Origin of the sequence: Sporosarcina sp. P3, from assembly GCF_002743415.1 — a bacterium.
Lineage (GTDB): Bacteria > Bacillota > Bacilli > Bacillales_A > Planococcaceae > Sporosarcina > Sporosarcina ureae_A.
Genome location: NZ_PDZE01000002.1, coordinates 1 through 230,686, shown reverse-complemented (window position 1 = coordinate 230,686; position 230,686 = coordinate 1). Strand labels below are relative to the sequence as shown.

233 protein-coding genes and 1 other annotated feature (1 of these 234 cut by a window edge) are annotated in these 230,686 nt (G+C 40.8%); of the genes, 27 read left to right on the top strand and 206 right to left on the bottom strand.

Annotated features, from left to right (window positions below):
- The 94 genes from CSV61_RS03305 to CSV61_RS02840 all read right to left on the bottom strand — a co-directional run.
- Positions 1-391, bottom strand: partial view of a ribonuclease J gene (locus CSV61_RS03305; protein WP_099638089.1) — the start only. It extends 1,277 nt beyond the left edge of the window; 391 of the gene's 1,668 nt are visible here — the first part of the coding sequence; the start codon lies at positions 389-391; its stop codon lies beyond the left edge, outside the window.
- Between the two features lie 113 nt (positions 392-504).
- Positions 505-1,404, bottom strand: coding sequence for a 4-hydroxy-tetrahydrodipicolinate synthase (gene dapA / locus CSV61_RS03300; protein ID WP_099638088.1), 900 nt, complete (start codon positions 1,402-1,404; stop codon positions 505-507).
- A gap of 37 nt (positions 1,405-1,441) precedes the next feature.
- Positions 1,442-2,467 (bottom strand): aspartate-semialdehyde dehydrogenase, encoded by a 1,026-nt coding sequence (gene asd, locus CSV61_RS03295; RefSeq protein ID WP_099638087.1) that lies wholly within the window; start codon positions 2,465-2,467, stop codon positions 1,442-1,444.
- Between the two features lie 117 nt (positions 2,468-2,584).
- Positions 2,585-3,175, bottom strand: a complete 591-nt coding sequence (locus CSV61_RS03290; protein ID WP_099638086.1) for a dipicolinate synthase subunit B — start codon at positions 3,173-3,175, stop codon at positions 2,585-2,587.
- Complete coding sequence (locus tag CSV61_RS03285; protein ID WP_099638085.1) at positions 3,148-3,954, bottom strand: NAD-binding protein; 807 nt, start codon at positions 3,952-3,954, stop codon at positions 3,148-3,150. Before CSV61_RS03285 ends, CSV61_RS03290 begins: the two co-directional genes overlap by 28 nt.
- Positions 3,947-4,225 carry a YlmC/YmxH family sporulation protein gene (locus tag CSV61_RS03280; protein WP_083035472.1) on the bottom strand — a complete coding sequence of 93 codons (279 nt, stop codon included), beginning with the start codon at positions 4,223-4,225 and terminating at the stop codon, positions 3,947-3,949. The genes CSV61_RS03285 and CSV61_RS03280 overlap by 8 nt, the downstream gene beginning before the upstream one ends.
- Positions 4,226-4,283: 58 nt before the next feature.
- On the bottom strand, positions 4,284-5,543 hold the full coding sequence (locus CSV61_RS03275) for a M16 family metallopeptidase (RefSeq protein WP_099638084.1): 1,260 nt from the start codon (positions 5,541-5,543) through the stop codon (positions 4,284-4,286).
- A gap of 79 nt (positions 5,544-5,622) precedes the next feature.
- Positions 5,623-7,785 carry a polyribonucleotide nucleotidyltransferase gene (pnp, locus tag CSV61_RS03270; protein ID WP_099638083.1) on the bottom strand — a complete coding sequence of 721 codons (2,163 nt, stop codon included), beginning with the start codon at positions 7,783-7,785 and terminating at the stop codon, positions 5,623-5,625.
- Positions 7,786-7,924: 139 nt separating this feature from the next.
- Positions 7,925-8,194, bottom strand: coding sequence for a 30S ribosomal protein S15 (gene rpsO / locus CSV61_RS03265; RefSeq protein ID WP_083035469.1), 270 nt, complete (start codon positions 8,192-8,194; stop codon positions 7,925-7,927).
- A 131-nt stretch (positions 8,195-8,325) separates the two neighbouring features.
- Positions 8,326-9,264 carry a riboflavin biosynthesis protein RibF gene (gene ribF, locus CSV61_RS03260; RefSeq protein ID WP_099638082.1) on the bottom strand — a complete coding sequence of 313 codons (939 nt, stop codon included), beginning with the start codon at positions 9,262-9,264 and terminating at the stop codon, positions 8,326-8,328.
- Between the two features lie 12 nt (positions 9,265-9,276).
- Positions 9,277-10,188, bottom strand: a complete 912-nt coding sequence (gene truB / locus CSV61_RS03255) for a tRNA pseudouridine(55) synthase TruB (protein WP_099638081.1) — start codon at positions 10,186-10,188, stop codon at positions 9,277-9,279.
- A gap of 97 nt (positions 10,189-10,285) precedes the next feature.
- Entirely contained in the window at positions 10,286-10,636 is a 351-nt protein-coding gene (rbfA, locus tag CSV61_RS03250) for a 30S ribosome-binding factor RbfA (RefSeq protein WP_083035466.1), read from the bottom strand.
- Positions 10,637-10,658: 22 nt separating this feature from the next.
- Positions 10,659-10,937 carry a DUF503 domain-containing protein gene (locus CSV61_RS03245; protein ID WP_099638080.1) on the bottom strand — a complete coding sequence of 93 codons (279 nt, stop codon included), beginning with the start codon at positions 10,935-10,937 and terminating at the stop codon, positions 10,659-10,661.
- Entirely contained in the window at positions 10,934-13,192 is a 2,259-nt protein-coding gene (infB, locus tag CSV61_RS03240) for a translation initiation factor IF-2 (protein WP_099638079.1), read from the bottom strand. Before infB ends, CSV61_RS03245 begins: the two co-directional genes overlap by 4 nt.
- A complete protein-coding gene (locus CSV61_RS03235; RefSeq protein ID WP_083035463.1) occupies positions 13,170-13,520 on the bottom strand; it encodes a YlxQ family RNA-binding protein in 351 nt (116 codons plus the stop codon). Before CSV61_RS03235 ends, infB begins: the two co-directional genes overlap by 23 nt.
- Positions 13,517-13,795 carry an RNase P modulator RnpM gene (gene rnpM, locus CSV61_RS03230; protein ID WP_083036161.1) on the bottom strand — a complete coding sequence of 93 codons (279 nt, stop codon included), beginning with the start codon at positions 13,793-13,795 and terminating at the stop codon, positions 13,517-13,519. The genes CSV61_RS03235 and rnpM overlap by 4 nt, the downstream gene beginning before the upstream one ends.
- Positions 13,796-13,816: 21 nt before the next feature.
- Positions 13,817-15,010, bottom strand: a complete 1,194-nt coding sequence (nusA, locus tag CSV61_RS03225) for a transcription termination factor NusA (RefSeq protein ID WP_083035462.1) — start codon at positions 15,008-15,010, stop codon at positions 13,817-13,819.
- 83 nt (positions 15,011-15,093) lie between these two features.
- On the bottom strand, positions 15,094-15,564 hold the full coding sequence (gene rimP, locus CSV61_RS03220; protein WP_083035461.1) for a ribosome maturation factor RimP: 471 nt from the start codon (positions 15,562-15,564) through the stop codon (positions 15,094-15,096).
- A gap of 141 nt (positions 15,565-15,705) precedes the next feature.
- The gene (locus tag CSV61_RS03215; RefSeq protein WP_099638078.1) at positions 15,706-20,013 is read right to left on the bottom strand and encodes a PolC-type DNA polymerase III; all 4,308 of its coding nucleotides are present in this window, start codon (positions 20,011-20,013) and stop codon (positions 15,706-15,708) included.
- Between the two features lie 64 nt (positions 20,014-20,077).
- Positions 20,078-21,772 carry a proline--tRNA ligase gene (locus tag CSV61_RS03210; protein WP_099638229.1) on the bottom strand — a complete coding sequence of 565 codons (1,695 nt, stop codon included), beginning with the start codon at positions 21,770-21,772 and terminating at the stop codon, positions 20,078-20,080.
- An 18-nt stretch (positions 21,773-21,790) separates the two neighbouring features.
- The gene (gene rseP / locus CSV61_RS03205) at positions 21,791-23,050 is read right to left on the bottom strand and encodes an RIP metalloprotease RseP (protein ID WP_083035459.1); all 1,260 of its coding nucleotides are present in this window, start codon (positions 23,048-23,050) and stop codon (positions 21,791-21,793) included.
- Positions 23,051-23,085: 35 nt separating this feature from the next.
- A complete protein-coding gene (dxr, locus tag CSV61_RS03200; protein ID WP_099638077.1) occupies positions 23,086-24,240 on the bottom strand; it encodes a 1-deoxy-D-xylulose-5-phosphate reductoisomerase in 1,155 nt (384 codons plus the stop codon).
- A gap of 19 nt (positions 24,241-24,259) precedes the next feature.
- Positions 24,260-25,054, bottom strand: a complete 795-nt coding sequence (locus CSV61_RS03195; protein WP_099638076.1) for a phosphatidate cytidylyltransferase — start codon at positions 25,052-25,054, stop codon at positions 24,260-24,262.
- Positions 25,051-25,842, bottom strand: a complete 792-nt coding sequence (locus CSV61_RS03190; protein WP_099638075.1) for an undecaprenyl pyrophosphate synthase — start codon at positions 25,840-25,842, stop codon at positions 25,051-25,053. Before CSV61_RS03190 ends, CSV61_RS03195 begins: the two co-directional genes overlap by 4 nt.
- A gap of 132 nt (positions 25,843-25,974) precedes the next feature.
- Positions 25,975-26,532, bottom strand: coding sequence for a ribosome recycling factor (gene frr / locus CSV61_RS03185; RefSeq protein WP_083035455.1), 558 nt, complete (start codon positions 26,530-26,532; stop codon positions 25,975-25,977).
- The gene (gene pyrH, locus CSV61_RS03180) at positions 26,529-27,257 is read right to left on the bottom strand and encodes a UMP kinase (RefSeq protein ID WP_083035454.1); all 729 of its coding nucleotides are present in this window, start codon (positions 27,255-27,257) and stop codon (positions 26,529-26,531) included. Before pyrH ends, frr begins: the two co-directional genes overlap by 4 nt.
- Before the next feature lie 79 nt (positions 27,258-27,336).
- The gene (gene tsf, locus CSV61_RS03175) at positions 27,337-28,224 is read right to left on the bottom strand and encodes a translation elongation factor Ts (RefSeq protein WP_083035453.1); all 888 of its coding nucleotides are present in this window, start codon (positions 28,222-28,224) and stop codon (positions 27,337-27,339) included.
- Positions 28,225-28,321: 97 nt separating this feature from the next.
- Complete coding sequence (gene rpsB, locus CSV61_RS03170; RefSeq protein WP_029053181.1) at positions 28,322-29,059, bottom strand: 30S ribosomal protein S2; 738 nt, start codon at positions 29,057-29,059, stop codon at positions 28,322-28,324.
- A gap of 153 nt (positions 29,060-29,212) precedes the next feature.
- Entirely contained in the window at positions 29,213-29,725 is a 513-nt protein-coding gene (locus CSV61_RS03165; RefSeq protein ID WP_143561051.1) for a hypothetical protein, read from the bottom strand.
- A gap of 4 nt (positions 29,726-29,729) precedes the next feature.
- Positions 29,730-30,026: an RNA polymerase subunit sigma gene (locus CSV61_RS03160; RefSeq protein ID WP_099638073.1), complete on the bottom strand. Its 297-nt coding sequence runs from the start codon at positions 30,024-30,026 to the stop codon at positions 29,730-29,732.
- Entirely contained in the window at positions 30,023-30,799 is a 777-nt protein-coding gene (locus CSV61_RS03155; RefSeq protein ID WP_083035450.1) for a FliA/WhiG family RNA polymerase sigma factor, read from the bottom strand. Before CSV61_RS03155 ends, CSV61_RS03160 begins: the two co-directional genes overlap by 4 nt.
- A 116-nt stretch (positions 30,800-30,915) precedes the next feature.
- Complete coding sequence (locus tag CSV61_RS03150; RefSeq protein ID WP_083035449.1) at positions 30,916-31,410, bottom strand: chemotaxis protein CheD; 495 nt, start codon at positions 31,408-31,410, stop codon at positions 30,916-30,918.
- Positions 31,411-32,043, bottom strand: coding sequence for a chemotaxis protein CheC (locus CSV61_RS03145; protein ID WP_083035448.1), 633 nt, complete (start codon positions 32,041-32,043; stop codon positions 31,411-31,413).
- The gene (locus CSV61_RS03140; protein ID WP_083035447.1) at positions 32,033-32,500 is read right to left on the bottom strand and encodes a chemotaxis protein CheW; all 468 of its coding nucleotides are present in this window, start codon (positions 32,498-32,500) and stop codon (positions 32,033-32,035) included. Before CSV61_RS03140 ends, CSV61_RS03145 begins: the two co-directional genes overlap by 11 nt.
- A 13-nt stretch (positions 32,501-32,513) precedes the next feature.
- A complete protein-coding gene (locus CSV61_RS03135; RefSeq protein ID WP_099638072.1) occupies positions 32,514-34,589 on the bottom strand; it encodes a chemotaxis protein CheA in 2,076 nt (691 codons plus the stop codon).
- Positions 34,590-34,604: 15 nt separating this feature from the next.
- A complete protein-coding gene (locus CSV61_RS03130) occupies positions 34,605-35,684 on the bottom strand; it encodes a protein-glutamate methylesterase/protein-glutamine glutaminase (protein WP_233193509.1) in 1,080 nt (359 codons plus the stop codon).
- Between the two features lie 52 nt (positions 35,685-35,736).
- Positions 35,737-36,603 (bottom strand): MinD/ParA family protein, encoded by an 867-nt coding sequence (locus CSV61_RS03125; RefSeq protein WP_099638070.1) that lies wholly within the window; start codon positions 36,601-36,603, stop codon positions 35,737-35,739.
- Complete coding sequence (gene flhF / locus CSV61_RS03120) at positions 36,596-37,708, bottom strand: flagellar biosynthesis GTPase FlhF (RefSeq protein WP_099638069.1); 1,113 nt, start codon at positions 37,706-37,708, stop codon at positions 36,596-36,598. Before flhF ends, CSV61_RS03125 begins: the two co-directional genes overlap by 8 nt.
- Entirely contained in the window at positions 37,708-39,738 is a 2,031-nt protein-coding gene (flhA, locus tag CSV61_RS03115) for a flagellar biosynthesis protein FlhA (RefSeq protein ID WP_099638068.1), read from the bottom strand. The genes flhF and flhA overlap by 1 nt, the downstream gene beginning before the upstream one ends.
- 24 nt (positions 39,739-39,762) lie before the next feature.
- Positions 39,763-40,854, bottom strand: a complete 1,092-nt coding sequence (gene flhB / locus CSV61_RS03110; RefSeq protein ID WP_099638067.1) for a flagellar biosynthesis protein FlhB — start codon at positions 40,852-40,854, stop codon at positions 39,763-39,765.
- The gene (gene fliR / locus CSV61_RS03105) at positions 40,847-41,623 is read right to left on the bottom strand and encodes a flagellar biosynthetic protein FliR (RefSeq protein WP_099638066.1); all 777 of its coding nucleotides are present in this window, start codon (positions 41,621-41,623) and stop codon (positions 40,847-40,849) included. The genes flhB and fliR overlap by 8 nt, the downstream gene beginning before the upstream one ends.
- A 4-nt stretch (positions 41,624-41,627) precedes the next feature.
- The gene (gene fliQ / locus CSV61_RS03100; protein WP_083035439.1) at positions 41,628-41,897 is read right to left on the bottom strand and encodes a flagellar biosynthesis protein FliQ; all 270 of its coding nucleotides are present in this window, start codon (positions 41,895-41,897) and stop codon (positions 41,628-41,630) included.
- Between the two features lie 12 nt (positions 41,898-41,909).
- A complete protein-coding gene (fliP, locus tag CSV61_RS03095; protein ID WP_083035438.1) occupies positions 41,910-42,575 on the bottom strand; it encodes a flagellar type III secretion system pore protein FliP in 666 nt (221 codons plus the stop codon).
- Entirely contained in the window at positions 42,568-43,179 is a 612-nt protein-coding gene (locus CSV61_RS03090) for a flagellar biosynthetic protein FliO (protein WP_158233771.1), read from the bottom strand. Before CSV61_RS03090 ends, fliP begins: the two co-directional genes overlap by 8 nt.
- Positions 43,180-43,245: 66 nt before the next feature.
- A complete protein-coding gene (locus CSV61_RS03085; protein WP_083035436.1) occupies positions 43,246-43,608 on the bottom strand; it encodes a response regulator in 363 nt (120 codons plus the stop codon).
- A gap of 22 nt (positions 43,609-43,630) precedes the next feature.
- Entirely contained in the window at positions 43,631-44,818 is a 1,188-nt protein-coding gene (gene fliY, locus CSV61_RS03080) for a flagellar motor switch phosphatase FliY (protein ID WP_099638228.1), read from the bottom strand.
- Positions 44,811-45,812 (bottom strand): flagellar motor switch protein FliM, encoded by a 1,002-nt coding sequence (fliM, locus tag CSV61_RS03075; RefSeq protein ID WP_083035435.1) that lies wholly within the window; start codon positions 45,810-45,812, stop codon positions 44,811-44,813. The genes fliY and fliM overlap by 8 nt, the downstream gene beginning before the upstream one ends.
- 48 nt (positions 45,813-45,860) lie before the next feature.
- Positions 45,861-46,292 (bottom strand): flagellar basal body-associated protein FliL, encoded by a 432-nt coding sequence (gene fliL / locus CSV61_RS03070; RefSeq protein ID WP_099638064.1) that lies wholly within the window; start codon positions 46,290-46,292, stop codon positions 45,861-45,863.
- Positions 46,282-46,506 (bottom strand): flagellar FlbD family protein, encoded by a 225-nt coding sequence (locus CSV61_RS03065; protein ID WP_083035434.1) that lies wholly within the window; start codon positions 46,504-46,506, stop codon positions 46,282-46,284. The genes fliL and CSV61_RS03065 overlap by 11 nt, the downstream gene beginning before the upstream one ends.
- A 54-nt stretch (positions 46,507-46,560) precedes the next feature.
- Positions 46,561-47,388 carry a flagellar basal body rod protein FlgG gene (gene flgG, locus CSV61_RS03060; RefSeq protein WP_099638063.1) on the bottom strand — a complete coding sequence of 276 codons (828 nt, stop codon included), beginning with the start codon at positions 47,386-47,388 and terminating at the stop codon, positions 46,561-46,563.
- Between the two features lie 85 nt (positions 47,389-47,473).
- Positions 47,474-47,845, bottom strand: coding sequence for a TIGR02530 family flagellar biosynthesis protein (locus CSV61_RS03055; protein ID WP_099638062.1), 372 nt, complete (start codon positions 47,843-47,845; stop codon positions 47,474-47,476).
- Between the two features lie 17 nt (positions 47,846-47,862).
- Complete coding sequence (gene flgD / locus CSV61_RS03050; protein WP_233193501.1) at positions 47,863-48,552, bottom strand: flagellar hook assembly protein FlgD; 690 nt, start codon at positions 48,550-48,552, stop codon at positions 47,863-47,865.
- Between the two features lie 3 nt (positions 48,553-48,555).
- Positions 48,556-49,893, bottom strand: coding sequence for a flagellar hook-length control protein FliK (locus CSV61_RS03045; RefSeq protein WP_158233770.1), 1,338 nt, complete (start codon positions 49,891-49,893; stop codon positions 48,556-48,558).
- A gap of 28 nt (positions 49,894-49,921) precedes the next feature.
- A complete protein-coding gene (locus CSV61_RS03040) occupies positions 49,922-50,533 on the bottom strand; it encodes a MotE family protein (protein WP_099638060.1) in 612 nt (203 codons plus the stop codon).
- Between the two features lies 1 nt (position 50,534).
- Positions 50,535-50,987 (bottom strand): flagellar export protein FliJ, encoded by a 453-nt coding sequence (fliJ, locus tag CSV61_RS03035; RefSeq protein WP_099638059.1) that lies wholly within the window; start codon positions 50,985-50,987, stop codon positions 50,535-50,537.
- Positions 50,984-52,324, bottom strand: a complete 1,341-nt coding sequence (gene fliI / locus CSV61_RS03030; protein WP_099638058.1) for a flagellar protein export ATPase FliI — start codon at positions 52,322-52,324, stop codon at positions 50,984-50,986. Before fliI ends, fliJ begins: the two co-directional genes overlap by 4 nt.
- Positions 52,321-53,094 (bottom strand): flagellar assembly protein FliH, encoded by a 774-nt coding sequence (gene fliH / locus CSV61_RS03025; protein ID WP_158233769.1) that lies wholly within the window; start codon positions 53,092-53,094, stop codon positions 52,321-52,323. The genes fliI and fliH overlap by 4 nt, the downstream gene beginning before the upstream one ends.
- Positions 53,087-54,100, bottom strand: a complete 1,014-nt coding sequence (fliG, locus tag CSV61_RS03020; protein WP_029053210.1) for a flagellar motor switch protein FliG — start codon at positions 54,098-54,100, stop codon at positions 53,087-53,089. Before fliG ends, fliH begins: the two co-directional genes overlap by 8 nt.
- A 13-nt stretch (positions 54,101-54,113) precedes the next feature.
- A complete protein-coding gene (fliF, locus tag CSV61_RS03015; protein WP_099638056.1) occupies positions 54,114-55,715 on the bottom strand; it encodes a flagellar basal-body MS-ring/collar protein FliF in 1,602 nt (533 codons plus the stop codon).
- A gap of 62 nt (positions 55,716-55,777) precedes the next feature.
- Positions 55,778-56,086 carry a flagellar hook-basal body complex protein FliE gene (gene fliE, locus CSV61_RS03010; RefSeq protein ID WP_099638055.1) on the bottom strand — a complete coding sequence of 103 codons (309 nt, stop codon included), beginning with the start codon at positions 56,084-56,086 and terminating at the stop codon, positions 55,778-55,780.
- A 16-nt stretch (positions 56,087-56,102) separates the two neighbouring features.
- Positions 56,103-56,564, bottom strand: a complete 462-nt coding sequence (gene flgC / locus CSV61_RS03005; RefSeq protein WP_099638054.1) for a flagellar basal body rod protein FlgC — start codon at positions 56,562-56,564, stop codon at positions 56,103-56,105.
- A 2-nt stretch (positions 56,565-56,566) separates the two neighbouring features.
- Positions 56,567-56,956: a flagellar basal body rod protein FlgB gene (flgB, locus tag CSV61_RS03000; RefSeq protein WP_099638053.1), complete on the bottom strand. Its 390-nt coding sequence runs from the start codon at positions 56,954-56,956 to the stop codon at positions 56,567-56,569.
- 532 nt (positions 56,957-57,488) lie between these two features.
- The gene (codY, locus tag CSV61_RS02995; protein WP_083035421.1) at positions 57,489-58,265 is read right to left on the bottom strand and encodes a GTP-sensing pleiotropic transcriptional regulator CodY; all 777 of its coding nucleotides are present in this window, start codon (positions 58,263-58,265) and stop codon (positions 57,489-57,491) included.
- An 86-nt stretch (positions 58,266-58,351) separates the two neighbouring features.
- On the bottom strand, positions 58,352-59,743 hold the full coding sequence (hslU, locus tag CSV61_RS02990) for an ATP-dependent protease ATPase subunit HslU (protein ID WP_369824272.1): 1,392 nt from the start codon (positions 59,741-59,743) through the stop codon (positions 58,352-58,354).
- Positions 59,744-60,283 (bottom strand): ATP-dependent protease subunit HslV, encoded by a 540-nt coding sequence (gene hslV / locus CSV61_RS02985; protein WP_099638052.1) that lies wholly within the window; start codon positions 60,281-60,283, stop codon positions 59,744-59,746.
- An 8-nt stretch (positions 60,284-60,291) separates the two neighbouring features.
- The gene (xerC, locus tag CSV61_RS02980; RefSeq protein ID WP_099638225.1) at positions 60,292-61,191 is read right to left on the bottom strand and encodes a tyrosine recombinase XerC; all 900 of its coding nucleotides are present in this window, start codon (positions 61,189-61,191) and stop codon (positions 60,292-60,294) included.
- Positions 61,192-61,545: 354 nt separating this feature from the next.
- Positions 61,546-62,856, bottom strand: a complete 1,311-nt coding sequence (gene trmFO / locus CSV61_RS02975; RefSeq protein ID WP_083035419.1) for an FADH(2)-oxidizing methylenetetrahydrofolate--tRNA-(uracil(54)-C(5))-methyltransferase TrmFO — start codon at positions 62,854-62,856, stop codon at positions 61,546-61,548.
- A gap of 43 nt (positions 62,857-62,899) precedes the next feature.
- Positions 62,900-64,975 carry a type I DNA topoisomerase gene (topA, locus tag CSV61_RS02970; protein WP_099638051.1) on the bottom strand — a complete coding sequence of 692 codons (2,076 nt, stop codon included), beginning with the start codon at positions 64,973-64,975 and terminating at the stop codon, positions 62,900-62,902.
- A 125-nt stretch (positions 64,976-65,100) separates the two neighbouring features.
- Positions 65,101-65,979, bottom strand: a complete 879-nt coding sequence (dprA, locus tag CSV61_RS02965; RefSeq protein WP_099638050.1) for a DNA-processing protein DprA — start codon at positions 65,977-65,979, stop codon at positions 65,101-65,103.
- Between the two features lie 73 nt (positions 65,980-66,052).
- Positions 66,053-66,955, bottom strand: a complete 903-nt coding sequence (sucD, locus tag CSV61_RS02960) for a succinate--CoA ligase subunit alpha (protein WP_099638049.1) — start codon at positions 66,953-66,955, stop codon at positions 66,053-66,055.
- An 18-nt stretch (positions 66,956-66,973) separates the two neighbouring features.
- Positions 66,974-68,134: an ADP-forming succinate--CoA ligase subunit beta gene (sucC, locus tag CSV61_RS02955; RefSeq protein ID WP_083035415.1), complete on the bottom strand. Its 1,161-nt coding sequence runs from the start codon at positions 68,132-68,134 to the stop codon at positions 66,974-66,976.
- A gap of 133 nt (positions 68,135-68,267) precedes the next feature.
- The gene (locus CSV61_RS02950) at positions 68,268-68,555 is read right to left on the bottom strand and encodes an EscU/YscU/HrcU family type III secretion system export apparatus switch protein (RefSeq protein WP_083035414.1); all 288 of its coding nucleotides are present in this window, start codon (positions 68,553-68,555) and stop codon (positions 68,268-68,270) included.
- Positions 68,552-70,471 carry a hypothetical protein gene (locus tag CSV61_RS02945; protein ID WP_099638048.1) on the bottom strand — a complete coding sequence of 640 codons (1,920 nt, stop codon included), beginning with the start codon at positions 70,469-70,471 and terminating at the stop codon, positions 68,552-68,554. Before CSV61_RS02945 ends, CSV61_RS02950 begins: the two co-directional genes overlap by 4 nt.
- Positions 70,468-71,241 carry a ribonuclease HII gene (locus tag CSV61_RS02940; protein WP_199173576.1) on the bottom strand — a complete coding sequence of 258 codons (774 nt, stop codon included), beginning with the start codon at positions 71,239-71,241 and terminating at the stop codon, positions 70,468-70,470. The genes CSV61_RS02945 and CSV61_RS02940 overlap by 4 nt, the downstream gene beginning before the upstream one ends.
- A gap of 115 nt (positions 71,242-71,356) precedes the next feature.
- Positions 71,357-72,211 carry a ribosome biogenesis GTPase YlqF gene (ylqF, locus tag CSV61_RS02935; RefSeq protein WP_099638046.1) on the bottom strand — a complete coding sequence of 285 codons (855 nt, stop codon included), beginning with the start codon at positions 72,209-72,211 and terminating at the stop codon, positions 71,357-71,359.
- A gap of 18 nt (positions 72,212-72,229) precedes the next feature.
- Entirely contained in the window at positions 72,230-72,793 is a 564-nt protein-coding gene (gene lepB / locus CSV61_RS02930) for a signal peptidase I (protein ID WP_099638045.1), read from the bottom strand.
- Between the two features lie 106 nt (positions 72,794-72,899).
- Positions 72,900-73,244 carry a 50S ribosomal protein L19 gene (gene rplS / locus CSV61_RS02925; protein WP_083035409.1) on the bottom strand — a complete coding sequence of 115 codons (345 nt, stop codon included), beginning with the start codon at positions 73,242-73,244 and terminating at the stop codon, positions 72,900-72,902.
- Between the two features lie 126 nt (positions 73,245-73,370).
- A complete protein-coding gene (gene trmD / locus CSV61_RS02920; protein ID WP_083036151.1) occupies positions 73,371-74,108 on the bottom strand; it encodes a tRNA (guanosine(37)-N1)-methyltransferase TrmD in 738 nt (245 codons plus the stop codon).
- Positions 74,108-74,623, bottom strand: coding sequence for a ribosome maturation factor RimM (gene rimM, locus CSV61_RS02915; protein WP_083035408.1), 516 nt, complete (start codon positions 74,621-74,623; stop codon positions 74,108-74,110). The genes trmD and rimM overlap by 1 nt, the downstream gene beginning before the upstream one ends.
- 76 nt (positions 74,624-74,699) lie before the next feature.
- On the bottom strand, positions 74,700-74,933 hold the full coding sequence (locus CSV61_RS02910) for a KH domain-containing protein (protein WP_099638043.1): 234 nt from the start codon (positions 74,931-74,933) through the stop codon (positions 74,700-74,702).
- A 15-nt stretch (positions 74,934-74,948) separates the two neighbouring features.
- Positions 74,949-75,221 carry a 30S ribosomal protein S16 gene (gene rpsP, locus CSV61_RS02905; RefSeq protein ID WP_029052320.1) on the bottom strand — a complete coding sequence of 91 codons (273 nt, stop codon included), beginning with the start codon at positions 75,219-75,221 and terminating at the stop codon, positions 74,949-74,951.
- A 92-nt stretch (positions 75,222-75,313) separates the two neighbouring features.
- Entirely contained in the window at positions 75,314-76,669 is a 1,356-nt protein-coding gene (gene ffh / locus CSV61_RS02900; RefSeq protein WP_099638042.1) for a signal recognition particle protein, read from the bottom strand.
- Between the two features lie 12 nt (positions 76,670-76,681).
- Entirely contained in the window at positions 76,682-77,011 is a 330-nt protein-coding gene (locus CSV61_RS02895; protein WP_083036149.1) for a putative DNA-binding protein, read from the bottom strand.
- Positions 77,012-77,071: 60 nt separating this feature from the next.
- Positions 77,072-78,094: a signal recognition particle-docking protein FtsY gene (gene ftsY, locus CSV61_RS02890; RefSeq protein ID WP_099638041.1), complete on the bottom strand. Its 1,023-nt coding sequence runs from the start codon at positions 78,092-78,094 to the stop codon at positions 77,072-77,074.
- A 12-nt stretch (positions 78,095-78,106) separates the two neighbouring features.
- A complete protein-coding gene (smc, locus tag CSV61_RS02885; RefSeq protein WP_158233768.1) occupies positions 78,107-81,664 on the bottom strand; it encodes a chromosome segregation protein SMC in 3,558 nt (1,185 codons plus the stop codon).
- A gap of 2 nt (positions 81,665-81,666) precedes the next feature.
- Positions 81,667-82,434: a ribonuclease III gene (gene rnc / locus CSV61_RS02880; protein WP_083035403.1), complete on the bottom strand. Its 768-nt coding sequence runs from the start codon at positions 82,432-82,434 to the stop codon at positions 81,667-81,669.
- A 106-nt stretch (positions 82,435-82,540) separates the two neighbouring features.
- Entirely contained in the window at positions 82,541-82,780 is a 240-nt protein-coding gene (locus CSV61_RS02875) for an acyl carrier protein (protein ID WP_029052326.1), read from the bottom strand.
- 111 nt (positions 82,781-82,891) lie between these two features.
- Positions 82,892-83,638 (bottom strand): 3-oxoacyl-[acyl-carrier-protein] reductase, encoded by a 747-nt coding sequence (gene fabG, locus CSV61_RS02870; RefSeq protein WP_099638039.1) that lies wholly within the window; start codon positions 83,636-83,638, stop codon positions 82,892-82,894.
- Entirely contained in the window at positions 83,638-84,582 is a 945-nt protein-coding gene (fabD, locus tag CSV61_RS02865; RefSeq protein ID WP_199173575.1) for an ACP S-malonyltransferase, read from the bottom strand. The genes fabG and fabD overlap by 1 nt, the downstream gene beginning before the upstream one ends.
- Positions 84,579-85,571, bottom strand: coding sequence for a phosphate acyltransferase PlsX (plsX, locus tag CSV61_RS02860; RefSeq protein WP_099638037.1), 993 nt, complete (start codon positions 85,569-85,571; stop codon positions 84,579-84,581). The genes fabD and plsX overlap by 4 nt, the downstream gene beginning before the upstream one ends.
- Before the next feature lie 6 nt (positions 85,572-85,577).
- Complete coding sequence (gene fapR, locus CSV61_RS02855) at positions 85,578-86,150, bottom strand: transcription factor FapR (RefSeq protein WP_099638036.1); 573 nt, start codon at positions 86,148-86,150, stop codon at positions 85,578-85,580.
- A 101-nt stretch (positions 86,151-86,251) separates the two neighbouring features.
- Complete coding sequence (recG, locus tag CSV61_RS02850; protein WP_099638035.1) at positions 86,252-88,291, bottom strand: ATP-dependent DNA helicase RecG; 2,040 nt, start codon at positions 88,289-88,291, stop codon at positions 86,252-86,254.
- Between the two features lie 117 nt (positions 88,292-88,408).
- Positions 88,409-90,064 carry a DAK2 domain-containing protein gene (locus CSV61_RS02845; RefSeq protein WP_099638034.1) on the bottom strand — a complete coding sequence of 552 codons (1,656 nt, stop codon included), beginning with the start codon at positions 90,062-90,064 and terminating at the stop codon, positions 88,409-88,411.
- 18 nt (positions 90,065-90,082) lie between these two features.
- A complete protein-coding gene (locus CSV61_RS02840) occupies positions 90,083-90,445 on the bottom strand; it encodes an Asp23/Gls24 family envelope stress response protein (protein WP_029052333.1) in 363 nt (120 codons plus the stop codon).
- A gap of 214 nt (positions 90,446-90,659) precedes the next feature.
- On the opposite strand from CSV61_RS02840, the gene rpmB reads away from it, so the two are divergent.
- Positions 90,660-90,848 carry a 50S ribosomal protein L28 gene (gene rpmB, locus CSV61_RS02835; RefSeq protein ID WP_029052334.1) on the top strand — a complete coding sequence of 63 codons (189 nt, stop codon included), beginning with the start codon at positions 90,660-90,662 and terminating at the stop codon, positions 90,846-90,848.
- Between the two features lie 224 nt (positions 90,849-91,072).
- On the opposite strand, the gene spoVM is transcribed toward rpmB, so the two are convergent.
- The 13 genes from spoVM to gmk all read right to left on the bottom strand — a co-directional run bounded on the left by spoVM (position 91,073) and on the right by gmk (position 103,586).
- Entirely contained in the window at positions 91,073-91,234 is a 162-nt protein-coding gene (spoVM, locus tag CSV61_RS02830; protein WP_099638033.1) for a stage V sporulation protein SpoVM, read from the bottom strand.
- 15 nt (positions 91,235-91,249) lie between these two features.
- Positions 91,250-91,903, bottom strand: a complete 654-nt coding sequence (locus CSV61_RS02825) for a thiamine diphosphokinase (RefSeq protein ID WP_099638032.1) — start codon at positions 91,901-91,903, stop codon at positions 91,250-91,252.
- The gene (rpe, locus tag CSV61_RS02820) at positions 91,900-92,568 is read right to left on the bottom strand and encodes a ribulose-phosphate 3-epimerase (protein WP_099638031.1); all 669 of its coding nucleotides are present in this window, start codon (positions 92,566-92,568) and stop codon (positions 91,900-91,902) included. The genes CSV61_RS02825 and rpe overlap by 4 nt, the downstream gene beginning before the upstream one ends.
- Positions 92,569-92,570: 2 nt before the next feature.
- Entirely contained in the window at positions 92,571-93,452 is an 882-nt protein-coding gene (rsgA, locus tag CSV61_RS02815) for a ribosome small subunit-dependent GTPase A (protein ID WP_099638030.1), read from the bottom strand.
- Between the two features lie 12 nt (positions 93,453-93,464).
- Complete coding sequence (gene pknB / locus CSV61_RS02810) at positions 93,465-95,468, bottom strand: Stk1 family PASTA domain-containing Ser/Thr kinase (RefSeq protein WP_099638029.1); 2,004 nt, start codon at positions 95,466-95,468, stop codon at positions 93,465-93,467.
- Positions 95,465-96,223 carry a Stp1/IreP family PP2C-type Ser/Thr phosphatase gene (locus tag CSV61_RS02805; RefSeq protein ID WP_083035393.1) on the bottom strand — a complete coding sequence of 253 codons (759 nt, stop codon included), beginning with the start codon at positions 96,221-96,223 and terminating at the stop codon, positions 95,465-95,467. The genes pknB and CSV61_RS02805 overlap by 4 nt, the downstream gene beginning before the upstream one ends.
- A 28-nt stretch (positions 96,224-96,251) precedes the next feature.
- Positions 96,252-97,592, bottom strand: coding sequence for a 16S rRNA (cytosine(967)-C(5))-methyltransferase RsmB (gene rsmB, locus CSV61_RS02800; RefSeq protein WP_099638028.1), 1,341 nt, complete (start codon positions 97,590-97,592; stop codon positions 96,252-96,254).
- A complete protein-coding gene (gene fmt, locus CSV61_RS02795) occupies positions 97,589-98,527 on the bottom strand; it encodes a methionyl-tRNA formyltransferase (protein WP_099638027.1) in 939 nt (312 codons plus the stop codon). The genes rsmB and fmt overlap by 4 nt, the downstream gene beginning before the upstream one ends.
- Positions 98,524-99,015 (bottom strand): peptide deformylase, encoded by a 492-nt coding sequence (def, locus tag CSV61_RS02790; RefSeq protein ID WP_099638026.1) that lies wholly within the window; start codon positions 99,013-99,015, stop codon positions 98,524-98,526. The genes fmt and def (CSV61_RS02790) overlap by 4 nt, the downstream gene beginning before the upstream one ends.
- 29 nt (positions 99,016-99,044) lie before the next feature.
- The gene (gene priA / locus CSV61_RS02785; RefSeq protein WP_099638025.1) at positions 99,045-101,453 is read right to left on the bottom strand and encodes a primosomal protein N'; all 2,409 of its coding nucleotides are present in this window, start codon (positions 101,451-101,453) and stop codon (positions 99,045-99,047) included.
- Complete coding sequence (gene coaBC / locus CSV61_RS02780) at positions 101,443-102,663, bottom strand: bifunctional phosphopantothenoylcysteine decarboxylase/phosphopantothenate--cysteine ligase CoaBC (protein ID WP_099638024.1); 1,221 nt, start codon at positions 102,661-102,663, stop codon at positions 101,443-101,445. Before coaBC ends, priA begins: the two co-directional genes overlap by 11 nt.
- A 77-nt stretch (positions 102,664-102,740) precedes the next feature.
- The gene (rpoZ, locus tag CSV61_RS02775) at positions 102,741-102,965 is read right to left on the bottom strand and encodes a DNA-directed RNA polymerase subunit omega (protein WP_083035387.1); all 225 of its coding nucleotides are present in this window, start codon (positions 102,963-102,965) and stop codon (positions 102,741-102,743) included.
- 3 nt (positions 102,966-102,968) lie between these two features.
- Positions 102,969-103,586: a guanylate kinase gene (gene gmk / locus CSV61_RS02770; protein ID WP_083035386.1), complete on the bottom strand. Its 618-nt coding sequence runs from the start codon at positions 103,584-103,586 to the stop codon at positions 102,969-102,971.
- 295 nt (positions 103,587-103,881) lie between these two features.
- Between gmk and CSV61_RS02765 the strand changes: the two genes are divergently transcribed.
- Positions 103,882-105,567: an Rqc2 family fibronectin-binding protein gene (locus CSV61_RS02765; protein WP_099638023.1), complete on the top strand. Its 1,686-nt coding sequence runs from the start codon at positions 103,882-103,884 to the stop codon at positions 105,565-105,567.
- Positions 105,568-105,758: 191 nt separating this feature from the next.
- Here CSV61_RS02765 and pyrE read toward each other — a convergent pair whose 3' ends face one another.
- From pyrE to CSV61_RS02545, 44 genes are all read right to left on the bottom strand, one after another.
- Positions 105,759-106,388, bottom strand: a complete 630-nt coding sequence (gene pyrE, locus CSV61_RS02760) for an orotate phosphoribosyltransferase (protein ID WP_099638022.1) — start codon at positions 106,386-106,388, stop codon at positions 105,759-105,761.
- Positions 106,385-107,098 carry an orotidine-5'-phosphate decarboxylase gene (pyrF, locus tag CSV61_RS02755; protein ID WP_099638021.1) on the bottom strand — a complete coding sequence of 238 codons (714 nt, stop codon included), beginning with the start codon at positions 107,096-107,098 and terminating at the stop codon, positions 106,385-106,387. The genes pyrE and pyrF overlap by 4 nt, the downstream gene beginning before the upstream one ends.
- A complete protein-coding gene (locus tag CSV61_RS02750; protein WP_099638020.1) occupies positions 107,095-108,009 on the bottom strand; it encodes a dihydroorotate dehydrogenase in 915 nt (304 codons plus the stop codon). Before CSV61_RS02750 ends, pyrF begins: the two co-directional genes overlap by 4 nt.
- The gene (locus tag CSV61_RS02745) at positions 108,006-108,785 is read right to left on the bottom strand and encodes a dihydroorotate dehydrogenase electron transfer subunit (RefSeq protein ID WP_083035381.1); all 780 of its coding nucleotides are present in this window, start codon (positions 108,783-108,785) and stop codon (positions 108,006-108,008) included. The genes CSV61_RS02750 and CSV61_RS02745 overlap by 4 nt, the downstream gene beginning before the upstream one ends.
- A complete protein-coding gene (gene carB, locus CSV61_RS02740; RefSeq protein WP_099638019.1) occupies positions 108,782-111,979 on the bottom strand; it encodes a carbamoyl-phosphate synthase large subunit in 3,198 nt (1,065 codons plus the stop codon). The genes CSV61_RS02745 and carB overlap by 4 nt, the downstream gene beginning before the upstream one ends.
- Entirely contained in the window at positions 111,972-113,072 is a 1,101-nt protein-coding gene (locus CSV61_RS02735; RefSeq protein WP_099638018.1) for a carbamoyl phosphate synthase small subunit, read from the bottom strand. Before CSV61_RS02735 ends, carB begins: the two co-directional genes overlap by 8 nt.
- Positions 113,072-114,349, bottom strand: coding sequence for a dihydroorotase (locus tag CSV61_RS02730; RefSeq protein WP_083035379.1), 1,278 nt, complete (start codon positions 114,347-114,349; stop codon positions 113,072-113,074). The genes CSV61_RS02735 and CSV61_RS02730 overlap by 1 nt, the downstream gene beginning before the upstream one ends.
- Position 114,350: 1 nt before the next feature.
- Positions 114,351-115,229 (bottom strand): aspartate carbamoyltransferase catalytic subunit, encoded by an 879-nt coding sequence (locus CSV61_RS02725; RefSeq protein WP_083035378.1) that lies wholly within the window; start codon positions 115,227-115,229, stop codon positions 114,351-114,353.
- A 57-nt stretch (positions 115,230-115,286) separates the two neighbouring features.
- A complete protein-coding gene (locus tag CSV61_RS02720) occupies positions 115,287-116,573 on the bottom strand; it encodes a uracil-xanthine permease family protein (RefSeq protein ID WP_083035377.1) in 1,287 nt (428 codons plus the stop codon).
- A 20-nt stretch (positions 116,574-116,593) separates the two neighbouring features.
- Entirely contained in the window at positions 116,594-117,142 is a 549-nt protein-coding gene (gene pyrR, locus CSV61_RS02715) for a bifunctional pyr operon transcriptional regulator/uracil phosphoribosyltransferase PyrR (protein ID WP_083035376.1), read from the bottom strand.
- 224 nt (positions 117,143-117,366) lie between these two features.
- On the bottom strand, positions 117,367-118,275 hold the full coding sequence (locus CSV61_RS02710; protein ID WP_083035375.1) for an RluA family pseudouridine synthase: 909 nt from the start codon (positions 118,273-118,275) through the stop codon (positions 117,367-117,369).
- The gene (lspA, locus tag CSV61_RS02705) at positions 118,275-118,751 is read right to left on the bottom strand and encodes a signal peptidase II (RefSeq protein ID WP_083035374.1); all 477 of its coding nucleotides are present in this window, start codon (positions 118,749-118,751) and stop codon (positions 118,275-118,277) included. Before lspA ends, CSV61_RS02710 begins: the two co-directional genes overlap by 1 nt.
- Positions 118,752-118,889: 138 nt before the next feature.
- Positions 118,890-121,649: an isoleucine--tRNA ligase gene (gene ileS / locus CSV61_RS02700; RefSeq protein ID WP_099638017.1), complete on the bottom strand. Its 2,760-nt coding sequence runs from the start codon at positions 121,647-121,649 to the stop codon at positions 118,890-118,892.
- A 147-nt stretch (positions 121,650-121,796) separates the two neighbouring features.
- Positions 121,797-122,017: a binding site (T-box leader), on the bottom strand.
- 40 nt (positions 122,018-122,057) lie between these two features.
- On the bottom strand, positions 122,058-122,624 hold the full coding sequence (locus tag CSV61_RS02695) for a DivIVA domain-containing protein (protein WP_083035372.1): 567 nt from the start codon (positions 122,622-122,624) through the stop codon (positions 122,058-122,060).
- 99 nt (positions 122,625-122,723) lie between these two features.
- Positions 122,724-123,500 carry a YlmH family RNA-binding protein gene (locus CSV61_RS02690; protein ID WP_099638016.1) on the bottom strand — a complete coding sequence of 259 codons (777 nt, stop codon included), beginning with the start codon at positions 123,498-123,500 and terminating at the stop codon, positions 122,724-122,726.
- A 69-nt stretch (positions 123,501-123,569) separates the two neighbouring features.
- Positions 123,570-123,860: a YggT family protein gene (locus CSV61_RS02685; protein WP_029052362.1), complete on the bottom strand. Its 291-nt coding sequence runs from the start codon at positions 123,858-123,860 to the stop codon at positions 123,570-123,572.
- 65 nt (positions 123,861-123,925) lie between these two features.
- Positions 123,926-124,423 carry a cell division protein SepF gene (locus CSV61_RS02680; RefSeq protein WP_143561050.1) on the bottom strand — a complete coding sequence of 166 codons (498 nt, stop codon included), beginning with the start codon at positions 124,421-124,423 and terminating at the stop codon, positions 123,926-123,928.
- On the bottom strand, positions 124,420-125,112 hold the full coding sequence (locus CSV61_RS02675; protein ID WP_099638015.1) for a YggS family pyridoxal phosphate-dependent enzyme: 693 nt from the start codon (positions 125,110-125,112) through the stop codon (positions 124,420-124,422). Before CSV61_RS02675 ends, CSV61_RS02680 begins: the two co-directional genes overlap by 4 nt.
- A 66-nt stretch (positions 125,113-125,178) precedes the next feature.
- The gene (locus tag CSV61_RS02670; protein ID WP_158233767.1) at positions 125,179-125,424 is read right to left on the bottom strand and encodes a PRC-barrel domain-containing protein; all 246 of its coding nucleotides are present in this window, start codon (positions 125,422-125,424) and stop codon (positions 125,179-125,181) included.
- Between the two features lie 527 nt (positions 125,425-125,951).
- Entirely contained in the window at positions 125,952-126,740 is a 789-nt protein-coding gene (gene sigG / locus CSV61_RS02665; RefSeq protein WP_083035367.1) for an RNA polymerase sporulation sigma factor SigG, read from the bottom strand.
- A 104-nt stretch (positions 126,741-126,844) separates the two neighbouring features.
- On the bottom strand, positions 126,845-127,555 hold the full coding sequence (gene sigE, locus CSV61_RS02660; RefSeq protein WP_083035366.1) for an RNA polymerase sporulation sigma factor SigE: 711 nt from the start codon (positions 127,553-127,555) through the stop codon (positions 126,845-126,847).
- On the bottom strand, positions 127,549-128,397 hold the full coding sequence (locus CSV61_RS02655) for a sigma-E processing peptidase SpoIIGA (RefSeq protein ID WP_099638014.1): 849 nt from the start codon (positions 128,395-128,397) through the stop codon (positions 127,549-127,551). The genes sigE and CSV61_RS02655 overlap by 7 nt, the downstream gene beginning before the upstream one ends.
- A 176-nt stretch (positions 128,398-128,573) precedes the next feature.
- The gene (gene ftsZ / locus CSV61_RS02650) at positions 128,574-129,743 is read right to left on the bottom strand and encodes a cell division protein FtsZ (RefSeq protein ID WP_083035364.1); all 1,170 of its coding nucleotides are present in this window, start codon (positions 129,741-129,743) and stop codon (positions 128,574-128,576) included.
- Between the two features lie 49 nt (positions 129,744-129,792).
- Entirely contained in the window at positions 129,793-131,079 is a 1,287-nt protein-coding gene (gene ftsA, locus CSV61_RS02645; RefSeq protein WP_083035363.1) for a cell division protein FtsA, read from the bottom strand.
- A 100-nt stretch (positions 131,080-131,179) separates the two neighbouring features.
- On the bottom strand, positions 131,180-131,545 hold the full coding sequence (locus CSV61_RS02640) for a small basic family protein (RefSeq protein ID WP_083035362.1): 366 nt from the start codon (positions 131,543-131,545) through the stop codon (positions 131,180-131,182).
- A 4-nt stretch (positions 131,546-131,549) separates the two neighbouring features.
- Positions 131,550-132,269 (bottom strand): DUF881 domain-containing protein, encoded by a 720-nt coding sequence (locus tag CSV61_RS02635; RefSeq protein ID WP_083035361.1) that lies wholly within the window; start codon positions 132,267-132,269, stop codon positions 131,550-131,552.
- 19 nt (positions 132,270-132,288) lie between these two features.
- Entirely contained in the window at positions 132,289-133,014 is a 726-nt protein-coding gene (locus tag CSV61_RS02630) for a DUF881 domain-containing protein (RefSeq protein ID WP_233193499.1), read from the bottom strand.
- Entirely contained in the window at positions 132,995-133,849 is an 855-nt protein-coding gene (locus CSV61_RS02625; protein ID WP_158233766.1) for a cell division protein FtsQ/DivIB, read from the bottom strand. Before CSV61_RS02625 ends, CSV61_RS02630 begins: the two co-directional genes overlap by 20 nt.
- 14 nt (positions 133,850-133,863) lie before the next feature.
- Complete coding sequence (ftsW, locus tag CSV61_RS02620) at positions 133,864-134,952, bottom strand: putative lipid II flippase FtsW (protein WP_099638012.1); 1,089 nt, start codon at positions 134,950-134,952, stop codon at positions 133,864-133,866.
- Positions 134,953-135,009: 57 nt separating this feature from the next.
- A complete protein-coding gene (murD, locus tag CSV61_RS02615) occupies positions 135,010-136,359 on the bottom strand; it encodes a UDP-N-acetylmuramoyl-L-alanine--D-glutamate ligase (RefSeq protein WP_099638011.1) in 1,350 nt (449 codons plus the stop codon).
- On the bottom strand, positions 136,360-137,331 hold the full coding sequence (mraY, locus tag CSV61_RS02610; RefSeq protein WP_083035357.1) for a phospho-N-acetylmuramoyl-pentapeptide-transferase: 972 nt from the start codon (positions 137,329-137,331) through the stop codon (positions 136,360-136,362).
- A gap of 46 nt (positions 137,332-137,377) precedes the next feature.
- The gene (locus CSV61_RS02605; RefSeq protein ID WP_083036141.1) at positions 137,378-139,273 is read right to left on the bottom strand and encodes a penicillin-binding transpeptidase domain-containing protein; all 1,896 of its coding nucleotides are present in this window, start codon (positions 139,271-139,273) and stop codon (positions 137,378-137,380) included.
- Positions 139,274-139,345: 72 nt separating this feature from the next.
- Positions 139,346-141,535: a penicillin-binding transpeptidase domain-containing protein gene (locus CSV61_RS02600; RefSeq protein ID WP_233193498.1), complete on the bottom strand. Its 2,190-nt coding sequence runs from the start codon at positions 141,533-141,535 to the stop codon at positions 139,346-139,348.
- A 32-nt stretch (positions 141,536-141,567) separates the two neighbouring features.
- Positions 141,568-141,939 carry a cell division protein FtsL gene (gene ftsL, locus CSV61_RS02595; RefSeq protein ID WP_099638009.1) on the bottom strand — a complete coding sequence of 124 codons (372 nt, stop codon included), beginning with the start codon at positions 141,937-141,939 and terminating at the stop codon, positions 141,568-141,570.
- Positions 141,940-141,956: 17 nt separating this feature from the next.
- On the bottom strand, positions 141,957-142,889 hold the full coding sequence (rsmH, locus tag CSV61_RS02590; protein ID WP_099638008.1) for a 16S rRNA (cytosine(1402)-N(4))-methyltransferase RsmH: 933 nt from the start codon (positions 142,887-142,889) through the stop codon (positions 141,957-141,959).
- Positions 142,890-142,906: 17 nt separating this feature from the next.
- Complete coding sequence (gene mraZ / locus CSV61_RS02585; RefSeq protein ID WP_083036139.1) at positions 142,907-143,338, bottom strand: division/cell wall cluster transcriptional repressor MraZ; 432 nt, start codon at positions 143,336-143,338, stop codon at positions 142,907-142,909.
- 580 nt (positions 143,339-143,918) lie between these two features.
- Positions 143,919-145,535 (bottom strand): bacillithiol biosynthesis cysteine-adding enzyme BshC, encoded by a 1,617-nt coding sequence (bshC, locus tag CSV61_RS02580; protein ID WP_158233765.1) that lies wholly within the window; start codon positions 145,533-145,535, stop codon positions 143,919-143,921.
- An 84-nt stretch (positions 145,536-145,619) separates the two neighbouring features.
- A complete protein-coding gene (locus tag CSV61_RS02575) occupies positions 145,620-146,000 on the bottom strand; it encodes a DUF3397 family protein (RefSeq protein ID WP_158233764.1) in 381 nt (126 codons plus the stop codon).
- Positions 145,994-146,887 carry a 2-dehydropantoate 2-reductase gene (locus tag CSV61_RS02570; RefSeq protein WP_158233763.1) on the bottom strand — a complete coding sequence of 298 codons (894 nt, stop codon included), beginning with the start codon at positions 146,885-146,887 and terminating at the stop codon, positions 145,994-145,996. Before CSV61_RS02570 ends, CSV61_RS02575 begins: the two co-directional genes overlap by 7 nt.
- Before the next feature lie 55 nt (positions 146,888-146,942).
- Positions 146,943-148,430 (bottom strand): acyl-CoA carboxylase subunit beta, encoded by a 1,488-nt coding sequence (locus CSV61_RS02565; protein ID WP_099638223.1) that lies wholly within the window; start codon positions 148,428-148,430, stop codon positions 146,943-146,945.
- 81 nt (positions 148,431-148,511) lie between these two features.
- A complete protein-coding gene (locus tag CSV61_RS02560) occupies positions 148,512-148,727 on the bottom strand; it encodes an acetyl-CoA carboxylase biotin carboxyl carrier protein subunit (protein ID WP_099638004.1) in 216 nt (71 codons plus the stop codon).
- Between the two features lie 136 nt (positions 148,728-148,863).
- On the bottom strand, positions 148,864-149,625 hold the full coding sequence (locus CSV61_RS02555; protein ID WP_233193497.1) for an enoyl-CoA hydratase/isomerase family protein: 762 nt from the start codon (positions 149,623-149,625) through the stop codon (positions 148,864-148,866).
- 108 nt (positions 149,626-149,733) lie between these two features.
- Positions 149,734-149,907 (bottom strand): 50S ribosomal protein L32, encoded by a 174-nt coding sequence (gene rpmF / locus CSV61_RS02550; RefSeq protein ID WP_029052386.1) that lies wholly within the window; start codon positions 149,905-149,907, stop codon positions 149,734-149,736.
- Between the two features lie 24 nt (positions 149,908-149,931).
- The gene (locus CSV61_RS02545; protein WP_083035348.1) at positions 149,932-150,462 is read right to left on the bottom strand and encodes a YceD family protein; all 531 of its coding nucleotides are present in this window, start codon (positions 150,460-150,462) and stop codon (positions 149,932-149,934) included.
- A gap of 126 nt (positions 150,463-150,588) precedes the next feature.
- Between CSV61_RS02545 and CSV61_RS02540 the strand changes: the two genes are divergently transcribed.
- On the top strand, positions 150,589-151,767 hold the full coding sequence (locus tag CSV61_RS02540) for a nucleotidyltransferase (protein WP_099638003.1): 1,179 nt from the start codon (positions 150,589-150,591) through the stop codon (positions 151,765-151,767).
- A 4-nt stretch (positions 151,768-151,771) separates the two neighbouring features.
- Here the strand turns inward: CSV61_RS02540 and CSV61_RS02535 are convergent, their stop codons facing one another.
- A complete protein-coding gene (locus CSV61_RS02535) occupies positions 151,772-152,818 on the bottom strand; it encodes a SepM family pheromone-processing serine protease (RefSeq protein ID WP_099638002.1) in 1,047 nt (348 codons plus the stop codon).
- A 127-nt stretch (positions 152,819-152,945) separates the two neighbouring features.
- Here CSV61_RS02535 and CSV61_RS02530 point away from each other — a divergent pair, with 127 nt between their 5' ends.
- A complete protein-coding gene (locus CSV61_RS02530; protein ID WP_143561049.1) occupies positions 152,946-153,830 on the top strand; it encodes a hypothetical protein in 885 nt (294 codons plus the stop codon).
- A gap of 144 nt (positions 153,831-153,974) precedes the next feature.
- Here the strand turns inward: CSV61_RS02530 and coaD are convergent, their stop codons facing one another.
- From coaD to CSV61_RS02515, 3 genes are read right to left on the bottom strand one after another with little or no spacing between them, the layout of a single operon-like run.
- Positions 153,975-154,457: a pantetheine-phosphate adenylyltransferase gene (gene coaD, locus CSV61_RS02525; RefSeq protein ID WP_099638000.1), complete on the bottom strand. Its 483-nt coding sequence runs from the start codon at positions 154,455-154,457 to the stop codon at positions 153,975-153,977.
- Positions 154,458-154,461: 4 nt separating this feature from the next.
- Positions 154,462-155,016 (bottom strand): 16S rRNA (guanine(966)-N(2))-methyltransferase RsmD, encoded by a 555-nt coding sequence (rsmD, locus tag CSV61_RS02520; protein WP_099637999.1) that lies wholly within the window; start codon positions 155,014-155,016, stop codon positions 154,462-154,464.
- A complete protein-coding gene (locus CSV61_RS02515; RefSeq protein WP_099637998.1) occupies positions 155,013-156,455 on the bottom strand; it encodes a hypothetical protein in 1,443 nt (480 codons plus the stop codon). The genes rsmD and CSV61_RS02515 overlap by 4 nt, the downstream gene beginning before the upstream one ends.
- A gap of 71 nt (positions 156,456-156,526) precedes the next feature.
- On the opposite strand from CSV61_RS02515, the gene CSV61_RS02510 reads away from it, so the two are divergent.
- Positions 156,527-156,922 (top strand): DUF7147 family protein, encoded by a 396-nt coding sequence (locus tag CSV61_RS02510; RefSeq protein WP_099637997.1) that lies wholly within the window; start codon positions 156,527-156,529, stop codon positions 156,920-156,922.
- A gap of 14 nt (positions 156,923-156,936) precedes the next feature.
- Here CSV61_RS02510 and CSV61_RS02505 read toward each other — a convergent pair whose 3' ends face one another.
- Complete coding sequence (locus CSV61_RS02505) at positions 156,937-157,209, bottom strand: YlbG family protein (protein WP_083035340.1); 273 nt, start codon at positions 157,207-157,209, stop codon at positions 156,937-156,939.
- A gap of 285 nt (positions 157,210-157,494) precedes the next feature.
- On the opposite strand from CSV61_RS02505, the gene CSV61_RS02500 reads away from it, so the two are divergent.
- The gene (locus CSV61_RS02500; RefSeq protein ID WP_099637996.1) at positions 157,495-158,364 is read left to right on the top strand and encodes a PI-PLC domain-containing protein; all 870 of its coding nucleotides are present in this window, start codon (positions 157,495-157,497) and stop codon (positions 158,362-158,364) included.
- 158 nt (positions 158,365-158,522) lie between these two features.
- On the opposite strand, the gene CSV61_RS02495 is transcribed toward CSV61_RS02500, so the two are convergent.
- Both CSV61_RS02495 and CSV61_RS02490 read right to left on the bottom strand, forming a co-directional pair.
- On the bottom strand, positions 158,523-158,966 hold the full coding sequence (locus tag CSV61_RS02495) for a YlbF/YmcA family competence regulator (protein ID WP_099638221.1): 444 nt from the start codon (positions 158,964-158,966) through the stop codon (positions 158,523-158,525).
- A 68-nt stretch (positions 158,967-159,034) separates the two neighbouring features.
- A complete protein-coding gene (locus CSV61_RS02490; protein ID WP_158233762.1) occupies positions 159,035-160,447 on the bottom strand; it encodes a Mur ligase family protein in 1,413 nt (470 codons plus the stop codon).
- 111 nt (positions 160,448-160,558) lie between these two features.
- On the opposite strand from CSV61_RS02490, the gene CSV61_RS02485 reads away from it, so the two are divergent.
- On the top strand, positions 160,559-161,290 hold the full coding sequence (locus CSV61_RS02485; RefSeq protein WP_099637994.1) for an amino acid kinase family protein: 732 nt from the start codon (positions 160,559-160,561) through the stop codon (positions 161,288-161,290).
- Here the strand turns inward: CSV61_RS02485 and CSV61_RS02480 are convergent.
- Entirely contained in the window at positions 161,287-162,366 is a 1,080-nt protein-coding gene (locus tag CSV61_RS02480) for a CAP domain-containing protein (protein WP_099637993.1), read from the bottom strand. The genes CSV61_RS02485 and CSV61_RS02480 overlap by 4 nt on opposite strands.
- A gap of 267 nt (positions 162,367-162,633) precedes the next feature.
- On the opposite strand from CSV61_RS02480, the gene CSV61_RS02475 reads away from it, so the two are divergent.
- Both CSV61_RS02475 and ytvI read left to right on the top strand, forming a co-directional pair.
- Complete coding sequence (locus tag CSV61_RS02475; RefSeq protein ID WP_083035335.1) at positions 162,634-162,993, top strand: YugN family protein; 360 nt, start codon at positions 162,634-162,636, stop codon at positions 162,991-162,993.
- Between the two features lie 103 nt (positions 162,994-163,096).
- A complete protein-coding gene (gene ytvI, locus CSV61_RS02470; RefSeq protein ID WP_099637992.1) occupies positions 163,097-164,152 on the top strand; it encodes a sporulation integral membrane protein YtvI in 1,056 nt (351 codons plus the stop codon).
- A gap of 128 nt (positions 164,153-164,280) precedes the next feature.
- Here ytvI and CSV61_RS02465 read toward each other — a convergent pair whose 3' ends face one another.
- From CSV61_RS02465 to cyoE, 7 genes are all read right to left on the bottom strand, one after another.
- Positions 164,281-164,742, bottom strand: a complete 462-nt coding sequence (locus CSV61_RS02465) for a DUF420 domain-containing protein (protein ID WP_099637991.1) — start codon at positions 164,740-164,742, stop codon at positions 164,281-164,283.
- Positions 164,743-164,768: 26 nt separating this feature from the next.
- Entirely contained in the window at positions 164,769-165,692 is a 924-nt protein-coding gene (gene ctaG, locus CSV61_RS02460) for a cytochrome c oxidase assembly factor CtaG (RefSeq protein ID WP_099637990.1), read from the bottom strand.
- A 222-nt stretch (positions 165,693-165,914) separates the two neighbouring features.
- Positions 165,915-166,262 carry a cytochrome C oxidase subunit IV family protein gene (locus CSV61_RS02455; RefSeq protein ID WP_083035331.1) on the bottom strand — a complete coding sequence of 116 codons (348 nt, stop codon included), beginning with the start codon at positions 166,260-166,262 and terminating at the stop codon, positions 165,915-165,917.
- Complete coding sequence (locus tag CSV61_RS02450) at positions 166,262-166,888, bottom strand: cytochrome c oxidase subunit 3 (RefSeq protein WP_083035330.1); 627 nt, start codon at positions 166,886-166,888, stop codon at positions 166,262-166,264. The genes CSV61_RS02455 and CSV61_RS02450 overlap by 1 nt, the downstream gene beginning before the upstream one ends.
- Positions 166,888-168,765 carry a cytochrome c oxidase subunit I gene (locus CSV61_RS02445; RefSeq protein WP_099637989.1) on the bottom strand — a complete coding sequence of 626 codons (1,878 nt, stop codon included), beginning with the start codon at positions 168,763-168,765 and terminating at the stop codon, positions 166,888-166,890. Before CSV61_RS02445 ends, CSV61_RS02450 begins: the two co-directional genes overlap by 1 nt.
- 33 nt (positions 168,766-168,798) lie before the next feature.
- On the bottom strand, positions 168,799-169,866 hold the full coding sequence (coxB, locus tag CSV61_RS02440; protein ID WP_099637988.1) for a cytochrome c oxidase subunit II: 1,068 nt from the start codon (positions 169,864-169,866) through the stop codon (positions 168,799-168,801).
- Positions 169,867-169,967: 101 nt separating this feature from the next.
- Positions 169,968-170,885, bottom strand: coding sequence for a heme o synthase (gene cyoE / locus CSV61_RS02435; protein ID WP_099637987.1), 918 nt, complete (start codon positions 170,883-170,885; stop codon positions 169,968-169,970).
- 373 nt (positions 170,886-171,258) lie between these two features.
- On the opposite strand from cyoE, the gene CSV61_RS02430 reads away from it, so the two are divergent.
- Positions 171,259-172,203: a COX15/CtaA family protein gene (locus tag CSV61_RS02430; RefSeq protein ID WP_099637986.1), complete on the top strand. Its 945-nt coding sequence runs from the start codon at positions 171,259-171,261 to the stop codon at positions 172,201-172,203.
- Between the two features lie 103 nt (positions 172,204-172,306).
- Here the strand turns inward: CSV61_RS02430 and pyc are convergent, their stop codons facing one another.
- The 3 genes from pyc to CSV61_RS02415 form a co-directional block, all read right to left on the bottom strand.
- Entirely contained in the window at positions 172,307-175,753 is a 3,447-nt protein-coding gene (pyc, locus tag CSV61_RS02425) for a pyruvate carboxylase (RefSeq protein WP_099637985.1), read from the bottom strand.
- 14 nt (positions 175,754-175,767) lie between these two features.
- Positions 175,768-176,937 (bottom strand): FtsW/RodA/SpoVE family cell cycle protein, encoded by a 1,170-nt coding sequence (locus CSV61_RS02420; protein ID WP_099637984.1) that lies wholly within the window; start codon positions 176,935-176,937, stop codon positions 175,768-175,770.
- A gap of 64 nt (positions 176,938-177,001) precedes the next feature.
- Positions 177,002-177,283, bottom strand: coding sequence for an Fpa/YlaN family protein (locus tag CSV61_RS02415; protein WP_029052412.1), 282 nt, complete (start codon positions 177,281-177,283; stop codon positions 177,002-177,004).
- Between the two features lie 177 nt (positions 177,284-177,460).
- Between CSV61_RS02415 and CSV61_RS02410 the strand changes: the two genes are divergently transcribed.
- A complete protein-coding gene (locus CSV61_RS02410) occupies positions 177,461-177,958 on the top strand; it encodes a hypothetical protein (RefSeq protein WP_083035323.1) in 498 nt (165 codons plus the stop codon).
- Between the two features lie 13 nt (positions 177,959-177,971).
- Positions 177,972-178,175, top strand: coding sequence for a YlaI family protein (locus tag CSV61_RS02405; RefSeq protein WP_083035322.1), 204 nt, complete (start codon positions 177,972-177,974; stop codon positions 178,173-178,175).
- Positions 178,176-178,195: 20 nt separating this feature from the next.
- Here CSV61_RS02405 and CSV61_RS02400 read toward each other — a convergent pair whose 3' ends face one another.
- Positions 178,196-178,531 carry a YlaH-like family protein gene (locus tag CSV61_RS02400; RefSeq protein ID WP_335695490.1) on the bottom strand — a complete coding sequence of 112 codons (336 nt, stop codon included), beginning with the start codon at positions 178,529-178,531 and terminating at the stop codon, positions 178,196-178,198.
- A 24-nt stretch (positions 178,532-178,555) separates the two neighbouring features.
- Positions 178,556-180,397, bottom strand: a complete 1,842-nt coding sequence (gene typA, locus CSV61_RS02395) for a translational GTPase TypA (RefSeq protein WP_083035320.1) — start codon at positions 180,395-180,397, stop codon at positions 178,556-178,558.
- Positions 180,398-180,497: 100 nt separating this feature from the next.
- Here typA and CSV61_RS02390 point away from each other — a divergent pair, with 100 nt between their 5' ends.
- Positions 180,498-180,683, top strand: coding sequence for a YlaF family protein (locus tag CSV61_RS02390; RefSeq protein ID WP_083035319.1), 186 nt, complete (start codon positions 180,498-180,500; stop codon positions 180,681-180,683).
- Between the two features lie 56 nt (positions 180,684-180,739).
- Here CSV61_RS02390 and CSV61_RS02385 read toward each other — a convergent pair whose 3' ends face one another.
- Both CSV61_RS02385 and CSV61_RS02380 read right to left on the bottom strand, forming a co-directional pair.
- On the bottom strand, positions 180,740-181,531 hold the full coding sequence (locus tag CSV61_RS02385; protein WP_083035318.1) for an inositol monophosphatase family protein: 792 nt from the start codon (positions 181,529-181,531) through the stop codon (positions 180,740-180,742).
- Between the two features lie 153 nt (positions 181,532-181,684).
- The gene (locus CSV61_RS02380) at positions 181,685-181,885 is read right to left on the bottom strand and encodes a hypothetical protein (protein ID WP_099637983.1); all 201 of its coding nucleotides are present in this window, start codon (positions 181,883-181,885) and stop codon (positions 181,685-181,687) included.
- Between the two features lie 160 nt (positions 181,886-182,045).
- Between CSV61_RS02380 and CSV61_RS02375 the strand changes: the two genes are divergently transcribed.
- Entirely contained in the window at positions 182,046-182,675 is a 630-nt protein-coding gene (locus CSV61_RS02375; protein WP_099638220.1) for a YktB family protein, read from the top strand.
- 270 nt (positions 182,676-182,945) lie between these two features.
- On the opposite strand, the gene CSV61_RS02370 is transcribed toward CSV61_RS02375, so the two are convergent.
- The 7 genes from CSV61_RS02370 to CSV61_RS02340 all read right to left on the bottom strand — a co-directional run bounded on the left by CSV61_RS02370 (position 182,946) and on the right by CSV61_RS02340 (position 190,183).
- The gene (locus CSV61_RS02370; protein WP_099637982.1) at positions 182,946-183,224 is read right to left on the bottom strand and encodes a UPF0223 family protein; all 279 of its coding nucleotides are present in this window, start codon (positions 183,222-183,224) and stop codon (positions 182,946-182,948) included.
- A 12-nt stretch (positions 183,225-183,236) separates the two neighbouring features.
- Entirely contained in the window at positions 183,237-184,196 is a 960-nt protein-coding gene (locus CSV61_RS02365) for an NAD(P)H-dependent flavin oxidoreductase (protein ID WP_099637981.1), read from the bottom strand.
- Positions 184,197-184,271: 75 nt separating this feature from the next.
- Entirely contained in the window at positions 184,272-185,684 is a 1,413-nt protein-coding gene (gene lpdA, locus CSV61_RS02360; protein WP_099637980.1) for a dihydrolipoyl dehydrogenase, read from the bottom strand.
- 5 nt (positions 185,685-185,689) lie between these two features.
- Complete coding sequence (locus tag CSV61_RS02355) at positions 185,690-187,060, bottom strand: dihydrolipoamide acetyltransferase family protein (protein ID WP_099637979.1); 1,371 nt, start codon at positions 187,058-187,060, stop codon at positions 185,690-185,692.
- Between the two features lie 34 nt (positions 187,061-187,094).
- Positions 187,095-188,072 carry an alpha-ketoacid dehydrogenase subunit beta gene (locus CSV61_RS02350; RefSeq protein ID WP_099637978.1) on the bottom strand — a complete coding sequence of 326 codons (978 nt, stop codon included), beginning with the start codon at positions 188,070-188,072 and terminating at the stop codon, positions 187,095-187,097.
- 3 nt (positions 188,073-188,075) lie between these two features.
- Entirely contained in the window at positions 188,076-189,191 is a 1,116-nt protein-coding gene (gene pdhA, locus CSV61_RS02345) for a pyruvate dehydrogenase (acetyl-transferring) E1 component subunit alpha (protein ID WP_099637977.1), read from the bottom strand.
- A 365-nt stretch (positions 189,192-189,556) separates the two neighbouring features.
- Positions 189,557-190,183 (bottom strand): YkyA family protein, encoded by a 627-nt coding sequence (locus CSV61_RS02340; protein WP_099637976.1) that lies wholly within the window; start codon positions 190,181-190,183, stop codon positions 189,557-189,559.
- Positions 190,184-190,352: 169 nt separating this feature from the next.
- Here CSV61_RS02340 and def (CSV61_RS02335) point away from each other — a divergent pair, with 169 nt between their 5' ends.
- The 3 genes from def (CSV61_RS02335) to rnjA all read left to right on the top strand — a co-directional run bounded on the left by def (CSV61_RS02335) (position 190,353) and on the right by rnjA (position 193,032).
- Positions 190,353-190,910, top strand: coding sequence for a peptide deformylase (gene def, locus CSV61_RS02335; RefSeq protein WP_099637975.1), 558 nt, complete (start codon positions 190,353-190,355; stop codon positions 190,908-190,910).
- A gap of 241 nt (positions 190,911-191,151) precedes the next feature.
- Positions 191,152-191,361: a DNA-dependent RNA polymerase subunit epsilon gene (locus CSV61_RS02330; protein WP_083035308.1), complete on the top strand. Its 210-nt coding sequence runs from the start codon at positions 191,152-191,154 to the stop codon at positions 191,359-191,361.
- A 3-nt stretch (positions 191,362-191,364) separates the two neighbouring features.
- Positions 191,365-193,032, top strand: coding sequence for a ribonuclease J1 (gene rnjA / locus CSV61_RS02325; RefSeq protein ID WP_029052430.1), 1,668 nt, complete (start codon positions 191,365-191,367; stop codon positions 193,030-193,032).
- Positions 193,033-193,181: 149 nt separating this feature from the next.
- Here the strand turns inward: rnjA and CSV61_RS02320 are convergent, their stop codons facing one another.
- The 5 genes from CSV61_RS02320 to CSV61_RS02300 are packed head-to-tail and all read right to left on the bottom strand — an operon-like array spanning position 193,182 to position 197,649.
- Positions 193,182-193,841, bottom strand: coding sequence for a potassium channel family protein (locus CSV61_RS02320; RefSeq protein ID WP_099637974.1), 660 nt, complete (start codon positions 193,839-193,841; stop codon positions 193,182-193,184).
- A 35-nt stretch (positions 193,842-193,876) separates the two neighbouring features.
- Complete coding sequence (locus CSV61_RS02315) at positions 193,877-194,950, bottom strand: ABC transporter substrate-binding protein (protein ID WP_099637973.1); 1,074 nt, start codon at positions 194,948-194,950, stop codon at positions 193,877-193,879.
- The gene (locus tag CSV61_RS02310) at positions 194,947-195,744 is read right to left on the bottom strand and encodes an ABC transporter permease (RefSeq protein WP_099637972.1); all 798 of its coding nucleotides are present in this window, start codon (positions 195,742-195,744) and stop codon (positions 194,947-194,949) included. The genes CSV61_RS02315 and CSV61_RS02310 overlap by 4 nt, the downstream gene beginning before the upstream one ends.
- The gene (locus tag CSV61_RS02305; RefSeq protein ID WP_099637971.1) at positions 195,741-196,553 is read right to left on the bottom strand and encodes an ABC transporter permease; all 813 of its coding nucleotides are present in this window, start codon (positions 196,551-196,553) and stop codon (positions 195,741-195,743) included. Before CSV61_RS02305 ends, CSV61_RS02310 begins: the two co-directional genes overlap by 4 nt.
- Complete coding sequence (locus CSV61_RS02300) at positions 196,543-197,649, bottom strand: ABC transporter ATP-binding protein (protein WP_083035303.1); 1,107 nt, start codon at positions 197,647-197,649, stop codon at positions 196,543-196,545. The genes CSV61_RS02305 and CSV61_RS02300 overlap by 11 nt, the downstream gene beginning before the upstream one ends.
- A gap of 200 nt (positions 197,650-197,849) precedes the next feature.
- Between CSV61_RS02300 and CSV61_RS02295 the strand changes: the two genes are divergently transcribed.
- The 4 genes from CSV61_RS02295 to CSV61_RS02280 all read left to right on the top strand — a co-directional run bounded on the left by CSV61_RS02295 (position 197,850) and on the right by CSV61_RS02280 (position 200,738).
- Entirely contained in the window at positions 197,850-198,152 is a 303-nt protein-coding gene (locus CSV61_RS02295) for a hypothetical protein (protein ID WP_083035302.1), read from the top strand.
- A gap of 166 nt (positions 198,153-198,318) precedes the next feature.
- Entirely contained in the window at positions 198,319-198,861 is a 543-nt protein-coding gene (locus tag CSV61_RS02290) for a peroxiredoxin (protein WP_083035301.1), read from the top strand.
- 90 nt (positions 198,862-198,951) lie between these two features.
- A complete protein-coding gene (locus tag CSV61_RS02285) occupies positions 198,952-199,407 on the top strand; it encodes a TlpA family protein disulfide reductase (protein WP_099637970.1) in 456 nt (151 codons plus the stop codon).
- 140 nt (positions 199,408-199,547) lie between these two features.
- A complete protein-coding gene (locus CSV61_RS02280) occupies positions 199,548-200,738 on the top strand; it encodes an MFS transporter (RefSeq protein ID WP_369824268.1) in 1,191 nt (396 codons plus the stop codon).
- A 151-nt stretch (positions 200,739-200,889) separates the two neighbouring features.
- Here the strand turns inward: CSV61_RS02280 and CSV61_RS02275 are convergent, their stop codons facing one another.
- From CSV61_RS02275 to CSV61_RS02250, 6 genes are all read right to left on the bottom strand, one after another.
- Positions 200,890-201,777 (bottom strand): transcriptional regulator CcpC, encoded by an 888-nt coding sequence (locus CSV61_RS02275; protein ID WP_083035298.1) that lies wholly within the window; start codon positions 201,775-201,777, stop codon positions 200,890-200,892.
- Positions 201,764-203,203 carry an MDR family MFS transporter gene (locus CSV61_RS02270; RefSeq protein WP_199173580.1) on the bottom strand — a complete coding sequence of 480 codons (1,440 nt, stop codon included), beginning with the start codon at positions 203,201-203,203 and terminating at the stop codon, positions 201,764-201,766. The genes CSV61_RS02275 and CSV61_RS02270 overlap by 14 nt, the downstream gene beginning before the upstream one ends.
- A 141-nt stretch (positions 203,204-203,344) precedes the next feature.
- Complete coding sequence (gene cbpB / locus CSV61_RS02265; protein WP_099637967.1) at positions 203,345-203,782, bottom strand: cyclic-di-AMP-binding protein CbpB; 438 nt, start codon at positions 203,780-203,782, stop codon at positions 203,345-203,347.
- A gap of 134 nt (positions 203,783-203,916) precedes the next feature.
- A complete protein-coding gene (locus CSV61_RS02260; RefSeq protein WP_099637966.1) occupies positions 203,917-204,150 on the bottom strand; it encodes a hypothetical protein in 234 nt (77 codons plus the stop codon).
- Positions 204,151-204,334: 184 nt separating this feature from the next.
- On the bottom strand, positions 204,335-205,204 hold the full coding sequence (locus CSV61_RS02255; RefSeq protein WP_099637965.1) for an NAD(P)-dependent oxidoreductase: 870 nt from the start codon (positions 205,202-205,204) through the stop codon (positions 204,335-204,337).
- Positions 205,205-205,395: 191 nt separating this feature from the next.
- Positions 205,396-205,563 carry an aspartyl-phosphate phosphatase Spo0E family protein gene (locus CSV61_RS02250; protein ID WP_099637964.1) on the bottom strand — a complete coding sequence of 56 codons (168 nt, stop codon included), beginning with the start codon at positions 205,561-205,563 and terminating at the stop codon, positions 205,396-205,398.
- Between the two features lie 219 nt (positions 205,564-205,782).
- Here CSV61_RS02250 and CSV61_RS02245 point away from each other — a divergent pair, with 219 nt between their 5' ends.
- A complete protein-coding gene (locus tag CSV61_RS02245; RefSeq protein WP_099637963.1) occupies positions 205,783-205,974 on the top strand; it encodes a YkvS family protein in 192 nt (63 codons plus the stop codon).
- A 59-nt stretch (positions 205,975-206,033) separates the two neighbouring features.
- A complete protein-coding gene (locus CSV61_RS02240) occupies positions 206,034-206,687 on the top strand; it encodes a hypothetical protein (protein WP_099637962.1) in 654 nt (217 codons plus the stop codon).
- A 60-nt stretch (positions 206,688-206,747) separates the two neighbouring features.
- Here the strand turns inward: CSV61_RS02240 and CSV61_RS02235 are convergent, their stop codons facing one another.
- Positions 206,748-208,130 (bottom strand): ATP-binding protein, encoded by a 1,383-nt coding sequence (locus CSV61_RS02235; protein ID WP_099637961.1) that lies wholly within the window; start codon positions 208,128-208,130, stop codon positions 206,748-206,750.
- A 183-nt stretch (positions 208,131-208,313) separates the two neighbouring features.
- Here CSV61_RS02235 and CSV61_RS02230 point away from each other — a divergent pair, with 183 nt between their 5' ends.
- On the top strand, positions 208,314-210,068 hold the full coding sequence (locus CSV61_RS02230; RefSeq protein ID WP_099637960.1) for a B12-binding domain-containing radical SAM protein: 1,755 nt from the start codon (positions 208,314-208,316) through the stop codon (positions 210,066-210,068).
- Positions 210,069-210,116: 48 nt separating this feature from the next.
- Here the strand turns inward: CSV61_RS02230 and CSV61_RS02225 are convergent, their stop codons facing one another.
- From CSV61_RS02225 to CSV61_RS02205, 5 genes are all read right to left on the bottom strand, one after another.
- A complete protein-coding gene (locus tag CSV61_RS02225) occupies positions 210,117-211,466 on the bottom strand; it encodes a TrkH family potassium uptake protein (protein WP_099637959.1) in 1,350 nt (449 codons plus the stop codon).
- Positions 211,467-211,627: 161 nt separating this feature from the next.
- Positions 211,628-212,395, bottom strand: coding sequence for a TerC family protein (locus CSV61_RS02220; RefSeq protein ID WP_369824267.1), 768 nt, complete (start codon positions 212,393-212,395; stop codon positions 211,628-211,630).
- Positions 212,396-212,828: 433 nt separating this feature from the next.
- Positions 212,829-215,999, bottom strand: a complete 3,171-nt coding sequence (locus CSV61_RS02215) for an efflux RND transporter permease subunit (protein ID WP_099637957.1) — start codon at positions 215,997-215,999, stop codon at positions 212,829-212,831.
- A 190-nt stretch (positions 216,000-216,189) separates the two neighbouring features.
- Complete coding sequence (locus CSV61_RS02210) at positions 216,190-217,767, bottom strand: peptide chain release factor 3 (RefSeq protein WP_083035285.1); 1,578 nt, start codon at positions 217,765-217,767, stop codon at positions 216,190-216,192.
- A gap of 114 nt (positions 217,768-217,881) precedes the next feature.
- Positions 217,882-219,372 carry a UDP-N-acetylmuramoyl-L-alanyl-D-glutamate--2,6-diaminopimelate ligase gene (locus CSV61_RS02205; protein WP_099637956.1) on the bottom strand — a complete coding sequence of 497 codons (1,491 nt, stop codon included), beginning with the start codon at positions 219,370-219,372 and terminating at the stop codon, positions 217,882-217,884.
- Between the two features lie 179 nt (positions 219,373-219,551).
- On the opposite strand from CSV61_RS02205, the gene CSV61_RS02200 reads away from it, so the two are divergent.
- On the top strand, positions 219,552-220,625 hold the full coding sequence (locus CSV61_RS02200) for a two-component system sensor histidine kinase NtrB (RefSeq protein WP_099637955.1): 1,074 nt from the start codon (positions 219,552-219,554) through the stop codon (positions 220,623-220,625).
- On the opposite strand, the gene CSV61_RS02195 is transcribed toward CSV61_RS02200, so the two are convergent.
- From CSV61_RS02195 to CSV61_RS02160, 8 genes are all read right to left on the bottom strand, one after another.
- The gene (locus tag CSV61_RS02195) at positions 220,602-221,990 is read right to left on the bottom strand and encodes an aldehyde dehydrogenase (RefSeq protein ID WP_369824266.1); all 1,389 of its coding nucleotides are present in this window, start codon (positions 221,988-221,990) and stop codon (positions 220,602-220,604) included. The genes CSV61_RS02200 and CSV61_RS02195 overlap by 24 nt on opposite strands.
- 98 nt (positions 221,991-222,088) lie before the next feature.
- Positions 222,089-224,191, bottom strand: coding sequence for a heavy metal translocating P-type ATPase (locus tag CSV61_RS02190; protein WP_099637954.1), 2,103 nt, complete (start codon positions 224,189-224,191; stop codon positions 222,089-222,091).
- Positions 224,192-224,381: 190 nt separating this feature from the next.
- Positions 224,382-225,275 (bottom strand): RluA family pseudouridine synthase, encoded by an 894-nt coding sequence (locus CSV61_RS02185; RefSeq protein ID WP_099637953.1) that lies wholly within the window; start codon positions 225,273-225,275, stop codon positions 224,382-224,384.
- 570 nt (positions 225,276-225,845) lie between these two features.
- On the bottom strand, positions 225,846-226,457 hold the full coding sequence (locus CSV61_RS02180) for a hypothetical protein (protein WP_099637952.1): 612 nt from the start codon (positions 226,455-226,457) through the stop codon (positions 225,846-225,848).
- Between the two features lie 213 nt (positions 226,458-226,670).
- Positions 226,671-226,859: a hypothetical protein gene (locus CSV61_RS02175; protein ID WP_199173572.1), complete on the bottom strand. Its 189-nt coding sequence runs from the start codon at positions 226,857-226,859 to the stop codon at positions 226,671-226,673.
- Positions 226,856-227,056 (bottom strand): helix-turn-helix transcriptional regulator, encoded by a 201-nt coding sequence (locus CSV61_RS17165; protein WP_099637950.1) that lies wholly within the window; start codon positions 227,054-227,056, stop codon positions 226,856-226,858. Before CSV61_RS17165 ends, CSV61_RS02175 begins: the two co-directional genes overlap by 4 nt.
- Positions 227,057-227,062: 6 nt before the next feature.
- Positions 227,063-227,254: a hypothetical protein gene (locus tag CSV61_RS02165; protein WP_099637949.1), complete on the bottom strand. Its 192-nt coding sequence runs from the start codon at positions 227,252-227,254 to the stop codon at positions 227,063-227,065.
- Positions 227,255-227,481: 227 nt separating this feature from the next.
- Positions 227,482-227,871 (bottom strand): DUF3102 domain-containing protein, encoded by a 390-nt coding sequence (locus CSV61_RS02160; protein ID WP_483315640.1) that lies wholly within the window; start codon positions 227,869-227,871, stop codon positions 227,482-227,484.
- A gap of 283 nt (positions 227,872-228,154) precedes the next feature.
- Between CSV61_RS02160 and CSV61_RS02155 the strand changes: the two genes are divergently transcribed.
- Together CSV61_RS02155 and CSV61_RS02150 are read left to right on the top strand one after the other, a co-directional pair.
- Positions 228,155-228,952 (top strand): GAF domain-containing protein, encoded by a 798-nt coding sequence (locus tag CSV61_RS02155; RefSeq protein WP_099637947.1) that lies wholly within the window; start codon positions 228,155-228,157, stop codon positions 228,950-228,952.
- A gap of 16 nt (positions 228,953-228,968) precedes the next feature.
- Positions 228,969-229,175 (top strand): hypothetical protein, encoded by a 207-nt coding sequence (locus tag CSV61_RS02150; protein ID WP_099637946.1) that lies wholly within the window; start codon positions 228,969-228,971, stop codon positions 229,173-229,175.
- Positions 229,176-229,245: 70 nt separating this feature from the next.
- Here the strand turns inward: CSV61_RS02150 and CSV61_RS02145 are convergent.
- A protein-coding gene (locus CSV61_RS02145) for an IS3 family transposase (RefSeq protein WP_369824265.1) occupies positions 229,246-230,576 on the bottom strand; the annotation gives its coding sequence in 2 pieces (ribosomal slippage) (positions 229,246-230,160 and positions 230,163-230,576; 1,329 coding nt in all).
- Positions 230,577-230,686: the final 110 nt, after the last annotated feature.

The following is a 230,686-nucleotide window of genomic DNA, read 5'->3' as shown; positions in this document are numbered from 1 at the left end:
TGAAGTTCATACGGCTTTTGTTTGTCACTTCAAAGAAGCGCACATTAGATGGTGCTGGCATATTCTTCAAATGTTCTTTCGCTAACGCTAGCGTCAACTTTGTACCGTACACAGGGGCTTGTACTTTCTGTAGTAAATAAGCAATAGATCCAATTGCATCTTCATGACCATGTGTTAAAAAGATTCCTTTGACCCGATCTTTATTTTCTTCCAGATAAGTCATATCAGGTATTACAAAGTCAATACCTAGCATTTCCGTTTCCGGGAACATTAAGCCAGCATCCATAACAAATAGCTCATCATCGATTTCAACGACATACATAGACTTCCCGATTTCCCCTACTCCACCTAGTGGAATTACTCTAATTAATTCATTTTGTATTTTCGTCACATTGTTTCCTCCTATATTCTATTCCCGCCCACAACGACTAAACACCATTATACGAGATAGTAGGCGCTCAGTACAAACAAAAAAAGCCGGATTGGTCGTCCGGCTTTTGTTTATTACAGGATCCGTGTTCTTTTTTCAAATTTTTCAAGCGCTTCATCGATGATCGCAGCTTCACTTTCGTCCATTTCTACAAGCGGTAAACGAACACCGCCTGTTGGTATGCCTGCTTTTTCTAGCGCATATTTCACAGGCACAGGATTCGGTGTCGAGAACAACGCTCTGAAAACCGGTACTAATGAACGATGGAGATCAGCAGCTTCCTTGACATCGCCATTTTGAAACGCTTGAATCATTTTTTGCATTTCATTGCCTACTACGTGTGAGGAAACTGAAATGATTCCTTTACCACCAATTGCAAGCAATGGCAATGTTAATCCGTCATCTCCACTGTATACTTCAAAATCGTCTGCGGTTCCTTCAATGATTTCTGCCATCTGCTCCAAATTACCACTCGCTTCTTTGATCGCCTTAATATTATCAATTTTCGATAACGCAATAACGGTTTCAGGAAGCAAGTTGACGATGGAACGACTTGGAATATTATATAGCAATATCGGCAATGCTGTAACGTTAGCAATTTTCGAGATGTGTGCATACATTCCTTTTTGGTCTGGTTTATTATAGTAAGGTGTCACGAGCATGATTCCGTCCGCCCCTGATTGCTCAGCAACCTTAGTGAGCTCTATGGATTCAGCAGTATTATTTGTCCCTGTACCTGCAACCACTGGAATACGCTTATTCACAACCTTTACTACAAAGTCCAGTAATTCCTTCTTCTCTGTAACAGTAAGCGTCGGTGATTCACCAGTCGTACCGCTGACGATAACAGAATCTGTCCCATTTGCAATCAAATGCTCAAGCAAAACCTTTGTTTGAGCGTAGTCAATTGTACCGTCAGGAGAAAAAGGAGTGACCATTGCTGTCCCTACATTTCCAAGTTGCACATAGATCATTCCTTTTCGTTATCATTCTTAACCTTACCTGCGCAAATTATTTAATAAGCGCCTCGGCGATTTGCACGGAGTTCAATGCAGCACCTTTTAATAAGTTATCGGACACGATCCAAAGATGGAATCCTTTTGGGTTATCCAAGTCTTTACGGATTCTGCCTACAAACACCTCATCTTGATCTTCTGCATAAAGCGGCATTGGATATAGTTGTGAAGCCGGATCATCCTGCAAGACGATTCCTGGTGCATTTTCCATCAAAGACTGGATATCTTTAACTGTCACGTCATCATGATCGATTTCAATGTAAACGGATTCTGAATGTCCCGATACAACAGGCAATCTGACACATGTAGCCGCTACCGACATATTTTGATCGCTGAATATTTTTTTCGTTTCATTGATCATTTTCAATTCTTCCAATGTATAGCCCGATTCGTCAAATGAATCTATTTGTGGAATCGCATTGAATGCGATTGGATAATGACGTTTTGCAGACGCAGATGGTAATACTTCTGCTGCTATTTCACTACGATCTGTGAATTGCTTGCTTTGTTCCGCTAGTTCATCAATTGCTTCTACACCAGCACCGGAAACTGCCTGGTAAGTAGACACGATTAGCTTATTAAGGCCATATTGATCTTTAATTGGTTTCAATGCTGCTACCATCTGAATTGTAGAACAGTTTGGATTTGCAATGATTCCTGAATGGTTTTTCAATTCATGTGGGTTTACTTCCGGAACCACGAGCGGTGTGTTAGGGTCCATTCGGAATGCACTTGTGTTATCAATTACAACCGCCCCGCTCTTTACTGCATCTTGTGCAAACTTCTCAGAGATACTCCCACCTGCACTAAAGAATGCAATGTCGATACCTTCAAAAGCTTCTGGGGTCGTTTCTTGTACAATGTACGTTTTTCCACCCGCTTCGATTTCATTGCCTGCAGAACGTTTGGATGCAAGTAACTTAATGGAAGTAGCAGGGAAGTTACGTTCCACCAATTTCTCAAGTATTTTTGTTCCTACCGCTCCAGTAGCGCCGACAATTGCAACATTTACATTCTTCATCTATATCTTCCTTTCAATTATTAACAAGTACTAGTAAGGAGAGTTCATACTATCCTCGTCTCGTTAATTGTTATTGAACGAATTATAACATATTTTGCAGAATTTAAAAATCTATTATCATGCATTGTTATGAATGATTAGTAATGGCTGCAATTGTTTGCTATTAATTGCGGATGCAACGGTAGCGGGAAGTAACGAGAAATCTGATATTAAGGAGTTCGGTTTTTTTATACAATCGTCTTGACCGAATGGAATAAAGAAGACGTTTTTCATATTCAATAACTTCATAAGGTTCATACCGTTAAGACCTAATGCATCATTTGTAGAAATACCTAGTACCACTGGTTTACCATTACGTAATGTGGCTTTAGCCGCCATCAGAACCGGTGAGTCAGTAGCAGCGTTAGCGAACCTACTCATGGAGTTACCTGTCAGCGGCGAAATCACCATGCAGTCGAGCGGATTGGATGGACCGAATGGTTCCGCTTCGACAATACTTGCTACTACCTTCTCACCTGTTGCGTCTTCTATTCGTTTAATCCACTCTTCACCCGTTCCAAAACGCGTAGCAGCGTGAAGAACTGAATGTGTAATGATAGGAACGACAATCGCACCTTCTTTTTGCAACGAAGTGATCATCGGAAGCAATTGGTCATACGTGCAATGTGAAGCTGTGATGCCTAATCCGATTCGTTTTCCTTTGAGCATTTAGTTCCCCTTTCTTCTATACTCATTCTCAAAACTGCGTCAACCAATACAGCTGCCGCATCCTCAGGAAAGTGCTTCCCGGGCAATTTGAGGTGTATGGTATAGTATTCAGAGGAATTTGCATGCTTTAGGCACCCCGGTGCTGAAGAGACATCAAATACACGAACAGTACCACTTTGATTTACATCGAGCCATTGCGCCGGAATAGTGTTCACCAAGTAACCATGAGTGAATTTTGTTGTTTCATCAAGCAGCAATGTGTTATAGCCTAACACTGCCGCTTCTGCTAATTGCTCATCAGCGCGTGCAACTATAGTGACAGTAGCTTGCAAGTGATGCAATGTATGTGCAATCGCTTTTCCTACTCTTCCAAATCCTGCAATGTAAAAGTGCTTACCTGCTATCTGTCGTTTAGTTTGCTCATAAAAGACATGAACGAACGCTTCTGCGGTTAATTGAGCATTTCTCCAAATGAATTGCTCATTTTCCAGATAATTCGTATGCGAAATACCTTTCTCGGCAAGCTCTTGCCTCCATTCCGCAGAAGTTTTACCCGAATAGACAGAAGAGCCTTCTGGCAAATAGTCGACGGGTATGCTTGGTTCCATTAACAATAAAGGAAGCAGAACATGGTCTGGCTTTGTATTTATTAAAGCGTTTTTTAACTGTTCATTATACGTATCCGAACAAATATACTCACTATCAATTCCTGATTTTACTAATAGTTCATTCGCAATTCGCAGACGTTGATCAGTCCCTACAACAAGCCATTTAGTCATACCCTTCTACTTCCTTTCTGTTTAGTTCATGTGTTTTGCCAAATAAAATCCGGTCTTCGCCCACCAGAACAATTTCATGCCATGGAATATATTCAATAATATCCTGGTCTTTTTGTCGGAACAGTGTTCTCCCTAACTTCTTTCGGATTTCAAATCCAATGATCGCTCCTGTTTTGCGGTCGAACAGCAAATCTGTTTCTGCCAAAAAGCCATATCTCATACCTTCCTCTACTTGAATAAGCTCTTTTTGCGCTAGTTCTGATAATAGCATGGAAGCCCTCCCTCATATAAGATCTCTTTCATCATATGTATGAGAGGCCGGAAGTCGACTAGTTCTGCAGTTTTTTTAATTGTTGAATATTTGATTTAGGCGCAATAATGGATGTTGCACGATCACTTGCCAACATTTGCTGTCCAAGTCGATAGACACTTCGCTTTTCAACGCTTTCAATATGTTTGACTACCTCATCAATTGTCTGATGTTTGCCAAGCACTAATTCATTGCGGCCATTTCTATACATACGTGATTCAGAGCCTTCCAAACCAAGAACAAAACTGCCTTTTAGTTGCTCTTTGGCATTCCGTAATTCTTTATCTGTTAGACCGTCATTAAGCACGTCAGCGATGACCTGGTCTATTGTACGATACGTCTCTTGAAAGTTTTCAGGGGACGTTCCACAATAAATCACAAAGGATCCAGCATTTTCATACGCGGCATAATACGTGTAGACCGAATATGCTAGTCCCCGGTTTTCTCGAACCTCTTGAAACAACCTAGAAGACATTGTTCCGCCAAGGATACTATCGAATAAGCTTAACTCGTAAATCTTATCGTGAGTTGAAGGCAATGAAGGATAACCAAAGCATAGATGGGCTTGTTCAATATCCTTTACTTTGATAATTTGTTGAGCCGTAAAGTTCGGTATACTTTCATCTAGTATGGAAGTAGAAGCTTGTTCTTTACTTTGATAGCTTCCAAAATTCGCTTCGATTAGCTTGATTAAACGTTCATCATAGCTTCCTGCAATTGAGATAACCAAATTTTCAGGGCGATAATGTTTCACCATGAATTTTTCGATCATTTCTTTTGTGAATGACTTGATTGTTTCAGCCCGTCCTCCTACTGGCTTTCCAATTGCATCATCTGGAAACATTCCCGCCCATAACCTTTCATCGACATCTTCATCCGGCATGTCTTCAACAGAGGATATTTCATCCAGAATGACCGATTTCTCTTTTTCAATCTCTTCTTCTTTGAATTGGGAATGGAAAAACATATCGGATAAGACAGTCAATGCGTATGAAGCGTGCTGACTTAAAACTGTAGTGTAATAGCATGTCATTTCTTTAGATGTAAAGGCATTCAGATCACCGCCAATCTGATCGAACTGCTCGGCAATCATTCGTGCACTTCGTGTATCGGTTCCTTTGAACAGCATGTGTTCGATAAAGTGGGCAATACCCTCTTGTTCACTCGTTTCATCTGCTGAACCTGCATGCACCCAAAGCCCAATTGCGACGGACTGTAAATGTGGCATCTTTTCATGGATAATCCGTACACCATTTGAACAAATATATTTTTGAATCATAGACCTCACTCCTTAAATAAAGTACAAAAAGCCTCCTTCGCCGCAACTTGTGCAGGAAGAGGCTTTTTTGACGGGTTGATTACTCTTTGTTAGCTTGTTCTTGTTCTTGTTTTTGTTCTTGTTTTTGTTCTTGTTTTTGTTCTTTTTCTTTTTCTTCTTGTATGACTACTTTTCGTGAAAGATTTACTCGACCTTGTCTGTCAATTTCAATTACTTTTACAAATAGCTCATCTTCTAATTTTAGTACATCTTCCACTTCTTTCGTACGTGCTTCCTGAATTTCAGAAATATGAAGCAAGCCATCTTTGCCTGGGAAGATTTCCAAGAATGCACCGAACTTCTCAATACGCTTAACTTTTGCCAAGTAGTACTCGCCTACTTTTGCTTCACGTACAATATTTTCGATCATGTTCTTAGCTTTTTCATTCATTTCAGAGTTTGGTGACGAAATATAAATCGTGCCATCTTGCTCTGTATCGATTTTAACTTGAGTTTCCTCAATAATTTTGTTAATCACTTTTCCACCAGGTCCAATTACGTCACGAATCTTGTCCGGTTTGATGTGGATGACAATAATCTTCGGAGCGTACGCGGATAATTCTTCACGAGTTGAAGAAATGGTTGTCAACATATGATTAAGAATTTTGATACGGCCAATTTTTGCTTGTGCTAGAGACTCTTCTAGAATCTGACGAGATAAACCTTCGATTTTAATATCCATTTGAAGTGCAGTAATTCCATTGTTAGTTCCAGCGACTTTAAAGTCCATATCGCCTAAATGGTCTTCCATTCCTTGAATATCTGACAAGATGGAATAATCTTCATCTTTTTTGATCAATCCCATAGCAATTCCTGCTACTGGAGCTTTAAGGGGTACACCAGCGTCCATCATAGCCATTGTAGAAGCACAGATTGATGCTTGTGAAGAAGAACCATTAGACTCCAATACTTCCGCGACTAGGCGCATTGTATAAGGGAATTCCACCTCATCTGGTAGCATAGGTTGCAATGCTCGCTCTCCTAATGCACCGTGACCAATTTCACGACGGCCTGGACCACGAATCGGTCCTGTTTCACCGACACTGAAGTTCGGGAAGTTATAATGATGCATGAAGCGCTTGGATTCATCTGAACCTAAACCATCAATAATTTGATTTTCACCAAGTGCACCTAATGTACATACACTTAGTACTTGTGTTTGTCCACGTGTGAATAATGAAGAACCGTGAGTACGTGGCAATAGACCTGTTTCAGATGATAATGGACGGATTTCGTCAAGTCCACGGCCATCCGGACGAACTTTGTCGATTGTAATCAGACGACGTACCTCATCTTTTACCATTTGCTCTAGAACAGCTTTCACTTGCTTGATTGTATCTTCATCAGCCTCAGCATCTGTGTAGTACTCAAGAACAGCGGCTTTTACTTCGTTGATTGCTTCTTCACGCGCATGCTTTTCTTCAGTTTGAATTGCTGCTATTAGTTCATTCTCACAACGATTTTCTACTTCTTTACGGATGTCGGCATCTAGTTCGAATAATTCAATTTCAAATTTCGGTTTACCAATTTCCGCTACAATTTTCTCTTGGAATTCGACTAATTTCTTGATTTGGTCGTGACCGAACATAATCGCTTCCAACATAATTTCTTCAGATACTTCTTTAGCTCCTGCCTCTACCATGTTGATTGCATGTTTTGTTCCAGCAACAACTAAGTCAATTTCTGATGTTTCAAGTTGACTTGGTGTAGGGTTGACTATAAATTCACCATCTATACGACCTACTTGAACGCCTGCAATTGGACCGTCAAATGGAATATCCGAAATGGATAAAGCCAAAGAAGAACCGATCATTGCTGAAATCTCGGATGAACAATCCTGATCAACAGACATAACAAGTGAAATAACCTGTACATCATTACGGAAACCATCAGGGAATAAAGGTCTAATTGGACGGTCGATCAAGCGACTAGTCAACACTGCATTTTCTGAAGGACGTCCTTCACGCTTGATAAATCCTCCTGGGATCTTACCAACTGAGTACATGCGTTCTTCATAATTCACTGTAAGTGGAAAGAAATCTAGGGGTTTTGGTTTCTTGGAAGCTGTCACCGTGGAAAGTACTGTTGTTTCGCCATACCGAACGAGCACCGCACCGTTAGCTTGCTTTGCAAGTTGGCCAGCTTCGATTGTAAGCGTACGTCCTGCCCAATCGAGCGTATAAACTTTTTTCTGTTCTGACATTGTAGAACTCCTCTCTATTGTAAACCTGTATACATCTAGTATGTAATTAATCATAGTGTATCAAACGTGATACATGTATGCGAAATATTTCATCTTAATTCCATAGAAAAAAGCGGGCAAAGCCCGCTTCTCAGTCTTATTAACGGCGTAAGCCAAGTGATGCAATAAGATCACGGTAACGTTGAACATTAGTTTCACGTAGATATCTCAATAGACGACGACGTGTACCAACCATTTTGTACAAACCACGACGTGAGTGGTGATCTTTCTTGTGAGTACGTAAGTGGCTGTTCAGGTTATTGATCTCTTCAGTAAGGATAGCAATCTGAACATCAGCCGATCCAGTATCATTTTCATGAGTCTTGAATTCGTTGATCAATTCAGCTTTGCGCTCTTGTGTAATAGCCATCCTTTTCACCTCCTAAATAAAAGTATCCCCGTCCCCCGAGCAAACGTTGGTGACTCGTATTGCCAAGAAGAGGTTCGTGTATTGAACACTATTGTATCATATCACGGCATTATGTCAGTTGCAACAACGAACTAGTCGCTTAACAAGTCCTTTGCTGTTTGCTTGTCTATTCCAATCTGTGTTTTCAACGCATTAAGCGAGTCAAATTTTCGTTCGGAACGTATACGGTGCAACCATTCAATTGCCAATTTCCGTCCATAGAGATCCATATTCACATCCAACAGATGAACTTCAGCTGTAGGAATCCGATGTTCTGGATCATGAAAAGTTGGTTTTACGCCCATATTGCAGACACCTTTGTACCATGTATCTTCGATTAGGCAACGAACAGCATAGACGCCGTTAGCAGGAACTATATGTTCTTCCGCAGTTTGGATGTTAGCTGTAGGGAAACCTAACTGACGGCCTCGTTTTTCCCCATGTATCACCTCGCCCATTGTACGGAATGGACGACCGAGAAGTTCTGCCGCTGCTTCAACATCCCCTTTAGATAACAGTTGCCGAATTTCCGTCGATGAGACTTTATTGTCTTGATCAAAGGTCACTTTGGAAATGATCGTTGTTCCATACTTACCTTCCGAAAGCTCTTGCATGTCCTTCATCGTTCCTGAACCTTTTGAACCAAATGTAAAATCAAAGCCTGCAGTAACATGCTTGACGCCAAGCTTTTTAATGAAGATGTCGATAAAACTTTGTGGTGAAAGACTAGCCAGTTCCCAATCAAAACAAACAATGAAAAGCGTATCCACGCCAAGAGATTCGAGCACTCTGATTTTTTCTTCAATCGGCGTAATATAGCCAACGTTTTTCCCTGAAAATAGCTGTGACGGATGGGGATCGAATGTCATAACAGCTGTCTTGATCGACAAATCATCTGCAACTTTTTTTGCACTGCGAATGACTTCTTGATGTCCTTTATGTACACCGTCGAAAAATCCAATAGCTAACGAGGAAGCGTCAAGCTGTGGCACATTTATTGAATCCGGATATCGTAATCTATAGATTTTCATTTCTATCTCTCCTTACTCACTAGCTAACAACATTTTTTCTGGTTTCATTAACCCCGGCTTTGTTGGATGGTTTTGATAGATTGCCAACACACGACCTTCAAACATCATCATGATGGAAGGATGGTCAGTTAGCAATGGCACTGCAGGAAGCACTTGACCATTACGTATGGATTCCAATGATGCCTCTTCGATTTCAAAATGAGGAAAATCCGTCAATACATCCTCAATAGGAAACAATATGGTTTGTACTTCATTTTGTTCCATCATCTGTGCCACTTCTGCGAGCGTTTTACAATGCGATTCATCGAAATTTCCTGAAACAGTTCGGACCAATGAATCCATATGTGCTGGATATCCGAGAAGTTCGCCAATTTGCACGGCTAATGTTCGGATATAAGTTCCTTTACCACATCGCACTCTAATGGAAAATGTTACTTCTTCACCATTAAAAAATTGATCTTCATTTAATAAGTCTATTTGATCGATCTGTACTTTACGAACTGGACGTTCTACTTCGATGCCTTTCCGCGCATATTCATACAAACGTCTACCATTCACTTTTACTGCTGAATACATAGGTGGAATTTGTATGATTTCGCCTGTTAACTGCTCCAAAGCATCTAGAATTTGGTTTCTTGTGAATTCCTTATGAGTCAAATCACTCGATACAGTCTCACCTTGCGCGTCTTCAGTTTCCGTTGAACGGCCTATAGATACTGTAGCGATATATTCTTTACCCGCATCTGTAATATACGAAGCAACTTTCGTAGCTCTGCCTATACAGATCGGCAAGACGCCTTCTACTTCAGGATCCAACGTACCCGTATGGCCCACTTTTTTTGTCCGTAATATCTTTCGAAGCTTAAAGACACAGTCATGTGACGTCATACCTTTCTCTTTCCACAAAGGCAGAATACCGTTCATCTAACCCCTTCTTCCTAAATTCATTCAGAAAAACTTGCTCTATGTAAGAAGGGAGGAAGTCATGTCGCCTACGCGACTATGAACTTCCTCCTCGTGTTTATTGTTCGTTTTCGTCTTGCACTTTGCGGATCAAGCTTTCAATCCGGTTACCGTAAGCGACGGATTCATCGATTTCGAATTCAATTTCAGGTGTTTTGCGTAGGCGAATTCTTTGACCAATTTCCGATCGAATGAATCCTTTTGCTTTGGAGAGCCCAAGTAACGAATCTTCCTTTTCTTTATCTGTCCCTAGAACAGAAATAAAGACTTTCGCTTGTTGTAAATCCCCAGTTACATCTACACCAGTCACCGTCACAAATCCGATACGTGGATCTTTCAGTTTTTGGCCGATAATGTCGCCCAATTCTTTCTTCATTTGCTCAGCTATACGATTAGCACGCACTGACATGGCAATTCACCTCGTTCTTTGCTCATAAGTAGTCTACTGTACACGTAGTCATTTCCCAATCAGGATTGGATTCAAACAGACGAATCGCACGTCTCACTTCTCGTTCTGCTGCATCTTTGGAGGATGCCACAGCGACTAAAGCGAATGTGGTACGTTGCCATAAATCCTGATGTTCAATTTCTGCAACTGAAACATTATAGGAGTTTTTCACCCGATCCCTCATCCTATTCAAGACAGCCCGTTTTTCTTTTAAAGAAGCTGCTGCTGGGATGTAGAAAGAACATTCCGCGTAAACAATCATACTCTTTTAATTTCTTCCATAACGTAAGCTTCAATGATATCTCCTTCTTTAACATCATTGAACTTTTTAATTGTGATACCACACTCATAGCCTTTTGCAACTTCTTTTGCATCATCCTTGAAACGCTTCAGTGTATCCAGTTCGCCTTCAAAGACTACAATGTTATCGCGTAACACACGAACGCCTGCATCTCGCGTGATCTTACCGTCGATTACATAGCTTCCTGCTATCGTTCCGATCTTCGATACTTTAAAGGTCTCACGAACTTCAGCCTGACCTATTACCTTCTCCTCATACTCAGGATCAAGTAGGCCTGTCATAGCTGATTCGATTTCCTCAATTACTTTATATATGACACGGTGCAGACGAATGTCTACGCCTTCTGCTTCTGCAGCTCGTTTCGCATTCGTATCCGGACGTACGTTAAATCCAATGACGATTGCGTTAGATGCCGCTGCTAAAGAAATATCGGACTCATTGATCGCACCCGCACCTGTGTGAATAATTTTGACGTTGACGCCTTCTACTTCGATCTTCATGAGTGAAGCAGCCATCGCCTCAACCGCACCTTGTACGTCTGCTTTCACAATTAGGTTCAATTCTTTCATTTCGCCTTGTTTCATTTGATCAAACAAGTTATCAAGTGTTACACGTGTTTTTTCCACACGCTGTTCTTGAAGTGCTTCTCCAGCACGTGTTTCACCGATTTGACGAGCCGTTTTTTCATCTTTAAAGACAACGAAACGATCTCCTGCAAATGGAACATCGCTCAAGCCTGTAATTTCTACAGGAGTTGAAGGGCCTGCTTCTTTTACGCGACGGCCAAGGTCACTGACCATTGCGCGGACACGACCGTACGTATTTCCGACAACGATAGGATCGCCTACATGCAATGTACCATTTTGTACAAGCAATGTGGCTACAGACCCTTTCCCTTTATCGAGCTGCGCTTCAATTACCGTACCTCTAGCTCTAATGGAAGAATCAGCTGTAAATTCGCCTACTTCCGCAATTAATAGAACCATTTCAAGTAACTGATCAATTCCTTCACCTTTTAGTGCGGAAATCGGTACGAAAATCGTATCGCCGCCCCAATCTTCTGCCACTAGACCGTGTTCAGTTAACTCTTGCATCACGCGGTCAGGATTCGCAGCAGGTTTATCCATTTTGTTAACCGCTACAATGATCGGAACTTCTGCTGCTTTCGCATGGTTGATTGCTTCAATTGTCTGTGGCATAACACCGTCATCTGCTGCTACAACTAGAATGGTCAAGTCCGTGACTTTCGCACCGCGTGCTCTCATTGTTGTAAAAGCTTCGTGACCTGGTGTATCTAAAAATGTGATTTTCTTACCGCTTGCAGTAATTTGGTACGCACCAATATGCTGTGTGATCCCACCTGCTTCACCTTGTGTTACTTTAGTGTTTCGAATCGAGTCGAGCAACGTCGTTTTACCATGGTCAACGTGACCCATAATTGTTACGACTGGCGGTCTTTCTGTTAATTCACCTGGCACTTCTTCTTCCTCTTCAGGATCTTCGAAGTAGATCTCCAGGTCTGTTACGTCAATACGAACTTCTTCTTCCACTTCAACATCGTATTCCGCACAAATTAACTCAATTGCATCTTTATCTAATTCCTGGTTAATAGTTGCCATTACACCAAGCATAAACAACTTTTTGATGATCTCAGAAGGTTCTTTACCTAATTTTTTAGCAAGCTCACCCACTGATAGTGACTCGTAAAAAGTAATTTTATCTGGTAATGGTATTTCAACTTTTTGTACTGGTACTGCTGGACGGTATCTTCGGCGCCCTTGGTTAATACCGCGTGCTGGTGGTCTTCCACCGCGACCGCCGCCTGGACGTCCGCCTCCGCCAGCTGGACGAGATGGACCTGATCCTTGCCCTTGACGCGGTGATTGATTGCTACCTGTTTTTGGAGCTGATGTAGATTGTCCTGAAGGACGATTTGAAGCCGGACGGTTTGTACCTTGTGAGGCATTTGGTTTATTTGTATTGCTTGGACGGTCTGTTTTCTGGTTTGCCGGTTTGCTCGCTGGCTTAACAGTAGTTGTTTTCGCCTCAGGCTTTTTTAAATCTCCAAACTTCTCGTCTAATTTCGCAATAGATACTGGATCTAGTTCTTCCATATGGCTCTTTATTACAATATCACTTTTGATTAATTCATCTGCAATATCTCTACTCGTTTTGCCTATTGATCTGGCATATTCATGTACTTTCATTTTCGTCATTAGCCCACCCCCGATTAAATTCATTGAGAAGCTCGGATAACTTTTTTGCGAACCCTTTATCTGTTAGTGCTAAGACAACTCGAGCTTCTTTTCCAATTGCATGCCCGAGTTCTTCACGGCTACCAAATACATGCTTCTCAACGTTATACGTATTACATTTATTTGTTAATTTTTTCATTGTGTTCTTAGATGCATCACCTGACAGGATGACCAGATGCGCTTCACCGGACCGAACTGCCTGTACGACTAAATCTTCACCCGTGGCAATTTTGCGTGCACGAGCTGCCATACCAAGCAGTTGATAAATATTTGACGGATCTTTTGTCATTTAATTGCCTCTCGACGAATTGCATGCAAAAGGTCTTCGTAGATTTGCTCCGGTACTTTGACACCCAATTGATGCTCAATCGAGTGTTGCTTACGTGCTTTTTCTACGGCATCCTCCGTTTTAGATACATATGTACCGCGGCCTGACTTCTTGCCTGTCAAATCTACGAATACTTCGCCTTCTTTCGTACGGACAATTCGAATCATTTCTTTTTTAGGTAACATGTCACCAGTCGCTGCACATTTACGCAAAGGGATTTTCCGATTGTTCGACATCAGCATGCAATCCTTTCCAAATCAATCTTCTTTGTCTTCATCTGCGTATAAATCAAAATCTTCAGCTGGTTCAGCTGGCGTTTCTTCTTCATACTCATAAGTTTCTAAGAACTCATCTGCATCTTCATCTGACTCTTCTACTGCAACGGCAAAAGATTCTTCGCGAGGATAGATCCCTAATTCTCTTGCATCCGTTTCACTTTTAATATCAATTTTCCAGCCCGTTAACTTAGCCGCCAATCTTGCATTCTGGCCTCTTTTTCCGATTGCTAATGAAAGTTGATAATCAGGCACAACGACAGTAGTGGATCGCTCTTCTTCATTTACTTGTACATCGATTACTTTTGAAGGGCTCAATGCATTTGCAACGAAGATGACCGGGTCTTCAGACCACTCTACGATATCTACTTTTTCACCATTCAATTCATTTGATATAGTTTGTACTCGTGCTCCTCTTGAACCTACACAAGAACCTACTGGATCCACTTCTTCATTTGCTGTATAAACAGAAATTTTCGATCGGTCGCCCGCTTCACGTGCAATCGATTTGATTTCTACTGTACCATCATAAATTTCTGGCACTTCAAGTTCAAATAAACGTCGTAATAGACCAGGATGCGTTCTGGAAACAAATACTTGCGGTCCCCGCGCTGTTCTTTCGACTTTCGTAATGTATACTTTGATACGATCGTGTGGTGCATATGATTCTGTTTGAATCTGTTCACTTGACGGAAGCACCGCTTCTACTTTACCTAACCCAACGAATAGATTTTTCGGATCCATACGCTCTACGATTCCGTTGACGATATCTTCTTCACGATCGATATATTCTTCATAGATTAAACCGCGTTCAGCTTCACGTACACGCTGTGTTACAACTTGCTTAGCCGTTTGTGCGGCAATTCGTCCAAAGTCACGCGGTGTGACTTCTTCTTCAACGACATCAGTAAGTTCATATACCGGGTTAATAAGCTGGGCATCTTCCAAAGAAATTTGCAAACGCTCATCTTCTACTTCTTCTACTACATCTTTACGTGAATAGACAGCCATTGTGCCTTTGTTTAAGTTCAAATCCACACGCACGTTTTGTGCTTGGTTAAAGTTTCGTTTGTACGCTGTTACAAGCGCTGCTTCAATTGCATCGACTATTACGTCTCTTGAAATACCTTTTTGCTGTTCAAGAGCTGTCAGTGCCTCGAGTAGCTCACTACTCATGTTCATCACTCCTACATTCCAATTGTTCTTGCTCTTGATTCTTCGCTCTCTAGTGCTAGGCTAGACAGTGTTTCATGCTTACTTTAAAAGTCTATTGCCAGTCTAGCGAGCGCAATTTTTGTTTTGTCAATTTCCACTAGTACTTTTCTCGTCTTGATCCGTATTTCCACTTTTGCATGGTCCGGTCCGTATCCAAGTAAATACCCCTCGAATTCTTTCATTCCATCAATCGGTTCATACGTTTTGATGAACACATATTGGCCTACGGCTTTTTCAAAGTCTTCATCTTTTTTCAAAGGTCTTTCCGCTCCGGGAGAAGACACTTCAAGGAAGTAATTTTGCGGAATCGGGTCCACAATGTCTAGTTCCTCGCTTAGTTTATTACTGACAGCCGCACATTGATCTATGTCTATATTGCCTTCAGGCGTATCGATGTAGACGCGTAGAAACCAATCGCGACCCTCTTTCAAGAACTCAACATCAACCAGTTCAAGACCCAATTCTGCTACGATCGGTCTAGCTAACTGTTCGACTTCCTCTATAATTTTACTCAAATGGTATCCCTCCCGAAATTCAAAATAACAACAGAAAAGAGCGGGAAGCCCCACTCTTTTCCGCAAGACGTATAGCAAAAGTTGTTTTAATCGTATCACAAGGCCTTTTACAATGCAACTGAAGCAACCGTCACGAGCCCATTAGAATAGGGATAGTTGGTTCGCTTCAGGCATTCCTTCCATGCAACCGAGGTTATCCAGATATTCAACAACCGTTTTAGACACACGGCCTCTTTTCTGGAAGTCTTCTTTCGATAAAAACTCACCGTCTTTTCTTGCTTCAACAATTGTCTTCGCAACGTTAGTTCCTAGTGAAGGAATCGAGTTAAACGGTGGGATCAGTTTATTGTCTTCAATTAGAAACTGTGTCGCATCCGATTTATAGAGGTCAGGTTTCGCAAATGTAAATCCTCTCTCAACCATTTCAAGTGCAATTTCCAAAACAACCACTAAGTTCTTTTCTTTTGGAGATGCTTCCAATCCCTTTGCATTGATCTCTTTAACTTTCGCTCGAATACTTGCAGATCCTTTGCACATCGTCACCAAATCAAAGTCGGTTGCTCGTACGGTGAAGTACGTCGCATAATACATGATGGGATGATGTACTTTGAAGTACGCGATTCGTAGAGCCATCAATACGTATGCCGCGGCGTGAGCTTTCGGGAACATGTATTTGATTTTTTTACACGATCCGATATACCAAGCTGGCACTTTATTTTCTTTCATCGCTTCTTCAAACTCAGGTGTCAACCCTTTACCTTTTCGCACGGATTCCATAATTTTAAACGCAAGAGAAGGTTCGAGTCCTTGATAGATCAAATACACCATAATATCATCACGGCAACCGATCACTTCTGATAATTGGCATGTTTTATTTTGGATTAATTCCTGTGCATTACCTAGCCAAACGTCGGTACCGTGTGACAGTCCAGATATCTGTATTAATTCAGAGAACGTAGACGGTTTGGTTTCCTCCAACATTTGCCGTACAAATCGTGTTCCAAATTCAGGCACGCCAAGAGTTCCTGTTTTGCAGTCAATTTGTTCTTCTGTAACACCTAGAGATGATGTACCACTAAACAATTCCATAACACCTTTATCATCAGGCGGTATAGTCATTGCATCGATGCCTGATAAGTCTTCCAGCATTTTAATCATCGTCGGATCATCATGACCTAGAATATCTAGTTTCAATAAATTATTATCAATGGAATGGAAATCAAAATGCGTGGTTTTCCAACTAGATTCAAGATCATTTGCCGGGAATTGAACTGGCGTAAAGTCAAAGATGTCCATTGTATCTGGCACAACAATAATACCGCCAGGATGCTGCCCTGTATTCCGCTTCACGCCTGAGCAACCTTGTACAAGCCGGTCAATCTCTGCACCACGCATTTGGATATCGTTATCATTCATATATCCTCGAACATATCCATATGCAGTTTTCTCAGCTACTGTACCTATTGTTCCGGCCCGAAACACATAATCTTCACCGAACAGTTCTTTTGTATAGTTATGTGCATGTGCTTGATACTCACCGCTGAAGTTCAAATCGATATCTGGAACCTTATCACCAGCAAATCCCAGGAAAGTTTCAAACGGAATATCCTGCCCATCTTTTTTAAACATGGTCTGGCAATTTGGGCATTCCTTATCTGGCAAGTCATAACCTGAACCAACTGAACCATCATCAAAAAACTCATACGTCTTACAAGACGGACAAACATAATGTGGTGGCAATGGATTTACTTCTGTGATTTCCATCATGGTGGCAACGAATGAAGATCCGACAGACCCCCGCGAACCAACCAAGTAGCCATCATCTAATGATTTCTTTACTAATTTATGCGAAATTAGATAAATAACTGCGAAGCCATTATCGATAATAGACGTTAATTCTTTTATAATTCGGGCTTCAACGATCTCCGGTAAAGTTTCACCGTATATTCGTTGTGCCATGGAATACGTTAGATCTCGTACTTCTTCCTCTGCACCTTCTATTGTCGGTGTATACAAGTCATCTTTAATCGGTTTCACTTCACCTATACGATCTACAATTTTCAGGGGATTCTCTACTACAATTTCTTGCGCTACGTCTTCACCTAAAAATTCAAATTCCTTCAACATTTCGTCCGTCGTACGGAAATGAACTTCAGGTAACGAGTGCCGATTCAGCGGATTTGCTCCACCTTGTGAACGGACAAGTACTTTTCGATAGGTAGCGTCGGTTTCATTTAGATAATGGACATTCCCTGTCGCGCAAACAGGTAAACCGGTTTTCTTACCAAGCTTAATCATCTTGCGCATGATATCTTCAAGGTTCCACTCATCCCGAATTAAATCGAGTTCGAGTAGATGCGAATAGACCGGCTTAGGATGGAGCTCCAAGTAATCATAAAAGCTTGCGATTTCTTCCACTTCTTCCATCGGTTTTTGCATTAATCCTTCGAATACTTCCCCTTTATCACAACCCGAACCGACTAGTATTCCTTTTCGATATTTCACGAGTAACGAACGAGGAATACGAGGTACGCGATAGAAAAAGTCCATATGCGAGATTGACACGAGCTTGAATAGATTCTTCAGCCCTTCATCATCCGTTGCAAGTAAAGTGCAATGTGAAGGTCGTGAACGTTTATAGGCATCTCCCTCACCGATATTCTTATTGAGGTCATCAAGCCACTTAATGCCTTTTTCCTGTGCTTCTGATAGCAAGCGCAAAAATAGATGCGCAGTAGCTTCTGTATCGTAAATAGCACGGTGATGCTGCGTTAATTCAATATCGAATTTTTTAGCCAACGTGTTCAAACGGTGGTTTCGCAGTTCAGGATAAAGGAAACGAGAAAGCTCCAATGTATCAATGACCGGATAAGCGACTGTTTCTATTTTCGCACGTTTACATGAGGCATAAAAGAAGCCCATATCAAACGATGCATTATGTGCAATTAACACTGCATCCCCGATAAATTCTATAAACTCAGCCATGACGTCTTCAACTTCTGGTGCATTTTCCACCATGTCATCTGTAATGCCTGTTAGATTCGTCGTCACAGAAGACAACGGATGATGCGGGTTGGCAAAGCGTTCAAATCGGTCAATGATTTCTCCATCTTTCACTCGAACAGCTGCAAGCTCGATAATCGTGTCGTATACAGCTGACAAGCCTGTGGTCTCTACGTCGAATACAACATACGTATCCGTCTCAAGCAAACGGTGTTGCTCTTCATAGACAATGGGAACACCGTCATCTACCAGATTGATTTCTAAACCAAACAACACTTTAATACCATGTTTCTTACCAGCGTTATAAGCTTCTGGGAAAGACTGAACGTTCGCATGATCTGTGATCGCAATCGCGGGATGTCCCCATTTAGCTGCCTGGGCAACTAGTGATGACGCAGAAACCACTGCATCCATTTGACTCATAGACGTGTGCGCATGTAATTCCACACGTTTCTGTCCATCAGGCGCCTTGTCTTTGCGTTCAATAGTAGGAATAACCGCAATGTCTTGTGCCATCATGATTAAGTCCCGAACGAAAGTATCGTTCTGTATACCGCCACGAGCTCGAACCCACATACCCTTTTTGAAGGATTTCATGATTTCCGCATCTTCATTATCACGTGAAAACATTTTGACTAAGATGGAATCGGTATAGTCTGTTACTTTCAGTGTTAGTAGTGAACGACCACTCCGCAACTCCCGTATCTCTGCATCAAATACGAAGCCCTCTATAATCAAACGTCTTTCTTCATCTTGTATTTCATGGATTGGAATAATTGGCTCGCTGGCTTTGATCGGTGTGCCAAGGGCCAATACTCTATCAGAATCCCCTTGTTCACTTTTCATCGTTTCACGTTGTTGCAACTGATGATATGCTTGCTTGGATAATAGATCTTCTTCTTGCTGCTTTTGTGAGAGAAACTGTTGGCGTTCTTCTTCTGCATTATGATTTTCAACGATCGAAACATCGAACATATACTTCGGGAACCCAAATTGTTGATATAACGCTGACAATGTTTCGACATATTTATTTTTTAACGTTTGACACTCCAAATCACTCGAGCAATTAAGCAGTAATTTTCCGCCGTGTACTTTAGGTTTTTGTTCGACTAAACACTGGCGCATAGGAGGAGATATATCTGCTAGCTCGTCTATAATTAGCGGCCAATAATCTATAATTAATTGTTCATTTACTTCTTTTTTTCTTACTTCCATTTCAAGATGGACATTCGCTATCGCAGCGAATGATTCATGAACACGTTGTTGCATAATCTGGAATACCTCGATAGGTAACACTTCATCAAGTGTGATATTAAATTTCCACACTCTAGTTTTCTTTTGAACGGTTACACGGTTCAATTCTCCGTTTTGAAAATAGTTCATGAACTGATCATCTGTCAGTCCCGTCTGTTGCAGCAAAGTTAAAAACTTTTGGGCGGCATCCATTTTATATTCCTCCGTTCTATCGCGAAAAGAAGGGAAGTTCCGTTAACGGACTCCCCTTCTTGGATTAATCTGCACTAAAGAAGGATTGAAGCTTTTCCAACACTTCTTCCTTTTGCCAATCTATTGATTCACCACTGTGGCGGTACATGACTTCCACGATGCCTTCATTAGCTCTCTTGCCAATTATAATGCGGACTGGCAAACCAATCAAGTCGGCATCAGCGAATTTCACACCCGCTCGTTCATTACGATCATCATATAACACATCATATCGATAAGACTCTAGAACTGCATATAACTCATCAGCTAGCTGCTTTTGAACTTCATCCTTGACATTCATTGTGATCAAATGAATATCGAATGGTGCTAAATGCTTCGGCCACTTCAAGCCTTTTTCATCATTGAACTGCTCAGCGATTGTAGCCAGTAAACGAGAGATCCCCAGACTATAACTTCCCATAATGAAAGGTTTTGTTCTACCATGTTCATTGAGGAAAGTTCCTTTCATCTGCTCACTGAAGATGGTCCCCAGTTTACGCAGATGTCCCACACCTATTCCTTCAGTGAATTTAATCGTACCCATTCCATCAGGAGAAGCATCTCCTTCTTGAACGAAACGGATATCCACGTAATCATCAATAGCAAAATCACGTTCCGGATTGACGTTTAATAAGTGATAGTCGTCAATGTTCGCACCTGCTACTACGTTGACCATTGCTTTGACTGCATGATCAGCATACACCCTTACACCGATCGGTAATTTCACTGGGCCGACCGAACCGGTATGACAACCTAGTAATTCTTCAATCTGTTGTTCTGTTGCCAACTCCATATGTTTTACGTTTAAAAAACGCTTTAATTTATATTCATTAACGCAATGATCGCCTCGACATACCACCATGACAAATTCACTGTCCACTTTATACACCAATGATTTGATTATACGCTCAGGATTAACTGACAAAAATGAAGCGAGATCTTCAATGGTACGTTGATTCGGAGTGGAGATTTTTATCATCTCTACTTGCTTTTCGTCTGGTGTTTCGTAATCCACCTGAACTTCAGCAAACTCCATATTGGCAGCGTAAGAAGAGCTATCGCTATATGCAATTCGATCTTCTCCGTTTTCGGTCAATGCTATGAACTCATGAGAACCTGTTCCACCATCTGATATCACCATTCGGAAATGCATACCGAGACGGGTTAACATATTAGTGTATGCCTGCATCACTTCCAAATACTTTTCATCCAAACTCTCTTGTGTTGAATGGAATGAGTAGGCGTCTTTTCTTATGAATTCTCTACTATGAAGTAAGCCAGCACGCGGTTTAATTTCGTCACGGAATTTTGTTTTGATTTGAAAAATCGTTAATGGTAATTTCTTATACGACCGAACTTCATCACGCAATAAGTCAATAATCGCTTCTTCATCACTGGAACTCAATGCTAATTGATTGGTTTGTCTATCAGCGACGTGAAACATTTCCTTACCGTATGAATCCCACCGTTCAGTTTCTTTTAAAATACTCGAGCTCTGCAGCGCCGGTAAAGAAATTTCAATTCCTTCTATGGCTTCCATTTCTTGACGAATTATCGCTTCAATTTTTCTGAATACTCTTTGTGCAAGAGTTAAATATGTGTAAACACCATTGGCATTCTGTCGGATATAACCTGCTCGCAATAATAATTGATGCGAACGCATCTCTATATCGGATGGATTTTCACGCATTGTGGGTATAAATGTTTTCGATTGTTTCATCATATACATCCACCTTTTTTAGAAGAAAAATCGTTGTATATCATTCCATGTCACAACAAGCATCAAAACCATTAATAACATGATACCTACAAAATGCACCATGCCTTCTTTTTGTTTATCAATCGGTTTACCTCGCAAGCCTTCAAATAGGAAGAACAATAGTCTTCCACCGTCTAACGCAGGTAATGGTAGTAAGTTCATAATCCCTAAATTAATACTTAGTACAGCGCCCCAATTCATCAAATTGAAGATACCGTGTTGAGCAACCTCTTCTGTTGCTTTATAGATACCTACAGGACCGGACAACGCGTCTATTGTGAACTGACCCGTGACTAGCATACCTAATAATTCAAAGATCTTCACAGTCCACGTGTATGTCTGTTCAGCACCAAACACTATAGACTTAATAAATCCTTTTTCCAATGGGCTTGAATACATAACCCCAATTTGACCGAATTCCTGTCCAGCATCTTCTACTGTATCGGGTACTACGTCTAAAATTACTTGTTTGCCTGCCCGATCAACTTCTATAGACATAGGAACTCCCGCGCTTTTTTGAATCGCTTCGGAAAATTCCGGCCAAGAATCTATTGACTTACCGTCTACTGCTGTAATTAAGTCATCTTTTTTCATACCAGCCATCTCTGCAGGCGTATCTGGCTTCACTTCTGAGATAATCGGTTCATTGGTGGGTACGCCATTCATTAACCCAAGAGCTAGGAATATGAAAAATGCCAAGATGAAATTGAAAAGCGGTCCCGCAAATATTGCCAACGCTCTGCTACCCAATGACTTAGATTCAAACTGACGATCGTAGGGAGCAATTAATGTTTCTTGTCCTTTTTCGATAATCATAGCTGTTCTGGAGATTTTTAGATGAACCAATTGTCCATCTTCATCATATCCTTCAATATATAATTCTTTATCCAGATCCGACTTCTCTACTTCCACGTTTAAGATATTCGGATTGGAAACATTTCGATTTAAGTAAACTTTTTCTATTTCATCTTGTGCATTCAATAATAAACCTACGCGGTAACCTGGCTGTAATTCGACGGTATCGAAATCTTCGCCAGCCATCCGTACATATCCTCCTAAAGGCAACAAGCGGATTGTGTATTGTGTTTCACCTTTACGAACGGCTAAAATTTTAGGTCCCATTCCGATAGCGAACTCTCGAACCATGATGCCAGCCTTCTTAGCAAACAAGAAATGGCCAAACTCATGAAATGCTACAAGTGTCCCGAATATTACTATAAACGCAATAACCGTTTCCATTCAGTAACCACCTTCACCGGCTGTAACAGCCTGAATTAATCTTTATACTTAACTATACCATAGACTCTTTTTCGCGTATCGCGATCTGTCTCCAAAATTTCTTCCAAGTTAGGATTTTGAATAGTTTGATGCTGCTGCATCATTCGTTCAATGATTTCTTCAATTTGCATGAAAGAAATATAACCTTCCATGAACAGTTGAACCGCCACTTCATTGGCCGCATTCATCGCTGTAGGCATAGTGCCTCCTTCCCTACCTGCATCATATGCAAGTGACAAGGCTTTAAATCGCTCATAATCCATTTTTTCAAAATGTAATTTACCGATTTCATCGAGACGAAGACGTTTAGCATCAGCCATCGGAATACGGTCTGGATATGTCAGTGCGTATTGAATCGGAACTCGCATATCGGGTGAACCTAATTGTGCCATGACGCTTGTATCTTCAAATTCCACCATCGAGTGGATAATACTTTCTTTATGTAGTAAACATTCAATTTGATCATATGGCATCGCAAATAAATGATGCGCTTCTATCACTTCTAACCCTTTGTTCATCATCGTTGCCGAATCAATAGTTAATTTATTACCCATCGACCAGTTTGGATGTGCAAGTGCTTGTTCTACCGTAACGTTCTGAAGTTGATCTCGTGTTAAGTCTCTAAAACTCCCACCGGATGCTGTTAAAATTAAGTTTGTGATACGTTTTGGATTTTCACCATTTAATGACTGGAATAATGCAGAGTGTTCACTGTCCACTGGAACAAGTGGAACATTGTAACGTTGTGCCGCTTCTACAACTACATCACCAGCTGCTACTAGCGTTTCTTTATTAGCAATCGCAATCGTCATGCCGGCTTTTATCGCAGCGAGTGTTGGTCTCAATCCTACACTACCGATGACTGAGTTCAGTAAGATATCGGCTTCCATTCCTACCGCTGCTTCAATTAGTCCTTCATCGCCATGAACAAAATGAACTTCAGGAAATTCATTTTGTAAGCGTACCGCGTCGGCTTCTTGTAAAACAGATACCAACTTAGGATGAAATCGTGTAATGATCTCACTTACTTTTTGAATGTTTCTCCCAGCCGACATCGCAGTTAATTCAAAGCGATCAGGATGAGCTGCAATAATGCTTAATGTTTGAGTCCCTATAGAACCCGTAGCACCAAGCAAGTTGATTTTCTTCATATTATGAACTTCCTTTCCATTATCCTATGAATTGAACAAAATGAAGCAGTGGGAGTACAAATAGTAAGCTGTCAAATCGGTCCATAATGCCCCCATGCCCAGGCAACAATTTCCCTGAATCTTTTACGTTGTAGAAACGTTTCAATGCAGATTCCACTAAGTCTCCCATTTGACCTACAATTGATGCCACTATTGTTATAATAATAAACGATACGTATGACGTAGCGATAGGGTAAAACATATTGTAAATCAGCGTAATCACAATCGCAGAAATTATTCCCCCAACAAACCCTTCAATCGTTTTATTAGGTGAAATATCCGGCCAGAGCTTTCGTTTACCAATTTTACGTCCAACAAAATACGCACCCGAATCTGTTGACCAGATAATAAGTAACGCATAGCCTATGTACTCCAAACCGAATAAACGTGTTTCAATTAAATAATAGAATCCGATACCAACATACAGCGCACTAATTGCACTGAAAGCAATATCTTCGAATGTCCACTTATTTTTCATTACTACAGTATAAACCAATAATAATAATATCAATACATAGATCATTTCAAGCTTCTCTAATCCTAAGACACTTTCTACCTGTCCTGTCCATCTAAATGGAAGTAAAATGACGAGTAGTAGTAACCATGAGATAAATCCACCTATAGAAAAAAGGGACATATTACGCATACGTAGTAATTCGTATAAGCCAATCGTAGATATCGCAAAAATCATCATAATAAACGGCAATCCACCGACGATAATCAACGGCACGAAAAGTGCAAGAGCTACAATTGCGGTGATGATTCTTTGCTTCATCTGTTCTGATCTCCTTCCAAGCTTCCAAAGCGTCGATCCCTTTTTTGGAAATCTTCAATTGCTTGTAAAAAGCAATCTTCATCGTAATCTGGCCATAATACATCCGTAAATATGAATTCTGCATAGGCTAATTGCCATAGCATAAAATTAGAAAGACGCACTTCGCCGCTTGTGCGAATCAGTAGATCAGGTTCAGGTAAGTGCGCAGTCATTAGCTTGGACTCAATTGAACTTTCGTCCACTTCATCTACTTGTAATGTTCCAGCAGCCACTTCCCCTGCCAATTCTTTCATTGCATGAACTAGTTCCACTCTACTTCCATAATTCATTGCAAAATTCAATACCAACCCTTTGTTATTTTTAGTTTGTTCTATTGCTTTCTTAATCGCCTTTTCTGTATGACTCGGAAGCGCATCCATATCCCCAATCATCTCTACTTTGATACCTTTTTCCATTAGCTCAGGTAAATACGTATTGAGAAACTCACCCGGAAGATTCATCAAAAAGTCAATTTCCATCCTAGGTCTCTTCCAGTTTTCAGTAGAAAATGCGTAAAGAGTGAGTGCTTTCACACCCATAGCATTTGCAAAATTGGTGATTTGACGAACGGTCTTCATACCTTCGTGGTGACCAGCAATTCGTGGCATTTTACGTTGCTTCGCCCATCTTCCGTTTCCATCCATGATAATCGCCACATGGTTAGGAATTTGTCTATTTTTAACAGCTTCAATCCGTTCGTCTAACAACTGAATGTCTGCCGTTTTCTTTCGCATTAGTTTTCTAAGCATAGCGTTCCCCCACTTGGCTCTATTCGGATACTCCTACTGACTATCCTACCAAATTGCATGGTAAATAGCATGCAAAAGCAAGAAAAGAGCGTCCTAAAAGTAGGACGCTCCTCCTTATAGAAAGTTCTGTACTCAGATTTCCAAAATTTCGTTTTCTTTATCTTTTGCTGTTTGATCAATTTTTTCGATAAACTCATCCGTCAGCTTTTGTACTTGTTCATTATACCGACGTAATTCATCTTCAGTAATTTCCGCATCTTTTTCAAGTTTCTTTAGGTCTTCGTTGCTGTCGCGGCGGACATTTCGAATTGCTACTTTTGCATCTTCCGCTTCACGCTTAACATCTTTTACCAATTCTTTACGGCGTTCTTCTGTGAGTGCAGGTACAGCAAGACGAATAACTGACCCATCGTTAGAAGGCGTAATACCGATATCCGATTTCATGATAGCCTTTTCGATTTCGCCGATTGTAGTCTTATCATATGGTTGAACGACTAACAAACGCGGCTCTGGCACGGAGATGCCAGCCATTTGATTTAATGGCGTAGGAGCTCCGTAATAGATAACAGAAATTCTGTCTAACAAGCTCGCGTTAGCTCTTCCAGCACGGATAGATGCTAATTGTCTTGAATAGGCACCATGCGCTTTATCCATACGTTCTTTCGTCTGATCCATTACTTCTTTTGTCATTGCTTATTCCTCCTGACGACCGTCCCGATTTTATCACCAAGTACGGCTTTTTTAATATTACCATTTTCCATAATTGAGAATACTACGAGTGGGATATCATTGTCCATACATAGAGTCGAAGCAGTAGAATCCATCACTTCAAGCCCTTGACTAATTACTTCAAGATAGGACAGTTCTAAGTATTTTGTAGCTGTTGAGTCTTTCATCGGATCAGCCGAATAGACACCATCTACGTTATTCTTTGCCATTAAAATGACGTCCGCTTCGATTTCAGCAGCACGTAAAGCGGCTGTAGTATCTGTAGAGAAATAAGGGTTGCCAGTCCCTGCTGCAAATATTACAACACGCTTTTTTTCTAGATGACGAATTGCTTTCCGGCGTATGTAAGGTTCAGCAACTTGTCTCATATCAATGGAAGACATGACTCGAGTTTCTGGTCCTAGCTTCTCAAGAGCATCCTGAAGAGCAAGAGAGTTCATAACCGTTGCAAGCATTCCCATGTAGTCAGCTGTTGTACGGTCCATTCCCATTTCACTTCCGACTTTCCCTCGCCAAATGTTTCCGCCCCCTACTACTACTGCTACTTCTACGCCAAGATCTACCAACTCTTTCACTTGGCTTGCAACCGATTTAACAACTTCCGGAGACAAACCGTAGCCTTGATCTCCAGCTAATGCTTCTCCACTCAATTTTAACACGATACGTTTATATATTGGAATACTCATGTTGGCCCTCCTGCAATTTCCTATTCTCAAAAAAGAGGAACACATGATGGATGTGCCCCTCTGTACGATTGGATTATACTTAGTTACCTTTTACTTGGCTCATTACTTCGTCAGCAAAGTTGTCTTCACGCTTTTCAATACCTTCGCCTACTTCATAACGAATAAACTCTACTAATGTTCCGCCAGTAGACTTTACGAAATCACGAACCTTTTGATCAGAATTCTTAACGAATGCTTGATCCAAGACACAGATTTCCTCGAAGTATTTACCTAGGCGTCCTTCTACCATCTTCGCTACGATATTTTCTGGCTTGCCTTCATTCAAAGCTTGCTCAGTCAATATGTTACGCTCTTTTTCCACTTCTTCAGCAGATACTTCATCGCGTGAAATGTATTTCGGGTTCATAGCTGCGATATGCATTGCTACATCTTTCGCTGCATCAGAATCTGTTGAACCTTCAAGAACAGTCAATACTGCGATGCGTCCACCCATGTGTAGGTAAGGACCGAAAGCATCTTGATCTGTCTTCTCACGGATTTCAAAACGACGAAGAGTAATTTTTTCTCCGATTTTAGCTACTGCGTTTGAAATATGTTCAGACACAGTTAAACCATTATCTAACTTCGCCACGTTAGCTTCTTCTACTGAAGCAGGTTTTGTAGCAAGTAAGAACTCAGAAATTTCTTTAACAAGTGTTTGGAAACCTTCGTTTTTCGCTACGAAGTCTGTCTCAGCATTCACTTCAAGAATAACTGCTTCGTTACCTTGAATTAAAATGTTTGCAACACCTTCAGCTGCAATACGGTCAGCTTTTTTCGCTGCACTTGAAAGACCTTTTTCACGCATATATTCCATTGCTGCGTCCATATCTCCATCTACTTTTGTCAATGCTTTTTTGCAGTCCATCATACCTGCGCCTGTTTTTTCACGAAGTTCTTTAACCATTTGGGCTGTAATTGTCGCCATTTGAAAATTCCTCCTATTAATATCATTTGAAGTTGATTATTACTTTAAAAAGAGACGATAAGGGGTACGCCACTTATCGTCTCATCATTTACTCATTTCAGTCTGCAGTAACAGTTGCTGTTTCGTTTACTGTTTCAGCTACTTCGTCGTCTTCACCTTGACGGGATTCAATCAAAGCATCTGCCATTTTGCTTGTAAGTAAACGTACTGCGCGGATTGCATCGTCGTTCGCAGGAATGACATAGTCGATTTCGTCCGGATCACAGTTAGTATCAACGATTCCAACGAGTGGAATATTTAATTTGATTGCTTCAGCTACCGCGATACGCTCTTTACGTGGATCTACGATAAAGATTACATCCGGCAAGCCTTTCATGTCACGGATACCGCCTAGGAATTTCACAAGACGTTCGTGTTCTTTATTTAATTGAGAAACTTCTTTTTTAGGAAGTACGTCAAACGTGCCATCCTCTTCCATTTTCTCAATAGCTTTCATACGTGCTACACGCTTTTGAATAGTACCGAAGTTAGTCAATGTTCCACCCAACCAACGTTGGTTGATGTAGTACATTCCAGCACGCTCTGCTTCTTCTTTGATTGCTTCTTGTGCTTGTTTCTTCGTACCTACGAAAAGAACTTTACCACCATCAGCACCGACTTGGCGCATGAAGTTGTAAGCTTCCTCTAATTTTTTGACCGTTTTTTGAAGGTCGATGATGTAAATGCCGTTACGCTCCACGAAGATATACTTCTTCATTTTTGGGTTCCAACGACGTGTTTGGTGTCCGAAATGTACACCAGCTTCTAGCAATTGTTTCATTGAGATTACTGACATGTTTAATTCCTCCTATTGGTTTTTTATCCTCCGCGTACTTCCAGCGAATAAGTGACCATAATGGCACCCACTCATTCATCCGCACGCGTGTGTAGTAATACCATCTATTAAATTAACACAATTCTACGTTGTTTGCAACTCCTGTGTTTAATTTCAGTCAAACTTTAACAACAATTCGATTTCTGTCTTACCTTTTTTCAACTCTCTTGCTATATCTACTATTGGTGTACCTTCCGCATAAAGCTGTTTCGCTTTCTGTCTGTCACTAAGTGGTTTAAGGTTTGAGTCTGGCTTCGTTTCTTTTTCACCCTTTTCAATTTCCGCCATCTTCTGATAGGAACGTAAAGCAAAATGTACAGGAACCGGATGCGGCTTCGGTTGTGGTTCAGGTACTTCAACACTTTTTGATGTGGACTGCTCTCTTGGCGCTAAATTTGAAGTGTGCTCCATTTGATCTTCCGTTCGCTGATTCAATTGATGAATCAAACGGTCGTTTTCTTCTTTGATTTCTTCTAAATAAGCCAGTATGGACTGATCCATTTCTTTCATGAGCTGTTGTTGTTTCTTTTCCAAGTTATTGAATTTCGATATTTTTACATACAGCAATGTCATGATCAGAAAACCGATGATTTGTAGAATGAATAAAAGAGCTAATAAAATCCCCATGACATTACCCGCTGTAATCAACAAACGAACCCTTAAACGGATGCTTGGCTTGCTGTTGTTCTTTCTCTATTTTTTCTAGTTGTCGTTGAGACTGTTCATTAGGTTGCTGATCGTCCCCATCTAACTTTGCATATGGTTCAGATTCCAAAACCATTTCTCGGCTTTTTAGCGTTTGCTTTTCTGTTTGCATATTGGCACTATCTTGAGCAAGTTGAGACTGTTGCTGCTTTTGCTCAGCTATTTTACCTGCTTCAAATGTTTTCGGGATCGCTATTTGAAGTTCAATCGCTTTCAAACTCATAAAATCCCTCCATCCGTAATTTCAGCCGCTAGCAGCGACCGGAGCTTAAATAGTGCTTTTGAATGTATTTGAGAGATCCTAGATGTAGACAGACTTAATATTTCTCCGATTTCCGTCAGCGTCATATCTTCTTGATAAAACAAACTAAGTACTAATTGTTCATTTTCATTCAGTTCTTTGATCTTTACTATTAACTCTTCAATTAATTCACCTTTGACGGCTTGTTGTTCGGGTGTTTTCGCTTGTTCGTCTTGCAATACAAAAGTTTGATCTTGGTCATCGTCATCATTCATTTTTTCATCAATGGATAGTACATTGGCAAAATACTGTTCATGGACAGTTTGATAGACTTGATCTGTTGTAATGCCTAAGTGGTCTGCTACTTCTTCAGGCGTCACCGTTCGCAAGTAGGTTTGTTCGAGCTTACTAATTTCTTCATCCATTTTTTTAGTTTTTTCTCTCGAAGAGCGTGATAACCAATCTTCTTTTCGCAAACCATCTATAATGGTACCCCGAATCCGAAATGAAGCATATGTGTCAAATTTCAAGTCACGGGATGGATCAAATTTTGTTAGTGCATCGAAAAGCCCTTGATAGCCTAGAGATTTGATTTCATCACGTGATACGTTTTTCGGCAGTCCAGCACTGATTCGTTGAACATGATAATTCACAAGCGGTGTATACATTCGAACTAACGTATCACCTGCATCAGGATCACGATTTTCAATCCATAACTTCCACTGATGCCGTTCGGTTACATCTTGATTTGTCATCGAATTCACGCCTTTCCCGTCAGGTTCTTTCTACCGATTTTGCCTCTTTATGTATAAGTATAACAAATTACAATAGATAAAGGCGACTAATGTATTAGCCGCCTTCGTTCATACTGTTAAATTTCCTGTGTTCCAGCATTGACGGTACGAACATACAGGATATTCGTATCTGGATCAAATTCAATTGTGCGTCCGCTCGATCCCCCTGTATCTTCTGCAATAATCGGGATCGAATATCTTTTTAACTCTTTTTTTACCGCTTCTACATTACGCGGACCGATACGTATCGTATCATTTGAACCGAACTGAAACATTTGTGCACCGCCAGCAATTTTTGCTTTAATACTGAAAGGTCTAACCCCTTCTGCTTTCAATAACTCCAACATAGCATGGATGCCCGTATCTGCGAATTTCGCCACGTTCAGTTTTGTCGATTTGCCCAACTCACTGTCAGGTAACATGACATGTACCATACCTGCTATTTTCTTCGAAGAATCATATAGTACTACACCAACACAAGATCCCAGTCCGGATGTGCGGATCGTTTGAGGAGATTTTGCGATGTTCATATCCGCAATCCCTACACGCACTACTGTTTGAACGCTGACCATCTATAAGACACCCAACGAACTGAAGATCGTGCGATAAGACGGTGGATCAGGTAACAAGAAGAAGTGGCCCGCTAAACTCGAAACACCTTGTTTCCCTTCCTGTAATATTTCCGTCTCAATAACGATGACTTCATCACTGTATTGAGATACTTCAATTAGGCCAAAGCTAACAATAGCCCCCACCATATCTATACTTAATGAAGGTACAGTTGGATAGATATTTAATGAAGTAAAATCAGAAAGCGCTGATAGATAAGAACCAGACAGTATGTTTCCCAACTCTTGAAGCGCGGAAGCACCCATTCCCAAATCCTCTACGTCAGTAAATGTAAACGCTACGTCCCCTGTCAATTTGCGAATAAATTGTGTAGCCGATTCAATAGTCAGTACGAAAAACATTGTGCCAGTCAAATCTCCTTCGATACGGAGAAAAATACCTGCCACTACTTTCTCAGTACCACCTGCTAAATCAAACATTTCATCAAATGTAACCAATTCAACTTTAGGTACCCGCATATCTATTTTCTGACCTAGCAACTGGGATAGTGATGTTGCAGCATGTGCTGCTCCAATATTCCCGATTTCTTTTAAGACATCAAGGTGCATTTCTGTAATGTCATTTTTAGAATTCATCCGAATTCCCCTTCTTTATCGGTTGAAGGACTTTTTCCAAATTCAGCATGACCAGCAATCGCTTCCCGACTTTCGCCACACCTGAAATGAATTCGGATTCCACAGATCCCACTACTTCCGGTTGAGGGCCTATTGCACTGGTTGGAACATCCATCACGTCATTCGCATCATCTACAATTAATCCGACTTCTGAACCTGCATGCGAAACGATAATAATACAACTCGTTTCATCAAACTCTTTATACTCCATATCAAACCGTTCACGTAAGTCCACTACCGGTGTCACTACCCCACGTAAATTTAACACTCCTTTAACATACGAAGGCATACGGGGTACACGTGTAATCGATAGTGATTTCTCGATGGATTCTACTACGTCAAGGCCAATTGCATATTCTTTATTCATCAACTGGAAGACGATCACTTTCATGTCGCTTACTTCTGTTGCTTTTGTCATGTCTTCACCTCGATTATTTAATCAACGCATTACAGTCCACAATTAAAGCTACTTGACCATTTCCTAAAATCGTAGCACCTGATATCGCAAAGACACTCTGTAAATATTCTCCGAGTGATTTCAGTACAATTTCCTGTTGGCCAATAAATGAATCCACTACTAACCCAGCTAAATTTTCACCTTTACGAACAATTACGATTGATTGGAACTCATCTTCTTCATTACTTCTATTCTTCATTTCAAATATATCCTTTAAGTCCACCAACGGCACAATTGTTCCGCGGAAGTCGATCACTGGTTGATTGTGAGCATTTAAAATATCTGCCTTTTGAATAATGGCAGTTTCAATTATGGAAGACAAAGGGATAGCATACACTTCTTCATCTAACTCTACTAACATTACCGAAATAATAGATAGAGTGAGAGGTAACTGCACTTGGAATAACGAACCTTTTCCTTCAGTGGAATCAATAGAAATATGTCCACCTAGTGATTCAATCGTGTTTTTCACTACATCCAGACCCACACCTCGACCTGACACATCTGTAATGGAAGCTGCAGTAGAAAACCCTGAAGCTAATATCAATTCTGCTACTTGTTTATTCGTCAATGAATCGGCAGCTTCCGGACTGACAATACCACGTTCAATCGCTTTACCTACGACGCGTTCACGGTTTACACCCGCTCCATCATCTTCGAGCTCGATAAATACATGGTTACCCGAATGATAGGCACGTAATGTGACAGTGCCAATCTCTGGCTTGCCATTCGCAATCCGTTCTTCTGGCGTTTCGATACCGTGATCTAGTGCATTCCGTATTAAATGAACGAGCGGATCTCCAATTTCATCTATTACGGTACGGTCCAGCTCTGTTTCAGCACCGATAATTTCCAAATCGATTTTCTTATTGAGGTCACGTGCTAATTGTCGAACCATTTTAGGGAATCTATTGAAGACTGTTTCGACAGGTACCATTCGCATATTTAAAATGATGTTTTGCAAGTCACCAGATACTCGTGTCATTCTTTCTACGGATTCATTCAATTCAGGATTATGCAATTCACTAGCAATCGATTGAAGTCGACCACGGTCAATGACAAGCTCTTCAAATAAGTTCATCAAAATATCGAGTCGATCGATATTTACCCGGATGGTTTTATTGGAATTGGAAGATGCCGTCTTTTTGGTCTTTATTGCTTCTTTTGGTGTTTCTTTCGGTTTCATATCTTGAACCCCAGGCGTAATTGTAGTATCTATAACTTCTGGCTCGGTATCAGTATCACTTTCATTCAATAAAGCTTGTTTATATTTCTGCACATATTCGTCTGTGATGTGTGTAATATGTACATCTTCTATTTCAGAAACTTTCAGCACTTTAGCCTTTAGATCTTCAGCGTCTTCTTGAGTCAATAACACAATTGTAAATTTCTGATCAAAATCCTCATTTTCTAATTGTTCTACTGTAGGAATCGTTTTGATCACTTCGCCTGACTTTTCCAAAATTTCAAATGTCATGAATACCCGGGCTACTTTCAGCAAGCAATCATCACGCAGTGTGACTGTGATCTCTAATGCATTAAAACCTTGCTCAGCAGATTGAGAAATAACCGTCAACTCAAACTCATCATAATGAATTCCTGCCGAAGTTACGACTTCAGTCGTTACCTCCTCAATTGTTGCTGCAGGCTCAGTGGTTAAATCAAGTGGTTGTCCGGCTTCAATTCGATTAAGAGTATCTACTAACTTGCTGACGTCTTTTTTTCCGTCACCACCTGATTCAATGTCTTGTACCATTAGTTCGAGATCATCGACAGCTTCAAATACTACATCTAGAATTTCTGTTGTAACACGGATCTTCGAGTTTCGAATTGCATCCAGGACATTCTCCATTTTATGTGTCAAATTTGCAATGTCTTCGTATCCCATTGTCGCTGACATTCCTTTAAGCGTATGTGCCGCTCTAAAGACTTCATTGACAATTGCCAGGTCATCCGGATTATTCTCTAGCGCCAGCAACTGTTCACTACAAGCTTGCAAGTGTTCTTTACTCTCTTCGATGAACATATCCAAATACTGACTTACATCCATTGTAAAGCCCCCTAATTACTTCAAATTTCCTATTATTGCTTTGGCGATCTGTTGTACGTCTTTAATTTCGTCGCTGAGACCTGCATCAATTATAGCTTTAGGCATTCCATATACAACGGACGTGTTTTTAGATTCCGCTATAGTAATCGTCTTACATGAAGCACGTAATAATTCCATACCTTCTTTGCCGTCATAGCCCATGCCTGTCATGATCGCTGTGACATATTGTAGTTCTTTATGTGTTGATGCAGATTCTAATAACACGTTTACTGCGGGGCGATGTCCAGAACGAGGTGCCTCATCTCTGTCTAAAACAATTTGATAACCTGTTCTAGATTTCTCAAACTTCAAATGCAAGCCGCCTGGCGCGATATAAGCTGTACCATTTTCAATCGGTTCGCCGTGTTCAGCTTCTTTAACTGTTATCTCACTCAGACCATTTAGTCGTTCAGCTAAAGATTTAGTGAATCCAGGTGGCATATGCTGGACAATTAGAATCGGATATGGAAAATCTGTTGGAAACTTTGTAATAACTTCTTGCAAGGCCCTTGGTCCACCAGTCGATGTACCTATTATAACAAACTTCTTAGCAATAAGTGTCTTTTTTTCAGGTATTTTTACTGCGTGCACAGATAATGTCGGAATGGTACTGTCTTCATTCTCGAGGTTTGGTTTGCTTGTTGTAGCTGTTTGACGTTTTTGTGTCGGCGTTATTTGCCGCGTCAATGTTTGGATGACTACACTTGATGCTGCGAATACTTTCTCCACAATTTCTTTTTCAATTTCATGAAGGTTTAGTGATATAGCACCACCTGGTTTGGCTATCACATCGACAGCTCCGTATTCTATCGCCAACACTGCATTTTCTGTATTATGTTTGGTCGTACTTGATAATATCACTACAGGGGTCGGCATTTGATTCATAATGAACTTTAAAGCTTCCAGCCCATTCATTACAGGCATTTCAATGTCCATCGTAATAACGTCCGGCTGAAGATCACGTACTTTTTCCACTGCGTCTTTGCCATTTCTAGCAATGCCGATCACTTCCATCATGGGATGTTTATTCAACATATCAGAAATTAACTTCCGCATAAAAGCCGAGTCATCTACAACGAGAATTCGTTTTTTCTTTGTGGTGATCAAATTACACACGCCCCTTCAAAAAAACACCTTTAATTTTATCTAAGAATCCAGAGGTTTCAATAGATGTGAATGGTTTGTTGCCGTGTATAAATGTGTCCGTGATCGCCAGCATTCGCTTGCTAACTTTTGCACTAGGATACAATTTAACGAAAGGGATCTGAGCGATTACTGCATTACGAACATGGATGTCGTCTGGTAAAAATCCTAAAACATTAGTATCTACGAATAAGAATTTTCGCATAGCTAGTTGAAGACGTGCCACGGAGTCACGTCCATCTGTCTCTTTTAGAACCCGGTTACTCACTATGTGAATAGCTTTGGTCGCATCTTGAAGACAGATGAATTTGATCATCGAATATGCATCTGTAACAGAAGTAGGCTCCGGTGTCGCAATTAAAATAATTTCATCCATCGCCAAAATCAAGTCGATCGAACTCTTCGTTGCTCCTGCACCCATATCGAACAATATGACATCATAATCCATCTGTAAAACAGAGAAAGCTTCTATTAATCGTTCGAACATCTTATCCGACCACTCCACCACATTTTCCAGTCCCGATCCACCCGCGATAAATGCAAGATTTTCTTCAATTGGTGTCACGACATTCTGTAATGGTTGCTGATCAGTCAAATAATCTTTTAGATGATACGTTGGTGTAGCCCCAAATAATATATGAATATTACCCATTCCGATATCCATATCCATAATTAATACTTTTTTGCCTTTTGCTACGAGTGCATATGAGAAATTAGCAGTGAAGTTCGATTTACCTACCCCACCTTTACCACTGACGATGGCAATTGAGCGAGCCACCGGTCTTTGACTTTTCATCATTTTTAGTCGCAATTCTTCCGCCTGATCATGCACGTGTATCACCCGCCAATAGAAGATCCAATACCTTTTCCAAACTGGCTTCTGTCAAATCCTCAGGTACTTCTTGTCCATCAGTGAAGTATGCCATTCCTAAACTGTATTTCAGCATCAAATTAATAATCGACCCAACTGAATTGGTTTCATCGGTTTTCGTAAATATGATTTTTGTGATTGGAAACTTATCAAATTGTCTAATGATCATGTCCATATCTTGTTCTTTTGATGTAGTAGATAACACAAGAAACGTTTCCATATCTAATGAAAAATCAATGAGACTCGATAAATCATCGACGTATTTTGCTTCTTTGTAGTTTCTTCCTGCTGTATCGATAAATATGAGATCACGATCTTTTAATTTTTCGATTGCGGTGCAGAAATCTTCTTCGTTATAGGCAATTTCGACCGGCGCCTGAAGTAAGTTGGCGTATGTTCGTAACTGTTCAATTGCCGCAATTCGATACGTATCGGTCGTAATAAAACCAACCTTCTTTTTTTCTTCTAATAATGCGCGTGCAGCGATTTTCGCAATAGTCGTTGTTTTCCCTACACCCGTCGGACCAAGTACATTTATAAATTTTTTCTGATAAGAGATCCCGCCGAATGGTATATTGTGAAGGCGATCACTGAACCACGTTCTAATCAATTCCATTTGTTGCTCTTCAGTAAAATCGATCTTATCTTGCTTCATTCGATTGAACACTAGATTGCCAATCTCTGAGACGTATTCATTACTTAGACCTTGCATCTGTAATTTCTTCAATATGGGTAATAGTTCATCAGGATATTTCTCAAATGTATGATCCACTTGCTGTATGTCTTTCAACATTTGTTTGATCTCACGCATTTCGTCTTGCATGCGTTCAACAGTTTTAGGTTCCGCAACAGGTTGCACAGAACCTACTGGAGATTCATAGGAACGTTGAAGACTTGTTTTATCATAGCTTGCGACCACTTCTACTAAACGTTTACGAAATAGACCCAAAAAGCCTTTTGTTTTTGTAACGTTTGAACTAAGAATGACCGCGTCGTCTCCAAAATCTTCACGAACTCTTGCCATAGCTTCGACCATAGTAGATGCTGTATACTTTTTCATTTTCATTAAATATCCACCACCCCTACACTTTGGACTTCCACTGATGCTTCCAATTCATTATAAGACAGTATAGGTATTTGCGGGAAATACCGCTCCGTAATTTGACGTAAGTACATACGAATAGCAGGTGAACATAAGATAACAGGTGATTGATCCAACATCGCTACCCGTTCGACTTCTTGCGCAATCCGCTCCAGTATCATTTGAGATTGCGAAGGATCAATGGAAAGGAAGTTCCCCTGTTCGGTCTGTTGGATACTATCAGCAATTAGTTTCTCTACTTTCCCAGAGACTGTTAATACTTTTAACGCCCCATTACCTACAACAAATTGGCTCGTGATCTGACGCGCCAATGATTGCCTGACGTACTCTGTCAGTACATCTACATCGGACGTGTACTTTGAATAATCTGCAAGCGTCTCAAAAATGATCGGCAAATTGCGGACAGATACTTGTTCATTCAATAATTTAGCAAGTACTTTTTGTATCTCGCCAATAGATAATGGAGTGGGTGTCAGTTCGTCAACCAAAATTGGATAGGTTTCATGTACGTGATCTACTAATTGCTTGGTTTCCTGACGTCCGAGTAAATCGGATGCGTTGGCACGAATGACTTCAGTCAAATGTGTTGATACGACACTTGGTGGATCCACGACTGTGTAGCCCATGATTTCCGCATCTTCTTTCGCTTCTTCCGTAATCCATTTTGCTGGCAATCCAAACGAAGGCTCTACAGTATCTATTCCTTCTATTAAATCCTCGCCCCCAGGACTCATAGCTAGATAATGATCTAACAATAATTCTCCTCTAGCCATTTCATTCCCTTTAATTTTGATACGATATTCGTTAGGTTGTAATTGGATATTATCCCGGATACGAACAACCGGAATGACAAGTCCAAGTTCGATCGCCAACTGACGACGAATCATCACAACACGATCCAGTAAATCTCCACCCTGCGTTGCATCTACAAGTGGTATGAGACCATAACCAAATTCAAACTCAATGGGATCAACATTCAAGAGATCTACGACATTTTCAGGCTTTTTCAAACCTTCCGTCTCTACATTTTCTTCCATCTCTAATAATTCATCTGGATCTTCGTCTTCCTTACGTGACATCATAAACGCACTAATTGCTAATACACCCGCAATTGGAATGGTTAATACGTCATTAATCGGTGTAGCAAGACCTAGTAATAGAATGGTAATAGATGCTACATAAAGTAATTTAGGCTGTCCTAATAACTGATTCGTTATATCTGTACCTAAGTTTCCTTCTGATGCAGCACGTGTCACTACGATACCTGTCGCTGTCGAAATCAACAGTGCTGGTATTTGAGAAACAATTCCATCTCCGACTGTAAGTGTAGAGAATTGAAGTGCTGCTTCCGCAAATGGCAATCCCATCTGCACGACACCAATGATCATACCGACCAATAAATTGATTATAACGATGATAATTCCGGCAATAGCATCACCTTTTACGAATTTCGTTGCACCATCCATTGCACCATAGAAATCGGCTTCGTTACTTACTTTTTCACGACGTGTGCGGGCTTCAATATCGGATATCATTCCTGCGTTTAAATCGGCATCAATACTCATTTGCTTACCCGGCATAGCATCAAGCGTAAAACGGGCTGCAACTTCGGAAACACGCTCCGAACCTTTTGTTATGACAATAAATTGAATGATGATCAAAATAACAAACACTACAAGTCCTACAATAATATTTCCACCGGTAACGAATGTACCAAATGTATCAACCACTCCACCTGCGTTACCTTCCGACAGAATCGCACGCGTTGTAGAAACGTTCAATCCTAGACGAAATAAAGTGAGTAATAATAATAGCGATGGAAATATAGAGAATTGTAGTGCTTCCTGCATATTCATGGCAGTTAGTAAAACCATTAGCCCAAGTGTGATGTTAATAATAATCAAGAAACTTAATAACCAAGGTGGTAACGGGATGACAAGCATCGCAATGATCATAATAACCGCCGCGAGTACTCCTATATCTTTAAACTGCATGCCATCCCTACTTTCTTATCTAACCTAAATTTTCTTTTGAATTCGATATACATACGCTAAAACTTCTGCAATTGCTTTAAAGAACTGCTCAGGTATTCGATCACCAATCTCTACTTCGTCATACATAGCACGTGCTAGAGGTCGATTTTCTACCATGACAATATCGTGCTCGGCCGCGATCATTTTAATTTTTTGTGCGACAAAATCTGCACCTTTTCCAACAACAACTGGAGAATCCATTTGATCTTCATCGTACTTTAACGCAATGGCAAAATGGGTAGGATTGGTGATGACTACATCCGCTTCCGGTATCTCTTGCATCATTCGACGCATCGCCATTTCACGCTGACGCTGCCTAATACGCGATTTGATCAGCGGATCACCGTCCATATTTTTACTTTCATCCTTAATATCTTGTTTAGACATTTTAAGATTTTTTTCATAATCAAATTTCTGATATAGAAAATCCAAAATGGAAATGAACAATAACACCAATGAGGCAATAATCCCCATCATTCCGACTAATTTCGCCACAGTCACTAGTGTTACTTGCGGTGTTCGAAATGCCAAGTCGAGCACTTGCCCCAAGTTCCCCCATACAATAAGTGTTGTAGCGGTTCCAATAAAAGAAATTTTCAATATGGATTTCAATAACTCTACTATAGCGCGAATAGAAAAAATTCGTTTTAACCCTTTAATTGGATCAATTTTCTTCAAATCAAACTTTAATGTTTCAGCAGTGAATAAGAGACCGAACTGTAGCAAGTTTGCTGCGATACTTGCAATAACTGCTATCAACATAATTGGCAATAAAATGATCGCCATTTGTTTAATAATGCTTATGTATACTAACATGACTTGTTCTTCATCCAACGATTTTATGGGAATAAAGTGTGTAAAAGATTCTCGAAAAAAGACAAAGAAATGATCCCGTATAAAACCTGCGGCAAAGAACATAAATATAAAAATAGAAAGAAGTACAATCGCAGCTGTTACGTCTTGACTCTTGAGTACTTGTCCTTTCTTTCTGGAATCTTCTCGCTTTTTCGGAGTAGCTTTTTCCGTCTTCTCACCGGCGAAGAATTGCAGATCTAGCCTTAAGAACAAGTCAGCCACCTCCGAGCAGAATCATGAGACTTCTCATCGTCACAATCATGACTTCAAAAATTTTCTTCATTACGACGATGAATACACCGGCCATTGTCACGATTACCAAGAAACTGACACCAATTTTAATTGGGAACCCCACTACAAAAATATTTAGTTGTGGTACAGCACGTGCCGTTATACCGAGCGCTAAATCAACTAGGAATAATGTGGCTACGACTGGAATCGCCATTTGAAACGCAATTGCAAAAGATTTTGCAAAGGTCAAGACAATAAATTCTGCCATGTTAGGACTGCCAAAAGGTGGCCACATAGCGGTGATTGGTACGAACTCATAACTGTAAAATATTCCATCCAATAGCAAGTGATGACCATTAACTACTAGTAACAATAACATCGCCAATGAATTAAGAAACTGTCCAAGCAACGGAGACTGTGCGCCTGTTTGTGGATCAATAACGTTCGCAATGGCAAATCCCATCTGAAAGTCAATAAATCCACCTGCCACTTGAATAGCCGACATAATAATAAAAGCGGCAATGCCGATCGATAAGCCGACTACCGCTTCTTTAAGTACAAGTAATATGTATTGACCATCGATGTCCAGTTCAGGCATCGTAATGGAGTATGACATCATCCAGGCTAATATTGCCCCAAACAGTAACCGTTGCGTAGCTGGTATGGTCTTGTAAGAGAATAGTGGCAGTGTTACAAAAAAAGATGTAACACGAGTTAGTATAAGCAAAAATGCAGGTAAGGACGGAATCAGTTCATTCATTTAATCACCCGATATACCTGGAAAGATTAGAAAAAATTTCGCTCGCATAATTGGTTACGTACGATAACATCCAAGGTCCAAAAAATATGATGGCAACCATGACCGCTACGATTTTCGGTACGAATGCCAAAGTTTGCTCTTGAATTTGTGTAGTTGCCTGGAAAATACTTACGGCAAGTCCTGTCACTAAAGCTACGATTAGGAGAGGTCCTGATGCAAGGAGAATAACCCAAACTGAACGTTCTGCAATGGATATAACAAATTCACTCGTCATTCAAATTCCTCCCTAAAAGCTTTGTAGCAATGACTGGATAATGAGATACCAACCGTCAACTAGAACAAATAATAATATCTTGAACGGTAAGGAAATCATTACCGGTGGAAGCATCATCATACCCATAGACATGAGCACACTGGCAACAATCATATCAATTACAAGAAAAGGAATGAAAATCATAAAGCCCATTTGAAACGCGGTCTTAATTTCACTGAGAGCAAACGCAGGTACCATCATAGTAAGCGGGATATCTTCAATCGTATCTGGTCGCTCCATCTGGTTATAGCGCATGAATAATTCTAAATCTTTCTGCCTTGTATGTTGACTCATAAATTCTTTGAACGGTACGCTGGCCCTTTCATATGCTTCATCTAAACTGATTTCCTCATCAAACAACGGTGTTAACGCCTCTTCGTTCACTTGAGATAACACAGGCGACATGATGAAAAATGTCAGGAATAGTGCTAATCCGACCAACACTTGGTTAGGAGGCATTTGTTGCGTAGCTAGCGCCGTCCGTACAAATGATAAAACAATAATAATCCTGGCAAACGAAGTCATCAGGATTAAAATCGCAGGTGCAAGTGACAACACCGTAAGTAATAGCAACATCTTAATGGAAGTAGAGACATTGGTGGGATCACTGTCAGAAAATGTGCCCAGAAAATCAACCATCGCGGTCGCTCTCCTTCCGATTTAAACGTTTTAATTGTTCTTTACGTTCAGCTTTGATTTCATCCATTTTGGAAGAAAACAATTGACTGAATGTAGCTTCTTCTGAAGAAGGATGCTCGGCTTTTGAGAAAAACCGTGAGTATAATTGTGAAAATATGCCCTTCTGAACATCATTGCCTTGATCATAACGTGCGAGCAACTCAGCAATTTCATCAGGATCTTCAATTTCCCTTAGTAGCTGTACATTTTCTCCAACACCGACTACAAAATAATGATTACCCATTTTCACTAGTTGAATAGATTTATTTTGACCCAACGGAACTCCGCCCATATTTGTCATCAGTCGATTGGAGTCAAAATTTCTATTACGTTTGTTCATGAAACGTAGTAACCACACGAGCAAGCCGATTACAAATACGAATGCAAAAAGAGTTCGAATATAATCTTTTGCTGTAAGGCCTTTAGGCTCGTCCAATTCCTTATTCGTTACTTCTTTTTGATTATCATTCTCTGCAGCTGGTGCTTTTTCTTCGCAGTCTTTATTTTTTCCAATACAGTCTGATACACTGACGTCAGGATCTGTTTCTGCATAAGCAAATGGCATGATGGCAAAACACAGAATGAGTAATAGTACACATTGGATTATTCGTTTTACATTCATAATTGACAGTTAGCTCAACGCTTTGTCGATCGCTTCAATCACACGGTCCGCCTGGAATGGTTTAACGATAAAGTCTTTGGCTCCGGCTTGAATTGCATCGATTACCATTGCTTGTTGTCCCATTGCGGAACACATGATGATAGTTGCAGATGGATTCGTACTTTTAATTGCTTTCAAGGCAGCAATGCCGTCCATTTCAGGCATCGTAATATCCATTGTTACCAAGTCGGGCTTCAGTTCATTATACTTTTCGACAGCTTGCGCACCGTCCGCTGCCTCTCCTACTACTTCGTAATCATTCTTTGTTAAGATATCCTTAATCATCATGCGCATAAATGCCGCGTCATCTACTACCAAAATTCGTTTTCCCATTCATAATCCCTCCAAGTATCTTCTATCGTAAATTATTTAACCGATCCATCTGACTTAAAATATCTGTAATGCGGACTCCAAAGTTTTCGTCAATGACGACTACTTCCCCTTTTGCAATATAGCGATTATTGACTAATATATCGACAGGCTCCCCTGCCAATTTATCTAGTTCAATAATTGAACCTCCAGACATTTCGAGAATTTCCTTCACGGAACGCTTCGTACGTCCTAATTCTACTGTTACTTGAAGGGGTATATCAAGTAGTAAATTTAAATTATTTGATTCTTCCTTATTCAAAGAAGGAGCTTGGAAACTAGCGAACTCTGCTTGCTGGACATGCACTGGCGCTTGAGTCTGTCGAGGTGCAGAAGGCTCCTGAACAGGCGGTGCTTGATATTGCGATTGCGATTGCGATTGTGGTTGTATAGGTGCAGGTTCTGGCGCATATGCAGGCTCCGGTTCAGAGTATGGAGGTGCTTGCGGACTAGGTGGTACTTCCGTCATGGTTGCCGCTTCTTCTTCTCCCATTAGTGAAGACACTAGCTTTTTACCAAACTCCAACGGAAATAATTGCATAATATCAGAATCAATCAACTCGCCAACTTTTAAATTGAAGGACACACGAATCAATAAATTATGTGCGGGAATAATTTCTGTCCCTTGATCTATTTGAATATTCATCAAATCAATAGTAGGAGGTGAAATATCTACTTTTTTGTTGAAGATAGTAGACATCGAAGTCGCTGAAGATCCCATCATTTGATTCATCGCTTCTTGCACCGCGCTCAAGTGAATTTCACTTAGCTCTTGATTCGGTGCCATCCCATCTCCGCCCAACATGAGGTCTGCAATGATTGCCGCATCACTTTGTTTGATTACCAACAAGTTAACTCCGCTTAATCCCTCGGTATATTCAACCTTGATAGCTACATATGGATGGACGAAATCATCTTCCAAATTATCACGTTGGATTAATGTAATTTGTGGTGTGGTGATTTCTACTTTCTGTCCGAGCAAAGCGGAAAGTGCAGTTGCTGAACTTCCGAATGAGATATTCCCCACTTCACCTAATGCATCTTGCTCCATTTCGGTCAAATAATCGCTAATATTGATAACTTCGGGTTCAGGTTCAGTTGCTTCTGTAGGTTCTAATGTTTCACCTCGTAACAACGCTTCAATCTCTTCCTGTGAGAGAATATTATCACTCATCATCGTCATCCTCTCCCGTATTCAAAATTTCCAGTATTTGAACAGCCATACGATTACGTAGCTTTCCAGGCTGCGCTGTGAATTTAGGTCTTTCCCCTATTCTTATCGTTAGAGGTTCCTCAATGCTTGTGTCTAGTGAAATGACATCGCCAAGCTGCAGATGCAAGAAATCTTCGATAGAAATTTGTCCTTTTCCAAGGTCAGCTACTATAGGGAGTGTTGCATTTTTAATACGTCTTTCCAATTCTATACTTTGTTCAGCAGTAGGTTCTTTTTTATTCGTCTGCATCCAATACTGCACAGAAAGGTTCGGAATAATTGGCTCCAACACAACGTGTGGAATACACATGTTGATCATGCCACTCGATTCTCCAATCATAATATTAAATGAAATAACGATTACCGTTTCGTTAGGTGAAATCATTTGGAGAAATTGCGGATTGACTTCCATCTCCGTCAGATACGGATCAATGTCTATTAGCCCTGACCAAGCTTCCCGTAAGCTGTCAAATGAACGTTCAAATAAATTGGTCAAAATCTTCGTTTCAATCTCTGTCATATTTTCTGCTTTTCCCGAACTCGATCCAAAACCACCCATCAGTCGCTCCAACATCGAATACGCAACATTCGGATTGACTTCCATCAAAATATTCCCTTCGAGCGGTGATACATCGAAGATATTGATTAATGTCATATTCGGTATCGAGCTAATAAATTCTTCAAACGGGATCTGATCTACCGACATCACATTGATTTGGACATACGTACGCAATTGGGCCGAAAAGTACGTCGTGAGCAGTCTCGCGAAGTTTTCATGAATTCTTGTCAGACTACGAATTTGATCTTTTGAGAAACGAAGAGCACGTTTAAAGTCATAGACACGTACTTTTCTAGTTTCTTCTTCTTTTTTCATTTCCTCTGCTGACATCTCACCCGTCGATAAAGCAGACAGCAGCGCATCTATTTCATTTTGGGACAGTACATCTGCTGACATAGGTCCACCTCCCATCGCGCACACTTCTCTCGTAGATTACTCCAGCCGTCACTGGATGATATATGAGACAATATACACCTTTTGTATTTCACCATCTTGCATCAGCTCGTTTAACTTCGCTTTAATAGTATCTTCAAATTGTTGTTTTCCCGCTTTCCCTTCAAGATCTTTTGTGGTCATTTCCGACAGTTCTTGAATAGCTAGGTTCTTCACTTGAAAATCGCGTTTTGTTAATTCTTCTGCTGCCTTTTTACTGTCTGTCTGGATTTTCAAAGAGATACGGACAAAATTACGGCCAGACAAGTTCGTTGTAATTTCCTCCATATCCACAGACGACTCAATAATTTCATCAATTGACGGTGCTTTTTCTTCTCCTTCACTGTCTTTGTTGAAATTCAATATCAATACGACCGCCACGACACCGATCAACGTAATACTCACTAAAATGATCAATGAAATCGTCAATAATTTATTCTTCATCTTCTTCATCACCCCGAATATGCGGATTGGATAGTAGCTGGACTGCACGATAAAATTCAATGATCCGGCTGTTTACTTCTTCGGCTGAATCCAGAACGACGTACTTTGATCCAGTCGTCAACGTAATCGTCGTATCTGGAAACGACTCGACTCTCTCTATGTACAATGCGTTGAGTGTAAAAGTCGTTCGATTTAATCTTGTCACTTTAATCATATGTAAGGGGCCAGGCCAAGGCCGGCCCGACCCTCCTTTTCAAACTATGCTATGTTATCGTTTCAAGTTTACTAGTTCTTGTAAGATTTCGTCTGATGTGGTGATGATTCGCGTGTTGGCTTGGAATCCACGTTGTGCAACGATCATTTCTGTGAATTCTTCTGAGAGGTCTACGTTGGACATTTCTAGGGAGCCGGATTTGATTGCACCGTGTCCGCCATCTCCCAGTGGCCTATCTTCTAAAGGAGTCCCTGAGTTCGCACTAGGCTCATAATAATTGCCTCCTACTTTTTGAAGTCCTCCAGGATTATTGAATTTAGCCAAGCTTATATACTTTGGTTCTTCTCCATCGTTTAACAAACCGTTTAAAACATAATTGACGGCTCCATCTTGTCCTATTGAAAGTGATGTAGCAGCTAAAGGTACTTCAATCGGATCGCCATTTTCATCCAATAAAAAGCGCCCCTCACCGTCTACTATCCTCGCACTCTCCGCACCCTCTTCACCACTGTCTAAATAAAAATTACCCGCCCTTGTGTAGAGTTTGTCGTCAATACCTTCACCATTTCTAACTACAAAAAAACCATCGCCTTCGATTGCCAAATCTAATGTATTTCCAGTAGTCTGCATAGACCCACCAGAATGAATAGTATCAATAGTAGCTAATTGCGCTCCTAATCCTACTTGCTTAGGGTTTACTCCTCCACGAATATCCCCAGGCGCCGAAGCTCCTGCCACGTTCTGCGAATACAAATCTTTAAAAACCGTACGTCCCTTCTTAAATCCATGCGTATTGACGTTAGCAATATTGTTACCAATTACATCTAGTTTCGTTTGGAAGTTCTTTAGTCCAGAAATTCCTGAGTACATTGAGCGAATCATAGTAAAGTTTCCCCTCTCGGTTTTAGAGTGCACCGCGTCAATCAGTCGGCGGTGCAGTTGGCATCCTGTTAAGGTCCTGCCGTGTTTAGCTGAGTAGTATCGTGCCGTCAATATTCGTAAATAGTTGATCTTTCGCTTCCATGCGGTTCATCGCGGTGATCACGGTTGAGTTCTTTGCACTGACAATGAGTGCGGCTTGATCAGTCAACACGAGTGATTCACGGATTCCTTTCCTCTTCGCCTCGTCTACTTTTTCTGTAATACGCGCCCATTCTGCATCGGTCATTTGAATGCCACGTTCTTGCAACCGGTCATTCGCATGTTTACTAATCTTTAATTTCTCTGGCTGCGTTGCTTGCTGTAAGTGTTCAAGAAATGACTGCTTAGATTGCGCTTGTATCTGTCCTTGGCGTATGAGTGGCGGTGATGGAACGCGATGGGCATTGATCTTGTTCATGACATCGCTCCATTCAATTATTCACTGATTGTTGTAAATTGTTTGCCTTCAACTTTCGTACCGTCTTGCAATACATAATGGAGACTACCTTCTTTATTTGTAACCGATACGACTTTCCCTGTACGTTCTTCTTCACCTTCCATATAGCCTACCGTCTTACCAATCAGCATACTGGCTTGTACTAGACTGTTTGGTTGACCGACTGCTCCTGGGCTTGAATTAAAACCATTCCCCATTACTTCGGAAATGTTTCCCGGTGACAGTTCCTTGCCGTCCGCCATCGTGAAGATCACCGAACCGTCGATATACTTAATCGACTGTATGATGCCAGTCCCTTCATTGATGATCGGCTGGTTATCTTCACCTTGTTTATCTGATACTTCATGCCAGCGTATTTCTTTCCCTACAAAGCTATTGTACTGAATTAACTGACTTTGATTTTGTGAATCTGCGAACTTCTCAAATGCCTTTGCTAAGTTCATCGTTTGTTCCAGTGATGAAAACTGCGCCATTTGCGCGACAAACTCTGTATCTTTCATCGGATTCGTTGGATCTTGATTCGCCATCTGTGCGATCAATATTTTCATGAATGCGTCTTTTCCCATTGTATCGGGCCCAGTTTTTCGCTGATCGCGTTGCTTATTGACTAAATACATGGAATCTGTAATCGCACTATTAGTTGTGGTGGAATTTGTTCCTTCTGGCAATGGTTACGCCTCCAGTTCAATCATGAATTCTTGGAATGTTTGTTGCTGTTCTTCTTGAGTTTCATTATGATCAGTAGCCTGTTCTTTTTGTTGCTGGTTTTGCTTGTTAAAAGCTTGTTCTCGATCGCTCTTTGACGGATCTTGCAGTGTTTGTGATAAATCAATTCGATCTACTTGCAAATTCTGTTGATTAAACGCATGACGCAACTGATGCATTTGGCTGTCGAGCATTTCACGTGCCATGGCAGTGGATGCTAAGATTCTTGCAGTCATGACACCATTCACCTCTAGCAATTCAATTCGGACTTGTCCGAGATGTTCCGGATATAGTTTGATTGAAATACGATTCATTCCATTCGTCTGACCAAAGTTTGCGCGGTTTAGCACTGCCTGGAATTCGCGCATCAAAGCTTCACTTCGACTTTCCTTTGCTTTTTCTGTAGCGCTCATTTGGAATACCGGCCTTGTCTCAGTCGGTGAAGCGGTTGTAACCGGAGTAGCTGTTTCACCAGGTTTAGATTGTTGATCTTGTTGCTTTGTGTCTGCGGCAGATTGTTCCGTCGTGAATCGAATGACCTGTTGCATAGCTTTCGGAATGTGTACAAGTTGTTTCACTTCGGGATGTATAGTCTTTTGTTCCAGTTGACTAGCAATTTGTGAAAGAATCGGCTGAATCGTTTTTACGAGATCTACTTGTTTTGTATATAAATCCATTTTAGGTGCTACTAGTTCAATTGATTTAAGCAATGCTGTCAATTCAACTGATTCTTTAGGTGTTATGTTCTGTATAGCGTCTTGAACTTTTTCAGTAGGTAATTCTTGTAATACATCAAGCACGAACCAAATATCTCCTGTTGCAGCTATCTGATCCAGTTGTTCTTTGGTCATACCAGCATCTTCTAGTACGTTTGTAATTGATTCTATTAGTCTATCAGGTTTTTCACTAATAAGATGTGCTAATTGTTGCAGACTAGGTAACTTATCCAGGTCTGATAGATCCACTAACTCTCCCTTTACATCTTCATTAAACTTAACTGAAGTACTTTGAATCATTCCTGTGTCTTTTAATATCTGGGCAATAGTTGGAGATTTATCAGACTGCTTTAACTCTTCAAGTAGCCCCTTTAGCTCTTCCAACGAATCAGCGTTAAGTACATCGCCAAGTACTTTCGTTAACTCCTGATCGATACCCTGCGTCTGCTGTTTAGCAGGTATAGCTGTTGCAGACATCAGACTTTGAAATATACTTCCAAACCCTTCGCCTTCAATATTTGCTGTAGCAGCGGATGAATTTACAGGAATGCTAGGTGAACCTACACCCATTAATAGTCCTACATTCACTTTTTCACCTCCCTCAATTACTATTATACTACTTTGTAAGCATAGATGTATATTTAGCAGCATTTTCAGGGGACATTTTCTCTAGTATAGCCGCTAAAGTAGCGGGCTTTAGACTAGATAATATTTGAACGGCTTCTGCGTCTCCCATTTTTGTAATGACAGGAGCTGAAGATTTGGCCGACATTTGCTCGTACGTCGTAATGATTTCTTTGAATTCACGCTTCGATTCACTTTGCGCGAGTTTTAGTTTCTCGATTTCTTCATTCAGCTTTTCTTTCTCTATCACAAGTGTTTCATTTGAATCTTTTACTTGTGTAAGTTCATCTTGAACTTCAAATAGTTGCGCTTCTTTTTCTTGAATCTCTGCCTGAAGAGATATGACACGTTCTTCCAGTATTACATCACCCTCAACCTTTTCATCAGGTGTTTTTTGTTCTAGGAACGGAACTTTTGCTGTCCACTCTTTTGCCTGATCAAAAACGTTTACATCAGCTACTTTAGCTATGATTAAAACGACTGCCATCGTGAACATAAGAGGGATGATAATCCATGCGAGCAGTATTTGGAAAAAGCCAATAGACTTTTTACTTTGTCCCTCTATTGGTTTTCCAACTTCTTTTTTCTTTTTTAACTTAGCCACTTTACCACCCGTCTTCTCTTGAACGAAATTTCATTGTTGATAGTTCGTCAATCCGATTTGTCTCTATGTGTTCCATTTCGGCATCATGTTGTTCTTTCCCAATCTCTTTCATTTTTTCAAACTTCTTCACTTCGATATTTTTCTCCAGCAATTGAGACTCATACCAATTCATTTTCGAACGAGACTTCATTACCTCTTGCTGAATATGATCAATCGATAAGTCTAATGTGTTAATAAATCGGGAGTAGCTGTGCAAGTCATCAATGGAAAAACCTGTGTTCATTCGTTGTTGTTGCTCTTCCAAGACATTTTCTTTCTTTTTCATTTGGTCATACAGTTGCGTTGCAATTTTTTCAAATTCTTCAATCGCTTCTTTATATGCCATCTCCGTTTCATCACGTTCTTGTTCACGTAAATTCAGTACTTTGTCAAAACGATAATAGAAAGAAGTCATCTGCGCTCTCCTCCTCCAGAAGCTAACGCGATCATTTCATTTACCGTATCTTCCAATTGTATATTCTCATTAAATTTTTGTTTAAGAAAATCGGTAATGATCGGTTCATATTCAATCGCTTCGTCAATTTCTCGTGACGTCCCTTTTTTATATGCACCAATATTAATCAAATCTTCGGATTTATCATAGGCATAATACAGTTCGCGTAGTTTTGCGGCTGCTTTCAAATGCTCAGGGTCTGCTATATGATTCATCAGACGACTAACACTTTTCAAAACATTGATCGCAGGGTACTGACCTTTATTGGCAAGCGTTCGGTCTAAGACTATATGACCGTCGAGAATTCCTCGAACAGCATCCGCTATCGGCTCATTCATATCGTCACCATCTACCAGCACGGTGTAAAATGCAGTGATAGCACCTTTTTCATTTGTACCACTTCGTTCCAAAAGCTTAGGTAAAATAGCGAAAACAGAAGGGGTGTATCCTCGGGTTGCAGGTGGTTCTCCGACCGCTAGACCAATCTCACGCTGCGCCATAGCTACACGTGTGACTGAGTCCATCATCAGCATGACGTTCAGACCTTTATCTCGGAAGTATTCTGCAATCGCTGTCGCTGTCATGGCACCTTTGATTCGCATCAGTGCTGGCTGATCTGAAGTGGCGGCGACTACAATGGTTTTCTTTAAGCCTTCTGGACCTAGGTCTCTGTCGATGAACTCACGAACTTCACGGCCGCGTTCCCCTATAAGTGCGATCACGTTGATATCCGCTTCCGTATTACGTGCAATCATCCCAAGCAATGTACTTTTGCCGACACCAGAACCCGCAAAAATCCCTACACGTTGACCGCTGCCTACCGTTAACATCCCATCGATTGCTTTCACTCCTACAGCTAACTTGTCATTAATAGTAGGACGTGTTAAAACGTTTGGTGGACTGTTTTCTGTACGCACAGTTGCCAAGCCTTTAGGTAAGGGGCTTGAGTCAATAGGTCTTCCTAAAGAATCCAGGACTTGTCCTAATAGATTCATACCGACTTTTACTTCGAGTGGTTTGCCCAATGTTTCGACTAGACAGCCACTTGAAATATTGCGTATATCCGTGTAAGGCATCAGCATGACAATTTCTTCTCTAAAACCTACGACTTCCGCTTGAATTAAGGAAAGTCCTCCTTCAGGAATGTTCAAATGAATAAAACATACGTCTCCGATCGATGATTCGGGACCTTCCGATTCTATAAGCAATCCAACAACTCGTATTACTCGACCATATTTTTTCATTGTATTGATATTTGGGATAATCGGAATTAAATCTTCGGCTTTTTTCAAATTCACACACCGTCCTCCATGATTTTCACCAATTGTTCTTTCAGTTCATTCAGTTGCTCATCTATACTCACTACGATTCGGCCATGGTTCGTTTCGATAAAGCAGTCTGTTGCATTGAAATTTTCATTGACGAAAATAAGGAATGGAGTTTCAGGCGGAAAAATTGATGCGAGCTCAGCGCGATGCGTCGTGACCATTTTAAACTGTTCAGTTGGGACGAATAGTTTTATCTCTTTGCTTTCTTGCGCTTCTTTAATTCCTTTTCGCACGATGGATAAATACGTCTCATCGTCTTCTTCTATCACTTTATTAATAATCCGTTCCGCCGACTTCATTCCGATGTCCAAAATTACTCGTTCTTGATTGATTAAATATTGTGTCGCATTCTCGTAAGATAATGTAGTAGTTTCGTTCGCAGCATTTATCATTTCACGCATTTCAGCCATCGCTTTATTGCGTCCATCATCGAATCCAACTTGAAATCCCTCGTCATATGCTCGTTGCTGTAATTCTTCTTTTTCTCGTGCCCAAGCTGCATGCATTGATTCGATATCCGCTGCCGCTTGCTCTAATCGCTGTTTTATTTCGGCATCTACAATGTTTTTACGTTGCTCCATCTCTTGTAATAGGCGATTGCGTTCCATGAACATCATGCCTGTATCGATGGGCTCTTCCACTTTTTCATCTGGTTCCAATGATTGCAAATTACGTATCGATATTGCTTTTGTTGGATGTTGATTCATGACAGTTCGCTCAGAACGAAACAAATTAGACAATGATGTCATCTCCTCCACCACGCGCTATGATGATTTCGCCTGCATCTTCAAGTCTTCGGATAATTCCTACGATGCGGGATTGTGCTTCTTCCACGTCACGCAGTCGCACAGGCCCCATTACATCCATCTCTTCCCTGAACGACTCTGCCATACGTTGTGACATGTTCTTGAATAAGATATCTTTTACTTCTTCACTAGATACTTTCATCGCTAAAATCAAATCTTCATTTTCACAGTCACGGATGACACGCTGAATTGAACGGTTATCCAATGTAATAATATCTTCAAACACAAACATTCTTTTGCGAATCTCTTCGGCGAGCTCAGGATCTTGTATTTCAAGAGCATCGAGAATCGTTTTCTCCGTCGAACGATCTACCCCATTTAGCACTTCAACGACTGCGTCTACTCCGCCAGTTTCAGTAAAGTCTTGAGTTACAGTAGACGATAATTTCCGTTCAAGTACAGCTTCTATCTCACTGATTACTTCAGGTGAAGTGGATTCCATTGTAGCAATTCGCTTTGCAATATCAGCTTGCATTTCTTGCGGAAGCTGTGACAGGATTAAACCCGCCTGCTCCGCTTCCAGATATGACAAAATCAATGCAATCGTCTGTGGGTGTTCATTTTGGATGAAATTTAATATTTGTGATGGTTCTGCACGTCTTGCAAAATCAAACGGTCGCACTTGGAGTGAAGATGTTAGACGGTTAATAATTGCTTGGGCATGGTCTTTTCCCAGTGCTTTTTCAAGCACTGTCTTGGCATAGCCAATACCACCTTGAGAAATGTAATCCTGCGCAAGCGCAATATTGTGAAATTCCTCAATAATCTCTTCTTTTACAGAGGATTCTACTTTTTTCACACCTGAAATCTCCAATGTCAGTTGCTCAATCTCTTCTTCATTCAAATGCTTATAGATAGAAGCCGAAACCTCAGGACCCAAAGAGATAAGCAAAAGAGCAGCTTTTTGTTTTCCTGACATGTCTTTATCTTTCTTAACCAACTAAACCCCTCCGTTACTCCTTGGTGATCCACGTTCGTAATAATTTCGCAAATTCTTCTGGTTTATCTTTAGCCATTTTTTCTAGCTGTTTTCTGCGTGCTGTCGCTTCTGTCTCTTGTTCTAAGTTGATATCATCGACTTGTACTGAATCTAATTGAGTCTGAGCTTGTTCTTCAGCCAACTCTTCTTCTATTTGTGCTTCATTACGTCTCTTTCTCAAGAACAAGATCACAAGAACAATAATTGCAAGTAACAAGACACCGCCAATCAAATATATCCACCAAGGGATGATTGTCTTAGTATCTTCAAAGACCATATTTTTCCCCTTTAACGGCTGAACAGAAACCGCTATTTTCTCAGCTAATATCTCTTCTGTTAATTCTCCAGCTACTTCTGTATCCAAGGAGGTACGTACGATGGTTTCTAGAATACGTTCAACATCTTGCCGTACTTCGGGTGCCAATGAAGTTGGGTCATCCGCAGTAGGAGGTTCAATCATCACTTGTATACCGATATTACTAATTTTGTATGGGCTCTCCACTATATCTTTTCTGATTCTATTTACTTCATTATTAATCGTTTCTTCGAGACGTTCGTAATCTCCGTCTCCATTTTCACCTTCCACATAGGTAGTGCGGTTATCAGTCGGATCTTCTCCTTCAGGCGTACCCCCCACTCCCGGGTTCGTACCTGAAAATGACTCAGTTATCCGTTGCACGCTCAACGCAATGCCTTCCATATTCTCCGGATCTACAGGTGTAACCAGATTCTCTTCACGTTTTTCCTTCTTAAAATCGATATCTGTCGTAACGGAAACAACTACTTTATCTTGTCCCATCAACGTACCGAGCATCAATTGAACTTGCCGTTGCAAGTCGCGCTCAATGGTCTTTTTCACACCCATTTGATCAGTGACACTTGCCCCATAAGAATTTCCTGAATCTTTCAGATCGAAATACTCAAAGTATTGGTTCTGGATGACGATATTTTCATTAGATAGATTAGGTAAGCTTTTTGAGACTAGATTATAAAGGGATGTGATTTGTTGTTCAGAAAAGTTTTGTCCTGGATTCGTCTTCAACATAATCGCTGCACTAGCTTCTGATGTCGTGTCGTTTACAAAAATGCCTTCTGTCGGTAAGGTAAGCATCACTTTTGCGTCCTTAATACCTTCTATACCCTTTATTAGATTTGCTAATTCTGTTTGCATCGCAGCAACCTTAATCATATTAAATTCATTGTCTGTAGTACCGAACCCAGCATTATCCGAGAAGAACGAATAATCGATCAGACCGGAATCTGGGAAACCTTCAGCTGCGAGCGATACGCGTAGATTATCCAATTGTTTTTCAGGTACTGATATTGCAGTACCCCCGGGCTCTACTTGATAAGGTACCCCTTGTCCCTCAAGTACTTCTTTTATTCGCCCAATTTCAGATGGTGATACCTCTGAATAAAGCGTTACATATGTAGTACGTGACATAGCCACTGTTAAAAAAACTGCCAACGCAATTATGCTGGCGGCTGTCGTTATATATATAATTTTTTGATTTTTCGTTCGACTTTCCCAGAAAGCTTTGAGATCCGCTTTGAGTTTTGTCAATCTTTCTTTCATTCTAATCCCCCGGTCAGCCTCACTAGGTTAGATCCACTCTTTCGCCTAGCGCTTTCTATCTGTTAGACAGGCATTCTAATGATTTCTTGGTATGCTTCTACCACTTTATTGCGCACTTCCATTGTTGCATTGAATGCAATACTCGCTTTTTGTGCTGAGATCATCACATTATGTAAATCGACATCTTCACCTTTAACAAGTTTTGTCGTCATAGAATCTGAGACCTTTTGTGTTTGGTTTACTTGATGAATCGCGTCGTTTAACATTGCTGAGAAGTTCTGCTGGGCTTCAAAAGGCGTTCTTTGTGCTTTAACTTCAGGTTGCTGAATCGACGTGGTAGGCATAGCACCTGTAATTGATTGTATGGCCATCTAGTTCACTCCTATTTTATCTTCCTATCTCTAATGCTTTCATTAACATAGATTTATTTGCATTCAATGCGGTTACATTCGCTTCATACGATCTGGTTGCGGACATTAAATCAATCATTTCACGTAAAGGGTCGATGTTTGGCATTTCTACATAACCTTCTTCATTCGCATCTGGATGAGTGGGGTCAAAAACCAATTTGAACGGTGTCTCCCGATCTTCTTTCACGTGTGATACGACCACTCCATTTCCTGCATTACCGTGTGAGTGAACGCCTTTTGCAACTTGCAAGAATGAAGAAAACTGTCCATCTTTCGGTTGTAATGTGACAGTTTTCCTTCTATACGGTTGCCACTCGCCATCAACTTGCTTTGCTCGAGTCGAATCGACATTCGCCATATTGGAGGATATGACGTCCATGCGAAGACGTTGAGCGGTTAATGCAGAAGACGACGAGTTCAGACTATGAAATATACTCATGATCAACGGCCTCCTTTTATAACACTTTGTAATGAATTGAATTTCCCATTTAATCGTTCTATTAAAGCAGAGTTATATATTTGATTGGCAGCTAAGTCTGCTTGCTCTTTATCCATATCCACACCATTGCGGTCTTGTCGATAACGTAAATTTGATAAATCCCATGTTTTACTTGTCGTTGAATGGATAAAGTCCAAATGTCTCGAGTCAGTCTTGTACGCTTCTAGCCCCTTACTTTTCTCATTCGAGAACACTTCTTTAAAATTAACATTCTTAGTTTTATAGTTAGGTGTGTCTGCATTCGCTATATTTTGCGAAATTGCTTTCCCTTTTGCAGACGAATAATCTAAACCTTTTTCAAGCAGGTTGATGGTACCACCATAAATCTCCATCGTTCCCCCACCTTTCCCTCATTTACCACATTTTTCGCGGTTTTCTCAAAAAAAATTCAGACTATACTACTCTTATATACTATTCTTGTCTAAATAGGTCATTTTTTATTATTCTACTAATCTATTGTAGCTGAGACTAATGATTTTTGTCCAATGTTTTCTAAACAAAATTATAGTATAAAATAACTATCGAAAAGGATTCAGAGTAGTCTATATACTGCTACTAATTACTTCGTATCATACAAATTTATATTTTATGTATTGAACAAAAATCGCTTTTATCTTAACATAAGTTATTTAATCACCAATTACTATATAGTGTAAATGACTTGCTACTGTATTCTTTCAGTTATATTCAATTCTAACGCACTAAGCCTAATGTAATTGATATTTCCTATTTCGTATATCTGAGACATAAGATTAATCCAGCCCGTCAAAATAGGACGATTTCAATAAAAAAACCGAAGAAAATCCGTAATAACGGAAGTTCCTTCAGTTTCTAAACAATTTACTTTTGAAACAGTATTTAATTTTATGAATTGTGTTTCTCAAGCTCTGCTAGGAATTTATCGTTCAATACTTTAATATACGTCCCTTTCATTCCTAGAGAACGTGATTCAATAACCCCAGCACTTTCAAGTTTACGAAGTGCGTTGACAATTACTGAACGTGTGATTCCAACACGGTCAGCGATTTTAGAGGCTACAAGCAACCCTTCATTACCGTCTAACTCTTTAAAGATATGTTCGATTGCTTCATGTTCACTATAAGACAATGAGTTAATCGCCATTTGCACAACTGCTTTACTGCGCGCTTCATGTTCAATTTCCTCTGATTTTTCACGTAAAATTTCCATGCCTACTACTGTTGCACCATATTCAGCAAGGATTAGATCATCTTCTGTAAATCCCTCTTTTAGTCGCGCAAGAATTAAAGTACCCAAGCGTTCGCCACCACCGATAATTGGGACGATTGTAGTTAAACCTTCTTGGAATAGTTCTTTGTTTTCGATAGGGAATACAGTGTGTTCACTCTCGATATCGATATTTGGAGATGTTTCATTAATTTGGAATAAGCGATTCGTATACTCTTCAGGGAATTTACGATCTTCGAACATTTTCTTCATGCGTTCATTGTCAATTTGATGATGGATTTCTAAACCAAGTAATTTACCTCTTCTACTTACGATAAACGCGTTACAATCAATTACCTCACTTAGTTCTTCTGCCATCTCTTTAAAGTTTACAGGACCGCCTGCACCTTCTTGTAACATCGCATTAATTTTTCTTGTTTTAACTAATAAACTCATCTTTGTTGTTCCTCCTTAAGGTTCTCTTCAGACTTTAATGAATATTCTAAAGGTTTTAAATCATTAAATAAACTATTACGACTTCCTTATAGAATAAATTGTGACAAATCTTTGTTCTTTACAATTCCATCCAGCTTTTCATCTACGTATGCTGGTGTAATCTTGATAGATGCGGGTCCGATTTCTGCCGCTTCGAATGATAAATCTTCTAGCAACTTCTCCAAAATCGTATGCAATCTTCTTGCACCAATATTTTCTGTTTCATTATTTACCTCAAACGCAATTTCAGCCAACTTGCTAATTGCTTCATCTGTAAATTCAATTTCGACATCTTCTGTCGCAAGAAGTCGTTCATATTGTTTTAATAAAGAAAAATCTGGTTCTCGCAGTATGCGCTCAAAATCATCTTTTGTCAATTTGTCTAATTCTACACGAATCGGGAATCTACCTTGCAACTCCGGAATAATATCAGACGGTTTTGACATATGGAATGCTCCTGCGGCAATGAACAAAATATAATCGGTCTTAACAGCACCATATTTGGTTGTAACCGTAGAACCTTCGACGATTGGCAAAATATCACGTTGTACACCTTCACGAGACACTTCACCTGATGATTTTTGATTGCTACTTGCGATTTTATCCATTTCATCAAGGAAAATAATTCCCGCTTGTTCCGTTAACTCAATCCCTTTACGCGCTACTTCATCTTGATCAATTAACTTATCCGCTTCTTCCGCTTCCAGTACAATTCTTGCATCTTTGACTTTCATGCGACGCTGAACTTTCTTTTTCGGCATAAGTGAAGATAAAGCGTCTTGCATACCCGACATTTGATCCATACCAGACCCTTGCAACGCATCGAATAGAGAGGGTTGTTGCGCTTGCACGTCTACCGTCACCATTTTCTCTTCGATTTGACCACTTGCAAGTTGCGCAGCGATCTCTGAACGCTTGCGTCTAATCTCAGATTGATCTTCTGTTTGTTCGGGTTCTGGCTGTGTCTTTTGACCGAAAAACATTTCAAAAGGATTTTGACCTTCTGTATTTTTTTTCGCCTCAGGGACTAGCAACTTTACTAACCGTTCTTCCGCTAACTTTTGAGACTGCTTTTTAACCGCTTCGCGCATATCTTCTTTCACCATGCGTACTCCAACTTCAGTTAAATCGCGAATCATGGACTCAACATCTCGTCCTACATATCCGACTTCCGTAAACTTTGTCGCTTCGACTTTTACGAAAGGTGCATGAATCAATTTGGCAATTCTTCGGGCAATCTCTGTTTTCCCAACACCTGTAGGTCCAATCATCAAAATGTTTTTGGGAATGACCTCTTCTTGTTCTTCAGCAGTCAACTGCATACGACGATAACGATTACGCATAGCAACAGCAACTGCCTTCTTAGCTTTTTCTTGCCCAATAATATAACGATTTAAATACGCTGTGAGCGCTTTAGGAGTCATCTCTTGCTTCATCACTTAAAGCACCTCCACGATAATATTATGATTGGTGAACACACAAATATCAGCTGCTGTCTCAAGTGAAATTTCAGCAATTTCTTTCGCTGTCAATTCACTGCTATGTTTCTTCAATGCACGTCCGGCCGCTAGTGCGTAATTACCCCCGGAACCAATGGCCAACACCCCGTCATCCGGCTCTATTACTTCACCAGTACCTGATACGAGTAATAGCGTATTTTCATCCATAACAAGTAACAATGCTTCTAATTTGCGTAGTATACGATCTCCACGCCATTCTTTAGCAAGTTCAACTGCCGCTCGCTGAAGATTGCCATCATATTCATTGAGTTTAGCTTCAAATAAATCAAATAGCGTAAAAGCATCTGCTACAGAACCAGCAAAACCAGCTAAGACTTTACCGTTAAATAATCTACGGACTTTCTTCGCTGTGTGCTTCATGACGACCGACTCGCCCATCGTCACTTGCCCATCACCTGACATAGCACATTGCCCATCATGATGAATAGCAAATATCGTTGTTGCATGAAATTTCATTATAGTTCCTCCTAAGCACGAGGGTGCGTTTGTAAATAAGTCTGACGTAAGTGTTCATTTGTGATATGGGTATAGACCTGAGTTGAAGATAGATGGCTATGTCCCAGCAATTCTTGTACTGACCGAAGATCTGCTCCAGCCCCAAGCAAATGTGTCGCAAACGTATGCCGGATCATATGTGGTGTAATATTTGTATGCAGAGATGCTTTCTCCATTAAACCATCTAATACATAGCGCACACCGCGATCCGTCAGAGGGTCACCACGCAGATTGACGAACAACTTTGCATGCTTCTTTTGCTTCATCAATTGTGGGCGACTACTTTCTATATAGTTTTGCAACGCTTCCTCTGCAAAACTTCCGAATGGCACAAATCGTTCTTTTCGTCCTTTACCCATTACTTTCACAATGCTTAAATAATGATCCACATCTTGCACTTCGATTTCTACTAATTCACCGACACGGATCCCCGTTGCATATAGCAACTCGAGTAAAGCACGGTCTCGCAAAGAGCGAAAATCTTCTCCCATCGTGACTTCAAAAAGCTTTTCCAACTCTTGCTGATAGAAAAAAGCAGGAAGGCGTTCTTCTTGCTTCGGATGATACAATAATCTAAATGCTTGATCTTCAATCCCGTATCGAGCATTCATGAATGTGTAAAATGAGCGGATGGCTGATATTTTCCTGGAAATGCTAGTTCTTGCATAAGAACGATCATATAATCGTGTTATATACAGCCTAGCCACAGGGTAATCGACTTCTTCTAATTTCTCGATTCCCTCTTCTTGCAGGAACAATAAAAAATCCCGAAGATCGTTTTCATACTCCGCGACGGTGTAGGACGAGTAGTTTTTCTCTAGTCGAATATAAGATACATATTCGTCTGCCAATTGTTTTATTTCAGGAATCATTTGATCACCTCGATACGAATTTATCATCGTACAACGTGCACCTGAAGATTTGAAAGGTTATTGATTACATACAGTTCGAAATAAACTGCCAAAGTCGAATGTTGTCCATAAAACACTATACATTAGCAAGGAATTTAGGGCAACTTTGAAAAACTGATTCTTGATCATTTTTAAATATAAGAACTATTTTCGTCACATAACAGTCAAATTACTTTAACAGCTAAGGAATTTTCTTCATATCCGCGATTAATTCTCCCGAAATATATGACGTCATATCTAGTAAGAAGTTGCACATGGCTAGTACAACAAAAAAACTGAAGACAGAACTCCGATTACGTGGAGTTCGATCTTCAGTTATATGTTTGTCATTAATTTAAATTCTTGCAATGCATCCAATGCGCGCGTCGCATGTTTGTTTGCTCGTTCGGCTTTTGTTCTATACCGCCTATTTAGCTCAGGGAATAATCCAAAATTGATGTTAATCGGCTGGAAATTCGTTGGGTCGGCTTCGGTAATATAACGCGCCATGCTGCCAAGAGCTGTTTCTCTCGGAAAACGGACTGGCTTCTCGCCCTTTGCCAGCTGCGCCGCATTAATACCTGCAATCAATCCTGACCCTGCTGATTCAACATAGCCTTCTACACCTGTTACTTGACCCGCAAATAGGATGGTTGGCTGTGTTTTAAGTTGATATGTGCAGTTCAATACTCTAGGTGAGTTGATAAATGTATTACGATGCATCACACCATAGCGCACGATATCCACATTTTCCAATCCAGGTATCAATTTTAATACTTCTTTTTGCGCTCCCCATTTTAGATGTGTCTGAAATCCTACTAGGTTATATAATGTGCCCGCCGCGTTATCCTGTCGTAACTGAATAACCGCTTTTGGCTCTTTTCCTGTCTTAGGATCTTCAAGTCCAACCGGTTTTAACGGACCGAATAACATCGTCTTGACACCGCGCTTCGCCATCTCTTCGATTGGCATACATCCTTCAAAGTAAAGTTCTTTTTCAAAATCCTTTAAAGGTGCAACTTCAGCTGAGGTTAAAGCTTCATAAAATCGTTCGAATTCTTCGTTATTCATAGGGCAATTTAAATATGCTGCTTCACCTTTATCATAACGTGACTTCAAATACACTTTATCCATATCGATGGAATCGGCTTCTACGATTGGGGCTGCCGCATCATAGAAGTATAAGTAATCTTCTCCAGTCAGCTGCCGTATTTCTTCAGCTAATACTGGTGAAGTGAGTGGACCAGAGGCAATTACTGTAATTCCTTCCGGTACTTTCACTACTTCTTCATTGATCACTTCTATATTCGGATGATTTCGGATCTTTTCAGTGACGTTGCCTGCGAATTCGTGACGATCTACTGCAAGCGCACCGCCAGCAGGTACCGCACAATCATCCGCGGCTTGGATAATCAATGAATTCAATTGACGCATCTCTTCTTTGATCACTCCGACAGCATTCGTCAGGTTATTGGCACGTAACGAGTTGCTACATACTAACTCCGCAAATTTATCTGTATGATGGGCGGGGGTTTGCTTCACAGGACGCATTTCAAATAGTTTTACTTGAATTCCCCTATTAGCTAATTGCCAAGCAGCCTCACTTCCGGCTAACCCTGCTCCGACCACGTTTACAATTTGCGTCATTACAACTACCTCTTTCTCATTATAATTAATTATTTTTTACATACTAGCCTTGCGGTTCTTCTTTATAATCACATTCAGTACATTGGATTTGAACGCCTTTTTTCAAGCGTTTCTCAACCATTGTATGCTGACATTTCGGACAAGGTCTTGCGATCGGTTTATCCCATGAAACATAGTCACATTCAGGATATTGATCACAACCGAAGAAGATTCTTTTTGTCTTACTTTTACGTTCGACCACTTCGCCTTCTTTACACTTCGGACATTTCACACCAATTGGTTTGATAATAGCCTTCGTATTACGACAATCAGGGAAGTTGGAGCAAGCCATGAATTTTCCATAACGTCCCATTTTGTAAACCATCGGAGAACCACATTTCTCACAATCTTCGCCCGCTGGTTCATCTTTGATTTCAATTTTTTCCATTTCGGCATCGGCTACTTCTACGTGTTTTTCGAAATCACGATAGAAATCATCGATCACAGTGCGCCATTCGATTGTGCCTTCTTCTACATGGTCGAGACGTTGTTCCATTTGTCTGGTAAATTCGATATCGATGATATTAGGGAAGTATTGATCCACTGCTTGATGGACGATTCCCCCGAGTTCTGTTGGAATAAATCGTTTGGCATCCAGTGTGACGTATCCACGCTTTTGAATAGTATCAAGTGTTGGTGCGTACGTAGAAGGTCTACCTATACCTAGCTCTTCAAGCGTCTTCACTAAACGTGCCTCCGAATATCTTGGCGGCGGCTGCGTGAAATGCTGTTTCGGATCCACTTCTGCATATTTAATACGCTCGCCTTCTTCAAGAGGTGGTAAAATATTTTCCTTTTCTTCTTGTTGATCATCATTGCCTTCGATATACACTTTCATAAAACCCGGAAATTTCACTTGAGAGCCGGATGCTCTGAAGCGAATATCGCCATTTAAGAAATCAGCAGTCACCGTATCCAAAACAGCTGGAGCCATTTGACTTGCGATGAGACGCTCCCAAATCAATTTATATAGACGATGTTGGTCTCTTGTTAAGAACGCTTTCATCGCGTCTGGTGGCCGCATAGCTGAAGTTGGCCTCACTGCTTCGTGTGCATCCTGTGTTTTTGCTTTAGCTTTCGTCTTCTTCGTACTAGTTGAAATAAATTCTTCACCATACATCGTGTGGATGAATGACTTCACTTCTTCTTTTGCAGTATCAGAGATTCTCGTCGAGTCGGTACGCATATACGTAATCAAACCAACTGTACCTTCTTTTCCGATCGCAATTCCTTCATATAATTGTTGCGCTAGCATCATCGTTTTTCTCGCACGGAAATTCAGCTTACGTGCTGCCTCTTGTTGAAGGGATGAGGTTGTGAACGGCAACGCTGGGTTACGTTTACGTTCTTTTTTCACTACTTTTGATACTTCGAATTCGTCTGGCTTTATTGAATTGACGATTTTTTCCACTTGCTCTTGATTCGTCAGTTTCACTTTTTCTGCAGCATCGCCATAAAATTGTGCTTCAAAAGTTTTGTTATCTTTAGTGAATTGTGAAGTAATGGACCAGTACTCTTCTGGTTCAAATGCATTGATTTCATTTTCTCGGTCAATGATTAAACGCAAAGCAACTGATTGGACGCGTCCTGCGGATAATCCTTTTTTTACTTTCTTCCAAAGGATCGGGCTAATGTTATAGCCTACCAATCTATCCAATATCCTTCTCGCTTGCTGTGCGTCCACTAAATCCATGTTAATAGGACGAGGGTGTTTAAAAGATTCTTTGATTGCTTCTTTTGTGATTTCATTGAAGACCACGCGGCAATCAGATTCGATATCTACACCTAATTGGTGTGATAAATGCCAAGCTATTGCTTCCCCTTCACGATCCGGGTCAGCCGCTAGAAAAATTTTCTTCGCTTTTTTTGCTTCTTTTTTTAAGTCTTGAAGAATTGGTCCTTTTCCTCGGATCGTAATATACTTCGGTTCATAATTATTTTCGGTATCTACACCCATTTGACTGCGGGGTAAATCACGTAAATGACCAAGTGATGCACTAACTTTATACTTCTTTCCTAAGTAACGTTCAATCGTTTTCGCTTTAGCAGGCGATTCCACTATTACTAAGTAATCTGCCATATCGTTCCCTCCTCAGAGAGATTTCTTTATATTTATTCAGCAAAAGAATATCTGTTGCAAAATGTATAACAGTTTTCAGGATAATGCAACCTTTTAAACATCTGCCAAAAAGAGGATAGTCCAATTTATAGTAAAGAATCAATAATCTGATAACCACTCCATAACGGCTTGGCCCCTTCATCCAACAGCTTATTTGGACCTGCGGATAGAGCAGAATCTATCGAGCCAGGCACTGCAAATATTTCTTTTCCATGATCAAGAGCATGTTCGACTGTACTCATCGTTCCGCTTTTTTCGACAGATTCTGTAATGACTAACGCGCTGGATAAACCACTAATAATCCGATTGCGCATAGGAAATGTCCATTTTGCCGGCGGAAAGTACGGTGGATATTCCGTCACAAGTAAATGATTTTTCGCTATTTCTTCAGCAATTTTTTGATTCTTTTTCGGATACATATGAGAAAACCCATGACCTAAAACGCCAATTGTCTTTCCACCGTACCCGATAGCAGCTTGATGTGCCATCGTATCTGCTCCATCTGCTAAACCTGAGACAATTGGGATATGATGATCGACGAGTGGCGGCACAATAAATTCCAACGCTTTTTTGGAATAGCTCGTCGCTTTGCGGGAACCAATGATGCCAACACAAGGATGTTTTTTCAATAAAAGAGTATTCCCTTTAGTATAAAGAATAGCAGGTGGATCACATAGTCGTTTTAACTCCTCGGGATAATTGGAATGAAAATACGTGATGGGAATACAATCGTTTTTCTTTAACATTTCCACTATAGGAAGACAAGATATTTCTTTATATTTCACTGGAAATTGTTCCGTTTTTTCAAGGGGTAAATTTAAAACATACGACCACTGAAGAGCGGAGTAAGAGTGTAAATCTTCTAATGAAGGGTTCTCTTGTAATAGATTCGTAAAGCGATTAAAAGGTACTGGATGGATATAATGTACGTACAATAAATGGAGTTGTTGATTAGTATATAGCATCGAATTCTCCTCTGTTCGACACTACAAGCATGAGCACGAAAAAAGGAGTAGCAATTAAGCTACTCCTTTCAGTTTACTTCGTTTTACATTTCTCGTATAGTCCTTTTTCTTTCAGGACTTTGATTAATGTTTCACCTATGACAGAAGGTGTTTCTGCGACTTGAACGTCAGCTGCTTGTAAAGCTTTGATTTTATCAGCAGCTGTACCTTTACCTCCGGAAATTATAGCGCCTGCGTGTCCCATACGCTTACCTTCAGGTGCTGTTTGACCACCGATAAAGCCAACTACAGGCTTCGTCATATTTTCTTTAATCCAAGTGGCTGCTTCTTCTTCTGCAGTACCACCAATCTCACCGATCATGACTACTGCATATGTCTCGGGATCTTCATTGAATGCTTTCAAGACGTCGATAAAGTTCGTGCCGTTTACCGGGTCTCCACCAATTCCGACAGCCGTAGTTTGACCGATTCCTTCTTGTGTCAACTGATGAACCGCTTCATACGTTAGTGTACCTGAACGAGAAACTACGCCCACATGCCCTTTTGTATGAATATAGCCTGGCATAATACCGATCTTCGTCTCATCTGCAGTGATGACACCTGGACAGTTTGGACCGATCAAGCGAGTATTTTTGCCTTCCATATAACGCTTCACTTTAATCATATCTAGAACAGGAATATGCTCTGTAATACAGATTGTCATTTCCAGTTCAGCATCTACGCCTTCCATAATTGCATCCGCTGCAAATGGTGCAGGAACATAGATAATGGAAACAGTTGCGCCTGTTTCTTTAACTGCTTCTTCCACAGTATCAAATACCGGCACGCCTTCCACTGTCTGACCGCCTTTACCAGGCGTTACGCCAGCGACAATTTTCGTACCATATTCCAACATTTGCTGTGTATGGAACAGGGCAGTGGAACCTGTAATTCCTTGTACAATGACTTTTGTATCTTTATTTACATAAATACTCATGATTTGTACCTGCCTTTCTTATCCTATCAACTCGACGATTTTTTCCGCGCCTTCTGCCATGGAATCCGCTGCAACAATATTGATGCCGGACTCTTTCAGCAAGGCTTTCCCGCGTTCTACATTCGTTCCTTCAAGACGCACGACAAGTGGTACTTGAAGCCCTACTTCTTTAGCAGCTTCAATTACACCTTCAGCAATTACGTCACATTTCATGATTCCGCCAAAGATATTAACAAAAATACCTTTTACTTTTGGATCAGATAAAATAATTTTGAAAGCAGCCGCTACTTTTTCTTTCTTCGCGCCGCCCCCAACATCCAAGAAGTTAGCGGGTTCTCCGCCATAGAAATGAATCGTGTCCATTGTAGCCATCGCTAAACCGGCTCCGTTAACCATGCAACCGATATTTCCGTCTAGAGAAATATAGCTCAAGTCATACTTGGATGCTTCAATTTCTTTCGGATCCTCTTCATCATAGTCACGTAATTCCATAATGTCTTTATGACGGAATGTCGCGTTATCGTCAAAGTTGAATTTCGCGTCCAATGCAAGTACACGATTATCTTTTGTTACGACCAGTGGATTAATCTCCACGATTGATGCATCTTTTTCACTGAATACTTTATATAATCCTAAGAAAAAGCTTACTGCTTTATTGATAAGATTGCTTGGGATCTCCATGTTGAACGCCATACGACGTGCCTGGAAAGGAACCAAACCAACTACCGGATCTATTACTTCATAGAAAATCTTTTCAGGGCTATGTTCTGCCACCTCTTCGATTTCTACGCCACCTTCTGCTGAACCCATCAATGTTACACGATCTGTTGCTCGGTCCACGACGAGGCCGATATAGAATTCTTTATCAATATCGATTCCTTCTTCAACAAGAAGACGTTTTACTTCTTGCCCTTTAGGACCAGTCTGGTGTGTTACAAGTTGCGTACCGATTAAATCAGCTGCTACTGAACGCACTTCATCAAGCGTTTTCACAATCTTGACTCCGCCTGCTTTACCGCGTCCACCTGCGTGTATTTGCGCTTTTACCACAATAGGCTCTGTACCGATTTCTTTCGCGATTGCCATTGCTTCTTTTGGTGAAAATGCGACACGGCCTTTCGAAACAGCCACTCCATAATCTCTCAATAGCTGCTTCCCTTGATATTCATGGATGTTCATACGTACTGCCTCCATTCGATTTACAATTGCTTGAAGTTCAACTACTGTTTTATTGTAATCAAACCGTCACACATTGTCCATGAATCGCTATTGTAAAACAAAATTCTTTAATTTCCCACAATTTAAAAGCACCTTATCTTATATTGCTTTTTTCACGATCTAAACGATAAATATACGCGAACACTTCCGATACAGCTTGGTAGAGTTCTTCAGGTATCGTATCGTTGACATTTAATTGACCAAGTAATTCCAGCAGACTTGGATCTTCCTGAACGGGAATAGCATGTTCTTGCGCGCGTTCAAGAATATTTTCAGCAATTTTCCCTTTTCCTTTCGCTATTACTTTCGGAGCATCTGATACTTCAGGATCATAGGACAATGCAACGGCTTCTTTTCTTGTAAAACGTTGTTCATTTTTCATATCCTGTAATCTACTCCTCCCTCATCCAACTGGAAGGTGTTAGCCGCTTTTTTGATGTTTTGCTGTTTTTCTGTGAATGCTTTAAACATAACGCCTGACAGTTTATAACCTACTCCTTCAAGGCCTTCTTTCAAGACATCTTGGAAAGTTGCACCCGTTGTCTTCAATGAAGATTCATCATTATAAATTGTTAAATTCACCACTTTATTTTGCACGTGCATATCGACTAATGTTGTCGCTAGTGATTCTAATTCTAAATAAAATAATATCCGTGCAAAGGCTGGGTCAATTTTCCCATTTTCTTTCATACGGCTATTCCATTGCAACGTAGCATCAATTTTCTTACCAAACATTTCAAGTGGCAGTTGCATAATCAGCTGTTGTTGCGTGCCTGTCTCTCCTGACTGGAGTAGAGTTCCATTCATGCGAAGTACCATGGTCTCCGCTGCCTCACGCAGTGCCGGTGAAAGCGATGGATCTTGCAGCATGGCTAGCAATTGGGGTTTTAAAGTGCTTGCCAAATTGGCTACATCAGGTTCTTTTGCACCGAGCATCGCTTCGTAATTCACACCTAATGTACTCAATACATGTTGTATGGCTTCTTTCATGACTGCTCCATTTACCGTCTGTGATACTTGAGTTTCAGCATGCTGAATTAATTGTTTCACTTGACTACTCTCTGACTTTTCAGCCGTTTGCATTAATGCCCGAATTGCCTCATTTTCTTTATTTTGTGGTACTAAAAGCGAAAGTACCGACTGTTGTTCTTCCTTCATCATAGTTGGTTGCTGTGATGAAATAGCGGCTGTTTGTGTTGCTGTAACTTGTGTAAATACTTTACTAAATTGCTCAACGACAATAGCTTTAGCACCATCTGTCATGGGTTGTTGGGTTATCTGATTCATCACAGTCTGCAATGCGTTTTTTACGGATTCCGGAAGTGTAGTGTTGGGTAGCTGCTGCGTAATATTTTGAACAACAGCTTTCATTGTTTGTTGATTTGCAACAGGCGTCTGACTCAACTGAGTTATTAAAGACTGTATAGCCTTATTGGCCTCTGTTTGATTCGTCATGACGCTAGTAACATTTGCAGGTAGCGTATCCGCTTTGGTGGTCTGCTCAGCCAATACTTGAGGCAAGTTTGCCAACGACGTTCGAGCTGGCAGTATATCAGCGCTTTTTAATAATTGTAGTGCAGCAAACCGGTCTGCTTGACTAGCTTGGGAGTTAAGCAATTGGGATACAGTTTGATTAAGCAGTTCCTTCCCTACCGCTTGGCTTAAAGGAGAAGACAGAGCTTGCATCGTCACCAGAAGCTGTTCACGCATTGCTGGAGGCAGGTTAGGCTCACTTTGGATGGTAGTTAGCAGTGTTGTGAATTGTTGCGCAATCGTGCCCGTGTGAGCTTGTAGAAGCGATTGAAATATAGCAGGCGTAAAAGGTAGCCTTGCTTCAGCCATTTTTCCAAGCGTTGCGAGCGCCTCTGCTTTCATTCCTTCAGGCAATGTTTTCAGAAGGTTGACAGCTTCAAGCATATTTTCTTTTGTCATAGGAATCTTTTGCTTGACGATTGTCGCGAGTACATCTTTCATTTCTTTCGTTTTAGGTAAACTTAACGATTCCATTAACTGGCTGAGTTGAACTGACTGACCTTCTCCCCGCATCGGACCGGAAATAACCTGTAACCGTAATTCAGGTTCAGTGCCATTGACCTTAAAGTAATAATTATCTCCTGCCTGCATAGGCACTTCCAATTTTGCATACAACTGCTGATTCCCAACTTGCACTTGCGCCATTTGACCAGGAAATAATTGCGTGATCTTGCCATGTATCATTTGTCCTTCCTTCAGTGACAGCGGTTGAGTTTCCGTCGTAGTAGCTCTTGCAGATGAAGCGGATAATGAATGTAAGTTCATTGTCGATCCCTCCACATCGTTTTGATCGGTTCGAATGATTTACGATGATGCTCACAAAATCCATGTGTTTCAAGTCCTTGTATATGTTTCGCTGTTCCATATCCCGCATTCTCATTAAATGCATACCAAGGAAACTCCTCATGCAATTCATTCATCAGCGCATCACGGGTTGTTTTAGCTAATATAGAGGCAGCTGCAATAGATAAGCTTTTTTCATCACCTTTTACAATGGAATAACACGGGCATGTTGTGTGTAGATTCATTGCATCTGCTACCACTACATGTGGCGCTATGTCCAGTTCATTAACAGCCATTTCCATCGATTGTTTTGTTGCTTGATATATGTTCAATTCATCTATTACTTTAGCAGGTTGCACATGTATGGCGTACGCCACGGCCTGTTCCTTAATTAATCTAGCAAATTCTTGCCTTTTCTCTTTAGACACTTTCTTTGAATCGTCCAGTCCGATTAAAGCTGAGCAATCCTCAGGTAGTACAACCGCAGCTGTAACTACCGGTCCCGCCAAAGGCCCTCTTCCCGCTTCGTCAATTCCCGCCACTAATGAGACTCGTGAAGATCTATACGAATCATCAAAAGCTATTTTCTTTTGAAATTCTTGAATAAGTGCTTGTTTTTTATCATATCGAGCGCGCCACTGAATAATCGCTTGTTGAACACCTTTTCTAGTGTCGGCTTCTAGTTCCGTAAGCCACTCATTCGGTTCGTGTAACTCTAGTAATTGATCTTTTATTTGCTGTATAGTTGTCAATTTCTTCACCTGTCCATCTTCAATATGATTGTCTATGTATTATATCGGTTCCTACATGATTTTTTCGACAAAAAAGCAACGGTTCGGAATCAGAGTTCCAAGCCGTTGCGTCTAGTCATTCGAATTCCTCTGGGAAATCGAATGTTAATTTACCTACTTGCTGGTCGCGGATGTCTTGTACGATCATTTCTGCTACTTTGTCATAATCAATTTCTCCGCCTACAGTATATACTTTTCGACGTTCACCGATTGTATCGAACAATGATTGAATATGATCACCCACTGTGGTCATTTCATAGCGTTGCGCCAATCTTTCAGGATAATGCGTCTCTAAAAATCGAAGTCCATATACCGCAAGTTCCTCCATATTTAATATAGAGTCCTTGATTGCACCAGTTAACGCCAACTTATAACCAACTTGCTGGTCTTCAAACTTCGGCCACAGTACTCCTGGTGTATCCAAAAGTTCTAATTCTTTCTCGAATTTAATCCATTGTTGCGCTTTGGTTACACCCGGTTTGTTTCCTGTTTTCGCGATGTTTTTCTTCGCTAATCGGTTAATCAACGTAGATTTTCCAACGTTTGGAATACCGACTATCATTGCGCGAATTGCTCCTGGACGTATTCCTCGCTGCTTCATGCGGTCAAATTTGGGTTGCAAGATTTCTTTAGCCGCTTTGGTAACTGTTTGAATACCTTTACCTTCAAATGAGTTGATCGCCACAGTACGTAAGCCTCGCTGTTCAAAGTAGGCAATCCAACGTTTAGTTTGCACTTCGTCCGCTAAATCCATCTTATTTAAAATAAGCAATCTTGGTTTCTGCTGTGTCACTTCGTCTATCATAGGGTTACGTGATGAAAGCGGCAGCCTAGCATCAATTAACTCAAATACTATATCCACTAACTTTAGTTTTTCTGTGACTTCACGTCTTGCTTTCGCCATATGGCCTGGAAACCATTGAATAGCCATTCGAATCGTCTCCTTTCGTTATTTCACAATACCGAAGTCTTTAATCGGCCAGAATACTACACTGGTACTGCCGATGACTTCATCGATTGAAACTGCACCAATATGTCTGGAATCTTTACTTTTCCGACGGTTATCACCCATTACAAATATGTGATCTTCAGGCACTGTTTCTGCCTCGATTTGCGGTATGTCCTGCAGTGTAAAGTCTTCCGTTAGCGTACCATCTTGCACTTCCGCTTTGTATTGATCGAGGTACGGCTCTTCGTATGGTTCATCGTTTACATACAGTACATCATCTCTGTACTCCACTGTATCTCCTGGCAGACCAATCACACGTTTAATATAATCTTTCTGCTCAGGCGCATGGAATACTACGATATCGAAACGATGTGGTTCACCAATTGTATAACCGATTTTATTAACGATCATACGGTCCCCATGTTCCAACGTCGGCATCATGGAAATACCATCAACGACGATTGGTGTGAATAAAAAGATACGAATAATGGCGGCTAATCCAAACGCTATTAACAATGCTTTAATCCATTCCAGTCCTTCACTTCTCGTTTTTTTCTCTTCCATCAATCTAGCCTCCTGCCCTGTCTGTTATTATTGTACAGCCAATTGTCTTTCTGAGCAAAAAGAAAGGAGGCCAAGTACAAGGCCTCCTTCGTTTCTGTTTATCTTATTAGCGGAGTTCTTTAATACGTGCTGCTTTACCACGTAGTTTACGTAGGTAGTACAACTTCGCACGACGAACTTTACCGCGACGAGTTACTTCAATTTTAGCTAGCTTAGGTGTGTGTAATGGGAATGTACGCTCTACGCCAACACCATTTGAAATTTTACGTACAGTGAAAGTCTCGCTGATTCCGCCACCGCGACGTTTGATAACAATACCTTCGAACAACTGGATACGCTCACGAGTTCCCTCAATGATCTTCACGTGCAAGCGAAGTGTATCGCCAGGACGGAATGAAGGGTGTTCAGTGCGTAACTGATCTTTTGTAATATCTGCAATTAGTTTTTGCATGTTTTTCTCTCCTTCTTTTCTGATGCTCTTGCACGTTTTGCTTTGCAGCGGAACAACAGTAAAATAGGCGCTCTTAAAAAGCGCTTTATAAATCATAGCACACGCTTGTTAACGAATCAAGCTAAATTAACCTCTTTTTTGTACCCATTGCTGATAAAGTTTTTTTTGATGATCTGTTAACGGTGCTTCTTGCAATAATTCAGGACGCCGTTGTGCCGTTCGAATGAATGCTTGCTCTTCTCTCCACTTTTCAATCTCGGCATGATTGCCCGACAACAGCACAGGAGGCACTTCAAGGCCGTTGAACGTTGCTGGCCGAGTGTATTGCGGATGTTCTAACATACCCGTTGAAAACGAGTCGTGGACAGCCGATTGATCATTGCCTAGAACGTCAGGGAGTAACCGCACTACACTATCAATGATCGCCATAGAAGCAACTTCCCCACCCGTCAACACGAAGTCACCTAGTGAGATTTCATCCGTAACCAAATGTTCACGAATTCTCTCATCATATCCTTCGTAATGGCCACAGATAAAAACTAGATGTTGCTCTTTCGCAAGTTCTTCTGCTTTCTTCTGCGTGAAACGTTCGCCTTGTGGACACATTAAGATCACGCGGGGCTTACTGTTACTTGTGTTCGTGACGGCTTCTACAGCCGCAAAGAGAGGTTCAGGTTTCAGTACCATTCCTGCACCGCCACCGTACGGATAATCATCCACTTTTTTATGTTTGTTTGTTGAGTAGTCACGAAAATCCGTGACTGTAAACGATGCGGCTTGCTGTTCTTGCGCTTTTTTCATGATGGAAGATTGAAGTACACCTTCAAACATTTCTGGGAACAATGAAAGAACGTCGATTTTCATCATGAAAGCAATCCGTCCATCAATTCAATTTTAATGATTTGCTCGTCAATATCGATATCCTTTACCACATCTTCGATATATGGGATATAATGCGGCTTGCCTTCAGCAGGCGTTACCTCCCATACATCATTGGCACCTGTTTCAATAATTTCTGTAACCGTACCGATTTCTTCACCTGTTTCAGTAACCACGCGGCAGCCAATGATTTCATGATAATAAAATTCATTTTCTTCGAGTTCTGTCAATTCTTTCTCCGATACTTTGATTACACCGTCGCGGAACTTCTCGACATCATTGATATTTGGATAGCCTTCAAACATAAGTAAATCGAAATTTTTATGCTTACGGTGACTAATCACTTTCACAAACGTAGGTGCCTTGCTTTTTGGCATGAAGATCGCAAGCTCACTTCCCACTTCATATCGCTCATCCGGAAAATCCGTTTTGGACATCACACGAACTTCACCTTTAATACCATGCGTATTCACAATCGTGCCTACATTAAACCATTCCATTATTTCGCCTCCGTTATATAAATAAAAGTATTTATATGTGCAAAAAAGGAAGGAACCGGGGCTCCTTCCTTTTGGATCAATCCAAGATATCCAAATACACTTTTTTGCCGTGGTGGCTGCCTGCTGCTGAGTAAACAATCGTACGGATCGCTTTTGCCACACGACCTTGCTTCCCGATCACTTTACCCATATCTTCCGCATTCACTGATAACTGATAAACAACTCGTTGAGACTGTTCTTCAGCTACCACTTTCACGTCGTCCGGGTAATCGACTAACGGTTTTACAATTGTTTCAATCAGCTGCTTCATGTCCACCCCTCCAAATTACTTGCTGTATTTAGCGTTATGGAATTTTTCCATGATACCTTGCTCAGAGAACAAGTTACGAACTGTATCAGATGGTTTAGCTCCATCTTGAAGCCATTTCAAAGCCAATTCTTCGTTGATTTCAACTGTTGCTGGCTTTGTAAGCGGGTTGTATGTACCAACCTGATCGATTTGACGGCCGTCACGTGGTGCACGTGCATCAGCTACTACAATACGATAAAAAGGAGATCTCTTAGCTCCCATACGTTTTAGACGAATTTTAACTGCCATTATTATCTACACCTCCGAATAGTTTCACACAAGATAGTATATTACCAAGGTTTTATTTGTTTGTAAAGTGTTTTTTCTTAACACCTTCTATTTTATTTAAAAAACGCATCAAAACCAGGCATTTTACCTTTCTTCTTACCTTTTTGTTGCATATTGGTCATTTGCTTAACCATTTTCTTCATTTCCTCAAACTGCTTCAGCAAACGGTTGACTTCTTGAGTGGAAGTTCCAGAACCTGTAGCAATTCTTTTTTTGCGGCTCGCATTAATAATTTCCGGGTTTTCCCGTTCAGCAAGCGTCATAGAGTAAATGACTGCTTCCACACGACCCATCTGACTCTCATCCACTTTAGCATTGTCGAGTCCTTTGATTTTGTTCGCACCCGGCATCATTTTCAGAATTTCGTCGAGTGGTCCCATCTTCTTTACTTGTTGCATTTGATCAAGAAAGTCATCTAGCGTAAAGCTTTGAGTACGCAATTTCTGCTCTAACTCTTTCGCTTTATTTTCATCGACGTTTTCCTGCGCTTTTTCAATCAATGACATGACATCGCCCATACCTAAAATTCGTGACGCCATACGTTCTGGATGGAATGGTTCAAGCGCATCCATCTTTTCACCCATACCGACAAATTTGATTGGTTTTTCTGTAACGGTACGAATAGATAATGCCGCACCCCCACGTGTGTCCCCATCAAGTTTTGTTAAGATGACGCCAGTGATTCCAAGTGTATCATCGAAACTTTTCGCGACATTGACTGCATCTTGACCTGTCATCGCATCCACTACGAGGAATATTTCATCAGGATTAGTCAGTTCACGAATATCTTTCAGTTCCTGCATAAGTGCTTCATCCACATGGAGTCGACCTGCAGTATCAATGATTACAACATCATTATGCTCACGTTCTGCCTCTTCCATTGCTTGTTTGGCAATTTCAACAGGCGATTGATCGGTCCCCATAGAAAACACAGGTACTGTGATCTGTTTCCCTAACGTTTCCAGTTGTTGAATCGCTGCTGGGCGATATACATCCGCAGCCACAAGCAAAGGTTTCTTATTATGCTTTTTACGTAGAACTGTGGCTAATTTACCAGTAGACGTTGTTTTACCAGCACCTTGCAAACCTACCATCATGATGACTGTAGGCGATTTACGTGCGAATTGAATAGGATTTTGTTCTCCACCCATCAAATTCGTTAATTCGTCTTTTACGATTTTCACTACCTGCTGACCAGGTGTCAAACTTTTCATTACGTCCTGACCCACTGAGCGCTCGCTGACCGTCTTGACAAATTGTTTAACGACTTTCAAGTTAACGTCTGCTTCAATTAGTGCAAAACGCACTTCACGCATCATTTCTTTTACGTCAGCTTCGTTAATTTTACCTTTGCCTGTAATTTTATTCATAGTTCCTTGCAGGCGTTCGGCTAGACCTTCAAATGCCATAGACAATCCCCCCTATTCAAAATCCTTTAAGGTATGTAGCAATTTCATGAAGTGACTGGAATTTTGACTAGGAGCCATTTCTTCCAGTAGCTCTATAATTTCAAGTCGACCTTCATGCTTTTCAAACAGATTGAGTTTCTTCTCGTAATCTTCGAGCATAGCCTCAGTCCGTCTCACATTGTCATACACAGCCTGTCTCGATACGCCATACTGCTCAGCGATTTCACCGAGAGAAAGATCATCCAAATAATATAATTGCATATATAAACGTTGTTTGTCAGTTAATAATGATTGATAAAAATCAAAGAGGAAGTTCACTCTTGTCGTTTTTTCAAGCAAGATCACGACCTCCTTCAGCCACTATTCTATACTATCGTGCGCTTGTAATGCTGTCAAGTGATTTTACTTGTCTTCTTCAACTTCGTTTTCATCGTCTTCAGTTTCTTCCATTTCCAATCCGTTCGCAAACAATCCATAAACATATTTCACCGGATCGAAAGGTTGTAAATCATCGATGCCTTCACCGAGACCTACATATTTTACTGGAATATCGAGCTTATTACGAATAGCTAATACAATACCGCCTTTCGCTGTACCATCTAGCTTGGTCAATACAATCCCTGTGACATTCGTCGCGTCGTTAAATGTCTGCGCTTGGATTAACGCGTTCTGTCCAGTCGTCGCATCTAACGCCAATAATACTTCATGTGGAGCGTCTTCAATTTCTCGGCCAATGACGCGGTGTACTTTTTCTAGCTCATTCATCAAGTTCACTTTATTTTGTAAGCGACCTGCTGTATCACAGATTAACACATCAACATTACGCTTCTTAGCCGCCTTCACAGCATCAAAGATAACTGCAGCTGGATCTGAACCTTCTGCCTGACGTACAACCTCTACACCCGTACGTTCTCCCCAGACAACAAGCTGTTCAATGGCACCTGCGCGGAATGTATCACCGGCAGCTAGCATAACAGTTTTTCCCTCTTTCGTAAGGCGGGCAGCCATTTTTCCGATCGTTGTTGTTTTCCCCACACCGTTCACACCGACCATTAAAATTACGTTTAGTCTTCCTTCTTCGATATTCAGTTCACTAGAAACTTCTTCACCTGAATTGTAAATTTCTACAAGCTTCTCAGATATTAATGATTGCATACCTGAAGTGTCCTTGATATTTTTACGTTGCACTTCTTCTTTCAGCAAATCAATCAATTCCATAACCGTTTCGAAGCCTACGTCTGCTTGGAGTAATAATTCTTCCAATTCTTCGAAGAATTCTTCATCGACTACACGGAATCTAAATACTAAATCATTAACTTTCGATGTAAATGAGTCGCGTGTCTTTGTCAGTCCATCTTTGAACTTCTCTGCTACCACTTCGTTTGTTCCTGATATTTTATCTTTTATCTTCTTAAAGAAAGACATTCACTTCACTCCTTAGCTACTGATTTCCTCTGGCACTTCAGATAGTTTAACAGAAAGTAATTTCGAGACACCTGACTCTTGCATCGTAATGCCATATAAGACGTCCGCACCTTCCATCGTGCCTTTTCGATGCGTGATCACAATGAATTGTGTCTGATCCGAAACCTTCCTCAAATAATTACTATATCGTACGACATTCGCTTCATCCAGTGCCGCTTCTACTTCATCGAGAATGCAAAAAGGCACAGGACGAACTTCTAAAATAGAGAACAACAAAGAAATAACCGTTAATGCACGTTCCCCGCCAGATAACAGGCGCAAATTCTGTAATTTTTTCCCCGGAGGTCGTGCCATGATATCAATTCCGGTCGTAAGTAAGTTGTTTGGATCCGTTAATACAAGATCCGCTTCCCCACCACCAAACATATCCTTAAATACGCGACGAAAATGACTACGAATCGCTTCAAATGTTGTCTCGAAGCGGCTCTTCATTTCCTGATCCATTTCTGCCATGGCTTCTTGTAACGTATTTTTAGCTTCGACCAAATCATTTCGCTGTGATTGTAAAAACTCATGACGTTCTGAAACTTCTTCAAATTCTTGAATCGCATTCGGATTGACAGGTCCTATCGTGGCTAGTTGTCGCTTACAATCTTCCACTGTTTTGCGAAGTAGCGGAATATCCACCGGCTCAATCTGCAGTTCATTCGGCCGCAAGCCGTATTCTTCATCCAAACGATCTCTAACCGTTTCATACTGTGTTTCGAGTCTGGATAACTGAATCCTCAATGTGTTCAGTCGCTCAGAAATAGTACTTACTTGTTGTCTAATCGTTTTAATACGTTGTTCTTGATCGTGAACATGCTTTGCTTGCTGAACACGCTTTGCTTTTTCCGTCTCGATCGTTTTTTGCAATGTTTGTTTTGCTTCATTCGCTTGTTGACTTTGTTTATCTATTTCCTCAGGCGTTAACTCCTTACCTATTACAACCTCTTGCACATATTGCTGTTCTTCTCGCAAACGGCTTATTGTCTGCTCCAATTCATCTAATTGGGTGACTGTTTCCAACATACCGCTTGAATGATAGGCATTTTGCTCTTTCAATACGGCGCTTTTTTGTTGTAAGTCATGCAATCTCTTCTGTAGAGATTGTTGTTCTTCTCGTCGGTTCTCTACTAATCTTTCCAAACCTTCCAACTTTTCCAACGTCTCTTGAAGTTCATTTTTTAATGCTTCATGACGAGTTTGTAGCTCTTGTTTTTTAGTCGATAACTGTTTTTCGGCAGAAACTGTATCTGTGCGTCCGATTTCAATTGTGGATATTTCCATTTCAACAGAACGCATTTCCATTTCCGTTTCTTGTAAAGATGACTGAATAAGAGACTTTTTCTGTTGGATTTCTTCTAATTTCACGCGTAATTGATCACGAAGATGTAAACTCGCTCCAACGAGATTACGCGTTTCAGACGTCTGTGCAGTAGCCTGTTGAATAGACTCATCCATTTGCTGCAATTGATTTGCAAGAGTCTCTAGCTCCGCCTTACGTGAAAAAAGCGTGGATTGGCCTTTCGCCCCGCCACCTGTCAATGAACCGCCTGCATTTATTATATCTCCGTCCAGCGTCACTATGCGATAGCGGTGTCCTATTGTTTTTGCTAAACCTGATGCAGCTTCTAAATCACTAGCGATAATCGTTTGACCTAGTAAATTTTTAGCAACCGACTCATATGCCACAGATGTCTGAATGAGTTCAAATGCTGTTCCGATAAAACCTTGCTGTTGCGTGAGTACTTGCCGGCTATTCATAGGTAGTTCACGCGGCTTTAAAATATCCATAGGAAGAAACGTAGCGCGACCGAAATTTTTCGTTTTTAAATAACCGATAGCTCGTCTTGCATCACGCTCAGTCGTGGTAATAATATGCTGCATGGCACCACCAAGTGCCGTTTCGATTGCTTTTGTGTAGGCTGGTTCTGTCGTAATGAGTTCCACTACAGCCCCTTCGATGCCCTGTATCCGTTGTTGTTGCTTCGCATGAAGTACTTCTTTGACACCTGAATAGAACCCTGAAAAGTCCTTTTCAAGACTTTCCAGAGCACGAAGTCTTCCTTGCATTTCGGATTGTTTACGCAATGCTTTTTGCAGAAACTGCTGTTGGGTAGATAGACGTTGCTCTTCTTCTGTTAATTGTTGATGACAAGCTCTAGCTGACTTCTCTAGCTCGTCAAGCTGTTGCTGTACACTATTTTTTTCTTTAATCTTTTCCTGCTGTTCTTTCGCAAGTTGTTGTTTGCGTTCGGAAAGCAAGGTAGTTTGAACCGTGATCTTTTCTGTGGAAGATTTCTCTCCCTGAAGCCGCTCTTCTACATGCTTGATTTCACTTCGTACAGTCGCCTCTTCATTGAGGCGCTCAATGTAGACGGATTTCAATTGTTCAATTTGCTGTTCGGTTTCTTTTAATGAACTGTTTAACATGGCCGTGACTTGCTTACTTTCTTTCGTCACTTCTTCAAGTTCATGCTGAGCAGCTTTCTGCTTCATCTGCATGGAATGAAGTTTATCTTTAGCCATTTGTTGTGCTTGTTCTGCAGTAAGCAACTCTTTTTCAATACGCTCCACTTGTTGCTTCGTATTGCGGGTCTTTTCAACGGATAGCAATCTTCTGCCTTCCCACTTTTCAGCTTCTGCTGCCTGTTCGATCAATTCGTTTTGATATTCATCCAGTTGAAGCTCTACTTTCTTAAGGCCTTTTTTGTCAAAGTCCAATTCTTGTTCATATTGTGTAAGGTCATCGGAAGTCTTTCGCAATTCTAATTCATCATTTTTTACAACTGCCGTTTTTTCAGAAATTTGCTGTTGTAAAGCAGAAGCGTCGTGGTGGAGTAGACGAACATCAGCTTCCCGAAGTTCTGCACGTAGATCAGAAGCTTTACGCGCCAAACTTGCTTCTTTTTGAAGAGGAATGAGTCGATCATCGATTTCTTTTAATATATCCAGTACACGATCTAAATTATCAGTCGTCTCAAATAATTTATGCTCTGCTTGCAGTTTATGTGTTTTATATTTCAAGACACCTGCTGCTTCGTCAAAGACATTGCGTCTTTCATCAGCACGACTATTCAATATTTCATCAACCCGACCTTGCGAAATAATGGAGAAAGCCTCTTTTCCCAGCCCTGAATCCATAAATAGCGTGGTGATATCTTTTAACCTGCAAGTCTGGCCGTTTAGCAGATATGCACTATCTCCGGATCGAAAAACTCTTCTAGTTACACTGATTTCAGTGTAGTCAAGCGGAAATAGATTTTGTGTATTATCCAATATGAGTGTGACTTCTGCAAAATTAACTGCTTTGCGGGAATCACTGCCTGCGAAAATGACATCTTCCATTTTACTACCGCGCAATGATTTTGCGGATTGTTCACCGAGCACCCAGCGAATCGCATCGATAATATTACTTTTTCCGCTTCCGTTAGGCCCTACAATGGCCGTTACTCCTGGTACGAAATCAACATGGATCTTTTCCGCGAAAGATTTAAAGCCTGCGATTTCCAGCCTTTTCAAAAACACGATTAGTTCTCCCCTTCGGTTGTCTGCATCAATAAGTGTTCTATCGCACGACGGGCAGCTTCCTGTTCCGCTTCTTTCTTGGATTTTCCAATTCCTTTTCCAAGTTGTTGTTCATTGAGATTAACTACGGTAACAAACTTTTTCGCATGTGCAGGACCTTTTTCCTCAATAACTTCATAGTGAAGGGGTCCGTTATTTTTTTGCTGCACCAATTCTTGCAGACGACTCTTATAATCTGTCACATGCGAAAAAGCTCCGATACTAATTTTCGGAAAAACGATTCGTTTTAGAAACTCTTCAACAACTTCCATGCCCTGATCCAAGTACAACGCACCGATATACGCTTCAAATACATCCGCCAGTAATGCAGGACGCATTCTTCCACCAGTTAGTTCTTCACCCTTACCCAGAAGAATATAATCTCCAAAGTTCAATTCATTCGAAAACTTAACAAGTGATGGCTCACAAACAATCGCTGCACGAAGTTTCGTCAGTTCCCCTTCGCTTTTTGCCGGTTCTGTACGGAATAAAAATTTAGATACTCCAAGTTCCAATACAGCGTCTCCTAGGAATTCTAATCGTTCATTATCAGAAAACTTCTTTCGGCGATGTTCATTGACATAGGATGAATGGGTAAATGCATTATACAATAATTTCTCATCCTGGAATTGAACGCCTAATTCCTGCTGGAGCTTGGTGAATTTCTCGCGTACAGCTTGTGGCAATGTAGGGTGTGATGCGGTTTCTTTCGAATTTCTTTTATTTTTCATAAACTACTCTGCCTCTCATCTATTAATAGTCTGTACACACGTGTAAAGCGAAAAGAGACGCTTTCTCCTTTTCAGACGAAAGGAAGAAAGTGTCTCACCAATAAGGTCATTCGCCTACTTTTTCTGTAATGTACGTTACTGCATCTCCGACAGTTGCAATTTTCTCTGCATCGTCATCAGAAATTTCCGTTTCAAACTCATCTTCAAATTCCATAACAAGTTCTACTACATCTAGTGAATCAGCTCCAAGATCCTCACGGAAAGAAGCTTCAGGTTTTACTTCGCTTTCATCGACACCTAGACGGTCGACAACTACTTTTGTTACGCGCTCAAGTACTGTTGACAACATAGTCACCTCCTCTCAAGGCCAAAGTCAGCTCATTAGCTACTATTGAATTATAGAGGGTAGTCCCCTCGTTACGCAACCATAAACGGCGCTTTAAAAGAAGTAGTACATTTACATCACCATACCGCCGTCTACATTGATAGTCTGACCGGTAATATATTTCGCTTCATCGGATAGTAAGAATGCGACGACACTCGCTACATCTTCCGAACTTCCAAGCTTGCCTAAAGGAATTGTTGACAATAATTGCTCTTTCATATCATCGCCCAATTCATCCGTCATATCAGTTGTAATGAATCCTGGAGCAACAGCATTCACTAAAATATTACGCGCTGCCAATTCTTTTGCAGTTGTTTTTGTCAAACCAATAACGCCCGCTTTTGCTGCCACATAATTTGCTTGCCCTGCATTTCCTGCAACACCTACAACCGAAGCCATATTCACGATTCTTCCTGCACGCTGACGCATCATTTGGCGCGTAACAGCTTTTGTGCAAAGGAATACACCTTTTAAGTTAATCGATAATACATCATCCCACTCGTCTTCCTTCATGCGCATCAATAAATTATCTCGTGTGATGCCAGCGTTATTCACGAGGATGTCAATACTACCAAATTGTTTAATTGTCTCATCCATCATAGCTTTCACTTGATCAGCATCGGAAACATTCGCTTGAAAGACGAGTGCTTCTCCACCCGCAGATCGAATTTCCTCTGCAACCGTTTCTGCTCGATCTTGGCTACCGCTATAATTAACGACTACCTTAGCACCTTCTGAAGCTAAGCGTAAAGCGACAGTGCGCCCAATCCCTCTGGATGCTCCTGTAACTACTGCCGTTTTTCCATCGAATCTTCCCATCATGACCATCCTTTCGCTTCTTCAAGCAACTTCTCAAGTGTTTCTTCATCGTATACTGGGTACACTTTAGCTGTACGGTCTATTTTACGGATTAATCCGCTCAATACCTTTCCAGGTCCACATTCTATGAAACGAGTAACACCCAATTCAAGTAGTTTTTCAATAGACTCTTCCCAGCGTACGGGTGAGTACAATTGTTCAACTAGTAATTTCTTTATTTCGTCCTGCTTTGTTACTTCGTCTGCTGTGACGTTTGCAATGACAGGGATTTTCGCATCTTTCATATCAATGCCTTCAAGCGTCTTTTGTAATTCTCCTGCTGCTGGTTGCATGAGAACAGAATGGAAAGGTCCACTTACATTCAATGGCAATGCACGTTTCGCACCCGCCTCCTTCAAGGCAGTACACGCTTTGTCCACACCTTCTTTTGCACCCGAAATAACGATTTGGCCAGGGCAGTTTAAGTTGGCTGGTTGTACTGGATGTCCCGACTCTGTAATGTTCGCTGTAATCGACTCCAATACGTCACGATCCATTCCAAGTATGGCCGCCATGGCACCTTTACCTGCTGGTACGGCATCATTCATATACAGACCTCTTTTATGAACAGCCACTACCGCATCTTCAAATGAAAGAACTTTGGATTCAACAAGAGCTGTATACTCGCCTAGACTATGTCCTGCTGTATAGTCTGGCGTAATGCCTTCTTCTTCCAAACGTGCTGCGATCATCGCACCCACTGTAAGTAGAGCTGGTTGAGCATTATAAGTTAACGTCAATTCATCTTGAGGGCCTTCGAGCATCAATGTGCTCAGTTCAAAACCAAGAGCTTTATCGGCTTTTTGCATGAACTCTTTACACGTTTCGTTCTTCTCTGTGAATACTTTCCCCATCCCTACTGCTTGTGAGCCTTGTCCCGGGAAAACAAATGCCAGTTTACTCAAGATTCCTCTTCCTCTCCGATTGTTTTTTTAATCGTTTCGCATACTTGGTATTGTACCATGGTTCTTGCTTGGCGAACTGCATTAAAAAGCGCGTTGGCATTTGATGAACCATGCGCTTTGATGACAGGATGATTCAAGCCAAACAAACCCGCTCCGCCATACTCCGAGTAATCCATCTTCTTCTTCAAACCTTTGAGATCATCTTTTACTAATCCCGCGGCAAGCTTGGTTTTCAATGAAGACATGAACACATCTTTAATCATGGAGAATACATTCATCGCAGTACCTTCAATAGTTTTCAACACCATGTTTCCTGTAAAGCCGTCTGTGACAACGACATCTGCCACACCATTCAACAAATCACGCGACTCCACATTACCAACGAAATTGATAGGTGCAGCTTGCAACTCGTCATAGGCGTGTTTTGTTAGCTCATTACCTTTTCCCGGTTCTGTTCCAATATTCAATAGCCCTACACGCGGCTTATCGATTCCGCGCACTTTTTCCGCATAGATACTGCCCATGACAGCAAACTGTGCTAACTGTGTAGGTTTGCTATCTGAGTTCGCTCCTACATCTAACAACACAAAACCACTGCCGTCGATCGTCGGTAACGTCGGTGCCAGTGCCGGTCTTTGGATACCATCTAAGCGACCTACAATAAAGAGTCCTGCCGACATGAGAGCACCTGTATTACCAGCTGACACACATGCCAAAGCCTCTCCATCTTTCACCGCTTGCGCCATACGGACCATAGATGCATCTTTTTTCTTTCGAATTGCACGCACGGGCTCATCATCAGGTTCAATGACTTCAGAGCAGTGTACTACTTGAAGGCGCGGATGTGTTTCAAGGAATGGTGCCATTTTTTGCTCATCACCAAATATATGTATCGTTATGTCATCAAATGCATGAAGGCTCTGCAATACTCCCTTAACAATTTCTCCGGGTGCGTTATCTCCACCCATTGCATCTACTGCAATAATCATATGTAATTACCCGCCTTTTTTTGTTGTACGGTACATCTGAAACTCTCCTGAAAAAACAGGTTCACTTTCCACTGTTGACAGGACATCGACGACCGTACTTTTATTTTTCAAGGTTTCTTTTCGCACAGTAGCACGAGACACTACACGATCACCAGCTCTCACCGGCTTTTGAAAGTGCAGTGAAGAACGGACTGTTAAAGCCAAATCATCATCCAAGACTGCTACAGCCAATGAGTTCGCCTGCGCAAACAAATGATGACCTCTGGCAATACCATTTCGTTTGAACACATGCACATCCTGTACGTCAAAGATCGAAATTGCTTTATCGTCCAATTCCACATCAATAATTTCTCCAAATATTTCTTCTGCTTGCATAGACTTCACTGTACCTGACATTTGTTGTGACGCTACGGATTTCAACCGCTCTCGTAATTCGGGAATATGACGCTCTAAACGATCTAGCCGCACGGTTTGAATGCTGACAGAAAAATGCCTGGCAATGTCTTCATCTGTTAGAAAAGGATCTTCTTTAAGCAGCTTTACGAGTAATTGTTGCCTCTCCTGTTTCGGAACTCTCAATTACTACACCCCTTCAGATTAGCACTTGGTATTAATACTAAGTATATAAAGAGGTAAATCAGATTGCAAGCGGTTATCCAATATACTACGTTGCACTTCTATCAATCTATACGCTTATCAGTGAGTGCGCCTGACTGTTCTAAACGTCCGCGTAGCGTAGCATATTCATCATTTGTCCAAAACGCATCTGAATTCAACAAGCGCTCCGCATCCTCGCGCGCTATAGAGAGTGCTTTGAAATCATGAACCAAGTCTGCCATTTTAAATTCTGGCATTCCACTTTGCTTCTTGCCAAAAATATCTCCTGATCCGCGCAGCTCCAAATCCTTTTCAGCTAAAATAAATCCATCGTTTGTTTCTGTCATCGACTGCATCCGCATCTTTCCTTCTTCTGTAGACGGATTAGCGAGCAATACACAATATGATTGATCGGATCCTCGCCCAACACGTCCCCTTAATTGATGTAACTGTGCTAGACCGAATCTTGTTGCATCATAAATCAGCATGAAAGTCGCGTTTGGCACATTGACACCTACTTCTACAACTGTGGTGGAAACTAGGACATGTAACTGTCCTTCACTGAATTCCCGCATGACCTGATCCTTTTCAGCTGAAGGCAATCGACCGTGCATCAAACCTATCGTATAGCGACCAGCGAAATAATTACTCAATTCCGCATGTACTTCCACTGCGTTTTGGACATCCAATTTATCGGATTCCTCGATCAATGGACAAATGACGTACGCCTGCCTTCCTGCACGTAACTCTTTCTCCATCTTCTGTAACACAGGTATTAAGGATTCTTCTTTCAACCAATGAGTTTCAATTTCTTTCCGCCCTGCCGGTAATTCGTCTAAGACTGAAACGTCCATTTCGCCAAATACCGTAATGGCTAGTGTTCTTGGAATAGGGGTTGCAGTCATGAATAATACATCCGGGTTTAAGCCTTTATCTCGCAATACACGACGTTGTTGCACTCCGAAACGATGTTGTTCATCCGTCACAACAAAGCCCAGTTTATGAAATTGTACTTCAGGTTGGATCAGCGCGTGCGTTCCGACCAGCAAGTCAATCTCCCCAAGCTCCAGGCGCTCCAATAACTCTCTTCTCGCTTTCGCTTTTGTAGATCCAGCGAGAAATGCGACAGTCACACCGAATGGTTCAAACCAATTGGCTAATAATTCAGCATGTTGTTCAGCCAATATTTCCGTTGGTGCCATCAACGCTCCTTGGAATCCTGCTGTCACCGCTGCATACAGAGCGATGGCTGCCACAGCTGTCTTGCCTGACCCCACATCTCCTTGTAGCAAACGGTTCATACGAAGTGGTGATTTCAACTCTGCACATAATTCATTTACCACACGCTTTTGCGCATTTGTTAATTCAAATGGCAACGTATTGATGAACTTTTTCAGCAAGTCCAAGTCATATTGAATAACGAGCCCTTTTTCCTGCTCCTTACGCAATTTTTTCATCCCTTGAATTTTCAATTGAAACAGTAATAATTCTTCATAAACAAAACGTCTACGGGCATGCTTAACGTCTTCAGTCTTAGTCGGGAAATGAACCATCTCTAAAGCTTGTGTAATAGACGGCAACTTGTATACTTCGAGCATTTCCTGCGGCAGTGTCTCTTCTATAACACCAGCCGTTAAATCTATCACAGTGCGCATATAGCGCCGAAACGTTTTCTGATGCATAATTCCTTTCAAACTATAAACCGGTTCAAAATCAGTTTGCTCACCGGTATGTAGACGATTCACCGTAATCGACTGGCGGCCTCGATCCCATGCGCCAGTAACATGTATTTGCATTCCCGTAACTAGACGGTCTTTTAAATAATGTTGATTGAAAAAAACCACTTTCACTAAATGATGGCCGACCAATAAACGGACTTGCATTCTTGACCGGTTTTTTCCCGAATAAAAGACGGTCGGTTCAGACTCTACCCGACCCTCTACAGTAACACGTTCGCCATGTGGTGTTTCAGTCAAATCCCTCATACGAAAATCTTCATGGCGATACGGGAAAGTATACAATAAATCCTCAATCGTCAAAATTCCCAGCTTTTCAAATTGTTCAGTTGTTGCTTTGCCAATTCCTTTTACTGTTCCTACACTGTTCTTCAAGATGTTCTCCATGTGAAAACTACCTCCTTTCTATACTTGGTTAGAAAACGAGTGTTCTTCTTTTTAGTTTACCATGAAAAGACAGGAAAATAAAAACGTTGCCCCTACTTACAGGACAACGTAATGTATTTATTCAACAGAGATAATATATGGATAGAGCGGTTGTTTTCCAGCGTACAATTCTATATCTACATGCTCAAATTGATCTTCAATATAACCACTAATCTTTTCTGCTTCTTCAGTCGTTACATCTTCACCATAAATGATTGTCACGATTTCATCTTCTTCATCAATCATGGAAGAAATGAGATTTTTCGTCACGTCTTCCAATGAAGAATCTGAACTAGTGATTTTGCCTTGAGCGATTCCCATAAAATCATCCTTTTGGATCGTTACACCATCAATCGATGTATCACGCACAGCATAAGTGACCTGACCAGTTTTAATAGCAGAAGACGCTTGTAACATTGCTTTCGCATTATTCTCTACGGTGGCTTCGGGATTAAATGCTAAAATAGCCGCTAAGCCTTCTGGAACGGATTTCGTCGGCACAACTGCCGCTTCAATCTCCAATACTTCAGCTGCTTGCTCAGCAGCCATGATGATGTTTTTATTATTTGGCAAGATTAACACTTTTTCTGCACCGATTTCTTGAATCGCTTTAACGATATCCTCCGTAGAAGGATTCATCGTCTGTCCACCCTCGATCACGGCTGATGCCCCGATACTTTTTAGAAGTTCGGCGATACCTTCACCCATCGAAACCGTTACAATCGCGTATTTATGCTGAACCGGTTTCGATGTGGATGCGTCATCTCGATCCATAATATCACTATGTTGCTCACGCATATTATCGATCTTCATCTTCGTTAATGAACCATACCTCTGTCCATAAGACAAGGCATCTCCAGGTTCTTCAGTGTGAATATGTACTTTTACTACTTCATCATCTGAAATGACAAGCAGTGAGTCGCCAAGTTCACTTAAATCTTGACGGAACGTGGCTTCATCAAATGGCTGATCGAGCAACTTAGCTGAATCCAATTTGACCATAAACTCCGTACAGTAGCCGAACTCAATGTCTTCTGAATTCATGAAACCTTGTACACTGCGATGATGCTCTGTCATAACTAGGTCATCCATTGAGTGCATCACTACCTTCTCAGGTAAGTCTTCACCTTTTAGACACGCCAAAAACCCTTCATACACATACACTAGACCTTGTCCACCACTGTCTACTACCCCTACCTCTTTTAACACAGGCAATAGATCCGGTGTTCGTTCCAATGAAGCTTTGGCTTCTTTCACAATAATCTCTAGTAATGCAGTTAAATCCGATGAATCCTCTATATGCTCAACTGCCGCGTTAGCTGCATCTTTCGCAACAGTCAAAATGGTTCCTTCTACAGGTTTCATAACGGCTTTGTAAGCTGTATCCACACCGTATTGAAGTGCTTCTGCAAATTGCTTAACGCTGACTTCCGCTTCATTCTCAATTTGCTTGCTGAATCCTCTGAATAACTGGGATAGTATTACACCAGAATTTCCACGAGCACCCATAAGCAACCCTTTTGAAAATGCTTGTGCCGTCAAACCGATATGTTCCTGCGCATTTCTTTCTGTTTCTTTTGCACCCGATGTCATGGATAAATTCATATTTGTTCCCGTATCACCATCAGGCACCGGGAATACATTTAGAGAATCCACATAATCCGCATTTTGACTAAGATGATGCGAACCCATTTCTACCATCTTCGCAAATTGCAATCCATTGATTGAAGTCATTGACTTAAAGGCCTCCTTTTACACGTTCGTTACACGAACTCCCTGAACAAAAATATTTATAGAACTTACTGATAGCCCCAACGTCGTTTTCACTATATATTGCACTTTAGATTGTACTTGATAGGCCACTTCAGTGATTTTCGTGCCATAGCTCATGATGACGTAGATATCGATATGGAATGCATCGCCCTCGTTACGCACAATTACGCCGCGAGAATAATTTTCTTTGCGAAGAATTTCTGTAAGTCCATCACGAATTTGATGCTGGGAAGCCATCCCTACAATTCCATAACACTCGACCGCAGCCTCTCCGACTACTTGCGCAATTACATCATTTGTAATATCGATCGTACCATGCTCATTTTTCAGTTCGATTGACATTCCTCTTCTCCTCCCCATCTCTAGACACATCATACGTACATTATACGGGAATTCATCAGGAATGAAAGTATTGAAACCGTTAAAATATAGTGTAAAGGAAAAAACCTTGAGAGTACCAAAATAAAATGTTGCATCGATCCGACGCTTATGATAAAGTACTATGGTATGCGAATTGTAACGTGAATCGCTAAATAATTCACGAGGAGGAACTAAAATGGCTAAACAATGTGTTATTACTGGACGTAAAGCTCGTTCTGGAAACACTCGTTCTCACGCTCTGAACTCTAGCAAGCGCACTTGGGGCGCTAACCTTCAAAAAGTTAGAATCCTAATCGACGGAAAACCTAAACGCGTTTGGGTATCTGCAAGAGCTTTAAAATCAGGCAAAGTACAACGAGTATAATCTAAAGCTGAAGACGGCGTTTAGCCGCGACAGGCACTGGAGGGCTTGAATATAAAGGCGTTTTTTGCCTTTATCTTCAAGCCTGAAGTGTCCCGAGCGGCTGCCGTCTGAAGCTGGATATGATGTAATGCTGAAAGCGCCGGGTAGCCTCGACTGATGTTGGAGGAATTACCATAAAGGCGCTTTTTTGCTTCCCTAAAAAAGAAAAAACACAAAGCACCTTCTTAGGCGCTTTGTGATTTTTCTTTTTTGCGTTTTTTTGTCTTGGCGGCTTTTGGATTGGCAGCAACGGTCGATTTAGTACGGCTGTCCTTTTGGAAAGCTACTGCGCACTTTCTCACGATGTTACTGACAAACTTCGGAAGCGTGAATGTGTATACTCGCAAATCCCCCAACTCCTTTCAGGAATCTGAACTCCTTACCATTAAGCATATGCCCTCACGGAAAGAGATAGTACAAACATCCGCCACTGTTTCGTTACTTGTAAAACGAGTTACACCCATTTCTAATCGTTCATTCACCGTTTCGTATTTAAAACCTGTCAACGTCAGCCCTGTGACGACGGGGCCAAAAGAGAAAAAGGAAGTATACGGATAGCGTGAATCTTTCTTTACACGTCTCACGCCAGGTAGCATGACACGGATATCATTTGTAGTGTTGTGTATCTTGAATTTCACTTTCCGATTTTCCGCTTGCATACGATATAATAAATGCAAAGCAGACTGTAAGTGATCCAAGCGACCACCCGTCACGCCAGTTAAGATAATATAATCAGGTTCATATGCAAGTGCTCGCTGTACAGCCAGTTCTGTGTCTGTCTCATCTTTATCCTCATTCGCGCGATGGACAATTTCTACATTCGAGTTAATCTTTTTAAACTGCTCTTGCGTCACAGAATCAAAGTCGCCAACTGCTTCATTGGGCTGAATTCCTTTTTCCAATAAATACAATGCACCCCGGTCTACACCGATATACACAGTATCTTGTTGATCGTATTCAGCTAAGTCAACCACTTCTTCTTTAGGTCCTGCTGCACACACGATGGCATACTTCATTTCGCCATCACACTTTCACCTGCTGATTTAATAGCTTGGAGAGCTTGTGCACGATCTTCTTTTCCGTAAATTGCTGAACCTGCAACGAAAATAGTCGCACCCGCTTCTACACAAGGTTTGATGGTTTCTTCGTTAATACCGCCATCAATCTCAATTTCAATAGATAGATTTCGTTCGTTGATGATTTCAGAGAGTTGCTTCACTTTTGGTAAGACGGAATGAATAAACGATTGTCCGCCAAAACCTGGATTGACTGTCATGAACAATACCATGTCAATATCTTCAAGGACATGTATGATTTGTTCAACCGGTGTGTGTGGATTCAACACAACGCCTGGTTTTGCGCCTGTCGATTTGATCAATTGCAATGTTCTATGCAGGTGAGGGCATGCTTCTACGTGCACAGTAATATAGTCCGCGCCAGCTGTCGCAAAATCCTCAATGTAAGCGTCCGGATTTTCAATCATCAAATGGACATCAAGCGGTAACTTTGTCAATGGACGCAACGCCTCGACGACGATGGGACCCATTGTAATATTCGGTACGAAATGTCCGTCCATTACATCGATGTGAATTAGTTCGGCTCCTGCTTTTTCTACTTCATTCACTTCTTCACCAAGTCTTGCAAAGTCTGCAGCTAAAATAGATGGTGCAATTTTAATCATAATCAATACCTCGGCTTTCTATCCGTAATTTCTTGCAAGAACAGCAAGTAATTCTTATAGCGATCTTCTGAAATCATTCCTTCTTCCACTTGCGCTTTCACTGCACAACCTGGTTCTTTCACGTGGAGACATCCTCTAAATTTACAATTTGCTCCCGCTTCTGAAATCTCTACGAAATAATCCCGTAGTTCTTCTTTTTCAATATGTTCGAAATCTAAGGAACTGAACCCAGGCGTATCTGCTACCAAACCGCCCGCCACTTCCAGTAACTCTACATGACGTGTAGTATGTTTCCCTCGTCCAAGCGCATCCGATATCACACCGGTTTTTAGTTGCAGTTCAGGTAATAGTGTGTTCAATAATGTGGATTTCCCCACACCTGACTGACCTGCAAGTACGGTAGTTTTATCACTGAAATACGGGCGAAGAGTTTCAAGCAATGAATGCTTATTCTCTACATTGCGCAGAACCGTATATCCGATACGTCGATAATATGCAAGATTTTTTTCATTCTCTTCTAGTATTTCGGGATTGGCGAGATCTTCTTTAGAAATGTATAAGATCGGTTCTAACTGATGTGATTCTATGACCGTTAAGAAACGGTCTAGTAAACGAAGACTCATATTGGGTTCCACGACCGAAAAGACCAGCAACACTTGATCTACATTGGCAATGGGCGGTCTCACTAACTCGCTCTTCCTATGATGAACATCTGTAATCGTCGCATCATTGGCTCCGTCAGGAACATACGTAACGAAGTCCCCCACCAAGGGACTAATTTTCTTTAAACGAAAAACACCACGGCTTTTACATTGAATTAATTCCCCATTATGCTCCACGTAATAGAACCCACTGATTGCTTTACGAATTTGGCCTTCAGCCATCGAACTCCTCCTCTATTCCAGATCTGTGTAATTGAACTTATCTTCCTCTATCACGGTTTGATCACGCATAATTTTATATCCTCCGCGCTCTCCTTCTTGAAGTTCGATCGTAATCTTGCGTGTCGTATCTTCAGTAATCTCGAACTCCTCAATCGGGTCATTCATTGTGTGCGTGCGATCTTGCACATAAATCTGGACTTTCTGAGGAACGAGTTCCGGGTGAGGTTTCGGGTCCTTTTCTGCATCTATTTCGTCTTCCTCATCATCTTCATGTTCAGCTTCCGGTTCGTCGGGATAGTTATACGGAATGGTCACTGTCTTCACTAACAATTTAATCGGCTTGGAAGCAGGACCTTTCGAAATCACAACGTCCACTCGTGCCCCCTTTTCCAATTCTTCTCCTTTGGAAGGTTTCTGAGAAATGACATATCCTTTATCGACTTTATCCGAATGTTCTTCCCTGACAATGTGGATTTTCAGGCCGGATTTTTTCGCATAGTCCTCTAATTGTTTGGCAGACATGCCCGATAAATCATCAAGTGATTGCAATTCCTTGCCTTTACTGACAGTGAAGATCAACTCCGTTTCTTCAGGAATGACAGATTGATCTGCTTCAGGCTGTTGGCTAAGAATAGTTCCTTTTGGCTCGTCAGAAAATACTTCTACTGGTTCAATGGATAAAAAGCCGTAGCCATTTAAAAAGCGTTTAGTTGCTTCAAAATTACGCCCCGTATACTCACTAAGCACCATCGGATCTTTCCCTGCGCTGATAAATAATTTTACGCCGTCTCCTTCTTTACGTTTCTTTCCCGCTTGAGGTACTGTTTTAATTACTTGTCCTACTGTGTATTCATCTGACGTTTCTTCAAAACGCTCATCTATGACAAAGCCCTCTTTTTCAAGTATCTCTGTAGCGACAAGTTCTTCTTCTCCCACTACTTCAGGTACAATGATTTCTTTTGGCTTCATCATCATCACTAATAAAAATGTCAGAAACGCGAGAAGCAATATGCTACCTGCTACTACAAACGGCCATTTCTTCTTTTTCTTTTTCAATGGTGCTACTGTTTCAGGTTTTACAGGAGCTATTTTCATAGTTTCTTCCGCCACGGTAGAATTTGGAACGTCTTTAATAGCGGGAATAGCCATAGTCTTATCATCATCAAATGGTAAAGTGAATTTACTTTCATTCAAACGATCAGGAGATAAAACAGTTAGTAAATCATCATACATATCATCTGTAGTCGCATAGCGATAGGTTGAATCTTTAGCTGTTGCTTTTAAAATGACATTTTCCACACTTTGAGGTATGTCAGGATACTGTTCACGGACAGATGGCGTTTCTTCCTGTAAGTGCTTTAACGCAATCGCTACTGCCGTCTCCGCTGAAAATGGTAACTCCCCTGTCAGTAATTCATAAAATACGATACCGAGTGAATAGATATCTGATCGTTTTGTCGCCATACCGCCTCTAGCTTGCTCAGGTGATAAATAATGGACAGTTCCAATAACAGAGTTCGTCTTTGTATGTGCGGTAGAATTTAAAGCCATCGCAATTCCAAAATCCGTTATCTTGACATCTTCCCCGCCGTTCATCAAAACATTTTGAGGTTTAATATCACGATGAATAATACCATTATGGTGAGCGTGTGATATGGCGGATACAAGCTGTTTCATAATAGACACAGCGTGTTCTGCAGACAATGCACCATACGTATGAATATAGTCTTTTAGTGTTTTACCGGCTATGTATTCCATCACCAAGTAATGGAGTTCATCTTCCTGGCCGACATCAAAAATATTTACAATATGAGGATGTGTTAGGCTCGTAGCTGAAAGTGCTTCCCGCTGAAAACGTTTTTTTAATTCCTCTTCATTACTAAAGTCATAATGCAGAACTTTGATCGCTACATCACGGTCAAGGATAATATCGTGCGCCAAGTAAACTCTGGACATACCTCCGTCACCGATTACCCGAATAATTTCGTATCGTTTACCGATTCGTTTTCCAATCATACGGGAGTCACCTCAATCTCGGGAATTGCCAGTAGTATTACGGTAATATTGTCTTCCCCACCACGCTGGTTCGCCAAGTCTATAAATTCATCTGCTTTGTTTGCCAATGAATTTTCATTCAATATAATATCAAGCATCGTTTCCTTTTCGATCTTATTGCTTAACCCATCTGTACAAAGTAATAGAAACGAGTGTGATAATAACGGAAATGAATAGCGGTCAGGTACAATCGATTTCTCTGAGCCTACCGCCTTCATAATCCAATTACGCTGCGGGTGCACTTCGGCTTCCTGTTCCGTAATTTCACCGCTATCTAGCAACACATTAACAAATGAATGGTCTTTTGTTATTTGACGAATCGCTTTGCCTGTCACTTGATAAATCCGACTGTCTCCCACATGAAAAACTACGCAGTGATCATTCAATAGTAGCGCAACGTCTAGCGTAGTCCCCATACCTTTATACGCGTCATCTTCCTGCGCAGTTGTGTACAAAAACTGGTTAATATCTACCACTGCATCATACAGCAAGTCAATCCAATCTTGCTCCGTTACTACTTCATCGTCCGCGGACATGAATTGCTCGCCTATCATACGCACCGCTGTGGCACTAGCATAATCTCCGCCCTTATGACCGCCCATTCCGTCTGCAATGACGGCGAGTATCGTATGCTTTTTTGCATGAACGAAAACGGCGGCGTCATCTTCATTCACCGTACGTTTCCGTCCTGTATCTGAGCGTATTTCATATTCCATAGGCTACCCTCCATTCCAATTGGTCAGGTTAGTTGATTCTTTGTAAAGTCGCTACAAAAAATCCGTCACTTTGATAGTCGTGCGGTAATATTTGCAAGTGGCGGTGTTCACTGTCATTTTCAAGAATAGGAAGCGGAACGAGTGTGAAGTCTGGCTGTTCTCTCAAGAACCATTCAACAATTTCTTCGTTCTCCGATTTATCAATCGTACATGTACTATAAACTAAGAGACCGTCTTTTTTCACCAACTGACAGGCAACTTCAAGTAATTCTTTTTGAATGACTGTTAGTTTTTCAATGTCTTGTATAGTTTTTTTATATTTAATTTCAGGCTTTCTACGAATAACCCCTAATCCACTACACGGTGCATCCACTAACACTCGGTCGAAAGATTTAGGTTCATATGTTTTCAATAACTCTCGACTATCCCCACTATTTGTATGGATGGTAGTCAATCCAAGACGCTCTGCATTTTGGTCAATTAAACGTAATTTATGAGGGTGCAGATCATGTGCTTGAATTTCTCCTTCATTTTTCATACGTTCTGCAATATGTGTGGTTTTACCACCAGGAGCCGCACACATATCCAGTACACGCATACCTGGTTCCACTTGTAATGCGATAGCTGGAAGCATAGAGCTCTCATCCTGAATTGTCAGCAAGCCTTGTTTAAACACTTCTGTAGAAGCGAGGTTGCCTGACTCCACTTGGATACTGCTGTCAGATAGAGTGCCAGCTATTGCTGTAATCCCTTCTTTCTTCAGCAAGCCAATTACTTCGCCAATATTGGTTTTCGTTCTATTGATTCGCGCAGTTGTGATGGGCGGTTGATTGTTGACAACTGCCGCAGCCGTAGCTTCTTCCATGCCGTATTGCTCAATCCATCTTCGAATCAACCACTCAGGGTGACTCGTCTCTATAGACAATCGAGTGACAGGATCTTCAATTTCGTCCAAAGAAGGTACACCTTCACGCAAAATCGAACGCAAAATTCCATTGACCATGGATGAAACACCTTTATGTCCTCGCTTATTGGCAATTTTTACCGCTTCATTGACAACGGCATGCTCGGGAATTTTAGATAAGTAAATGATTTGATAAACGGATAGTCGAAGCAACTGACGTACCCATGGTTGTAGCTTTCCTCTAACAAATGGTGCTAAATAATAATCCAGTGTCATTTGTTGTTGTAATGTACCATACGTTAATTCCGTCAATAATGCACGGTCTTTTGGCGGAAGATCATAGATATCAATGGTTTTATGAAGCAGTAAATTACTATACGCTTGCTCTTCTTCAATTTGCATCAACATAGATAAAGCTGCGTCACGTACATTGCCGCGCCAAATTTTCTTTTTATAATTTGTCATTCAAATTTGTCTCCCACTTGCCATTTTGACCCGATTCCATTTAAGAATACGGTAGCTGTCATGCGTTTTTTTCCGGCTGGTTGTAAATCGGTAATGGCTAACGCGCCTTCACCTGTCTGAACAATAATACGGTCTTTCTCCAGACCGATGATTTCTCCAGGCGTTGCATCTGATACTTGCTCCTCCACCTGCGTCCACCAAATTTTTACTTGATCACCAGCAAATTTTGTATAAGCGACAGGCCACGGGTGTAGCCCCCGTACTTGGTTATAGATCGAACGGGCTGGACTTGTCCAGTCAATTCGTTCCTGTTCTCTCGAGATATTTCTAGCAAACGTCACTTGAGTCTCATCTTGTACTATACGCTCGTTCGTGCCATCAATAATGGAAGGTAACGTTTCTTTTAATAATGCAGTTCCTGCTATAGACAATTTGGTAAACATCGTTCCCGTATCGTCTGTTTTTTCAATTGGAGTGGTGACTTGTGAGATGATATCACCTGCATCCAGTTTCTCCGCCATGTACATAATCGTAACGCCCGTTTCTTTCTGGCCATCCATAACTGCCTGATGAATCGGTGCACCGCCACGATAGTTAGGAAGTAAAGAAGCATGAACATTTATACAACCGAGGTTCGGTGCTTCGAGCAGTTCATTCGGAAGCAATTGTCCGAATGCAGCTGTCACTATTAAGTCCGGCTTCAGTTCGATAATTTCCTGTAACTCGGCAGAGCCTTTTAGCTTCTCAGGCTGAATGACAGGCAACCCTAAACGCATTGCTTCTTCCTTGACAGGAGGTGGTGTCAATACGCGCTTACGGCCGACTGGACGATCCGGTTGGGTCACGACAGCCAGGATTTCATATCCTTCGTTATATAGCATCGTCAAAACACCTATAGAAAATTCAGGCGTTCCCATGAATACGATTTTCGTCATTCGTCATCCTCCTCTTCATCTTCGAATTCAGACGGATCCACGACACGTTGAATCTTCTTGTCGAATAAAATCCCATTCAAATGGTCGATTTCATGCAGGATTGCACGCGCTTCATAGCCTTCCGCTTCTAATTCATATAGCTTACCATCACGTTCTTGTGCCTCAATGCGCACATGGAAAGGACGCTCTACTTCTCCGAATAGTCCAGGAAAACTTAAGCATCCTTCTACTTCTACTTCCGACCCTCCAGTCGCTGTGACGACTGGATTGATCATTTCGATAATATCTTGTTCTTCGTCGAAGTCTACAATCGCCACACGAATAGATTTACCAACTTGTGGAGCTGCTATGCCAACGCCATCATGTTCAATCATCGTTTCATGCATATTATCAAGTAAGACACCCAATTCATCGTCAAAAACGGTCACTTCCTCACATGGTGTCGTGAGAATAGGTGATGGATGCTGTACAATTTTTAGTATAGTCAAAATAATTTCCTCATTTCTTCGAAGGGAGGTTAAAAGATCGATGTTGGTTCACGGTTAATCGACATGACCAAGCCGTCTTTTGCCCAACTTGTTTTGTAGTGTTTCAAAAGTTGTTGCAGAACCGGTATCAGTGCGGGTTCATGTTTGTATTTTATCAAACTTTGATAGCGATATCTATTGTTGAGGCGACTGATAGCGGCGGCTGTCGGTCCAATGATAACTGTACCTTGAGATAGACGCTCCGCGATAAATTCAGTGCCTTTATGTGCATAGTCAGCGGCTTTTAATACATCTTCATGACTGAACTGGATAACCGTTACAAAATAGTATGGAGGATAACCGAGTTGCCTTCGTCGATCCATCTCCATTTCATAAAAAGGTACATAATTCTGCGTTTTGGATAATTCAATCGCGTAATGCTCAGGGTCATACGTCTGAATAACTACTTCACCTGGTAGATGATCACGTCCCGCTCTCCCGCTCACCTGCGTCAATAATTGGAATGTTTTCTCGGCAGCGCGGAAGTCTGCTAAATGAAGCGATGTGTCAGCCGCCAATACGCCAACTAACGTGATACGTGGAAAATCCAGTCCCTTGGCTATCATTTGAGTTCCAAGTAAAATGTCTGCTTTTCCTTCACCAAAGTCATATAGCAAACGTTCATGAGCGCCTTTTGTATTCGTCGTATCAATATCCATCCGAATTACACGGGCTTCAGGGACTAATTTATATAATTCTTCCTGCGCTTTTTGCGTTCCCGTTCCGAAGAACCGAATATGCTCACTTGTACATTCTGGACATTCGGTAGGTACTCGTTCTTCATGACCGCAATAATGACATTTCAAACTCTCACTTGCGCGGTGGTATGTCAATGAAATATCGCAATTTGGACATTCGACAACCGTTCCACAATCACGACAGAGCACGAAACTCGAAAATCCACGTTTATTAAGCAGTAAGACAATTTGTTCTTTTCGTGCCAATCGTTCACGAATCCCTTCGGCAAGCGCCAAAGAAAACATCGAACGATTTCCTGATTTGAGTTCTTCACGCATATCCACTACTTCAACACTCGGCAATGCTTGATTTTTCGCTCGTTTTGATAGCGTTAATAATGAATACACACCTTTGGAAGCTCGAGCATAAGACTCCAATGAAGGTGTCGCACTTCCTAATATAACAGGACACTGATAGTATTCAGCGCGCCAAATAGCTACATCTCGTGCATGGTATCGCGGTGATTCTTCTTGTTTATAGGTGGTCTCATGTTCCTCATCCAGAATTAGTAATCCTAAATTCGAGAAAGGAGCAAAAACTGCTGAACGTGCACCAATCGCAACTTTCACTTCACCACGATGAATTCTACGCCATTCATCATATTTTTCACCAGCGGATAAACCACTATGCAAGACTGCAACTAATTCTCCGAATCGGCCTTTAAATCGGGCTGTCATTTGAGGTGTTAAAGCGATCTCAGGTACTAACACAATCGCTTCTTTCCCTTGCTTTAACACATGATCGATAGCCTGTAAGTACACTTCCGTCTTGCCACTACCCGTAATTCCATGAAGCAAAAATGTTTCTTGAATGTTCTTGTCACTTGACTGTTCAATAGCGGAAAGGGCTACTTGTTGTTCGTCTGTTAGTTGTTCTGGTTTACCGCTATCAAGCATTTTGGGTGATTCTAATTCACGGTACACTTCAACTTGTGATTGTTCTACTATCTTTTTATCCACAAGTGATTTCAAAACAGTAGCTGTAACGCCGGATTCATCGAGGATTTTGCTCGCTTCTACTGATTCTGTCGGATGCAACAACAGCCAACGAAGTAGTTCTTGTTGTTTTTTGGCATTTGGATGTACTTCTTCCAACGCTGTTTCCAGTTGTTTCGCATCTGGCACATGAATCATGCGTACTTTTTTCATTTTAGTTTTCTGTTGGATTGCCGTATCAATTTCGACAACCCCTAGTTTATTGTATTTCTTCACTTCATTTAATAAATTCGCATCTTGAAGTACTTTCAATGTGACTTGCTGGCGATTGCCCAAAAATGAGCGGAACGCGTCATCAAGCTCCTCTGGTTTCACCACAGTCATGATCTTTTCGTATTTAGCACGCATAGCCGCTGGCAACATGACTTGCAGTGCATCGATTTCATAAGCAATTGTTTCCGTTGCCATCCACTTTGACAATGCTAATAATTCAGTAGATAGCACCGGCTCCAAATCTATAATGTCGGCTATCGGTTTGATTTTATTATGATCCAGTTCGCTTTCCTCTTTAATACCCGTCACATAGCCAGCAACTTTTCGTGGACCAAAAGGAACTTTGACCCGTAGCCCTGGCTCCATTACATGTTCCCAATCAATAGGAACCGCATAATCAAACGGCCGGTCAATTGGATAAGCTGCTACATCTACAATGACTTCAGCGATCATGCAATGGACTACTTTCTTGCTGAAGAATGGTTTCAAATAACTGTTTGGCCAGTTGCACTTTCGGCATAGCGGAAAAAGGAATTACTTCTCCTTCTCTAGAAAGCAAGGTCACAACATTTGTGTCACTACCAAAACCGCCACCAGGGTCGGTAACATCATTGACGATGATATAATCCAGATTTTTAGATTCTAATTTCTTCTGTCCGTAAGTAATCGCATCTGTCGTTTCTGCTGCAAAACCAATAAGCAATTGATTCTCTTTACGCTTTCCAAGTGTCTGTAAGATGTCGGTCGTCCGTTCCAATTCAAGTACATCATCGCCATCTTTCTTCTTCATTTTCTGGCCATGTATGTTTTTCGGTCGATAGTCTGCAACTGCTGCTGATTTCACTACAATGGATGCATCATCATACTGACTGACTACAGCATCGAACATTTCAGCCGCACTTTCCACATGTATCACCTGAACGCCTGTTGGAACTGGTAGCTCGACAGGTCCTGAAATTAATACGGTATGAGCACCCAGCTTTTGTGCCGCTTCCGCCATCGCGTACCCCATCTTGCCACTTGAAAAATTCGATACATAACGGACAGGATCTATACGTTCGCGAGTCGGGCCAGCTGTAATGACAACTTTTTTCCCACGTAAAGGTTGATGGGATACTTCAGTAAAGTGATGGCTAATTAATTCAGTAATTTTTTCAGGCTCTTCCAAGCGACCTTTCCCTACATAACCACAAGCCAAAAAACCTTCTGACGGTTCAATAAACTGATAACCATCCACATGTAATTGATCAATATTGCGCATAACAGCGGGGTGGGCATACATATGTACGTTCATTGCAGGCGCAATCCAAACGTCTGCTTGTGTTGCAAGTAAAATAGTTGTCACCATATTGTCAGCAATTCCGTTTGCAAGCTTGCCGATTACATTAGCTGTAGCAGGCGCTACGACTACTAAATCGGCCCAGTCTGCTAAATCAATATGCGCGATGACGCGAGAATCTTTTTCATCAAATGTATCAAAATATACATCATTGCGTGACATCACTTGGAAGGATAACGGTTGAACGAACTCTTTCGCAGAATCAGTCATTACGACTTTTACATTCGCGCCTGCCTGACTTAACTTGCTGACCAGCGCAACAGCTTTATACACCGCGATACCACCTGTGACGCAGAGTAAAATATTTTTATTATCTATCTTCATGGAGCCCTCTTCCTTTCCAAAAATAACAAACTCCCTGAGAACGTTTGAATTCCAAGGGAGTTGTTTTTTATTTCAAATCAAACTTCATCTTCGTAAATAATCGATTCATCTGCTGCCGCGTTGATCAAGACGCCTGCCGCCACTTCTTCAAGTGCTCTACCAACACTTTTTACTGAACGATATGAATGTAGAGTTTCGTCTTGTTTTTCTTGTAGTTCACGTGCACGCTTAGCCGCCAGTGTAACCAGTGTGTATTTAGAATCAACTTTTCCTTTTAGTGAATCAACTGATGGATATAACATAGTTTATTCTCCCTCCAACATTTGTAAGTATCTCTTTTCTACACGTTCTCTTCTGCAATGCTCTGCCGTGACAATCGCATTGATCCGATCACATGCTTTGGAGACCTCGTCATTCTCTACTACATAATCGTACAGATGCATCATTTCGAGTTCTTCTCTTGCCTTTAATACGCGATCTGCAATGATGTCAGATGCTTCTGTACCTCTCCCGATCAAACGAGTTTCCAGGTCACTTAAACTTGGAGGCGCTAGGAAAATAAATAGACCGTTTGGTACTTTTTCACGCACTTGCGCTGCACCGACTACTTCAATTTCAAGGAACACATCACGCCCAGCATCGAGTGTTGCGTTGACATAGTCGAGTGGCGTTCCGTAGTAATTCCCTACATATTCTGCGTATTCGAGAAGCTTTCCTTCTGCGATCATGTCTTCGAATACTTGTTTTGAACGGAAGAAGTAGTCAACGCCGTCCACTTCCCCTTCACGCGGATTTCTTGTCGTCATGGATATAGAGTATTCATAATTGGTATCCGGACTTGAAAATAGTTCTTTTCGTACGGTTCCTTTTCCGACGCCGGATGGACCAGAAAGGACGATTAGGAGTCCTCGATGTTTGTACATATAATCCCTCTTTGTTATGTATTCATTAGCACGTCATACCTGTTACGCACCGTTGATTTTTGCGTATGATGAACGATTTCTAGGGGCACAAAAGATTATTGTTTCCCTAGGAGTCGCTTTACGCTCCAATCAACTAGTAACGCTTCCTAATATTTAACTTTAACAAGAAAGTCCAAAAGATACTAGAATTTTATCGTTAAACTGAATAGGCCCATGTGTGCAATCTGTTCATATTATACCATAATCATACGATGAGTGCTAAAATGGAACAAAACGAAATGAAAGAGGAATCCGTATGGCATTTGATGGTTTATTTACGAAAGCAATAGTAAGCGAACTGCAACAACTGAAGACTGGTCGGATTTCGAAGATTCATCAGCCGAATTCACAGGAAATTATTTTTCAAATCCGTGCTAGTAATAAAAATCACAAATTATTAGTATCGCTACATCCTTCATTTTCTAGATTACAATTGACTGATGAAGTGTTAACAAACCCACCCGAGCCACCGTTATTTTGTATGGTATTACGCAAACAACTGGAGGGCGGAATGATTACGTCGATTGAACAGCATGAAAATGATCGGATTGTGAATCTCCATGTCCAAGCTCGAAATGAATTGGGTGACCAGATTGAACGGAAACTAGTCATTGAAATCATGGGGCGACATAGTAACTTGATTTTACTCGATGCTTCACGTGATATGATTATTGACAGCATGAAACATTTACCGCCTTCCGTTAACAGTTACCGTACTGTTTTACCTGGACAACCGTATATTCCGGCGCCACCACAAGACAAATTGGATCCATTCAATGTAACCGAAACTGAATTCAATACACTAGTAGGGGCACTGCAAGAACCGAAAGATATAGTAAAACAATTTGCAGGCTTTTCTCCAGTAACAGCTGCAGAATTAGTATACCGTTTAGAAGACAACCACCTGTCATTTACCGTGTGGCGAACATTTCTTGAGAGTTTCAGTCGAGATGCAATGAAACCGACCGTCGTGGAAAATGATAAAAAAACTGTATTCTCCGCAATTGAATTAACACATGCACAAGGAACAACACAGTCGTTTTCTACATTAGGTGATTTACTCGACAAAGTCTATTTTGCCAGAGCAGAACGGGAACGCGTGAAATCCCAGGCCATCGACCTAGAACGTTGGTTGTCAAATGAGATCGCTAAATTGGAAAACAAAACAAAGAAATTGCGAAGAGAACAAGAGACAGCGCAAGACTTGGATACATTGAAATTATACGGTGAACTATTAACCGCGAACAGCTACATGTTGCATAAAGGCGATACAGAAGTAACTGTAGAAAACTATTACGAACAAGGCACAACCGTCACCATTCCACTCGATCCAAGAAAATCACCAATTGATAACGCGCAACACTATTTCTCTCGTTACTCAAAAGCAAAAACAGCTCTTATTCGGATTGCGGAACAACTTGAAAAAACCAAAGATGACATCGAATATTTCGAAATGATTAGACAGCAAGTATACCAAGCTTCTCCAATCGATATAGAAGAAATACGTCAAGAATTAGTAGAACTAGGATTCATGCGTGCTCGTAGAGGGAAAAAGAAAGTAAAACTGAAGAAGCCTAAACCGGAGGCATTTGTATCTTCCACAGGGATTCCGATCTCAGTAGGAAAAAACAATAAGCAAAATGATTACTTGACATTCAAACTAGCAGCTCGGGATCACGTATGGCTTCACACAAAAGACATACCCGGTTCACACGTCGTCATTCACGATACCGATCCAGACGCTCAAACAATCGAAGAAGCAGCCGGACTCTCCGCCTACTTCAGCAAAGCCCGTGAATCATCTTCCGTACCAGTTGATTACACAGAAATTCGTCACGTCAAAAAGCCTTCAGGCGCAAAACCAGGATTCGTCATCTACTTTGAACAGAAGACTGTATTCGTTACACCTGAAGAAGATTTAGTACGTAAGCTTCGGAAATAAAATAGGTAACCCTTGAAAACAGCTGACAACCTTCTTTACCAATAAAGGTCGTCAGCTGTTTTCCTACTAAATATTCAACAGAAGTAAAAAACAACGATTGGCTCACTATGTGGAAAGTGGATCAACGGTACTCTGCTCTTCTTTCTTTTTCAAAATAAAAACGGTCCCCGTAGTTGGGAACCGTTATATATTTATAGCGTGCCTTGTTTCAATTTCGTATGCCATTCCATCAATTCATTCATAGACTCTTCTTTAACTGCGCCTTCTTCTTTCGCAACTTCAGCAAGCGCCTCAAAGTTCGTCAAGCTATGGTAAGAAAGATTCGCCTCTGCAAATTTCTCATCCGCTTTTTGTAACTCATATGTAAAGATCGAGACGATTCCGCATACTTCCACGTCCTCTGCAATCAACGCGTTCGCTGCATTCAAGCTGCTTCCGCCTGTCGAAATTAAATCTTCAATAATGACCGCCTTCGCATTCGGCTCGATTTTACCCTCAATTTGACGGCTCTTACCATGTGCTTTAGCAGTAGATCGGATATAGACCATTGGCAACTTCAGAATATCCGCAACCCATGCTGCGTGTGGGATGCCTGCTGTCGCAGTTCCTGCAATGACTGTAGTCTCAGGATAATGAACGCGAATCAAAGCCGCAAGTCCTTCAGCAATTTCCTTACGCCCAACCGGATCCGCCATGGTTAAGCGGTTATCACAGTAAATAGGCGACTTGATTCCTGAAGCCCATGTGAACGGCTCTTCCGGATTAATCGCTACCGCTCCTACATTTAATAGGATCTGTGCCACTTCTTTTTCTCTAGTCATGAAATAATTCCCTCCCACAATGTTTTCACTTTTCGATACGCTTCTAGTGGATTATCAGCACCTGTAATAGCACGTCCTACCACAATGTGCGTAGAACCTTCCTGCCATGCTTTCGCCGGTGTCGCCACGCGCTTTTGATCGTGCGTATCGCCTTCCGCCAAACGAATACCGGGTGTGACTTTGAAGAAGTCTTTGCCGCATACTTCTTCAATAATCTTCGCTTCTTGTACTGAACAGACTACTCCATCCAAGTGGGCAGACTTAGCTAATTTCGCATAGTGTTCCACGGATTTACGAAGCGGAACACTGATCAGTTGCTCTTCATTCACTTGACGGTCGTCTGTTGAGGTCAGTTGAGTCACTGCAATTAATGCTGGACGTTTGATACCCGCAACAGTACCGGATTCAAGACCTTCGAGTGCCGCTTCCATCATCGTCTTACCACCGGCCGCATGTACATTGACCATGTCGACTTCAAGTGAAGCCAGGACTTTCATTGCTGATTTAACGGTATTTGGAATATCATGCAATTTAAGATCCAGAAAGATCGAGTAGCCTTCTTCCTTCAAGCGGGCAATCATAGCAGGACCTTCTTTATAATATAATTCCATTCCAACTTTGACATTGACTGAGTGATCAAATGCTTTCAGGAAATCGAATGTCTTTTCAGCTGAATCAAAATCTAACGCAATAATTGGAGAGCGATTCATACGCGATGACTCCTTCCGACCAATTCAGATATATGATCAATTCCTAGCTCATCTAATCTCGCAGGCAACTGCTCAATAATAGTTGGACATACAAACGGATCTACGAAGTTGGCAGTGCCTACTGCTACTGCACTTGCACCGGCAGACATGAAATCTACGACATCCTGTACACATGTAACGCCACCCATTCCGATGATCGGAATAGTCACGACTTGGCTTACTTCGTAGACCATGCGAATCGCAACTGGCTTAATCGCTGGGCCAGATAAACCACCTGTTTTATTCGCAATAACCGGCTTGCCTGTTTTTTCATCTAGACGCATTCCGACTAATGTATTGATCATCGTAATTCCATCTGCTCCACCCGCTTCTACTGCCAATGCCATTGCTTTAATATCTGTGACATTTGGTGACAGTTTCACATAAACAGGTACAGCCGAAACCGCTTTAACAGCCGCTGTCAGTTCTTTTGCTATTTCAGGATCCGTGCCAAACAAAATTCCGCCACATTTGACGTTCGGGCACGATATATTTAATTCAAGTGCCTGAACGTTTGGCGCTTTTGAAATTTGTTTCGCTACTTCCACGTAATCAGCAGTTTCAGATCCTGCGACGTTTGCAATAATAGGAACATCGAACTTCTCTAACCATGGCAACTCATTATTCAACACGCCTTGTAGCCCTGGGTTTTGAAGACCGATCGCATTCAACATACCCGAAGATGTTTCTGCCACTCGTGGTGTCGGGTTACCATAACGTGTTTCTTCTGTAGTCGCTTTAATCATGATTGCTCCGAGCTGGGACAAATCGTACAAATTACCGTACTCTTTGCCAAAACCGAAACAACCAGATGCAGGCATAATCGGATTTTTTAATTCAAGCCCTGGCAAAGTCATCGCTAGTCTATTCATATTTGCACCACCCCTGCCGGAAATACTGGACCATCAGAACATACTTTGACGTACGTCTGATCTGTCGCATTTTCATTTGTATGACAAACACAAGCGAAACAAGCTCCAATACCGCAGCCCATACGTTGTTCAAACGATAAGAATCCTTTTTTATGCACATACGCTTTTTGCACGGCATCGAGCATGGGCATAGGCCCACAACTGTAAAACGTTTCGAAGTCATCAGCTATCTCACTCATGACATTCGTAACAAATCCTTGTGTGCCGTTACTGCCATCCACTGTAGCGATATGCGTTTCGCCTAAAGCGGCGAATTCTTCTTCATAGAAAACCACTTGATCCGATTCGAAACCAAGTATATGAATACAATTAACTCCTTTTGCAGTTAGCTGTTTTGACAGTTCATAAAGTGGTGGCACACCAATCCCGCCACCAATCAATACAGCTGTTTGACCAGCCGTTGTTTCTTCAACGGGAAAACCATTTCCTAGAGGTCCCAGTACATTCACTACATCTCCCTCACGTTTTTCGGACAAAAGGGAAGTACCTCGTCCTTCCGCTCGGTAGATGATAGTCATTTCATTTTTTTCTGGATTCATTTCAGCTATGGAAATGGGACGTCGCAGTAACGGTTCAAAGGAATCCGATACTCGGATATGGACAAACTGGCCAGGAGAAGTAATTTCTCCGACCAACTTGCCATTTAATTTCATTTCAAAAATATTTTGCGCGATTTCCTTTTGCGAACTGATGGTCATCAAATCTTGGATGATCATTTTACCACCTGCGGTTGCGGCATAGCATCCGTCTGGAATGTCATGGACTCGATGACGGATAACATAGCAGCAGCTGTATCTATAGAGGTAAAGCAAGGAACTCCATTCTCCACTGTTTCACGACGAATTCTAAAGCCGTCACGTGCCGGTTGTTTTCCTTTAGTCAATGTGTTGATCACCAATTGCGCTTGTCCTTTTTGGATAACATCGATCAACGTTGGACCTTCTGTGCCAATTTTACCTACTGTTTTCACTTCAATATTTTCTGCTTCGAGTGCTTTAGCCGTACCTTCTGTTGCCATAATGTGATAACCGGTTTCAATGAAACGTTTTGCGATATCCACAATTTCTTCTTTATCTTTATCGGAAACTGTCATTAACACAGTACCGTATTCTTTAACTTCCATTCCCGCTGCTACTAGGCCTTTGTACAATGCTTTTTCCAATGTTACGTCTTTACCCATTACTTCACCGGTTGATTTCATCTCAGGTCCGAGTGTAATATCTACACGACGAAGCTTGGCGAAAGAGAATACCGGCACTTTGACATAGACGCCTGCTGGTGCTTCTGCAAGTCCATCGGTGTAGCCTTGTTCTAAAATAGATGTACCTAAGATCGCTTGAGTTGCCACATTTGCCATCGGGATATTCGTAATTTTGCTCAAGAATGGTACCGTACGGCTTGAACGTGGGTTTACTTCGATTACGTAAACTTGTCCTTCTGAAATAACGAACTGGATATTCATTAGCCCGCGTATTTTGAGCCCGAGAGCCAAACGTTTCGTATAGTCCGCAATCGTTTCAATCATAGACTGTGACAGGTTTTGTGGAGGATACACTGCGATCGAGTCACCCGAGTGAACACCTGCACGTTCGATATGCTCCATGATGCCAGGTATTAATACAGTTTCCCCGTCACAAATTGCATCGACTTCGATTTCCGTACCTGTTAAGTACCGGTCGATCAATACTGGATGTTCAGGGCTAGCTTTTACCGCGTTCTCCATGTATTGCAGTAATTCCTCTTCATAGTAGACAATTTCCATTGCACGGCCACCTAAGACATACGACGGACGAACTAGAACTGGATAGCCAATTTCTGTTGCGATTGCAACTGCTTCCGGAACTGACAAAGCGGTCTTGCCAAGCGGTTGTGGTACGCCGATTTCATGCAAAGCACTCTCAAATTTATCACGATTTTCTGCACGGTCGATATCTTCAAGTGATGTACCTAGAATTTTTACTCCACGTGCTTCTAATTCATCCGCCAAGTTGATTGCTGTTTGGCCACCAAACTGGACGATCACACCTTCAGGTTGCTCAAGATCCACGATATGCATCACATCTTCAATGGTTAACGGTTCGAAGTACAACTTATCCGAGATGGAGAAGTCAGTCGAAACTGTTTCAGGATTGTTATTGACGATGATCGCTTCATATCCTGATTGTTGTATAGCCCATACACAGTGCACTGTCGCATAATCGAATTCTACCCCTTGTCCAATACGGATTGGGCCTGAACCTAAGACGATCACACTCTTTTTATCCGTTCTTACCGATTCATTTTCCTCTTCATACGTACCATAGAAGTATGGAGTATCGGATTCATATTCACCTGCACACGTATCTACTTTCTTATACACCGGAACCAATTCTTGCTCTCGTCTCCACTTGTATACTTCACGATCGGTTGTATTCCAAAGCTGTGCAATCGTAGCATCCGGGAATCCAAGTCGTTTCGCTTTATAACCAATTGCTTTGTCATATGGATGATCTCTCAATGTTTCTTCATACCGAACGATATTTTCAAATTTGCGCAAGAAGAATAAATCAATAGCGCTCCATTCGTGTAAAGTTTCGATTGTTACACCACGACGCAGGGCTTCTCCGATGAAGAACAGTCGCTCATCGCCTGCCTTGCGAATACGTTTTTCAATCCATTCGTCAGACATCTCACCACCACCAGAAAGTGACAAATCGAATTGTCCTGTTTCCAATGAACGGACCGCTTTCATGATGGATTCTTCGAATGTCCGGCCCATCGCCATGACTTCACCCGTTGCTTTCATTTGGGTACCCAAGTTACGCTTCGCTGATTCGAACTTATCAAAAGGCCAACGTGGAATTTTCGTTACTACATAGTCCAGTGTCGGTTCGAAGCAAGCATACGTATTACCCGTTACCGGATTCATCATTTCATCCAGCGTCAAACCGACAGCAATTTTCGCAGCAAGTTTCGCGATTGGATAACCAGTTGCTTTGGAAGCTAGTGCAGATGAACGACTGACACGCGGATTTACTTCAATGATGTAGTAATCAAAGCTATGCGGATCAAGTGCTAGCTGCACGTTACAGCCACCTTCGATTTGCAACTCACGAATGATGTTCAATGAAACATTACGAAGCATCTGATTTTCGCGGTCGGTCAATGTTTGGCATGGTGCTGTTACGATAGAGTCACCTGTATGGATCCCTACAGCATCCACGTTTTCCATATTACACACGACAATCGCGTTATCGGCAGAGTCACGCATTACTTCATATTCAATTTCTTTAAAACCTGCGATAGATTTCTCTAGAAGACACTGTGTAACGGGGCTGTATTTCAAACCACTTGCTACGATTTCTTCTAAGTCTTCATCATTGTGGCAAATTCCGCCACCTGTTCCACCTAGTGTGAACGCAGGACGGACGATAACTGGATACCCAATCTTATGGACGAACGCATAGGCTTCATCAATATTATGAATGATATCACTCTCTGGAACAGGCTCACCCATTTCATTCATTAATGTTCGGAATAAGTCGCGGTCTTCTGCCTTGTGAATTGCATCGAGCTTTGTACCCAAAATCTCGATTCCTAATTCATCTAAGATCCCTGATTCATGCAACTCAATCGCCATGTTTAAACCAGTTTGTCCGCCTAATGTCGCAAGTAGAGCATCTGGGCGTTCTTTGCGAATAATGCGGCTAACGAATTCAAGTGTGATGGGTTCGATATACACTTTATCTGCCATCTCCGTATCAGTCATAATAGTTGCAGGGTTTGAGTTGATCAAAATAACTCGGTACCCTTCTTCTTTAAGAGATAAACAGGCTTGTGTACCTGCATAGTCAAATTCTGCTGCTTGTCCAATTACAATAGGACCTGAACCAATTACGAGGATGGATTTTATGTCAGTACGTTTAGGCATTAGTATTCTCCTTTCTGTTGCTTGCAGTCATCAATTGAATGAAACGTTCGAATATATAGCTTGAATCTTGTGGTCCTGGTGATGCTTCTGGGTGGAACTGAACAGTGAATGCTTCCAACTTCTCACATTGAAGCCCTTCAATACAATTGTCATTCAACGCGATATGTGTCACTTCAAGACCTGTCCCTGCTAAAGAGTCTTCCAGTACTTCATATCCATGACTTTGTGAAGTCAGATCGGTACGGTTTGTATTCAAGTCTTTAACCGGATAATTCCCACCAATATGGCTGTTCTTCATCTTTGCTGTTTTAGCACCGCATGCGAGCGCGAATAATTGATGGCCAAGTCCGATACCGAAGATAGGTTTCTCCCCCATTAATTCCTTTATTGTTTCTACTGCACCTTGTAGGTCTTCGGGATTTCCTGGTCCGTTCGATAATAGGATACCGTCGGGGAACAACGCCAAAATTTCTTTCGCTGATGTATCATAAGGTACGACTATCACATCGCAGTCCTTTTTATTTAATTCACGTAAAATGCCATGTTTAATGCCATAGTCGATGACGACAACACGTTTGCCTAAGCCTGGGCTTGGATAGGGACGCTTGGTAGATACTTTCGCTACTAAATCTGTTGGCAATTCATATTGTTGAAGTTCCGCAACTATCGCATCGGTATCGATCCCTTCGCCAGCAGCAGTCAATTTACCTCGTAATGAACCTTTATCGCGTAATAGACGTGTTAGTTTGCGCGTATCAATCTCCTGAATACCTGGAATACCTTTTAAAATAAGCAAATCTCCTAGTGACATGCCGCTACGAAAGTTTGAAGGCTCGTCTGCTAATTCTCTAACAACTAAGCCGTTAATCGCCAAGTCGATGGATTCATAATCGTCTCGGTTAATACCGTAGTTACCGATTAGCGGATAGGTCATCACAACAATTTGTCCACAACCTGAAGGATTTGAAATTGTCTCCTGATATCCTGTCATACCTGTTGCAAACACAGCTTCTCCTATTGAAGCATTCTCTGCTCCGAATGCTTTTCCTTCAAAAATAGATCCGTCTTCTAATACTAAGTATCTTTTTGTCATCATTGACCATCCTTCCATACGATGTTTCCATCGAAAATTGTCATTACAGGCCATCCTGTGCATTCCACTCCGTCAAATGGTGTGTTCTTACCTTTTGAAACAAATGTAGTACGGTCGATTGTTTGTTGCTTCTCTAGATCAAGTAGTACTAAATCTGCTTCAGCACCTACTTCAAGCCTACCGTAAGGCAAGTTGAAGACTTCCGCAGGCTTTACTGTCATCCAGTCAAGAAGTTGTTTAAGTGTCCAATGTCCTGGTTTGACGAAGTTTGTATACAGTAAAGGAAATGCCGTTTCAAATCCTGTGATGCCAAATGGTGCTTTTGCAATACCTACAGCCTTTTCATCTGCTGTATGCGGTGCGTGGTCTGTTGCGATACAATCCAATGTCCCATCCATCAAACCTTCGCGCAATGCCTCGCGATCTTCGATAGCACGTAGCGGAGGGTTCATTTTCCAGTCTGCATCATCTCCAGGCACATCATCCTCTGTCAATAACAAGTGGTGAGGGCTGACCTCTCCTGTTACATGAATACCGGCTTTTTTAGCGTCACGGATTACGCGAACCGATTCTTTCGTGCTGACGTGACAAACGTGATAATGTGCGCCCGCGGCTTCCGCGAGTAAAACATCCCGTGCAATATGTACAGATTCCGCAATGGAAGGAATCCCTGGTAAGCCAAGTTCCTTATTACGTTTTCCTTCGTGCATTGCGCCACCATAGATTAATGTATTGTCTTCGCAGTGCGCCACAATGGCCATATCGATCTTCGCTGCATCTTTCATCGCCTCGTACATCATGCCTGCTTCTTGAACTCCTACACCATCATCCGTGAACGCGAATGCGCCATGTTCTTTTAATTCTGAAAGATTTGTGCGTTCTTTTCCCGCTTCTCTAATCGTGATGGACGCATAAGGAAGCACACGAATTTTAGCATTCTCTTTAATTAATGTGTTGATCTTTTCAAGGTTTTCTTTTGTATCAGGTACTGGACGCGTATTCGGCATTGGACAAATAGTAGTATATCCGCCTTTTGCTGCCGCGTGTGTACCTGTTTCAATGGTTTCTTTATGCTCTCCGCCCGGCTCACGCAAATGTACGTGTACATCAATGAAGCCAGGTGATACGAGTAGTCCTTTACCTTCTATAATTTCATATCCGTCTGCTACTAGTTGAGTACCTATTTCCGCAATCTTTCCATCTGCAATTTTAATATCTGTTTCGATGATCTTGCCTTCTTCATTTACCATTTGCACTTGTTGAATTAACGTGTTCATATTACTTCCGCCCCTTCAATATAAGTTCTAGAACAGCTGCTCGAATATAGACGCCATTTTCTACCTGCTTAAAAATTCGTGATTGTGGACTTTCTATTAAACTGTCTGCTATTTCTACATCACGGTTTACTGGAGCTGGATGCATGATGATTGCATCTTTTTTCATTCTAGCCGCTCGTTCTATAGTCAGACCGTATTGCTCATGATAAGCTGCTTTCGTATAGGCCATCTCTGTATTATGACGTTCGTGTTGTACTCGAAGGAGCATGACTACATCACTCGTTTCAATGACATCATCCCAGTTGTCGACACTGTCGAATTCCCCCGCCCATTCAGGTGGGCAAAGGAACGTGACCTCAGCCCCCAGCTTCCGCAAAGCTTCCGCATTGGAGCGAGCTACCCGACTGTGGGCGATATCTCCCGCAATCAATACTTTTACCCCATCAAAATGACCAAACTCCTCTTGAATCGTGAAGATATCGAGCAGGGACTGCGTCGGATGCTGACCCGATCCATCGCCTGCATTAATGATTGCCACATTCGTTCTCTTTACTAATTCCTCATAAAAACCATCAGCCGGATGACGAATGACTAAGGCATCCAAACCTATTGCCTCCAGCGTCCTAATCGTATCATACAAAGATTCACCTTTTAAGGTACTCGAGAAACTCGTTTCAAAGGGGATAATTTGCGCGCCTACTTTACGTTCCGCCATCTCAAAACTCGTTTTCGTTCTCGTACTAGGTTCAAAAAACAAGTTGCTGACGGTATATGTTCCAGGCAATTCCCTGAACCCTAGTCGCTTAAAAATCGCTGCCCGTTCGAGTATGAGCATGATTTCATCCACTGTCAGGTCTTTCATTGAAACTAAATGTTCCATCAGATATTCCTCCTCCGCGAAATGCAAGTACGTCATGCATGAACTGCTTTTGGTTTTCTATTCTTCCTTATCCATCAAAGTTTCGTCTGTTTTACCTGGCAATACTAGGTTCAACAGAACACCGACAATTGCAGCCAGTGCCATGCCACCGATTTGGAATGTTTCGCTTATATTAATCGTCGCCCCACCAATTCCAATTACTAAAATGATGGATGCGATGACTAGATTCCGTTGATTATCAAAGTCGATTTTGTGGTCAATGAGCATGCGTATTCCTGATGAAGCGATGATGCCAAACAACAGAATAGATATTCCACCAAGTACTGCCGATGGAATTGTAGCAATCAACGCCGTAATTTTACCGATGAAGGAGAAGAGTATCGCAAATACTGCAGCCCCCATGATCACATATACACTGTAGACTCGAGTGATAGCAAGTACGCCAATGTTTTCTCCGTATGTAGTTTTAGGTGGTCCTCCGACTAGTCCACTCATGAGGGTTCCTAGTCCATCACCAAGCAATGATCTGTGTAATCCAGGACTTTCAATATAATTCCTATCTACTACTTTGCCTAATACAAGTTGGTGTCCTATATGCTCAGAGATCGTGACGATCGCGATTGGCACCATAATGATTAGTAGTGTCGGTGTGACGATGAATTCGTAATCAACACCTGGGATGAGCATTTCGGGTACCGCAAACCACTTGGCTTCTACCACTTCGCTGAAATCTAGAATACCGATGAAAGCAGAGTAGATATACCCCACTACGATACCAATAAGTACGGGCATCAAACTGATAATCCCTTTAAAGAACATCAAGCAAAATACTGCAGAAGCAAGTGTAACTAGAGCCGCGGAAAAGTGTAAGCCGCTGTAAACATCCGCTCCATCCACATTGATCGTGCTCGCCATATCAATAGCTGTCGGTGCAAGTGCTAATCCGATTACCATAATGACGGGTCCTACTACGATAGGCGGTAATATTTTCATTATCCAGTTATAACCAGTTTTATAAATTACTAACGATACGATCGCATAGACCAATGCTACGAACATACTACCTATCATTGCGCTGCCGATACCGCCCGATTGTGTCGCCATCTGAATCGGTACAATAAAAGCGAATGAAGAGCCTAGATAAGCTGGTACTTGGAACTTCGTCACGATAATAAATACGATCGTTGCGATCCCACTCGTTAATAGCGCGATAGCTGGGCTTAAGCCTACTAATTGCGGTACTAAGATTGTTGCGCCAAACATGGCGAACATATGTTGTAAGCTGAGTGCAAGCCAGCGAATAGGTTGCGGCTTTTCATGTACATCCAATACTTTTACGTTCATTTATGATTTCCCCCAGCTGCTTATAATGTGCGTGTGTGAATGGTGACTCCATCTGTTCCATCTTTTTCAATCATACTCACTACTACTCGTTCTTCATTTGAAGTCGGGATATTTTTCCCTACAAAGTCTGGACGAATCGGTAGTTCTCGATGACCTCGATCTACTAATACAGCTAGCTGAATAGATGAAGGTCTTCCTAAGTCCATAATTGCATCTAACGCTGCCCGTACCGTCCTACCTGTATAGAGAACATCATCTACTAGGATGACTTTTTGATTCGCTACGTCATGTTCGATATCGACCTGCTGTACATACGCTTCTCCTTGTTCATTCTTTAATTGAAGGTCATCTCGGTATAATGTAATATCCAATTCACCTGTTTTGATCGGCTTCCCTTCAATTAGTTCAATTTTATCTGCTAAGCGTTTCGCCAAGATCGCACCTCTTGTCTTAATACCGACTACGATGCAGTGATCAATGCCTCGATTCTTTTCGATAATTTCATGGGCAATACGTGTGATCGCCCGCGTGATGGCTTGTTCATCTAGTATGGTTGCTTTTTCAGCCATATCCATAATCCCCTTTCTATTTCATCTGTTGTCTATAAAAAAAGCCCTCCAGTCAGAGTAGACTGGAGGGCAGACGTGCAGAAAAAAGCATACATCGATGCTTACCGCAGTAAGCTATCATGTAATTCCGTGCAACCTTCCCAGCCTCACAGGACTGACGTTAAAGGTATCGCTATTCAATTGCTTAATAGAGTATACAACTCATGATTAGCGTTTGTCAACGCTTATTCCATACGTAATTCATTGAGTAATTGTTGGAAATTTTCAGGCAACGGTGCAGTAAACTCCATATATTCATCTGTTGTAGGATGCTCAAAACCAATAGTGCCTGCATGAAGTACTTGACCACCAAAATCGATGGTTTTTCTCTGACCGTATTTAGGATCTCCTACAAGGGGATAACCAATATATTTCATATGCACACGAATCTGGTGAGTTCTTCCTGTCTCCAGCCGGCACTCAACTAATGTATAAGCACCAAAACGTTCAAGGACCTTAAAGTGTGTAACAGCATTTTTTCCTTCATCCACAACTGCCATCCGTTGACGATCCCGCTTGTCGCGCCCAATTGGCGCATCTATTGTGCCATTATCATGTGGTATATGTCCATGAACTAATGCCGTATACACACGATTAACTGATTTAGCGACGAGCTGATTAACTAATGACACATGTGCTTTATCATTTTTGGCAACCATCAATAACCCCGAAGTGTCTTTATCAATACGGTGCACGATACCAGGTCGCATGACACCATTGATGCCTGATAGATCCGTCACTTGATACATTAAGCCGTTGACTAAAGTTCCACTTACATGACCGACTGATGGATGTACAACCATCCCGACCGGTTTGTTGACAACCAATACGTCTTGGTCTTCATAGACTATATCAAGGTGGAGATTTTCAGCTTCCACATCGTATTCTTCCGTTTCCGGTTGCTCGACAGTAATCTTATCATCTGTCTTGACTTTATAGTTCTGCTTAACTAAACTGTCGTTTACCTTAACATGTTCCTCTTTTACCCATTGCTGGATTTGCGTGCGTGACCAGTCCGGTTGAAGTGTAGCCAATGCTTTGTCTATTCGACTCCCTGAAAGTTCTTCTGTTATTTCAAATTCTATTCTTTCCATTACGACACCTTTTTCTTTTTCTTTTTTTCATCAAACACTACGTGTAGCAAAATTAGTACGACAGCAATTGTTAGTGCGGCATCCGCCACATTAAATATTGGAAAATCATATTGTATAACAGGTATCAAGACACTAATAAAATCTACTACTTCTCCTCTTACTAGTCGATCGATGAAGTTCCCAATCGCACCACCTAGCAACAGCATTAGACTCACACCAAGTAGCCGATCCTTTTTACCTTCTGTATGGAAGAAATAAATAATAGCTATTACGACTACAATGGTCACAATAAAAAATAGCCACATCTTTCCCTCTAGCATACCCCATGCCGCTCCACGATTACGATGAGATAGCAATGCAATATAAGGATCCATAATAGAAATATGTTCACCTAACTCCATATTTTTTACGATTAGCCATTTCGTCAACTGGTCCAATCCAATGACCAGTGCAGCGATTGCATAATAAAATATCACTTCATTACCCTCCGTCCAGCTAATTTCTTCTTTAGTTTACCATAAAAATACGATCTTCATTACGTTTGTTAATTCCACTATGTAAAAAAGCCATCATCATCCACGAATGAATGATGATGGCTGTGACATCAAAATTGCTTACGCATAGTTTTCTTTCACAACAGTCGCGCATCGTGTACATAGTGTCGAATGTTCTGCGTCTTCTCCAACTGTTTGAGAAATTGTCCAGCATCGTTCACACTTTTCACCTTCAGCTGGCTCTACCAAAACCGTTGCATGCTCTAATTTCAATGCATTCGGTAACTCTGCATCTGTACTCTCTTCAAAGTCCGAGACGATGAAGAATTGTGCGAAATCAATATCCTCTGCTTGCAAGATGCCACGTTGAGCTTCAGGCAACACAACAGTCACTTTTGCCTCCAAAGATTTTCCGATTACTTTCGCGTTTCTTGCTTCCTCAAGAGCTTTCAAGACATCATCGCGGACATCCATCAAATTATCAAAGCGCTCACGAAGTTTGTCTGCTGCTTCACCTTTATGATCTGCTTCAGGCATATCCGTTAATTGTACGCTATCTTCTTCAACGTACTGAATATTTTTCCACATTTCATCTGCAGTGTGCGGCAAAATTGGCGTAATCAGCTTAACCAATGTGATCAATGTATCATGCATCACCGTCTGCATTGCCCGGCGATCTGGATGATTCGCAGCTTCGATGTAGACTACATCTTTCGCAATATCCAAGTAGAGCGAGCTCAGTACACCCGTACAGAAATTATTGATTGCGTGGTAGACAGTAGGGAATGCATACTGCTCATAAGCTGTAAGGACTTCCTCAATTAAATCCTGCAACTTCACATAGACGTACTGGTCAACTGCACGCATATCATCAAATGCTACACGATCTGTAGCTGGATTAAAGTCGGCTACGTTACCATGCAAGAAGCGAATCGTATTACGAATCTTGCGATAGACTTCTGAAACTTGCTTAAAGTTTGAATCAGACACACGAACGTCGGCTGTATAATCTACAGATGACACCCATAGACGTACGATATCTGCACCTAGTTGATTGATGACTTTCGAAGGGACGATAACATTCCCTAACGACTTACTCATCTTACGGCCATTTTTGTCCAGTGTGAAACCATGACTCAAAATGCCTTTGTACGGTGCAATGCCGTTGATAGCTACGCTAGTTGTCAATGAGGAGTTGAACCAACCGCGATATTGATCGGAACCTTCAAGGTACAAGTCCGCTGGGTACCGAAGATCATCACGCTCTTCAAGAACTCCCTGATGCGTTGTACCGGAATCAAACCAAACATCCATAATGTCCGTTTCTTTCGTGAATTCACCATTTGGACTTCCTTCATGCGTGAAGCCTTCTGGCAATAATTCTTTTGCAGAACGTTCGAACCAAACATTCGATCCATTCTCACGGAATAAATCTGCTACATGGCTGACTGTTTCATCCGTAAGAATTACTTCTCCATTTTCCGCATAGAAAACTGGAATCGGAACTCCCCATACGCGCTGACGGGAAATACACCAGTCGCCACGATCACGCACCATATTGAACAAACGTGTTTCACCCCAAGACGGTGTGAATGTAGTGGTACGGATTGCTTCGAGTAGCTCATTTCTAAAAGATTCAATAGAAGCGAACCATTGCGAAGTCGCACGGTAAATGACTGGCTTTTTCGTGCGCCAATCATGCGGGTACGAGTGAGTAATAAACGACAACTTTTGAAGAGCTCCAACTTCTTTTAGCTTTTCAGTCACCGCTTTATTCGCATCTTCGTAGAACAAACCAGCGAAAAGCGGTGCTTCTTCTGTCATCACACCACGGTCATCAATTGGAGATAATGCATCGATTCCATATTGCCTACTCACGTAGAAGTCATCTTCACCGTGACCTGGTGCTGTATGAACACAACCTGTACCAGCATCTGCCGTCACATGTTCCCCTAGCATAACTAATGAATCACGATCATAAATTGGATGGCTAGCCACGATCCGATCAAGATCTACACCTTGAATTTCTTTTTCGATTGAATACTCTTCCCACTCCAATTCATTCGCCAAGAACTCCACTAAGTCTTTTGCTACTACAAATTTCTCATCTTGTACTTTTACTACTGCATACGTAAATTTAGGATGAACAGAAATCCCCAGGTTTGCTGGGATTGTCCAAGGTGTTGTTGTCCAGATCAAGAATTTCACATCATGATCTAGTACACCTTTCCCATCTTTGATAGGGAAACCTACATATATGGATGGAGATTTTTTATCCTGATATTCAATTTCCGCTTCTGCCAAAGCAGTTTCACTCGAAGGAGACCAGTAGACAGGCTTCAACCCTTTATAGATATATCCTTTTCTCGCCATCTCGCCAAACACTTGGATTTGACGTGATTCGAATTCAGGTTTAAGCGTGATGTACGGATTTTCCCAATCTCCGCGAACTCCGAGACGCTTGAATTGCGTACGCTGATTATCAATTTGTTGTAGTGCATACTCTTCACACATTTTACGGAATTCAGCCGTACTCATTTTCTTGCGATCAACTTTTTTATTTACAAGTGCTTGCTCAATCGGCAAACCGTGTGTATCCCAACCTGGTACGTAAGGCGCATGGAAACCAGACATCGATTTATAACGAACGATAAAGTCTTTTAGTACTTTGTTAAGAGCGTGCCCCATGTGTAAATCACCGTTTGCATAGGGTGGTCCATCATGCAATATGAACAACGGACGATCTGCAGTACGTTCCTGAACTTGCTGATAAATATTCTTTTCATTCCACTCTTCTTGCATTTTGGGTTCATTGTTTGGCAGATTACCACGCATAGGGAAATCAGTTTTTGGCATTAGCAATGTATCTTTATAGTCCATTATAATTCCTCCTTAAAATATGTGTACATCGTTTGTAGTGTATTGATAGGAACACTTTTAGGCCTTAACGGTGCTTTCCGCTTTTGGTTTCAGATAGCTACAAGCATCAGGCTGTTTCCGCTTTTGAATATAAAAAACCCCATCCCAAAAAGGGACGAGGTTTATTCTCGCGGTACCACCCTACTTGCAATTGCATATAGCAATTGCCGCTTAGACACTAATAACGGCAGTGTGAGACCGAGAACCTAGATTTACATAAAGGTTCTAGCTCAGGAGTGATTTTCGTTTCTGATTTACCACCAGGCTTACACCGCCCCTGGCTCGCTATAGGTGAAATTAGAAAGTACTCTTTCCTTCAACGCTTCTTTTTCATTTTACTTTTCATTATAAAAATGTGTTCGAATGTTGTCAAGCTTCTTCCGGCTTCTTAACTAGTTCTTCATCTAAACTATCTACATTTGGAATATCTAATTCCTTTTCAGCTACACTTTCCACGCTGGATGTATCCAACTCATACTTCAACAGGTCATCCCAGTCTTCCGTATTGATCATGTCGAGCTGTGCTTCTACCATCATCTTGAAGCGGCTTTTGAATACTTTTGACTGTTTCTTTAACACTTCTACTTCGAGTGCTATCTTTCTAGCCTGCGCGAGTGCGTCATTCACAAGGCGGTCTGCATTCTTTTCTGCTTCCGAAATGATTAACTTCGATTCTTGAACAGCATTTTTTCGAACATCTTCTGCAGCTTCTTGTGCGATTAGAATAGATTTTTGCATCGTTTCTTCTATTAAATTAAAGTGAGTAATCTTTGCTTGATTATCAGAAACCGTTTTTTCAAGCTCTTCATTTTTCTTCAGGACGTTTTCATAGTCTTTCATCAGCTGTTCTAAAAATCCATTTACTTCATCTTCATCATAGCCACGAAATTTCGTATTAAACGTTTTGTTATGTATATCCGTAGGGGTTAAAGCCATAATACGCTTTCTCCTTTCAGTATGCTTACATAGTTTACAGTGTGATGATGTTTACTACTTGATTAAACACTACTTTTCTTAATTTATCAAGGATTCAATTTAGACAAGTGCACCGATCATCACGCGGATCTTATCTTTCTTTGTGCGTCCTTCAATACTCATGATTCTGAAGCGACCATACCCTCTAATTGATAGAACATCATATTCTTCTACTTCAAATGCCTGTTGATCAATCATTGCCCAATTCACTTTTACTTTCTCCGCTTTAATAAGCGACGAAGCTTTGGCTCTTGAACTGTTTGTTAATGCTGCAATCACTACATCCAGACGCAATGAACTAACAATATGGAGTTCTTCCGTCCATTCATTTTTTACATCTATAAAATCTTCCGTGTTTTGTACTGGCTCTACAGAAACTTTCACTTTTCCAACTTGCGTGAAATGGACGTGGATATATTCAGACACTTCCTCCGCAACCGCAAATTGTACCGCTTCATCAGTTAGTTGAATATCACCAAATCGTGAACGCTCAATTCCAACAGACAATAGAGACCCAAGTAATTGTGAATGTTTCATAGTAACGAATTTTTTAGGATAGTTCACATTATAAATACTGATTTGAAAATCCTCTTTTGTCGGGGTGTAATAATCAGGATAGATTAGCACACGCTGACGTTCTGCATCGTGGAAGCCACCGTCAGCGGTTAATCCAAGATCTGAATTCCTCACGATGGATTCCGTTATAAAACGCTGACGTGGGTCCATAAACTCCGTTAGCTTGGGGGCATATGTATCTTCTACGTCCTTCACCCAACTATTCACCTTTTCAATAAACGGTTGTTCTTCTTTACGAAAATGTTGAAATATTGAATCCATTCTATTTCTTCTCCTTATATAAAAAAATCCTCACCTTGTGAGGATTTCCAATTCAAGCTAAGGTTATACTTAATTTACTAAGGCTTGGAAAATCATCAAGTAAATCTGACCTATTCCTCTGCTGATTAATTGTAATGACAGTAATGCGACAATCGGTGAAAAATCAATCATTCCAAACGGTGGTATGAACTTACGGAAAAACCCTAAGTATGGCTCTGCTATTTTGGCTATAAGCTGACCAAATTTTGTTTCTCTAGTAGATGGAACCCATGACATTAAAATATAAATGACTAACAGAATAGAATATAATTGTAAGGCTCCAGAGATTAATAAATAAGAATTATTTAATAATGCGATCATAATTACATGTACACCTCATTCAAATTGTTCGACTTTCATTAAGTGAAAGTTCTAAGTTGTGTAGCCTATCGTTCAGTTTGTTCAGATAGAAACTCCGTAATTTTACCGGCTACTTCCACGTTGTCGGGTGCACATAAAAATATATCTGCGCCAATTCGTTGAATGTCGCCACCGAGGGCATATACTGTACCACTTAGGAAATCAATAATACGAAATCCTTGATCTCGTTCTATCTGCTGTAAGTTCACTACGACGGAACGGCGATTCTTTAAATGTTCCGCGATGTCCTCTACTTCTGCATAAGAACGCGGCTCTAGTAAAATAACTTTTGAAGATTTTTGCAGACTTTGTAAGCTAATCACTGGAGCTTGTGTGGAAGAAGCTTGTTGCTGGGGGGCTTGAAGACGACTATTGACAGCTCGTTTCTTACCCCCTAGCTTCTTCATCCCTTTACGAGCCGTTGTTTGTTCACCTTTTGTTAGTTTACTTTGAGGTTTTGGTTGTTGAACTAAGTCTTCTTCCTGTACCCAAAACATTTTTTCCAATCGTTTTTTTAGGCTCATTCAGTTTCCCCGCTTTCTGAACCGGCCAATGCAGTGCCGATGCGTATATGAGTTGCACCTTCTTCTATTGCGATTGTAAAGTCATTGGACATACCCATAGACAATTTTGTACACGGTGCGTAAGATAGCTTCTTTGCTGCGATTTTGTCTCGTAGTTCACGTAAAGAACGGAATGTTTCGCGAACAACGGATTCATCATCTGTATTTGGCGCCATCGTCATGAGCCCTATTACATGAACGTTTTCGTAAGCTGCCAATTGCTCAAAAAATACATCTACCTCCTCAGGAGTAATGCCTGACTTGGATTCTTCACCTGACACATTGACTTGTACAAAACAATCCAGCGGCTTACTTGCCCGCTTATTCACTTCTTTCGCAAGGCTCATACGGTCTAGCGAATGAAGGCAGTCAATGGTGTCGACTAATTCTTTTACTTTGCGTGTCTGCAAGTTACCAATGAAGTGCCAATTTACCGGATCCTCAATCGTTTCCTGCTTTTTCAGCAATCCTTCAAGCCGATTTTCTCCTAAATCCTTGATCCCAACGTCCAGTAAGGATTGCGCTCTAGCGGACGAGACTTGCTTTGTGACAGCAATTAACGTGATGTCGTCCGGGCTACGATTTACTGTTTCACATGCTTCATGTATTTGTTTTTGTATAGTTACTAGTCGTTGTTCTACTCGTTCCATATTATCACTACTTTTCATCATCTTTATTTCATTGTATCAATTAGAGCACTATATATCAACGATAAGTCATTTATTGAGCCGTTTATTGTCGATCAAGATAATATCTTTTCCAATCGTCATGACGTCTCTGTAATGAATTTTTTGGACACCTTTTGACTTGCTGTCTGAGAAAAAGGATCGCTCAAGTTCACCTATATGAAGTTGCGCGATTTCACCTTTTTCGATGTCGATTGTAGCATCTTGAACAAAACCTAGGAACGCTCCTTTTTTCAGCTCAATCACTTCTTTTTTCTGCAAGCTGGAAAAACGCATAGTTTCCCCTCCTTCTTTCATACTATGCATAGTGAGTTTTAATGAGAACGTAAGGAGACTGACTTCATCGTGAAATAGTGCGTGTAAAAGTATTGAGTTAGAAAGTGGATTAGAATTACTGTTTTACTTGTGGGAATTAAGGAATTCTTGAAGTAAGTATGGACTGGTATCGACATTTCGCTTTTTTACGTTCGTGATCTATCGAGGTTTATAGCTTGATGAGCGGTTATAGAGCAAGTATGAGCGCTTGCATGCTGTTCAAGAGCGTTCACCCGTTGACAATGATCGCTTGCGGTAATTAATGAGCGGGTGTGCCGCTACTATGATCACTTAGATGAATTGTATGAGCGCTTGCATATGGAGCTTAGGGTTCGATTATACATTAGCTCACAAATGTCCAAAACAATACAAAAATGGAACGCTGAGAATGAATGTTTTTTTCATCGGCCATTTAATCCACTATCAACATAAAAACTGCCCTTCACAACTTAAGTGTGAAGGACAGTCTTAGAGACATCAGACGATATTTAGTATTTCTTCTGTTCAATTCCGTGCCGAATCTGTTCCATCGCATGCTTTTCAATTCTCGAGATTTGCGCTTGTGAAATCCCGAGCTCCTTAGCGATCTCGGTTTGCGTCTGACCGAGATAAAATCGTTTGGAGACGATGAGCTGCTGTCGTTCATCTAGCTCGCCCATCTTATCTTTAATGGATACGTAGTTCATCCAGCGGTCTTCTGATACTCTTTGGTCATGTAGCTGATCCATCATATAAATTGGATCTCCACCATCGCTGTTCATTGGCTCATGTAATGACATAGGATCCTGTATGGCATCGAGGGCGAATAGTATATCTTCTTCCGGTATGCCGGTAATCTTCTCTAGATCTGAAATTTTTGGTTCGTGTTGATGCTCGTTGACATATTGTTCTTTTGCTCTAATCGCCTTATACGCGATATCACGTAAAGATCGAGATACACGAACAGCATGATGATCACGAAGATGTCGCTTAATTTCTCCAATGATCATCGGCACAGCATAGGTGGAAAACCGGACATTATGTTTTAGATCAAAATTGTCTATGGCTTTCAACAACCCAATACAACCAACCTGGAACAAATCATCAGCCTGCTCTCCACGATAGTTAAAGCGCTGAACAAGGCTAAGTACGAGACGCAAATTCGCAAATACCAATTCATCTCTGGCAAATTCGTCACCGCTTTGCAAACGGATGAATGTCTCTTTCATCACATCTGCAGTTAATAAAGGCAGCTCGGACGTATTGATCCCACAAATTTCTACTCTTGTACGTACCATTGGCTCTTCCTCCGCATTCTATAGGTGAGTGTACAGAGTAGTCTGTCCTCAACTCTTTAGAATATGCGAATTCACTAATCGCCAATTTCTACCGATAAGTCCAGTTATGAAATGGGTTGATTTAGCCGATCACGTAGCTCAGAGATTATTTTCTTTTCTAATCTAGATATATAAGACTGTGAAATGCCAAGAAGATCCGCTACTTCTTTTTGTGTCATTTCATTTGTTCCCATTAATCCAAATCGCTGCTCCATAATATAACGTTCTCTTTCATCTAAAACGGAAATGGCATCGATCATATATTGACGCTCCAGCTTTTTCTCTACATCGTCTGTAATAATATCTTCATCTGTACCTAAGATATCCGACAGTAGCAACTCATTACCATCTGCATCTGAATTCAACGGTTCATCGAATGAAATTTCTGAACGAATTCGATTCGTTTTGCGTAAGTGCATTAAAATTTCATTTTCAATACAACGAGAAGCGTATGTTGCAAGCTTAATGTTTTTATCTGCTTTAAAAGTTTCAATTGCTTTGATCAATCCAATAGTTCCAATACTAATGAGATCTTCAATATTCGTATTCGTATTATCGAAGCGTCTTGCGATATAGACGACAAGACGTAGGTTCTTTTCGATCAATGTATCACGAGCAGCAGGATCTCCCTTCATTAATGCCGCAATCGTTTTGGCTTCTTGCTCCTTATCGAGAGGTTTAGGAAGAGATTCATGTCCTCCAATATAAAATATTCCGCCTTTTCGTCTGAAGAATCCCGCAATATATGAAACCCATTTTTTTACTTCTATTAACATATAGCCGTTCTCCCTTCTTCTTTTAGTACATCCATCGCACTCATTTGTAATATAGCTGCTGCACCTTGAGGGTATTGACGTTGTTCTTTCGTCAATACGATATACCCCACAGGCAATAACTCGCCCTCGAGCAACCAATTTTCATACTTGATCCCGACGGCCCATGAAGATCCTTGAACAGTCTGTAATCGTATTAACCGAAGACTTCTTTGATATGTGGCAGGGAAAACCGCCAAGTCCGGGGACTTTTCAGGATTCCAAGACTCTAGTGCTGAAGCGAAGTCGACGGGCAGCTGTTCTTTAACTGCTGAATAACCAATAAAATGTACAGGATCTCCTGACAAAGGCTCTACACAATGATTACCCGTGTCGATGAATACTTTTAGCGGAATGGATATCCCCCATAAAATCAATTCTGAATCGAGCGTAAAACTCATTAACTTATTCATCATGCGTGTATCAATCCATTTATGTTTCACGATGTATAACGACAGATAAGTTAGACCGATCGCTACGAATAAAAAACTCTGATTTACGCTGCTACTAATATGCGCATAGACCAACGTCAACATTCCTCCTGCGAAGAAAGACGCGATCAGTACAGCGAGAATAGAATTTTTCCAACTACCAAACGTTTGTCCAAATGCAATATACGTCATTCCTAAGAAAGTAAAGATCATCGCTGGCACAGAATACGGGAACAACGTAATAAAGAAGGCACCGAGAAATGCTGCACTCCATAACCTCCTCCTGTTCGTTTGATGATTTCCAACTTTATTAGTGAATGATAGGATGGCGTAGTTAAAGAGCATGTTGATCCCTATCATCAGTTCTCCATACATATGCCGGCCTCCTTACAAACAGATTATCACGGCTATACTGAAAAACCTGTCGGGCTTTGGATGGTTTCGGATAAAAGCTTCGACATATTTTTAAGTGCGTAGAGTAATTGCTAGTACAAAAACAAAAAGCTTCCCCTCTGAGAAACTGATCTCAGAGGGGAAGCTTGTTCTATTTCTTATTTACGACGCGTACGATTACGTAAGAACGTTGGAATGTCCAATTGTTCTTCATGCTGATGCTGATTAACCTGTGGTTGTCTCGGCTCAGATTGTTGCTCGTAACGTGGTTGTTCTTCATATCTGCTTTGTGTCGGTGGTTGCTGTTGAGCAGGTCGTTGTGGACGAACGCCACCCGTTACACCAGCACCTCTTTGTCTTGACGGAGCTAATTGTTCTTCGTTAAATCCTGTCGCGATTACCGTAACGATGATTTCATCTTTTAAGTCGTCGTTGATGACAGAACCGAAGATCATGTTGACGTTTTCGTCTGACGCAGTAGCAACAATGTCAGCTGCTTCTTGCACTTCAAACAAGCTCAAGTTTGAGCCGCCTGTAATGTTCATCAAGACACCTTTTGCTCCATCTATGGATGTTTCAAGCAATGGACTAGAAATCGCTTTTTTCGCTGCTTCTGCAGCACGATTTTCACCAGTAGACATACCGATACCCATCAATGCAGAACCTTTGTTATACATGATGGTTTTCACGTCAGCAAAGTCGAGGTTAATCAATCCAGGTACTGCGATTAGATCAGAGATACCTTGGACACCTTGACGCAATACATTGTCTGCTTCTCTAAACGCTTCCAGCATTGGAGTGTTTTTGTCTACAATCTCAAGCAGTTTATCATTTGGAATCACAATTAGCGTATCGATTGCTTCTTTCATGCTTGCGATACCGCCAGCTGCTGAAGTAGATCTCTTTCTACCTTCGAATGTAAATGGACGTGTAACTACCCCTACAGTCAATGCGCCAATATCTTTAGCGATTTGCGCAATAACCGGTGCTGCACCGGTACCAGTTCCACCGCCCATTCCAGCTGTAACGAATACCATGTCTGCCCCACGTAAAGCTTCTTCGATCTGCTCTTTACTTTCTTCAGCTGCTTTTTTACCTACTTCAGGGTTTGCGCCTGCACCTAGTCCTCTAGTGAGCTTCTCCCCGATTTGTAGTTTGATTTCAGCTGATGATAATTGCAATGCTTGAGCATCCGTGTTTACTGCGATAAACTCTACGCCTTGCACTCCATGTTCAATCATACGGTTGACCGCATTGTTTCCGCCGCCGCCCACTCCAATAACTTTAATTACCGCTAATGCATCTATGTTCGTCTCAAATTCAAGCATTGATTTTCCTCCTCTAAATTATCTGCAATTCCCCATCCAACACGATGTTTTACTCAAAGAAATTGTCGAATACTTTTTTAGCGCGTTTCATGAATCCTTGACCTTTTTCTTTTTTCGGTTTAACTGGTCTAGCTGAAGGTTCCACGACTTCATAAATGGATTCTGATGATTGAGGTGAACCAACCGGCTCTTCTTCATAGCCAAAGAACACATCCTCCATATACGCATAGCGAATCAAGCCAACCGCAGTAGAATACATCGGCTCACGGACACCAATATATTCTGGTGTGTATAATCTAGCTCTTGTTTTAAAGACATCACGAGCTAATTGTAATATTCCATCTAGCTTAGCTGTACCGCCAGTGATCACGATACCGCCAGGCAAGTCACGAATACCTGTTGCGTACAAATCTTCGAGAATTAATTCGAATAATTCTTCAAGACGTGAACCGATCACGTCAGAGATATAACGTTGGCTGTATTGATCTTTTGCATCCGACCCCACTACGGGTACTTCAAATAATTCTTCATCTGAAGCATCATCATAATAGGCATGTCCATACTGATGCTTAATCATTCTTGCTTGCTCTGTAGGTGTCTTTAAGACGATTGATAAATCTTTTGTAATATGGTCTCCACCAACAGGTAATACGGACGTGCTGATCAGACGATTTTCAGCAAATACCGAAACCGTAGTTGACCCTCCGCCAATATCGATGAAGGCAGTTCCATGATACATTTCATCTTCGGATAACGCGAATGTACCTGCCGCCAATGGTTGCAAATAAATTTCGCGAATTTGTAAACCAGCTTTTTCTACACAGCGTAAAATGTTATGTAGTTGAGTTTTGGACGTCGTAATTAACGTTGCGTCCATTTCCAATCTTACTCCCATCATACCACGGGGATCGGTGATTTCATCATAATCATCGACAATAAATTGTTTAGGCACTAAATTGACGAATTCTCTTTCGGGTGGGACATTCATAACTTGTGATGATTTCATTACTCTTTCAAGATCGTCATCGGTGATTTCACGATTTTCAGAGTTCACTGCCACAACGCCTTTGACGTTTTGGAACTGGACACCATTTGCAGGGATGCCAAGAACTACTTCTTCAATTTTCAAACCTGTCATTCTTTCAGCCTGTTCAATCGCTTTACGGATTGATTGGACAGTGGCATCAATATCAATAATTGTTCCTTTGCGAATTCCAGCAGATTGTACATTTCCTACACCGATTACATGCAGGGCATTTTGATCCATCTCTCCAATTAAGACTTTAATTGTAGATGATCCTATATCAAGTGATACGTAATGATTTGATTTACTCAATTATTGACACCTCCTTAATGTAACTAGTAACTTCCATTCTATTGTATTATGACTGCTTTGTCTAAATATTTTCAACACCCTCTTCTAAAAACATTTAATATTACGCATTTGTATCAGGATTTTTGTTTCTACTTGTCCATTTTGCAAGCAAGATTCTTCTAATAATCGCTATATTTTGGAACAATCGTACGCCAAATGCGAAAACTGCTGCCAAGTATAAATCTACACCTAGGTGTACACCGATAAACGCGAGTGCTGCTGCTAATAGTATGTTGAAGAAAAATCCACTGACGAATATTCTGTCGTCATACACTTGCTGAAGATAGGCTCTGATTCCACCAAATAGTGTATCAAATGCAGCGAGAATCGCAATAGTTAAATAGTTATTATATACTTGCGGGATTTGTATATCCGAGAGCAAACCTAGTGAAACGCCAAGGAGGAGCCCAAGTAAGGGTAGCCACATATTGTCATTCCTCCTTTGTTTGTTCTTTTAAAAACCGATTTTCAAAACCACCCGTCCAGCCTTGTAACGTAATGCGATCCGCTGGTTCACTAATTGTCAAAATTAAGTCGTCCAAGTAAAATTCATCTTGGATGGCAGTAGTCAATAATTGATTATACAATTTTTCACTTGCCTCTTTTGAAGGAGATACGACTTTAATATCGAACGGTGGTGTGGAAACCACTTCTCCACTGACAGTTAGATTCCCGTTAATATCCCGAATCCAACTCAAAGTAGTAAAGCGCTTGCCGTCAATCTCCAATTCGTTGCCTTGTTGTTGATTCACCACATTAATAAACCAAGCTAGCAGTTCAGATGAGACTGGCTCTATTTCATAACCTAACGCAATACTTTCTGGTGATGGAGCAACCTCTATTACAAATCCTGGACCAGTGGTCGGCATGAATCCCGCTTGTTTATACAATTTATCTAACGTGTCCTGTAACACACTTGCCGCATTGGCTTCAGGTGATGCATTATACGCAGCAAGTGTTTGGTCAATCCCCCTGATCTCTTCTAAGAGTTCAGAGTGAATTTTCTTTTCACTCGATAACTCTTTACGAATAGCCCATAAATCTCGTGTGTCTCGTGGAGATGTAGTATTCATCGAGTTATATTGCAAAGCCAATACAAACCCCACTATACCGAGAATCAACGTGAACTTCCAGTGTGTTTTTCGTTTCACACTACCCCCCCACAATCCATCATACTTCGTCACGAATCGCAGGCAGTTGAACTTCCTTCATTTCTTCTAGTGTGACGACAATATTATCTCGCAACAAGCCATCTATGACACTGCCTTTTAAATGCAATGCCGGAGATAGCACTTTCGGATCTCCTACTGCTTCTATTATAAAAGGTGCCGGAAACGTTCTACCATCAACCATAATAACAGGGCCTGTACATTTTATATACGAATTCGAATTGATTCGTTGCCCGTTGATCGTCATTCCTTGCGCACCTGCGATTTTCAATTCATTGATTACACGTAAAACATGACTTTCATGGACGATATAATCATTCGGATTCTGTACCGAAGGATCATAATCTGCATCTTCCAGCGTTACTTTGACTCCCGCACCTTTTGACGGTATATCTCCAAGCAATAATCGTAAATCCCGTGCTTTTTCTACAAGAACCGCATGATTTTTTTCTTTATCGGAGAAATCTTGTTCAAACGAATGCACTTGTTGTTGTTTCTTGAGTAACTCATTTGTCAATTCCTTGTTTCTTTCTTGCTGGTCGATCAACTCTGCACGATACTGTTCTTCTTGCTGAAATAAATTGGTTTGCTCTGGATCTAGCTCCTGTTGCTTACTACCAATTGTTCTATAGGAAAACGCAAGCATGAAGCCCAATACTAGAAATACGATAGACAGCACTAATTGCTTGCCGCGTTTCTCTCTAGTTTTAATCAGTTTCTTGCTCACTCTTTTCCTCCTTAGTCGTTTCTACATCTGCCGGTTTACCTTTTGTTACGTTTGGCTCTTCAACAGGCTGCGGAATCTCCACATCTACCGGTACTGGTTCTTTGTAGAAATCTGTATATGTTTTAAAGTACACACCAATTTCAATATCCAACACACCTTTTTCTTCTTTAGGCAATTGTGCGATAATATCGGGGTAGTAGGACATTTTATCAGCAAAGCCTAAAATTAACGCATGTACTTCATATCCATCACTCATAAATACGTCAATTTTATCCTCTCCTTCATAACGAAGCTCGGAGAGGAGTTCAAAAACTGTACTATCCATCTCTTGGAGTTGATTGATCATTCGTTCTGTCACATCAGGTTCGGTAAAACCCGATAGGATGGGTGCATGTGAAAGGATGTCAGGATCAGTTGCTTCTAAGCGATCACCATTTTCCAACAATAGATCATATTGAGTTTGATTCTCTATATAAGCAACCGGTTCCCATTCCGTGACATGTATCGAAACGTCGTTATAAAAATCACGTTTTACTTTTGCATCTTTCACGCCAGGAATTTTTTGGATATTATTTTCTATATCTTTAGCACGAAATCCCCACAATGATTGCCCCTTATACAAACCACTCTGATCCTTATAGACCTCACTATCTTGTAAAACAGTCTCATTAATGGATATTTTCGAAACATCGCTTAATGAAGATTGGAAATACAATAAGGCAAGAAGAACAAGGACGAATATCACGACGAGCAGAAGAAAACTCATGTTGGCTCTTCTTCTGCGTTTTTTACGCATGGATGGAATCCGATCTTCAATATCTATTACTTTTTCCACATCCTGTTCTCCCTTCATCCTGCCTTTTTATTCGCAGAGTAGTGTAGAATCGTTCCGACAGCAAGCCACGTAGTCAACAGCGAGGAACCTCCATAACTAATGAATGGCAACGTCACGCCTGTCACGGGTAGCAAACCTGAGACGACTCCCATATTTAAAAACGTTTGGAAAGTGATCATGGACACCATACCGGTAACAATTAAAAACGAATTCCAGTTGTTCAGTCGTATCGCTATGCCGAATGCAGAAGCGAATAACAAGATAAACAGCACCACGATAAAGGCTGCACCGATAAACCCGATTTCTTCTGCAATGATGGAAAAGATAAAATCATTTTGTGGTTCAGGCAAGTACAAAAACTTTTGACGACTATTCCCGAAACCATGGCCAAATAATCCACCAGGGGCAATTGCGAATAAAGATTGTATACTTTGAAACCCCGTACCGAGAGGATCATTCCACGGATCAATATAGGATTTAATTCGATCTAAACGATATGGTGCAGCTAGAATGAGCGCAATAAAAGCACCGAGCCCTGAGACGAAAAGAAAAATAAAGAATGACAATGGATAGCCCGCTAAGAAAAGGATAACAAACGCGGACACTATCATAATGACGGCAGAGCCAAGGTCAGGTTGCAACATGATCAACGTTGCCGGCAATAAAATCCATGCAAAATGTTGCCATTGCCAAGACTTTTCTTTATGTTTCTTCATACCGCTTGCTAACTTCCCTAGTAAAGCTACCTTCACGAATTCCGCTGGTTGCAAACTGATGGGACCAAGAGCAATCCAACTTTGAGAACCATTTCGCGTCACTCCAATGCCTGGTATCAATACTGCTACTAACATTAAAGTCGAAGCGATATAACAATAGGTCCAGAATTTAGGATGAGATGTTAGTGGGCTTTTGACCAGTACATACGCAACAGCTAAGGAAATCACCATGTAAACACCTTGCTTGACGATAAATGGAGAAGAATCTTGGTAATGCACTTCTCCCCAATAAGATCCCGCTGATTGCACGAATACTAATCCAATCAGCGATAGTAGTAAGGCGGTTGTCAAAAAGATTATTCGGTAGGTTCTTTCCAGCGTTCGCATCCTTCCTCAAATTAATCAATCACTTCTTCGACTTACTCTCCAACTCTTACAATGGTTTTACAACTTCATTACCGCGTCAACAAATTGGTCGCCACGATTTTCAAAGCTTTTGTATTGATCCCAACTTGCACAGCTTGGCGACAATAAAATCACATCGTCTTCACAGCTACATGCATATGCCTTCTCAACAGCCTCGTCCATAGTAGATGCCCGGGCCGTATTTGTCACACCACAAGATTTAGCAAACTCTTCAAAACGCTCTGCTGTCTCCCCTATCGTCACGACAGCACGGACATTTTTCATGTAAGGTCGTAATTCTTCAAATGAATGACCTCTGTCAAGTCCACCGGCAATCAAGACGATTGGCATCTTAAATGAGGAAAGCGCACTTTTTGTCGCTAACGTATTGGTCGCTTTTGAATCATTGTATATGGTTCGGCTATTCGCTTCGCGAACAAACTGCATGCGGTGGCGAACACCGGTGAAAGAACTTAAGACATTTTCTATTGCAGTTTTTTCACACCCTGACAATATGGCTGCAGCTGTTGCAGATAAGATATTTTCTAAGTTGTGCTGGCCCGGCAATTTAATATGCTTCATTTCTATGAAAGGTTCACCTTGCCAATAAATCCATTGCCCATCTGCTGAAATACCTTCTCTAGTTTTCCCAAGTACCGAGAATGGAACTTTTTGAGATTCAAGTGATTCTATTGCTTCTTGGATTACCCTTTGATCAGCGTTATATATCAAGTATTCTTCTGAAGTTTGATTGCGGGCCACTTGTAACTTGGCATCCAAGTACTCTTGCATGGACCCATGATAATCCAAATGCGCTTCATATAAATTCGTGAAAATCGCTATATGCGGAGTGAAATTTTCTGTTCCGGCTAATTGGAATGAAGAGGCCTCAAGTACAATCACTTCATTCGCCTGAGCTTTTTCCGCCACTGTACAAGAAACAGTTCCAATATTGCCGGCAATCAACGGGTTTTTCTCCGCCATATTAAGCATGTGATAAAGCAATGTCGTAGTAGTCGTTTTACCATTTGAACCCGTAATGGCGATGATCGGTGCTTCACTGAGAATACCTGCTAACTCCACTTCGGTCCAAATCGGGATTTTTTGCTTAACAGCACTAGCTATCAATGAATTACTATAAGGAATCCCTGGATTTTTCACGATGAAGTCGAAATTTCGTTCCAGCAAATTACTTGGATGCCCCCCGCCAATGACTTCAATTCCTTGAGTTTGAAGCTCTATCGCCTCTTCATTCCCTTCTAACGGCTTAGAGTCATTGACTACAACTTCTGCTCCTAGACGATAGAGTAAACCTGCTGCTGCCATTCCACTTTTGGCTAGACCAACTACAAGTACTCTTTTTCCTATGAATTGTTCTGTATTCTTCATCTACATGACCTCCAAGAAGACCGGTACAAGGGCCGCAAGCAATGCCACTCCCCAGAACACAATCACTACTTTCCATTCAGACCAACCCGATAATTCAAAGTGATGATGGATAGGACTCATTTTAAAGACGCGTCTTCCAGTCATTTTAAAACTAATGACTTGAATGATGACGGAAAGCGTTTCTACTACGAATACAATTCCGATGATCAACAATAATAGTTCCTGTTTGATCAATACGGAAATCATAGCGAGTACGCCCCCTAATGCCAATGAACCCGTGTCTCCCATGAATACTTTCGCTGGTTTGATATTGAATAATAAAAATCCAAGCATCGCACCTGCTACGACGAATGCAAATAATGCGATATCGTTCTGTTCATACACTAACGCCAATACACCAAATGCAGTGAATGCTATAGTCGATGTACCACCGACGAGACCATCCAATCCATCTGTTAAGTTGACTGCGTTAGAAAAACCTACGAGCCAAAAGACCAAAAATGCCACATAAAATACACCGAGATCTATTCCTAGTTTCGTGAAAGGAATCATGACTGTAGTTTCGAATGGTCCGAGTTTCAGTAAGAAAAAGGCAACGATCGCAATGATGATCTGGCCTATTAATTTCTGAAGTGATGTCAATCCTAAGTTACGCTTCGCTACGATGATGATAAAGTCATCCAGGAAGCCGATGATTCCGAAACCAATCAGCACGATCAATAACACAATCGTATGAGTAGTTAATGTGTCGTTTATGTAAGATAAAGCGAGTGTTGAAATCGATATGGAAAGAAGAAAGATGAGCCCGCCCATTGTGGGCGTGCCCGCTTTCTTCAAATGTGCTTTCGGACCCTCTTCCCGTATGCTTTGACCAAATTTCAACCTTCTAAGTAATGGGATGATGATCACCCCGATCATCGCTGATACGAAAAATGCGACAGCGATGATCGTAACTGTGGTGCCGAGTGTCATGTTAAGTTCTCCTTCTACTATCAATTGCCTGTCAGTGAAGCACTGCTTATTCTGTATACAAATGAATCGTGTCTTCTACGGTCATTAAAGTATGGGGAGCGGGTAACTGTCGAATCACTTTCTTACCTTTTCCATGCCATTTAACTTTAAACGTGTAATTTTGAGACAGCAATTCTTTTTCATTCATTCCAAGTAAATCAGGTGAACGGAATGTGATCGCGTCTCCCCATCGGTATTCTTTTTCTAATTGCTCTTTTCTTCTTTCAATGTTAGCAATCGGGGCAATTTCTTCAATGATGCGTCCCACGATGGGTGCAGCGATTACTCCACCGAACTGAATGGAGTTCTTTGGACTATCGATAGCTAGGTACACGAGTAATTCAGGGTCGTCTGCAGGCGCGAAACCAATGAAGGAGACGATATAATCGCCATCTTTATAACGACCATTCTCTACTTTCTGTGCCGTCCCTGTTTTACCACCTATTCGAAGTCCATCTGCAAACGCATTACGACCCGATCCGTTAGCCACAACAGATTCAAGCGCATGCCGCACTTTAGCCGATGTTTCTTCACTGATTACTTGTCTTTTTAATTCGGGTTCAAATTCTTTTAATGTCTTACCTTCAGAGTCCTTTATTGATTTGACAATATAAGGCTTATAAAGTTTACCGCCATTAATAGCTGCGGCAACTGCTTGCACTTGTTGGATGGGGGTGACAGAGATCCCTTGCCCGAACGAAGTAGTTGCCTGTTCTACTGGTCCAAATGCTTCTTTGGAAAACAGAATACCTTTCGATTCTCCAGCAATGCCTGATTCTGTCGAGCTACCGAAACCGAATTCACGAATATAGCGATCTAGTCTTTCACTTCCAAGCCGCTGCCCCATCGTAATGAATCCCGGGTTACACGAGTTTTCTACAACTTCTAAAAATGTTTGATCTTTATGACCTTCTCGCTTCCAACATCGTAATCTAGCGTTTGCAACGACTTTATAACCAGGGTCATAAAAATTTTCGTTCTCTAAATCGATAACATCTTCTTCCAAGCTAGCTGCCAGTGTAAGAATTTTAAACGTGGAACCTGGCTCGTACGTCATCCATACGGGTAAGTTCCGATTATAGATAGTGGAATCGGCTGATTGGTATTCTCGCGGGTCAAAGCCAGGTACAGATGCCAGTGACAATAATTCTCCTGTTTTAGGATTCATAATGATAGCCAGCGCCTGTGTCGCATCATACTTTTCCATTGCTTGTTTCAGTTCGCGTTCCACAATTTGATGCATTTTCAGATCGATGGTCAGCTCCAAGGTTGAGCCGTCTTTTCCATGTTCGAAACTATCTTCTACATGGGGCAATGCAATTCCTTTAGCATCCGTGAACAGTCGTACTTTGTCTCCTGTTCCATTTAAAATTTCATCATAAGCATACTCAATACCCGCTAAACCATCACCATCATAGCCCGTAAAACCAATCAACCGCGCTAATAGATCGTCATATGGATAGTATCGGACGAAGTCTACTCCCACGTACAAGCCGGCTACTTGTAGTTTAGTAATCTCGTCCCCTTGCTCCTTCGTAATATTTTTTCCTTCGGGAGCTAATTTCACCATATACGTTTTTTTCTTCAGCTTTTCTTCCAATGCTTCTGGCGGCATGTTAAGGATTTTTGCAATTGCAGGTATGTCGCTAGAAATGTCAGGATTTTGAGCTGGCATGAAATACAATGTAGGGGCTAGTTTATTACCTACAATCAACTTACCGCTTCGGTCCGTAATATCTCCACGCATAGCACCGAAAGGAATTTCAATATCCCAATTTTCTTCTGCCTTTTCTTTCAACCACTCATGCTTGATAATTTGAACATGAAATAGTTTGCCGATTACGAGTAATAGACAGATAAGAAAGCATAAGAAAGCTGCACGTAAACGTTTTTTGGACTGCATATCAATAAATGAACGCAATGACTCACTACCTTTTTTTCTATTAAGGTATGCTGTGAAATCGCACGCTATTCATTAGCCGCCCATGATTTGCTCCTCTTCGTTTGCCTCTTTGTCTTCATTACTTTTCTTTTTATTATACTGTTGCCTTGGCGTACGAAGTTCAACGACAATCGGATCATTCTTGTTTACTGACGTTCCTTCCGTTACGCTTTGTCCAACCACATAGCCTTCCCCGTTGATTCGAATGTCCAATTTGGAAAGGTTCATAAAGGAAAGCACCATCTTTTTCGACCAACCTGTCATGTCTGGGAATGTCGTATCGCCTCTTGTTTCTAATAAAATCATTGAGTCCTCCGTCAATTTCGTGTCCGCTTTCGGTATTTGTTTAATTACCTTGCCACCTTCACCGATTAATACAGTTTGGAAACCATCCTCGGCTGCCGATGAAGCTGCTGTTTCCGCATCTTCCCCTTCATATTCCCCAACCTTTTTCACAGGAATCAATTGTTCATCGTCGGGAGCAATATTCAAATATTTCAAGCTGTTTTCCATGATCGGGTTAAAGACTTTCGATACAGGGTCGGACCCTTGTTCGCCTGCTTTTAACTTAGGTTGCTGAACCGTTACATAAATCAAAAGTTGCGGGTCATCAATCGGTGCCATTCCAAGGAAAGAGTATAGGTAGTTCCCATAGCCAGACATATATCCTTTTCCATCTGTTTTAGGAAGTTCTGCTGTACCCGTTTTACCGCCTACTGCATAATTTTCCAGATGGTACTTTTGTGCAGTACCTTTTTCTGAAGTTACTGTTGTTGCAAGGATTTCACGCACTTCTTTAGCTGTAGCTGCGGAAATGGGTGTTCCACTTTCTTCAGGTTCGTGATTCTCTAGCACTTCTTTCGTATTCGGGTCTATAATTTGGTCAATTACATATGGTTTCATCATGACACCGTTATTCGCAATAGCAGAAGCAGCTTGTATCATTTGTAGTGGTGTTACGGTAGAACCTTGCCCATAAGAAGTTGTCAATCGTTCAGCTGGATAATTATCTAGTACAACGCCTGACGCTTCATTCGGCAAATCGATTCCAGTTTTTTTACCAAACCCAAATTTGTGAACGTATTCAATGAATTTCTGATCACCGATTCTTTCGAGTAAGTAGGCCATTCCCACGTTGGAGGAACGTTGCAATCCTTCCATAAAAGTAATCGTCCCCCAGCCTTTCACGTTTACATCACTTATCACTCTGTCATAAATGCGGTAAGATCCAGATTTAAAATAGTCATCTGGCTCCCATTTACCTTCTTCTACCGCCGCTGCCAATGTGAACATTTTCATTGGAGAACCTGGTTCAATCGTCTGCTCCACTGCATCATTCAACCAGTTTTCTGTCAATCCCTCTCTCGTCATCGGATTAAACGTCGGTCGTTGACTCATTGCCAGGATTTCACCCGTTTGTGGATTAGATACGAGAACTAGCATCTTTTTTGGAGAATACTCTTCTTCTACTTGATCCATCGCTTCTTCTACGAAATTACTAATTGTCTTATCCAATGTTAGCTTAATCGTCTGTCCATCCTGTGGTTCTTCAATTTGTTTGCTAGCGGTAGGCAATAAATATCCCCAACCGTCCGATTGATAATTCACTTTTCCATCGACACCTGTTAGTTGCTTGTTATATGTTTTTTCAAGCCCCATTTTCCCTTTGGTAACCGTTTGATTGTTTTCCAATTCTTCTTTTTGAGCAAAGCCCACTAAGTAAGAAGCGAAGCGACCATTAGGATAAAATCGTTTTTTACCTTCTACAAACAAAATACCCGATAATTTTTTTCTATCGAGTTCTTCTTTCATTTTCATCATCGTTTCGCGGTTCAGATCTTTGCCCGCACGCCCAAACTCAATTTGCCAAGCGCCTTCTCTAGCGTTTTTCATTTTATCGTAAATTTCACGTTCTTTTAGCGGCAAATACTTCGCTAATACTTTCGCCGTTTCTTTATAATCCACTACGTGGTATTTCTTTTTACTGTTTTTACTTGCAGCTTCGTTCACTACAGCTACCACATGATAGCTTAATGTATCCGATGCAATCGGCACATCATTTCGATCGACAATTGCCCCGCGACTTGCTTGTAAAACTGCATTTCTTTCATATTGGTTAGAAGCGATCTTCGCTAATTCCTTACCATCTACTTGGCCCGTCATCTGAATAAAAAGAATTCTGCCGAATAATATGAAAAAGAGCCCTCCGAATACTACAAACATTAGAAAGGCTCCCCATTGAAAGCGAAACTTCTTCATCGTCCAGGTACGACCTTTACGTTACCTTCGTTAAGGTTCAGACCATTCTCTTGTGCTTTTTTCCAAATACGTTCGTAAGTGGATTTGTCACTCACTTGAATAGACAATTCATTATTCTGTTTTGCAGTATTTTCAATTTCAGTATTCATCAACTGCACTTCTTTATTTACAGCGTTTATATCAGAATGTGTCTGCAACAGCATAGATGAAGATCCGATTGTAAATGCTGCAAATAAAGTGAACAATATCTTTTCGCCCTTAGAAAAACGCTTTTTTACACGGCGGACAACCTGTGGCTGATTTTGGTCAGTTTGTTGTTCGATCTCTGGTGTCTGTGACGTATTTAAGTTCCGTTGTTCTAGTCCCATGGCTCAATTCCCCTTTTCTATTTTCTCTCGATAATTCGTAACTTTGCCGATCTGGCACGTTTATTATGTTTTATTTCTTCATCTGTGGGAATGATTGGCTTTCTTGTAATAAGACGGAAATCTGGATCCATCCCCTCAGGTATAATAGGTAAGTTTGGCGGCAACTCCGGCATGGAAGAAGCTTCCTTAAAAATAGTTTTACATAGGCGGTCTTCAAGTGAATGGAAGGTAATTACGCTGATTCGGCCATCTTTACGTAATAACGTAAGGGCATCGGTTATAGATTGTTCAGCTGCTCCTAGCTCATCATTGACCGCAATTCGTATAGCTTGGAAAACACGTTTCGCAGGATGGCCTCCAGTTCTTCTGGCAGCTGCTGGTATACCTGTTTTAATAAGTTCAGCCAGTTCTCCTGTTGTACGTATAGGCGCATTAGCGCGTGCTTCTTCAATTTTACGAACGATTTGCTTGGAGAACTTCTCTTCACCATAGCGGAAGATTATTCTGACCAAATCTGAATACGACCATTCATTGACCACTTCATAAGCTGTCAATGGCGCAGACGTATCCATACGCATGTCCAAGGGAGCGTCATGATGGTAACTGAAGCCTCGTTCAGGTGTATCCAATTGCGGAGAAGAAACGCCTAGGTCATATAAAATCCCATCAACATGAGAGATTCCCAATTTTGCTAATTCATTTTTCAAGTCTTTAAAGTTTGCATGAACGAAGTGTACTTGTGCTGTATAGTTCGATAACTTTTTTTGCGCTGCTTCAATAGCTGTCATATCTTGGTCGAAGCAGATTAGTTGTCCTTCAGATGATAAAAGCTTGACAATTTCTTCACTGTGACCTGCACCACCAAGTGTGCAATCCACGTAAATGCCATCTTCTTTTACATTCAAGCCTTCGACGGCTTCATGCAGTAATACTGTTGTGTGGTTAAACATGGTTATTCCGCCTGCTTTCAAAATTCAAAATCAATAAGGTTTTCTGCAATGTCATTGAATGATTCCTCAGATTCCTCGTAGTACGCTTCCCATAGTTCTGCAGACCAGATCTCAATCCGGCTGGATACACCGATAATCATACAGTCCTTTTCAATCTTCGCGAATTCCCGTAAGTTTGCAGGTATATTTACTCTCCCCTGCTTATCTAGACTTGCTTCGCTTGCTCCTGAAAAGAAAAAACGAGTAAATGCACGAGCATCTCTTTTTGTTACCGGCAACGCTTTCAACTTTTCTTCAAGCTTTTGCCATTCATCCAGTGGGTATCCAAACAAGCAATTATCCAGTCCACGGGTTAAAATAAAGCCTTCTGCTAATAGCTCCCGAAATTTCGAAGGAACGATCAGTCGACCTTTCATATCAATTGAATGCTGATACTCACCCATGAACATATAATTCACCCCACTGTATGAAATAATGTACCACATCCCCCCACTTTCCTCCACCCACTATGCCGTTTTTCTTCGCATAATTATTAAAATGTGTCAATAGTACTTCTTTCTGATTTACATTCCTCCCCGTATCCCGATAAAACTACCTTTTTCGCAATTTTCTTACGCCGTTACCCTTAAAAAATTTCTAGTTTCAATCGGGACTTGTTTAGTGAGTAAGAAGATTTAGCAGCTCTCATTAGGGAAGCTTAAAGTATGCAGAGAAAAGTGGGATGGGCAATAAATCATATATAAAATTAGTATGGGACATAGTGTTACATATAAACTATTTTAATTTCGAGTTTAGATTTAATTCATCCACAAAAAGTTTCAACTACTACTTCAATTCACAACATCGAGTGACTACCATTTGTTATACAAGAACGAAACGTACTACGTATGGATCTCAGAATATCTATTCTCTACAAATCCAACATACGGCTCTTCTAAAGTAACAACTCTCACTACAACGAATTCTCAATTTTCTACACGCAGATTAAACCCGCCATTCATAGAACGAATGGCGGGTTTAAGTAGTTTCTTATAAATAGACTAGTTGGTGTGACCCATTAAATGTATAAGGTTGTTTTAGTAACTCATCAATCAATCCTTTACCGAACTGGTTCATGTAAAAGTATGGTGAGTAGAGACGCTCTTGAAGGGAACCTTCAGGAAATAGCTGTTCCGAAATAACCTGGTAGCGCTCGTATTGTACGTGATGTTTCAGCAAAATAGACTGCTCTTTTTTCTTCTGTAAATAGTCAAACTGGCTCTTATGGAACTGTAAATTTTTATCAAGTAATTGCAGTAGTCCGGGATCTGACGTTTCTAGATGTGAATGTAACTGTTCATACTGCGTTTGTAATTGACTCTGCGTTTCCATCAACAGACGGTCAAATTGCTCATCTCGCTGTTGCTCTAGCCATTTTTCAAGAAGATCAGGTAGTTCGTGATTCATTACTTGCGTCATCGTAATGTCCGTAAGTTTTAAAGCTTCCTGGACTTGTCTGTTGACCAAAGTAATAGAAAGTCTTGGTACAATGACCGGCATTTTGATTCCCATAAGATGAAAAGCCTCTTTCAGTAAAGACCAGTAGGCAATTTCGCCAGGACCGCCGACGAATGCCAATACAGGAAATACGAGGTCTTGCATAATAGGTCTTGTGGCTACATTGTTACTTAGCAACCAAGGCTCATTTTTTGCAAGATGATGCATTTCTTGTTCTGTAAAGGTAATCCCCGCTTGTTCATTGACGAACTTTCCATCTTTTCTTCGGAGCAATACCCTCCCTGTATCATGAACATAAAATAGATTAGCATCTTGCTCTTCTGATTCGATTGGCTTTGCAAACCCATCTGCTTGGAGTTGTTGTTCTGTAGAGTAAATGCTCTTTGCCATGGCCTCAGTATTTTCAATCATTTGTGAGAAGTAAGGCGATTCCAATTGACGCAATGGTTTATAAGCAGCGTCTATAAATAACAATCCATGCGCAGTAAATAGTTCATTCATCAGCGAGGTGAAGAATGCCGTGAAATTCTGTTCTTGCTCTACAGTTTGCAACACATCATGCAATAACTTTTGCGTATAAGATGTCTCTCCGTAGCTTTTAAAAATCTTCTTAATATATGCTGTCATTTCTTTTTGATCATACTGTGTGTCTGAAGCCATCGTTTTTAAAATGGTTTGCTGTTTAAACTGCCGTTTGATCGCTTTTCCTGCCTTCGCAGTGTATGTATGATTGATTTCATTGATATCATGATCTTCTCCTGCAATCCAAAAAACAGGCACTACAGGTTTTTCTAGTATTTTCCGTTGTTTTTGTGCCAATAAAATCACAGATATCGCTTTGTGAACAGAATATAAAGGACCTGTCAAAACCCCCGCTTGCTGTCCGCCAATCACTACTAACGCATCTTCCGAAAGCTCTTGTATATACTGAGCAGCCACATCGGATATTCCAAATGGCTCCATATAACTTTCTACCGCAGCAGCTAGTTTTTCTCTTTGAAAAGAGCGTTGATGCAATTCTTCTGCTCTATCTTCAAACCCTACTGGTGTCATTTCATATTCAAAATATTTATGGAGAAATTGCGGATCGTGACGATACGATTCCATCAATTTATTCTTTTTCGGCAACTCCATTGTGTCCAAGTCCATTACACAAACTCCTTTATGTACCATACTAACGCAAGTATATCATCTCATCTGACTAGGTTGAATTGATACGCTTACGAGTACTCCTTAGTTCAAGTTGCGGATGATCTGCACCGTAATTCCAATAATGAACAGTAAAAAGTAAGCCACTGTTAAAAGTAGAAAATACGCTCGCCATGTTCTGCGTAACACCCAAGAAGACCGAAACTCTTTTTCCCTGGACCGTTCTATAACTGCAAATCCGATCGCAATCAAACATAATATTCCGATTAATAGTATGGGAAGCCAAACATCCCAAATCGAACGAATCAAAATTAAAACGGTCAATACCATAAACGGTGTCGTCCAATCTACCGCCCATCCGATCCTCTTCTTTTTAGGTAATCCTATTTTCTTCGCCACAATAATTAATACGACTAAAATTATAAAAGGGAACAACAATAACGCTCCAAGTATATTCGTTAACATCCGCCACATTCACTCCTGTTTATTCCAAGCAGTGCAGTCTCAAGCGTTCGTAAAAAAGGAGCACTGCCACCTTTTTGATGAATTTCTTTCAACACTGCTGTTAAAATTGTCTCGATTTCCATACTCCGGCCTTTTATTCTATCTACAAGCATAGATGATTGATTAGAGGCTGTTTTTCGACATACTTCTTCTATATCGTCATAGCTCAGTAGATCACTATACTCTTCAAAGTTACTGAGCAACTCTTCGCATAGCTGGCGGAATAACATATGGAAGTAAGGGTTTTCTAGCAACAGTCCATTCCTAATTCCCAACAATGCCGTTAGTGGGTTGATCGCACAATTGATCAGTACTTTACGAAACAATAACTGTTTAGCATTTTGTTGCGTAGTAATCGGAAAGTTCTGTGGATCTATTTCTTGCAACCACTGTATGATTGGGGCAATTTGATCATTTTCTACAATGTTAATAGGCCCGATACCGTTATGTGAAACTGTTCGGTCATCTATTCTAGCTGCCCCATGCTCGACTGTAGCGAACGACACATGCCCGAGTGGATACTGCTCAATCAACGATAGATGTCCAATTCCATTTTGGATGAACAATAAATGGGGCTGTATAGGTAAAGTGCTGATTTCAGACAATACAACGGGTAACGCATCATACTTCACCGCAATAATCCATACCGCTTCTGTCGGCAACTCTTCAATATGTAAAGTTGAATCTACTTCATATGTAAAGTTTTCTGGCGCTCTCACCAGACCACTACGTAAATGCTTTGCTTGCTCCTCTCGCCTTACCCAAAAGGTGACATTTGCCTGATGTTGAGCTAAATAGGAACCGATTAACAATCCTATAGATCCCCCACCTACCACTACAAATCGCATAGCTTTCCTCCTTAAAAAAGAGACCCAGTGAAGGCGTCTCTGTTGGTACATTTTATTATACAGGATAGACAGGATGTTTTCTCGAAGAATTCATAACTTTTTTCGTTTCATAATATCCAAATCTCTCAGCAAGCACAGACCGAAGACGATGAGGCGCAACTACCTCATCAATAATAAGTTCCGAGGCCATTTTATAGACATCGATTTCCTCTTTATATTCTTGCTGCTTCTCTTTAATAAATGCCATTCTTTCTTTTGGATCCGCAATGGCTTCAATTTTATTTGAATATACCGCGTTGACAGCTGCTTCCGGACCCATTACAGCGATTTGCGCAGTCGGCAACGCAATACAGACATCTGGCTCAAAAGCTGGACCTGCCATCGCGTACAAACCTGCTCCATACGCTTTACGCACAACGACCGAAATTTTCGGCACAGTGGCGGAGCTCATCGCCATAATGAGTTTAGCTCCATGGCGGATAATTCCTTGCCGTTCCACTTTCGTCCCAATCATGAACCCCGGCACATCTGCTAGGAACAACAATGGAATGGAGAAAGCATCACATAATGCAATGAATTTTGTTGCCTTGTCCGCGGAATCCACAAACAGCACGCCACCTTTTACTTTAGGCTGATTCGCAATAATCCCTACAGGCCGTCCGTCAATACGTGCAAGAGTTGTAATAACCTCCTGTGCAAATAACTTCTTGATTTCGAACAAGCTACCATCATCTACTAATTGATCAATGGCTTCATACATATCGAATGGTGCATTTTGGTTTGCGGGAATAATTTCCTCTAATGAACGCCCTTCTTTCGCTTCATGGGGTACCCCTAATTTGGCAGGTGCTTCAAAATTTTCAGGAAAGTACGAGAGGTATTTGCGAGCTTTTGCAATCGCTTGCTCCTCCGTATCTACTAGCACGTCGCCACAACCACTTACAGTACAATGCATGCGTGCGCCACCCATTTCTTCTAGCGTCACTTTCTCACCTATGACTTTTTCAGCCATCCGTGGTGAACCTAAGTACATGGAAGCATTGCCTTCTACCATGATGACGACGTCACAGAAAGCTGGAATATAGGCACCGCCTGCTGCAGATGGTCCGAATAGGAGGCACAGTTGCGGGATGACACCCGATAAACGCACTTGATTGTGGAAAATACGACCAGCTCCACGACGATTTGGGAACATGTCTAGCTGATCTGTAATACGTGCTCCAGCGGAATCCACTAAGTACAGTAATGGTACACGAAGCTTTTCAGCTGTTTCTTGGATACGGATAATCTTCTCTACCGTTCTCGCACCCCATGAACCCGCTTTCACTGTAGAGTCGTTAGCCATGACACAAACCGTTTGACCATCAATTTTCCCAGTAGCCGTTACCACTCCATCTGCAGGCAGATCTTTCGCTTCACAGTTTGCAAATTTTCCATCCTCTACATAGTTGCCTTCATCAAATAAAAGGCGCAACCGCTCTCTAACGAATAACTTATCTTGTTCCTCTAATTTCTTATGATATTTTTCTGCACCACCCGCCATAACGTGAGTAGTGATTTCTTGAAGCTTTTCATTATACGAGGTATTTGATGATTCTTTTGTCAAAGAATTCCCCACCTTTCGTTACGATTGAATAGTAACTAACACTTCATCTTCATCTACAAAATCGCCTTCAGCCCCGTGGATTTTACTCACCGTTCCATCCACTTCGGCTTCTAGCGGAATTTCCATCTTCATTGATTCCAAAATAACGACAACTTGTCCCGGCGTCACTGTATCTCCTTCTTTCACTTCAATCTGAAAGATCGTACCTGCCATAGTTGCTTTTACTTCTTGCATACTATCACTCCTCATTTCCTTAGTACTATCTCTTCTTGAAAATAACTTCTTAATAGATAGTGTATCTCACTTGTGAAACCGTTTACAAGTATGTTTTAAACAGTCCCGACAGTCTATGCCTGCCGGGATGGGAACTTTACTTACTTTTCGTCAAAAAACTTTGAACTGCTTCATGATGTGCATCACTTTCCCAGAGAACGGAACAAATGCGGGCTTCTTCTTGCATAGCCTGCTCAAGCCCGTTTGTTTTCCATTTCCTAGTGGCAATAGATTTATACGCACGATGTACATTTCTATGTACTTTTAGCTTAGGAGCTAGAAATTGATCAAGCGCTACTTCGGTATCCCCCTCATACACTTCAGTTGCCCAGCCAAGCTCCAGTAATTGTTCAGGTGAATGAATGCCGGCTCTACTCGTAAACTTCAGCAAACGATCATGTGGGCCGTTTTTTTCGAATAACAGTGTGGCTCCTCCCCAACCAGCCGTGATCGCCAGAGTCCCCTGAATGAATCCAGCTCTTGCATAGGAGGCAACCAAACGGTAATCACAAGCCGTTGCTAGTTCACAGCCACCACCAACTGCTGCTCCATTTACCAGTGCGATTGTAGGCATCGGTAATGTAGCAATCCGATATAAAATACTAGCCCCTCTACTCAGCATCGGAAATGCATCCTCTGCTGTCCGAAAGCCGTGAAAATCACTAAGATCTCCGCCTGAACAAAATGCCATGTCACCTTCTCCTGTAATGACGGCAAAAGAAATTTCAGGATCATCCTCAATTTGATCTAGAAAGGATTCAAGCCCTTCCATGACATCATAATTTACCGCGTTTCGCATGGCAGGACGATTAATTGTAAAATACGCTATGGACTGATCGATCTTTATAGAATAAGACAAAGAAATTCCCCCTTTTCCATTTAGCATACCACTTTTGCACAAAACAAAAAAGACTACCTTGAGCCATGGTCTCAAGGTAGTCTTTATATTCGTTGTGTAGAATCTAAATTATTCGCCTACAACGTCTTTTCCTTTGTAGTGTCCGCAAGATTTGCAAACGTGGTGTGCCAATTTCATTTCGCCACAGTTGTCGCAAGTAGTCATACCTGGCGCTTCAATTTTGAAATGAGTTCGACGCATATTTTTCTTTGTTTTAGAAGTTCTTCTCTTTGGTACTGCCATTGGGGGGCACCTCCTTATAAGGGTTTACTCTTTATCGGTTTCAAAAAAATTAGCCAATCCCGCTAAGCGAGGATCCACTTTTTCTTCTGCTTCTTGTCGTTGCGCTTCCAATTCTTCATCGGTTGTATAGGACCAACCTTTGCCTTCCATCTGTTGCATCTCATCTGCATTTTCACAGAATACTTGCATCGGAATTTCAAGCAAAATCAGTTCCTCCAATACAGGAGTGAAATCAATTATTTCTCCATCAACCGGATGAATTTCATCATCCGTTTGAAGTGTCTCCTCGTCCCAGCTGAATTGTTCAACTGTTTCAATGGAGAAAGGATAATCGACGTCTTCCCACGTACGTGCACAAGGCAAAATCATTGAACCTTCTAGCCGAAGCTGGCATGTTAACTTTTTCTCACCAATTGTACATGTTCCACTTACTCGAACAGGCTGAATTGCCCTAATTTCTTCATTCCGATTTTTCACGGAATCCAAATTCACTGTTTCGTCAAACAGTAGCGGGCCTTGCCTATGTTTCCGTAATTGATGAATGGACCATTTCATGTCTATCACCTCAAGACAACAATGTTGATTATAGTATTTAAAATAAGGGATGTCAAGATATTTTCTTGTCACCCTTATAAGTTTAACGTTATAATTCATTATACGCAAGTACAGAGGAGGATTCCATTGATAGCTACTGGTATTGTCGTTGAATATAATCCTTTCCATAATGGCCATTTGTTCCATCTCAGTGAAGCGAAAAGACTGACAAACGCGGATGTCATCATCGCCGTGATGAGCGGACATTTTCTTCAACGCGGTGAACCTGCGATCGTTGATAAATGGACACGGGCACGCATGGCACTGGCTAGTGGTGCAGACCTCGTCATCGAGTTGCCTTATGCTTTTTCTACAGCCCACGCTCCACAATTCGCGAAAGGAGCTGTACAAATCTTGGATGCTCTTCAATGCAAGTACATTTGTTTCGGCAGTGAAGAAGGACACATCGCGCCATTTATGCATAGTTTGGACACAATGAATACACATAAAGAACTTTATGACAAAACTATAAAGAATGCCATGCAAGAAGGCATCAGTTATCCGAACGCATTGCGAATTGCATATGAAGAAATTTCACGCATGACTGATGAACCACTTGCTGATTTATCAGAACCGAATAACATTCTAGGTTTTCATTACATGCAAGCCATAAAAGAAATTCAGTCGAATATGATGGCTGTCACACTCGAGCGAAAAGGCACACATTATCATGATGAAGTATTGCCTGAAGATTCTATTGCTAGCGCTACAGGAATACGCAAAGAACTATTTGAGACTGATGCTACGCACGTCCGACCTTTCATGCCTTCAGCTTCTTTTGAGCTGCTTCAACAACAACCTCATCAAAGCTGGGATCATCTCTATCCATTTCTTCGGTATATGATTCTTCGTGAAGGGCCTGAACAATTGGCATCCATTGCAGATATTACGGAAGGAATTGAATTTTCTTTATGGCGCGCTGCAAAAGAACATGCTACTTTCCAAGAATTTATGAAAGCTGTGAAATCCAAACGTTACACTTGGACGCGAATACAACGAATGTTAGTGCATATATTGACCGGTTATCGAAAATCAATGCGTGCACAAATTACTAGTCCTTCTTATCTGCGGTTACTTGGTATGTCTACAAGTGGAAGAAGTTATTTACGCACAGAAAAAAAAGAAGTGACTTTGCCTGTTATAAGTCGTGCAGGTTCATACAAGGACCCTTCACTACTAATGGATATTAAAAGTACAGACATTTATATGTGTGGTATCCAAAGAGAGCCAGGTCTCGATATTAAAACACCACCCATTTTGCTGTGACCATTTACTTTTCTTCTAGCTTTTCCAAGAAACTTAACGCATCATCAATCGTTTTCACTGGGACCACTTTCATTTTTGTACCTATTTTATCCGCAGTTGCTTTCGCTTCATCATAATTTGAGAGAAGCTGCGGATTCTTCTTTTTCACTTCTTCTGGTAGTTCATCGTCAGGCGCGAAAAAGATCTCAATATCTTGACGGTCAGCTGCAATAACTTTGAAGTCAATCCCACCAATCCGTCCTACAGATCCATCTTCGAGCATCTCGCCAGTTCCCGCAATATTATACCCCTTTGTTAAATCGACATCCACTAGACGATTCATCAATTCCAGCGTGAACATCAAACCCGCTGAAGGCCCTCCGATTTCCTCTGTACGAATATCTACCTTGGGGTCCGTTTCCAATTTGACCTGCTCTTCAAACTCTATTCCAAGACCTACTCGACCGTCATTCCCTGGAAGTTCTTTTAATTCTACTGGAACATCCAACTTCTGTTTTCCACGTTCCACTTGTAAATGCACTTTCTGACCTTTTGACATACCACTAATCTCTTGCATAAATGCATCTGTTGAGGTGAGATTTAGTTGATCAATTGATTGAATCACATCCCCCACTTTAAGCTTGCCTGCTGACGCTCCTGCCGGTAATACACCCGCTACAAAGATGCCTGTGAATTTTCTGTTGATTGGCAAACCTGCCTTATCGAACGCCACTGATATGGCATGCGTTTTAGAATCAGCCATCAATTTCTTCTGGCGCACCCCGTACTCTTCATCACTTTCACCATGCCTTCTCACTTGAGTAGCCGGCAACAGTTTCATTTTGTCTGAAAACTTTGACCAAGCATACGTTACAGGTGTTGCCTTGCCGATTGCAATGGTCATCAAACTAAATGTTCCTATCTCGTCCGTATCCCCGCCAACTACTTCTACGAGTGGTGCCAAATCATAAGCTCCACCTGGTCGAGAAATATACATATCTAACGGATAAAGTGCTGAAACCACTACCACTAGCAAGATTACCGCAGCGATCACCCATTTACGCATTTTCATAAAAGCTCACCTCCATTAATAGCCTGTACGAATACTACATATATATTACGGTAGATGGTAATGTATTTCAAAAATTAGGAAGGAGTGCGACAGATGCTTTTTAATGACAATCCTGCCGTATCGAACAATGAGTAATGTACTCTTCATCTGGGCGCTAATTATTTTATTTATTTTGCAGCCAGATGTCGCACATGAAGGAGCTGTTTCGGGTGCCCAATTATTCACTCATGCGTTACTTCCCTATTTACTACCGTATATTATATTAACGCAATGGTTATTGAAAATGCCTAGCAAGCAAGGCACTAGTCAATGGAGTCGTTACATAAAGGCTTATGTGCTCGGTTCGTTTGGGGGCTTTCCAGTAGGTGCCGTGACTGTTAGTGAAATGAAAAAGAACGGTGAGATTTCTGCAGCTGAAAGTAGTTTGCTTGTTGCTTCTTGTCATGCACCAGGGCCTATGTTCATTATTGGCTTTGTTGGTAACGAATTATTCGGTAGTACTACAAGTGGTTGGAAATTGTTGATTGCCATTCATCTAGCTAATATCGTCTTTTTCGTATTGGCCATGTCTCTTCTAGGTAGCCGGTACCAACAGACAGCTATACCCGTCATCCCTCAACAAGATCATAAAACATCTCCTTTGCTGCGCTCGATTAAGGATAGTTCATCCGTTATATTATTAGTGGCCACGACGGTCATCTTTTTCTCTTCTCTCGGTAATGTGCTTTCGTATTCCATATCTTCCGTCATCACTGTGGATATGGGCGTAATGAAAACTCTATTGCTGGCGGTCTTCGAGATGACTTCTGGTGTTCAGTCTGCTACCGAGCACTTTGCTAAAGATGCGATTTATCCAATGCTTATCGCGGCAATTCTGTCGATTAACGGGATGAGCATCCACATGCAGGTCATGACGATCGCCAAGAGCGCTGGCATACGCATACTCCCTTATGTGATTGCAAGGGTCTGGAACACGCTACTCGTCCCTATATTGTTCATTTGGATTTATTGAGCAAGTACTACATCATGATGAAGTACAATTCTTTCTCACTTATTCTTCACTTACACTTCGAAAAGTATTCGTTGCTACAAGTAATTCTACGTAAAAAAGGATGCCCGTAGAGGACATCCTTTTCTCATTTTTCACTTCGTATTTTTATTTTTCAAACTTTCCTTTTAGTGCTATATTGACATGTGGCGGTACGAGTGTGGAGACATCTCCACCGTAACGTGCCACTTCTTTGACAATACTTGAGCTGAGGAATGAATATTGACTCTTTGTCATCACGAAGAACGTTTCAATACTTTCATCTAATACCCGGTTCATCGATGTGATTTGCATTTCATATTCAAAATCTGAAATTGCGCGCAAGCCGCGAACGATGACAGACGCGTTAATTTCTTGTGCGTAATCAATCAACAGTCCTGAAGACGTGTCAATCTTGACATTGTCATACTTTGATACAGCTTCATGAATCAGCGCAATACGTTCCTCCACGGTAAACAATGGCTTTTTGGAAGAATTATTCATCACGGCAACGTGCACTTCTGGGAATGTTTTTGCTGCTCTTTCAATGATATCTAAATGTCCGTTCGTTACCGGATCGAAACTTCCCGGTACGATTGCAATTTGTGTCATGCTGTTAGCCTCTTTTCTTGTAAATCGTAATAGCAGTATTTCCATAAGTGGCGGAACTGATTTGACTATATGTATCATAATGTTCAGGCAATTCTATATGTTTATCGTGTTCACAAATGATGGTTGCATCTTCCGCCACTACTCCTTGTACTATTACGTCTTTAATTACATCATAGTATTCGACCGTTGCATAGGGGGGATCTACAAATAGCAGATCAATAGAAACTTCTTTAGACTTAAGAACCGTAGCAGCCTGGCGTGCATCCTTTTTTTCGATTTGCAGACATTCTTCCATGTGGCACTTTTCTGCATTCGCTTTGATCATAGCGCACGCTTTCGGATTCTTCTCAAATACAACAGCCTGTTCCATCCCTCTTGATAACGCCTCAATAGCAATGGAGCCACTACCGCCGAATAACTCGACAACAGTTCCTCCATCAAAGTAAGGGCCAATTTTGTTGAAAACAGACTCTTTTACTTTGTCTGATGTCGGACGCGTGGACGTGCCTGGCAAGGATTTCAAAGACGTACCTTTTCTCGAACCGGAAATGACTCTCATTCTTTTCCCATCTCCTTTATCATCTTTTCAATTTGTTCGATAGAAATGGTTTCATCCGACTTATCTATTAATACAAAGAAGATTCGTCGCAACCAATTTTCATCAAAATATAACTTTTTATTAATTGAGGTATAAGGCTTTTCTGTATAATCAAATTTACGGTCATTCATAACGTAGAAAGGCTCTAATTTCGAAAAACGATAAGTACGATTTGGACCGTCGATATAAATTGACTGCTCGTTTGAACGTATCGAATAGCCCATCTTCGACAATAATTCTTCTGCTGGATAAAAACTCTTACCGTCCTGTACTATTACCTTCACTTCTGGAACTTCTTCTCCATCAAGCAATACAGTCCGTGGATCAAGTAACAGAAATGGATAGTTGTATTGCTGTTCCTTCATTGTCATATGAAAATATTGAGTGTCGAATGCAAGTATTTTTGACAACGACTGATCCAAATCGGATGACGATAGCTTTTTACCAATTTTCTCTTGGACGTTTTGGCGTAATGCTTGATATTGCTCTGCTGAGATCGATTCTTTCAAACGAGTAAACGCGGCTTGTTCCGCTTTCGTTCCTACTGGAGCCTCTCCAAGTATAGACGCAATCATGCTGCTCATAGATGGTTCATCCGCTTGTAAAATGAAACGTGAATGAACACTCATCTTAGCTACTTGTTTTATTACTAGCGATAGATTGTCCATTTTCTCCACAATAAAGCGCTCCGCATACAGCGGCTTATTAGCTGAAGCTAGTACTACACTCACATGGTTTCCACCGATGGCTTCCATCATTTGTACAAGCCGATCATTATACTTTTTATCGATACCTTCACCGAAGATCGTCAGCTTGTTTGAAGAGTATGCCAAAGGCACGTCCAGCGATTGCCAATACAGTTCATTAACAAATCCTACGCCACGGTATAAACGATAGGTAATGCGTTCTTTATTTGCCTTTCCTACACGTTCCAACCCCGTTACCCACATGCCACCAATATCTTGCTCATCTGTCACATGAAGAACAGTCGTCAATGGTTTTGCCTCCCGAAGAATTACAAAAGGCTCTTTAAATAATTTACGTCCGGTAAGCGGCGTCTTTTTCGGCAATTTATAGGCAATGGATTGTTGATCACGTTCTCCTTCTTCGAATGCCACACTAGAATCATTAAGTCGAGCACATGAAGAGGATTCCACAGCTTCACATCCACGTTCTACACTTTCTTCTGGCCAAATAATCTCGTGTCTACCTTCCGACAAGTTATAAAAGTGGTGACGAATGTACAATCCATCTGCTCGATTGATGACTTCGATTTCCTGACGATAGGTTCCTGAATTCGCGCCTTCTCCATTTGCATTGACCGATTGGCTGTAATGCAAATAAACGAGTACACCGTTTACTGCCGCCAAAAGAAATGCGAGCCTTATAATAACTTTCAACGTACAACACCTCATCACATGGTATGATGGACATGAACCATTACTAATCGCCTGAAAGGAAGCGCTTGATTATGATCCAACAACGTTTTATCGAACTAGGGGAAGGCTATAGCGACATCTATGAATTACTCGAGTTAATGTCTACGAACGCCCACCGAATTTATAGGACCTATATCTTATCATCCAATTATCATTCTAATGAACAATTGTCATTAGCTGTTTCTTTTTCTCCCGCAACTGAAAACAATCATTTCATGCCAATCTATATTTGCAGAGAAGGAATTCGCTATTCTGCGGACAAACCATCTAAACGTTATGACTTGTTTGTTAAGCATGCAGAGTCGCTGAATAAAAAGCCCGTCAGAGTGGAAATAAAGCACTCATCCGAATTCGCTGAAAACGAGCTATTTTACCAATATATTACCGGGATTTTACGCTTAAATCACTTGTTGCCGCCGCTACATTAATAAGCGGCAACAAATTACAAGCCTGTTTTATAATCATATTCTTTTGCTTTATCGGGCTTTGCGTTTTCATATATCGTACTGACGAAAGGGCGCTGTGAAGGTAATACTTTACGTACAGCCGACAAACGCTCTAACTTCGTGATCGTTGATTCCACGTCTTCCATATCACAGTAAAGCACAACGTATTTCATTCGCTTTGAAATATAATGAACATGCCCGAATTTGCGCAGTGATTTTGCTTGTTTTAAATGATGGAGATAGACAATTATGCCTTGTCGATCAATCATGATTCTCCCCCTCTTTCTTACTCCATACAATACCATAGGTGAGAAAAGTCCTGCAACCTTACACAAAAATTGTTTGCATAGATACAAGTGAAATCAAGCCGATCTTTCATCTTTGTTTGCACACCTTCTCTGGAATAGGGTACACTTAAGTAGATATTTATCCGAATTCAATCGCTTTATTCTTTTATAGATGACTGAATACAAGTCTTTTCTGTACAGTTGAAGTATAAACATTGGCTAAATAAAAAAATGAGGACTTACTATAATTATTGAGGAGGTTTTAGATTGGGAAGAAAAACAAATGTTGCAATAACTGTGGGCGCTGCAAGTGTGGCTGCATGGGCGGCTTCAAAAGTGATAGCAAAACAAGAACCTCGCACTGAAAAGAAAGCGCTTCTTTTTTCAGAAGTAGCTGTTTTAACTGATGTACAGCGACATCAAGATGTCGCTGTGAATTCACTTACTGCTTATACGAAAATAGCAGATTTAGGCGTTCACGGCTTCGCGGTCGATGTACGTCTTACAAAAGATGAAGAAATTCTTTTAGTGCCAAGCCAAGAACTTGTGCTTCCCGATGAAATCTCCGACTATACATTAGATGAAATCCATGTCGAATCTAGTTATGATTACGATCTTGATATACTGAACGGAGATTTATCTGTTGTGCCGTTACGTGAACTGTTGGAAAAGTTCCCACAATTATTGTTTGTGGTTTCTATGAGTGATTGCCCAGCAACGTATGAAGGAAGTTTAATCCCTTCTAAATTGTGGCGATTACTAAAAGAAACGGATGCTACTGACCGCGTTGTGGTCACAAGCCACTATGATGAACAAATTGATCGTTTTAATCTATATGCACAGAACTCTGTCGCTTTAGGTGCCGGAAGTGAGGAAATAAAAAAAGCATACGTCGCTTACACGAGTAAGTTCGGTCATTTGTATCGCCCGAATGCAGATCTATTCTGCCTGCCCGAAAAACTTGGTATGTTTCCGCTTGCTTCAGAAGGCTTCGTTCGCTTCTTACACGATCTCAATATAACTGTATTTTATGAGTTAGATGAGACGGATGACCTTCCAAAACATACTAAATTGAACGTGGATGGTTTTATAACAAATCATCCAACACAATTATTGACGTTCTTTAATGGCGACTAAACGCACAAAGAGACTAGATGGCGTATCGAAAGTCTACAAGACACGCGTCCAACTGGTTGCTCGATTCAGGTGATTTTCTCTTTTGCCACTACCTTTATTTGAAAGTAACCCCCTGCAGAGTTATTTCTGCAGGGGGTTATTTGTATTTATGAAATGCTTTATGCTGAACAAGAACAGCTGCCACCTGAGCCGCAACCTCCACCGCAAGAACTGTTAGAGAAAGTCCCATCGCCAGCTGGTACTTTCACAGCTTCTGAAACGGATTGACCGATCAGGATACCTATTTCGTCCAATAAATCCTGCACGTCATTTTCCGCCAGGCGCAAGGCAGCCACTTCATCTTGCAAATCCAGTTCACGCTTTTGAAGACGTATTTCCTTCATGATTACTTTATAATCTGGATGATAGCGACCAAAGCGCTGCACGTCCTCGTATTGTTCTTTCATTTTAGTAAAATCTATGATTTTTTTTCGTAGATCAGTGTTTGAATATACACGGTCATGTGCGTCTTGATAGGTTTTCACCACTTCAGAACACAGCAGCATATCGGAAAGTTCCTCTGCCATATCGATGACTCGCATCCACTCATCTGTCATCATCACCAATTGCCGCACCTCCTATCACAACTATTATAACAAAAAACTGGTGCCTCGACTATTCATTAAGATTTTTACTTTATAGCATTTCTATAACTGAATGATTTTTTCACTTCTTCCATATCGCAAAAATGCATCGTCTGATTCCCTATTTGCTGTATTTGTTCATGTCCTTTACCTGCAATGAGTACAATCTCTCCTGGTTGTGCTTGGGTGATAGCGTAGCGGATTGCTTGATGACGATCGACGAAGATTTCGACAGGTGTTGCAAACCCTGCCATGCCCGACAAAATATCCACTATAATTTGAGATGGCTCTTCTGTTCTCGGATTATCTGAAGTCAAAATTACATGTGAACTGTAGTGAGCAGCTATTGCACCCATTTGCGGCCGTTTGTCACGGTCTCTTTCCCCTCCACACCCAAATACAATAATCAGCCGTTTGGAGGACTCTGACAATGCCTCCAACACCGCCTGCAAGGCATCCGGTGTGTGTGCATAATCTACATATACTTCAACCCCTGCCTCTTCATACTTCTGTAGGCGTCCAGTCGGAAGTCGCAAAGCATGCAAATGAGGTTGTATCATCCGTAATGAATAACCAATTGCCATAAGAGCTCCTACAGCCGCTCTTGCATTCATTTCATTATGGTGACCTAGATTCGGGAGTAGTACCTGTGATGGCTGCTCACCATTAATATGTCGCCTACTGAAATAAATGGGTGGTTCGGGCAACCCCTCTCCTATAGCGCGACAAGTTTCGTCATCTTCATTCATCACCAACTGATCAGCCAATGGAATGAGTAGTTTTTTTGCATCGATGTATCGCTGCCTACCTCCATGTTCAGCGTAGTGATCCATTCCAATATTCAAAAAAACACCTACAGTTAACGGACAGTGCGCTAAACGATGAGTAGATAACCCAATCGAAGACGCTTCAAGAACAATATGGGTCACCTGTTGCTCCACGCACCTGCGTAAAATAGGATGAAATTGTTCAGCTGGTATCGTCGTCATGGAATTTTGAATTGTCTCCGTCAATTTACCGTCAATATAAAGACCTGTCGTCCCTATAACGGCTGTTTTATGCCCGAGCTCTTTTAATAACTGTCCGATAAAGTGACTAACTGTTGTTTTACCGTTCGTTCCCGTAACACCGATGATGAGTAATTCCTCAGCTGGGTTATTTGAAAACTTCGCACTTCCATATGAAATAAATAGTGAACTATCAGGAACTAGAACTACTGTAATTTCCACCGGTATCCGCGTTAAATCTAAATGATCTCGATCGACCACTAATGTGTTGGCTCCATTTGATATCGCCTCTTCAATAAACGCCATTCCATCAGCCAAAACCCCTTTCTTTGCTACAAATACATAATCTTTCTTGACCCTCTTAGAAGATTCCGTGATTCCATCAATTGTCCGTCGAATTGAACCCTGTAATATAGTGCATGGCCAATCCTTAAGTAATTCAGATAATAGCAAGGTCTCTCGCCCCTTCCCGAACATTTTATTCTTCAGAGAATATAATGAAACGAAGCATAAAGTATTCTATGAAAGGCATAAGAAGAATGTCACGAAGAAAGTTGGGATTCTATGATTATCCAGAAATTTGGAGGAATTGCCATGCAGAATCAACACCAACGAGCAAAGTGTATTCAGCATATTCGACAGGCCTTGTCGAAACACCGTGCCGTCATCGTTGTAGTCTCTGCAATGGGTAGAAAAGGCGACGCTTATTCCACAGACGATTTGCTTACCCTGACAGACTCCTTCTCGAAATCCAGCGAAGCCAGAGATTTGGCTGCTTCCTGCGGTGAATTAATCGCAGCAGCCGTATTATCTGCTGAATTATCTACGGAAGGTATAGACAACACGATTATCTATGGACAAAATACAGGCATTCGGACATCAGGAGAATTCTGTAATGCAACGATTGATAAAATTAACAGTACACATATCGTCAATACACTTCAAACTCACTCATGCATCATCGTTCCTGGATTCCAAGGAATGAATACACAAGGAAAGTTTATGACTCTTGGAAGAGGTGGCAGTGATTTGACGGCAATCGCATTAGCTTCTGCATTGCACGCCCGCCATGTAGAGTTTTTCAAAGATGTACCTGGTGTTATGTCTGCAGATCCACATACTACATCTAACTATAAGCGATTTAATCAGCTCACATTTGATGAATTCCTTCCATTATTAAAATGCAATCGACCGGTTATTCAAGAAAAAGCAGCGATTTATGCAAAGCAAAAAGCGATGCCTCTTCATATACGAGGCATCGCATCAAACGAGGAAGGTACATGGATTCTCCCTTAGTCATCATGTATGGAGTTTTCTAATTCAGTCTGCGCTATAAAAGACTGGGTATAATATTTATTATAAACGCCTATACCGGTATGCGTGAAATTCGGATTCAGTAAAACTTCCCGGTGTTTTGGAGAATTGAGCCAGCCATGTACAGTTTCAATTGCGTCGATATAATTAAACGCCGTGTTTTCGCCTGCCTTGCTTGGAGTTAGTCCAACATTTTTTAAACGCTCGGCAAACACTTCCACAGGGCCTTCCTCATGAGAACTATATTTACGGAATATCATTTCCTGGCTATGCTTTCTTGAGAGTGTAGCCAGCTTATCATTATATGACAGAAGAGGTAGTTGATGCTCTTCACGCACTTGATTAGTCAATTCAAACGTCTGGCGCTCCATCGCACGATCTACTTCAGTCTGAACAGTTGATGTTGGTTTTGGGGCTTCGATCATTTCTCCAAGATACGTCATGTCATAAGGTTGGTGTTTCACTAAAGTACTTGGGTTGATAAACCGAACACCTTCAATCACACCATCTACTTGATCTATATATAATTGCACAAATAAATTCTCATATGGTATCAAGATACGATTTTTAATATCTTCACTATTTAATGAAAATGTATAAATATTTTCTTTAATCTTCACATCAATCTCTGATTCAATCGGTGTAAAACGGTGAATTTCCTGTACATTTTGTCCAATTTTAAACGGTGCTACATCTGATACGCCATCAGCCGTATAGATTTGATTTACTTTTCCATTCAAAACGCCAGCCATAAAACGAGGTTTTTCTGTATACACCCACCATTCATACTGAAAACTCGATGGTTCTATCCTAGATGGTTTGCCAAACTGTTCTTCCATCTTCTCGACTTTTTGCCCTACATGCACTGACATGCCTTCTTCTGGTCTCGGCATCCCTTCCCCACCGATCGACGGACCTTTTTCAGGCACTGCAATTGGTGAGCCATGTTGTACTGGTGATTCCAGCGGTAGATTTTCACTTACCTTATCCGTCATGAAATAATAAACACCCATTACAATCAAAAGTAAAACAAGAATCTTCCATCCTACTCTCCACATGCTATCTTCCTTTCCACTGTATATGCTACTTCTATAAGAATATTACGTATTGGTAGAAATCATCATGAAATGAATAGTTATTCGAAATAAACATCTATACAAAAATGATAACTTACTTATATTGTACAGAAGACACACACTATAGTCATCTATATAAGCCGGGAAAGAAAGCGTTGACACAATGTTGTCATTGCAAGTAAAATCGATTTGTTTTATGATATAATAGTATACGTATTCGTCAGGACGAACATAGAGGGGGATATACAGATGTATGTTGAAAATATTGGCCTTAAAGGCCTTGTAGCAGATTTACGCGTAATGGAAGAAATTATGAATAAAAGTAATCTTGAAATTGACGGACAATGGGATTATGAGCGTGTAACTTTCGACAAAAAGTATATTGTTAAAGAAGGTACATACTACTTGCGCGTTTTCGGTGAGCTCGTCGAAGGCGACATCGATGGTAGAAAAGCTACGGTTCGTCTAAAGCAACCAGTTCTAGGAAAGTACTACTACCCACACGGCGTCGAGTATGGCGAAGAAGAAAACTTTCCTGCTAGCTTAGTTAAAGACTGCGAACTAACGTTAAAGAAAGTATATGACGAGTTAAAGCAATATAGTTTGTAATTTTACGAAAAAGCCGGAGAGCTAAAAGTTCTTCGGCTTTTCTACTATTACTCCACTAATTTGGTTATAATAAAAACAGTATCTACGTGGAGGACGATCACTTTTGAAATTTCTTACGAAACGAAATATTATGATTGCATTCAGTATCATCGTACTATTGGTCATTATATTTTTTATATTACCCGTATCCATCCCAATTATTTTGGCATTACTCACGGCACTATTTTTAGATCCACTTGTTAAATCGGTAGAAGTACGGTTCAAATGGAAGCGTAAAGTCTCCGTTATTGTAAATTTCATCGTTTTTGTCGGAATCAGTGTGCTATTACTTTTCTATACTGTCACCACACTCATCGGTAAAATAGTTCATTTTACAAAAGAGATTCCTAACTACTTAAATTCCCTCTCAAGTGTATGGATTAACACGCAAAGCAAACTATTTCAGTACACGGTAGGCATGCCTGAAGACATTTTAGCTATGCTAGAGAACGAATTCAATGAAATTATCGAATCCATTCGCATATCAATCATCACACTTTTAAGTTACGATCGAATTTTAGCGTTGATTTCGGATATTCCAAATTTCCTTGTCAGTTTTATTGTATTTATGATCGCACTATTTTTGTTCATGTTAGAATTACCAAATTTAAAAAAGACTGTTTACTTTCATTTAACTGATGCTACTGCAGAAAAAGTACACTATATGATGAACAGATTGCGGTTTGTCATACTAGGATTCGTCAAAGCTCAAATGCTTGTTAGTTTAATCATTCTCGTCGTTTCCTTTATCGGCTTACTAATGATTATTCCTAAATATGCAGTAGTTATGGCTTTGGTGATCTGGATTATTGATATCATTCCGATACTCGGCTCTATCATTATTTTGGCACCTTGGTCGATCTATCAATATATTTCAGGCGATATCGCAATGGGTACAAAATTAGCGATACTGGCCGTCATACTATTGGTTATCAGAAGAACCATCGAACCTAAAGTAATGGGCTCACAAATCGGTTTGTCTCCATTGCCTACATTAATTGCGATGTTTATCGGTTTAAAATTATTCGGTATCCTCGGTTTCTTCATCGGACCATTGCTCGTCATACTTTTTAATACTGCAAGAGAAGCAGGCATCATTAAACTGAATTTCAAAATTTAATACTAAAAGGGATTCCTCAGTCGAGGAATCCCTTTTAGTATGTATAACTGTCAGCAATATGAAGTAGCTAGATATAAAAAACTGAATCCACAGCCTATAGGCTACGGGTTCAGTTTTTAAGCGTAATATTACATACCAAGAATCGCTTTAAATACAGAAGTAGTTTCTCCGCCTTTATAAAAGACATACAGCAATAAGTATACAGCGACCCCTGTAATGGCTGTGAAGAACCAGATAACACTTGTGATAGGACCCATTTTACAATGGCGTACAAGAAGGTTCTTCAAGCCTGCATGGATCGTAATAACCCCGAAGACCGCCCCTGTCGTTGCTAATATGATGTGGAAGACTAAAAATACTGTGTAATACATTTTCAAGTCATCAGGTCCACCAAAAGCTGTATTACCTATAAATACTGTTCTAGAAATATACATGATAAAGAACAGTACTGCAGACACAGCTGCTGCAATCATGGTTTTTTGATGGGCTTTGATCTTTCCCAGGCGTATCAAATTCCAACCAATTGCAACCAAAATAGCTGATAAAATGATGAAAAACGTACTGATAGTCGGCAATAGTGGTAATTCCATCCCCCACAAACTCCCCTTTTGGTCAATCAGCCATGCATAGTTAAGTTATGGCGTTTCAGTAAATCTTGTCTAGTAATTTCATCCGCATTATCTTTTTCATACTGTGACCAGCTTAAGAAGATGCGTCCAATAATCACTACATAAACGATTTCTTGGATGACTTTCATCAATATACCGCCTAATTGCTGATCATAGAGCGTAGGCATATCTGTGAATAGCTCAGGTCCTGAGATGCCAAGGCCTGACAATCCAGCTAAGGTTCCGCTTGGTACGCAAAGCGCCATCGCTTGTAGCCACGCTTCACCACTACTGTATGTTTCATACACAGGCACATCTACGAAGATGATTAACGAACAAGCGGGTGTTATGAGCAAAGCACTCAATATTACATAACCAATTTTTTTCAACCCATGTAATTGCGGCTGTCCTTTTACTGTATTCACTACTGGCCACCAGAGAAATATAGCAGAAAGGAAAAGTGTGATGGTGAAAATAGTGTGTAAAGGCAAACTCAACTTCACCTGATCCAGTATGAGTGGATAGTGATACATCGAGAACATAAATGTAAACACTAACAGACTAATGAGTGGCTTAGTCAGTATCATGAATACTTTTCTGAAAACCGTCAAAGATAGTAGCTTTTCCCATACCCAGTTCGGTATACCGATGATGAAGAACGGTGCTACGATTAAAAGCAATATAGCCATTTGAGCCATATGGACGGAAAATAAAATATGACCGATTAAATCCATTGGTGAACCTTTGACAATATACAGCAACACCATGGATGATAAGAAATAAACAGCTTGTCGTTTTGTTAACGGTTGTGACCCTTCAAAGCGATCCCGCCATTTAACTGTTATGAGGTAATATAGAACGATTCCAAGTGCTAGAACTATTAAAAAATAAGGACTCCATAAAGCCCTAAAACCAAAGATACTTAACGGCAAAATAACCACTCTCCTTTAATAATCAATTCGCTGAATCTATTCTGTGTATAGTGCTCATGTATTCACTATATATTTCATCACAGCACAAAGTTAACGAAAGTCTTACCTACTGCCTATTATACGAGCTTATAACGCATAACTCAATGTACGAACTTTGACAATTTCATCTAATAATGAATAGAAAAAGAGCTTATGGAAGAATCCATAAGCTCTTTTTGTTGCTTACCACCAAACGATTGTTACAAATGTAAGTGGGATCAAGAATCCTAATATTGCACCTGTAAACATAAACATTTGTGGAATGCCATGTCCTTTTTCATTCATATGCATGAAGTAGTAGAGTTGAAGACCAACTTGTACAGCTGCAAAGAGGAATAATGTAGGAATGATAAAGAATTTTGAGAAACCAGCAACGTCATTAAGATGAGCAAACACCATAGAAAACGATATAAGTGTTAAGAAAATCATCAAAGAAAACATCGCAACTTGGCTGCGCATTGATTCTTTTGCACGACGTTGAGACAGTGACTGTTCAGCAGGAGATCTTTTAATCATTTGAACTTCTGACATCAACCGACCACTCCCATCAAGTAAACTACAGTGAAGATGAATACCCAAACTACGTCAATGAAGTGCCAGTAAAGTGAAAATGTATAATACTTAGTTGCGTTATACAAGTTCAACCCACGCTTGGAGTTACGGAAGATCAATAGTGTAACCCATACTAGACCAACTGCAACGTGGAAGCCGTGTGTTCCTACTAATGTGAAGAAAGAGGAACTGAACGCACTGTTACTAAACGTAAATCCTTCTTGAACGTAATGAGAGAACTCATACACTTCTAACATCAAGAATCCAAGTCCTAATAATGCTGTTAAACCTAACCATAACTGCATTTTTTTGAAGTTGAAACTCTTTAAATGATACATCGCGTATACACTTGTTAGTGATGATGTTAAAAGAAGCATTGTCATAACAAACACTAACGGTAATGTGTACAATTCTTGCGTTGTGAAACCAAAGCCACTTGGACCTTTGTTTTTCAAAGCCATATACGTTGCGAACAGCGTAGCGAAGAGAATAGTCTCTCCACCTAGGAATAGCCAGAATCCAACGAATTTGTTCTTTGCTTCCAAAGTAGCTCTCTCAGGATGAGCGGGCCACGTTTCAGGGGTGAATTTTGTATTCAAATCCATTAGTTACGCCCCCTTTTATTATTTTCTTGATCTTGTAAGATTTGTTCTTTTGTTACATAGTAACCTAGATCATCTTTTAATGAACGAGCTGCCATTGCAACGAATGTGAATGCAAGACCAAAGATCAATACTCCTAATCCCCATGAAGTTTCTTGGTGGAACATTGCACCGAATCCAGCAATGAATAATCCAAGCGTCATCAACATTGGGATGATTGAACCGTTCGGCATATGAATGTCCGTAATTGGTTCAGCTGGTGTAATCATTTCCTTACTACCTTCCATCTTCTCAATCCATAAAGTATCCAAACCACGAACTAAAGGAGTTGCTGGGAAGTTATAGAAAGGTGGTGGTGATGGAATTGCCCATTCAAGCGTACGTCCGTCGCCCCAAGGGTCATTGCCAACAGGCTCATTTTTAATAGTTGTCATAATGATGTTGATCACCATAACTGTAAAGCCAATTGCCATCAATAGTGCACCGATTGTACTTACTAAGTTCGCAATGTTCCAACCTTGTCCATCCATAAACGTCCAAACACGACGTGGCATTCCCCAGAAACCTAACCAGTGCTGAATTAGGAATGTCATATGGAAACCGACAAAGAAGAATACGAAAGTAATTTTACCTAATAACTCATTCAACATTGTACCGAACATTTTTGGCCACCAATAGTGAAGGCCTGCAAAAATACCTAATACTACCCCACCTACAATTACGTAGTGGAAGTGAGCTACGATGAAATAAGAATCGTGTAACTGATAATCAAGTGGTGCTGCTCCTTGCATTACACCTGTTACTCCACCCATTACGAATGAAGGAATAAAACCTAAAGCATAAAGCATTGGAGTCGTAACTTTAATACTACCGCCCCACATTGTCAGTAACCAGTTAAAGATTTTTACACCTGTAGGTACAGCAATCGCCATAGTAGCTACCGCAAATATTGCGTTCGCTGTCGGTCCAAGACCAACTGTAAACATATGGTGAGCCCATACCATGAATCCTAGGAAACCGATTAGCACTGTTGCGAATACCATCGCTGTGTAACCGAATAGACGTTTCCGAGCGAATACAGAGAATACTTCAGAGAAAATACCGAATGCCGGTAAGATCAAGATATATACTTCAGGGTGTCCGAAGATCCAGAAAATATGCTCCCAGATAATCGTGTTCCCGCCCATCGTATGATCAAAGAAGTTACCTCCAAACATACGGTCAAACGTTAAGAAAAACAATCCAACAGTCAACGGAGGGAATGCGAACAAGATCATCGCAGACGCAACAAACGTAGTCCATGTAAACAAAGGCATACGCATATACGTCATCCCTGGCGCACGCATGTTAATGATCGTTACTAGGAAGTTAATCCCCGCCATTAACGTACCGCCACCCGCGATTTGTAAACCGATTGCATAGAAATCAACGCCATGTCCTGGAGAGTGAAGTGATAACGATGCATAAGATGTCCATCCAGCATCTGGAACTTCACCGAATAACCAAGAGATGTTAAGGAATAAACCACCAAATGCGAACATCCAAAAACCTAATGAGTTGATGAATGGGAACGCTACGTCACGTGCTCCAATTTGAAGCGGCATGATCGCGTTCATAAAACCAAAGAGAATCGGCATGGCTGCCAAGAAAATCATGGTCGTTCCGTGCATTGTAATTAAGTCATTAAAAAGCCCTGCGCTTACGAGATCGTTGTTTGGTGTAATCAATTGAAGACGAATGATCATCGCTTCAATACCACCTAGAACGAAGAAGAATAATCCCCCGAGGAGATACAGAATTCCGATCTTCTTATGGTCGACTGTTGTCAGCCAATCCCATAGCGTTGCGCCAAAGCCACTTTTTTGAGCAACTGAACTCACTGTGTTACCTCCTATTCAATTTCCGCTTGAAAATTATTTTGCAACTTTTAAGCCCATCAAGTATTCAGCTAATGCATCTAAGTCTTCATCAGAAATTTGATCTTTGCTGAATGAAGGCATCGTATTGCCAGGTTTGTGTTTCTGTGTATCACGAATCCAGTCTTTCAGATTTTCTTCATCGTGTTCAAGGAAACCTGCTACACGATTACGATCACCGAATGAAGCCAAGTTAGGCCCTTGAGCACCAGACTCACCTACACCCGAAACTGCGTGACAACCGATACAGCTTTGAGAGAAGACCTCTTCGCCGTCAGCATTTGCAACAACAGGTTCTTCTGCTGTCTTTTGCATAGCTGCGACCCAGCTGTCAAATTGATCTCTCGGTAATGTTTTTACTTTAAAGTCCATCAATGCGTGAGAAGGTCCACATAGCTCAGCACACTTACCGTAGAATACGCCATCTTTCAAGCCTTCAGATTCTTTCTCAAATGACAGATAGAATTTGTTCACGTTTTCAACGTTCGTATCTAGCTTACCGCCAACTGACGGAATCCAGAATGAGTGCTTTACGTCTGCTGCAATCAAGTTGAAATAAACTTTTTCATCAGTAGGTACAACTAGTTCCTGAGCAGTCACAATACCTAGATCAGGATATTCGAACTCCCACCAATACAACTTCGCAGTAACATCTACTACTAAGTTTTCAAGGTTACCGTCATCATCAACTGCTTCCATTGCTTTCACATCACCTAATTTATACGTGTAGTGAACGGTAGGAACAGCAAGAATCAAAAGTAAAACTATTGGAATGAATGTCCAAAGCAGCTCAAGTGTGTGACTTCCTTCCACTTGCTCTGGTATGTGATCTTCACCCAACTTCGAACGTCTGAAGCGGAATAGTGCAACAGTGTAAATAATTACTACTACAATGATAACCAGTAACATAATTCCTGATGCTAATAGCAACAATTTGAACTGGTCATTAGCGACTTGTCCTGCTGGTTGGAAGGTTGAAATTTCTTCATTACCACAACCTGCCATGAACAAAGCGAAAACCGCTAGTAAAGAAAAGAGACGCCACTTTTTGAGTCCTTTAATCATCGCTAACTAATACCTCTCTTTCTAAAAAATGTTTTTCTACTATGGAGGACTGAGTGCCCCTTTATGATGAATTCCTGTTTTAAAGAAAGAATTCCGATACGTTAGATGAATATAGAGAAAATAATCATGGATACAAACAAGATTGTCATATAATTTAAAGAATATACAAACATCCCCGTTGCCCACTTCAAATCTTCTTTGGCTTTAAATCCTTTAATAGCTAAATAAAGCCATCCAACATTCAACAGTGTTGCAAATACTATAAATCCGGTACCGAGCTGTGGTAACAAGAAAGGTAGTGGGAATAGTAACAATACCCACATGAGCATCGACTTTTTCGTCCGCTCAAAGCCTTTTACTACTGGTAACATCGGAATGTTAGCCGCTCGATACTCTTCTGTTCTTCGCATAGCCAACGCATAAAAGTGCGGTGGTTGCCATATGAACATAATGAAAAACAATGCCCACGCTCCCATTGGCAGTGTAGGATCAACAGCTGCCCATCCGATCAGAGGTGGAATTGCTCCTGAAAGACTTCCTACTACGGTATTGCTCACGTGCTTACGTTTAGACCACATGGAATACAAAACAACATAAGCGAATACACCCAAGATGCCAAGCCAACCTGCCATAGGTGAAGCAGAGAATAATAATACTTCTCCAGCCACTAGGAATGTAACGGCTAACGTCATCACAGCGGGAGCTTTAAATCTACCTGTTACTGTCGGTCTCGACTTCGTTCTCGACATGACGGGATCAATATCGCGGTCAATCAAGTTATTCATAGCGCCTGAAGATGCGATGATCAATCCAGTACCTAGAATCGCAAATACCAGTAGATCGAAGTTATGGAGAAAACTTTTACCAGTGAATTGAAATGCCAAAAAAAGACCGGTGAACGTAGTGATCAAATTCGAGTTGACAATTCCTATTTTGATTAGCGCCAAAAAGTCTTTCCATAAGGTAATTGTCTCTACTTTTGGATCTGCAACTGTCGAAAGCGTTCGACCGTTTGACATAATAACCCTCCTTTCAAAGTTTTCGGCAAAGACCCTATCACCTACTATATCTAAAATCGTCCGAAATTTCCAGACCATTTCTCAATTTATAGCGGTTTGTGCAACCTTTGTGTCTTTATCCTTCGCCTTCTATATAGTAATGCATTTCCAACTCTCATTTGTGAAGTTAAAGAGACTATTTTATGAACAATTTGTGAAAAGCCTTATACATCAGTGGTTTATTACCTTCATGCATTGTGTTTCTGTCAGTTTTTCGTTATCATAAGGCTTGCAATAGATGCTTGAATTTCATAGAAACGCTTGAGATTGAACTATATATCTCTTGATATTTTTTTGGGAGTTCAGGCAAAATTTTACGTAAATCGACCTTTTAATGGTCAATTCAATAGAAGAAGGTGTTTCGTACTTGCGATACAACAGATTTTTAAAATGGTTTGGTGTAGCTTCTACAATTGGAATGCTTGCGATCTTACTTGGTGGAGCACTAGTTACCAAGACCGACAGCGGTATGGGCTGCGGAAGACACTGGCCAGGGTGTAATGGACAACTTATTCCTGACGTCATTACAGCAGAAGTATTAATTGAATTCTCACACCGGTTAGTAACAGGTTCGGTAGGTATTTTCATTGTCATATTGGCTGTATGGTCATGGAAAGCACTAGGTCACGTACGCGAAACAAAGTTTTTAGCTTTTATGGCAGTATTTTTCTTAATTCTACAAGCATTGATTGGAGCAGCGCAAGTATTATGGGGACAAGGTGATTTTATCCTAGCCTTGCACTTCGGGATTTCACTCCTATCCTTTGCGTCAGTCTTCCTACTGACGTTATTGGTTTTTGAAGTGGACCAGAAGTTTGACGCAGATAAAATACGTATAGATCAATCATTACGTTTCCACACCATCGGCGTAACCATTTACTCATACATTGTGATCTATACCGGTGCTCTTGTTCGTCATACTAATTCAGGTCTGGTCTGTTCTGACTGGCCACTGTGCCGAAATAACGAATTCAGTTTACCGAACAATATGTATGAATGGATCCAAATGGGTCACCGCTTGGCTGCAGCACTAATTGTTGTATGGATTGGGTTTATCGCGATCAAAGCCATTAAACAGTACAGGGATCAACGTGTCATTTACTGGGGATGGATTGCAGCATTTGGTTTAGTGCTTGCACAAGCAACGACAGGGATGATTGTCGTGCTGACTAAATTGAATCTCTATTTTGCATTGTTGCATTCATTATTCGTCACTTTATTATTTGGTTTATTAACGTATCTAGTTCTCCTTGTATCTCGCAGCCGATTGAAGAAGTAACAAAAGCGCGTGTAACAGCTCTTTAAAGACTGTTGCGCATTTTCGTATACAAAGGGTAGCAAAAACAGCTCCCACTGTCTTAACGACATGTGGGAGCTGTTTTTTAATGTTCTAATTCAATTAATAAGTCACCTGACGAGATCGAATCTCCAGGACCTACATATATCGCTTTTACAACTCCCGCAAAAGGAGCTTGGATCGTTGTTTCCATTTTCATAGCCTCTGTAATTAGCAAATGTTCACCGCGTTTCACTTTTGCGCCAACAGATACTGCAACTTGTAAAACCGTTCCCGGCATAGTGGCTGCAATATGCGTTTCATTTGAAAGATCCGCTTTTTGCTTTGTATCACCTTTTGTTTCCACTTGTAAGTCTTGGATAATAATCTCACGTGACTGTCCGTTTAATTCGAAATACAGCGTGCGTGTTCCGTCCGGATTGGGTTCACCAATTGATACCAATTTGACGATGAGTGTTTTTCCGAATTCAATTTCTATTTCGATTTCTTCACCTAAACGTAAGCCATACAAGAACTCTGGCGTATTGATGACAGAAACATCATCAAATTGTTTTCTTGTTTTGATATATTCTTCAAAGACTTTCGGATACAGGACATAAGCTAGCGCATCATGCATAGTAGCAGGCTTATCCATTTTTTCAGTCAGCTTCTTAAGCACATCTTGGAAGTTAACTGGCGCCAATAACTCACCAGGACGTACTGTGATCGCTTTGCGGCCTTTTAATACTACTTCCTGCAGCTCTTTTGGGAAACCGCCATATGGCTGACCAATTGAACCTTCGAAAAACTCAATTACCGATTCCGGGAAATCGATAGTTTGTCCTCTTTCAATAACCGTATGCTCATCTAATTCATTTTGCACCATGAACAACGCCATATCCCCTACTACTTTAGAAGAAGGTGTCACTTTCACGATATCTCCAAAGAGGAAATTCACGCGGGAGTACATCTTCTTCACTTCTTCCCAGCGCTCTCCAAGCCCAACAGCTTTAGACTGCTGTTGCAAGTTAGAATATTGACCACCCGGCATTTCATGTACATAGATTTCTGAATGCGGACTGTTCATACCACTCTCAAACGGCTTGTAGTATTTTCGCACATCTTCCCAATAATGCGATAATTTTTCTAATGACTCTGTATTTGCACGTACATGACGTTCATTGTTTTGCATTGCATACGCAAGTGAATTGGCAGAAGGTTGTGAAGTCATACCCGCCATGGAGCCAATTGCTGTATCGACAATGTCTACTCCGGCTTCTATCGCCTTGGCGTACATATAAATACCATTTCCGCTTGTATCATGTGTATGCAAATGAATTGGCAGACTTGTTGACGCTTTCAATTCTGAAACCAAACGATAAGCTGCTTCCGGTTTTAGCAGTCCTGCCATATCTTTGATCGCTAGCATATGAGCTCCAACTGATTCGAGTTCTTTAGCCATCTCTTTGTAGTAATTGACCGTATATTTTGCACGATTGTCGTCCAGAATATCTCCTGTATAACAAATGGTTGCTTCTGCAATCTTTCCTGTTGAACGTGTTTCATCAATTGCTACTTCCATACCTTTAATCCAATTCAAGCTGTCGAAAATACGGAAGACATCTATACCTGACGCAGCCGACTCTTTAATGAATTCACGGATAACATTATCAGGGTAGTTAGTATAACCAACCGCATTAGCACCTCTAAAGAGCATTTGGAACAAGACATTAGGTACTTGCTTGCGTAATTTCTCTAGTCGATCCCACGGACTTTCTTTCAAGAAGCGGTACGCTACATCGAATGTTGCGCCTCCCCACATCTCGAATGAGAAGAGATCTGGTAATAGATGCGCACTTTCTGTCGCAATCTGTGTTAACTCTTTCGTTCTCATACGCGTTGCCAGTAAAGACTGATGTGCATCTCGGAAAGTCGTATCTGTCAATAATACATCGTCTTGCTTTAATACCCACTCGACTAAGCCATCTGCACCTTGCTCATCTAGAATCTGTTTCGTTCCTTTTGGTATCGGTGAATTATAATCGATTTTCGGGATACGTACCGGGTGCAAAACAGGACGTGTTGCATCATCTATGCCAGGGAATCCGTTAATCGTAACATTTCCAAGATACGATAAAGCCTTCGTTCCTCGATCTTGCTTTTTGGCAAATGTAAATAATTCTGGAGTTTCATCGATAAAGCTCGTGTTGTAATTACCTGATAAAAAGTTTTCATGACATACGACATTTTCAAGGAAAGGTATGTTCGTTTTAATTCCCCGAATTCTGAATTCCTTCAAATTTCTGTGCATTTTGCTTGCAGCGTCCCTAAAAGTAGGGGCCCAAGTTGAAACTTTTACTAGTAATGAGTCGTAATAAGGGCTAATAACAGAACCTTGGTACGCATTGCCCGTATCCAAGCGAACACCAAACCCACCACTTGAACGATAGACCATTACTTTGCCTGTATCAGGCATGAAATCATTTAACGGATCTTCCGTTGTCACACGTGATTGAATAGCAAAACCAAATAACGGAATATCTTGTTGCTTCGGTATGTTGATCGGATCAGAATGAAGCGCTTCACCTGCCGCGATTAACACTTGCGACTGTACGATATCAATTCCTGTAATCATTTCAGTGATTGTGTGTTCTACTTGAATACGCGGATTGACTTCGATGAAATAGAAAGAATCGTCAGCTACTAGAAACTCTACGGTACCTGCATTGATATAGGATACATTTTTTGATAGTTTAACAGCGGCATTACATATTTCATGACGTAATTCTTCGGTTAATGAAATAGAAGGAGCAATCTCCACGACTTTTTGGTGGCGACGCTGAATAGAACAATCACGTTCGTACAAATGGACGATCTCTCCATATGTATCACCTAGTATTTGTACTTCTATGTGTTTGGGGTTGGTAATATATTTTTCTACATAGACTTCATCAGAGCCAAATGCAGATTTCGCTTCGGATTTCGCTCGATTATAAGCCTCTTGTACTTCTTCCGGTGATTCGACGATTCGCATGCCTCGTCCTCCGCCACCTAATGAAGCTTTAATAATGATCGGATAGCTATGCTGTTCACCAAATGCCGCCACTTCTTCTACGGAGGTAACCGGTCCATCACTACCCGGAATCACTGGGATATCGGCCAATATTGCTTGTTCTCTAGCCTTTACTTTATCGCCGAACATTTCTAAATGGCCTGATGTCGGACCAATAAATATAATCCCCTCTTCTTCAAGACGCGCTGCAAACTGAGCATTCTCTGCTAAAAAACCGTAACCTGGATGGATCGCATCGACATCCGCTTTTTTAGCAATGTCGATAATTCCTTCAATATCCAAGTATGCATCGATCGGCTTCTTGCCTTCCCCCACCATAAATGACTGGTCGGATTTGTAACGATGTAGCGAGGCACGATCTTCCGCTGAATAAATACCAACTGTCGCAATGCCTAACTCTGTACATGCTCTAAATACGCGAATTGCAATCTCGCCGCGGTTTGCGACTAGTACTTTCCTAATCTCTCTTCTCTCCACCAACAAATCAATCCCCTCTACTTTGTTCTCTCATACTTCACAAACATAGAAACGTTCATCAGTATACCAAGCGCAATTGACAAGAATACAACCGATGTACCACCATAACTAATGAATGGCAACGTAACGCCTGTTAACGGAATCAGTCCTGTCAATCCACCTAAGTTTACCAGTGTTTGAATAGCAATCAAGCTACCTACGCCAGCTGCGAGCATTCTTGCATGGGCGTCTTTCGTACGCAAGGCAACAGTAAACGCTCTCATCACGATGAAAAAGAGACCTCCCAGAACAAGTGTCGTTCCGAGCAACCCAGTTTCTTCAGAGATTACTGCCATAATAACATCAGTATGTGGTTCAGGTAAATAGCCAAGTTTCTGAATACTGTTCCCTAAGCCCACTCCTTTGAGCCCTCCAGCACCAATCGCAATGTATCCATTGACTATTTGAAGACCTGAACCTTGTATGTATTCAAAGGGGTCTGTAAAGGCGAGAAAGCGACCCATACGTGAAGCAGTCATGACCGTATCCCACTTGATCCATAGCACAATACCGATCAATACGCCAAGTAAAGCAAAGAAACGACTGATGATTAGATAATTTTTTACTTTCATCCCACTTGCCATGATGACTGAGATCGCAACAAGAAATAAAATCATTGTCGCTCCAAAATCTGGTTCCAATAAAACCAATAATAGGGATGCCGTTAAAACAGAAAACGTCGGAAAGATAGTAGTTTTGATTTCATCCAATGTTCCTGCGTAGTATTTATTCGCAAATACACCCGAGAAATATACGATAAATGCAATTTTCGCTACTTCGGTTGGTTGTAAATTCCCTATTCCAAATGGTAAGGAAAGCCAACTTTTAGCTCCGACAGCGTCTCCAAATCCGATGAACTTTACTAGGATCAATAAAGTAAACATCATAATTAGCGTACCGTATAAGAACTTTTTATTTCGATAATGTCGGTAAGGAATTATAGACACCAATAGAAACGCCGGAATAGCAATAGCTAAGTTCATCAATTGTTTCTTAAAGAAATGGGATGGTTCAAAATTATAAATATTCATGGCCCATACCATGCTTGCACTGTAAATCATAATTAATCCAAATAGACAGAGCAGTAAATATACGATAAATAATGGATAATCAAAATTGCGTAAAATTCGATTCATATAAGTCTTCATTTTCTTTAAACCTCATCGTCCTAAATAAAAAACTCAAACCGTTGGAGTAGTTTGAGTCTTCCATTTACTTATTTGTATACAGTTCATGTAGAACATTTAACTCTTTTTCCAGAACAGAAATTATTTCACGGCCTTTGTCATGTTCGACTAGACCAAGCTTAACGGCAAAATCAATCTCACGGGATAATCCGTACATTTGCGTATCAAGTACTTCTTCGTATAGTGGACATTGCGGCATTGTTAAATTATCCATTTGAACTTTAATCAGCTTTGCGATTTTCTCTGCATCGATTTGTAGTTGTTTCATGGCTTGTTCTTTGTACGTATCTTGAACTTCTATATCCATGGAGACGCCCCCATTATTCATTATTCCCGCAAGGTGTTAATGTCTAAATTGTATCTTTTGCTCTTACAAATTGCAAGTGTTACCCAATGAAAAAATTGAACTGAAATGAAATCCTTTTCACTTCTCCTATGAAAAGGTATACTGAAACTAGTGACTATGGATTGAGGAGGATATATTTTGGAACTTATTATACCGATTACAGGAAATGTGAAACACGCAATAACTTTAGATCCTACTGTTTGGATCTTTGATGATCGACGGATCGATCTAGATGAATTCTTCTCAGAGGATTTTGTCGAAAAAGATGAAATGGAAGAGTACAAAGAAAAAATGGGTAAGCACTGGTCTAGAGAAATCATGGAAGGCGCTACTTATCCTCCTACTTTAAAAAGCGAAAAAAGGTTTGAAAAAGATAAGATGTTATCCAGCAGCTTCGGCATCGTATTAAAGCCATTCATACACAATGCTGTACCTTCAGCAAACGCAACTACGTTTACACTTATTACTAAAGATGAAAAATACACCTATCCACTTGAGGAAGCAAGCAACATTATTTTCAAATTCAGTCATAACGGTAAACCTCTTCGGGAAGACGGTCCCGTACATGTTCTGTTTAAAGACGGATCGAATCAAGATTCACCGATTCGTCATGTTCAGGCTATCCAAGTGGATTGAAGGAGAAATTTCAATGCGCGTAAAATGTGTTATATGTGATCAAAACGATCAATTAGAAGATAACAATCCGCTGGCCAAAAAATTACGAAATCGCCCTATTCATACGTATATGTGTCCAGAATGTAAAGAGCGGATCAGTAACTTGACCGAGAAACGAATTGCGACTGGTAACTTTGTTTTTCACCGCAGTTCAGATCTTACCGAAAAAGATTTTTAAACAAAATAAAAAAGACTCTGTTACTGAGTAACGGAGTCTTTTTTATATTCATTCATTCGTCGAACACGATAGATAATAAGAATGGCAGCAGCCACGAACAGTCCTTCTACGATCGGAAGGAAGAAAGCTAAGAATGTTAGTATTATACATCCAATAAATAAGAACGTATAAATAATGACATTTCGACCAAAACTAATCTTTCTCGCAAATCCAAGCTTATACACAATAGCAGACATGATGAAAACGAGTGCAAACAGAATATATCCAGCTGCCGTAAAATTGGGTGAATACTCATAAATTATACGAGCGGTTCCCGACAACCGATTGTAGACCATTTCTGAATCCTCTACTCTCATTCCATACATTCCCTTCTATTTCTATTATTCGCCAAGTTTCTTCTTTTTATTTACACGTTCACGTTCGTTCTTATCAAGAACTTTTTTACGCAAACGAATAGTTTGTGGTGTCACTTCACAGTACTCGTCATCGCCAATGTATTGCAATGCTTCTTCAAGCGACATAATACGAGGTTTTTTCGTCGTAACGGTTTGATCTTTTGTAGCTGAACGAACGTTAGTAGCGTGCTTGACTTTCGTCAAGTTGATTGTTAAGTCGCTATCACGGTTGCTTTCCCCTACTACCATACCTGCGTAAATTTCTGCACCTGTTTCCACGAACATGGTTCCACGGTCTTCTAACTGCATTATACTGTAACCAGTAACTGTACCGTTCTCCATGGAAACCAGTACACCGTGACGTCTGCCGCCAATTTTACCTGAAGTAACCGGCTTGTAGCTGTCAAATGTATGGTTAAGAATTCCGTATCCACGTGTTAGTGTCAAGAATTCTGTTGTATACCCGATCAATCCACGAGCAGGAACTAAGAAGATTAATCGCACTTGGCCGTTTCCGTTATTAATCATATCCAACATTTCACCTTTACGCTCACCGATAGACTCGATGATAGATCCAGTGTGTTCTTCCGGTACATCAATTTGTACACGCTCGAAAGGCTCGCTCCGCTTGCCATCAATTTCACGAATGATTACTTGAGGCTTAGATACTTGAAGTTCATAACCTTCACGACGCATATTTTCTATAAGAATAGACAAGTGCAATTCTCCACGGCCGGATACAATCCACTCATCTGGAGAGTCTGTTGGATCCACACGCAATGAAACGTCAGTCTCAAGCTGTTGATCTAGTCGTTCTTGAATTTTACGTGCTGTTACCCATTTACCTTCGCGGCCTGCAAAAGGACTGTTATTCACAAGAAAACGCATTTGCAACGTAGGTTCATCGATATAAAGTTCAGGAAGGGCCTCTTGATGATCAGTAGGACAAACTGTTTCACCTACGTCAATATCTCCCATTCCAGAAACCGCTACGAGGTCACCCGCATATGCTTCTTGTACTTCGACTCTTTTCAAGCCTAAGAAACCGTATAATTTGGTTACGCGCAAGTTCTTTACTGAACCGTCACGCTTAAGTACTGCGACTTGTTCTCCAACTTTCATCGTTCCACGGAAAATACGTCCGATACCAATACGGCCTACATAGTCGTTATAGTCCAATAATGACACTTGGAACTGAAGTGGCTCATCGCGGTTATCAATTGGTGAAGGAATATTTTCTAAAATGGATTCGTAAAGTACACGCAATGTGTCTTCCTGTGTTTCTGGATCAGGAGAAAGACTTGCTGTACCGTTAAATCCTGAAGCATACACGACTGGGAACTCTAATTGCTCATCGTTTGCATCGAGCTCTATAAATAATTCAAGCACTTCGTCTACTACTTCTTCTGGTCTTGCAAATTCACGGTCAATTTTATTTACAACAACGATTGGCTTGAGGTTTGTTTCCAATGCTTTTTTCAATACAAAACGAGTTTGTGGCATACAACCTTCAAATGCATCGACAACTAAAATTACGCCGTCTACCATACGCAAGATACGTTCTACTTCACCACCGAAGTCGGCGTGTCCTGGTGTATCCATGATGTTGATTTTTGTGTCATTATATTCAATAGCTGTATTTTTAGCTAGAATCGTAATTCCTCGTTCACGCTCTAGTTCGTTTGAATCCATTGCGCGGTCATCTACGTGCTCATTCGACCGGAAAATACCGGATTGTTTAAGTAATTGGTCGACCAATGTCGTTTTACCATGGTCTACGTGGGCAATAATTGCAATATTTCTAAGATCAGTACGTTCGTTTGTCATTTTTTCACTCCGTTTATCTTTATTTCAGATGTTCAACTGTGTTATTATAGCACAAGATAGTCCAATTAAATAATATTTTAATTTATATGGAGGGATTTTTTTGAAAGACATTAAGTGGATTTTCGTAATGTATTCACTCGGCGCTGTACTTTCCATGTCTGCAATAGGCGTGGGAGTAGGTATGCGTAGCATATTGGTTGTCATTCTCGCAATTGTCGCTCTAGTATTAATAATGGGTAATGGATTCAAAACAAAAGCACGTATGCGTAGAGAAGGCACGCTTTAAATAACGCAAAGGGACTGTACATTAAACCGTGTAGGTTTAACAAACAGCCCCTTTTTTTATTTTAGTCGGATATATTTTGATAAAATTTCCTCATGTAATCCTGGACGTGTGACAATAAATGTGTCAGTTCCAAGGAGATGCGGTCTCACACCTTCTAAGTTTGTCGCTACAGCCCCTACTTCTTGCGCAATAACGATTCCACCAGCTATATCCCAAGGTGCTAGCCGCATAGAAATATACGCGTCAATCCTTCCTGACGATACATATGCTAGTTCAATCGCAGCCGAACCGTATGAACGTGTTCCGCGGCAACGTGTGACGAGCTCAATAATCTTTTCATTTTCCACTCGATGGTTTGGAGCAACCCAACTAGCATTGATGCCGATAATTGCATCTTCAAGTGGTGTAATTTCCAACTGCGGAAGACGCTCATCATTGAAATAAGCACCTTCATCTTTCGCTGCATGGTATAACTCATCCCGCATTACATCATATATGTAGCCCAGCATCCCCACGCCGTCTACATAAATCCCCAATGAAATCGCAAAGTTTCTTCTTTGATGGATAAAATTCATCGTTCCATCAATTGGATCCAGGAACCAAACTACTCCGTCAAGCGAAGTGATCTTATCTCCAAATCCCTCTTCTGAAACCATTTTATGCTCCGGAAAGTCTTGTTTTACCCGTTCAACAAAAAAGCTTTCGACTTCTCTATCGATATTGGTAACTAAATCGTTAGCGTCTGCCTTTGAATCGATGTCAATTGTACTAAAAAAAGACACGCGTATTTTGTGGCCAGCCTCTTTGATCAACGATTTCGCATATCGATCTATCGCATTAAGATTCATTCTGCCACCTCTTCCCATTCCGACTATCGCTAGTATAACACAGAGGCAACGGAACAAAAGAGATAACAGTTATAGCATATTAAGTAAAAAGACACCCCGTCACATTTTCTTCAATTCTGAAGTAAAATGGGGATGTCTTTTATTAAACTATAGTTACATCGAGAAAACATCAAGTTTCTCCATTTCATTGTGAATTTCCATTAATCGTAGTTTACTTTTATCTTCCTGAACCGTGTCTTCGTCTTGTAGTGCGTCGTATAGAGTAGCTAATTCATAATCCAATTCCAATTGTAATGTTCTCACATATTCTCTCTCAACATCTTCTTTTCGGATAAAATGAACGACCTGTTTCATAAGTAGCACCCCTTTTAGGTAATATTTGACTCTAACCGCCTTATAAGTAAGATATGCAAAGATTCCGACTCTTATTGGTTAGAAGCCTTGTTAATTTAAATTATTCCCCGTTTACTGGTAAGATAAACGTAGTCACTACAAACTGGAGGAGATTTTCTTGATTCAGTCTTATTGGTCATCAAATGATTTTGATGTTTTTAGCATTGATGGCTTAGATCATCGCATGACAGCTTTGCAGAAAAAGATACAACCGAAATTCATAGAATTAGGAAATCATTTTGCACACCGCCTTTCCGCACACGGTACGGGTGAATTTTTCCCTCATGTCGCAAAACACGCAAGACGCACTGTAAATCCGCCACGAGATAGCTGGGTGGCATTTGCTCCTGCCAAGCGAGGTTATAAAGCGCTACCTCACTTTCAGATTGGCTTATGGGGCTCTCATTTATTCATCGTACTGGCAATTATTTATGAAAATCCCGATAAAAAAGGGATTGCTGAACGTTTGGAAAAAGAATTGCATGTCCTGTCCTCGTTACCGAACGATTTTGTTGTGTCCGGAGATCATATGAAACCTGAAGCTGAGCGTATAAGTGAAGTAGGTACAGAAGGACTTGAGAAATTATTGGATCGTCTACAAACTGTGAAAAAGGCAGAGTTTTTAGTTGGTCGGCACCTATCTAGAGATGAGGCAACCAAAATGAGTGAAGAGCAGTTTTATGAGTATGCAGAGGATACGTTCACGAAGTTATTGCCTGTTTACGATGTAGTTATTCATTCCTTTGATTGAAAATCAACATGGCAAATAATAACACACCGTTGATTAACGTACTGGGCGAATGTTTCCTATTACATTCAACTAATATGGAATTCCGGAGAAAAGAGCCCATGTAAAAGTGAGATTAAAAATAAAGAGGCTGGGACATAACTATCTTCCCCCGTTTCCCTGCACTCCGATACTCTAAAAAAATATTTACTGATAAGAACAGAAAAAAGCGTAAAGGGACTCATAAACCCCCTTACGTTTTTTCTGTTCTGTCCCAACCTTTTTTTGCTTTACTTACTTTTTCACTTTTAATAGTTCGCCTGGTTGACTTTCTTTTGCCGCTTTCACTACACGAAATGCTACATAGTCACTACTTTCCTCGAATTCCTTGCACAACGTTTTTTCTTCAGCCATGGATGGAACTACACTTTTGAAAGCTCGATAGTATTCCATAAATTCATTTCGTTCAATATTCGATTCATATGCTTGCTCTACTTTTGTAAAAAAGTTGACTACCTTAACAATTTCTTCTGTTGACCAATCTGCACGTAGCGGATATTGATAACCTGCCATTTACTTCTCTCCTTATCTGACACTCCATTTTTCTCGTATAGCGTTTGCTTCATTTTTCATTCGTTCAAACAATTCAGCGACGCTTGGAACATCTTCAATCATACCCGCTACTTGACCACCCCAACCAAAACCTTGGTCTTTTGCTCCATCATGAATGAACTTTCGATTCGCGTCCCCGCTAATGAATGTTTTCAATCCTTCATAGCCGGCATTTTCCGCTTCCAATTTTAGAATTTTGTCAGTCCACTGATTTGTTAATGCGCGTGCAGGTGCACCGATTGTGCGTTTAATAACTGTTGTATCTTGTTCACTGCTTGCCAAAAGAGAATCCAGATAAGCTGGTGACGCATCGACACATTCTTTCGTCGCTATGAAACGAGTCCCCATCTCAATTCCTTCTGCCCCGAGTGCTTGTGCAGCCATCCAACCTCGTCCATCACCAATACCTCCGGATCCAATGACCGGTATACTGACGGAATCTACAATTCTTGGAATCAATACCATCGTACCTATATCATCACGCCCTAAATGCCCGCCACCTTCTTGTCCAACAGCAATAACAGCGTCCGCACCAATCTCTTCAGCCTTTTGTGCTTGTCTTCTAGCAGCGACTAACACCATTTTCTTCACATCAGTCCCTTTAAGCATATCAAAAAGAGGTGCAGGATTTCCCCCTGTAACCGAAATAACAGTAATCTTTTCTTCAAGTGCAGCTTCCACCATTGCTTCATATGATCGACCATGATTACCAATTGCAAAATTCACACTGAAAGGTTTATCTGTTTTTTCGCGAACTTTGCGAATTTCTTCTTTCAATGCTGCAGGCGAAGGGAGACTCATTGCTGTAATTTGGCCGAGTCCACCCGCTTCCGAAACGGCAACGGCAAGGTCTGAATAAGCCAAATACGCGAGTCCACCTTGCACAATCGGGTATTCAATTCCGAAAAGTTCTGTCACTCTAGTTTTCCACATAAACATCCCCCTTTATCAAAATCTAAAAAAGCCCATGAGAAAAATATTCCCATGGGCTGTTCAATTCTAGCTGTTTTATTTCGTCATCATGTGAATCGGCTTACCAAGAGCAACTTCTGCTGCTTCCATAGAAATCTCGCCTAGTGTAGGGTGCGCATGGATTGTCATAGATATATCTTCAAGCGTCATACCTGCTTCAATCGCTAAACCAAGTTCCGCAATCATGTCAGAAGCGTTTGCTCCAACGATTTGCGCGCCTAGCAACAAGCCATCTTCTTTACGACCTACAAGCTTCACGAAACCTTCTGTAGCATCCAATGAAAGCGCACGTCCGTTTGCTGCAAACGGGAATTTACCGCTTACTACGTCATACCCTTCATCTTTTGCTTGTTTTTCATTTAAGCCAACAGTTGCCAGTTCTGGATCTGTGAAGCATACAGCTGGTATAGCCATATAGTCTACTTCAGATTTCTCTCCAGAAATAGCTTCTGCCGCTACTTTCGCCTCGTAAGAAGCTTTGTGTGCAAGCTGAGGACCTGCTACGATATCACCGATTGCATACACATTCGGTACATTCGTACGGCACTGCTTGTCCACTTCGATCAAACCGCGGTCAGACATGTTCAAGCCTAGGCCTTCCAAACCGATTTCATCTGTATTTGGACGACGACCTACAGTTACAAGAACGTAGTCCGCTTCAATTTTCACTTCTTCACCTTTAGCTTCATATGTGACTACGACGCCATCTTTTGTTTCTTCAACGCCTTTAGCAGATGCGCTTACAACTACTTCAACGCCTTTTTTCTTCAGACCTTTTTTAACGATCTGCGTCATTTGTTTTTCGAAACCAGCCAGGATATCATCCGCACCTTCAAGAATGGTTACTTCAGATCCTAGGTTAGCATAAGCTGAACCAAGCTCTGTACCAATATAGCCGCCACCCACAACGACAAGCTTCTTCGGTAATTCTTTCAAATTTAAAGCGCCAGTAGAATTGATTACACGGTCAGTAAATTTGAATGAAGGTATTTCAACCGGGCGTGAACCCGTTGCGATAATCACGTTGTTGAATTTATATGTTTGGGCAGAGTTTTCTGTCATCACGCGTACAGTATTTGCATCTACGAAATATGCTTCACCTGCAACCGTTTCTACTTTATTTCCTTTTAGTAAACCAGATACGCCACCAGTTAACTTAGAAACAACGCTTTCCTTAAACTTCATTGCTTTAGAAAAGTCTAATTCGACAGACTTCGCAGTAATTCCCATTGCATCTGCATTCTGTGCTTCCACAAAGCGATGTCCAACGGAGATCATTGCTTTGGAAGGAATACATCCGACGTTCAAACAAACTCCGCCAATTGTACCTTTTTCCACGATTGTAACTTTTTGACCCAGTTGAGCTGCACGTATTGCTGCAACGTATCCCCCTGGACCTGAACCTACTACGAGTGTGTCAACTTCGATTGGAAAATCTCCTACTACCATGTGATTTACGCCTCCATTAATAAAAGTGATGGATTACTAATTAATTCCTTAAGATAGTTTAACGCTAATTGTCCCGTTACGCCATCAATCACTCTGTGATCAAACACTAAAGATAATGCTAACATAGGTGCCGCTACAATTTCACCATTTTTTACTACAGGTTTTTCAGAAATTCTTCCGATACCTAAAATCGCTACTTCCGGGTGATTAATTATCGGTGTAAACCATTGTCCACCTGCAGAACCAATATTCGTGATTGTACAAGAAGCACCCTTCATTTCTGCTCCTTGAAGTTTTCCATCTCGCGCTTTTCCAGCGAGCTCATTCACTTCATTTGAGATGGCAAACATCGACTTACGATCAGCATTTTTCACGACCGGAACCATTAGACCGCGATCCGTATCTGCCGCAATTCCAATATTATAATAATGTTTTTGGATTAACTCTTCTGTCTCATCGTCCAATGACGTATTTAGTTGAGGGAACTCGCGCAGTGTCGCCACAAGTGCTTTTACTACATACGGAAGATACGTTAACTTCACATCTTTCTCTGCTGCAATCGCTTTGAATTCTTTACGATGTGCAACTAATGCAGTGACGTCGACTTCATCCAGCAATGTAACATGAGCCGCTGTATGCTTGGAGTTCGACATAGCTTTCGAGATAGCTTTTCGCATAGGAGACAATTTCTCACGAGTCTCTGGGAATTCGCCTTCGAAGACAGGAGCTTGTTTCTCCGCAGTTGAAGGTGTTTCCGCATCTTGCTGTGAATTCGTCGTTTCATCAACAGGTTGTTGATCTCCGGCTTTAAATGAATCTATGTCTTCTTTTAGTACACGACCATTTTTCCCGCTACCGGCGACTTGTGCTATCGTTACATCCTGTTCACGTGCATATTTACGAACAGACGGCATTGCGATGACTCGACGATTTTCATCCACCTCACTAGTAGATGGCTTAGCCGGTTGTTCTTCTTGGGGCTGTGCCGGTGGTTGTTCTTCAGATGCTTGATCAGGTTTCTTGGAATCTACGCTACCAAGTGCTTCCCCTACTTGTTCGTGAGATTTTTCTGCACTTGCTTCTTCTTTAGAAGTATCCGTACTATCTTCATCGTCCTCATGATCTGGAATATTATGATCTGGTGCATCAAAACGCACTAATTTATCTCCAACAACTGCCACAGTACCTTCAGTAACATAAATTTCTTCAACTGTACCTGATACAGGTGACGGAATTTCTACTACGGATTTATCATTTTGTACTTCTAGTAATGTATCATCTTCTTGGATTTCATCGCCTGGTTTTACGAACCATTTGACGATCTCCCCTTCGTGTATACCTTCACCAATATCTGGTAATCGGAATTCATAAGTCACGTAATTCACCCTTCCTGGTTTGTCCAATCAGTATTTAAAATGTCAGAACTTCTTTCGCCTTCGCTGCAATGTCTTTCGCATTAGGCAACCAAGTATTTTCGCCCGCTGCAAATGGATATACCGTGTCCGGTGCTGTTACACGTAACACAGGAGCTTCTAGGCTCAAGATCGCACGTTCAGTAATCTCAGCAACCACGTTAGCCGCAATTCCTGCTTGTCGCTGTGCTTCTTGTACTACGATTGCACGGTTCGTTTTTTCAACAGATTGAATAATAGTTTCTATATCTAGAGGCTGAATCGTACGTAAATCAATTACTTCCACTGAGTAATTTTCTTTTTCAAGTGCTTCAGCCGCCTTTAGGCTTTCTTGCACCATTGCACCATATGTGACAATCGTCAAATCTTTACCTTCACGTTTCACATCAGCTTTTCCTAAAGGTATAGAATATTCTTCTTCAGGAACTTCTTGTCTAAATGAACGATATAGTTTCATATGCTCCAAGAAAATTACAGGATCATCACTCTTAATCGCAGATATGAGTAGCCCTTTTGCATCGTAAGGAGTCGACGGAATTACTACTGTTAAGCCAGGTTGTGATGCTACAAGACCTTCCAAGCTATCCGCATGCATTTCAGGAGTCGCTACACCGCCACCAAATGGTGCACGAATTGTAATTGGCGCATTGAAATGTCCACCTGTTCTGAAGTTCATTCTTGCGATTTGACCACTCACAGAATCCATTACTTCAAATAAAAAACCAAAGAATTGGATTTCCATTATAGGACGGAAACCAGTAAGCGCTAGTCCAATCGCCAATCCACCAATACCAGATTCGGCTAATGGAGTGTCAAACACCCGCTCTTCTCCAAATTCTTTATGAAGGCCTTCCGTCGCGCGGAAGACACCTCCATTTGCACCTACGTCTTCACCGAACAGCAATACATTTTCATCTGTTTTCAGCTCCGTACGAAGTGCATCTGTAATCGCTTGAATCATTGTTAATTCTGCCATGGGTTATTTCGACTCCTTTCCAGCATACGCATCCAATTGTTCTTGTAAGTTAAACGGCATTTCGCCCTTATACATAATTTTCATAAAGTCTGTTGCTTTTTGTTTAGGCTGTCCATCCGCCTTTTTAATCGCTTCTTTAATTTCTTCTTTCGCACGTTCAATGACTTTTTCTTCTTGCTCTTTAGACCAGATGCCTTTAGCTTCTAGATATGTTCTGAAACGAACGATCGGGTCACGTTTTTCCCACTCATCGTCAATATCCGATGTACGGTAGCGTGTTGGATCATCGCCAGCCATCGTATGCGGACCGTAACGGTAACACATAGTTTCGATTAGTGTTGGTCCATCTCCGTTCACTGCACGTTCTCTAGCATCACGTGTTGCTACATATACCGCCAATGGATCCATCCCATCAACTAATACACTTGGCATACCTGCTGCCACACCCTTTTGAGCGAGTGTTTTTGCCGCTGTCTGTACATCACGATGAGTAGAGATTGCATATTGGTTATTCTGAATGACGAAGATCGCAGGTACTTTAAATGCGCCCGCAAAGTTTAATCCTTCGTAGAAATCACCTTGCGATGTTCCACCATCACCCGTGTACGTAATGACAACTGATTTTTGTCCCTTTTTCTTAAAGCCTAGACCTACACCAGCTGCCTGGACATATTGAGCACCAATAATGATTTGTGGCGGGAAGATACTGAGTCCATCAGGAATAACACTTCCTGCATAATGTCCTCTTGACCACAAGAATGCCATATGCAACGGCCAGCCATGGAATAATAACTGAGGAACATCACGATATCCCGGGAGAATAAAATCATCTTTTTCTAACGCATATTGAGAAGCTAACTGGGAAGCTTCTTGCCCCGCTGTCGGAGCATAAAACCCAAGACGTCCTTGTCTATTTAACGAAATGGATCGTTGGTCAAGAATACGTGTATACACCATGCGATTCATCAATTCCACTAATTCTTCATCTGGAAGTTTCGGATCCAAGTCTTTATCTACAATCTTTCCTTCTTCGTTTAATATTTGCACCATATCAAATTGGCTTTCAATCAGTTGAAGCGCTTTCACTGGATCATACTGATTACCTTTTTTAGCTACCATATCTTGATCTCTCCTTCGTATCTGTATTATATATTTAAAAAATAAAGTTAATACAACTTCTTATGTTTATTAGTATACGCAAAACTGAGCGCTTGGTCAACCCTTGTGATTAAAGACTTTCTCTTGTTTTTTATACTTTTCAAAAAACACACTGTACTAAAACAATATCTATTCTGTATTGGTACAGAGGTGGTTTTTTGTGACATATACTACGAAATCAATATGGATGAAAGTACTCAACAGGGATCCGTAAAGCAATTTCAAATCACAAACCCTCTACATTCCTAAAAATCTCTTGATCACGAGTTGTCGTATGCCTACTTATCCGTTTCACCTATTTGAACTCTTTACTTTACATTTCCTCTTTACTGCTGTTCTAAACTTTTCAAAGCGCGAGCTGTTAATCTGTTTACTTCCTTAGTCGCATCATTGAATTCCGAAAGTAACCGCTGACAAGAAGCAATTAATTCATTTACTACATTGACATGCTTTTGGAGTTCATGCTCGCGGATGGATTGATCTTCAAGTTGTGTATATAACTGCGCCTGACTGTCTAGTAGCTTTTTATACTGCATGATGAATGCTTCATGTATTTCTGAACGTTCATCATGTTCTTCCACCACTTCATCTAATTGGTTCGTTACATCTGCTTGCTTTACCCATTCAGACATTTGGTCTATCGCTCTCTTCGACTCACGTAAAGCACTTTCCTCTTTTTCTAATAATAGAGCTCGTTCATGTGCAGACTTTTTCATCGCAACTACTCGCCGCTTCACTTCCTGGTATTGTTGTTGAGACAGCTCCATCGTCTCAATGAACAGAGCCTGTTCCTTCTGCTCTTTCTCAAACAACTTCCTTCCAAAGTTGTTCCCTTGTTTTTCTTTTTCATTCACTGCAACAAGTAAATCTGTAAATTGTTGAGTTACTTCAGATTCTCGAGAACAACTAGTTAGTAGAAGGAACACAAACAATACACACAGTACTTTTTTCATTAATTACCCTCCTGACGCTTTATATACTTTTTTCTTTCACCATTTTTCTCATTCGTTTATACTGTATAATAGGAAGTTGGTTCTTACGATTATATACCCTTACTACACGTCAGTTACCAGTTTACGATAGACTATACAGTACTTAATATATCCGAAAGGAAGAGTAGAAATGATTTTAATGAATGATATTATCCGAGAAGGTCACCCAACATTGCGTTTAAAAGCAAAAGAGGTGAGTTTTCCCTTAAGTAATGAAGACCGTCAATTATGCGATGATTTATTGGAGTATGTCGTCAATAGCCAAGATGACAAGTTGGGTGAAAAATACGGCCTACGTTCAGGTATCGGTTTAGCCGCTCCACAAGTCAATGCATCCAAAAGAATTTTCGCTTTGCATATACCTGACGGTGAAAATCTTTTAGAAAACTTTATAGCTATTAACCCTAAGATCATTAGCCATTCCGTCGAAAAAACCTATATAGAGACCGGCGAAGGCTGTTTATCAGTAGATCGTGAAGTGCCTGGTTATGTCCCCCGTTATGCGAGAATTACCGTTAAAGCATTTGATAAGGAAGGTAACGTTATTAAGAAGCGTTTAAAAGGATTGCCTGCGATCGCTTTCCAACACGAATTGGATCATTTGAACGGCATTATGTTCTATGACCATATCGACGAGAGCGCTCCATACAAAGATATTCCCGGTGCCACAGCATTTGACAGAGAGTAAAGCATTTAAACTTGACAGAACGACGATTTTCTGTTACAGTCTTGTCAAGGAGTGATGATGCCATGTATAAACGTCTAAAACGCAAATTGCTAAGACGACTTAATGGCCTGCTCGGTAAAAAGACGATTGCTTAGACTTTTACGCCCGCCAACTAAATTGGTGGGCTTTTCTTTATTTTAGGGAAATTGCATGCTATTATTGATGATATGTATTATTAGGAACGTAAAAAGGAGAGTTAAACATGATTTACAAAGTATATTACCATTTAAACGTACATGAAGTCCCAGTCCGCGAGAACACACTCAGCTTGTATGTAGAAGCTGAAACAGAAAAAGAAGTCCGTGATCAACTGAAAGATCGCGATCTTATGATTGAATACGTACAAAAGCTGGAAGGCGAGCATTTAACATATGAACAAGCTTCCCCAGACTTTCACGTTGAGCAGGTCTAATCAATGAAATCTATTAAAAACAATGAAACAGCCGTTTTCGCCCTAGGCGGACTAGGTGAAATCGGTAAAAATACGTATTGTGTACAATTCCAAGATGAAATCATCATTATTGATGCCGGAATCAAATTTCCTGAAGACGAATTGCTAGGTATTGACTATGTGATTCCAGATTACACGTACCTTGAACGCAATATCGATAAGATCAAGGGACTTTTCATCACACATGGTCACGAAGACCATATCGGGGGAATTCCTTATCTATTACGCAAAGTGAACGTCCCCGTCTATGGCGGAAAGCTAGCAATTGGATTACTTCGCAATAAGTTGGAAGAACACGGATTGTTGCGCACTACGGAAATTCATGAGATTGAAGAAGATGATTTTATCAAATTCCGTAAAACAGCAGTATCATTCTTCAGAACTACGCACAGTATTCCTGACGCATTTGGTGTAGTGGTTAAAACTCCATCCGGTAATATCGTCCATACAGGAGACTTTAAATTCGACTTTACGCCTGTCGGTGAACCTGCGAACTTGCATAAGATGGCCAAAATCGGTAGTGAAGGCGTACTTTGTTTGTTATCAGACAGTACAAATGCAGAAGTACCTAACTTCACAATGTCCGAACGTAAAGTTGGAGAAAGCTTGAATGATATTTTCCGTACAGTAGATGGACGAATTATTTTCGCTACATTTGCATCCAATATCCATAGATTGCAACAAGTGATTGAATCAGCGCAGATTTTCGGTCGTAAAATTGCTGTCTTCGGTCGTAGTATGGATAACGCCATCACGATCGGCCGTGAACTTGGATATATCGATGCTCCAAAAGATTTATTCGTCGATGCACAATCACTCAACCGATTACCCGCTAATAAAGTCATGATTTTATGTACGGGTAGCCAAGGTGAACCGATGGCTGCACTATCACGGATTGCGAACGGTACACATAGACAAGTTCAAATCCAACCTGGAGATACGGTTATTTTCTCATCTTCACCAATCCCAGGTAATACACTAAGCGTAAACAAAGCGATTAACTCACTTTTCCGTGCGGGTGCAGAAGTTATTCATGGTCCATTGAACAACATTCACACATCTGGTCACGGATCGCAAGAAGAGCAAAAGCTTATGTTGCGTTTAATCAAACCTAAATACTTTATGCCAATTCATGGTGAATACCGTATGATGAATATGCATTCTCAACTCGCAATAGACTGCGATGTTGAACCCGATAACATTTTCATCATGGGTAACGGCGACGTACTTGCACTTACTGACTCGACAGCTAGACTTGCTGGACGTGTACCTTCAGGTGATGTGTACATTGACGGAAGCGGCATCGGTGACATCGGTAACGTCGTACTGCGCGACAGACGAATTCTCTCAGAAGATGGCCTGGTCATCGTGGTAGCTACAATTGACACGAAAAAGAACCGCTTAGTATCCGGCCCAGACCTTATCTCACGTGGATTCGTCTACATGCGTGAATCCGGCGCAATGATCAACGAAGCCCAATACATGCTGTCCAAAACATTACAGCGTAAACTGGCTGCTAAACCGGATTCTATTAACAATCTTAAGGGCGACATCATCGATACACTCGTTCCCTATTTATATGAGAAAACGAAGCGTAAACCAATGATTCTTCCTGTCATCATGGAGCTTTAAAACACATAAAAAAGCAAGTGCACTTTAGCACTTGCTTCAGACTGAAGACAACTCCTATTAACTCGGAGCATGTCTTCAGTTTTTTATTTAATTTACTATACAAGAAGTGTTTCATGATGAATCACCAGCGCTTTCGCCCTAATCCACACTCAATGCAATGCCTTTCGTTCAAACCGGTGAATATCTAGATCGGAACCAATCACAATTAACACATCATTAACTTCTATCTGTTCAATCGCTTGCGGAGAGACGAGTATATGGGTTCCACGCTTAATCGCCACAATGTTCACACCGTATTTGGCACGAATGTCCAAATCGATCAGCGAAGACCCTGCTATGTGATTATTCGCTTGAATCTCCACAATGGAATATTCATCAGACAACTCCAGATAATCCAAAATATTATTGGAAACCAAGTTATTCGCAATTCGTTTCCCCATGTCTCGCTCGGGGTGAACGACTTGATCGGCTCCAATTTTACGCAATACTTTTTCATGATAATCATTTTGCGCTTTCACTGTAATACGTTGTACACCGATTTCCTTTAAAATCAGCGTTGTCAAAATGCTCGCTTGAATGTTTTCTCCGATGGCAATCACAACATGTTCAAAATTCCGGATACCTAAAGAACGTAATGCAGCTTCATCCGTAGTATCGACAGCTACAGCCTGCGTGGCAATATTCGCGTATTCCTCTACGCGTTCTTCTGACTTATCGATCGCCATAACATCTGCTTCCAGTTCAATCAATTCTTTAACAATACTACCACCGAAACGTCCTAAGCCAATTACTACAAATTCCTTTTTCATCTCATTACTCCTTGCCATTGCGAAAAGTTATATTCTCATCGCAATCCCATTTTAAATTTTAGGAATAACTCATTATACACGCCGAGTGTTTCTAAACCTAAATTTTCATACACTTCAAGGTTTTCTCTTGCTTTTTCGTCAGGATAAAATCGTTCATCGCTTGTAGTTTCTTCATCCATGAATGACAAAGCTGAACTATTTGGAGTGGAATAACCTACGTAGTCTGCATTTTGCGCTGCCACTTCAGGATCGAGCATGAAATTAATGAATTTATGCGCTCCCTCAACGTTCGTGGATGTTCTCGGGATGACAATATTATCAAACCATAAATTCGATCCTTCTTCCGGCACGATATAGTCAATGTCGTCGTTTTCATAAATCATGTCTGCCGCTTGGCCAGACCATGTCAGTGCGACAGACGCTTCATTATTTATCATTAATTGCGTAACTTCATCACCTATTACAGCTTTGACATTGGGTCCCATCGTTTCCAACTTGTCTGTCGCCTCTTTCAGTTCCTGTAAACTCGTTGAATTTAAAGAGTAGCCAAGTGAATTCAATGATACACCTATCACTTCACGCGCACTATCTACTATAATGAGTTTTTGACGCAATGAAGCATCCCATAAACTTTCCCAACTCTCAAATGTTTGACCTTCTAATAAGGATGCATTATATGCTATACCGACAGTTCCCCAGAAATACGGAATCGAATAGTGATTGTCTGGATCAAACGGCAAGTTCATAAAATATGGATCGATATGTTTAATATTCGGGATTTTCGAGAAATCCAGTGGCAGTAATAGATCCTTCTCTTCCATCATCTGCACAGCGTATTCAGATGGGACCGTCACGTCGTAAGCGGTTCCTCCTTGTTCGATTTTCCCCATCATGCCTTCATTCGAATCGAATGTTTCGTAAATCACTTTAATACCTTCTTCTTCCTCGAATTGATTCAGAAGATCTGGGTCAATATATTCGCCCCAGTTATAGACCGTAATGGTATCTTTGCCTGCTCGCCCCGCCTTATGTTCGAGTTGATAATTAGTGAATAACAGGAGACCCGAAACGAGTAAGATCGCAAACGCACTGCCAATTAGTCCTTTCATTTCTTCACCCCCTGAGGTGATTTCGCTTTATTTCCGATTATATAATAACCAAGCACTAGGACCATAGTGAGTATGAAGATCAAACCTGACAGTGCATTGATTGTCAAAGTGATTCCTGTCCGGGCCATAGAGTAAATTTCCACGGATAATGTCGAGAATCCATTTCCTGTCACGAAAAAAGTAACGGCAAAGTCATCCAATGAATAGGTTAACGCCAGGAAAAACCCAGCGAAAATACCCGGCTTAATATAAGGTAAAATGACACGCGTCAGTATATCTTTACGTGAAGCTCCTAAATCCAGTGCCGCATCTATTAACGTAGTACTCATTTCTAGCAATTTTGGTAACACCATGATGACGACTATCGGTATACTAAAAGCGATGTGAGAAATCAGCACCGACGCAAAGCCCAATTTCACTCCGATCAATGTGAATAATATTAAGAATGATGCACCGATAATTACATCTGGACTAACGATTAATATATTATTCAGCGACAATATCGTTTGGCGCGCAGATTTATTTTTCATGAAATAAATGGCAAGCGCCCCTATTACGCCAATCGTAGTAGAAAGTAGTCCGGATAATAATGCAATAATTATCGTATTTAGAACAATAATTAAAAGACGCGTATCCTGAAATACCGCTTCATAATGCTCTAAAGTGAAGGATTCGAAGTTCGACATCCCACCCCCAGAGTTAAAAGAATAATATATGAGATAAAAAATGGGGGCATATAAAATTACAAAGACTGCTGCCAAATAAATTCTTGGCAAAATTCCTAGTTTCTTCATTTAATAATGCCCCCCTTTTTTCCCGATGTCAGTACCATAATTAAGAACATGAAAATGATTAAAAACACAGCAATCGTTGAACCCATTCCCCAGTTTTGTGTAACAAGGAATTGTTGTTCAATCGCGGTACCGAGTGTAATGACTTTATTACCAGCGATTAAGCGCGTAATCATAAATAGGGATAATGCCGGAATGAACACAACTTGTACACCCGATTTCACACCATCAGTAGTCATTGGCCAAATCACTCGTTTAAACGTTACCCATGCATTCGCCCCTAAATCTTTTGATGCATCGAGTAAAGTAGGATTGATTTTATCCAAGGAATTAAAGATCGGTAAGATCATAAACGGAATAAATATATAGACAGAAACAAATACAAAACTAAAGTCAGTGAATAATATTTGCTGATTGCCGATACCGATCGCTTCTAAAAAGGCATTAATCGGTCCGTATTTCCCCATTAATCCGATAAATGCATAGGTCTTTAACAACAGATTAATCCACGATGGTATGATAATAAGTAACAACCATAATTGCTTATGTTTCGTCTTTGTTAAGAAGTAGGCGGTTGGATACGAGATCAATAGAGCAAAAAAAGTTATGAGAAACGCATACCAAAACGAACTCATCGTTAATTTGAAATAGATCGACGTAAAGAAGTTCCGATAGTTGGCCAGAGTCAAATGGCCCGATAAATCAAAAAACGAGTAATAGACGATGACAGCAATAGGTGCTAGCACAAATAATAACAACCATGCTGCATACGGTGTGGCATATATAAAACGTAACGGATTTTTATTCCTCATCTTCCGCCACTCCAAACGATTCCAGACGTGCATCAAAGTCCGCTTCAGATTCATTCAGACGCATAACATGAATGTCCATCGGTTCAAAATCCAAACCGATTAACGTCCCTACATCCGCAGGTTTGGTTGAATGGACTAGCCACTCATTACCATCCGCGTCATACGTTGAAAGTTCATAGTGTACACCTCGGAATAATTGCGTATCTACAGTGACACTTAATTTCCCTTCTTCAACAGTTGTCATTTCCAAATCTTCAGGACGAATGACAATATCGACCTTTTCATTGGGGTAGAACCCGCCGTCTACACAGGCAAACTGCTTCCCGGTGAATTCCACTAGATAGTCTTCAATGATTCTTCCCGATACCATATTTGACTCACCAATGAAATCTGCAACAAAACGGTTAATCGGTTCATCATAAATATCGATTGGTGTCCCCGACTGTTGAATTTCTCCATTATTCATGACGAAAATCTCATCGGACATCGCGAGCGCTTCCTCCTGATCGTGTGTGACGAAAACAAATGTTTTGCCAAGACGCTGCTGGAGTTCACGCAATTCATATTGCATTTCAGAACGCAACTTCAAATCTAATGCGGATAATGGCTCGTCTAGCAAAATCACTTCAGGATCATTGATGATCGCTCTAGCTATCGCAACACGCTGACGCTGTCCACCCGACATTTCAGTGATTTCACGGGATTCGTATCCTGCTAGATTGACGAACTTCAACGCTTCCTTTACTCGACGATCCACTTCATTCTTTTTCACTTTTTTTATGCGTAATCCAAATGCAACATTTTCATATACGTTCAAATGAGGAAACAATGCATAATCTTGAAATACCGTGTTTACTTGGCGTTCGTTTGCGGGTACAGAATTGATCTTCTTTCCATTAAAGAAGATCGATCCATCTGTCGCCTCTGTAAAACCTGCGATCAAACGTAAAATCGTCGTTTTTCCACATCCTGAAGGTCCAAGTAATGTATAAAACTTACCACGTTCCATTTCAAATGAAACACGGTCAAGAACAGTTGTCGATTCATTGTAGCGTTTTGTGACATTCTCAAAACGAATAATTGGTTCAGTAGTCAATCAATTTCCTCCTTATGTAACGTATGATTTCTTGTAATAAATGAACAGTTGTAAACTTACTTATTATACACAAAATGATAGCGAAATCAACTATCTATAATATGTCGAATGAGAAAATTGCTTACAGGAAAATGGTCATGAAAATTGTTTTTTCGCAAATGACATAGTAGAATGAAACCATATATTGAGGAGGGATTCAGTTGGAAGACCATTTATTTTTTTATTTGGACTCTGATGCCAAGCGGAATCGAAAAGCCGAGCCCGCAACAAAAGAAAATTATCTAGAAGGAATTTTTCTAGTAAACAATAAGAAAATCCGAACGTGGAAAGAGATGGCTTCTCATTGTGTAGAGTGCATGGAACCATTACATTATAGCGATGAATTTGACGCACGTTACTGCAAGGATTGCGATGAATGGCGGGAAATGATTTGCGATCCAAATTGTAAAACTTGTCAAACACGCCCAGTAAAACCTTCTGACTGCAAACAAGATTTTGAGTAAAAACATACTCAAACCCTAAATATATAAGGTTTACCGCTCTTTATACTAATTGTTATTATCTTCAAGTCATCCCAATTGAATTCAACTTGGAACTTTGTTATTCTATATAAGAATTGTGCAACACAGTCATGACGTTGTACAAAAGACTAATTGGGGGTTTTATATAATGGCTGAACGAATGGTAGGTAGACAGGCTCCAGATTTTACAATGGAAGCAGTACTAGCTGATAAATCTTTTGGTAGAGTTAGTTTGCAAGAGAACATTAAAAATGACAAATGGACAGTTCTTTTCTTCTATCCAATGGACTTCACTTTTGTATGTCCAACAGAAATTACTGCTATGTCAGATCGTTACGACGAGTTTGAAGACTTGGATGCAGAAGTAATCGGTGTTTCTACTGATACTATCCATACTCACCTTGCTTGGATCAACACAGATCGTAAAGATAATGGTCTTGAACAACTAAAATACCCACTAGCAGCCGATACTAACCATTCTGTTTCACGCGAATACGGTGTATTGATCGAAGAAGAAGGTATTGCATTGCGCGGCCTTTACATCATCAATCCTGAAGGTGAACTTCAGTATCAGACAGTATTCCACAACAACATTGGCCGTGACGTTGACGAAACTCTTCGTGTACTACAAGCACTACAAACTGGCGGTCTTTGCCCTGCAAACTGGCGTCCAGGTCAAGAAACTCTTTAATTTTTTGGACAACCATCCCCACACGTTACATTAATCGTGGGGATTTTTTTATCACATCATATATAACCAATTGGCTAGGAGGAATTCTTGATGAAATTACGTGAACAAATGCCTGAACTACAAGGGGCTACTACTTGGTTGAATGGCGAAACTTCTAAATCGGAACTCATTGGAGAAAAACCGACACTTGTACACTTCTGGTCTGTTAGTTGTCACATGTGCAAAGAAGCAATGCCCGATGTAAACAATTTCAGAGATCAGTACAAAGACGAGCTAAATGTTGTGGCTGTACACATGCCACGTTCAGAAGATGATGTCGATTTGGAACAAATCAAGAACGTAGCAGCAGAGCATGATATTACACAACCAATCTTCGTAGATAGCGAATTAAAGTTAAACGACGCATTTGAAAACCAATATGTCCCTGCCTACTATGTCTTTGACAAAGATGGTCAGTTACGTCACTTTCAAGCTGGCGGCAGTGGTATGAAAATGCTTGAAAAACGTGTGAATCGTGTACTAGACGAAATGAAAAAAGAAGATTAATCTCACCAACGACTCCTTGGCAAAAGGAGTCGTTTTTTCATGTCTACTGTCCTCACAGTATGCCCTACCAAGCACAATACAGACATTGCCAATATTTTATGATACGATTAGTGAAAAGTTTTTGGAAAGCGAGCTACCAAATGAATAAAATCCCTACAAATATTGCACTTATTATCCTCATGTTCAATATGTTCATCGCCATGGCTGGTGTCGGCTTGATCATTCCCATCATGCCTGAGTTTTTAGCTACTTTCGGGGTGGCAGGACGCGCACTCGGTTTATTAATTGCCATGTTCTCTTTCGCACAATTTATTTTCTCTCCCATTTCAGGAAATCTTTCAGATAAATACGGTAGAAAAAATATTATTATTTTTGGATTGATGATCTACGGTCTTTCTCAACTAGCATTCAGTTTATCAACTGAGCTATGGATGCTCTACGTTGCACGATTCTTTTCAGGCTTCGGTGCCGCCTTTATTGTTCCACCTACCATGGCATTTGTAGCAGATATTACATCAATTAAAAATCGTGGTCGTGGAATGGGATTACTTGGCGCTTCCATGTCTTTAGGTTTTATGATAGGTCCTGGAATCGGTGGATTTTTATCTAAAATCAGCTTATACTTCCCATTTTATTTTGCTGCATCGGCTTCTGTTTTAGCAGCAGTTGTGTCTTTACTGCTTCTACCAAATCCTAAGCCAGTAGTACAAGGAATCACACTGAACGAAAACATTTTTCAGCAAATGCGTAGATCTACACAAACACCGTATTTCGTTATGTTGATTGTCATGTTTGTATTTTCATTCGGATTAGCTAACTTTCAATCCACCATCTCGTTATACGTAGATCAAAAATACAATTATACACCTTCTCAAATCGCAGTTATCATTACGGTTGGCGGATTTGTCGGCGTCATTATCCAGACTTTTGTCATCGATCGTTTGTTCAAACGTTTTGGAGAAATGCGTATCATTCTAATCAACTTAGTCATAGCGGCTTTTGCTATGTTAGGAATTTTATTCGTCAATACATTTTTCACTATCCTTTTGGTTGCAACGATTTTCTCTACTACCACTGCATTATTACGGCCTGCAGTCAACACGTTAGTGTCGAAACTTGCCGGGCAAGAACAAGGCTACGCAGCCGGTATGATGAATGCCTATATGAGTCTAGGAAACATGATTGGTCCAGCTACAGCGGGATACATATTCGACATCAATAGGGAATCACCCTATATAGTTGGCACGATCATTCTATTACTTTGCTTTATTCTTGCGTTGTACTGGGCTCGGAACAATAAGTCACTTATAGAGTCCGCGAGAACATCATAAACAGTATCATGATAGTAGTCGTCGATGGACATTTCAGACAGAGGTTTGCCACTAGTTATACACGATTCTTAATACAAAAAATGAAGACAAACTCTTTTACTACAGTAGTTTGCCTTCATTATGATGAACTTTCACGATTAGTGGAAGTTTTTTATTGATCTTTCCTTAATAACTCTGCGTAATCCTGCACAATCTCTACAAATGCTTTCACTTGCTTCAGCTCAAATGTGGAACCATATCCAATCAACCATGTATCACGTGTCAGCTCAAACTCTTCTTCACTATTTAGCAGCGGAATTAGATTGACTTTCTCATCCCCTGACAATGTGATGGAAGGCAGTATGGCATAGCCGATCCCTTTTAACGCAAGCTGCTTGCACATTTCAATCTGATCCACTATGATCTGGCGACTTGGATTTTGATTGAAATGCTTATTCCACCAGCGCTGTATTTCCATGTAGTAGTTCGAATCACTTTTATATTGAATGAAATGTCGATTGGTGTCTTTTAATTCATCAATGGTTGAGATTTCAGAATCCACTAGATATAACTGATCACGAAATAAGTAGACACGATTACTTTTCCAATCTGTTTGCCCTCTAACAATACCGATATGTGCTTCCCCTTCATACAAAGCTTTGGAGATTTCTGAACTCCATCCTGTCATCAAAGAAATTTTGGCATCTGGATAAAGCGCCACATAGTCTTTCAATACTTGAGGCAGCCAAGTCTGACCAATTATAGAGGCGCAAGCAATCTTCAATGTTCCATGTACTTTATCTTCAAGTGAGGCGATCAATTCCATCGTCTCGTCTTTCTTTGCCAATGATTCCTGTGCGTAGCTGATGACGTGTTCACCCGCTGGCGTCGGTTCTAGGCCTTTTTGTGAACGGATGAACAACTGCATCCCCCACTCTTTTTCAATCGTCTGAAGGCGCTGTGACAAAGCAGGCTGTGACAAATGAAGACGCTCTGATGCTTTACGCATATTGCCTTCTTCAGCCAACGCTTTAATAATATCCAGTTCAATGGTTGACATGATCTTGCACCTTCCCTCGTGGAATTCGTAAAATCAATAATAAGCTAAGAACTGCAAATAATGCAATCGCTATGTACACCCAATGCAATGAGCTTTCTAAACCATGTTGTAAACTGACTAACTCTTGTGTTGTAATCATCGAGCGACCGTCATCGGTTAACAATGTATTCACGTCATCAATCGTGTAGGGCAATTTCTCTTTCGTAAAATAGGTAATGAGTGCACCATTTAAAATTGCTCCAAACATAGAAGCACCAACTGTATTGCCAAAGTTCTTCATGAACATATTCGCCGCAGTAGCTGAACCTCTTTGTACACGTGGTACAGCCCCTTGAATCGTAACGATGAAAGATGTATTGGTCAGCCCCATTCCAACACCTATGAAGAAGCTTGAACATCCCGCCCATACCGGTCCCAGTGTGGTGTTCATGAAGACAAACATCATCGTGCCGATTACCAGAGACACACCGCCAGCAAACGAAACGAGAAACGGGCCGAAACGTATGAGTAAATGCCCCGCCAGCGAGGAGGCTAAAGGCCAGCCAATCGACATGGCAGTTAATGTGAAACCTGCTATGATTGCTGGTTGTTCCATAACTCCGGATACGTAAGTAGGTAAATAAGAGGAGACCCCAATTAAAATAACGCCAGTAGTCAACGACACGAGATTTGCATATAAAATAACAGGGTTTTTCCAAATACTAAACGAGATCAGTGGATCCTTCGCCAGCTTCTCTTGTCTGAAAAACAACCAAAATGAAATGCCAGACAGTACAATTAATGCTATGCCGAATGCTGAAAAACGTCCGAATCCTTGACCTCCCTCTACAAGCCAAATTAAGATCGTAGACAATGCAGACGTCAGTAGAAAAGCACCTTTGTAATCGATAGAAGCCTTTTTAGTTTCTTTTGGTTCATGGAAAAAGAAATAAATGACACCCATTGATAATAGTCCAAGCGGGACGTTCACCCAAAATATGTATTGCCAGCTAACGTACTGTACAATCAATCCACCAATAACAGGACCTGAAACTGCCGATACGCCCCACACACTCGACAAGTATCCTTGTATCTTCGCACGCTCTTCCGTTGAATAAATATCACCAATAATCGTAGTCGCAATCGGCATAACAGCCCCTGCTCCTAGACCTTGTATAAGGCGGTAGACAATCAACTGCTCCATCGAGACGGCAAAGCCACAAAGTATGGAACCGATCAAAAAAATCGTCAACCCCATAAAAAAAATTGGCTTTCGCCCAAATAAATCCGCTAACTTTCCATAAATTAATACCGTCACAGTACTCATTAATAAATAAGATGAGAATATCCAACTATAGCGTGAAAACCCACCTAATTCAGAAGCAATCGTCGGCATCGCAGTAGTAACAATTGTCGCCTCCACTGCCCCTACAAACATAGCAAGCATCACGGCAGCAAGAACAAAGGGCCGATTCGTTTCCTTGCGCACAGCTATTTCAACTCCTTCTATTAGAAAAAGACTCCTATATCGGAGCCCTTTACTATTTTACTATAGTACTTGCTTTACTGCTCTATTACAGTAGGTGTATTACACGTTGTAAATGTACTTTTTAAATTCTTTCATAACCACACGTCTCGTAATAATGCCGGCAAATGTTCCATCTTCTTCAGTGACGCATAAAAACGGATGATTAATCAATAAATCTACTGCACGTTGAAAACGGTCACTCACACGAATCGTTGGCAGATTCGTATCCATAATTTCATCTACTTTTATATCTTCTAATCTTTCATATTCAATGCGTTCCATACCTAAAATAGAATCTGTAATCATCCCAATTCCGAGGAGCCCTTTTAAATGATACTGATTATCCAGTACAGGGATTGCAGAATAGCCAGTCTTGGTCAAAACAAGTAATGCATGCTCTGCATTATTGCCAATTTGCACGTGAGCAACTTTTTCCGAAGAAATAATTTGATCCACGATAGGCGCGGTAAGAAAGTCTTTATTGTTTATAGAAACCATTGGTGATCGCTCCTTCTGTTCTTCATCTACATACATGTACCTAAAAGTCCGTTTACTGCTTCATATCTATCATACCACAAAAAGCCAATTCCGACCTCAAAAGAAAGCGGATTCATAAAACAAAAAAACCTCTTTCATGAATAGAAAGAGGCCCAATAATAAAAAATGACGATAAAGATAAAAGCTGAAGCAACCATGATGATCCACAGTAATGGGTTCATAGCATATGGATGCTCCGCTGCAATATCAGGTATTTTGTTCTTTTCGTTCAACTGAAAAGAACGACTCGTTTTCCTAGCTCCAGCTAATCCGATCCCCAGCATAATGGCTGATACAAACACCATTGGCCATAACCAAAAATCCCACATCATAACTCCCTCCTTTTCGCTCATACTATAGTAAAGAGCATGTGCAATTAGTGAGTAAGTATGCGGATTTTACACTCAGTGGATTATTCGCAAATAGATGCTCTTCCGTTTACTGTACAACAGATTTGCCCTTGCGTGCTTTTTACACACTAAACATAAAGCAGATATCATAATTGTTTACGTCTTACTTTGTATATTTTTTAATCAGAACCTGCGTTCCTTTTTCCCCATAACCTTTTGCAAGTAAATCTGCATACATATCATGAGCGAGCTGTAATCCTGGCAATTTAAGGTTCAGTCTTTCTGATTCCTGTAATGCAATATGTAAATCCTTCACAAAATGTTTTACATAAAACCCCGGTTCATAATTTTCGTTAATAATTCGTGGTCCAAGATCAGATAAACTAAATGAATTCGCTGCACCCGACGTGACGGATTGTAACATCGTATCCGGATCAAGACCCGATTCCATAGCGTACGCAATTGCTTCGCATGCCCCTATCATATTTCCAGCGACTGTAATTTGATTGCACATTTTAGCGTGTTGTCCCGCTCCTGCTTCTCCTTGATAGACAATTTGTTTGCCGAAAACAGATAAAATCGGTAATAATTTTTCAAATAATTCTTTTTGACCTCCACACATAATAGATAGCGTACCATTTCGAGCTCCAGTATCTCCACCCGATACAGGCGCATCCAGTGAATCCATTTGTAACGAAGTCGCCTTTTCTGCAATGGCAATAGCTAGTTCCGGACTCGAAGTCGTCATATCCACTACGATTTGAGAAGGATGACCGTTCGCCAATATACCTTGATCGGATAAATACACTTCTTCTACATCAGCGGGCATACCGATCATCGTAAAAATAATATCCGCATGTTCAATAGCTTCCGCTACATTGTTTGCCCATTTTGCCCCTAATGCCACAAGCGGTTCAGCTTTTGATTTCGTTCTTGTGAATACGGTTACTTCATAAGACGCCGTTAGCAAATGCTTGACGATACTCGAACCCATAACACCTGTACCAATGAATGCAATCTTTTCTCTTTGCATATTTTCACTCCTCATTATGTATGATAATCTCTATCGTACAGAAGTTGAAATATTTTTACAATTAAACAAAAAAAGAGGACCAATACAAGATTGGTCCACAAAAGGGGGAAATGAGAATGTTGCTGTGTTCTTTTATATTGTTCCCACTTTTATTATGAGTTAAACATTCATTTTGTATAAATCCGAAATAGTTATATTTCTTTTTTACCATTGAATTTATTAATTAATACATCTAATTTACGACTAAGTTCTATGGTATTTTCGGCGTTCATACCATACTTTTCCGCAGCCTGTATTAATTGCTCTCTAACTCGTTCTATTTCTAGTTTGCAATTACGCACTACTTGCACACCTTCCATCTGTAAATACTCTACTCTTTAATATACCAACAACATACTATGATTAAACCGAAATACTATCGATATTTTTCGACAAAATGTATAGATCTATTTTTCTATAGTTTCTGAAGATAAGGCTTTACGTTTTGTAGATTATCAGGCAAACTATAAAGGAATTCCCATAATACAGTTTCGTATTTTTGCTTCACATGAATAATAACTGAAGAAAGGGTGGTTAGAATGACGATTGCAGAAATTGGTGATATCATTGAATTCAAAGAGGGCTTACAAGGGATTGTTGAAAAAGTGAACGAAAACTCTGTAATTGTAGACTTAAGGTATATGGAAGACTTCGACGAATCAGTAATGCAAGAAAAAACAGTGGTCAACCATAAACGTTACATCATCTTACACAACAGCACACAAGATTGAAACCTTCTTTGCTGTGATCCGTCCAATAAAATAGAATAGTATATGAAGGAGTGGTACAAATGAACAACAAATGGCGTATTATTTTCACTTCACTGACCGCCTCGATCATGCTTGCAGCGTGCGGAACATCTGATGCAGAACCAGAAAAAGATACAACAGGTAATGCTATAGAAGAACCTGCTGCTCCAGAAACAGATGTAGAAGAAAGTACTTCTTCCGAAAATGAAACAGAAATCGAAACAGACACAGCCACAGAAGGAGAAGCAACCGAAGAGGCGATGAAAGATGCCGTGGAAACAACAAGCGATGAACAGGAATACTCCATGATGGTGCTCCCTGGATATACACTGACAAGTGAAGAACCAGGCAGAGACAGTCTATATCTTGACGAAGATAGTGAAATGTTTATGCGAATTGAAGTTATAGCTATTGATGAAGAATCGTATTCTTTCGAGGAACTCTATGAAAATATGGAAGAGTTATTGATGGCTTCAAGTGGCGGGGAAACACCAGACGAGATTACAGATGAAACAGATCTTCCCCAAGCTGACGATATTACATCGGTTAAAGGTGCGGTCGTAGATTCTACTGAAGGGTATTTCACAGGCTATGTCATTGAACGTGAAGACAAGTTAATTCGTGCAACCATTTATGCCAAAGAAGATAACGAACATATGGAAGAATTCAAAAACATGGCAGCGACCATCAAGTAATATTGCCAATGCAAAAAGGCCGATCCCTTTGGATCGGCCTTTTATTCGTTGAACTCTCTGTCATTTCGATGATATTACAGGAATTAGAGGAAAGGATAAATGGAAGACTGTTCCTTTACCCATTTCACTAGTAACAGATATAGATCCTCCATGTTCTTGAATGGTTTTCTTCACGAATGGAAGTCCTAAACCAGTCCCGCCTGGTTTGTCTGTCACAAATGGCAAGAAAATAGTTTCAAGCATTTCTTCTTCCATTCCAGCACCTGTATCGGATATAAAGATATCCACATTTTGCTGATCCCCTTCGCTTATTATGATAGACAATGTATCATTTGCCTTCATAGCTTCCATTGCATTTTTAATCAAATTTATAAATACTTGTTTAATACGGCTCGGATTTGCTTGAATTAGTAAAGATCCCTTGGCATTAAATTCATTCACTAAATGAATTTGATCCAATAATGCTTTAGGACGGAGCAATATAAGTACTTCTTCTACTAAAACGGATAACGAAAATATAGTAATTTCGTCAACTGCTGGTTTTGATAGTACTAACATCTCATTTAATATTTCGTTCATGCGCTTGACTTCGTCTTGAATAACGTTGACATACATTTTTGCGTTACCCGTTACTTCGTGTTCCAGGAGTTGGAGAAACCCTTGTAATGTTGTCATCGGATTACGTACTTCATGTGCAATACTTGCAGCAATTTCTCCAGTCGTGCATAATTGGTCGGAGTGCGCAAGTTGTTCAAATAAACGTTCTTGCTCAGTAACATCTACAATTCGTAAAATAAACATTTGTGTTTTACAGTCCAATGTCAAATTCACTTCTTGATAACGCTGTATTCCCTTAAATGTGTAAGACATCTTTACTTTCGATGATTCCTGAGTTAGTGCCTTTAAGACGTATTCTTCAAAAGTAAACGGAGAAGTTGGGACCATTAAATTAAAAATGTCTTTTAGATGTAGAGGTTCACAAGAAGCTTGGCAAGGAAACATTTCCGAAAATAAATCATTCGCCGAAATAATATAACCCGATTCATTCACTAGCGCCATTGGCATAATCGCCTTTACATAGGCGCTTTCATAAAGTTGATGCAATTTATGACTTTGTTCACCAATTTTTATTGTTAAAATCGCCCTACCGCTATATTGCTGGTATATAATATAACAAGGCTCAGGTTTTTTATTCAGCACCTCTAGGTGACCAATTAATACATTTTGATCAGCTATCGTTTCTTCTTTTAACAGAAGCAAACGTTTCTCTATTTGTTCTAACAAACTTTGATCAAATATTTCAGATATATGGTGTGGTATAAAGTCTTTAGGCATTAGTAATTTAACAGCTTCTGTCATATCAAGAATATCGCCATCTTTATCTAAGACGATTTTAAAAAGTGAACTTTCTAGATAACGATTGATATTTAGTGTTTTCAACACTGTGGCAGTACCCCCTCAACTCAATTGCACCTATCCATTATGGACCTGTAAGACATTACAAACTTTGTAAATAATTTCTGAGTGATTCTTATTATGCCATATTGACGCTCTTGTTCACATAGGACTATAGTCCGCTTTTGTTTTCTCAATTATTTATTTTACTTGAAGATTAGGAGTTTTACTATGAATATTGTCTTATCTACATTGAATGCTAAATATATACACACGAATATCGCAATACGTTATTTAAAAGCGTATGCAGCACCGGAGTTTCATTGTGAGCTGGCGGAATTCACCATTCACGATCCTACACTTTCTATCGTCTCAGAACTGTATCAACATACACCAGACGTCGTTGGTTTCAGCGTGTATATTTGGAATATAGAAGAAACTATAAAAGTGATTCGCCTACTTAAACTAACAAGCCCTAAAACCGTTATAGTCTGTGGCGGGCCTGAAGTCACATATGATTATGACCAATGGTTAGAAAGGGTTCCAGAAATCGATATTATTGCGATAGGTGAAGGTGAAAAAACCTTTAAAGATATACTTCAAGCAGTAGATGGACAAACAGATCTTTCCTCCGTACAAGGCATTGCCTATCGAACAGACGGAAAGTTGAAAATCACAGCTCCAGGTCCTAAATTGGATCTACGTGAACTACCTTCCCCTTTCCGTTTTCCAGAGGATGTTGCGCATTTGTCAAATCGTGTCATGTACATTGAAACAAGCCGCGGTTGCCCATTTTCCTGTCAATTCTGCCTTTCTTCAATTGAAGTCGGTGTTCGATACTTCAATCGAGACGCAATAAAAGAAGACATTCGCTATTTAATGCAGAATGGTGCTAAAACCATTAAATTTGTCGATCGCACCTTCAATATTAGTAGAAGTTATGCGATGGAAATGTTTCAGTTTCTTATAGATGAACACTTGCCCGGTACTGTATTTCAGTTTGAAATAACTGGTGATATCATGCGACCAGAAGTGATTCAGTTTTTAAATGAAAATGCACCGAAGGGCCTATTCCGATTTGAAATTGGGGTTCAATCTACTAATGATTTAACAAATGAACTAGTTAAGAGAAGACAAAATTTCACTAAATTATCACGCACAGTCACGATGGTTAAAGAAGGCGGAAAAATTGATCAGCACCTTGATTTAATTGCCGGACTACCCGAAGAAGATTATGCGTCTTTCCGCGACACGTTTAATGAAGTGTTTGCTTTACGACCTGAAGAATTACAATTAGGCTTTTTGAAGCTACTGCGCGGCACTGGTTTACGTATCCAAGCAGAACAATATGGGTATCGTTACATCGACACCGCTCCTTATGAAATTGTATCAAACAACGTCCTGTCCTTTGATGATATGCTGAAGATCAAACAAACAGAAGACATTCTCGAAAAATATTGGAATTCAGGTCGATTTATACACTCTATGGAATATATCGTAACGGAATTGGTCGATACACCTTTTGACTTCTTCCAACTGTTCGGAGACTTTTGGGAAAAACAAGGCTGGTCACGAATCGGTCATCAGTTCGAAGACTTATTCACTCGCTTGGAACGTTTCCTAGAAGAAGTATTGAAAATGGATACGTCTATTGCAGTTAGTCTATTGAAGATGGATTATTTACTTCACCAAAAGTTCTTACCTAGAAAGATCTGGTGGAATACTGTAGTACCAGAAGAACAGCTAAAAGAAGTTTATCAGACCATTTTACGTTCTCCACACTTGCTCGGTGATTCATTTGAGTCGACTGGTTATACGGAACGAACTATCCGGAAGCAAGTTTTCGTTACGAAAACCTCTGCTCAATTGAAAGAAGATCTTTCTGTCATAAAAAATCCTGGTTATCTTATTGTACAATACACTCCAGGTGAAAAAGCACAGCACTACCATTTGCCCGAACAAATACTGGAAACTGTCTCTCCATAATAAAACCGCAGCATGCGAAAATTCGCTTGCTGCGGTTTTTATTTTGACTTAACCGATAATGACACGCTCTTTTGGATAATGATACGGTGTTTTATTCGATTTGCCACCGATTGTATAAATGAACGAGATCAACCCTACTCGTCCAATGAACATCAGTACCATAATAATCAACTTACCGAACACTGATAAATCACCTGTAATACCAAGTGACATACCACACGTTCCGAAAGCTGATGTGATTTCAAATAGCAATGGAATAACAGGGATCCCAGGCTCTGTAAGTAACAGTAATAGTAATGCCGCTAACACCATAAAACACGCGACAAGAATAACCGCATACGAACGGAATACGTCAATCAATTTAATTTGGCGTTTAAAAATGTGTATGACGTCATTCCCCTTTGCAAAGTTAATGAGAAATAATAACGCAATAGCAAATGTTGTCGTACGGATTCCTCCACCTACAGAACTTGGCGAAGCACCTATGAACATAAGCGCACTAACAAAAATATCTGTTGCTTCACTGAATTGCGTCACGTCGTATGTCACAAGACCTGCAGAGCGCGCAGAAACCGAATGGAATAATGCGGTGAAAAATTGTTGGTGCCAACTCATTCCTTTAAATGAATTGAATGATTCTAGCAACCAAATAGTTAATGTACCTACTAGTAATAAAATACCGAATGTCGCTGTCGTAATCTTCGTAAAAAGTGAAAAGCGAAAATGGGGTACTTTTTTCGAAAAGAAGCTCTTCACTTCGATTAGGACGGGAAATCCAATAGCACCTAAAATAATCAAGATCATCAATATAAGTTGCACGAAATAATCATCATGATAAGGCATCATCGATGAACCGGTAATATCAAAACCCGCATTCGTAGTGGCAGACACCGCCATGAACATACCGTTCAACAACGCTTCACTAAATGAATTATAAAAACGATAAATATATAGTGTTAAAATACCGCCACCAATAATCTCAATGGCTACGATCAATTGAATGATTTGACGAATTAATTGAACGACGCCTTGTAATGTGTACTGATTGGTGTCAATCATAATCAATTGCCGCTCTCTCATGCCGATTTTCTTCTTTACAAGTAGCCAGAAAAAAGTTCCTAATGACATGATGCCGATACCACCGAGCTGAAGCACGAGCATGAGCATGCAAAGGCCGAATACGGAGTACGTTTCCCCGATACTAATAGGCGTCAATCCTGTTACGCTCACTGCGCTCACTGCGGTAAACAAACTATCTATAATGGCGACTTTCACACCTGGTTTATATACACCCGGCAAGTTCAGTAAAAGAAAAGAGGATGCAATCGCCAAAAAGTAGTAGAAAGCAATAATCTGTGCTGGCGTAAACTTATGAAAAACTTCCCTGGAAAGCCTCATCTTTTTCAAATTCCTTTCATAACGGAAACTTCATTTTCCTACTTTATCAAATCCCCTGATGAAAAGATAGCTATATACAGAACTTTACACTCTTTACATCATTCTAAACTACAGATAAAAAAACAGTCTCTCCAACATACTTGGAAGAGACTGTTTTCGTATTATCTATTCGCTTTCACTTTAGATTTTGCGACGGCCAGTAGATATCCGCCTACTGCCAAGACTAATAACACAGTCCAGAACGTCATTTTCCACAATGTTGAATGTGGGAATGCTTCAGGAATGATGAGTAGTTCAGGATGCGCAAGAGTTAGGACGACTAACTTAACACCAACCCAACCTACAATTAAGAATGCTGCTGTTTCCAATGTAGGATACTTTTCCAGCATCACTACGAATTGTTTCGCCGCAAAACGAATCATGATTAAACCAATCATACCACCCAACAACATGACTACGAACTGTCCTCCGTTAATGCCACCGACGTGGAAGTTACCTAACTCTGGCAACGTTACCGCAAGCGCAACAGCCGCGAGCATAGAGTCTAATGCGAACGCGATATCTGCAAGTTCCACTTTCAACACGGTCATCCAGAAACCTGATTGTTTTTTCGGCTTTTGATTTGGATGCCCCTCCGGCTTATGGGTAATTTTATCGTATATATTTTTACCCGATATGAACAACAAGTAAATAGCGCCGATGGCTTGTATCTCCCAGAACTTCACTAAAAATGTAATCATAAATAATGCAGTAAATCTAAAGACGAATGCCCCTAGTAAACCATAAAATAAAGCTTTCTTTTGTTGGAGTTTTGGTAAGTGTTTGACCATTACTGCCATTACTACGGCATTGTCTGTTGCTAATAGGCCTTCGAGCACGATTAATACTAAGAGTACCCATGCATATTCTACTAAAATCGGATCCAACATAATTCCTCCTTGTTTTCTACAAAATAAAAAGACCCTCACCTAATAATTAGGCAAAGGTCTCGCTAAGTCGGAATTTCACGTTCAAAATCCAGCTATCATAACCGATGACCGTCGAGGCAGTCACGTATTGACGATTATGAAATAGGTTTCCCTATAGCTACTCCCCTTTGACATTGCGTCAAAAGTTATTAAGATATCGGATACTTTTAAAGTATTATAACATGATAACTTTGATTTGCAAATGATTTAGGAGATGCCTATAGTGCTATTAAATTAAAAGCGCAGATGTTTGACGACATAAAAACAAGCACATTAGCATTCAACTCACTGTCGTATACATTACTAGTCCTACTATATTATTCTTTTGTGTAAATTATTCAACATCCTATAAAAAAGCCGGCAAATGGAAAATCCCATTTGCCGGCTTTTTGAATTACTTGGTTTCTCTCACAGTGACAGTTTCCGTTACTGTCTCGGTCACGGTGACCGTTTCAGTTACCGTGACGGGTTGATCTTCTTCCGTTACGGGTCGTGCTTTTTTTGGCGTCTTCATACCTCTGCGTGTGTCACGATCTAATAAACTGTAAATGATCGGAACAATATACAACGTCAGGAATGTTGAACTGATTAATCCACCAATTACTGCAATACCCATCGGCTGATTCAACTCAGAACCTTCACCGAGTCCTAGAGCTAGCGGTAGTAAGCCTAAAATAGTGGTCAGGGCCGTCATCAAGATAGGACGAACACGGTCGCGTACAGATGATATAATTGCATCGTACGAGCTGAGTCCTGCTTCTTTACGTTGATTAATATAATCAACCAATACAATCCCGTTGTTGACGACTATTCCCACTAATATGAGAAGACCGATGACTGCCGTTACACTGACCGGTGTGTTCGTAAAGACTAATCCCAGTGAAACACCAATTAGCATAAGAGGTACCGAAAACATGATAACGAATGGATATTTGAACGATTCGAACTGTGCAGCCATTACGATATATACTAAGACTACTGCCAATACAATCGCTAACAGCATATCGTTAATCGCGCTTTCAAATAACTCACGATCTCCACCGTATGAAAGTTCCACTTCACTAGGTAGATCCAGATCATCCACAATATCATTTACCTTTTTCGTCATATCCCCCAATGATTCACTGGATAGATATTTCACCGTAAAGGCGATGGAATGTGCTTGGTCTACACGCACAATGGTTGCAGGACCTTCTGCGATTTCGACATTCGCTATATCCTTCAACTTAACAAACGTGTCTAGCGGTGTTTTTAATTCCAATTCCTTTAGCTTATCTATACTATTGCGGAAACGCTCATCGTACCCTACGTTTACTCCGACTACTTCGCCAGTTTTCTCAAAGACGATTTGTGAAGCAAAGACACCTCGCGTAACGTCACTAACCGTTTGCGCGATTTGATACGGCGCCAATCCGACATCTGAAGCTTTTTCACGATCCACTTCAATTTTTATTTCTTCTACTGTATCTACTAAATCATTTTCCACATCTGTCACGGTATCCAGCTCACGTAACTTCTTATCTAACTTAGATACTGCATTACCTAAACGTTCTTCATTTGTATCATGAAGAGAGAATGATAATGTATTTGGACTTGATCCAGCAGCGGTTTGCAAATTGAAGCTAATTTCTGCATCATCACCGATTTCATGCTCGACGATTGGCTGTACTTTGTCTACAAATTCAAAGACAGAGCGATCACGTTCGTCGAGCGGAATTAGCTTCACATACACTTCCGCCATATTACTTTCTGATCCGCCTTGTGCCATGCTTTGTTGCGTTCCACCGACTAAACTGACGTACACTTCTACGTCGTCTTGCTTCTTCATTTCTTCTTCTATTCGTTTTACTACGTCGTCTGTCGCATCAAGTGAAGCACCATTTGGTAACGCAACATTAATACTGAAAGCCCCTTCATCCGTAGCAGGTAAGAATTCCGTTCCTACTTTTAAAATCCCGAATGCGCTTCCTGCCAATAAAACAGTCGTTAGTAGTAACACGAGTAAACGATGTCCTAATGCCCATTTAACAGATTTTTCGAATCTCTGATTTTTCTTCACATGGCTCTTTTTCTCGAGAGTTTCTTCAGTTGGCGTCTTCAACAAACGACTTGCCAGCATCGGCACGACAGTCAATGCAACGACTAACGATGCAAATAAACTGAATGAAATCGTTAATGCGAACTCCGTGAAGATTTGACCAATGATCCCCGTAATGAAGATTACCGGTACAAATACAGCTAGAGTAGTTAACGTAGACGCAGTTATAGCGCCGCCTACTTCCTTCGAACCATCTTTTGCTGCTTCAGTTGGCGTTTTCCCCATGGCTAAATGTCGCTCAATATTCTCTATCACGACAATCGCATTATCGACTAACATACCAATACCCAGCGCAAGTGCACCGAGTGTCATAATATTCAATGAGAAGTCTGCAAAATACATAAGAACAAATGTCACAATAACCGAGTACGGAATCGCAACGCCAATGATAATTGGGCTCTTAATTCCACGTAAGAAGACAAATAACACAAGCATGGCAAACAAACCACCGAGAATCAATGACTGACCGATATTGCCGATTGCCAGCTGTACATAGTCCCCTTGGTCAAAAATAACATCCGATTCAATATCTTTATATGCATCTTTCTCCAATAACTTATCCAATGACTTTTTAAACTCTTTAGAGACAGTTGCAGTATTGGCTCCCGACTCTTGAAGTACAGACAATAATACAGCCTGTTCGTCATTGGCTCGTGTTTCTGTTTGTACTTTCGGCTCCAACAGGGCTACGTCTGCTACGTCTGAGACTTTGATTTTGTCACCAGTCTGCGGATTGGCACCTATTTGGATACTTCGTACATCCGAGATACTCTGAATCGTACTTAAGATTCTTGTAGTTAACTTTCTTCCATCACTCGTGTCAATCGGATCGCCTGGCATAGATACATTACTAGCTTGTATCGCTTGCACGACGTCTGATTGTGCTAAACCATATTTTTTTAATTGATCAGGATCTAAAATCACTTGAACGTCTTCGATGATTTTACCTGACACGTTCACACTGGCTACACCTTCAATACGGCGTAATTCTTTCTCCAGCTCTTCTGCGATTTTTCGTATATCCGTATCTTTATCGACGGAACGTAAAGATAGTTGGATGACCGGAAATTGAGAAGGGTCAAATTTCATGAAACGTGGTTTATTAGCACCATCGGGCACCTCTACTTGATCAATCCGTTGGAGAATATCCATTTGGACATCATCAATCGAAGAATCCCAATCAAATTGTAGAAATACTAAGTTGGCGCCTTCTTGAGAAGAAGATTGCATCGACTTTAAGCCAGGAGCTGTCGATAAACTTTCTTCTAATGGTTTGGTAATTTTCTCGCTCACTTCTGTCGGTGAAGCACCCGGATAATTCGTGACAACTACTGCTACAGGCGGATTTAAGTCAGGAATCAATGTGACAGGGATTTTAAAGAAGGATACTGCACCCAAAATAATGACGAGAAACATGGTGACTAACGTAAATACGGGACGTTTGACCGAAAAGCTACTAATCTTCATTTATCTATTCCTCTCTTTTCTCAACACTCCAACTAAGGAGCCTTTTCATCTCTACACCATACCACCTAAGTAAGGTATTTTCATCACAATTTGCTCGAATACTAGCGAATAAGCGCTGCATTTATTCACAATTTGAACAAATAACCCGGACGGATTACCAGTAATCCGTCCGGGTCTTATGTTCTATAATTTATAATTGATTATATAGCTTGATATCTGGGAATTTATCTTGGAACCAGCGCATCGCAAAGTCGTTTTCAAACAAGAATACTTTACGTTCATGTCGATCTTTTACGAGTAATGCACGTTGTCCTGCCATAGTCTCTTTTACATCTTCTTCGTTTTCAATCCAGCGTGCTACTTTGGATCCCATCGTTTCCATCTGAACTTCCACGTGGTATTCTGCTCTCATACGGTGTTCGAAAACTTCGAATTGAAGCTGACCTACTGCACCGAGAATGACTTCTTCAGTATGCAAGGTTTTATAATATTGAATAGCACCTTCTTGCACAAGTTGTAAGATTCCTTTGTGAAACTGTTTGGATTTCATTACGTTTTTAGCGTTTACTCTAACGAATAACTCAGGAGTAAATTGCGGAAGTGCTTCAAACTGGAAATTAGCTTTACCACCGATGACTGTATCACCGATTTGATAGTTACCGGTATCATATAAACCAATGATGTCACCTGCTACTGCCTGATTGACGGTTTCACGATCATCCGCAAGGAACTGAGTCGTTTGAGACAACTTAAAATTCTTTGAAAGACGTGGGACATTTACAGTCATGCCACGTTCAAACTCACCTGAGACAATTCGGACAAATGCAATACGATCCCGATGTGCAGGATTCATATTAGCTTGAATTTTGAAGATGAAGCCTGAAAAAACGTCAGACTCTGGATCTACGTATTCAGCGTCTTTTGTTAGTCTAGGTTGCGGCTCAGGTGCGAACTGTAGAAACGTTTCTAAGAACGTTTGAACACCAAAATTAGTCAACGCACTACCGAAAAATACAGGTGTTAAATCACCTTTCGCAATACGTTCTTCATCGAAGTCGTTTCCTGCTTCATTCAATAGCATGACATCTTCTAACGCTTGCTTATAATAAGATGTCTCTTTCATGGAATGTTCTACCGCAAGCTCGCCCTCTTCGTCGATTGGAAGGTAACGTTCTTCACTTGTATTCGGACGCGCTAACTCAATACGTTGATTGAAACGGTCATAAATACCTAGGAACTCTTTTCCCATACCGATTGGCCAATTCATTGCGTATGATTGGATTTCTAATACTTCTTCCAATTCTTCCATTAACTCCAATGGTTCTTTACCTTGTCGGTCCATTTTATTGATGAATGTAAAGATTGGAATTCCACGCATTTTACATACTTTGAACAATTTAATCGTCTGTGGCTCAATTCCTTTTGCCGAATCGACCATCATGACGGCTGCGTCCACTGCCATCAATGTTCTATACGTATCTTCACTGAAATCTTCGTGTCCTGGTGTATCCAAAATATTGACGCGTTTGCCCGCATAGTCAAATTGTAAAACAGAGGAAGTAACCGATATACCTCGTTGTTTTTCAATTTCCATCCAGTCAGACGTAGCGAATTTTCCTGATTTCTTTCCTTTAACTGTTCCAGCATCGCGAATCGCTCCGCCAAAATATAGTAACTTTTCAGTAATTGTCGTTTTACCGGCATCCGGGTGAGAAATAATCGCAAACGTTCGTCGCGAAGTAATTTCATCATGTTTATTCTTTTGCATCAATCGTACTCTCCTTTTGCTTACGTTTTCTATCATAGAGAGAATAGGGATGCATTTCAATGTTTTTCATTGAATTGACTAAAAAACTATAGACTCTCAAATTCAAACTGCACTTCATTTATTAATCGTGGTGTCGCCAAACTTTTTAGCCGCTTCTTCAAGTGCAATTTGTGCATCTGAATGCGCATATTTTGTATTGCCGATAATTTGAAAATCTTCATGACCTTTTCCGGCAAATATAATGATATCTCCGGCATTCGCTTGTTCAATAGTATGGCGTACTGCTTCTTCTCTATCTCCTATACATGCGTACTGATTATGCGGCATCGTGGCACTAAGTTCCGATATAATCGACTCATACGGCTCATCTCGTGGATCATCTGTTGTAAAGACGACATAATCTGCAGCTGCTGCTTTTTCACCCATGATGGGACGCTTCAGACGATCACGATTGCCTCCTGTTCCAATCAAGAATAGAAGACGATTGCCTTCTTTTTTTAAAGGTTGGACGGTAGCAATTGCTTTTTCAATTGCATCTGGTGAATGGGCATAATCAATGAAAATTGTCAGTGGTAGAGAGGTTTCCACTTTTTCAAGACGACCTTTCACAGTCGATACGTTCGCGATCAGCGGTAAAATATCTTTCGTCGCCATTCCTTTGGCATATAATGCTGCAATGGCTGCCAAGGAATTATAGACGTTAAACTCACCTATTAACGGCATCGTGACGGTGAACGTTCCGTCTGGTGCTTGCAATTGAAATCTCGTATAGTTTGACTGCATTTCGATCGACGTTGCTTGGAACGAAGACTTCACATGGATTCCGTATGTAAAGATAGGAAACGAAGTCATTTCCATCATTTTACTGCTCCACGGATCATCTGCATTGATGATCGCAAACTTTTCCTGATCCAGCTGCTGGCCTAGTTGCGCAAACAATAAACCTTTCGCTGCACTGTAATTCTCCATCGTTTTATGGTAATCCAAATGGTCATGCGTTAAGTTAGTGAAAATCGCAATATCAAATTCTGTTCCTGCCAGTCGACCTTCAACTAAGCCGTGTGAAGAAACTTCCATAATCATCGATTCGCAACCTTCATTTGCAGCTTGTGCAATCATTTGCTGGGTAGTCAAAACATCAGTCGTCGTATTTTCTGTTTCATACAGAATATCATTTAATTTGAAACCAATCGTCCCTGACACCGCTGTCTTTTCTTCAGTCTGTCGCAGCATGTCATGAATGATATTGCCGACACTCGTTTTTCCATTAGTTCCAGTTACACCAATCATCTTCATACGCTTTGAAGGATACTGATAGTACTTTGACGCCAGTAACTCGATCGCTTTCGAAGTGTTTTCAACATACACTACCGCTGTGCGGTCTTCATCTATCAAGATCGGCTCTGATGCAATAATAACACGTGCACCACTCAATAATGCATTCTTGACAAATTGGTGGCCGTTCACTGTATAACCTTTCAGGCAGACAAATACTCCACCATCCTGAACAGCTCGTGAATCCACCGCCACGTCTGTCACATTTTCCGGCAATGTTCCTTTTATAGTTTTTACAGGTAATACAGATAGTAATTCTTTCGTATTCATGTGATTTCCTCCAATAGATTGGTGAATAACTCTACTCATTATAACAAATAAATATCTTTCATTAAAAAATGATTCTTAATTCCTTAAAATAATGTATTATATAATGAATCAATTACCCATATCATACGCGTCTTTATTCATCACATCCACCCTAGATTATTGAATGGAGTGTCTATCAAATGTCAAAAAACTTTATTTCTACCGTACGTTATGTGAATTATTTAGATTTATCTTTTGAGCAGTCACAGGATGCGATCTCCGTGTTCGATTTGGATGATAATATAATTACTTGTAATCCTGCATTCGAACAGTTATATGGTTGGACTTTGGAAGAGTGCTTAGGGAAATCCATTTCGTTTTATCCTGAAACTGAATATAAAAAAGTACATACACGTTGTGAGTTATTGTATAAAGGTCAATCGTTAGCTAATGAAAGAGTAACCGAAATGCGTAAAGATGGCACACTATTTCAAGCAGAAATTAGCATGACACCGATTTTTAACGAGCACAATGAAGTGGTGGCTATTTCTCATATTGCACGCGACATCACGAGCCGCCTACAAATGGAGCAACAGATGCTTGAATTTGAGCGTTTACAAACGATGAGTACGATTGTAGCGAAAGTAGCCCACGAAGTACGAAATCCTATGACCGCCATCACAGGATTTATTCAAATGATGAATCAAGACCCCGCGAATCCTTACTCGTATTTCTCAGAAATTATGGGGAATGAAATCAGCCGTGTCAACCAAATCGTGACAGATTTCCTAGCATTAGCAAAACCAACTTTACATGATACTACACCACTTTCTATTCTAGAAGTCATCGAGGAAGTGATCATCGAATTTGATGAGATGTTTGAAAGATATGGGATTACCTGTCAACTGCATGCTGAGAAAATAGAACTTCCTATCCAAGGCGACAAGTCCTCACTGCGTCAAGTGTTTTACAATATCCTGTCAAATAGTTGTGATGCCATTGAGCACAGTGGAAACATTACAATTTCACTGACAGTCCAAAAAGAAACTCTCCACGTTTGCATTGAGGACGACGGGTGCGGAATGGATCAGGTGACTTTAGCATCTATTGATCAGCCTTTCTTTTCTACAAAAGAAGATGGCACAGGGCTCGGTATGGTAATTACAAAGAAAATTATTGCGGACCACAAAGGCACTTTGCAGGTCGAAAGCCAGCAAAGTGCGTGGACGAAAGTTTGGATTTCGCTACCGTTAGCGAATGATACGCTTCACTAACGGAAGCTTACCTTTGTATGGAGGAAACGCAATGGGTACCGAGACTGCCGTACTCTTTTTCATCATGGATTTTGAATGAGAGAACGTTTCAAAACTTGCTTTTCCGTGATATTGATTCATGCCAGAAGGCCCTATCCCACCAAACGGTAGATGAATATTTGCAACATGCGAGATCGTATCATTGATGCAACCGCCACCAAATGGTAATACTTCAATGAAATGATCAGCTGCCTCGTCGTTCTCAGTGAAAAAGTATGCAGCGAGTGGCTTAGGCAACATGCTAATTTGCTGAATTGCGATACCTAAATTATCATAGGGCAGGACAGGCAAGATCGGACCGAATAATTCGTCTTGCATACTGGCACTCTTCCAGTCTGACAGCGCTAAAATGGTCGGCTCGATATATTTATCCGTAGCATCTGTCTTCCCGCCCTCTACGATATATGCTTGATCTTGATCTAGTATTTTCGCTAATCGATCGAAATGACGGTCTGCGATGATGCGTCCGTAGTCCGTACTCTTTTGTGCGTCCTTCCCGTAAAAACGTCGGATAGCGCTTTTCATTTCATGGATTAATTCATCGTAAATCGACACGTCAGCCAATACATAGTCAGGCGCTATGCACGTTTGGCCTGCATTCATGAATTTCCCCCACACAATCTTCTCCGCTGCTTTTTTGATATCCGCAGTATGGTCGACAACAGCTGGACTCTTTCCGCCTAACTCCAACGTCAATGGGGTCAATCTCTCTGCGCAAGCTTTCATGACGATTTTCCCTACTTTTGCACTTCCAGTAAAGAATACATAATCAAATGGCGCACCAAGTAATAGTTGTGTTTCTTCTTTTTCACCATGCACTACAGATACATACTCCGGTGGAAATACACTAGAAATCATCTTGTCTACAATAGCTGCTGTATGACTTGCATCTTCTGAAGGTTTTAACACGGTGCAATTTCCTGTTGCTATCGCACCAATTAACGGATCAATTAATAGTTGGAACGGATAATTGAACGGTCCGATAATCAATACAGTGCCATATGGTTCTTTCACGATCAAGCTCGTTGCCGGTTGTAAATGGAGCGGTGTTTTCACTTTTTCAGGGGCTGCCCATTCATCCAAGTGATCGAGCATATGGGTAATGCTGGATAAAACGAATCCTATTTCTGCTACATATGCTTCAAATGGATGTTTGTGCAGGTCTTTATGCAATGCATCTGAAATTTCTTTTTCATGTTTTTGAATCGCTTTATACAGTTTTTCTAACATCATTCTTCGGAATGAAATACTACGTGTAACTCCAGATGTATAATATTGTTTCTGTTTGTTCATAATCATTTCAAGTTCCAGATCGGTCATTGCCAAAATATCCACACTCCTCATGATGGTTCTTATGATTAGTCTACCATTTTATTCAATAGAAAAAACTTCAGACGATTTATTCGACTGAAGTTTCTGCTAGGTCATATGTTGTTTTTCATGAGTCGCAATGAATTTATTACGACAATGACAGTAGCACCCATATCCGCCATGACCGCCATCCATAATGTTAGCCAGCCTGGAATAATGAGTAATAACGCAATGATTTTTAAACCCAGTGCGATTGAAATATTTTGTAAAATAACTTGTTTAGTGCGTGAGCTCAATTTAATAGTATAAGGAAGTTTCTCCAAGTCATCTGCCATCAGTGCAATATCTGCTGTTTCAAGTGCAGTATCAGTTCCTGCACCACCCATCGCAATACCGATATTTGCTGTAGCTAACGCCGGTGCGTCGTTCACTCCGTCACCTACCATTGCCACTTTACCATATTGAGTCAATGATTTAACCATCTCGACTTTTTGGTCAGGTAATAATTCTGCTTTGACCTCCGATAAGCCGAGTTGCTTTCCAATTGCTTGAGCGGTTGAATCGTTGTCTCCCGTGAGCATCACAGTCCTTTTACCCATCTCACGAAGCTTCTCGATGACCTTCTGGCTGCTTGTACGGACTTGATCCGCTACTGCTATCATTCCTTCTAGCCTCGATTCAGACCAGACGAGCATGACGGTTTTGCCTTGCTTCTGCAATACTAGAATCTGCTGTTCAATTGACTCTTCTACTGTATTCATTTCTCTGAATAAATTGGGACTGCCTACATACACTACATGCTCTCCAATCACAGCTTTTGCACCTTTGCCAGTAATGGATTGGAATTGATCTACCGCTAGTAATCCAAGTGGTAATTTCTCAGCCGCTCGCATAATCGATGAGGCTAATGGATGTTGAGAAAACTTCTCGATAGACGCTGCCTGTTGCAATACTTGATCTTCGGTTAATGACGAAACCGTCAAGACATCTGTTACTTCAGGACGTCCTTCAGTCAACGTGCCTGTTTTATCGAACGCCACGACTTGAATTTGTCCTGTTTCTTCTAAATGGATGCCACCTTTGATCAATACTCCATTACGTGCAGCGTTGCCGATTGCTGTAACGATTGCAATAGGAGTGGAAATGACTAATGCACAAGGACAACCGACTACTAACACGACAAGGCCTTTATAGAACCATTCACCCCATACTCCCCCCATGAAAAGTGGCGGTATGATCATAATCAGTAACGAAAAAATTAAAATAGCTGGTGTATAGTATTTCGCAAAACGGTCAATAAATTGTTGTGTCGGTGCTTTTTCCGCTTGTGCTTCTTCTACTAAGTGTATGATTTTGGCGATGGTAGTGTCTTCAGCAAGCTTTGTTACACGGACTTGCATTGCCCCTTCTTCATTCAATGTGCCTGCAAATACTTCGTCTCCAACTGCCTTATGAACAGGCAAAGACTCACCTGTAATCGCGGCCTGGTTTACGGACGAGTCACCTTGAATGACTTCACCATCCATTGCAATTTTTTGTCCGGGTTTAATTAATATGACATCATTGATTCGCAAGTCTTCCACATCTACTTCATATTCAGTAGTACCACGGAGTACAGTCGCAGTCGTGGGAGCAATTTCAATTAATGATGTAATAGAATTTCTAGCTTTATCGATGGAGTAACTTTCTAACGCTTCACTGACTGAGAACAAGAAGACGACTACTGCACCTTCTGCCCAGTCGCCAATGAGCGCGGCACCGATGACTGCGATGGTCATCAATGTAGACATATCAAATTCAAGTTTGGAAAGATTCGTTAATCCTTCTTTCATCAAGCTGAATCCGCCAATTAGAATAGCGGAGAGAAACAGAGCAATCGATAGCCAGTTATGATCACCATTCGTGGTAGATACTGCATACCCTGCTAGTAGTAAAATGAGCGAAGCAATAGTCGTTTGATTTTCACGTTTTTTCCAAAATGGCGTATGCTGTTTACTAATCCGCTGTTTTTCAGGGAATACTTTGATCCCGTCAAATGCACCTGCTTCTTCTAATTGCAAAAGAGAGGCCTCTCCCGCAACTGTTAACTTGGATGCTCCAAAGTTCAGTTGCACATCTTCCACAGAATCAATCTGTCGGATGTTCTTCTCGAATTTCGCAGCACAACTTGTGCAGGATAAGTTCTGCAGGCGATAGACATTTTTCTCAGAAGTCATGTAACCAGTCCTCTCAGCAATTCGTTCTTTTTAACGTCCTTATCATTCAACCGTCCATTTGATTGATTAGCTTTAGTATATGCAATTCCGGATATTTTGTCAATTTAACCATTCAAACGTCCGTTTGAATGAGTTAACGTGAAAAAGCAGTTCCTTAGAAAGATTAAGGAACTGCAAATTGGATGGTTTATTATTTAGAACGCGTAATGAAAACCTGAGGCACTTCTGCTTCAAATCGAACTAGCTCCCCTGTACGTGGATGTAAAAAAGCCAATGCTGTAGCATGAAGTCCCACCCTGCGTAACGGATTGCCTGTAGCACCATATTTTTTATCTCCCACAACGGGATGTCCCAATTCTTCCATATGCACACGAATTTGATTTTTTCGACCGGTTTCCAAAAGTACTTCCAACAGCGAAAAATCTTTATTTGCCTGTACTTTCCTATAATGAGTAATGGCATGCTGACCGCCATTGTCCGTAGGGTTTGAATACACTCTGAACGCACTATTTTCGGTTAACCAAGAAGAAATAGTTCCAGATTCTGTTCGTACTTTCCCTTCGACAAGTGCAGTATACAAACGTTCCTTTACGGAATCATTCCATGTACTTTGCAAAGCTTGCTGTGTCTCTTCATTTTTCGCAAACATCATCACACCTGATGTATCTCGATCCAGACGGTGCACGACAAAAATTCGATTGTCAGGACGGCTTCTCTTTACGTACTTCATAATTTCTTTGTATGCAGTCTGATCTTTTTCTTTTTCTGAAGCTACAGAAAGAACGCCTGCATCTTTATTGATCACGATGAGATCATCATCTTCGTGTAGAATAGATACACCCACTAACTTCGATACGTTTATAGCCGCTTTATTACTTTGGATTTCGACCTTTTGTCCAGGAGCCAATGGCTGATTATGTTTCGTTGTCATTTGACCATCCACCATCACTTGGCCACGTGTAAGAATAGATTTCACCGAGTTCCGACTACTTTTTGACATGATCTTCAATAAATACGGTAGTAGTTCAATTGGTTCTTCCACCGTGTATTCTCTTACGTTAGATGTTACTTGTTTTCTTTTCATCGTATTTTAGCCCTCCTGCTTATCTAAATAGGTGCTCGCACTATAAGTATACACCGCATGTTTGATCAGTGTGTTTGATTATCATTTAATAGTAATTATACAACCAATTGAAATCTAGACATAAAAAAACAGCCCCTAGACATTCGGTCTAATAGGACTGCTTATTGTTATAAACCGTGTTCCGACGGTAAATAACTTAGGTTTGGCACCTATGACTCCGACTGGGCTCGAACCAGCGACCTCCACCCTGTCAAGGTATCTGTCATCATTATGCCTATCTATAAGAAACCCTTTATATAGCCCTTAATTGCAACTTTCATTTTAAAGTGTAACATGTTTTTTAAGCTGTTTATAGACTTTTATAAGAATTTTAACCCCAAATTAACCCCAAGTGACCCCAACTCTCTTTATTCCCTAGTCTTTCATAAAATATTCCACGATGCTTGCTAAAATCAAGGGCTGAATTGGGGCTAGTTTGGGGCTTACAAAAATCTTAGGCGGGCTATGGACAGAAGTGGATAAGATCGTAACAAAAAAAGCATCTACCTAACCAGGTAGACGCTAAATGTATTATTCTTTTTCAAATTCAAAAACCTTAGGCTCTCCGTAATGACCTTCTTCATATTGGTCTTCTCCGACCTCTTTCATAGGCGGCTGCATAGTAAGTTTAAAGCTATCCGGAACACCATACTCAATATCCACCGTGATGAACGCTTTCTTCTTTACCCCTGGCTCAGAACGTCCTACTCCGTCATAACTACGCTCCTGATCTCCCTTATCAGTAACAATTTCTACGTCTGAATTAAACGCTACTGAGTCCTCTGTATTGTTCTCCGTCTCTCCAAGGACTGCGATAGTCGGCTTCTCTCCAAACCCTTCAATAGCTACGACTGCAAACTTATAATCATAACCATCGAAAGAAACTGTATTGAAACCATTTGAATCTGTATCGTCATTTTTATATCGCGCAACAATTTCTAAGTTCATTTCTCCACTTTGATAAATCAAGTCAGAATCTTTGTCTGCGAATTCCACTGGATCACTTGTATACATACCTTCCACTTCTTCATCTTCTATAATAACATCCGGCTGTTCACTTTCTTGCATTGGCTCCTGTGAATCTTCACTTCCACACGCAGCAAGCAAGAGCGCCAACGTAGGCAACAACAGATATTTTTTCACAATAATTCCCCCTTTCGGCCATTGTATCCTAATATTGAATTTTTATAAACTTCTTTCACTGGCGATTATTCGACAGTCCACTTTTGGACCGTCACATCTCCTCAAAATTGAGGACATCTATTTCTAACTCCCAAAATTCGGGTAGTCAACCACACCAATTTTTGATCGGCCCAAAAACGGACCGTGAATCTGACAGCTCAATTTTGAGCCGACCTATTTCATTCTCGAATTTTGCTGTGAAAAATTATTTTTCTTCTTTCTTCTCTTCTCTTCTCTAGCTAGTCTCTCCGCTTCTTCTTGCTCTTTTATTTTTCGATAAATACGGGGTGCTGAAGTTCTCATGAAAAAAGCGTGCATTTTCTTTTGCGTTTCAATAGACGGCATGTTATTTTTCACACTCATCCCCATACCTCCGTTTCTTTTAACCATTTATCAATAGAATCTAAATTGAATAGCAAGATCCCTGTCGACGGTTTCATATATGGTATTCTTTTTTCTCGCATCATCCTATATATAGTAGATTCTGATATTGGGCAACCCTCAGTTTTGAGATAAATGGACAAGCTCTTCGCGCCACGTACTCTTCTGGCTTTATTCATTTACAGTCAATCCTTTCTATATAGACCCATGTATTCTTCTAACAACTTAGGTGATATGTGATACGTCCACTTGCTAGACATCTTCACCGCGTAACCAAACGGCAATATATTCCGTTGTAATCCAATGCGCACAAACTGTTCTGATTTACCAATTACTTTAGCGGCTTCTGAAACTTTTACATTCTTATTTCCATTCATTTAAGTTCACCTCATCAATATTAAGCCTACGTAGCAATACTATGTGTTCTAGTCTACTTATGAATATTTATACTAACTTAATCATTATGGAATGCTGTAAGTTATACAGTGAAGTCGAATAATAATTATACACAAATAAAAAAGACGAATCACAATGACTCGCCCTCCTATTGTTCTTATCAAATTCTTACTCCCTCCATAAATGCATTCGCCTACTCACTTTTCAATTATGAATGGTAAATAGGAAGGCTCAATTTTGAGCACACCCATTTCACTTCCTGTAATTCACGCACAGTCATTTCATCAGGTGTTTTAGTTTCACCTGATGGAAAAGTATGTTCTTTTTCTCGTTCTGGTTCGGGCAGGGTTGCTATTAGATATAAAGCTGTTTCGCCCAAATTAGGTAACGTTGTCGAATTTGGTAGCTCATTCACTACTTTCATAAACCGATTAGCTTGCCTGTGATCCATATCCACACTCTCAAGCCACTTCCCAAACTCCCCATACACAAGATCATTCTCTCTCACATGTTTTAGACGCTTACCGATTTCCTGATTGGTTAATCCAAAAAGAAGTAGCTTACCTCTTCCTCGATGGTGTACAGCGTGAAGTCGAATACATTGAAAGTTAAAACCTTCACTATGTGGTCCTTATTGCAAATGAATGCCGATATGGAAAGTACAGACTTTGCTTAACCTGAAAAAGTGATGGGTGGATTCGTCTTGGACATATACATGACTTCTAATGTCTCGCCATACTTTACCGACTTCTCTAATATTTTACGCACACTCGTTCCCCTCATTTAAAAACATTATAGGGAATGAACGTTCGTTTGTAAAGGATATGAAGTTGTACAATTTATAGATTCCAATTATAATTACCAAAAGGAGGATGATGTTATTGGAACATTTTATAACACAATGGTTTTTAAGGATACCTGATTGGGTAATTACTATTACATCAGTGATATTTATTTTTATCTTTATAATAATATCTAGAACTCTATGGCTTGCAGTTAAAAGGTACTCTGATGCCATAGGCAGAGAAAACAGATTGATTTCTCTTCAAGATGACGTAGGTGATTTAAGAGCAGAAATAAATGCTCAAAGAAACAAGGCTTTACAATATCAAAATGTAACTATAAATGCTCGTTCTTTCGTAAATTCTTTGAATAACTTAGTTAGAGATCAATCAGATGGTTATGTATTTTTTATCCAAAGGATCGTAGAAGCAATAGCTGCAGATATCAAATCATCTGGAAGCGAGCGCCATAGATGCGGATTTTGGTTAAAAGAAGGAGACGATGAAGAAGCTCTAACACTTTATACAGGGAGCGCAGGTTTTCCTGATACATATATTTCGAATAGAAAGTTAGATATCCATGATTCCATAGCAGGTAGAGCTTTCAGAAAAAAACAAATTATAAACTTATCTGATGTCACTACCGATAGTGATTGGTCTTCTGCCGATTCTTCCGGAACCTATAAAGCTCTCATTTGTATACCTGTTGATGTTTATGGGATATTAACAATAGATGCAAGGGAACCAATGGACGAGAATATACAGTTGATTGGGGAGTTGTATGCAGTCATTATCGAAGGAGTATTGAATGAGATGGTAAGGGATCTCCAGTCAGACATAAATGGACACGAGACAAATGCCTCTTCCAATGAAGCGGCTAGTGATGTAGAATATTAATAAAGGGAGTGAGGTTATGAAAAATATTTCAGTTGAAGAAATTAACCTTCGTAAAGCTATTTTGGCCGCAGCCCTCCAGAAAAACATCATATCACAAGATGAATACGAAAAAACTCTGTCGCAGTATAAGGAATTAGAAGGTTTGGCTAATAAACAAATTGATTTGAGAACTCAGAGCTTAAATGAAATTAGCAATAAGTTCAATATGCTTGTTACAAATTAGTGCATACTTGAAAAAAAGCACCCACCCAATCGTGAAGTGTACCCTTTGTAAAGGACAATGATAAAAAAGTCTAGGCTATTAGTTGAAGCTGTTGTCTGTATTTTGCAGGCGGCAGCTTTTTTAAATTCCACTGAGCACGATGATGATTGTAGTATGTCATATAACTCTTCACTTCACGTATGACTTCTTCTAACGTTTCACACTCTTTGATGTTTGTTTCATCCTTGAAATGCCCGAAGAATGATTCCTGTGGGGCGTTATCCCAACAGTTGCCCCGTCTAGACATAGATTGACCCAGCCCCATTCGTTTGATCACTGCTTGGACTTCTGGACTTGTATAATGAAAACCTTGATCGGAGTGAATAAAGGCACCTTCTGACAGATGGTCATGTCGTCTCAATTGCTGCAGGGTGTTTAGCACAATCTCTAAATGAAGGGAGGAGGAGACTTCATAGGCTAAAATTTCATTGGTCTCTGCGTCCTTAATCGTTGAAAGATAGGCCCGTTTCCCGCCTTTGTAAGTTAAATAGGTGATATCAGTCAATAAGACTTTTCCGGCTGTTCCTTGTTTGAAATTACGCTGTAACAGGTTCGGGCATGTGCGGTGTTCCTTGGTCGCCTTCGCCATGCGTCGATATGGATTCGCTTTGCGGATCGGACACACAATCCCGTATTTCTTCATGATTCGGCGAATGCGTTTGAGATTATAGGTAATGTGATAGTGATTCTGAAGCGTCATTTTAATTTGACGTGCCCCTTTTTTGCGCTTTTTGAAGCGATAAGCCTTTAGAATTTGGTCCCTCAGGCGTTCATCTACCTGTTCGTGTGCTGCGCGTTTTTGTGACGATTGTTCCGCGAAATAATTATAGTAACCGGAACGAGAGACGCCCATCACTTCACACAAGTAGCTGACCATCCGCTTCAAGCCGTACCTAGTCATGGTGTCATGGATTAATTCGAATTTTACGCTTGCCGGAATGTTTATTTCTTCTTCAACGCCTGCCTCTCCAGTAAGTCGAGCTTTTTTAGTAATTCATTTTCCGCACGCAGTAATTGATTTTTCGCTTCTAACCGGGCGATTTTCTCCTCGGGTGTCAAGTCACGCTCTCTAGAACGGCCTGAGTTCCCTGCACGTGAATCCTGTAAACCGTTTACGCCTCCGTTGCGGTAAGCGGCACTCCAGCGTCTAGCAGCGGATTGGATACGCTGTTTACCTATCAGTTCAATATCCAGGTCAGCCTCTTCAAATATCCATACAGGCAATTTCCCTTTCTCATATTCCACAATAAAGTGACGCTTAAAATCCTCGGAGTAGGTGATACCTTTTTCGCTCACGGCCTTTACATAAGGATTACATCTCAGTCGCTCTTGTTCCTGTTTAGAAAATATTCGTTTTGTCATTTTATTGCCCCCAGAATCCCGATATATATATATACAAAAATACCCTATAAGAGGGACTTTTTCAAAGTGTCCATCTTATAGGGTACAGTTTAAATTGGCCTTTTGCTTTT

What these genes read in the sequence shown, in the direction of transcription:
- ftsY (WP_099638041.1), bottom strand. Translation starts at nt 78,094, where the DNA reads ATGTCTTTCTTTAAGAAGATAAAAGATAAAATATCAGGAACAAACGAA.
- CSV61_RS02190 (WP_099637954.1), bottom strand. Translation starts at nt 224,191, where the DNA reads ATGACTTCTGAGAAAAATGTCTATCGCCTGCAGAACTTATCCTGCACA.
- CSV61_RS02910 (WP_099638043.1), bottom strand. Translation starts at nt 74,933, where the DNA reads ATGAAGCAGCTGATTGAAACAATTGTAAAACCGTTAGTCGATTACCCG.
- dapA (WP_099638088.1), bottom strand. Translation starts at nt 1,404, where the DNA reads ATGATCTATGTGCAACTTGGAAATGTAGGGACAGCAATGGTCACTCCT.
- CSV61_RS02765 (WP_099638023.1), top strand. Translation starts at nt 103,882, where the DNA reads ATGGCATTTGATGGTTTATTTACGAAAGCAATAGTAAGCGAACTGCAA.
- trmD (WP_083036151.1), bottom strand. Translation starts at nt 74,108, where the DNA reads ATGAAAATCGACGTTCTTTCATTGTTCCCAGAAATGTTTGAAGGTGTA.
- ftsW (WP_099638012.1), bottom strand. Translation starts at nt 134,952, where the DNA reads ATGCGAACGCTGGAAAGAACCTACCGAATAATCTTTTTGACAACCGCC.
- ftsL (WP_099638009.1), bottom strand. Translation starts at nt 141,939, where the DNA reads ATGGGACTAGAACAACGGAACTTAAATACGTCACAGACACCAGAGATC.
- CSV61_RS03245 (WP_099638080.1), bottom strand. Translation starts at nt 10,937, where the DNA reads ATGATTGTTTACGCGGAATGTTCTTTCTACATCCCAGCAGCAGCTTCT.
- recG (WP_099638035.1), bottom strand. Translation starts at nt 88,291, where the DNA reads ATGGAGAACATCTTGAAGAACAGTGTAGGAACAGTAAAAGGAATTGGC.
- ribF (WP_099638082.1), bottom strand. Translation starts at nt 9,264, where the DNA reads ATGAAAATCTATAGATTACGATATCCGGATTCAATAAATGTGCCACAG.
- mraZ (WP_083036139.1), bottom strand. Translation starts at nt 143,338, where the DNA reads ATGTTCATGGGTGAGTATCAGCATTCAATTGATATGAAAGGTCGACTG.
- CSV61_RS02695 (WP_083035372.1), bottom strand. Translation starts at nt 122,624, where the DNA reads ATGGCTTTAACCCCTACGGATATACATAACAAAACGTTTAATACGAAA.
- plsX (WP_099638037.1), bottom strand. Translation starts at nt 85,571, where the DNA reads ATGATTATTGCAGTAGATGCAATGGGTGGAGATAACGCACCCGGAGAA.
- CSV61_RS02685 (WP_029052362.1), bottom strand. Translation starts at nt 123,860, where the DNA reads ATGATCGCATTATTAAATAATTCTTATTTATTAATCTCTGGAGCCTTA.
- topA (WP_099638051.1), bottom strand. Translation starts at nt 64,975, where the DNA reads ATGGCAGATTACTTAGTAATAGTGGAATCGCCTGCTAAAGCGAAAACG.
- CSV61_RS03160 (WP_099638073.1), bottom strand. Translation starts at nt 30,026, where the DNA reads ATGAGTTTGAAAGCGATTGAACTTCAAATAGCGATCCCGAAAACATTT.
- CSV61_RS02465 (WP_099637991.1), bottom strand. Translation starts at nt 164,742, where the DNA reads ATGGAATTACCACTATTGCCGACTATCAGTACGTTTTTCATCATTTTA.
- CSV61_RS02165 (WP_099637949.1), bottom strand. Translation starts at nt 227,254, where the DNA reads ATGAATGGAAATAAGAATGTAAAAGTTTCAGAAGCCGCTAAAGTAATT.
- CSV61_RS02400 (WP_335695490.1), bottom strand. Translation starts at nt 178,531, where the DNA reads ATGAGAGTAGAGGATTCAGAAATGGTCTACAATCGGTTGTCGGGAACC.
- pyrR (WP_083035376.1), bottom strand. Translation starts at nt 117,142, where the DNA reads ATGGCTGAAAAAGCAACCATACTAGATGAACAAGCCATCACGCGGGCG.
- typA (WP_083035320.1), bottom strand. Translation starts at nt 180,397, where the DNA reads ATGACAAACGAACGTACTGATCTTAGAAATATTGCAATTATTGCCCAC.
- rsmH (WP_099638008.1), bottom strand. Translation starts at nt 142,889, where the DNA reads ATGTTTAACCACACAACAGTATTACTGCATGAAGCCGTCGAAGGCTTG.
- ftsZ (WP_083035364.1), bottom strand. Translation starts at nt 129,743, where the DNA reads ATGCTTGAATTTGAGACGAACATAGATGCATTAGCGGTAATTAAAGTT.
- CSV61_RS02365 (WP_099637981.1), bottom strand. Translation starts at nt 184,196, where the DNA reads ATGTGGAAAACTAGAGTGACAGAACTTTTCGGAATTGAATACCCGATT.
- infB (WP_099638079.1), bottom strand. Translation starts at nt 13,192, where the DNA reads ATGACGAAAATGAAAGTACATGAATATGCCAGATCAATAGGCAAAACG.
- CSV61_RS03085 (WP_083035436.1), bottom strand. Translation starts at nt 43,608, where the DNA reads ATGGGAAAACGAATTTTGGTAGTAGATGACGCGGCATTTATGCGCATG.
- lepB (WP_099638045.1), bottom strand. Translation starts at nt 72,793, where the DNA reads ATGGAAGAGAAAAAAACGAGAAGTGAAGGACTGGAATGGATTAAAGCA.
- CSV61_RS02310 (WP_099637972.1), bottom strand. Translation starts at nt 195,744, where the DNA reads ATGAAGAAACTAGGAATTTTGCCAAGAATTTATTTGGCAGCAGTCTTT.
- CSV61_RS02225 (WP_099637959.1), bottom strand. Translation starts at nt 211,466, where the DNA reads ATGAGGCTTTCCAGGGAAGTTTTTCATAAGTTTACGCCAGCACAGATT.
- fliQ (WP_083035439.1), bottom strand. Translation starts at nt 41,897, where the DNA reads ATGACGAGTGAATTTGTTATATCCATTGCAGAACGTTCAGTTTGGGTT.
- fmt (WP_099638027.1), bottom strand. Translation starts at nt 98,527, where the DNA reads ATGACGAAAATCGTATTCATGGGAACGCCTGAATTTTCTATAGGTGTT.
- CSV61_RS02565 (WP_099638223.1), bottom strand. Translation starts at nt 148,430, where the DNA reads ATGGCGGGTGGTGCAGAAAAATATCATAAGAAATTAGAGGAACAAGAT.
- codY (WP_083035421.1), bottom strand. Translation starts at nt 58,265, where the DNA reads ATGAGTTTATTAGTTAAAACAAGAAAAATTAATGCGATGTTACAAGAA.
- CSV61_RS03195 (WP_099638076.1), bottom strand. Translation starts at nt 25,054, where the DNA reads ATGAAGCAAAGAATCATCACCGCAATTGTAGCTCTTGCACTTTTCGTG.
- CSV61_RS03140 (WP_083035447.1), bottom strand. Translation starts at nt 32,500, where the DNA reads ATGACAAAAGCAACAGAAGTAAGCGACATGAAAGTGATCGTCTTCCAG.
- CSV61_RS02285 (WP_099637970.1), top strand. Translation starts at nt 198,952, where the DNA reads ATGAAATTACGTGAACAAATGCCTGAACTACAAGGGGCTACTACTTGG.
- rnjA (WP_029052430.1), top strand. Translation starts at nt 191,365, where the DNA reads ATGAAATCTATTAAAAACAATGAAACAGCCGTTTTCGCCCTAGGCGGA.
- flgB (WP_099638053.1), bottom strand. Translation starts at nt 56,956, where the DNA reads ATGGAGATTTATGGTGGTACCATCAACCTGCTTGAAAAAGGTTTAGAT.
- CSV61_RS02535 (WP_099638002.1), bottom strand. Translation starts at nt 152,818, where the DNA reads ATGAAAATGCGTAAATGGGTGATCGCTGCGGTAATCTTGCTAGTGGTA.
- CSV61_RS02710 (WP_083035375.1), bottom strand. Translation starts at nt 118,275, where the DNA reads ATGGAAAGAATAGAATTTGAAATAACAGAAGAACTTTCAGGGAGTCGA.
- pyrF (WP_099638021.1), bottom strand. Translation starts at nt 107,098, where the DNA reads ATGAATCGCTCTCCAATTATTGCGTTAGATTTTGATTCAGCTGAAAAG.
- CSV61_RS02415 (WP_029052412.1), bottom strand. Translation starts at nt 177,283, where the DNA reads ATGGATATAGAAGTTCAAGATACGTACAAAGAACAAGCCATGAAACAA.
- CSV61_RS02485 (WP_099637994.1), top strand. Translation starts at nt 160,559, where the DNA reads ATGATTATCCAGAAATTTGGAGGAATTGCCATGCAGAATCAACACCAA.
- CSV61_RS02475 (WP_083035335.1), top strand. Translation starts at nt 162,634, where the DNA reads ATGTATGTTGAAAATATTGGCCTTAAAGGCCTTGTAGCAGATTTACGC.
- CSV61_RS02575 (WP_158233764.1), bottom strand. Translation starts at nt 146,000, where the DNA reads ATGTTAACGAATATACTTGGAGCGTTATTGTTGTTCCCTTTTATAATT.
- coxB (WP_099637988.1), bottom strand. Translation starts at nt 169,866, where the DNA reads ATGATTAAAGGACTCAAAAAGTGGCGTCTCTTTTCTTTACTAGCGGTT.
- rimM (WP_083035408.1), bottom strand. Translation starts at nt 74,623, where the DNA reads ATGGAATGGTTTAATGTAGGCACGATTGTGAATACGCATGGTATTAAA.
- CSV61_RS03055 (WP_099638062.1), bottom strand. Translation starts at nt 47,845, where the DNA reads ATGAACAAGATCAATGCCCATCGCGTTCCATCACCGCCACTCATACGC.
- fliP (WP_083035438.1), bottom strand. Translation starts at nt 42,575, where the DNA reads ATGGTTGATTTTCTGGGCACATTTTCTGACAGTGATCCCACCAATGTC.
- CSV61_RS02670 (WP_158233767.1), bottom strand. Translation starts at nt 125,424, where the DNA reads ATGCGTTTTTCCAGCTTGCAGAAAAAAGAAGTGATTGAGCTGAAAAAA.
- priA (WP_099638025.1), bottom strand. Translation starts at nt 101,453, where the DNA reads ATGATCGCTGAAGTCATTGTAGATGTAGCAGCTTATCCAATTGACCGG.
- rpoZ (WP_083035387.1), bottom strand. Translation starts at nt 102,965, where the DNA reads ATGTTATATCCATCAGTTGATTCACTAAAAGGAAAAGTTGATTCTAAA.
- sigG (WP_083035367.1), bottom strand. Translation starts at nt 126,740, where the DNA reads ATGGTACGTACAAGAGTAGAAATTTGTGGGATCAATACGTCCGAGCTG.
- rpsB (WP_029053181.1), bottom strand. Translation starts at nt 29,059, where the DNA reads ATGTCAGTAATCTCAATGAAACAATTGCTAGAAGCTGGTGTACATTTC.
- CSV61_RS02220 (WP_369824267.1), bottom strand. Translation starts at nt 212,395, where the DNA reads ATGTTGGATCCGATTTTAGTAGAATATGCATGGGTACTCTTAGTATTA.
- trmFO (WP_083035419.1), bottom strand. Translation starts at nt 62,856, where the DNA reads ATGACGCAAATTGTAAACGTGGTCGGAGCAGGGTTAGCCGGAAGTGAG.
- rnc (WP_083035403.1), bottom strand. Translation starts at nt 82,434, where the DNA reads ATGAAAAATAAAAGAAATTCGAAAGAAACCGCATCACACCCTACATTG.
- CSV61_RS03275 (WP_099638084.1), bottom strand. Translation starts at nt 5,543, where the DNA reads ATGATTCAAAAATATATTTGTTCAAATGGTGTACGGATTATCCATGAA.
- CSV61_RS02330 (WP_083035308.1), top strand. Translation starts at nt 191,152, where the DNA reads ATGATTTACAAAGTATATTACCATTTAAACGTACATGAAGTCCCAGTC.
- flgG (WP_099638063.1), bottom strand. Translation starts at nt 47,388, where the DNA reads ATGATTCGCTCAATGTACTCAGGAATTTCTGGACTAAAGAACTTCCAA.
- CSV61_RS03090 (WP_158233771.1), bottom strand. Translation starts at nt 43,179, where the DNA reads ATGCCATTTGCTTATGCAGAAACAGATCCTGACGTCAGTGTATCAGAC.
- gmk (WP_083035386.1), bottom strand. Translation starts at nt 103,586, where the DNA reads ATGTACAAACATCGAGGACTCCTAATCGTCCTTTCTGGTCCATCCGGC.
- CSV61_RS02455 (WP_083035331.1), bottom strand. Translation starts at nt 166,262, where the DNA reads ATGTCAGAAGTTCAAATGATTAAAAGATCTCCTGCTGAACAGTCACTG.
- CSV61_RS02340 (WP_099637976.1), bottom strand. Translation starts at nt 190,183, where the DNA reads ATGAAAAAAGTACTGTGTGTATTGTTTGTGTTCCTTCTACTAACTAGT.
- sucD (WP_099638049.1), bottom strand. Translation starts at nt 66,955, where the DNA reads ATGAGTATTTATGTAAATAAAGATACAAAAGTCATTGTACAAGGAATT.
- CSV61_RS03135 (WP_099638072.1), bottom strand. Translation starts at nt 34,589, where the DNA reads ATGGATGTAAGTCAGTATTTGGATATGTTCATCGAAGAGAGTAAAGAA.
- flgC (WP_099638054.1), bottom strand. Translation starts at nt 56,564, where the DNA reads ATGAGTATATTTCATAGTCTGAACTCGTCGTCTTCTGCATTAACCGCT.
- CSV61_RS02430 (WP_099637986.1), top strand. Translation starts at nt 171,259, where the DNA reads ATGGTCAATTCAATAGAAGAAGGTGTTTCGTACTTGCGATACAACAGA.
- CSV61_RS02250 (WP_099637964.1), bottom strand. Translation starts at nt 205,563, where the DNA reads ATGGAAGGTGTGCAAGTAGTGCGTAATTGCAAACTAGAAATAGAACGA.
- CSV61_RS02230 (WP_099637960.1), top strand. Translation starts at nt 208,314, where the DNA reads ATGAATATTGTCTTATCTACATTGAATGCTAAATATATACACACGAAT.
- CSV61_RS02945 (WP_099638048.1), bottom strand. Translation starts at nt 70,471, where the DNA reads ATGAACTTACATTCATTATCCGCTTCATCTGCAAGAGCTACTACGACG.
- CSV61_RS02690 (WP_099638016.1), bottom strand. Translation starts at nt 123,500, where the DNA reads ATGGATTCAATATTTCAACATTTTCGTAAAGAAGAACAACCGTTTATT.
- fliJ (WP_099638059.1), bottom strand. Translation starts at nt 50,987, where the DNA reads ATGACTTCTTTCTATTATCGTTTTGACAAAGTACTGAATTTACGTGAA.
- ylqF (WP_099638046.1), bottom strand. Translation starts at nt 72,211, where the DNA reads ATGGCTATTCAATGGTTTCCAGGCCATATGGCGAAAGCAAGACGTGAA.
- CSV61_RS03280 (WP_083035472.1), bottom strand. Translation starts at nt 4,225, where the DNA reads ATGCTATTATCAGAACTAGCGCAAAAAGAGCTTATTCAAGTAGAGGAA.
- fliE (WP_099638055.1), bottom strand. Translation starts at nt 56,086, where the DNA reads ATGGCCATACAATCAATTACAGGTGCTATGCCTACCACGTCGATTCAG.
- CSV61_RS03290 (WP_099638086.1), bottom strand. Translation starts at nt 3,175, where the DNA reads ATGCTCAAAGGAAAACGAATCGGATTAGGCATCACAGCTTCACATTGC.
- rpsP (WP_029052320.1), bottom strand. Translation starts at nt 75,221, where the DNA reads ATGGCAGTTAAAATTCGTCTAAAACGTATGGGAGCTAAGAGATCTCCT.
- tsf (WP_083035453.1), bottom strand. Translation starts at nt 28,224, where the DNA reads ATGGCGACAATTACAGCCCAAATGGTTAAAGAACTTCGTGAAAAAACA.
- CSV61_RS02450 (WP_083035330.1), bottom strand. Translation starts at nt 166,888, where the DNA reads ATGGATTTGAATACAAAATTCACCCCTGAAACGTGGCCCGCTCATCCT.
- CSV61_RS02845 (WP_099638034.1), bottom strand. Translation starts at nt 90,064, where the DNA reads ATGACTTCAATCAATGGATTGCAATTTGCGAAGATGGTAGAAATGGGT.
- CSV61_RS03155 (WP_083035450.1), bottom strand. Translation starts at nt 30,799, where the DNA reads ATGACAAATCAAGATGTAACCGAACGGCATCAGTGGAAGTTATGGATT.
- carB (WP_099638019.1), bottom strand. Translation starts at nt 111,979, where the DNA reads ATGCCTAAACGTACTGACATAAAATCCATCCTCGTAATTGGTTCAGGT.
- CSV61_RS02215 (WP_099637957.1), bottom strand. Translation starts at nt 215,999, where the DNA reads ATGAAGATTAGTAGCTTTTCGGTCAAACGTCCCGTATTTACGTTAGTC.
- CSV61_RS02380 (WP_099637983.1), bottom strand. Translation starts at nt 181,885, where the DNA reads ATGAAACAGGTCGTTCATTTTATCCGAAAAGAAGATGTTGAGAGAGAA.
- fliL (WP_099638064.1), bottom strand. Translation starts at nt 46,292, where the DNA reads ATGAAGAATAAATTATTGACGATTTCATTGATCATTTTAGTGAGTATT.
- mraY (WP_083035357.1), bottom strand. Translation starts at nt 137,331, where the DNA reads ATGACACTCGGCACCACAGTTACGATCATCGCTGTCGCATTTTTCGTA.
- CSV61_RS02205 (WP_099637956.1), bottom strand. Translation starts at nt 219,372, where the DNA reads ATGAATACGAAAGAATTACTATCTGTATTACCTGTAAAAACTATAAAA.
- CSV61_RS02720 (WP_083035377.1), bottom strand. Translation starts at nt 116,573, where the DNA reads ATGAACGTAAAAGTATTGGATGTACATGAAAAGCCGCAACCTATTCGC.
- CSV61_RS02320 (WP_099637974.1), bottom strand. Translation starts at nt 193,841, where the DNA reads ATGAAAAAGGAATTTGTAGTAATTGGCTTAGGACGTTTCGGTGGTAGT.
- fliY (WP_099638228.1), bottom strand. Translation starts at nt 44,818, where the DNA reads ATGAGTGATAATATTCTCTCACAGGAAGAGATTGAAGCGTTGTTACGA.
- ileS (WP_099638017.1), bottom strand. Translation starts at nt 121,649, where the DNA reads ATGGACTATAAAGATACATTGCTAATGCCAAAAACTGATTTCCCTATG.
- CSV61_RS03210 (WP_099638229.1), bottom strand. Translation starts at nt 21,772, where the DNA reads ATGAAACAATCGAAAACATTTATACCCACAATGCGTGAAAATCCATCC.
- CSV61_RS02745 (WP_083035381.1), bottom strand. Translation starts at nt 108,785, where the DNA reads ATGATCATCCAAGATTTGATGACCATCAGTTCGCAAAAGGAAATCGCG.
- pnp (WP_099638083.1), bottom strand. Translation starts at nt 7,785, where the DNA reads ATGTCAGAACAGAAAAAAGTTTATACGCTCGATTGGGCAGGACGTACG.
- CSV61_RS03165 (WP_143561051.1), bottom strand. Translation starts at nt 29,725, where the DNA reads ATGGGGATTTTATTAGCTCTTTTATTCATTCTACAAATCATCGGTTTT.
- nusA (WP_083035462.1), bottom strand. Translation starts at nt 15,010, where the DNA reads ATGAGTAGTGAGCTACTCGAGGCACTGACAGCTCTTGAACAGCAAAAA.
- sigE (WP_083035366.1), bottom strand. Translation starts at nt 127,555, where the DNA reads ATGTTAATAGAAGTAAAAAAATGGGTTTCATATATTGCGGGATTCTTC.
- CSV61_RS02805 (WP_083035393.1), bottom strand. Translation starts at nt 96,223, where the DNA reads ATGGAATATGAAATACGCTCAGATACAGGACGGAAACGTACGGTGAAT.
- CSV61_RS02950 (WP_083035414.1), bottom strand. Translation starts at nt 68,555, where the DNA reads ATGAAAAATGAACAACGTTTTACAAGAAAAGAAGCCGTTGCATTGTCC.
- CSV61_RS03190 (WP_099638075.1), bottom strand. Translation starts at nt 25,842, where the DNA reads ATGCTTAGAAAACTAATGCGAAAGAAAACGGCAGACATTCAGTTGTTA.
- CSV61_RS02200 (WP_099637955.1), top strand. Translation starts at nt 219,552, where the DNA reads ATGTCAAAAAACTTTATTTCTACCGTACGTTATGTGAATTATTTAGAT.
- CSV61_RS02570 (WP_158233763.1), bottom strand. Translation starts at nt 146,887, where the DNA reads ATGCGATTTGTAGTGGTAGGTGGGGGATCTATAGGATTGTTAATCGGT.
- CSV61_RS03285 (WP_099638085.1), bottom strand. Translation starts at nt 3,954, where the DNA reads ATGACTAAATGGCTTGTTGTAGGGACTGATCAACGTCTGCGAATTGCG.
- CSV61_RS02655 (WP_099638014.1), bottom strand. Translation starts at nt 128,397, where the DNA reads ATGTATGGAGAACTGATGATAGGGATCAACATGCTCTTTAACTACGCC.
- CSV61_RS02825 (WP_099638032.1), bottom strand. Translation starts at nt 91,903, where the DNA reads ATGAAGTATGCCATCGTGTGTGCAGCAGGACCTAAAGAAGAAGTGGTT.
- CSV61_RS03145 (WP_083035448.1), bottom strand. Translation starts at nt 32,043, where the DNA reads ATGAATTCTAAAAATGACATTACAGAAATGCACCTTGATGTCTTAAAA.
- sucC (WP_083035415.1), bottom strand. Translation starts at nt 68,134, where the DNA reads ATGAACATCCATGAATATCAAGGGAAGCAGCTATTGAGAGATTATGGA.
- CSV61_RS17165 (WP_099637950.1), bottom strand. Translation starts at nt 227,056, where the DNA reads ATGAATAAAGCCAGAAGAGTACGTGGCGCGAAGAGCTTGTCCATTTAT.
- dxr (WP_099638077.1), bottom strand. Translation starts at nt 24,240, where the DNA reads ATGAAGAAAATCAACTTGCTTGGTGCTACGGGTTCTATAGGGACTCAA.
- coaBC (WP_099638024.1), bottom strand. Translation starts at nt 102,663, where the DNA reads ATGAAGATAGATAATAAAAATATTTTACTCTGCGTCACAGGTGGTATC.
- fliM (WP_083035435.1), bottom strand. Translation starts at nt 45,812, where the DNA reads ATGTCAGCAGATGTACTGTCCCAAAATGAAATAGATGCGCTGCTGTCT.
- bshC (WP_158233765.1), bottom strand. Translation starts at nt 145,535, where the DNA reads ATGGACTTGGACACAATGGAGTTGCCGAAAAAGAATAAATTGATGGAA.
- CSV61_RS02290 (WP_083035301.1), top strand. Translation starts at nt 198,319, where the DNA reads ATGGCTGAACGAATGGTAGGTAGACAGGCTCCAGATTTTACAATGGAA.
- CSV61_RS02725 (WP_083035378.1), bottom strand. Translation starts at nt 115,229, where the DNA reads ATGGAACATTTAGTTTCAATGAAAGACCTGACAGTGGATGAAATCATG.
- CSV61_RS02185 (WP_099637953.1), bottom strand. Translation starts at nt 225,275, where the DNA reads ATGAAAAGAAAACAAGTAACATCTAACGTAAGAGAATACACGGTGGAA.
- cbpB (WP_099637967.1), bottom strand. Translation starts at nt 203,782, where the DNA reads ATGGTTTCTATAAACAATAAAGACTTTCTTACCGCGCCTATCGTGGAT.
- rpe (WP_099638031.1), bottom strand. Translation starts at nt 92,568, where the DNA reads ATGATTAAAATTGCACCATCTATTTTAGCTGCAGACTTTGCAAGACTT.
- coaD (WP_099638000.1), bottom strand. Translation starts at nt 154,457, where the DNA reads ATGACACAAATTGCAATCGTACCGGGAAGTTTCGATCCGGTAACGAAC.
- CSV61_RS02260 (WP_099637966.1), bottom strand. Translation starts at nt 204,150, where the DNA reads ATGTGGGATTTTTGGTTATGGCCAATGGTGTTTGTATCAGCCATTATG.
- CSV61_RS02370 (WP_099637982.1), bottom strand. Translation starts at nt 183,224, where the DNA reads ATGGCAGGTTATCAATATCCGCTACGTGCAGATTGGTCAACAGAAGAA.
- CSV61_RS03130 (WP_233193509.1), bottom strand. Translation starts at nt 35,684, where the DNA reads ATGCGGAAGTTAATTTCTGATATGTTGAATAAACATCCCATGATGGAA.
- CSV61_RS02505 (WP_083035340.1), bottom strand. Translation starts at nt 157,209, where the DNA reads ATGATTGATCGACAAGGCATAATTGTCTATCTCCATCATTTAAAACAA.
- truB (WP_099638081.1), bottom strand. Translation starts at nt 10,188, where the DNA reads ATGAACGGTATTCTGCCTTTGTGGAAAGAGAAAGGTATGACGTCACAT.
- rpmF (WP_029052386.1), bottom strand. Translation starts at nt 149,907, where the DNA reads ATGGCAGTACCAAAGAGAAGAACTTCTAAAACAAAGAAAAATATGCGT.
- fliR (WP_099638066.1), bottom strand. Translation starts at nt 41,623, where the DNA reads ATGAATGAACTGATTCCGTCCTTACCTGCATTTTTGCTTATACTAACT.
- CSV61_RS02255 (WP_099637965.1), bottom strand. Translation starts at nt 205,204, where the DNA reads ATGCAAAGAGAAAAGATTGCATTCATTGGTACAGGTGTTATGGGTTCG.
- rsmB (WP_099638028.1), bottom strand. Translation starts at nt 97,592, where the DNA reads ATGACAAATTATAAAAAGAAAATTTGGCGCGGCAATGTACGTGACGCA.
- CSV61_RS02840 (WP_029052333.1), bottom strand. Translation starts at nt 90,445, where the DNA reads ATGTCAATCGAACTGAAAAATGAGCATGGTACGATCGATATTACAAAT.
- murD (WP_099638011.1), bottom strand. Translation starts at nt 136,359, where the DNA reads ATGAAGAATACAGAACAATTCATAGGAAAAAGAGTACTTGTAGTTGGT.
- pknB (WP_099638029.1), bottom strand. Translation starts at nt 95,468, where the DNA reads ATGATTGGAAAACGAATCGGTAAACGATACGAAATTATTCGGGTAATC.
- CSV61_RS03215 (WP_099638078.1), bottom strand. Translation starts at nt 20,013, where the DNA reads ATGGATGCCGCCCAAAAGTTTTTAACTTTGCTGCAACAGACGGGACTG.
- CSV61_RS02350 (WP_099637978.1), bottom strand. Translation starts at nt 188,072, where the DNA reads ATGGCAGAATTAACAATGATTCAAGCGATTACAGATGCACTTCGTACG.
- CSV61_RS02640 (WP_083035362.1), bottom strand. Translation starts at nt 131,545, where the DNA reads ATGTGGCTACCCTTACTTGGGCTCCTCCTTGGCGTTTCACTAGGTTTG.
- CSV61_RS02730 (WP_083035379.1), bottom strand. Translation starts at nt 114,349, where the DNA reads ATGAACACGTTAATTCAACAAGTGCAAATGGTAAATGAAGAAGGCAAG.
- flhF (WP_099638069.1), bottom strand. Translation starts at nt 37,708, where the DNA reads ATGAAAATGAAAAAGTATACAGCATCTACTATGGTCGAAGCTATGGCA.
- CSV61_RS02305 (WP_099637971.1), bottom strand. Translation starts at nt 196,553, where the DNA reads ATGAGGAATAAAAATCCGTTACGTTTTATATATGCCACACCGTATGCA.
- rsmD (WP_099637999.1), bottom strand. Translation starts at nt 155,016, where the DNA reads ATGAGAGTCATTTCCGGTTCGAGAAAAGGTACGTCTTTGAAATCCTTG.
- rplS (WP_083035409.1), bottom strand. Translation starts at nt 73,244, where the DNA reads ATGCAAAAACTAATTGCAGATATTACAAAAGATCAGTTACGCACTGAA.
- CSV61_RS02750 (WP_099638020.1), bottom strand. Translation starts at nt 108,009, where the DNA reads ATGAATAGACTAGCGATGACTTTGCCAGGGCTTGAATTAAAAAATCCG.
- cyoE (WP_099637987.1), bottom strand. Translation starts at nt 170,885, where the DNA reads ATGTCAAACGGTCGAACGCTTTCGACAGTTGCAGATCCAAAAGTAGAG.
- CSV61_RS02240 (WP_099637962.1), top strand. Translation starts at nt 206,034, where the DNA reads ATGAACAACAAATGGCGTATTATTTTCACTTCACTGACCGCCTCGATC.
- CSV61_RS02210 (WP_083035285.1), bottom strand. Translation starts at nt 217,767, where the DNA reads ATGCAAAAGAATAAACATGATGAAATTACTTCGCGACGAACGTTTGCG.
- CSV61_RS02420 (WP_099637984.1), bottom strand. Translation starts at nt 176,937, where the DNA reads ATGAAGACTTATATGAATCGAATTTTACGCAATTTTGATTATCCATTA.
- CSV61_RS03150 (WP_083035449.1), bottom strand. Translation starts at nt 31,410, where the DNA reads ATGGTCAGCGTTCAAACAGTAGTGCGTGTAGGGATTGCGGATATGAAC.
- CSV61_RS02680 (WP_143561050.1), bottom strand. Translation starts at nt 124,423, where the DNA reads ATGAGCCTAAAAAAACGATTGGAAAAAATGTTTTGGGTACAGGAAGAA.
- rpsO (WP_083035469.1), bottom strand. Translation starts at nt 8,194, where the DNA reads ATGGCTATTACACAAGAGCGCAAAGCTGAATTGATCAACGAATTCAAG.
- asd (WP_099638087.1), bottom strand. Translation starts at nt 2,467, where the DNA reads ATGAAGAATGTAAATGTTGCAATTGTCGGCGCTACTGGAGCGGTAGGA.
- CSV61_RS02600 (WP_233193498.1), bottom strand. Translation starts at nt 141,535, where the DNA reads ATGTTTGTAGTATTCGGAGGGCTCTTTTTCATATTATTCGGCAGAATT.
- flhA (WP_099638068.1), bottom strand. Translation starts at nt 39,738, where the DNA reads ATGCAGTTTAAAGATATAGGAGTACTCGCGGCGGTTATTATGATCATT.
- CSV61_RS02605 (WP_083036141.1), bottom strand. Translation starts at nt 139,273, where the DNA reads ATGCAGTCCAAAAAACGTTTACGTGCAGCTTTCTTATGCTTTCTTATC.
- CSV61_RS02280 (WP_369824268.1), top strand. Translation starts at nt 199,548, where the DNA reads ATGAATAAAATCCCTACAAATATTGCACTTATTATCCTCATGTTCAAT.
- CSV61_RS02385 (WP_083035318.1), bottom strand. Translation starts at nt 181,531, where the DNA reads ATGAATCTTAATGCGATAGATCGATATGCGAAATCGTTGATCAAAGAG.
- pyrE (WP_099638022.1), bottom strand. Translation starts at nt 106,388, where the DNA reads ATGACTAGAGAAAAAGAAGTGGCACAGATCCTATTAAATGTAGGAGCG.
- fliF (WP_099638056.1), bottom strand. Translation starts at nt 55,715, where the DNA reads ATGAAAGAAAGATTGACAAAACTCAAAGCGGATCTCAAAGCTTTCTGG.
- CSV61_RS02245 (WP_099637963.1), top strand. Translation starts at nt 205,783, where the DNA reads ATGACGATTGCAGAAATTGGTGATATCATTGAATTCAAAGAGGGCTTA.
- rnpM (WP_083036161.1), bottom strand. Translation starts at nt 13,795, where the DNA reads ATGTCGAACAATCGGAAAATCCCTTTGCGTAAATGTGCAGCGACTGGT.
- CSV61_RS02480 (WP_099637993.1), bottom strand. Translation starts at nt 162,366, where the DNA reads ATGTGGAGAGTAGGATGGAAGATTCTTGTTTTACTTTTGATTGTAATG.
- rbfA (WP_083035466.1), bottom strand. Translation starts at nt 10,636, where the DNA reads ATGTCAGTGCGTGCTAATCGTATAGCTGAGCAAATGAAGAAAGAATTG.
- CSV61_RS02530 (WP_143561049.1), top strand. Translation starts at nt 152,946, where the DNA reads ATGAGTAATGTACTCTTCATCTGGGCGCTAATTATTTTATTTATTTTG.
- xerC (WP_099638225.1), bottom strand. Translation starts at nt 61,191, where the DNA reads ATGATTCCTGAAATAAAACAATTGGCAGACGAATATGTATCTTATATT.
- CSV61_RS03065 (WP_083035434.1), bottom strand. Translation starts at nt 46,506, where the DNA reads ATGATTAAAGTGACAAGATTAAATCGAACGACTTTTACACTCAACGCA.
- fabG (WP_099638039.1), bottom strand. Translation starts at nt 83,638, where the DNA reads ATGGGAAGATTCGATGGAAAAACGGCAGTAGTTACAGGAGCATCCAGA.
- frr (WP_083035455.1), bottom strand. Translation starts at nt 26,532, where the DNA reads ATGACAAAAGAAGTAATGGATCAGACGAAAGAACGTATGGATAAAGCG.
- CSV61_RS02560 (WP_099638004.1), bottom strand. Translation starts at nt 148,727, where the DNA reads ATGCAAGAAGTAAAAGCAACTATGGCAGGTACGATCTTTCAGATTGAA.
- CSV61_RS02270 (WP_199173580.1), bottom strand. Translation starts at nt 203,203, where the DNA reads ATGCTTGCTATGTTTGTAGGGGCAGTGGAGGCGACAATTGTTACTACT.
- CSV61_RS02150 (WP_099637946.1), top strand. Translation starts at nt 228,969, where the DNA reads ATGAAAAATATTTCAGTTGAAGAAATTAACCTTCGTAAAGCTATTTTG.
- CSV61_RS02275 (WP_083035298.1), bottom strand. Translation starts at nt 201,777, where the DNA reads ATGTCAACCATTGAACTGGATATTATTAAAGCGTTGGCTGAAGAAGGC.
- def (WP_099637975.1), top strand. Translation starts at nt 190,353, where the DNA reads ATGATTTTAATGAATGATATTATCCGAGAAGGTCACCCAACATTGCGT.
- CSV61_RS02545 (WP_083035348.1), bottom strand. Translation starts at nt 150,462, where the DNA reads ATGAAATGGTCCATTCATCAATTACGGAAACATAGGCAAGGCCCGCTA.
- CSV61_RS02175 (WP_199173572.1), bottom strand. Translation starts at nt 226,859, where the DNA reads ATGAGTGTGAAAAATAACATGCCGTCTATTGAAACGCAAAAGAAAATG.
- CSV61_RS02675 (WP_099638015.1), bottom strand. Translation starts at nt 125,112, where the DNA reads ATGGAACGAGTAGAACAACGACTAGTAACTATACAAAAACAAATACAT.
- pdhA (WP_099637977.1), bottom strand. Translation starts at nt 189,191, where the DNA reads ATGGTAGCTAAAAAAGGTAATCAGTATGATCCAGTGAAAGCGCTTCAA.
- CSV61_RS02735 (WP_099638018.1), bottom strand. Translation starts at nt 113,072, where the DNA reads ATGACAAAAAGATACTTAGTATTAGAAGACGGATCTATTTTTGAAGGA.
- CSV61_RS02315 (WP_099637973.1), bottom strand. Translation starts at nt 194,950, where the DNA reads ATGAAAGGACTAATTGGCAGTGCGTTTGCGATCTTACTCGTTTCGGGT.
- ffh (WP_099638042.1), bottom strand. Translation starts at nt 76,669, where the DNA reads ATGGCATTTGAAGGTCTAGCCGAACGCCTGCAAGGAACTATGAATAAA.
- pyrH (WP_083035454.1), bottom strand. Translation starts at nt 27,257, where the DNA reads ATGAGTATTCCAATATATAAACGTATCGTGTTAAAATTGAGTGGAGAA.
- CSV61_RS02510 (WP_099637997.1), top strand. Translation starts at nt 156,527, where the DNA reads ATGATCCAACAACGTTTTATCGAACTAGGGGAAGGCTATAGCGACATC.
- CSV61_RS03235 (WP_083035463.1), bottom strand. Translation starts at nt 13,520, where the DNA reads ATGACAAAAGATCCGTCAAATATTTATCAACTGCTTGGTATGGCAGCT.
- rsgA (WP_099638030.1), bottom strand. Translation starts at nt 93,452, where the DNA reads ATGGCTGAAGGCCAAATTCGTAAAGCAATCAGTGGGTTCTATTACGTG.
- rseP (WP_083035459.1), bottom strand. Translation starts at nt 23,050, where the DNA reads ATGGAAACGGTTATTGCGTTTATAGTAATATTCGGGACACTTGTAGCA.
- rpmB (WP_029052334.1), top strand. Translation starts at nt 90,660, where the DNA reads ATGGCTAAACAATGTGTTATTACTGGACGTAAAGCTCGTTCTGGAAAC.
- dprA (WP_099638050.1), bottom strand. Translation starts at nt 65,979, where the DNA reads ATGCTATATACTAATCAACAACTCCATTTATTGTACGTACATTATATC.
- CSV61_RS02405 (WP_083035322.1), top strand. Translation starts at nt 177,972, where the DNA reads ATGCGCGTAAAATGTGTTATATGTGATCAAAACGATCAATTAGAAGAT.
- lpdA (WP_099637980.1), bottom strand. Translation starts at nt 185,684, where the DNA reads ATGGTAGTAGGAGATTTTCCAATCGAAGTTGACACACTCGTAGTAGGT.